201 protein-coding genes (1 of these 201 cut by a window edge) are annotated in these 230,686 nt (G+C 45.6%); 120 read left to right on the forward strand and 81 right to left on the reverse strand.

Annotation, left to right across the window (positions count from 1 at the left end):
* Positions 1–159: 159 nt before the first annotated feature.
* The 4 genes from EPL05_RS06050 to EPL05_RS23915 form a co-directional block, all read right to left on the reverse strand.
* Positions 160–351 (reverse strand): hypothetical protein, encoded by a 192-nt coding sequence (locus EPL05_RS06050; protein WP_128531458.1) that lies wholly within the window; start codon positions 349–351, stop codon positions 160–162.
* 69 nt (positions 352–420) lie between these two features.
* Complete coding sequence (locus tag EPL05_RS06055; RefSeq protein WP_128533068.1) at positions 421–612, reverse strand: hypothetical protein; 192 nt, start codon at positions 610–612, stop codon at positions 421–423.
* A 66-nt stretch (positions 613–678) separates the two neighbouring features.
* Complete coding sequence (locus tag EPL05_RS23910) at positions 679–825, reverse strand: hypothetical protein (RefSeq protein WP_166727646.1); 147 nt, start codon at positions 823–825, stop codon at positions 679–681.
* Positions 826–848: 23 nt separating this feature from the next.
* On the reverse strand, positions 849–989 hold the full coding sequence (locus tag EPL05_RS23915; protein WP_166727647.1) for a hypothetical protein: 141 nt from the start codon (positions 987–989) through the stop codon (positions 849–851).
* Between the two features lie 331 nt (positions 990–1,320).
* Between EPL05_RS23915 and EPL05_RS06060 the strand changes: the two genes are divergently transcribed.
* The gene (locus EPL05_RS06060) at positions 1,321–2,760 is read left to right on the forward strand and encodes a tetratricopeptide repeat protein (RefSeq protein WP_128533069.1); all 1,440 of its coding nucleotides are present in this window, start codon (positions 1,321–1,323) and stop codon (positions 2,758–2,760) included.
* Positions 2,761–2,772: 12 nt separating this feature from the next.
* Here EPL05_RS06060 and EPL05_RS06065 read toward each other — a convergent pair whose 3' ends face one another.
* The 6 genes from EPL05_RS06065 to EPL05_RS06090 form a co-directional block, all read right to left on the reverse strand.
* Positions 2,773–3,066: a hypothetical protein gene (locus EPL05_RS06065; protein ID WP_128533070.1), complete on the reverse strand. Its 294-nt coding sequence runs from the start codon at positions 3,064–3,066 to the stop codon at positions 2,773–2,775.
* Between the two features lie 221 nt (positions 3,067–3,287).
* The gene (locus EPL05_RS06070) at positions 3,288–3,659 is read right to left on the reverse strand and encodes a helix-turn-helix domain-containing protein (protein WP_128533071.1); all 372 of its coding nucleotides are present in this window, start codon (positions 3,657–3,659) and stop codon (positions 3,288–3,290) included.
* 156 nt (positions 3,660–3,815) lie between these two features.
* Complete coding sequence (locus EPL05_RS06075) at positions 3,816–6,113, reverse strand: ATP-dependent helicase (RefSeq protein WP_128533072.1); 2,298 nt, start codon at positions 6,111–6,113, stop codon at positions 3,816–3,818.
* A gap of 122 nt (positions 6,114–6,235) precedes the next feature.
* Positions 6,236–8,422, reverse strand: a complete 2,187-nt coding sequence (locus EPL05_RS06080; RefSeq protein WP_128533073.1) for a TonB-dependent receptor — start codon at positions 8,420–8,422, stop codon at positions 6,236–6,238.
* A gap of 56 nt (positions 8,423–8,478) precedes the next feature.
* Complete coding sequence (locus tag EPL05_RS06085; RefSeq protein ID WP_128533074.1) at positions 8,479–8,793, reverse strand: hypothetical protein; 315 nt, start codon at positions 8,791–8,793, stop codon at positions 8,479–8,481.
* A 13-nt stretch (positions 8,794–8,806) separates the two neighbouring features.
* Positions 8,807–9,205: a hypothetical protein gene (locus EPL05_RS06090; RefSeq protein ID WP_208394686.1), complete on the reverse strand. Its 399-nt coding sequence runs from the start codon at positions 9,203–9,205 to the stop codon at positions 8,807–8,809.
* Between the two features lie 112 nt (positions 9,206–9,317).
* Between EPL05_RS06090 and EPL05_RS06095 the strand changes: the two genes are divergently transcribed.
* From EPL05_RS06095 to EPL05_RS06110, 4 genes are all read left to right on the forward strand, one after another.
* On the forward strand, positions 9,318–9,518 hold the full coding sequence (locus EPL05_RS06095; RefSeq protein WP_128533075.1) for a DUF2683 family protein: 201 nt from the start codon (positions 9,318–9,320) through the stop codon (positions 9,516–9,518).
* Positions 9,509–9,766 carry a Txe/YoeB family addiction module toxin gene (locus EPL05_RS06100; RefSeq protein WP_128533076.1) on the forward strand — a complete coding sequence of 86 codons (258 nt, stop codon included), beginning with the start codon at positions 9,509–9,511 and terminating at the stop codon, positions 9,764–9,766. Before EPL05_RS06095 ends, EPL05_RS06100 begins: the two co-directional genes overlap by 10 nt.
* A 90-nt stretch (positions 9,767–9,856) precedes the next feature.
* A complete protein-coding gene (locus tag EPL05_RS06105) occupies positions 9,857–11,878 on the forward strand; it encodes a thioredoxin domain-containing protein (protein ID WP_128533077.1) in 2,022 nt (673 codons plus the stop codon).
* Positions 11,879–11,980: 102 nt separating this feature from the next.
* On the forward strand, positions 11,981–12,481 hold the full coding sequence (locus EPL05_RS06110; RefSeq protein ID WP_128533078.1) for an FKBP-type peptidyl-prolyl cis-trans isomerase: 501 nt from the start codon (positions 11,981–11,983) through the stop codon (positions 12,479–12,481).
* Between the two features lie 92 nt (positions 12,482–12,573).
* Here EPL05_RS06110 and EPL05_RS06115 read toward each other — a convergent pair whose 3' ends face one another.
* The 3 genes from EPL05_RS06115 to EPL05_RS06125 form a co-directional block, all read right to left on the reverse strand.
* A complete protein-coding gene (locus EPL05_RS06115; RefSeq protein ID WP_128533079.1) occupies positions 12,574–13,272 on the reverse strand; it encodes a toxin-antitoxin system YwqK family antitoxin in 699 nt (232 codons plus the stop codon).
* A gap of 127 nt (positions 13,273–13,399) precedes the next feature.
* Complete coding sequence (locus tag EPL05_RS06120) at positions 13,400–13,819, reverse strand: PH domain-containing protein (protein WP_128533080.1); 420 nt, start codon at positions 13,817–13,819, stop codon at positions 13,400–13,402.
* A gap of 120 nt (positions 13,820–13,939) precedes the next feature.
* On the reverse strand, positions 13,940–16,747 hold the full coding sequence (locus tag EPL05_RS06125) for a TonB-dependent receptor (protein ID WP_128533081.1): 2,808 nt from the start codon (positions 16,745–16,747) through the stop codon (positions 13,940–13,942).
* A 220-nt stretch (positions 16,748–16,967) separates the two neighbouring features.
* On the opposite strand from EPL05_RS06125, the gene EPL05_RS06130 reads away from it, so the two are divergent.
* The 20 genes from EPL05_RS06130 to EPL05_RS06225 all read left to right on the forward strand — a co-directional run bounded on the left by EPL05_RS06130 (position 16,968) and on the right by EPL05_RS06225 (position 39,808).
* Positions 16,968–18,047, forward strand: coding sequence for a fatty acid desaturase (locus tag EPL05_RS06130; protein WP_128533082.1), 1,080 nt, complete (start codon positions 16,968–16,970; stop codon positions 18,045–18,047).
* Positions 18,048–18,161: 114 nt separating this feature from the next.
* Complete coding sequence (locus EPL05_RS06135) at positions 18,162–18,812, forward strand: hypothetical protein (RefSeq protein WP_128533083.1); 651 nt, start codon at positions 18,162–18,164, stop codon at positions 18,810–18,812.
* A 174-nt stretch (positions 18,813–18,986) separates the two neighbouring features.
* Positions 18,987–19,640, forward strand: coding sequence for a hypothetical protein (locus tag EPL05_RS06140; RefSeq protein WP_128533084.1), 654 nt, complete (start codon positions 18,987–18,989; stop codon positions 19,638–19,640).
* Positions 19,641–19,812: 172 nt separating this feature from the next.
* The gene (locus EPL05_RS06145) at positions 19,813–21,348 is read left to right on the forward strand and encodes a TolB family protein (RefSeq protein ID WP_128533085.1); all 1,536 of its coding nucleotides are present in this window, start codon (positions 19,813–19,815) and stop codon (positions 21,346–21,348) included.
* Positions 21,349–21,360: 12 nt separating this feature from the next.
* A complete protein-coding gene (locus tag EPL05_RS06150; RefSeq protein ID WP_128533086.1) occupies positions 21,361–22,281 on the forward strand; it encodes a TIM barrel protein in 921 nt (306 codons plus the stop codon).
* Between the two features lie 98 nt (positions 22,282–22,379).
* A complete protein-coding gene (locus EPL05_RS06155) occupies positions 22,380–22,952 on the forward strand; it encodes a gluconate 2-dehydrogenase subunit 3 family protein (protein ID WP_128533087.1) in 573 nt (190 codons plus the stop codon).
* Position 22,953: 1 nt separating this feature from the next.
* Positions 22,954–24,660, forward strand: coding sequence for a GMC oxidoreductase (locus EPL05_RS06160; RefSeq protein WP_128533088.1), 1,707 nt, complete (start codon positions 22,954–22,956; stop codon positions 24,658–24,660).
* Positions 24,661–24,860: 200 nt separating this feature from the next.
* Complete coding sequence (locus EPL05_RS06165) at positions 24,861–26,540, forward strand: GMC oxidoreductase (RefSeq protein WP_128533089.1); 1,680 nt, start codon at positions 24,861–24,863, stop codon at positions 26,538–26,540.
* 18 nt (positions 26,541–26,558) lie between these two features.
* Complete coding sequence (locus tag EPL05_RS06170) at positions 26,559–27,992, forward strand: Gfo/Idh/MocA family protein (RefSeq protein WP_128533090.1); 1,434 nt, start codon at positions 26,559–26,561, stop codon at positions 27,990–27,992.
* A 51-nt stretch (positions 27,993–28,043) separates the two neighbouring features.
* Positions 28,044–28,670: a gluconate 2-dehydrogenase subunit 3 family protein gene (locus tag EPL05_RS06175; RefSeq protein WP_128533091.1), complete on the forward strand. Its 627-nt coding sequence runs from the start codon at positions 28,044–28,046 to the stop codon at positions 28,668–28,670.
* A 212-nt stretch (positions 28,671–28,882) separates the two neighbouring features.
* A complete protein-coding gene (locus EPL05_RS06180) occupies positions 28,883–30,052 on the forward strand; it encodes a Gfo/Idh/MocA family protein (RefSeq protein WP_208394687.1) in 1,170 nt (389 codons plus the stop codon).
* Between the two features lie 8 nt (positions 30,053–30,060).
* Positions 30,061–31,116, forward strand: coding sequence for a sugar phosphate isomerase/epimerase family protein (locus tag EPL05_RS06185; protein WP_128533092.1), 1,056 nt, complete (start codon positions 30,061–30,063; stop codon positions 31,114–31,116).
* Between the two features lie 44 nt (positions 31,117–31,160).
* Positions 31,161–32,378 carry an MFS transporter gene (locus EPL05_RS06190; RefSeq protein WP_128533093.1) on the forward strand — a complete coding sequence of 406 codons (1,218 nt, stop codon included), beginning with the start codon at positions 31,161–31,163 and terminating at the stop codon, positions 32,376–32,378.
* 67 nt (positions 32,379–32,445) lie between these two features.
* Positions 32,446–32,883, forward strand: a complete 438-nt coding sequence (locus EPL05_RS06195) for a c-type cytochrome (RefSeq protein WP_128533094.1) — start codon at positions 32,446–32,448, stop codon at positions 32,881–32,883.
* A 43-nt stretch (positions 32,884–32,926) separates the two neighbouring features.
* Complete coding sequence (locus tag EPL05_RS06200; protein ID WP_128533095.1) at positions 32,927–34,180, forward strand: nucleoside permease; 1,254 nt, start codon at positions 32,927–32,929, stop codon at positions 34,178–34,180.
* Between the two features lie 3 nt (positions 34,181–34,183).
* Positions 34,184–35,071, forward strand: coding sequence for a hydroxypyruvate isomerase family protein (locus tag EPL05_RS06205; protein ID WP_128533096.1), 888 nt, complete (start codon positions 34,184–34,186; stop codon positions 35,069–35,071).
* 47 nt (positions 35,072–35,118) lie between these two features.
* Entirely contained in the window at positions 35,119–35,994 is an 876-nt protein-coding gene (locus EPL05_RS06210; RefSeq protein ID WP_128533097.1) for a sugar phosphate isomerase/epimerase family protein, read from the forward strand.
* Positions 35,995–36,024: 30 nt separating this feature from the next.
* A complete protein-coding gene (locus EPL05_RS06215) occupies positions 36,025–36,792 on the forward strand; it encodes a 3-keto-disaccharide hydrolase (protein ID WP_128533098.1) in 768 nt (255 codons plus the stop codon).
* A 909-nt stretch (positions 36,793–37,701) separates the two neighbouring features.
* Positions 37,702–39,036: a dGTP triphosphohydrolase gene (gene dgt, locus EPL05_RS06220; protein ID WP_128533099.1), complete on the forward strand. Its 1,335-nt coding sequence runs from the start codon at positions 37,702–37,704 to the stop codon at positions 39,034–39,036.
* Positions 39,017–39,808, forward strand: coding sequence for a hypothetical protein (locus tag EPL05_RS06225; RefSeq protein ID WP_128533100.1), 792 nt, complete (start codon positions 39,017–39,019; stop codon positions 39,806–39,808). Before dgt ends, EPL05_RS06225 begins: the two co-directional genes overlap by 20 nt.
* 61 nt (positions 39,809–39,869) lie before the next feature.
* Here EPL05_RS06225 and EPL05_RS06230 read toward each other — a convergent pair whose 3' ends face one another.
* A complete protein-coding gene (locus EPL05_RS06230; RefSeq protein WP_128533101.1) occupies positions 39,870–40,103 on the reverse strand; it encodes a hypothetical protein in 234 nt (77 codons plus the stop codon).
* A gap of 294 nt (positions 40,104–40,397) precedes the next feature.
* Here EPL05_RS06230 and EPL05_RS06235 point away from each other — a divergent pair, with 294 nt between their 5' ends.
* Genes EPL05_RS06235 through EPL05_RS06250 form a run of 4 tightly spaced genes read left to right on the forward strand, consistent with a single transcriptional unit; the run spans position 40,398 to position 48,082 of the window.
* On the forward strand, positions 40,398–44,561 hold the full coding sequence (locus EPL05_RS06235) for a hybrid sensor histidine kinase/response regulator (RefSeq protein ID WP_128533102.1): 4,164 nt from the start codon (positions 40,398–40,400) through the stop codon (positions 44,559–44,561).
* Positions 44,562–44,615: 54 nt separating this feature from the next.
* Positions 44,616–45,404, forward strand: a complete 789-nt coding sequence (locus EPL05_RS06240; RefSeq protein WP_128533103.1) for an NIPSNAP family protein — start codon at positions 44,616–44,618, stop codon at positions 45,402–45,404.
* 9 nt (positions 45,405–45,413) lie between these two features.
* Positions 45,414–46,862, forward strand: a complete 1,449-nt coding sequence (locus EPL05_RS06245) for a phytoene desaturase family protein (RefSeq protein ID WP_128533104.1) — start codon at positions 45,414–45,416, stop codon at positions 46,860–46,862.
* An 11-nt stretch (positions 46,863–46,873) separates the two neighbouring features.
* A complete protein-coding gene (locus tag EPL05_RS06250) occupies positions 46,874–48,082 on the forward strand; it encodes a glycoside hydrolase family 88 protein (protein ID WP_128533105.1) in 1,209 nt (402 codons plus the stop codon).
* On the opposite strand, the gene EPL05_RS06255 is transcribed toward EPL05_RS06250, so the two are convergent.
* Positions 48,083–48,706 carry a YhcH/YjgK/YiaL family protein gene (locus EPL05_RS06255; protein WP_128533106.1) on the reverse strand — a complete coding sequence of 208 codons (624 nt, stop codon included), beginning with the start codon at positions 48,704–48,706 and terminating at the stop codon, positions 48,083–48,085.
* Positions 48,707–48,803: 97 nt separating this feature from the next.
* On the opposite strand from EPL05_RS06255, the gene kduI reads away from it, so the two are divergent.
* Genes kduI through EPL05_RS06280 form a run of 5 tightly spaced genes read left to right on the forward strand, consistent with a single transcriptional unit; the run spans position 48,804 to position 52,402 of the window.
* On the forward strand, positions 48,804–49,634 hold the full coding sequence (kduI, locus tag EPL05_RS06260; protein WP_128533107.1) for a 5-dehydro-4-deoxy-D-glucuronate isomerase: 831 nt from the start codon (positions 48,804–48,806) through the stop codon (positions 49,632–49,634).
* 19 nt (positions 49,635–49,653) lie between these two features.
* Positions 49,654–50,469, forward strand: coding sequence for an SDR family oxidoreductase (locus EPL05_RS06265; RefSeq protein ID WP_128533108.1), 816 nt, complete (start codon positions 49,654–49,656; stop codon positions 50,467–50,469).
* Complete coding sequence (locus EPL05_RS06270) at positions 50,469–51,257, forward strand: hypothetical protein (RefSeq protein ID WP_243837232.1); 789 nt, start codon at positions 50,469–50,471, stop codon at positions 51,255–51,257. The genes EPL05_RS06265 and EPL05_RS06270 overlap by 1 nt, the downstream gene beginning before the upstream one ends.
* A gap of 1 nt (position 51,258) precedes the next feature.
* A complete protein-coding gene (locus EPL05_RS06275) occupies positions 51,259–51,855 on the forward strand; it encodes a TMEM175 family protein (RefSeq protein ID WP_128533109.1) in 597 nt (198 codons plus the stop codon).
* On the forward strand, positions 51,848–52,402 hold the full coding sequence (locus tag EPL05_RS06280) for a pyridoxamine 5'-phosphate oxidase family protein (RefSeq protein ID WP_128533110.1): 555 nt from the start codon (positions 51,848–51,850) through the stop codon (positions 52,400–52,402). The genes EPL05_RS06275 and EPL05_RS06280 overlap by 8 nt, the downstream gene beginning before the upstream one ends.
* On the opposite strand, the gene EPL05_RS06285 is transcribed toward EPL05_RS06280, so the two are convergent.
* Positions 52,403–53,047, reverse strand: a complete 645-nt coding sequence (locus EPL05_RS06285; protein WP_128533111.1) for a YceH family protein — start codon at positions 53,045–53,047, stop codon at positions 52,403–52,405. It abuts the gene before it with no gap.
* A 274-nt stretch (positions 53,048–53,321) separates the two neighbouring features.
* Here EPL05_RS06285 and EPL05_RS06290 point away from each other — a divergent pair, with 274 nt between their 5' ends.
* The gene (locus EPL05_RS06290) at positions 53,322–54,116 is read left to right on the forward strand and encodes an SDR family oxidoreductase (protein WP_128533112.1); all 795 of its coding nucleotides are present in this window, start codon (positions 53,322–53,324) and stop codon (positions 54,114–54,116) included.
* A 54-nt stretch (positions 54,117–54,170) separates the two neighbouring features.
* Complete coding sequence (locus EPL05_RS06295) at positions 54,171–54,560, forward strand: hypothetical protein (RefSeq protein ID WP_208394688.1); 390 nt, start codon at positions 54,171–54,173, stop codon at positions 54,558–54,560.
* A gap of 17 nt (positions 54,561–54,577) precedes the next feature.
* Here the strand turns inward: EPL05_RS06295 and EPL05_RS06300 are convergent, their stop codons facing one another.
* From EPL05_RS06300 to EPL05_RS06335, 8 genes are all read right to left on the reverse strand, one after another.
* Entirely contained in the window at positions 54,578–54,970 is a 393-nt protein-coding gene (locus EPL05_RS06300; protein ID WP_128533113.1) for a group III truncated hemoglobin, read from the reverse strand.
* Between the two features lies 1 nt (position 54,971).
* Positions 54,972–57,632: a glycoside hydrolase family 78 protein gene (locus EPL05_RS06305; protein WP_128533114.1), complete on the reverse strand. Its 2,661-nt coding sequence runs from the start codon at positions 57,630–57,632 to the stop codon at positions 54,972–54,974.
* A 228-nt stretch (positions 57,633–57,860) separates the two neighbouring features.
* Positions 57,861–58,595, reverse strand: a complete 735-nt coding sequence (locus EPL05_RS06310; protein WP_128533115.1) for a 3-keto-disaccharide hydrolase — start codon at positions 58,593–58,595, stop codon at positions 57,861–57,863.
* Between the two features lie 31 nt (positions 58,596–58,626).
* Positions 58,627–60,342, reverse strand: a complete 1,716-nt coding sequence (locus EPL05_RS06315; protein WP_128533116.1) for a GMC oxidoreductase — start codon at positions 60,340–60,342, stop codon at positions 58,627–58,629.
* 22 nt (positions 60,343–60,364) lie between these two features.
* Positions 60,365–61,474, reverse strand: a complete 1,110-nt coding sequence (locus EPL05_RS06320) for a carbohydrate kinase family protein (protein WP_128533117.1) — start codon at positions 61,472–61,474, stop codon at positions 60,365–60,367.
* A gap of 2 nt (positions 61,475–61,476) precedes the next feature.
* A complete protein-coding gene (locus EPL05_RS06325; protein WP_128533118.1) occupies positions 61,477–62,211 on the reverse strand; it encodes a glucosamine-6-phosphate deaminase in 735 nt (244 codons plus the stop codon).
* A gap of 193 nt (positions 62,212–62,404) precedes the next feature.
* The gene (locus EPL05_RS06330; RefSeq protein ID WP_128533119.1) at positions 62,405–63,496 is read right to left on the reverse strand and encodes a Gfo/Idh/MocA family protein; all 1,092 of its coding nucleotides are present in this window, start codon (positions 63,494–63,496) and stop codon (positions 62,405–62,407) included.
* Positions 63,497–63,504: 8 nt separating this feature from the next.
* Positions 63,505–64,188, reverse strand: a complete 684-nt coding sequence (locus EPL05_RS06335; protein WP_128533120.1) for a GDSL-type esterase/lipase family protein — start codon at positions 64,186–64,188, stop codon at positions 63,505–63,507.
* Between the two features lie 189 nt (positions 64,189–64,377).
* Here EPL05_RS06335 and EPL05_RS06340 point away from each other — a divergent pair, with 189 nt between their 5' ends.
* Together EPL05_RS06340 and EPL05_RS06345 are read left to right on the forward strand one after the other, a co-directional pair.
* The gene (locus EPL05_RS06340; RefSeq protein WP_128533121.1) at positions 64,378–65,028 is read left to right on the forward strand and encodes an NAD(P)-dependent oxidoreductase; all 651 of its coding nucleotides are present in this window, start codon (positions 64,378–64,380) and stop codon (positions 65,026–65,028) included.
* A 466-nt stretch (positions 65,029–65,494) separates the two neighbouring features.
* Positions 65,495–71,677 (forward strand): T9SS type B sorting domain-containing protein, encoded by a 6,183-nt coding sequence (locus tag EPL05_RS06345; protein WP_128533122.1) that lies wholly within the window; start codon positions 65,495–65,497, stop codon positions 71,675–71,677.
* A 139-nt stretch (positions 71,678–71,816) separates the two neighbouring features.
* Here the strand turns inward: EPL05_RS06345 and EPL05_RS06350 are convergent, their stop codons facing one another.
* From EPL05_RS06350 to EPL05_RS06360, 3 genes are all read right to left on the reverse strand, one after another.
* Positions 71,817–71,999: a hypothetical protein gene (locus EPL05_RS06350; RefSeq protein ID WP_128533123.1), complete on the reverse strand. Its 183-nt coding sequence runs from the start codon at positions 71,997–71,999 to the stop codon at positions 71,817–71,819.
* Between the two features lie 152 nt (positions 72,000–72,151).
* Positions 72,152–72,646: a GyrI-like domain-containing protein gene (locus EPL05_RS06355; protein WP_128533124.1), complete on the reverse strand. Its 495-nt coding sequence runs from the start codon at positions 72,644–72,646 to the stop codon at positions 72,152–72,154.
* Positions 72,646–74,469, reverse strand: coding sequence for a M61 family metallopeptidase (locus EPL05_RS06360; RefSeq protein ID WP_128533125.1), 1,824 nt, complete (start codon positions 74,467–74,469; stop codon positions 72,646–72,648). Before EPL05_RS06360 ends, EPL05_RS06355 begins: the two co-directional genes overlap by 1 nt.
* Positions 74,470–74,652: 183 nt before the next feature.
* On the opposite strand from EPL05_RS06360, the gene EPL05_RS06365 reads away from it, so the two are divergent.
* A complete protein-coding gene (locus EPL05_RS06365; protein ID WP_128533126.1) occupies positions 74,653–75,159 on the forward strand; it encodes a DinB family protein in 507 nt (168 codons plus the stop codon).
* A 175-nt stretch (positions 75,160–75,334) separates the two neighbouring features.
* On the opposite strand, the gene EPL05_RS06370 is transcribed toward EPL05_RS06365, so the two are convergent.
* Positions 75,335–75,964 (reverse strand): class I SAM-dependent methyltransferase, encoded by a 630-nt coding sequence (locus EPL05_RS06370; RefSeq protein WP_128533127.1) that lies wholly within the window; start codon positions 75,962–75,964, stop codon positions 75,335–75,337.
* Positions 75,965–76,156: 192 nt separating this feature from the next.
* On the opposite strand from EPL05_RS06370, the gene EPL05_RS06375 reads away from it, so the two are divergent.
* The gene (locus EPL05_RS06375; protein ID WP_128533128.1) at positions 76,157–78,043 is read left to right on the forward strand and encodes a PAS domain-containing sensor histidine kinase; all 1,887 of its coding nucleotides are present in this window, start codon (positions 76,157–76,159) and stop codon (positions 78,041–78,043) included.
* A 12-nt stretch (positions 78,044–78,055) separates the two neighbouring features.
* Here the strand turns inward: EPL05_RS06375 and EPL05_RS06380 are convergent, their stop codons facing one another.
* On the reverse strand, positions 78,056–78,448 hold the full coding sequence (locus EPL05_RS06380) for a DoxX family protein (protein ID WP_128533129.1): 393 nt from the start codon (positions 78,446–78,448) through the stop codon (positions 78,056–78,058).
* A gap of 753 nt (positions 78,449–79,201) precedes the next feature.
* Between EPL05_RS06380 and EPL05_RS06385 the strand changes: the two genes are divergently transcribed.
* The 7 genes from EPL05_RS06385 to EPL05_RS06415 all read left to right on the forward strand — a co-directional run bounded on the left by EPL05_RS06385 (position 79,202) and on the right by EPL05_RS06415 (position 87,765).
* Positions 79,202–80,731, forward strand: a complete 1,530-nt coding sequence (locus EPL05_RS06385; protein ID WP_128533130.1) for an ammonium transporter — start codon at positions 79,202–79,204, stop codon at positions 80,729–80,731.
* A gap of 90 nt (positions 80,732–80,821) precedes the next feature.
* Positions 80,822–82,054, forward strand: a complete 1,233-nt coding sequence (gene nhaA, locus EPL05_RS06390; RefSeq protein ID WP_208394689.1) for a Na+/H+ antiporter NhaA — start codon at positions 80,822–80,824, stop codon at positions 82,052–82,054.
* A gap of 462 nt (positions 82,055–82,516) precedes the next feature.
* Positions 82,517–83,386 carry a hypothetical protein gene (locus EPL05_RS23920; RefSeq protein WP_166727648.1) on the forward strand — a complete coding sequence of 290 codons (870 nt, stop codon included), beginning with the start codon at positions 82,517–82,519 and terminating at the stop codon, positions 83,384–83,386.
* Positions 83,387–83,628: 242 nt separating this feature from the next.
* Complete coding sequence (locus tag EPL05_RS06400) at positions 83,629–84,531, forward strand: helix-turn-helix domain-containing protein (RefSeq protein WP_128533131.1); 903 nt, start codon at positions 83,629–83,631, stop codon at positions 84,529–84,531.
* 82 nt (positions 84,532–84,613) lie between these two features.
* Positions 84,614–85,453 carry an SDR family NAD(P)-dependent oxidoreductase gene (locus EPL05_RS06405; protein WP_128533132.1) on the forward strand — a complete coding sequence of 280 codons (840 nt, stop codon included), beginning with the start codon at positions 84,614–84,616 and terminating at the stop codon, positions 85,451–85,453.
* Positions 85,454–85,487: 34 nt separating this feature from the next.
* Positions 85,488–86,336, forward strand: a complete 849-nt coding sequence (locus EPL05_RS06410) for an SDR family NAD(P)-dependent oxidoreductase (protein WP_128533133.1) — start codon at positions 85,488–85,490, stop codon at positions 86,334–86,336.
* Positions 86,337–86,523: 187 nt separating this feature from the next.
* On the forward strand, positions 86,524–87,765 hold the full coding sequence (locus tag EPL05_RS06415) for a sensor histidine kinase (protein WP_128533134.1): 1,242 nt from the start codon (positions 86,524–86,526) through the stop codon (positions 87,763–87,765).
* Here EPL05_RS06415 and EPL05_RS06420 read toward each other — a convergent pair whose 3' ends face one another.
* Positions 87,766–88,650 carry an alpha/beta fold hydrolase gene (locus EPL05_RS06420; protein WP_166727649.1) on the reverse strand — a complete coding sequence of 295 codons (885 nt, stop codon included), beginning with the start codon at positions 88,648–88,650 and terminating at the stop codon, positions 87,766–87,768.
* A gap of 117 nt (positions 88,651–88,767) precedes the next feature.
* Here EPL05_RS06420 and EPL05_RS06425 point away from each other — a divergent pair, with 117 nt between their 5' ends.
* On the forward strand, positions 88,768–89,985 hold the full coding sequence (locus EPL05_RS06425) for an acyltransferase family protein (protein WP_208394690.1): 1,218 nt from the start codon (positions 88,768–88,770) through the stop codon (positions 89,983–89,985).
* Between the two features lie 12 nt (positions 89,986–89,997).
* Here the strand turns inward: EPL05_RS06425 and EPL05_RS06430 are convergent, their stop codons facing one another.
* Positions 89,998–90,222 (reverse strand): hypothetical protein, encoded by a 225-nt coding sequence (locus EPL05_RS06430; RefSeq protein ID WP_128533136.1) that lies wholly within the window; start codon positions 90,220–90,222, stop codon positions 89,998–90,000.
* A gap of 62 nt (positions 90,223–90,284) precedes the next feature.
* Here EPL05_RS06430 and EPL05_RS06435 point away from each other — a divergent pair, with 62 nt between their 5' ends.
* The 7 genes from EPL05_RS06435 to EPL05_RS06465 all read left to right on the forward strand — a co-directional run bounded on the left by EPL05_RS06435 (position 90,285) and on the right by EPL05_RS06465 (position 96,571).
* Entirely contained in the window at positions 90,285–90,893 is a 609-nt protein-coding gene (locus EPL05_RS06435; protein ID WP_128533137.1) for an alpha-ketoglutarate-dependent dioxygenase AlkB family protein, read from the forward strand.
* A 241-nt stretch (positions 90,894–91,134) separates the two neighbouring features.
* A complete protein-coding gene (locus EPL05_RS06440; RefSeq protein ID WP_128533138.1) occupies positions 91,135–91,608 on the forward strand; it encodes a DUF4920 domain-containing protein in 474 nt (157 codons plus the stop codon).
* A 276-nt stretch (positions 91,609–91,884) separates the two neighbouring features.
* Positions 91,885–93,294 (forward strand): glucuronate isomerase, encoded by a 1,410-nt coding sequence (gene uxaC / locus EPL05_RS06445; RefSeq protein ID WP_128533139.1) that lies wholly within the window; start codon positions 91,885–91,887, stop codon positions 93,292–93,294.
* Entirely contained in the window at positions 93,291–94,337 is a 1,047-nt protein-coding gene (locus EPL05_RS06450) for a sugar kinase (RefSeq protein ID WP_128533140.1), read from the forward strand. Before uxaC ends, EPL05_RS06450 begins: the two co-directional genes overlap by 4 nt.
* Positions 94,327–94,986, forward strand: coding sequence for a beta/alpha barrel domain-containing protein (locus EPL05_RS06455; RefSeq protein ID WP_128533141.1), 660 nt, complete (start codon positions 94,327–94,329; stop codon positions 94,984–94,986). The genes EPL05_RS06450 and EPL05_RS06455 overlap by 11 nt, the downstream gene beginning before the upstream one ends.
* A gap of 13 nt (positions 94,987–94,999) precedes the next feature.
* A complete protein-coding gene (locus EPL05_RS06460; RefSeq protein WP_128533142.1) occupies positions 95,000–96,307 on the forward strand; it encodes an MFS transporter in 1,308 nt (435 codons plus the stop codon).
* Positions 96,308–96,334: 27 nt separating this feature from the next.
* Positions 96,335–96,571 carry a VF530 family protein gene (locus EPL05_RS06465; protein WP_128533143.1) on the forward strand — a complete coding sequence of 79 codons (237 nt, stop codon included), beginning with the start codon at positions 96,335–96,337 and terminating at the stop codon, positions 96,569–96,571.
* On the opposite strand, the gene EPL05_RS06470 is transcribed toward EPL05_RS06465, so the two are convergent.
* Complete coding sequence (locus tag EPL05_RS06470; RefSeq protein WP_243837233.1) at positions 96,568–97,878, reverse strand: DEAD/DEAH box helicase; 1,311 nt, start codon at positions 97,876–97,878, stop codon at positions 96,568–96,570. The two genes, EPL05_RS06465 and EPL05_RS06470, sit on opposite strands and share 4 nt — an antisense overlap.
* 301 nt (positions 97,879–98,179) lie before the next feature.
* Here EPL05_RS06470 and EPL05_RS06475 point away from each other — a divergent pair, with 301 nt between their 5' ends.
* The 3 genes from EPL05_RS06475 to fucP all read left to right on the forward strand — a co-directional run bounded on the left by EPL05_RS06475 (position 98,180) and on the right by fucP (position 101,634).
* On the forward strand, positions 98,180–99,343 hold the full coding sequence (locus EPL05_RS06475) for a glycoside hydrolase family 172 protein (RefSeq protein WP_128533144.1): 1,164 nt from the start codon (positions 98,180–98,182) through the stop codon (positions 99,341–99,343).
* A gap of 1 nt (position 99,344) precedes the next feature.
* Positions 99,345–100,202 (forward strand): fumarylacetoacetate hydrolase family protein, encoded by an 858-nt coding sequence (locus EPL05_RS06480; protein WP_128533145.1) that lies wholly within the window; start codon positions 99,345–99,347, stop codon positions 100,200–100,202.
* Between the two features lie 148 nt (positions 100,203–100,350).
* Positions 100,351–101,634 carry an L-fucose:H+ symporter permease gene (gene fucP / locus EPL05_RS06485; protein ID WP_128533146.1) on the forward strand — a complete coding sequence of 428 codons (1,284 nt, stop codon included), beginning with the start codon at positions 100,351–100,353 and terminating at the stop codon, positions 101,632–101,634.
* A gap of 119 nt (positions 101,635–101,753) precedes the next feature.
* Here the strand turns inward: fucP and EPL05_RS06490 are convergent, their stop codons facing one another.
* The 3 genes from EPL05_RS06490 to EPL05_RS06500 are packed head-to-tail and all read right to left on the reverse strand — an operon-like array spanning position 101,754 to position 105,685.
* Complete coding sequence (locus EPL05_RS06490) at positions 101,754–102,428, reverse strand: arylesterase (protein ID WP_128533147.1); 675 nt, start codon at positions 102,426–102,428, stop codon at positions 101,754–101,756.
* 7 nt (positions 102,429–102,435) lie between these two features.
* On the reverse strand, positions 102,436–104,988 hold the full coding sequence (locus tag EPL05_RS06495) for an ABC transporter permease (protein WP_208394691.1): 2,553 nt from the start codon (positions 104,986–104,988) through the stop codon (positions 102,436–102,438).
* Positions 104,981–105,685 carry an ABC transporter ATP-binding protein gene (locus tag EPL05_RS06500; RefSeq protein ID WP_128533148.1) on the reverse strand — a complete coding sequence of 235 codons (705 nt, stop codon included), beginning with the start codon at positions 105,683–105,685 and terminating at the stop codon, positions 104,981–104,983. Before EPL05_RS06500 ends, EPL05_RS06495 begins: the two co-directional genes overlap by 8 nt.
* A gap of 152 nt (positions 105,686–105,837) precedes the next feature.
* Here EPL05_RS06500 and EPL05_RS06505 point away from each other — a divergent pair, with 152 nt between their 5' ends.
* The 4 genes from EPL05_RS06505 (at position 105,838) to EPL05_RS06520 (ending at position 111,491) form a co-directional block, all read left to right on the forward strand.
* Positions 105,838–106,542, forward strand: a complete 705-nt coding sequence (locus EPL05_RS06505) for an NUDIX hydrolase (RefSeq protein ID WP_128533149.1) — start codon at positions 105,838–105,840, stop codon at positions 106,540–106,542.
* Positions 106,543–106,688: 146 nt separating this feature from the next.
* Positions 106,689–110,192 carry a PKD domain-containing protein gene (locus tag EPL05_RS06510; RefSeq protein ID WP_128533150.1) on the forward strand — a complete coding sequence of 1,168 codons (3,504 nt, stop codon included), beginning with the start codon at positions 106,689–106,691 and terminating at the stop codon, positions 110,190–110,192.
* Positions 110,189–111,202 (forward strand): PorP/SprF family type IX secretion system membrane protein, encoded by a 1,014-nt coding sequence (locus tag EPL05_RS06515; RefSeq protein ID WP_128533151.1) that lies wholly within the window; start codon positions 110,189–110,191, stop codon positions 111,200–111,202. The genes EPL05_RS06510 and EPL05_RS06515 overlap by 4 nt, the downstream gene beginning before the upstream one ends.
* A gap of 40 nt (positions 111,203–111,242) precedes the next feature.
* The gene (locus EPL05_RS06520) at positions 111,243–111,491 is read left to right on the forward strand and encodes a four helix bundle protein (protein ID WP_243837234.1); all 249 of its coding nucleotides are present in this window, start codon (positions 111,243–111,245) and stop codon (positions 111,489–111,491) included.
* A 140-nt stretch (positions 111,492–111,631) separates the two neighbouring features.
* Here the strand turns inward: EPL05_RS06520 and rpoN are convergent, their stop codons facing one another.
* Positions 111,632–113,107: an RNA polymerase factor sigma-54 gene (gene rpoN / locus EPL05_RS06525; protein ID WP_128533152.1), complete on the reverse strand. Its 1,476-nt coding sequence runs from the start codon at positions 113,105–113,107 to the stop codon at positions 111,632–111,634.
* A 150-nt stretch (positions 113,108–113,257) separates the two neighbouring features.
* On the opposite strand from rpoN, the gene mscL reads away from it, so the two are divergent.
* Together mscL and EPL05_RS06535 are read left to right on the forward strand one after the other, a co-directional pair.
* Positions 113,258–113,668, forward strand: coding sequence for a large-conductance mechanosensitive channel protein MscL (gene mscL / locus EPL05_RS06530; protein ID WP_128533153.1), 411 nt, complete (start codon positions 113,258–113,260; stop codon positions 113,666–113,668).
* Between the two features lie 404 nt (positions 113,669–114,072).
* On the forward strand, positions 114,073–114,417 hold the full coding sequence (locus EPL05_RS06535) for an MmcQ/YjbR family DNA-binding protein (RefSeq protein WP_128533154.1): 345 nt from the start codon (positions 114,073–114,075) through the stop codon (positions 114,415–114,417).
* An 83-nt stretch (positions 114,418–114,500) separates the two neighbouring features.
* On the opposite strand, the gene EPL05_RS06540 is transcribed toward EPL05_RS06535, so the two are convergent.
* Positions 114,501–115,373 carry a ChaN family lipoprotein gene (locus EPL05_RS06540; protein WP_128533155.1) on the reverse strand — a complete coding sequence of 291 codons (873 nt, stop codon included), beginning with the start codon at positions 115,371–115,373 and terminating at the stop codon, positions 114,501–114,503.
* Between the two features lie 143 nt (positions 115,374–115,516).
* Here EPL05_RS06540 and rpmH point away from each other — a divergent pair, with 143 nt between their 5' ends.
* The 4 genes from rpmH to tsaB all read left to right on the forward strand — a co-directional run bounded on the left by rpmH (position 115,517) and on the right by tsaB (position 117,167).
* Positions 115,517–115,675 carry a 50S ribosomal protein L34 gene (gene rpmH, locus EPL05_RS06545; protein WP_096351641.1) on the forward strand — a complete coding sequence of 53 codons (159 nt, stop codon included), beginning with the start codon at positions 115,517–115,519 and terminating at the stop codon, positions 115,673–115,675.
* Between the two features lie 76 nt (positions 115,676–115,751).
* Complete coding sequence (locus tag EPL05_RS06550) at positions 115,752–116,135, forward strand: ribonuclease P protein component (protein WP_128533156.1); 384 nt, start codon at positions 115,752–115,754, stop codon at positions 116,133–116,135.
* The gene (gene yidD / locus EPL05_RS06555; RefSeq protein WP_128533157.1) at positions 116,132–116,374 is read left to right on the forward strand and encodes a membrane protein insertion efficiency factor YidD; all 243 of its coding nucleotides are present in this window, start codon (positions 116,132–116,134) and stop codon (positions 116,372–116,374) included. Before EPL05_RS06550 ends, yidD begins: the two co-directional genes overlap by 4 nt.
* Positions 116,375–116,489: 115 nt before the next feature.
* Complete coding sequence (gene tsaB / locus EPL05_RS06560) at positions 116,490–117,167, forward strand: tRNA (adenosine(37)-N6)-threonylcarbamoyltransferase complex dimerization subunit type 1 TsaB (protein ID WP_128533158.1); 678 nt, start codon at positions 116,490–116,492, stop codon at positions 117,165–117,167.
* Here tsaB and EPL05_RS06565 read toward each other — a convergent pair.
* Together EPL05_RS06565 and EPL05_RS06570 are read right to left on the reverse strand one after the other, a co-directional pair.
* Positions 117,164–118,603, reverse strand: a complete 1,440-nt coding sequence (locus EPL05_RS06565) for a DUF5723 family protein (protein ID WP_128533159.1) — start codon at positions 118,601–118,603, stop codon at positions 117,164–117,166. The genes tsaB and EPL05_RS06565 overlap by 4 nt on opposite strands.
* 121 nt (positions 118,604–118,724) lie before the next feature.
* On the reverse strand, positions 118,725–120,335 hold the full coding sequence (locus EPL05_RS06570) for a hypothetical protein (RefSeq protein ID WP_128533160.1): 1,611 nt from the start codon (positions 120,333–120,335) through the stop codon (positions 118,725–118,727).
* Positions 120,336–120,420: 85 nt separating this feature from the next.
* Here EPL05_RS06570 and EPL05_RS06575 point away from each other — a divergent pair, with 85 nt between their 5' ends.
* The 3 genes from EPL05_RS06575 (at position 120,421) to EPL05_RS06585 (ending at position 124,057) form a co-directional block, all read left to right on the forward strand.
* A complete protein-coding gene (locus EPL05_RS06575; RefSeq protein ID WP_128533161.1) occupies positions 120,421–120,807 on the forward strand; it encodes a DUF423 domain-containing protein in 387 nt (128 codons plus the stop codon).
* Positions 120,808–120,811: 4 nt separating this feature from the next.
* Positions 120,812–123,301 (forward strand): replication restart helicase PriA, encoded by a 2,490-nt coding sequence (gene priA / locus EPL05_RS06580; protein ID WP_128533162.1) that lies wholly within the window; start codon positions 120,812–120,814, stop codon positions 123,299–123,301.
* 99 nt (positions 123,302–123,400) lie between these two features.
* Positions 123,401–124,057 (forward strand): protein-L-isoaspartate(D-aspartate) O-methyltransferase, encoded by a 657-nt coding sequence (locus EPL05_RS06585; RefSeq protein WP_128533163.1) that lies wholly within the window; start codon positions 123,401–123,403, stop codon positions 124,055–124,057.
* 81 nt (positions 124,058–124,138) lie between these two features.
* Here the strand turns inward: EPL05_RS06585 and EPL05_RS06590 are convergent, their stop codons facing one another.
* The 4 genes from EPL05_RS06590 to EPL05_RS06605 all read right to left on the reverse strand — a co-directional run bounded on the left by EPL05_RS06590 (position 124,139) and on the right by EPL05_RS06605 (position 127,562).
* A complete protein-coding gene (locus EPL05_RS06590; RefSeq protein WP_128533164.1) occupies positions 124,139–124,498 on the reverse strand; it encodes a hypothetical protein in 360 nt (119 codons plus the stop codon).
* A gap of 67 nt (positions 124,499–124,565) precedes the next feature.
* Positions 124,566–125,015, reverse strand: a complete 450-nt coding sequence (smpB, locus tag EPL05_RS06595; RefSeq protein WP_128533165.1) for an SsrA-binding protein SmpB — start codon at positions 125,013–125,015, stop codon at positions 124,566–124,568.
* A gap of 19 nt (positions 125,016–125,034) precedes the next feature.
* Positions 125,035–126,915, reverse strand: a complete 1,881-nt coding sequence (locus EPL05_RS06600; RefSeq protein ID WP_128533166.1) for an Nramp family divalent metal transporter — start codon at positions 126,913–126,915, stop codon at positions 125,035–125,037.
* Complete coding sequence (locus EPL05_RS06605) at positions 126,912–127,562, reverse strand: metal-dependent transcriptional regulator (protein ID WP_128533167.1); 651 nt, start codon at positions 127,560–127,562, stop codon at positions 126,912–126,914. The genes EPL05_RS06600 and EPL05_RS06605 overlap by 4 nt, the downstream gene beginning before the upstream one ends.
* A 129-nt stretch (positions 127,563–127,691) precedes the next feature.
* Here EPL05_RS06605 and EPL05_RS06610 point away from each other — a divergent pair, with 129 nt between their 5' ends.
* Entirely contained in the window at positions 127,692–128,162 is a 471-nt protein-coding gene (locus EPL05_RS06610) for an Lrp/AsnC family transcriptional regulator (RefSeq protein ID WP_128533168.1), read from the forward strand.
* Between the two features lie 147 nt (positions 128,163–128,309).
* Here EPL05_RS06610 and ung read toward each other — a convergent pair whose 3' ends face one another.
* Positions 128,310–128,984, reverse strand: a complete 675-nt coding sequence (gene ung / locus EPL05_RS06615; RefSeq protein WP_128533169.1) for a uracil-DNA glycosylase — start codon at positions 128,982–128,984, stop codon at positions 128,310–128,312.
* A gap of 74 nt (positions 128,985–129,058) precedes the next feature.
* On the opposite strand from ung, the gene EPL05_RS06620 reads away from it, so the two are divergent.
* Positions 129,059–129,652 (forward strand): DUF2892 domain-containing protein, encoded by a 594-nt coding sequence (locus EPL05_RS06620; RefSeq protein WP_128533170.1) that lies wholly within the window; start codon positions 129,059–129,061, stop codon positions 129,650–129,652.
* Between the two features lie 12 nt (positions 129,653–129,664).
* Here EPL05_RS06620 and EPL05_RS06625 read toward each other — a convergent pair whose 3' ends face one another.
* Positions 129,665–129,880, reverse strand: coding sequence for a hypothetical protein (locus EPL05_RS06625; protein WP_128533171.1), 216 nt, complete (start codon positions 129,878–129,880; stop codon positions 129,665–129,667).
* Between the two features lie 217 nt (positions 129,881–130,097).
* Here EPL05_RS06625 and EPL05_RS06630 point away from each other — a divergent pair, with 217 nt between their 5' ends.
* The gene (locus EPL05_RS06630) at positions 130,098–132,056 is read left to right on the forward strand and encodes a sialate O-acetylesterase (protein WP_128533172.1); all 1,959 of its coding nucleotides are present in this window, start codon (positions 130,098–130,100) and stop codon (positions 132,054–132,056) included.
* A gap of 58 nt (positions 132,057–132,114) precedes the next feature.
* Here the strand turns inward: EPL05_RS06630 and lysS are convergent, their stop codons facing one another.
* Positions 132,115–133,836, reverse strand: a complete 1,722-nt coding sequence (lysS, locus tag EPL05_RS06635; RefSeq protein WP_128533173.1) for a lysine--tRNA ligase — start codon at positions 133,834–133,836, stop codon at positions 132,115–132,117.
* Between the two features lie 122 nt (positions 133,837–133,958).
* Between lysS and EPL05_RS06640 the strand changes: the two genes are divergently transcribed.
* From EPL05_RS06640 to EPL05_RS06650, 3 genes are all read left to right on the forward strand, one after another.
* On the forward strand, positions 133,959–134,642 hold the full coding sequence (locus EPL05_RS06640) for an HAD family hydrolase (protein ID WP_128533174.1): 684 nt from the start codon (positions 133,959–133,961) through the stop codon (positions 134,640–134,642).
* Positions 134,643–135,266: a CatA-like O-acetyltransferase gene (locus EPL05_RS06645; protein ID WP_128533175.1), complete on the forward strand. Its 624-nt coding sequence runs from the start codon at positions 134,643–134,645 to the stop codon at positions 135,264–135,266. It begins immediately after the preceding gene.
* Between the two features lie 99 nt (positions 135,267–135,365).
* Positions 135,366–136,376 carry a Kelch repeat-containing protein gene (locus tag EPL05_RS06650; RefSeq protein ID WP_128533176.1) on the forward strand — a complete coding sequence of 337 codons (1,011 nt, stop codon included), beginning with the start codon at positions 135,366–135,368 and terminating at the stop codon, positions 136,374–136,376.
* Positions 136,377–136,384: 8 nt separating this feature from the next.
* Here EPL05_RS06650 and EPL05_RS06655 read toward each other — a convergent pair whose 3' ends face one another.
* From EPL05_RS06655 to EPL05_RS06690, 8 genes are all read right to left on the reverse strand, one after another.
* On the reverse strand, positions 136,385–138,298 hold the full coding sequence (locus tag EPL05_RS06655; protein WP_128533177.1) for an AMP-dependent synthetase/ligase: 1,914 nt from the start codon (positions 138,296–138,298) through the stop codon (positions 136,385–136,387).
* 66 nt (positions 138,299–138,364) lie between these two features.
* Positions 138,365–138,547 carry a hypothetical protein gene (locus tag EPL05_RS06660; protein WP_128533178.1) on the reverse strand — a complete coding sequence of 61 codons (183 nt, stop codon included), beginning with the start codon at positions 138,545–138,547 and terminating at the stop codon, positions 138,365–138,367.
* A 29-nt stretch (positions 138,548–138,576) separates the two neighbouring features.
* Positions 138,577–138,855, reverse strand: a complete 279-nt coding sequence (locus EPL05_RS06665) for a hypothetical protein (protein ID WP_128533179.1) — start codon at positions 138,853–138,855, stop codon at positions 138,577–138,579.
* A gap of 34 nt (positions 138,856–138,889) precedes the next feature.
* Positions 138,890–141,256, reverse strand: a complete 2,367-nt coding sequence (locus tag EPL05_RS06670; RefSeq protein ID WP_128533180.1) for a S41 family peptidase — start codon at positions 141,254–141,256, stop codon at positions 138,890–138,892.
* 8 nt (positions 141,257–141,264) lie between these two features.
* Entirely contained in the window at positions 141,265–142,155 is an 891-nt protein-coding gene (locus EPL05_RS06675; RefSeq protein ID WP_128533181.1) for a PD40 domain-containing protein, read from the reverse strand.
* Positions 142,156–142,347: 192 nt separating this feature from the next.
* Positions 142,348–142,674, reverse strand: coding sequence for a HesB/IscA family protein (locus EPL05_RS06680; protein ID WP_128533182.1), 327 nt, complete (start codon positions 142,672–142,674; stop codon positions 142,348–142,350).
* Positions 142,675–142,760: 86 nt separating this feature from the next.
* Positions 142,761–143,174 (reverse strand): Fe-S cluster assembly scaffold IscU, encoded by a 414-nt coding sequence (gene iscU / locus EPL05_RS06685; protein ID WP_128533183.1) that lies wholly within the window; start codon positions 143,172–143,174, stop codon positions 142,761–142,763.
* Positions 143,175–143,289: 115 nt separating this feature from the next.
* Positions 143,290–144,501, reverse strand: a complete 1,212-nt coding sequence (locus EPL05_RS06690) for an IscS subfamily cysteine desulfurase (protein ID WP_128533184.1) — start codon at positions 144,499–144,501, stop codon at positions 143,290–143,292.
* Between the two features lie 100 nt (positions 144,502–144,601).
* Between EPL05_RS06690 and mce the strand changes: the two genes are divergently transcribed.
* The 3 genes from mce (at position 144,602) to EPL05_RS06705 (ending at position 148,540) form a co-directional block, all read left to right on the forward strand.
* Positions 144,602–145,003, forward strand: coding sequence for a methylmalonyl-CoA epimerase (gene mce, locus EPL05_RS06695; protein ID WP_128533185.1), 402 nt, complete (start codon positions 144,602–144,604; stop codon positions 145,001–145,003).
* A gap of 477 nt (positions 145,004–145,480) precedes the next feature.
* The gene (locus tag EPL05_RS06700) at positions 145,481–146,863 is read left to right on the forward strand and encodes a right-handed parallel beta-helix repeat-containing protein (protein ID WP_128533186.1); all 1,383 of its coding nucleotides are present in this window, start codon (positions 145,481–145,483) and stop codon (positions 146,861–146,863) included.
* Positions 146,864–147,157: 294 nt separating this feature from the next.
* Positions 147,158–148,540, forward strand: a complete 1,383-nt coding sequence (locus EPL05_RS06705) for a right-handed parallel beta-helix repeat-containing protein (RefSeq protein ID WP_166727650.1) — start codon at positions 147,158–147,160, stop codon at positions 148,538–148,540.
* A gap of 150 nt (positions 148,541–148,690) precedes the next feature.
* Here EPL05_RS06705 and EPL05_RS06710 read toward each other — a convergent pair whose 3' ends face one another.
* The 11 genes from EPL05_RS06710 to EPL05_RS06760 form a co-directional block, all read right to left on the reverse strand.
* The gene (locus EPL05_RS06710; protein ID WP_128533188.1) at positions 148,691–149,146 is read right to left on the reverse strand and encodes a universal stress protein; all 456 of its coding nucleotides are present in this window, start codon (positions 149,144–149,146) and stop codon (positions 148,691–148,693) included.
* 5 nt (positions 149,147–149,151) lie between these two features.
* The gene (locus tag EPL05_RS06715) at positions 149,152–149,946 is read right to left on the reverse strand and encodes a DUF6544 family protein (RefSeq protein WP_243837235.1); all 795 of its coding nucleotides are present in this window, start codon (positions 149,944–149,946) and stop codon (positions 149,152–149,154) included.
* Between the two features lie 32 nt (positions 149,947–149,978).
* Positions 149,979–150,725 carry a succinate dehydrogenase/fumarate reductase iron-sulfur subunit gene (locus EPL05_RS06720; protein WP_128533190.1) on the reverse strand — a complete coding sequence of 249 codons (747 nt, stop codon included), beginning with the start codon at positions 150,723–150,725 and terminating at the stop codon, positions 149,979–149,981.
* 9 nt (positions 150,726–150,734) lie between these two features.
* Positions 150,735–152,645, reverse strand: a complete 1,911-nt coding sequence (locus tag EPL05_RS06725; RefSeq protein ID WP_128533191.1) for a fumarate reductase/succinate dehydrogenase flavoprotein subunit — start codon at positions 152,643–152,645, stop codon at positions 150,735–150,737.
* A 5-nt stretch (positions 152,646–152,650) separates the two neighbouring features.
* Positions 152,651–153,310, reverse strand: coding sequence for a succinate dehydrogenase cytochrome b subunit (locus EPL05_RS06730; protein WP_128533192.1), 660 nt, complete (start codon positions 153,308–153,310; stop codon positions 152,651–152,653).
* 46 nt (positions 153,311–153,356) lie between these two features.
* Positions 153,357–154,787 (reverse strand): anion permease, encoded by a 1,431-nt coding sequence (locus EPL05_RS06735; RefSeq protein WP_128533193.1) that lies wholly within the window; start codon positions 154,785–154,787, stop codon positions 153,357–153,359.
* 9 nt (positions 154,788–154,796) lie between these two features.
* Positions 154,797–155,942 (reverse strand): porin, encoded by a 1,146-nt coding sequence (locus tag EPL05_RS06740; RefSeq protein ID WP_243837236.1) that lies wholly within the window; start codon positions 155,940–155,942, stop codon positions 154,797–154,799.
* A gap of 114 nt (positions 155,943–156,056) precedes the next feature.
* Positions 156,057–157,487 carry a class II fumarate hydratase gene (gene fumC / locus EPL05_RS06745; RefSeq protein WP_128533194.1) on the reverse strand — a complete coding sequence of 477 codons (1,431 nt, stop codon included), beginning with the start codon at positions 157,485–157,487 and terminating at the stop codon, positions 156,057–156,059.
* Between the two features lie 122 nt (positions 157,488–157,609).
* Positions 157,610–159,214, reverse strand: coding sequence for a L,D-transpeptidase family protein (locus EPL05_RS06750; RefSeq protein WP_128533195.1), 1,605 nt, complete (start codon positions 159,212–159,214; stop codon positions 157,610–157,612).
* A gap of 144 nt (positions 159,215–159,358) precedes the next feature.
* On the reverse strand, positions 159,359–159,784 hold the full coding sequence (locus EPL05_RS06755; protein ID WP_128533196.1) for a response regulator: 426 nt from the start codon (positions 159,782–159,784) through the stop codon (positions 159,359–159,361).
* Positions 159,785–159,931: 147 nt separating this feature from the next.
* A complete protein-coding gene (locus tag EPL05_RS06760; protein WP_128533197.1) occupies positions 159,932–161,419 on the reverse strand; it encodes a L,D-transpeptidase scaffold domain-containing protein in 1,488 nt (495 codons plus the stop codon).
* A gap of 286 nt (positions 161,420–161,705) precedes the next feature.
* Here EPL05_RS06760 and EPL05_RS06765 point away from each other — a divergent pair, with 286 nt between their 5' ends.
* The 3 genes from EPL05_RS06765 to EPL05_RS06775 all read left to right on the forward strand — a co-directional run bounded on the left by EPL05_RS06765 (position 161,706) and on the right by EPL05_RS06775 (position 165,035).
* A complete protein-coding gene (locus EPL05_RS06765) occupies positions 161,706–162,893 on the forward strand; it encodes a PAS domain-containing sensor histidine kinase (RefSeq protein WP_128533198.1) in 1,188 nt (395 codons plus the stop codon).
* Entirely contained in the window at positions 162,890–163,939 is a 1,050-nt protein-coding gene (locus tag EPL05_RS06770; protein WP_128533199.1) for a response regulator, read from the forward strand. Before EPL05_RS06765 ends, EPL05_RS06770 begins: the two co-directional genes overlap by 4 nt.
* A gap of 79 nt (positions 163,940–164,018) precedes the next feature.
* On the forward strand, positions 164,019–165,035 hold the full coding sequence (locus EPL05_RS06775) for a 2-hydroxyacid dehydrogenase (RefSeq protein WP_128533200.1): 1,017 nt from the start codon (positions 164,019–164,021) through the stop codon (positions 165,033–165,035).
* Positions 165,036–165,107: 72 nt separating this feature from the next.
* Here the strand turns inward: EPL05_RS06775 and EPL05_RS06780 are convergent, their stop codons facing one another.
* The 3 genes from EPL05_RS06780 to EPL05_RS06790 form a co-directional block, all read right to left on the reverse strand.
* Complete coding sequence (locus EPL05_RS06780; protein ID WP_128533201.1) at positions 165,108–165,452, reverse strand: hypothetical protein; 345 nt, start codon at positions 165,450–165,452, stop codon at positions 165,108–165,110.
* 82 nt (positions 165,453–165,534) lie between these two features.
* Positions 165,535–166,389, reverse strand: a complete 855-nt coding sequence (locus EPL05_RS06785; RefSeq protein WP_128533202.1) for a universal stress protein — start codon at positions 166,387–166,389, stop codon at positions 165,535–165,537.
* A 105-nt stretch (positions 166,390–166,494) separates the two neighbouring features.
* Entirely contained in the window at positions 166,495–166,755 is a 261-nt protein-coding gene (locus EPL05_RS06790; protein WP_166727651.1) for a site-specific integrase, read from the reverse strand.
* 338 nt (positions 166,756–167,093) lie between these two features.
* Between EPL05_RS06790 and EPL05_RS06795 the strand changes: the two genes are divergently transcribed.
* Positions 167,094–167,729 carry a hypothetical protein gene (locus EPL05_RS06795; protein ID WP_128533204.1) on the forward strand — a complete coding sequence of 212 codons (636 nt, stop codon included), beginning with the start codon at positions 167,094–167,096 and terminating at the stop codon, positions 167,727–167,729.
* Between the two features lie 100 nt (positions 167,730–167,829).
* On the opposite strand, the gene EPL05_RS06800 is transcribed toward EPL05_RS06795, so the two are convergent.
* A complete protein-coding gene (locus tag EPL05_RS06800; protein ID WP_128533205.1) occupies positions 167,830–168,177 on the reverse strand; it encodes a bleomycin resistance protein in 348 nt (115 codons plus the stop codon).
* A gap of 297 nt (positions 168,178–168,474) precedes the next feature.
* Between EPL05_RS06800 and EPL05_RS06805 the strand changes: the two genes are divergently transcribed.
* The 11 genes from EPL05_RS06805 to EPL05_RS06855 all read left to right on the forward strand — a co-directional run bounded on the left by EPL05_RS06805 (position 168,475) and on the right by EPL05_RS06855 (position 189,861).
* A complete protein-coding gene (locus EPL05_RS06805; protein WP_166727652.1) occupies positions 168,475–170,265 on the forward strand; it encodes an ATP-binding protein in 1,791 nt (596 codons plus the stop codon).
* Between the two features lie 58 nt (positions 170,266–170,323).
* Positions 170,324–170,758: an SRPBCC family protein gene (locus EPL05_RS06810; RefSeq protein ID WP_128533207.1), complete on the forward strand. Its 435-nt coding sequence runs from the start codon at positions 170,324–170,326 to the stop codon at positions 170,756–170,758.
* 57 nt (positions 170,759–170,815) lie between these two features.
* On the forward strand, positions 170,816–171,157 hold the full coding sequence (locus EPL05_RS06815; protein ID WP_128533208.1) for a hypothetical protein: 342 nt from the start codon (positions 170,816–170,818) through the stop codon (positions 171,155–171,157).
* A 267-nt stretch (positions 171,158–171,424) separates the two neighbouring features.
* On the forward strand, positions 171,425–178,114 hold the full coding sequence (locus EPL05_RS06820) for a polyketide synthase (RefSeq protein ID WP_128533209.1): 6,690 nt from the start codon (positions 171,425–171,427) through the stop codon (positions 178,112–178,114).
* Positions 178,115–178,137: 23 nt separating this feature from the next.
* The gene (locus EPL05_RS06825; protein WP_128533210.1) at positions 178,138–182,160 is read left to right on the forward strand and encodes a non-ribosomal peptide synthetase; all 4,023 of its coding nucleotides are present in this window, start codon (positions 178,138–178,140) and stop codon (positions 182,158–182,160) included.
* Between the two features lie 35 nt (positions 182,161–182,195).
* Positions 182,196–182,936: a 4'-phosphopantetheinyl transferase family protein gene (locus tag EPL05_RS06830; RefSeq protein WP_128533211.1), complete on the forward strand. Its 741-nt coding sequence runs from the start codon at positions 182,196–182,198 to the stop codon at positions 182,934–182,936.
* 136 nt (positions 182,937–183,072) lie between these two features.
* Positions 183,073–186,141: a sensor histidine kinase gene (locus EPL05_RS06835; protein ID WP_128533212.1), complete on the forward strand. Its 3,069-nt coding sequence runs from the start codon at positions 183,073–183,075 to the stop codon at positions 186,139–186,141.
* Positions 186,142–186,203: 62 nt separating this feature from the next.
* Complete coding sequence (locus EPL05_RS06840) at positions 186,204–186,836, forward strand: response regulator (protein ID WP_128533213.1); 633 nt, start codon at positions 186,204–186,206, stop codon at positions 186,834–186,836.
* A 77-nt stretch (positions 186,837–186,913) separates the two neighbouring features.
* Positions 186,914–188,527, forward strand: coding sequence for a hypothetical protein (locus EPL05_RS06845; RefSeq protein ID WP_128533214.1), 1,614 nt, complete (start codon positions 186,914–186,916; stop codon positions 188,525–188,527).
* Positions 188,528–188,571: 44 nt separating this feature from the next.
* Entirely contained in the window at positions 188,572–189,108 is a 537-nt protein-coding gene (locus tag EPL05_RS06850) for an outer membrane beta-barrel protein (RefSeq protein ID WP_128533215.1), read from the forward strand.
* A 21-nt stretch (positions 189,109–189,129) separates the two neighbouring features.
* Positions 189,130–189,861 carry a hypothetical protein gene (locus tag EPL05_RS06855; protein ID WP_128533216.1) on the forward strand — a complete coding sequence of 244 codons (732 nt, stop codon included), beginning with the start codon at positions 189,130–189,132 and terminating at the stop codon, positions 189,859–189,861.
* Between the two features lie 66 nt (positions 189,862–189,927).
* Here the strand turns inward: EPL05_RS06855 and EPL05_RS06860 are convergent, their stop codons facing one another.
* From EPL05_RS06860 to EPL05_RS06870, 3 genes are all read right to left on the reverse strand, one after another.
* Positions 189,928–191,244: a zinc dependent phospholipase C family protein gene (locus tag EPL05_RS06860; protein WP_166727653.1), complete on the reverse strand. Its 1,317-nt coding sequence runs from the start codon at positions 191,242–191,244 to the stop codon at positions 189,928–189,930.
* A 144-nt stretch (positions 191,245–191,388) separates the two neighbouring features.
* Positions 191,389–192,771 (reverse strand): alpha-L-fucosidase, encoded by a 1,383-nt coding sequence (locus EPL05_RS06865; protein WP_128533218.1) that lies wholly within the window; start codon positions 192,769–192,771, stop codon positions 191,389–191,391.
* 71 nt (positions 192,772–192,842) lie between these two features.
* Positions 192,843–193,352, reverse strand: a complete 510-nt coding sequence (locus EPL05_RS06870; protein WP_128533219.1) for a GNAT family N-acetyltransferase — start codon at positions 193,350–193,352, stop codon at positions 192,843–192,845.
* Positions 193,353–193,448: 96 nt separating this feature from the next.
* Here EPL05_RS06870 and EPL05_RS06875 point away from each other — a divergent pair, with 96 nt between their 5' ends.
* The 10 genes from EPL05_RS06875 to EPL05_RS06920 all read left to right on the forward strand — a co-directional run bounded on the left by EPL05_RS06875 (position 193,449) and on the right by EPL05_RS06920 (position 200,833).
* Complete coding sequence (locus EPL05_RS06875; RefSeq protein WP_128533220.1) at positions 193,449–193,868, forward strand: MerC domain-containing protein; 420 nt, start codon at positions 193,449–193,451, stop codon at positions 193,866–193,868.
* A 2-nt stretch (positions 193,869–193,870) separates the two neighbouring features.
* Positions 193,871–194,308, forward strand: coding sequence for a Fur family transcriptional regulator (locus tag EPL05_RS06880; RefSeq protein ID WP_128533221.1), 438 nt, complete (start codon positions 193,871–193,873; stop codon positions 194,306–194,308).
* A 289-nt stretch (positions 194,309–194,597) separates the two neighbouring features.
* Entirely contained in the window at positions 194,598–195,296 is a 699-nt protein-coding gene (locus EPL05_RS06885) for an HAD family hydrolase (protein WP_128533222.1), read from the forward strand.
* Between the two features lie 2 nt (positions 195,297–195,298).
* Positions 195,299–196,144: a phosphoribosyltransferase family protein gene (locus EPL05_RS06890; protein ID WP_128533223.1), complete on the forward strand. Its 846-nt coding sequence runs from the start codon at positions 195,299–195,301 to the stop codon at positions 196,142–196,144.
* The gene (locus EPL05_RS06895) at positions 196,134–196,688 is read left to right on the forward strand and encodes a TerD family protein (protein WP_128533224.1); all 555 of its coding nucleotides are present in this window, start codon (positions 196,134–196,136) and stop codon (positions 196,686–196,688) included. The genes EPL05_RS06890 and EPL05_RS06895 overlap by 11 nt, the downstream gene beginning before the upstream one ends.
* Positions 196,689–196,795: 107 nt before the next feature.
* Positions 196,796–197,410, forward strand: a complete 615-nt coding sequence (locus EPL05_RS06900) for a TerD family protein (RefSeq protein ID WP_128533225.1) — start codon at positions 196,796–196,798, stop codon at positions 197,408–197,410.
* 27 nt (positions 197,411–197,437) lie between these two features.
* On the forward strand, positions 197,438–198,586 hold the full coding sequence (locus EPL05_RS06905; protein ID WP_243837237.1) for a toxic anion resistance protein: 1,149 nt from the start codon (positions 197,438–197,440) through the stop codon (positions 198,584–198,586).
* A gap of 8 nt (positions 198,587–198,594) precedes the next feature.
* Positions 198,595–199,557 carry a hypothetical protein gene (locus EPL05_RS06910; protein ID WP_128533226.1) on the forward strand — a complete coding sequence of 321 codons (963 nt, stop codon included), beginning with the start codon at positions 198,595–198,597 and terminating at the stop codon, positions 199,555–199,557.
* An 8-nt stretch (positions 199,558–199,565) separates the two neighbouring features.
* On the forward strand, positions 199,566–200,384 hold the full coding sequence (locus tag EPL05_RS06915; RefSeq protein ID WP_128533227.1) for a TerC family protein: 819 nt from the start codon (positions 199,566–199,568) through the stop codon (positions 200,382–200,384).
* 8 nt (positions 200,385–200,392) lie between these two features.
* Positions 200,393–200,833, forward strand: a complete 441-nt coding sequence (locus tag EPL05_RS06920; RefSeq protein WP_128533228.1) for a phosphatidylglycerophosphatase A family protein — start codon at positions 200,393–200,395, stop codon at positions 200,831–200,833.
* Between the two features lie 393 nt (positions 200,834–201,226).
* Here EPL05_RS06920 and EPL05_RS06925 read toward each other — a convergent pair whose 3' ends face one another.
* From EPL05_RS06925 to EPL05_RS06945, 5 genes are all read right to left on the reverse strand, one after another.
* Positions 201,227–201,487 (reverse strand): hypothetical protein, encoded by a 261-nt coding sequence (locus EPL05_RS06925; protein WP_128533229.1) that lies wholly within the window; start codon positions 201,485–201,487, stop codon positions 201,227–201,229.
* Positions 201,488–201,718: 231 nt separating this feature from the next.
* Positions 201,719–202,387, reverse strand: a complete 669-nt coding sequence (locus EPL05_RS06930) for a response regulator transcription factor (protein WP_128533230.1) — start codon at positions 202,385–202,387, stop codon at positions 201,719–201,721.
* 17 nt (positions 202,388–202,404) lie between these two features.
* Positions 202,405–203,202, reverse strand: a complete 798-nt coding sequence (locus EPL05_RS06935; RefSeq protein WP_128533231.1) for a sensor histidine kinase — start codon at positions 203,200–203,202, stop codon at positions 202,405–202,407.
* Positions 203,166–203,687 (reverse strand): hypothetical protein, encoded by a 522-nt coding sequence (locus EPL05_RS06940; protein ID WP_128533232.1) that lies wholly within the window; start codon positions 203,685–203,687, stop codon positions 203,166–203,168. The genes EPL05_RS06935 and EPL05_RS06940 overlap by 37 nt, the downstream gene beginning before the upstream one ends.
* 200 nt (positions 203,688–203,887) lie before the next feature.
* Positions 203,888–204,271, reverse strand: coding sequence for a hypothetical protein (locus tag EPL05_RS06945; RefSeq protein WP_128533233.1), 384 nt, complete (start codon positions 204,269–204,271; stop codon positions 203,888–203,890).
* 403 nt (positions 204,272–204,674) lie between these two features.
* On the opposite strand from EPL05_RS06945, the gene EPL05_RS06950 reads away from it, so the two are divergent.
* The 4 genes from EPL05_RS06950 to EPL05_RS06965 all read left to right on the forward strand — a co-directional run bounded on the left by EPL05_RS06950 (position 204,675) and on the right by EPL05_RS06965 (position 209,700).
* Complete coding sequence (locus EPL05_RS06950; protein ID WP_128533234.1) at positions 204,675–205,097, forward strand: GNAT family N-acetyltransferase; 423 nt, start codon at positions 204,675–204,677, stop codon at positions 205,095–205,097.
* A 17-nt stretch (positions 205,098–205,114) separates the two neighbouring features.
* Complete coding sequence (locus tag EPL05_RS06955) at positions 205,115–205,537, forward strand: GNAT family N-acetyltransferase (RefSeq protein WP_128533235.1); 423 nt, start codon at positions 205,115–205,117, stop codon at positions 205,535–205,537.
* A gap of 143 nt (positions 205,538–205,680) precedes the next feature.
* Entirely contained in the window at positions 205,681–206,730 is a 1,050-nt protein-coding gene (locus tag EPL05_RS06960) for a polysaccharide deacetylase family protein (RefSeq protein WP_166727654.1), read from the forward strand.
* Between the two features lie 258 nt (positions 206,731–206,988).
* Positions 206,989–209,700 carry an alpha-L-rhamnosidase gene (locus EPL05_RS06965; protein ID WP_128533237.1) on the forward strand — a complete coding sequence of 904 codons (2,712 nt, stop codon included), beginning with the start codon at positions 206,989–206,991 and terminating at the stop codon, positions 209,698–209,700.
* A 212-nt stretch (positions 209,701–209,912) separates the two neighbouring features.
* On the opposite strand, the gene EPL05_RS06970 is transcribed toward EPL05_RS06965, so the two are convergent.
* Together EPL05_RS06970 and EPL05_RS06975 are read right to left on the reverse strand one after the other, a co-directional pair.
* A complete protein-coding gene (locus tag EPL05_RS06970; RefSeq protein WP_208394692.1) occupies positions 209,913–210,479 on the reverse strand; it encodes a hypothetical protein in 567 nt (188 codons plus the stop codon).
* A gap of 610 nt (positions 210,480–211,089) precedes the next feature.
* A complete protein-coding gene (locus EPL05_RS06975; protein ID WP_128533239.1) occupies positions 211,090–211,881 on the reverse strand; it encodes a phosphatase PAP2 family protein in 792 nt (263 codons plus the stop codon).
* A 407-nt stretch (positions 211,882–212,288) separates the two neighbouring features.
* Between EPL05_RS06975 and EPL05_RS06980 the strand changes: the two genes are divergently transcribed.
* Complete coding sequence (locus EPL05_RS06980) at positions 212,289–212,870, forward strand: fasciclin domain-containing protein (RefSeq protein ID WP_128533240.1); 582 nt, start codon at positions 212,289–212,291, stop codon at positions 212,868–212,870.
* Positions 212,871–212,969: 99 nt separating this feature from the next.
* Positions 212,970–213,461, forward strand: a complete 492-nt coding sequence (locus EPL05_RS06985; protein WP_128533241.1) for a cupin domain-containing protein — start codon at positions 212,970–212,972, stop codon at positions 213,459–213,461.
* Here the strand turns inward: EPL05_RS06985 and EPL05_RS06990 are convergent.
* A complete protein-coding gene (locus tag EPL05_RS06990; RefSeq protein WP_128533242.1) occupies positions 213,458–214,075 on the reverse strand; it encodes a DUF2238 domain-containing protein in 618 nt (205 codons plus the stop codon). The genes EPL05_RS06985 and EPL05_RS06990 overlap by 4 nt on opposite strands.
* Positions 214,076–214,131: 56 nt before the next feature.
* Complete coding sequence (locus EPL05_RS06995; RefSeq protein ID WP_128533243.1) at positions 214,132–214,494, reverse strand: cupin domain-containing protein; 363 nt, start codon at positions 214,492–214,494, stop codon at positions 214,132–214,134.
* 232 nt (positions 214,495–214,726) lie between these two features.
* Between EPL05_RS06995 and EPL05_RS07000 the strand changes: the two genes are divergently transcribed.
* The 9 genes from EPL05_RS07000 to EPL05_RS07040 all read left to right on the forward strand — a co-directional run.
* On the forward strand, positions 214,727–218,788 hold the full coding sequence (locus EPL05_RS07000) for a hybrid sensor histidine kinase/response regulator transcription factor (RefSeq protein WP_128533244.1): 4,062 nt from the start codon (positions 214,727–214,729) through the stop codon (positions 218,786–218,788).
* Positions 218,789–219,077: 289 nt separating this feature from the next.
* The gene (locus EPL05_RS07005) at positions 219,078–222,065 is read left to right on the forward strand and encodes a SusC/RagA family TonB-linked outer membrane protein (protein ID WP_243837238.1); all 2,988 of its coding nucleotides are present in this window, start codon (positions 219,078–219,080) and stop codon (positions 222,063–222,065) included.
* 18 nt (positions 222,066–222,083) lie between these two features.
* On the forward strand, positions 222,084–223,709 hold the full coding sequence (locus EPL05_RS07010) for a RagB/SusD family nutrient uptake outer membrane protein (RefSeq protein ID WP_128533246.1): 1,626 nt from the start codon (positions 222,084–222,086) through the stop codon (positions 223,707–223,709).
* Between the two features lie 68 nt (positions 223,710–223,777).
* Positions 223,778–225,103 carry a BNR repeat-containing protein gene (locus tag EPL05_RS07015; RefSeq protein WP_128533247.1) on the forward strand — a complete coding sequence of 442 codons (1,326 nt, stop codon included), beginning with the start codon at positions 223,778–223,780 and terminating at the stop codon, positions 225,101–225,103.
* A 2-nt stretch (positions 225,104–225,105) separates the two neighbouring features.
* Positions 225,106–226,326, forward strand: coding sequence for a glycoside hydrolase family 88 protein (locus tag EPL05_RS07020; protein ID WP_243837239.1), 1,221 nt, complete (start codon positions 225,106–225,108; stop codon positions 226,324–226,326).
* Positions 226,326–227,303 (forward strand): family 43 glycosylhydrolase, encoded by a 978-nt coding sequence (locus EPL05_RS07025; protein ID WP_128533248.1) that lies wholly within the window; start codon positions 226,326–226,328, stop codon positions 227,301–227,303. Before EPL05_RS07020 ends, EPL05_RS07025 begins: the two co-directional genes overlap by 1 nt.
* 9 nt (positions 227,304–227,312) lie before the next feature.
* Entirely contained in the window at positions 227,313–228,548 is a 1,236-nt protein-coding gene (locus EPL05_RS07030; RefSeq protein WP_243837240.1) for a DUF2264 domain-containing protein, read from the forward strand.
* A 14-nt stretch (positions 228,549–228,562) separates the two neighbouring features.
* Positions 228,563–229,699 carry a glycoside hydrolase family 43 protein gene (locus EPL05_RS07035; protein WP_128533249.1) on the forward strand — a complete coding sequence of 379 codons (1,137 nt, stop codon included), beginning with the start codon at positions 228,563–228,565 and terminating at the stop codon, positions 229,697–229,699.
* A gap of 78 nt (positions 229,700–229,777) precedes the next feature.
* Positions 229,778–230,686: the 5' portion of a galactokinase gene (locus EPL05_RS07040; protein WP_128533250.1), read on the forward strand. It continues 258 nt past the right edge of the window; the window shows 909 of its 1,167 coding nt (coding positions 1–909); it begins with the start codon at positions 229,778–229,780; its stop codon lies beyond the right edge, outside the window.

Raw genomic sequence — 230,686 nt, forward strand, 5'->3', positions numbered from 1 at the left:
GTGGTATCGCGTTTTACCGGGGTAGCTATAGTGAATGCTGATACTACGCCTGTTGTTAATATTAATGCTGCTGCTACGATTACTTTTTTCATGATTATATTTTGTTAGGGGTTGTGATTATTTAAACTGTTTGTTGTTGTTTATGCTGAACGCTTATAATTAGTCAGCCTGACCGATGTCTTTTTTAGTATCAGCCTGTCCGATGTCTTTTTTGGTATCAGCCTGGCCAATGTCTTTTTTGGTTGATGGTTTGGTGGTAGTGGTATCGCGTTTTACCGGGGTAGCTATAGTGAATGCTGATACTACGCCTGTTGTTAATATTAATGCTGCTGCTACGATTACTTTTTTCATGATTATATTTTGTTAGGGGTTGTGATTATCTGTTTATGTTATTAATTCGCTTTGGGGTATTGGTATTAATTAGTCTGCCTGACCGATATCTTTTTTAGTATCAGCCTGTCCGATGTCTTTTTTGGTATCAGCCTGGCCAATGTCTTTTTTGGTTGATGGTTTGGTGGTAGTGGTATCGCGATTTACCGGGGTTGCCATGGTGAATGCTGATACGATGCCTGTTGTTAGTATTAATGCTGTTGCTACGATTACTTTTTTCATGATTATATTTTGTTATGGGTTGTGATTATCTGTTTATGTTATTAATTCTTTGGGGTGTTTTTTTGCTTAATCAGCGGTGCCAATATCTTTGATGAACGGTGATGTATTGTGTTCTACAGTAGTTGCTGTAGCAGTTTGAGGGATCATTTCTTTTGTGCATGATACAATGATGCCTGTTGCTAAGAATAATGCTGCGATAAATATCTTTTTCATGTTATGATTGCTGGTTAAGTAAATTAATCTGCTGTGCCTATATCTTTCCGTACACCTACCGATGGTTTTAAAAATACATCCATAGCGGTAACGGTGCTGCTTTTTATGCACGATGTGATGATTCCGGATAAAAGGATAAGGGCAGCAAGGCAGATTTTTCTCATTTTATTTATGGGTTAAGTAGTATTAAAAATTAACTCTGCGGCAATTGTTAATTATTAGCAGGTTTAAGCCGCGTTTTTGCAGCTTGTAACCAGTGGTTTATAATTTAAATTGGCAGATATGGTAACTTTTTTCTCACAACAATCTTGTAACACTAAGTTTATAACTTATTGTTATTCAATTAATTAAACAACACAAATATACTTATGTTTTTTAATTATCAAGAAAGTATTTAAATTTTTTTTATCTCATTTTTTCCTAAATTTAACACATTCATTCATACTTACTATTTATTTTATAACTTTCACCACATTTCAACGTATAGAGCCACAAATGAATAAAATTTATGCCCTGGTAACGGTATTACTTATTAGTTGTTCGGTAGGAGTTAATACCGTATCAGCGGCTATTAGTGCAAGGGATACTACGGAGGTTATAAAATTAACTAAACAAGCCTTAGACAACCGTTACACCAGCCCCGAGCAAACCATAGAAGTTGCAGATAAGGCCCTGGCGCTTGCCCGGGAGCTAAATTACAACCGGGGCATAGGCGAGGCTTACAGGGTTATGGGTATAGGCAATTATTACCTTAACCAGGCCGGCAAAGCCATTGATAGTTACCTCAAGGCTCTCGATGTTTTTAAAAGCATCAACGACCTTCGCAGCCAGGCCAAAGTACTCAATAACATAGGCAACCTTTACCTGGATAATAATAAAGATAAAGCGCTGGAGTACCTCAACTCCGCATTAGGCATTGCGCAAAACCTAAACGACAACGATTTAAAGGCCGCGCTTTACATGAACATTGGCAACGTGTATTACCGCAACAAAAGCTACAGCCAGGCGCTTACCTATTACGATAAAAGTAATGTGATGTTCTCTTCGCTCGGCGACTCCATTAACCTGGTGCAGGTGCTGCAAAACAGGGGGGTGATATACTACAACCTGCATAATTTTGATATGGCCGAAAAGCTGCTGCTTGCCGCCAACAAAGCAGGTAAAGAGCGCGACCTGAACAAACCCGTGGCCAGTACAAACCTTACGCTCGCGGCGCTTTACATAGCGCAGGGCAAGTTTGATGATGCCAGCCGCGTTGTTACCGAAGGGCAGGCCTACGCCAAAGTATTAAAAGACGATAAGCTCACCAACGATTATAATTACATTATTTATCAGCTGGAATCTAAACGGAAGAATTACGAACAGGCGCTGTTTTATCTGCAGCTCATCTTCCGCCAGGATAGCCTAATCCATAGTTCTAACGAGTCTACCCAGATAAATATGCTGCAGGAGCAGTATAAACAGGCTGCTACACAGCGCGAGAAAGATGCCATCATTCTGCGCCAGCAAAACGACAGGATAAAGTTTTGGGCTGTAACCGTGGTTGCAGGGCTTTTGCTGGTAGTGATAGCGCTACTGGTGGGTAACGTAAAAAGTAAGGCAAAAACCAATGTGCAGCTTACCGAACTGAATGAAGAGGTATCTAAACAAAAAGACAACCTCGACCGGGTGAACCATCACCTCGAAGAAATTATTGATGAACGCACCAAAGATCTCCAGATAAAAAATAGAAAACTCTCGGAATACTCCTCCTACCTGTCGCACCAGATACGGGGGCCTATAGCCACGCTGCGTGGTTTAATGAACCTGGAGAAAGAAGGTTTGGTTGATGAAAAGGAATGCATCAAAATGATGGATAAATGCGTATCAGATATCGACCAGAAGATCATCGAGATGAGCGAAATGCTTAACGATAGCGGTAAAACGGTGTTTTAAGCCAAGGAGGAATTAGCTTAAAGCAGGCCACGAGCTATGGATCTGCGCCTCTAAAAGGCCCAAGTATACACAGTATCTCGATATCATTTGTAAAATAAGCAGTTGCCTGTGCCTCTGATAGCCCTCGGTTTCAAACGCCAGGGTTTGGTTACCTGCGGTTACAAAAAAACTCACTTCGCCCTTACACGGGTTAAACTTGGCACGTAACATGTCAAACGCTTTCACTTTTAGTTTGCTGCGCGGATCGTGGATGGTGCCCGTTTTTAAAGCATCGGTGTTGGCTATAGATATCATGTAGTTAGACATACGCTTTCTTTTGGTTACGCTATGTCTATTACAATTATTTGTCCAATTAACTAAGCAAGCTGCCTGTTTGCATAAGAGTGCGTAAATAAACGCAAAAATTTCACCTCGTTTAAATTCGTTAAGTGCTGCTTAATTAATTTAAATAAAGTGAAATTCAAATACTGTCTATAAAAAAGTAACTGTTTTGTTTACCAAACAGTTATGTAATGGCAGGGTTCGGATTACGACACGTGGTTCTTGCTCAGCAGTTCTTCATAAAGCAAAATCACCTTACGCTGCAGGTTGGTAATTTCGGTTTCTCTATCCAGTAGTTTTTTCTGGATAATGTTCAGGCTTACATCCTGGTTGCTCGGCTCTTCCACATATTCTAACGAAAGCAGGTTTACCACGCTTACTTCAAAAATGTTGGCTATCTGCTCCAGCCTTGATAAATTGATATCGGTAACACCGGTTTCAATTTTTGAGAAGGCAGGGATAGAAATGCCTAAACGGTTTGCAACATCTTCCTGGCTCCAGCTACGTTCGTGGCGTAAAGTGCGGATGTTTTTACCGGCCGATTTGTTTGTCTTCTTCTTTATAGTTTCGCTCGTCATGTACATAAAAAATTAATTAAAGGGAAAAGGGTATTAACTACTAACCAAACCCAATGCCATTAATTAAAAAGTGCCCTCATTGCGTGGTATTAACACAATGTTAAGCGTGCATGAAAAAAGTTGTGGAATTACTTCTACAAACAATGGGAAAAAAGGTTACTCTATCCCGTTTATGATACTCAGTTTCGCGAATTTCAACAATAACTGTTTCTGCCCTATTTCCTTAAAGAAAATTGTCGCTTTAACATCCGGCTTGTTTCCCTCCAGGTTAATTACCTTGCCAAAACCAAAGCGTTCGTGCTCTACCTGCATACCCACTTGCAGATTAGAAGTATCAGATATTTTAAAATCGTTGGATACCACATGTGCCTTGGCCAGTATTGATGTTGTTTTAACAGGTGGCGGGGTAGTAGCTGGCTTCGGTTTATAAGCGTCGGTTTTAGTATTGGTATCCTTACGGCTCCATGCGTTGCGCTCGTCATCAAAAAATGAGCTTGATTGCTGTGGTTTTGCCGAAAAATCCAGTTCGAGGTATTTGGCATCTATCTCATCCAAAAAGCGGCTTGGCTCGCAATTGATCAGCGTACCGAACTTAAAACGAGAGGTAGCATAGCTGATGCTGAGCTTTCGCTCGGCACGGGTAACAGCCACATAAAACAGGCGGCGTTCTTCCTCCAGGTCGCTGCGCGAGTTGAGCGACATTTGCGATGGGAAAAGGTTTTCTTCCAGCCCAACCACAAATACCTGCGGAAACTCCAGCCCTTTGGAGGAGTGGATGGTCATGAGCGATACCGTATCGGCATCCTTATTCTTGTCCTTATCATCATTGGTTAAAAGCGCGATGTCCTGCATGAAAACGTCGAGGCCTTTTTCTTCAATATCTTCCCGTTCCGAAAATTCTTTGATACCGTTCAGCAGTTCCTGGATATTTTCGTACCGGTTAACACCTTCTATAGATTTATCTACGTACAAGTCCTTTAATAAGCCCGAATGCTGCGCGATATACAGAGCAGCCTCGTAAGCGCTTTGGTTTTTAGCCAATACCTGGAAACTCTGTATCATGGCCGCGAAGGCTGATAAAGATGCCGGTGCTTTTTCAATGTAGTAGTTGGGCTGCAATACCACCTCAAAAGGAGTGATGTTGTTCTTATCCGCCGCTACAATTATCCTGTCTACCGTTGTATCACCAATGCCACGTTTTGGGTAATTGATAACGCGTTTAAGCGCTTCCTCATCATTGGGGTTAAAGGTGAGGCGGAAGTAAGCGATCAGATCCTTGATCTCTTTACGCTGATAAAAGGACAAGCCGCCGTATATTTTATAGGGGATGTTGAGCTTACGCAAGGCCTCCTCCATGGAACGGGACTGCGCGTTGGTACGGTACAAGATGGCGAAATCGTGCCATTTCATGCCGTTGGTGCTGCGATCCTGCATAATGGTATCGGCCACCATTTTGCCTTCCTCGTTATCGCTGAAGGCGCGCATTATTTTAATTCTGTCACCCGCTTCTTTTTCGGAGAAAACGTTTTTCTTTAGCTGTTCCTTGTTGTTGGAGATGATGCTGTTGGCAACATTTACAATGTTTTGGGTAGAGCGGTAGTTCTGCTCCAGCTTAAACACTTTCAGGTCCGGGTAATCCTTCTCAAAATTGAGGATGTTTTGGATGTTTGCCCCACGGAAGGCGTAGATGCTCTGCGCATCATCGCCTACCACGCAAATGTTCTCGTTCACGGCAGCGAGGCGCTTTACGATCATGTATTGCGAACGATTGGTATCCTGGTACTCATCTACCATGATATACTTAAATTTGTGCTGGTATTTGTTTGTTACATCCGGGTGGTCTCTTAATAGCTCATTGGTTTTAAAAAGCAGATCGTCGAAATCCATTGCCCCTGCACGGTAGCACCTTTGTGCATAGGTTTCGTATACTTTGCCAAGCAGATCGCGCCTGTTCGCATGATCTTCGGACTGTATTTGTTCGTCTTTTTGATAGGCTTGCCAGCTAATTAAATTATTTTTGGCCGCCGAGATGCGATTGAGCACAAAGTTTACGGCGTACAGCTTATCGTCCAGGTTCATTTCTTTCAAAATGGCGCGCAGAACGCTCTTGCTGTCGTCGGTATCGTAAATGGTGAAGTTGCTTGGGTAGCCAATTTTGTCGGCCTCCACCCTAAGTAATTTTGCAAAAACCGAGTGGAAGGTACCCATCCAAATGTTTTTGGCTTCGGGGCCGCAAATATGGTTGATCCGCTCGCGCATTTCGCGCGCTGCCTTGTTGGTAAAAGTAAGTACCAGTATGTTAAACGAATCTACCCTGCTGCGGATTAGGTGGGCAACCCGGTAAGTAATAACGCGTGTTTTGCCCGAGCCTGCGCCAGCGATGATCATCACCGGGCCTTTTATTTGCAGTACGGCGGCCTTTTGTTCGGGGTTTAACCCAGCTAAATAATCCAAATCCTGTTCCTCTTTTCTTAAAAGGCGAAATTAAGGAATTTGGGGTTAAAGGTGAAAGGTTAAAGGCTAAAGGTTTTCCACCATGTTTGTTAGAAAACCTTTAGCCTGGTCACAGGAGTATTTTAAAGTTTGAATTTTATCCCCCCATTCACTACAAAGCCATCCAGCGGGGCGTATATATCCCTAAAAACCGGGTTGGTAACTGTGCCAGTATAAATGGTATCAAACTTGGTTTGCCGCGTATCTGTCAGGTTTTCAAAATTGATGAACAGCGAGAACCGCTCCCATATTTTTTCGGCCATCAACCCGGTGGTCCAGTAGCTTTTGCCGGTTTTGCCATCATTTAGCAATTGCGGACTAAAATAGTAAGCCTCCAAACCTATCTTCAGTTTCTCCGGGATCTCATACAGCAAAACGTTATTCAGCCGGTGTTTAGATACCAACGGATAGGTGCTAATGGTGTTGCCCGTATGCTGCGTAACATGCGCGAAGGTATAACCCATAAAAAGCTTAAAATTGTTGTAGGTGAGCTTCATATTGGTTTCGGTTCCCTTGGTGTTCAGGTCGCCGGGGGGCTGCTGGTATTGCAGGTTGCCGTTAGGCAATGCCGTAAGCAGGATAGGATGCTCCACCCGCGTATAAAAAAATAACTGGTTGATGCTGAAACTTACCCGGTTGTTGAATAAGCCGGTGCGGTAATTTATATCGTAATTAGCACCGTAAGAGCGTTCGGCACGGGTGTTGGCCACATCAACCGGTAACACGTTGCGAAACTGGATGCGTTCGGCATCTTCTGTAAAAACGTTTGGCGCTTTGTAACCCAGCCCGCCACCCAGCCTGGTAGAAACCTGCGGACCTATCTTCCACAAACCCGAGATCCGCGGCAAAAAAAAGAAACCATATCGGTTATGATGATCGCCCCGCAGGCCTGATTCGAGGATGAATTTATCGCTAATATCCCAGGTGTTCTGCACAAAAACGCCAATAGTTTTGTAATCGTAACTACGCAGGGCAAAGCTGCTGGTTTTGTCCTCGCTGAAGTTGTCGCTGAGGTAATTAATACCGGCAACCCAATCTGTTTTGGCGCTTTTGTAGGTGTAGTTGGCCTCGCTGTAGGTAGAAAGCTGCACACCCGAAAAGGTATAATCGGGCAGGTTGATGGTACGGTTAAAATAGCTGACGCTGTTTTTAAACTGTAGTGTTTCCTTATCGTTTAAACGAGTATTTAACGTCGCCTGGCTGCTGTGGCGGCTTGTTTTGTTTTGTTCGAAATAGGTGTGCTGCGCGTCGCCGTCTCCCTCAATGTAATGCAGATCGCCGCCTACGCGGTTTTCTAGGGTGCTGTTGATGCCGATATTGAGGTCGGTTTTATCCGTTAGATAGAGGAACAGCTTTGGGTTGAGTGTAAAGCGGTTGTATTTAGGGATAGCGGTAAGGTCGATATCGGCCGGATCGTATGGCGAACCGTGGTTGTATGCCGCATAAACGGTAAGCCCTGTTTTTTTGAATTTTTCGGCATAAAATCCGCTTGCGTCCAGGCCCCGGGCCGATGTGCCGTTGAGTAAAAAGCTAAGCTGCCGTTCATTGGTTGGTACTTTTGATACCAGGTTAACCAGCCCTGCGATAGCGCCACCGCCGTAAAGGGTAGAGGAAGAGCCTTTGATCACTTCCACCTGTTTCAGATCCAGCGGGGCAATTTGCAGCAGGCCCAGGCCACCCGAAAAGCCGGAATACAGCGAGAACCCATCGCGGATAATTTGCGTGTATTTGCCATCAAGCCCCTGGATGCGGATGCTGGCATTGCCGCTGGTAGCGGATGTTTGCTGAGTTTGGATGCCGGTGCTTTCGGCCAGTATCATACGGATGTCGCCGGGTTTCATATTGCCTTTCTCGTCTATCTCTTCCCCGGCTATCACCTCTAAACGAGTGGGGATATTGGCGATAGTGCGGCTGCTGCGGGTAGCGCCTATCACTACTTCTTCCAGTTCCTCACCGTCGCCTTTACCCTGGGGAGTTAGCGAGATGATCAGCGGCTCTGTTTGTAAAAGAGGAAAATCTAAAGTATCGGTAAACGTTTGATAGCCGATGTAACGGAATACAAAAACCTGCTTCCCGTTCGGGATATTGGGTATCATAATCAACCCTGATGTATCTGACGACGCGCCTTTTCCGGCACCTTGCAGCAGGGCGGTAGCGCCAACCAGCGGCTGGTTGGTTTTGGCATCTTTAATGGTAGCTTTAAAAGTATTTTGCGAATAAGCTGTAGCGGTATAAAGCAGTGCTGCGATGAGCACGATGAATTTTTTCATGGAAAATGTTGGTGTTAAATTAATACGATGATAGCCTTTATGGCTTTTTTGCTGTATTAATTTAATTGCGGCGGTTGCCAGATGGAAAGCATCACCGGCTTTAGCGCGGGCTGTTTATACGTGGAATTATGCTCGACGGTAATTTCGGTTGCGGTGCGCCCGACATTTACAACCGGTTTGGCAAGCGTGAAACCGACACAAGTACCGCAGGAAAAGAATGGAGAGCAACCCTGGCAGTTGTTACCGGGTTTTGAGTTTTGGCCGGCTATTTCTTTTTTGCTGATGGATTTTGCAATACAGTCGTCGGCACAGTAGGGCCTTACCGAAAGCAGTAGCACATATACCGAAAAAAGGATGCAAAGAAATTTCACAAGGCAAATATAGCTAATTGGGCAACCTTTTCTTTACCGCCGTATAAATTATCCAGCCAAAGGGCAACAGCCAGATAATATCGTTCCACACATTTACCCAAAAAAAGGCGGGCGAAAGCTTGCCCAGCACAATGTAATAAACCGACCCGATAGGCCCCAGCAGTTTGCCTATCCAGCCTACCAATATCAGCGGCCAGTAGGCCACCGGATCGCGCGATGCGAAGTAGTAAGCAATGCCATAAACGCCCACCAGCATACCCACGCAACGCAGAATAATGAGCAGGAAATCCGTTGGCGGGTTGCCGAAAAGCAGTATCTGCGGATAGGCAGAGATCACCAATCCCCAAAAGATATTGTAAGCGGCGGCCAGCAGCATAATGAGCCTGGCGTATTTGAGTTTGGTGACTGACATATAAATACTATGGTGTGAAGTTAAGATTTAATGAGGTGGTTCAAATTATATTTTGGCCTCGATTTCGACTTTCACCGGACGATTATTTGAAGATTTATTGATATTTTTGTTTATGGAAACAATGATACTGCACCCCCAAACCAAAAAACAACTAAATGCTTTAAAGGCTGTTGCCAAAGCATTAAATGTTGCATTTGAAACAGGCGAGTCTCCATATGACCCTGCTTTTGTAGCTGAAATACAAAAAGGCGAGCAAGCGCGAAAAGAAGGAAAAAAGGGGCTTCGGGTTGATGTTGACAATCTATGGAAATAGATTTATACGAGAAAGCCGAACGCGATTTTGAATATTGGAAAAAATCGGGCAACAAAATCATCCAAAAGAAAATTCAACAGCTTTTTGCCGATATGCAGCAGCATCCTTTCGAGGGCATCGGAAAGCCAGAAGCTCTTAAGCACAATCTTTCAGGTAAATGGTCGAGACGCATCACCAACGAGCATCGAATTGTTTACGATGTTGTTGACGATACTATAAACGTATATTCTTTAAGAGGGCATTATTGATGCCCGGTCTACTCAGTATTTAAGATAAGCAGGGTATTCTCAAACAATTCCCCCCTCAGCCTATTATCTTTGCACAAACATCTATCGTTTATGAACCGCCTCGCCAATTCCACCTCTCCATATTTACTGCAACACGCCAACAACCCGGTTAACTGGTACCCCTGGGGGCCGGAGGCTTTGCATAAGGCCAAACAGGAGAACAAACTTATCCTCGTAAGTATCGGTTATTCTGCATGTCATTGGTGCCATGTAATGGAGCACGAAAGCTTTGAGGATGAGGCCGTGGCGGCCGTAATGAACGAGTATTTTGTGTGCATTAAGGTGGATAGGGAGGAACGCCCGGATGTTGACCAGATCTACATGAGCGCCGTACAACTGATGAGCGGAAGGGGAGGATGGCCACTCAACTGCATCTGCCTGCCCGACCAAAGGCCCATCTACGGCGGCACCTACTTCCGAAAAAACGACTGGACGAGCCTGCTCTTTAACCTGGCCGATTTCTACAAAACTAAGCCTGACGAAGCCGAAGATTACGCCGTGCGATTAACGGATGGCATTAAACAATATGAATCTGTTGCCTTTGTGCAGGAGCAGCCCGAATACAGCAAGGCTGATTTTGAGCCTATCCTGAAAACCTGGAAACGCTATTTCGACGAGGAGGAAGGCGGCTTTGGCGGCGCACCAAAGTTCCCGATGCCGAATAATTCGCTGTTTTTGATGCGTTACGCTCATCTAATGCAGGACGATGCTGTAGCGGATTTTGTAAAACTCACCCTCCACAAAATGGCCTTCGGTGGTATTTACGACCATATTGGCGGCGGCTTTGCCCGCTACGCGGTGGATGGCGTATGGCATGTGCCGCATTTCGAAAAGATGCTGTACGATAATGGCCAGTTGCTTAGTCTATACGCCGAAGCCTACACCTGGCACCCGGACCCATTATATAAAACCATCGCCGATGAAATTATCAGCTTTGTTACGCGCGAACTTACCTCGCCCGAGTTTGGCTTTTATTCGGCACTGGATGCCGATAGCGATGGCAAAGAAGGTAAGTTTTACATATTTACAAAAGCCGAAATTGAGGAGATATTGGGTGACGAGGCGGATCTGTTTTGCATTTACTACCACGTTACCGATGCCGGCAACTGGGAGGAGGAACATTCCAACGTTTTCTTCCGCAGGGAAGGTGATGAGGAAATGGCAGCCATACTGGGTTTGCAGGTAGATGATTTGCTAAACCGGATCAACGCCTCGCGCCAAAAGATTTTTGAAGCACGAAGTGTGCGCATACGCCCGGGGCTGGATAATAAAATATTAGCCTCGTGGAACGGCCTGATGCTGAAAGGGCTGTGCGATGCCTACCGCGCCTTTGATGAGCCTGCCTATTTAGACCTGGCTTTAAAGAATGCCGGGTTCCTGACCAATAAACTGCTCTCCGGCGATAAACTGCTGCGGATCTTTAAAGAACCGGTACTATTGCCCAATGGCGACCATGAACCGATAGCCACCTTCCTGGATGATTACGCCAATATTACTGATGCCTTGATAGCCCTGTACGAGGTTACTTTTGATGAGCACTGGCTTATTACTGCTAAAGGCATCGCCGATTACGCCATCCTGCATTATTACGATAAACACCTCGGCATGTTTTATTACACCGCCGATGACGACCAGCACCTCATCGCCCGTAAATCGGAGATCATGGATGGGGTGATGCCTGCCTCTAATTCGGTTATGGCGCGCAACCTTAAAAAGCTGGGGCTGTTCTTCGATCAGGAGGAATACCACGAGATCTCGGCGCAAATGCTGCGTAACATAGTGCCGCACCTGGCCAAGTACAGCACCGCCTACGGCAACTGGACGGCCCTTTTGCTGGACGAGATCTTTGGTATCTACGAGGTAGCCATCACCGGTGATAACTACGAAAGCCTGCGTAAACAGATGGAGCAAAACTACATCCCTAATAAAATAATATTGGGCGGTAAAAAAGGAACATTACCTTTGCTGACGGATAAGTTTGAAAGCACTACCCGCATCTACATCTGCAAGGATAAAACCTGCAGCCTGCCTGTTGAAAATACGGCAAATGCGCTAAAACAAATAAATAACTGATTCCTTTATTAGGGGAAGTTTAAAGTGGAAAGTAGAAGGTAAAATAAAGAGCTTTTAGCTTTTAACCTTAAACTTAAGAATCGTTAACGAATAATCATTATAATGAAAATTGAACAACAACACGTAGTATCATTAACATACGATTTGTATGTTAAGCAAGAAGATGGCAGCGAAGGGCTGGCAGAAAGCGCAACACAGGAACAGCCATTAACTTTTTTGTTTGGCGCTGGGCAGATGATACCAAAATTTGAAGAGAACTTAAGCACCTTATCAACCGGTGATACTTATGATTTTCGTATCGCGGCAGCGGAAGGCTACGGCGAATTTGACGAAGAGGCAGTAGCTAATTTGCCAAAAGAAATGTTTCAGGGTGCCGATGTGCCGCAAATTGGCGAAGTATTGCCTTTGCAGGATAATAACGGCAACCGTTTCCAGGGCCAGGTAGTATCGGTTACCGAAGATTCGGTAATTGTAGACCTTAACCACCCTATGGCCGGCCAGGAACTGCACTTTAAAGGCGAGATATTAAACGTTCGCCCTGCAACGCCCGAAGAACTTTCTCACGGCCACGCACACGGCCCGGATGGCCATCACAGCCACTAAGAAGTAGAAAGTAGAAAGTTCAAAGTAGGAAATTCGAATCCGAAAATTTAAAAGATAGTTTAGGCGCGCAGCATTGGTGTTGTGCGCCTTTTTTATCTCATCAAAAAATCGAGGTGTCCCTCATCAGTTATGCGGGCGGTGATGATAATGCGGCAGGCAATTGGCTGGCCATTTTTTGTGCAGGGCGTAAATATCTTATCATCTTCGTTGGGTAAGTTGGTATTCATGTGTATAACCCTTTCGTAACCGCTATCGCTGTTTAGGCGCACCCAATAATAGGCAAGCCTGCCCAAGGGGCTTATCAGCAGTTCTACCTGCGCGTTAAATCTTGACGGGTCTATATACTTAAGATCATCAGGGAGGGTAAACAGTTGCAGGTAGGGGATGTAACCATAATACCTGCCGCCAACTTTTATTGGTTTGGTTATTACATCAGTACTATCAATCTCAATATCGGCAAAATACCGCAGGTTAGAAGCTTCTGTCTCCGGTGCCTCGTATGCTATTTTTTTTTTATCATAATCATAAACCTGCTGCACCTGGCCGTGCGTATTATAAAAGCGCCAGGTACCAACCTTTTTATCGTTATCATAATTACCAGATGCTACAGGGGTAATCTTATTATAAACCGCTTGGTACAAGCCATCCTTTATATGCTTATTACTTTTAAGCACATGGCAAACCTCGTCAATAGAATCTGTTAAATGGCTGGTTTTTAACTTGGTTTCCTGCGCTTGGCAGGTAATGGCTATCAGTATCGCTGCTGCTGTAAATAGGTAGTTTTTAAACATAAACAGGTTCTTTTTCTTTTAATAAAAATCAAGGTGCCCCTTTTCGGTAATAATCGCGCGGATAATAATTAGGCAGGCAAGCGGTTCGCCGTTCATCTTTATCACATTATCCTGGTTCAGGTTATCGTTAGTTTTGGTACCGGATGCCTGGGTTTATCTTTTGTAATTCGGCCACAAAAACGGCTTTAGCCTCCGGCGAAATGATCACCGAATCGAATTTGTTATAAAATATCTCTATCCTGTTGGTAGATAAGGCCGGGGCGCTTAATACTGTCCGCGTGTTTTCTACCCTGGTGATACTGCTAATGGCTACCTTGGTGTTAAAGAACATACCACATTTTACCCTTAGGATGCCATCTGTACTGATGGCGTAATAAGTATTAAAGAACACCGGAAAAAACATGGCCGACATTACCGCAAAAACCAATACAGCGCCAATATACATCCCCCCGGCAATATAGCCAACCTCAACAATAAACAAAATAATCAGGGGGATATAAATAACAAATCCTTTCTTCGACGGGAACTTTTGCTCATGGTTTAACATGGGCTAAAAATAGTAAAAAAAGATATGTCCATTGTTGTTCGTGATAGAGGTCGTACGTAAGAGCGGTGATGAATCAGCACCAGTATCCTGGAACCGCAGGCGCCTCCTTTACCACATTATTTACTCCGGCCTGCCACCACCGCCGCCGCCTTCACCACGACCGGCCCGTCTGCCGCCACCACCGCCCTGGCGGTTACGCCCGGCGCTGCTGGCAAATTTTTGCAGGCGCAAGGCAAACGTCAGCATAAAATAACGGCCCAAACGGTTGGTGCGCGTATCAATGATCTGGTTGCCGCTTACACTGCGGGATACACCGGTGTTTTGATTAAACAGGTCGTATGCCTGAAAACGCAGCGCGCCGATATTGCCTTTTAAAAACTGGTATTCTACATAGGTACTCAGCAGGGTAGGGTTTGCCTTAACGGTGCTGCTAAAGCCTTTGTTAAGCGTTTGGGTGAGGTTGTAGCCAAGGATCCAGTTTTTAAAAAAGTAGTTGCGGCCGTCCAGTCCCAGCGTCCAGGTTTTGGCATCGGTACTGATGAATGATGGCAGGCTGTAATGGGTGGTATTGATGCTGTAATTGCCGCTTACTTCGGTATCCATCAGGCTGTCTATATCTATCCGGATGCGGGCGCCCTGGTTAAATACCCAGTTTTTGCCAATGTTGCGCTCGTCGTTAAGGTAACTGATGTTGTTGTTAAAGTTGGCGCCTCCGTTTAGCGTAACGGTAAGCTTACGGTTGGCAAAGGGTTTAGAGTAGGCGTAGTTACCGCTGGCCGAGTAAAAGCCATCGGTATTTAAGTAGCGGGTTTCCTGTACGGTGTTGTTGCGCGCCGTGCTGGTGGTAGTTGTTATTATGGTAATGGGTTTGCTGTTGGTCACAATTTTATCCTGGGTGCTATTGAACGATAAATTGGTAAACAGCGAATTACCGCTGGTGATATCAAACTGGTTGTACCGCAGGCTGATGTTATTGCTGAACTCAGGCTTTAGATCGGGGTTACCATAGATGCGGTTTTGCGGGTTGCTGAAATCGGGTTGTAACTGCAGCTGCGTAAAGCCTGGCTGGTTGTTGCTGCCCGTGTAGTTAATAGCCAGCGAGTGGTTGCGTTTAAAATTATAAATAAACCTTGCCGTTGGGATGTAATTAAAGGTATGAGTAGTGGTGCTAAAGTTATGCGATTCGCCGTTAAGCGAGGCCGGCTGTAAGGCAAGCCCCAGGGTATAGTTATACTTTGTTTTTACGCCGCGCAGGTTCAGCCCAAAACGGTTGGTGATGAACTGATAGTTATATAAGGTGCTGAGCGAGTCTACATAGGTTTGTGCCAGTGTGGTAGGGTCTATATTGTAATTGAGGCGGTTGTTATCGGTATTGCTGTAGTTGTGGTTGTAATTGGCCTCCAAAAAATTGCCTTTGCCCAATGGTTCGGTGTAAGATAGGGCGATGTTATACCTGTTAGAGCTATTGTTGGTGTTAATCTGCTGGAACAACGGCGTGGTTACCCCCGCCTGCTCGGTAGTGTACTGGTCGTTAAGGTCCTGCGTATTTTTTGAATAGTTGAGGCTGGTATTGATACTGAAATTACGCCCTTTTTTGGCAAACTTATGGTTATACAGCACACTAATGCCACCGCTCGGCGCGGTAGAATTGGTTAGCGCCAGTTCGTTACCATTAACGGTTGTATCGTTACGGGTATTGCTGAATGCATCCGTACTGTTATTGTTTGATGAATTGTAGCTAAAGCTTGGGTTTATCTTCAGGTAGTTTAGCGTATCTATCCGGTATTCAATATTAAAATCGAACCGGTGGTTTATGTTATGCGTTTTATTGTTGCTGTTATCGTTGCTTAATATGGCGCCAGATTGAAACTGGCTTTGCGTTTGCGATGTGGTACTGCTCAGCTTGTCCCTATCGGCGAAGCTGTAGCTGCCGTAAGCGCTTATTTTTTTGCCCCATTCGTTACGATAATTAAACCCTAATGAACGATTGGTAGTGATACCATTAGCCGTACTAACGGCGCCGCCTGCTGCAGCACCGCCTCCTCCGCTCCGGCCGGCCCGGCCACCACCGCCGCCGCCTGCACCCAGGTTAAAGGAGTTTGTATTGGTATTATTAACGGTGCCGATAAGTGCCAGCTGCTCATCCTCTTTAAAAGCGTTGGCAGAGAACCGCGCCAGGTAGCGGCCATCGTTACCGGCACCCACGGTGCTCTGCCCAAATTTGCCCACGCGTTTGCCCTTTTGTATGGTAATGTTGAGGATCTTCTCCGGATCGCCGGTTTTGATGCCCGTGAGGTTGGCCTGGTCGCCGTAATCGTCTATAATTTGTATATTCTCCACAATATCTGCCGGCAGGTTTTGGGTGGCGGTTTGCACATCGCCGCTAAAGTAGTTTTTGCCGTTTACGCGCACTTTGGTTATCTGCTTGCCCTGCGCGGTAACGTTGCCATCCTTATCTACCGATACACCGGGGAGTTTTTTGATCACCTCATCTACCGTGGAACCCGCCCGAACGGGGTAGGCCGCAGCCTTATATTCTATGGTATCTTCTTTAATAACAATGGGTACTATAGCGGCAGTAATAGTTACCTGGCCCAATGCGTTGGTTTGCACGGTAAGCTTAATGGGATCTAACCGGATAGCGGCTTTGCCATCGTCCATCGCATACTTGCGGCTGATGGGCTGGTAGCCCAAACCGGTAATGGTGATTTTAAAATTCTTAGAAAATACCGCCCCGAAACTGAACGCGCCTTTGGCATCGCTGGCTACCAGCATACTGTCTTTATCAGAAGTTAACTTCACCGTTATCCCCGGTACAGCGCCAAGGCTATCAATTAACGTACCGCTAACCGCGCGTGGCGGCTGTTGGGCAAACGCTTTTGTAAAAAGCGTAAAAGTGATCAATAACAGGGGGAAGAATTTTCTCATAGCTGTGAATAACTGCGTTAATGACGGTTAAAGTATAGAGAAGTTTAATTGTAATGCCAATGTCATACAAATGTTGCAATAGGACAGCATTTTAACTATGAATTTAATTATTTCTCAATTTTTTTAACGGTTTATGAAACCTAATCCAAAACTTTTCCGTATCTTTATTCGACCCCTGTTGTATTTATAAACTAATTGATAAACTAACCTCCCGATCCTAATGGCATTCATCCATGATGTATTAGAACAACCTTCGTACGGCTGGAAAGACGAAAACGGCAACCTGTCGAAACCCACACCAAGCCAGATATTTAAAGAATTCTTCTCAAGACTAAATATTTTCAAAACCAAAAAGAACTGGCTTTCTTTTATGAGCTGGATGATGGTGGTAACATTATCAGTTTTCCTGATGTTCTTTATCTTTAAGTACTTTTCTATCAAAGGCCTGATCATCGCCTTCTTATACAGTATGGTTGTAATGGGTACCCACGGCACCATTTGGTACCATAGGTATTGCACCCACGGCGCATATAAGTTCAAAAACAACTTTTGGCGTTTCTTCACCCAAAACCTTACTCTTAAAATTATTCCGGAAGAGATCTACGCGATATCGCACCATGTGCATCACGCTTTATCTGATCAACCCGGCGATCCATACAACGCACAAGGCGGTTTCCTTTACTGTTTTTTGGCCGATGCAAACCATCAGCCCATCAACCGTAACATGAACGAAAAAGAATACCAGCGCTGCGTTACTTTAATGAAACATACAGGCGTATCGGTAAATACTTACGCGCAGTACCAAAAATGGGGTTCGGTTGCCAATCCTTTTCACGCGGTAGTAGGCGTTATTGCCAACTGGGCATTTTGGTTCACCATATTTTATTTAATAGGTGGTGTAGCTTTAGGCTGTGCTATTTTTGGTGCCGCAGGCTTTTGGGCTGTTGGCGTACGTACCTTTAACTATGAAGGCCACGGAAAAGGCGAAGACAAACGCCGCGACGGGGTAGATCATAACCGTAAGGATATGTCGGTTAACCAGTTATGGCCGGGCTTTGTTGCCGGCGAATGGCACAACAATCACCATTTGTTCCCAAAGAGCGCACGCTCTGGCTTTAAGCCGCACCAGGTTGATACCGCTTTCTACTATATCAAATTTATGAGCATGATAGGCGCGGTGAGCCAATACAAAGATTCTAAAGCGCAATTCATTAAGGAATATGTTACGCCATTTATAAAGGTAGAGGCAGCACCTGTGTATTGCCCTGAAACCGGCAAGCGGATATTGGCTACAGAATAAACTGAAACATTATCATAGTAAGGAAAGGGGTGCATTGGCGCCCCTTTTTTATTTGGCAGAAATTGGATCCGGGGCGATGATTTAATTATATTGCTAAACCAAAATTCTACCGTTATGTATTCAAAAAAGATTCTCCTGTTAACGTTCCTGTTAGCTACGTTTTTTGTTATCAACGCGAATTCGCAAAGCCGATCTTTAGGCATTTTTGATGCGCAATCTGATGTGGGCCCGGTAAAACTGAAAGGCGATGTAGCTTACAATGCAAAAACAAAAAAGTACGTGGTAAGCGGCTCGGGCGCGGATGTATTTTTTACTACCGATGAGTTGCATTTTGTTTGGAAGAAAGTAAAAGGAAATTTTACCCTCCGGGTAAACGGCGCATTCATCGGCACCAATACACATATGTATGGCAAGTTTGGGTTGATGGCACGCAAAAGCCTCGATGGTAATTCGGCGCAGGTGAATGTGGTGGTGCATGGCAATAAATTATCATCATTGCAATGGCGTAAAACCGCAGCCGATTCTACCTACGAGCAGCGAACTGATGTATTGACGGCTAACGTATTAGAATTACAGCGCGAAGGCAAAACCTATACTATGCGCGTATCGCACAAAGGCCAGCCCTTCGGCCCGGCAAAAAAGATAGATCTCGACTTGGGCGATGAGGTGTACCTCGGCCTGTTCATCTGCTCGCATATCCCCGACAAAATAAAGAAGGTGGCCTTTACAGATGTTAAGCTCACTTATCAGAAAACCTTTAAGTAAGCTACCCTATATACCCATTTAACAAAACGTAATACTATTTTACCGTGTAACATAAAAACTACACATAGAGGAGTTTAAAAGCTTCTTTTTTATTTAAACGCAATTTTAAACTTGTCCTTTTTTACAAATGAATATATACCTTAGTAAACCAATTATAGTAAACCTTTTATTCTGATGTACAATAAAATAACGCTTTTTTTTACCGTGGTGCTTGCAGCTGTGCTGTTTGCCGGTAGTGGTTACTCACAAACAAAATCTACAGGTATTTTTGATGGGCACGGCGATGTAGGCCCGGTTAAAAATAAGGGCAACGTTAAATACGATGCCAAAAATCATCAATACCTCGTTAGCGGCTCGGGTACCAATATCTGGGCCAATACCGATGAGTTCCAATTTGTGTGGAAGCAGATAAAAGGCGATTTCACTATCCGTACCAACGCGGCTTTTATTGGCAAAGGCACCGAGCTGCATCGCAAGTTTGGTTTGATGGTGCGCAAATCGTTAGATGGTAATAGCCCTCACGTAAATGCTGTGGTTCACGGCGACGGGCTCACCTCGCTGCAATACCGCAAAACAACGGGCGCGGTTACCGAAGAACAAAAATTGACACAAACTTTCGCGGAGGTAATTCAGCTGGAGCGCCGGGGCAATACCTTTATCATGTCGGTTGCGCATAAAGGCGAAGCTTTTGGCTCCGAAGAAAAGATAGATCTTGACCTGGGCGATGAAGTGTACGTAGGCATCTTCGTTTGTTCGCACAATGCGGATGTAGTGGAGAAAGCGGTTTTCGGCAAGGTGAAGATCACGGCAGGTAAACCCGGTAAGTAACGGGTTGGGTGTTGCATTTAACCAATCCTAATATTATTTTAACTACGTAACATAAAAAGTACACACAGGGGCGCTAAAACGCCCTTTTTTTATTTAAAAGCAATTTTTTAGATGGCTTTTTTACAAATGAATATATAACTTAGTAAACCAATTATTGCTAACCTAAAATTAAATGTCGAAAAAATTAACCTGTCCTTCAGCAGCTGTGTTTCTTGCCATGCTGTTTTCTTGCGCCACTTATGCACAATCCCAACCTTTAGGGATCTTCGACGGGCACACCGATATCGGCGTCATCAAACATAAAGGCACAGTTACCTACAATACAAAAACCCAGCAATACGAAGTCACCGGTTCGGGTGCCGATATGTGGTACGACCATGACGAATTTCACTTTGTATGGAAGAAGGTAAAAGGTGATTTTATCCTGCGCACTAACGGTGCTTTCCTGGCCGGCGATGAGCCTAACCGTAAATTTGGTTTGATGGTACGCAAAACCCTTGAGACAAATTCGGCACAGGTAAACGTAATGGTACATGGCATGGGCGTTACCGCTATGCAGTACCGCAAAGTAACCGGCGGGCAAACCGCAGAAGACAGGACAGCCGTTATCTCTGCGGATGTAATACAACTGGAAAGAAAAGGCGGCACCTATTATATGTCGGTAGCAAAAAAGGGTGATGTATTCGCCCCCGAGCAAAAAATTGACCTGGATTTGGGCGATGAAGTATATGTAGGTGTTTACGCATGTGCCCACAATGCCGATAAGGTAGAAAAGGTATTATACAGCAATGTCCGTATTATCACCCCGGCCCCAGCCGACCTCGTTCCCTATAAAAAATACGTCGGCAGCGCCATCGAATTGCTGGATATGAACACCCAGAACAGCCGCGTGGTTTACCAGTCGCCAAAATCGCTACAGGCACCAAACTGGATGAAGAACGGCAAATCCTTAATATATAATAGCGATGGTACCCTCTATAAATTTGATATTGCCACAAGTACCCCGGTAGCCTTAAATACCAACCCCGCCAAAAACAATAATAACGATCACGTAATATCCTTCGATGGAAAAATGCTTACCATCAGCAGCGGCGATGGCGGCCCGTCTATCGGTTACACGGTACCAATAGGTGGCGGTACCGCCAAAGCGGTTACCACCAAAGGCGTTGGCGCAAGCTATATGCATGGCTGGTCGCCCGACGGTAAGTTCCTCGTGTTTTGCGGCGAGCGTGGTGGCGAGTATGATGTATACCGCATCCCCTCAAACGGTGGCCCCGAAGTAAGACTAACCACGACCAAGGGGCTCGACGATGGCCCCGAGTATACGCCCGATGGCAAATACATCTACTTTAATTCGGTACGCAATGGTTTGATGCAGGTTTGGCGGATGGACGCCGATGGTACCAACCAAACGCAGATCACCAATGATGATTATAATAACTGGTTCCCGCATATTTCGCCCGATGGCAAGTGGATAGTATATATCACCTTCCTCAAAAACGAAGTTGCCCCGGGCGACCATCCTTTTTACAAACACGTTTATATCCGCGTAATGCCGGCTGCTGGTGGCCCATCAAAAGTGGTGGCTTATTTATATGGTGGGCAGGGTACTATCAACACTCCTTCATGGTCGCCGGATAGTAAGCATATCGCCCTTGTAAGCAATTCAGATCTGTTATTTCCTGTATTTCCAATAGCAAACAAATAAAATCTAAAAAGCATGAATGCATCCCGCAGAAGTTTCTTAAAAAACAGCGCCATGGCCGTAACCGCCGCGGCTTTATTGCCCGATAACGTGTTCGCCGCCGAGCCGAAAAAAATACAGCGCGTAGGCTTGCAGCTGTATTCGGTACGCGATGCCATGAAGACAGACCCAGCCGGGGTGTTAAAAAAACTGGCCGATATGGGTTATGTGCATGTAGAACACGCCAACTATGTAAACCGTAAATTTTATGGGTATACCGCTAAGGAATTTAGAAAAATACTGGACGATCTTGGGCTGATGATGCCAAGCGGCCATACCGTTATGACCACTCAGCATTGGGATGCTGCCAAAAATGATTTTACCGACGCCTGGAAATGGACAGTGGAAGACGCAGCAGTTTTAGGCCAAAAGTATGTAATAAGCCCATGGATGGATACAGCCGTGCGGACAGACAAATCCGCGCTTGACCGCACCATGGAGCAATTTAACAAAAGCGGCGAGCTGTGCCAAAAATCGGGGATGAAGTTTGGTTACCACAATCACGATTTTGAATTTACCACTATGGTAGGGAATATGCGCCTGTTCGATTACATTATGCAGCATACAGATCAGGCTTTGGTTGCCCAGCAGTTGGATATCGGCAATATGTATGGCCGCGAGAACGATGCCATCTCTATCATCAAAAAATATCCGGGCCGCTTTGAATCGATGCACGTGAAAGATGAAATAAAAAGTGCCGAATACCCCAACGAAGGCACCGGTTACGAAAGCTGCGTGTTGGGTCTGGGCGTGTTGCCGGTGAAAGATGTACTTAAAGAAGCCAAAAAAACAGGCGGCACCTCGTTACTGATCATTGAGCAGGAGTCGTACCAGGGCATGGATCCGCTCAACTCTGTAAAAATTGATTTACAAACCATGAAAAAATGGGGTTATTAATGCTTTAAAGCATACCTTTCAGCTTCATTTACTAATAACGGGATATTGTTTGAGCACAATATCCCGTTATGTATGCATAAACTAAATTATTCAGAACTTTGAACTATCAAATGAACAGGCGGATAGCGATCCGTAACATGGCTTTGATCCTGGGCAGCGCGGCTGTTTTGCCTTCTTGCCTTCATGATAATAAAGGCAAACCTGTGGTGGAGCTAAAATACCTTAAGCTTAATGGCGAACAGGAAAACCTGGTAAGCAACCTTGCCGAAACCATCCTCCCCAAAACCAATACCCCCGGTGCCAAAGACCTTGGCATAAATCTCTTCGTATTTAAAATGATAGACGACTGTTTCGATCAAAAAGGGCAGGACGAGTTTATGGCCGGTTTAAAAGAGTTTGGCGATGTAGTGGATAAAAAATACGGCAAATCTTTCAACGAATTAACCGCAGCAGAGCGCACCGCTTTTGCTAACGATATAGAGAAACAAAGTAAAGACCCCAACAATAAAGATAAGGACGCAAAAGCGACCGGTTTTTATTGGACGGTGAAAGGCCAAACAGTATTTGGGTACACCACCTCCAAATACTTTATGACCGAGCAAATAATTTATGAATTGGTACCGGGCAGGTATAATGCCATGTTCCCGGTAAAAAAGAAAGCGGCAGTATAACATGGCTAATTTTAATATAGATAGTAAAAGCGAGCGCACGTTTGATGCCATTGTAATAGGCTCGGGCATGAGCGGTGGCTGGGCTGCCAAAGAACTGGGCGATAAGGGCCTTAAAACTTTAGTGCTGGAGCGTGGTCGCGATGTAAAGCACAATAAAGATTATCCCACCACCAATATGTACCCATGGGAGTTTGCGCACCACGGTCAGGTAACTGCCGAAATTCGCGAAGCAAACCCCATTGTAAACCGCTGTTATGCCTTTGGCGAAGATGCTATGCATTTTTTTGTGAAAGATAAGGAGCACCCTTATGTACAGGAAAAACCTTTCGACTGGATTCGCGGGTACCAGGTGGGCGGTAAATCGCTGCTTTGGGCGAGGCAAACCCAGCGTTGGAGCGATTTTGACTTTGACGGTCCCGCACGCGATGGTTTCGCGGTGGATTGGCCTATCCGTTATAAAGATATTGCGCCGTGGTACAGCCATATAGAAAAATTCGCGGGCATCTCCGGCAACCTCGATGGTATTGCCGAACTGCCCGATGGCGAGTTTTTACCCGCCTTCCCGCTGAATGCTGTTGAGCAGCGTTTCAGCAAACACGTAAAACAACATTACCAAAACAGGCACGTCATCAGCGCGCGCTGCGCCCACTTATCAAAACCCAACCAGATCCATTTCGACCAGGGGAGGGCGCAGTGCCAAAAACGGACCCTTTGCCAGCGCGGCTGCCCCTTCGGCGGCTACTTCAGTGCCAACTCATCTACTATTCCATGGGCTTTAAAGTCGGGGCATGTAACGTTACGGCCATTCTCGGTGGTAGAATCCATTATGTATGATGAAAAGTTGGGCAAGGCAACCGGTGTGCGCGTTATCGACACCAACACTAAGGAAGCTATAGAATATTATGCCGATGTGATCTTTTTAAACGCGGCGGCATTAAACAGTAACCTGGTGTTATTAAACTCTACTTCAAGCCGTTTCCCTAACGGCTTGGGTAACGATAGCGGTACACTTGGCAAATACGTAGCCTTCCATAATTATTCGGCACATATAAATGCCGAGTGGGATGGAGATAAAGAATGGACAACCGATGGCCGTAACCCGGCAGGCGGTGGCTACATTCCGCGTTTCCGCAACGTGTACAAACAGGAAACCGATTTTTTACGTGGCTACGCGGCAGGCTTTAGCGCCTACCGTTACCGCGAGACCAGCAGTGACGGTGTTGGCGAGGATCTGAAAAAGAATTTAGTGAACGATAGCCTAAGCGGCTGGAAAGTTGGCTCGCACATGATGGGCGAAACCATCCCGAAGAAAAGCAACTACGTAGCGCTGGATAAAAGCCAGAAAGATCAGTGGGGGATCCCGCTGTTAAAAATTGCTGTGGAGTATGACGACAACGATGCCAAAATGAAGAAGGATTACGTGGAGCAGATGACAGAGATGTTCACCTCCGCCGGGTTCACCAATATTAAGGCATCAACCGATAACCGGGCACCGGGCCTGGACATCCACGAAATGGGTGGCGTACGTATGGGTAACGACCCAAAAACATCGATGCTTGATAAATGGCATCGCCTGCACGCCTGCCAAAACGTATACGTAACCGATGGTGCCAGCATGACCTCAACCTCATGCCAAAACCCATCGTTAACCTACATGGCCTTCGCGGCACGCGCGGTTGACCACGCGGTTAGTGAATCGAAGAAATAGCCCCCCAACCCCCTGAAGGGGGAACAGAAGTAAGAAACGGCTTTAAGCGTTTCAAAAGCTCGCCCTTCAGGGGGTTGGGGGGGAGGGCTGGGCTTAATGTGTATAAAAAACACAATGAAAAAATATTTGAAAAATAATTATTATGCCTACATTAGGCGAGGTAACCAATACTAAACAAATTTATTTAACGCAGTAATATTATGTCTACAAACACTTATGACGCTATAGTCATTGGTTCAGGGATATCTGGCGGCTGGGCTGCAAAGGAACTGAGCGAGAAGGGGTTAAAAACCATCATGTTGGAGCGCGGTAGAAATATCGAGCACATTAAGGATTACGTGAATGCGAATAAAGGCCCCTGGGAGTTCGAACACCGTGGCGGCCGTACCCAAAAAATGATTGAGGATTACCCGGTTTTAAAGCGGGATTACCCTTTGAACGAAACAAATTTGGATTATTGGGTTGACGAAAAAGAAAGCCCTTACACCGAAATTAAGCGTTTCGACTGGTTCCGTGGGTACCACGTAGGTGGCCGCTCGCTGATGTGGGGCCGTCAATCGTACCGCTGGCACGAAACAGATTTTGAAGCAAATGCTAAAGATGGCGTAGGTGTAGACTGGCCTATCCGTTATAAAGACCTTGAAAAATGGTACAGCTATGCAGAGAAATTTGCAGGTATATCAGGTAACCGCGATGGCGTACCTATCCTTCCGGATGGCGATTTTATGCCGCCGATGGATATGAACATTGTTGAGAAAGATGTTCAGAAACGTTTTAAGGATTTCTATAAAGATTCGCGCCACTTTGTAATTGGCCGTACAGCTAATATTACTGTTCCGCATAACAACCGTACCAACTGCCAGTACCGCAACAAATGCTGGTTAGGCTGTCCGTTTGGCGCATATTTCAGCACACAGTCGGCTACGTTGCCGGCAGCTATGGCAACCGGCAACTTAACCGTTCGCCCATGGTCTATAGTAACCCGTATCCTTTATGATAAGGATACCAAAAAAGCAAAAGGCGTAGAGATCATTGATGCCGAAACCAACAAAACTTACGAATACTACGCAAAAGTTATATTTGTTAACGCGTCGGCATTAAACAGCGCCTGGGTGTTAATGAACTCTGCAACCGATGTGTGGGAAGGCGGCTTAGGCAGCAGCAGCGGCGAGCTTGGGCACAACGTAATGGATCACCACTTAGGTGTTGGTGCAGGCGGCAGAATAGAAGGTTTTGAAGATAAATATTACTTTGGCCGCAGGGCAAATGGTATTTACATACCACGTTACCGTAACTTAAATGGCGAAAAACGCGATTACATTCGTGGTTTTGGTTACCAGGGTAGCGGTAGCCGCAGCAACTGGAGCCGCGACATTGCCGAAATGAGTATTGGTGCAGGCTTTAAAGACGCGCTGTCTGAACCGGGCTCATGGGGCTTTGGTATGGGCGGTTTCGGCGAAACTTTGCCGTATCACGATAATAAGATTACGCTTGATAAAACCAAGAAAGATAAATGGGGCCTTCCTATTTTAGCGTTCGACGTTGAGGTGAAAGAGAACGAGAAAAAGATGCGTGTAGATATGATGAACGATGCGGTAGAAATGCTGACCAAAGCGGGCGTAAAAGATGTAAAAGGATACACCAGTGATGGTATACTTGGCCGTGGTATCCACGAGATGGGCACGGCACGTATGGGCCGCGATCCAAAAACATCGGTACTGAACGAGTGGAACCAGGTTTGGGATGCCAAGAACGTATTTGTTACGGATGGTGCAGCTATGGCCTCGTCCGCTTGCCAAAATCCGTCGCTTACCTACATGGCGCTTACTGCACGTGCAGCAGACTATGCGGTAGACCAACTTAAAAAAGGCACTCTTTAATCAATAAAAACTATCAAAATGACTGAGAAGAAAGAAGAAACCCCCGCTGCCGGAGCATCCAGGCGGGATTTTATCAAGAACACTTCCCTGGCGGCAGCCGGTTTTATGATTGTGCCGCGTTTTGTTTTGGGCGGTAAGGGCTACACAGCGCCAAGCGATATGTTGAATGTTGCAGGCGTTGGTGCCGGTGGTAAAGGTGAAAGCGATATTGCGGCGTTCGCTAAAAGCGGCAAGGCCAACATCGCGTTCCTTTGCGATGTGGATGACCGCCGCGCGGCAAAATCAAGAGCAGCGTTCCCTAAAGCAAAATATTATAAGGACTGGAGAGAAATGTACGATAAGGAATCAAAAAACTTTGATGCCGTATCTGTTTCCACGCCAGATCATAACCACGCTATCATCGCATACCATGCTATGGAAATGGGTAAACACGTTTACGTGCAAAAACCCTTAACTCATGATATTTGGGAAGCACGCTTATTGACGGCCGCAGCACAAAAATTCAAAGTAGTTACGCAAATGGGCAACCAGGGCGCATCTAACGATGGGACCCGCCTGATGTCGGAATGGTACGATGCCAAACTGATAGGCGATGTGCATACCGTTTACTGCTGGACAAACCGCCCGGTTTGGCCGCAAGGTATTAAATGGCCCGCGCCAAGCACCAACATCCCTGCCGAACTGGACTGGAACCTTTGGTTAGGCACTGCACCTAAAAAAGATTACGTAGATAAATTGGTACCGTTTAACTGGCGCGGCTGGTGGGATTACGGCACCGGCGCCCTCGGCGATATGGGCTGCCACCTTGTAGAGGCGCCTTTCCGCGTGTTGGGCATTCGCTACGCAAAAGATGTACAGGCAAGCGTGGGTAGTGTTTATGTTGATGAATTTAAACAAGGCCACTTCCCTGAAAGCTGCCCTCCATCGAGCCATATTACGCTTACTTTCCCTAAAACCGAGAAAACTAAAGGCGATGTTACCCTCCACTGGATGGACGGCGGTATACAACCCGAAAGGCCTGAAGAATTAGGTGCAGGCGATAAATGGGGTGGCGAAGAAGGCAATGGTACACTGTTTATTGGTACAAAAGGTAAAATGTTTGCCAGCACCTATTCTGATGCCGCTACATTGCTGCCAAAAAGCCGCATGGAAAATGTTAAAGCCAAGCAAAAATATGCCCGTGTACCGGGAGGCGCAAGCGGCCACTATAAACAATGGGTTGAAGCTTGTTTAGCCGGTTACGGTAAACAAGAAGTAAGCTCGCCGTTTGAAGTAGCAGGCCCGCTTACCGAAGCGTTGCTGATGGCTAACCTTGCAGTGCGCGGTCACGAATTAAAAGGTGGCAGCATTAAATTGCTTTGGGATAACGATGCCATGAAGGTGACCAACTTTGATGAAGTGAACCAGTATGTTAAACGTAACTACCGCGAAGGTTTCGACCTGAAAGCTTAATTGCCAAACGGTTATCAATAAGAAAATTAAACGCATTTAATTCAAAATAAAATGAACAGAAGAGACGCATTAGGCCGGGTTGGTTTGATCCTTGGGGGAACCATCATCGGCGCTGAGTTCTTTATGTCGGGCTGTAAATCTGGAAGCACTGTAAACACAGCAGACCTGGCTAAGCCCGAAACTACCGCCTTTTTAGATGAGGTGGGCGAAACCATTTTGCCGGAAACCAGCACCCCGGGTGCTAAAGCCGCAAAAGTAGGTGCATTTATGGCGGTGATGGTAAGAGATTGCTACACCGAGGCCGATCAAAAGGTGTTTCAAGAGGGTATAGGTAAACTGGACGAGGCAAGCAGCAAAAAATTCAGCAAGAAATTTATGGAGGCAACTGCTGCCCAGCGTACCGAACTTTTAACCGAGCTTGATAAAGAGGCTAAAGACTACGCTAAGAAAAGAGGCGCGGATATTGATGCCGACAAGCTCAAACACAAAGACGAGAAGGACTACAAAGGTGCGGATATCCCTAACCACTACTTCACCATGATGAAACAGTTAACCCTGCTGGGTTACTTCACATCTGAAGTGGGTGCTACAAAAGCATTACGCTATGTGCCGGTACCGGGTAAATACGTTGGCGATTACCCTTACAAAAAAGGGGACCGCGCCTGGGCACTGTCATAGTAGTCAAAAAAAACCTATCAAGCCCTCCCCAAAAGGGAGGGCCTTTTTATAAAATTTCCTCTAACAGAGGGGGTTACAGGCTTTTAAATAAAGTCGACTCTTTTAGGGGAGATTTATAGCGGGCTTGCCTTTATTTTCAGCAAAATTTAATACTTTTAAGCCATCCCGGCGTCAACCTGCCGGTGGTTTAAACAGAGCTTATCTACAATATTATGAGTAAAAGAAAACTGCGCATGGGCATGATCGGCGGTGGTAAAGATGCCTTTATTGGCGCTATACACCGTATTGCCGCTAATATGGATGGCCAGATAGAACTGGTTTGCGGCGCACTTAGTGTTAACCCCGAAATAGCACAGGAAAGCGGCCGGATCCTTTTCCTGGATGAGGACCGTATCTACAACAATTTCGATGAGTTGTTTAAAGCAGAAGCACAAATGCCTGCCGATAAACGCATGGATTTTGTAACCATTGTTACCCCAAACTTTGCCCACTTTGCACCTGCGATGGCGGCATTAGAAAACGGTTTTAACGTGGTAGTAGAAAAACCGGTAACCTTCACCCTGGAAGAAGCCCAAAAGCTGAAAGCTAAGGTAGAAGAAGCAGGCCTGATGCTGCTGCTTACTCATACCTACGCGGGTTACCCAATGGTAAAAGAGGCAAAAGCATTTATTAAAGCAGGCTCGCTTGGCAAAGTGCGCAAAATATATGTAGAGTATATACAAGGCTGGCTGAGCCGCTTATCAGAGCGCGAAGGTAATGCACAGGCATCATGGCGTACAGATCCAACAAAATCGGGTAAAAGCGGTTGCATGGGCGATATTGGCACCCACGCCGCGCACCTGGCCGAATATATCTCCGGCAAAAAGATCACCCAGTTAAATGCTTCCCTCAACATTGTGGTGGATGGCCGTATGCTGGATGATGACGGTGCTGTATTATTAAGATTTGAAGATAACGTTACCGGCACTTTAACCGCCTCGCAAATTGCGGCTGGTGAAGAGAACGCCCTTAAAATACGCGTTTATTGCGAAAACGGCGGCCTGGAATGGCAACAGCAGGAACCCAATACCCTAATTGTAAAATGGACCGACAAACCGGCGCAGATCTTACGCGCGGGCAGCGGCTATACCGATAGGTTATCTAGCTACGCTACGCACAACTGCCGCACACCTGGGGGGCATCCTGAAGGTTACCTGGAGGCATTCGGCAACTTGTACCGCAACTTTGCTTTGGCATTAAGCGCTAAAATAGAAGGCGTGGAGCCGAAGGCAGAATGGCTGGATTTCCCGGGCATCGAAGACGGGATCCGTGGTATGGCATTTATTAATAATGTGGTTGCATCAAACAACAGCGACCAAAAATGGACTGATTACGTTATCTAACAAAACACATGAACACTATAAAAGGGCCGGCAATATTTTTAGCGCAGTTTATAGGCAACGAAGCGCCGTTTAACGATCTAAGCTCCATCTGTAAATGGGCGGCGGGGCTGGGTTACAAAGGCGTACAGTTACCAACAAACGACGCGCGTTTTATCGACCTGCAAAAAGCAGCCGAAAGTAAAACCTATGCCGATGAAATAAAAGGCATCGTAAACGCCGCCGGTTTAGAAATTACTGAACTATCTACCCATTTACAGGGCCAGCTGGTTGCCGTTAACCCGGCCTACGATTCGCTGTTCGACGCTTTTGCGCCGGATGCTGTGAAGAACAACCCGGCCCAAAGGCAGAAATGGGCGGTGCAGCAATTGAAATACGCTGCAAAAGCATCGCAAAACCTGGGTCTTAACGCGCACGTTACGTTTAGCGGCGCGCTGATATGGCAAACGGTTTACCCATGGCCGCAACGCCCCGCAGGGCTGGTAGATACCGCTTTTACCGAGCTTGCCAAACGCTGGGAACCTATCCTGAACGTTTTTGACGAGAATGGCATCGATCTTTGTTACGAAGTACACCCGGGCGAAGACCTGCACGATGGTATCACCTACGAAATGTTTTTGGAGAAAGTGAACAACCACAAACGTGCCTGTTTACTTTACGATCCATCGCACTTTGTGCTGCAATGCCTGGATTACCTGGAGTATATTGACATTTACCACGAGCGTATAAAAATGTTCCACGTAAAGGATGCCGAATTTAACCCTACCGGCAGGCAGGGTGTTTACGGCGGCTACCAGGACTGGATCAATCGCGCAGGCCGTTTCCGCTCACTGGGCGACGGACAGGTAGATTTTAAGGCGATATTCAGCAAATTAACCCAATACGATTATACCGGATGGGCGGTACTGGAGTGGGAATGTGCATTAAAACATCCGGAAGATGGTGCGAGAGAAGGCGCACAGTTTATTAAGGATCACATCATCCGCGTTACCGACCGCACTTTTGACGATTTTGCCGTATCGGGCTCCGACGAAGCTTTTAACCGTGAGCTTATCGGCCTTAGCTAATAGAGAAGAATTTTAACAACCAAACCAAAAAACCTAATTATAAAATGGCCACTACTACTATTAACCGTACGCAACTCTTTAGGGCAAGCTGCCTTGCTTTGTTGGTAACCTCACTATCTTTCGGTATCCGCGCGGGTATCTTAAATAAGCTTGGGGTAGATTTTAATCTTGATAAAGCACAACTGGGCACTATCACCGCAACAGCATTCTGGGGTTTCCCATTAGCCGTGGTAATAGGCGGGGTTATAGTAGATATCATCGGCATGAAAAGGCTGCTAGTAATGGCATTTTTATTTCACGTGGCAGGTATCCTCTTAACCATATTTGCCACCGGGTTTTGGAGCTTGTTTATATCTACCCTTCTTATTGGCTTAGCCAACGGTACTGTAGAAGCAGCTTGTAACCCACTGGTAACTTCGCTTTATACCGAGGAGAAAACAACCAAGCTGAGCCACTTTCACCTATGGTTCCCCGGCGGTATTGTTATTGGTACACTCATTGTAATGCTGTTAACCAAACTAAACCTAAGCTGGCAGATCCAGGTTGCAACCATGCTTATCCCAACCGCAATTTACGGCTTCCTGTTCTCCAAATTAGATTTCCCGGTAACCGAACGCGTTGCATCGGGCGTAAGCACAGGCAGCATGTACAAGGCAGTGCTTAGTCCACTTTTCATTTTTATGTTTATCTGTATGCTGGGCACTGGTATCACCGAGTTATTCACCGGCCAATGGATCGATGTATTGCTGAAGAATGTAAGCGATAACGCATTGCTGTTGTTAACTTTGGAGACTGGTATCATGGTAGTTGGCCGCGCATTTGCCAAACCAATTTTAAAACTGGTAGAACCACAGGTAGTGTTGCTGATATCAACCATATTGGCAGCTGCCGGCATTTACATGCTAAGTACTTTCACAGGCAATTCTATCTTCTTTGCAGCCATCGTATTTGGTATGGGTGTTTGCTTCTTCTGGCCAATGATGCTGGGCTTTGTAAATACCAATATCCCAAAATCGGGCGCGTTAGGCTTGAATTTGATGGGCGGCGCCGGTATGTTTGCGGTATCTATTTACACCATGTTCATGGGCTCGTACTACGATCAAATTGTAAAAGAAGCCAATGGCGATAATACCCTGGCAGGCGTAAAGGTATTACAAGCAACATTAGTTATACCAATAGCACTGATAGTAGCATTTGCTGGCCTTGTATTTTACATGCGCGGCCGCAAGAAAGCAGTAATAATACCCGAGGTTGCAGTTTAAATTAAATATTTATTATAAGTTAAAAATTGTATTTTTCGGCATTCAAAACACACTAATATATTACCCCATGAAAAAAGTTTTTATCGTTTTAGGCATCAGTTTAGTAATAGCAGCGTGTGGCGGCTCAAAACCGGGCGAAGCAGAAGGTGGCGACACCTCAACAACAGCAACTAACCAAACAGCCACAGCGGCGCAACCAAACGTAGATACCTCTGCAACTAAAATAGGTACAGAGCCTGCTGCTGCTGCAGCGACCCCGGGCAAAGGCGCTACGCTTATAGCCGGCAGCGATTGCACCACTTGCCATAAAGAGCACCAAAAAATTGTAGGCCCTGCGTTTGCAGATATCGCCAAAAAATATACTGCTGCTGATGAAGAAAAATTAGCTAAGAAAGTAATAGCAGGCGGCAGCGGCAACTGGGGCGATATTGCCATGAGCCCGCACCCGGCAATTTCTTTGGCGGATGCTAAGGAAATGGTGAAATACATTTTATCAGTAAAATAAGGTTTAACCGGCTCGAAGAACTAAGTATTTAAACACATAAATTATGACCGTAACTACACGCGTTAAGTTATCAGCCATGATGTTCCTCCAGTTTTTTATCTGGGGCGCATGGTTTGTAACAATGGGAACGTACCTTGGTAAAACGCTGGGCGCGAGCGGAACAGAAAACGCGACTGCTTATTCAAGCCAATCGTGGGGTGCCATTATAGCGCCATTTATCATCGGCTTAATTGCTGATCGTTACTTCTCCGCCCAAAAAGTATTGGGTGTTTTGCACTTAACGGGTGCTGCGCTATTGTTTTACATCACTACCATTCCAAACTTTAACGCGTTTTTGCCGGTTATTTTTGCTTACATGATCGTTTACATGCCAACCCTGGCACTTGTAAACTCCGTATCGTTTAAACAGATGACTAACCCAAGCAAGGAGTTTCCACCTATCAGGGTGTTAGGCACCTTCGGTTGGATAGTTGCCGGTACCGTAATAGGCTGGCTTGGTTGGGAGGCAAATAACACATTGGTTTTAACCTTCAAGATGGCAGCTGTCGCATCCTTAATATTAGGTTTGCTAAGTTTCTCTCTGCCTTCAACGCCACCTGCTAAAAAAGGACAGAAATCGAGTATGAGCGATATCCTGGGTCTTGATGCTATCGGGTTGTTGAAGAATTCCTCTTACCTGGTGTTTTTTCTCGCTTCTATAGCTATTTGCGTGCCGCTTGCATTTTACTACAACTTTACCAACCCGTTCCTTAACGAAATGGGGATGAAGAAAGCCGCGTTCATTCAATCATTTGGTCAATGGTCGGAGCTTGCATTTATGGCTTTGATGCCGTTGTTCTTTGTACGGCTGGGTGTTAAAAAGATGCTTGCGATAGGCATGCTGGCCTGGGTATTACGTTACGTGTTTTTCGCCTATGGCGATGTGGGCAGTAACTACTGGATGCTCATCACAGGCATTGTATTGCATGGCGTTTGCTACGATTTCTTCTTTGTAACAGGTCAGATCTATACAGATAACCTGGCAGGGGAGAAGTTTAAAAGCGCCGCGCAGGGCTTTATAACACTTGCTACTTACGGTGTGGGTATGCTTATCGGCTCTTACATCTCGGGCCCGATAGTTGATAAATGGCAAACATCTCCAACCACGCATAACTGGACAACCATCTGGTTGATCCCGGGCGGCATAGCAGCGGTAGTGTTGCTGGTGTTCCTCATTTTCTTTAAAGATAAGAACCAGATCCAAACCAATCCTTCTTTAGAAATTGACGGCGAGCCGAAAGGCCGCTTAGAAGTATAACCTATGGCAACAAACCAAAACAGGAGAACGGCCATCAAAGGCCTTATAGCCGGTAGCGCCGCTATTGGCGCATCGGGTATATTATCATCTTTTAAAGCCGCCGAAAACGAGCCTATGGACGATAAATTGAAAGGAAACATTAACCACGCCGTTTGCCAGTGGTGCTATAGCGATTTCAGCGTAGAGGACCTTTGCAAAGCCGCCAAGGAAATCGGCATAAAAGGTATCGACCTGGTTGGTCCCAAAGATTGGCCCACCCTAAAAAAATACGGACTGTTTTCCAGCATGTGTAACGGTGCCGAAATAAACCTGACCGATGGTTTTGGCGATAAAGTTTACCATGCCGAACTGCATAAGCGCTACACCGAAATGATACCCAAAGTAGCCGAAGCCGGTTATAAGAACCTTATTTGCTTTAGTGGCAGCCGTCGCGGTAAAACCGACGAGGAGGGATGGAACAACTGTGTGGAAGGGCTTAAACCTATGGTAGCGCTTGCCGAAAAGCACGGTATTGTATTAGTGATGGAACTGCTTAACAGCAAAATTGACCACAAAGATTACCAGTGCGATAGGGTAGAGTGGGGTGCTGAGCTTTGCAAAAGGCTGGGCAGCGAACACTTTAAACTGCTGTTTGATATTTACCACATGCAAATTGATGAGGGCGATGTGATCCGCAATATCCGCGCTTACCACCAGTACATAAACCACTACCACACAGGTGGTGTACCTGGCCGTAACGAGATAGACGATACGCAGGAGCTTTACTATCCCGCCATTATGAAGGCGATATTAGAAACCGGGCACAAAGGCTTTGTGGCGCAGGAATTTATACCGAAACAAAAAGACAAACTGGCCTCGCTTAAGAAGGCAGTACACATCTGCGACGTTTAAACCTTCAGGGGTTTACAGCGTCAAAGTTCGAATTATAAACAAGATACATGACAACCAGGAGAAATTTTTTAGTACAGGCGGGCGTTGCTTCGGCCGCCATCATGCTTGCCCCCCAATTATTATCGGCAAAAGGCAAACCGGGCGTTGGGCTTCAGTTATACAGCTTGCGCGATCAGTTGCCTAAAGATGTAAAAGGCGTAATTGCCAACATCGCTAAAGCAGGATACTCGGAAGTAGAAACTTTCGGCTACTCTAAGCAAGGCGGTTTTTGGGGTTTAAGCGCCAAAGAATTTAGCGCTTTACTAAAGGCAAACGGCTTAACCACCCCAAGCGGGCACTACGGTTTGGATGAATACTTCGGTACAGGTAAAATGGATCAGCTGAACAGCTACATAGAGGCTGCGCTGATAACCGGCCAAACGTATATCATTATCCCAAGCATCAACCACGAGTTTATTAAAACAGTAGCCGATTTTAAAGCGGTTGCCGAAAAAATGAACAAGATTGCCGAGATCCTGAAACCAAAAGGGTTAAAACTGGGCTACCATAACCACAATTTTGAGTGGAAAGAAACCGAAGGCACAACCTTTTACGATACCATCCTGAACGAAACCGATCCTAAATTGGTGAACATGGAGATGGACCTGTACTGGGTGGTTCGCGCGGGTTACAACCCTTTAGATATTTTCAAGAAACATCCGGGCCGTTTCACTTTTGTACACATCAAGGATATGGATAAAACCAACCATGAGCTGAACACCGAAATTGGTAACGGCACTATCGACTTTAAAAGCATCCTTGGGCAGGCTAAAAAGGCGGGCATCAAACATTTTATTGTGGAGCAGGAGAACTTTACCAATATCGACCCATACCAAAGCATTGCGCAAAGCAGCAAATACATCAAAGGCCTGCTTGCTGTTTAGTATTCCATTCGAACCAATAATTCATAAAATATGAAACATCAACTAATATTCACCGCGCTGCTTTCTGCAAGCTTTTTTGCAGCCAACGCGCAGCAGGGGGCAAAACCCGAGGATACCGAAAAGTGGGAACCCGTACCAAAGGTAGTAACCGCAGGTAAAACCACCAGCGACGCACCATCAGACGCTATCATTTTGTTCGACGGGAAGAATCTCGACGAATGGGTAGACGTTGCCAGCGGCACACCTGCCAAGTGGGACGTGAAGGACGATATCCTGACCGTTAACAAATCCACGGGCAATATCGAAACAAAAAAGAAGTTCGGTAACTACCAGTTACACATTGAGTGGAAGGTGCCTGCAAACATCAGCGGTACCGGCCAGGCACGCGGCAATAGTGGCATTTTCTTAGCCTCCATAGGCAAAGGCGACCTGGGTTACGAATTGCAGGTGTTAGACTCCTACAATAACAAAACCTACGTAAACGGTATGGCCGGCAGCATTTACAAGCAATTCATCCCGTTGGCAAACCCAACCAAGGCCCCCGGCGTATGGAACGTTTACGACGTAATTTGGACCGCCCCAACCTTCGATGGCGACAAAGTAAAAACCCCTGCCCGTGTAACCGTTTTATTTAACGGCGTACTGGTAGAGAACAACATCGAACTGCTTGGCCCAACCCAATACATCGGCGCACCAGGCTACCGTTCCGCTCATGGTCCGGCCCCAATAAAGCTGCAGGCCCACGGCGACAAAAGCGAACCACTTAGCTTCCGCAACATTTGGGTAAGAGAGCTGTAACACCTTCTGCAACCCACATAAAATACAAAGCCGGCCACGAAAGTAAGCCGGCTTTTTTATGGGTAATATTTTAATCCCCTCTCCGGAGGAGGTGCTGCGGGCAAGAGCGCGAAGGCAGGGGTGGGTTAGCCACCATGCGGCCACTACAACGCCTTAAAAACCGCTTTCCCATGCGGCGCGAGGGTTAACAAAAGTTAACACAATTTCGAAAATTGTTTTTTAAATATTTGATAATCAATATGTTAAAAAATAACAGGGTTAACACATTTCCCCCCATAATAGTGCCACCATAAATGCCAAATATTTTATTAGGAAACCGTGAACGCCATTTAATAAACATGGTTTTCTCATGGGCTATTACGCCCTGTGGGCGCATGCTGGTCAAGCGCGCAAAGGCAGGGGTGGGTTAGCGGCAACGCGATAATGCAGCTAAAGTTCCCCTCCTCGGAGGGGCGGGCAAGAGCGCGAAGGCGGCGTGGGTTAGCCATCATGCAATAACCACTCTTGTCATGCTCGAGCGCAGCGAAGCATCTAATCACCACCATGCAATAACCGCCTTGTCATGCTTGAGCGCAGCGAAGCATCTAATCGCCACCATGCTATAACCACCATGCGGTAAGCGATTGTCATGGTGAGCCTGTCGAACCACTAACCACCTACCCAATCAACCACTCACCAATTAGGGCGTTGCCTGCGGCCCGGGCTTTGCAGGGCTGCGCTGCGCTCCGGCCCGATGGGCTAAACCCTTTCAATCCCTAACGCGGGGGATTGGGTAGAAAGCGAAACAATAAAAATCATTTTAGAGCGATAATTATCAAGTAATCGCCACTGTAATTTAAGTTTAATTTGGTTGGTTACTGATGTTGTAGTTTATTTTTTTTAATTTTCACAAAACCTAAATATCACATTATGAACTGGAAAAAGTATTTAAACGCAAATCGACTTCGTACTTCTGATAGAGAAAGAGAATTGGATCCACGAAATGAATTTGAAAGCGATTTTGGAAGGGTCATTTTTAGCCCTGCAACCAGAAGAATGCACGATAAGACACAAGTGTTTCCATTGACTTCGGACGACAACATTCACTCTCGACTTACACACTCTTTAGAAGTAATGTCAATAGGGCATTCTTTAGGATTGAATATATGTCAAAATAGCGAGTTTATCAAATCACTTGGTCTTGACCAGCGCGACTTAATTAGGGAAATACCAATCATACTTAAAAATGCATGTTTAGTACATGATATTGGAAATCCACCATTTGGCCACTTTGGAGAGACCGTTATACAGACATATTTCGAGAAATTATTTAAGACAGAGTCCTTTGGTTTAAATGAAATCGAAAGAGAAGATTTTACTCTTTTTGATGGTAATGCTCAAGGCTTCAGAGTGTTAACAAAGCTTCAGATGTTGGAAGATATCTATGGATTGAATTTAACTTATGCCTCATTGGCGGCTTACATAAAGTATCCAAATACTGGTAAAATAGACAAGAAGTTTTTATATCAGAAAAAAAGAGGAGTGTTTCAATCAGAAAAAAATTATTTGGAAGAAATTGCGGATGGGTGTGGCTTATATAAAAACACAAAGATAATTCGACATCCACTTGCTTACTTGATGGAGGCCGCTGATTCAATTTGTTACTTGGTTATGGATATTGAAGACGGTTTTAATAAAAGTCTATACACTTATGATTTTATAAAAAGTAAATTAGTAGGACTACAAGGGATGACAGAACAATTTTTAAAATTGGAAAGTAAATATCAAACACCTTTGGGTCGGGTTGTGAACTTGAGAATATATTTAATAAAAAGACTCGTAGATTTGTCAGTATCGAACTTTATGAAAAATATAACCATTATTTGTGAAGGGAAATATAATCATGAATTAATACATGATGATGAGTTTAAACTTGCCGATACTCTGCAAGATTTTTGCGTGAATGAGATTTTTCCGAAACGTGAAGTCCAGTCGTTGGAATTAACAGGGCACTCTGTTTTAAGTGGTTTGCTCGATTATTATATTAAATTTACTTTTCACGAAAGTAAAGATTATAGAAAACGAGCTGTAGGCTTAATTTCAGAAAGCGTAAAAAAGGTTGCTTATAAAGAATACGGCGTTAGTAACTTTGATAGTCTTAATAAATATTATAAGTTAAGAGTAATTGTAGATTTTATCAGCGGGATGACTGATCAATACGCATTAAATCATTTTCAAAAATTAAGTGGCCAAAAAATTAATTGATATACGAACTTTAATTGATAAATCAGGACCAGCGTTTTATCAATATCTTCACCAATTGCTCCATGATGATATTATGGAAAAATTGATGGAGATAAACTTGCAAACTGATGTGTATATTTTTAGTGGAATAATTCGAAATTACTTTTTGAAAATTTACAGAAAGCGAGATGTGGATGTCGTTTTAGGAAACGAGATTAATATTACCGAACGTTTTAAAGACCTGCCTTTTCAAAAAAACAGCTTCGGTGGATATAAAATATCATTTCCCTCTGGACCCTTAGATTTATGGTTTATAAAAGATACTTGGGCTTTCCAGCATTCGCAAAAAACATTTGAATTTAATTTGGAGAAAAAAATACCTGATACAGCGTTTTTTAATTTTTCTTCAATAGTTTATTCTTTAAATAAAAAGCAGTTTTATTACACCAAGCATTTTGTCAAATTTTTGAGAGATAAAAAGCTGGATTACGTGTATAAAGAGAATCCAAACTACTGCCTTTGCATAGTAAATACTTTATATTATGCTGATAGATACGAATTAAAGATTGCCGATAGATTATTGAATTTTATCACGGATTTGTACAAGAAAAACCTGTATGACTTTCAAACTACGCAGCTAAAACATTTTGGTGAAATTATATATAGTGACTCGGAAATAGAAAAAAGATTAACGTCATACCAACCAGCAAACGTTAGTAAAAACAGTAAGAATATTTCAAAGCAAAGTCATCGTTCGGCAAAACGAACAGTAGCTATCAATAGTTCAAGATAGAAGTTGTGTTTGTATGTTACTGTTAAGATATATAAAAAAACTGCTATACTTTTAGCCCCCATCACCCCACCTCATAATAACTAATCCCCGTTCCGCCATAGTTCCGAAGCACGTCTACGGCTTCCTGGGCCAGGCGGGAGGTTTGGGTTTTAATGTTCATGATCACTTGCGGGCCGTTAGCGGCGGGGATCAGTTCGATATCTTCTTCCAAAAATTCGTTTCCAAGCAGGTATTCGTGGGCGTCTTCGGCGTGGCTGGCATCATCAAAGGTGGCGGTGGCTATGTGTGGCGTCATGTGGATATAACACCTTTTTAGTTCATTTGTTCTTTTTGGTTCATTAGTTCATCTGTTCAATAGTTCATTGGTGCAGGGGTGGCAATAATGTGGTATGAGCTACTTATAACTCATAACTCACCACCCACACCCCCCCCATTCACAACTCACCACTCCCCATCCTTGTTCTTTTAAGAAAAAGTGTTAAGTATTGATTTCTTTTTTGTAAATTTTGAACCTATTTACTCCTCCTTCCGTAGAAGTGTAAATAACCATACCAAATAAACTTATTGTTCCTAATCCCCTAATAAATTAATGTTTAAGTATTCTATACTTGTCCTTTTCGTGCTTTTTGCCCTGGATACTTTCGGCCAAAACCAAAGCATGAAGTTTGAGCATTTGGGTAAACGCGAGGGCTTGTCGCAAATAAACGTGGAGTGCATTATACAGGATAGCCGCGGTTTTATTTGGGTAGGTACCCGCGACGGCCTTAGTAAGTACGATGGTTACGGCTTTAGCTATTACAAGCACGATCCGCAAGACTCTGCCTCCATGAGCAGCAGTATGGTTGCCGATATTCTCGAAGATAAAGAGGGGAACATTTGGGTGGCAACCATCATCGGCCTCAACAAACTCGACCGCCGCACCGGTCGGTTCACCAAATTTCTGCATAACGATAAAGACCCCAATTCACTTGCGGATAATATCCTGAAGAAACTGGCCTTAGATGAACACGGCAATGTTTGGGTGGGCAGCCAGGGCGGGCTGGATTACCTCGACACCAAAAAAAATAAATTCACTAAACATTTCCGGCACGATCCTAAGAACGATCGCAGCATCAGCGACAGCAAAGTAACCAGCCTTTTCGTTGGGGCCGATAAACGCCTTTGGGTAGGCACCGTTGAAGGTGGCCTGGATCTGTTCGACGCTAAAACGCAAACGTTTATCCATCACAGGTATAGCGCTGCAAACCCGAATTCTATATCGGGCAACAGCATAAGATGCATCTTTGAGGATAAGATGCGCCGTTTATGGGTTGGTACCTTAAATAACGCGCTCAACAAACTCGATTTGAATACCGGCGTTTTTACTCGCTACCCCTACAACGAGAAGCTGAAGAACGCTATAGCGGGCAATACCATTTACAGCCTTGCCATGGACGAGAACAGAAACCTGTGGATAGGCAGCGAAAATGGTGGCCTTTGCATCCTAAACCCCGAAACGGGCAAATTCTATACCTACAAGCACGATGATATTGATAAGAACAGCATCACGGGCAACACGGTTTACAGCATTTTAAAAGATAACCATGGCAATATGTGGTTGGGCGCGTTCAGCGGCGGCATTAACGTGTTTAAACGCAGTACAGAAAGCTTTGCACACTACAGGCACAGTTCATCGCCTAATAGCCTCTCCAACGATTTTGTACTTGCTGTGTACGAAGATCAGGATAAAAACGTATGGGCGGGTACCGATGGCGGCGGCTTGAACAAGTTTGATTATAAAAATGGTAACGTAGTGCATTACGTGCAGCAGCCGGGTAAAAATAGCATCACCGGTAATTTTGTGCTCACCGTTAACCAGGACTACGAAGGTGATTTCTGGCTGGGCACCTGGGCCGATGGTGTTAGCATTTTTAACCCTAAAACCAATGTGTTTACCAATATAAAAAACCAGCCCGGTAACCCCAACAGTTTGCCAGGCAACAACATCTACGCCCTAACGCACGCTAAAGATAAAACTACCTGGATAGGCACCTATAGCGGCGGGCTGAGCCACTACGATAAAAAAACCAAACGGTTTGAAAACTATAAGTATAACGCTGCCGACCCGACCAGCATCAGCAGCGATAGGGTATATTCGTTACTGGAGGATAGCCACGGTAATTTATGGGTGGGCACATTTGACGGCGGATTAAACCTGTTCAATAAAAAAACAAAGTCGTTCACCCGTTTTAAGCACCGGGCAGACACCAACAGCATCAGCGATGATAATGTTCCCGATATTTACGAAGGGCATAACGGCAGCATCTGGATAAGTACTTTCACGGGGCTTAACCTTTTCGATCCGGTTACCAGGCACTTTACCGCGTTTACTAAAAAAGACGGGCTGCCAAGCGATATTATCTACGCTGCCCGCGAAGACGACGATAGCAAATTATGGGTGAGCACCAACAACGGTCTTTCTGAATTTGACCCTGCAAAACGAACGTTTAAGAATTATTCGGTAGAGGATGGCTTGCAGGAAGATGAATTTAAATCGCATTCGGCTTATAAAGGTGCTTCGGGCAAGCTATATTTTGGCGGGGTGAACGGCTTTAACGCTTTCTCGCCCGGGCAGATTTTAAAGCCGGAGGGCTTTTCGCCGCTGGTGATCACCTCATTCCAGCTGTTCAATAAAAAGGTAGCCCCTGCAAAAAACAGCAGCGATCCGTCGCCACTTAAGGAAGATATCTCTGATGCTAAAAGCATTACGCTTAACTACAAGCAATCGGTTATTTCGTTGGAGTTTGCCGCGCTTGATTTTACCTCGGCCGACAAAAAGCAATACGCCTATATATTGGAAGGTTTTGATAAGGAATGGAATTTTGTAGGGCCACGGCATAGTGCCACCTATACCAACTTACCCGCCGGCACCTATACCTTTAAGGTGAAGTACCAAAATATGGCGGGGGTATGGTCGCCGGTTACCAGCGGGCTTAAGATTGTCACCGAGCCGCCGCTTTGGTTAACCTGGTGGTTTAAAACCATGGTGGTGTTTTTGGTAGTGGCGATAGTACTTGGCGTATTCAGGCTCCGCATCGGGGCTATAAATGCCCAGAAAGCTATTTTGGAGAAACAAGTGGCCGACCGTACGGAACGCCTTGCAGAGATGAGTAAGGATGAGCGGGTGCTTCGCGAGGAGGCCGAAAAGGCGCGCGAAGATGCCGAAAAAGCCAATCGTGCCAAGAGTATATTCCTCGCTACCATGAGCCATGAGATCCGCACGCCTATGAACGGGGTAATGGGTATGGCCACTTTGCTTGCAAATACCCCCCTAAACTCCGAGCAGCAGGAGTACACCGAAACTATTAAGACCTGCGGCGATTCGTTGCTGAATGTAATTAACGATATTCTCGATTTTTCCAAAATAGAATCGGGCAACATGGAGTTGGACGAACACGACTTCGATCTGCGCGATTGTATAGAGGCGGTGCTGGATGTTTTTGCCGAAAAAGCCGCCCGCATCAATCTCGACCTGGTTTACCAGGTGGATCATAACGTGCCATCGCAAATCATTGGCGATTCGTTACGGTTGCGTCAGATCCTGATCAACCTGGTGGGTAACGCGGTGAAATTTACAGCAAAAGGTGAAATATTTATCTGCGTAAAACTTAAGAACACAACAGACAGCGGATTTGAACTATTATTCGAGATTCGCGATACGGGGATAGGTATCCCGCCTAACAAACTCAACAAGCTATTTAAGGCTTTTTCGCAGGTAGACTCGAGCACCACACGCAAGTATGGCGGCACAGGGCTTGGGCTTGCTATAAGCGAAAAACTGGTTGCGCTGATGGGCGGCGAGATTGATGTGCAAAGCGAAGTGGGTAAAGGCACTACCTTCTCGTTTAACATGCACGCCAAGCCGGGCGTAAAATCGCAGCGGAATTATGTGCACGTTAACGTGGCAGAAATCGAAAACAAGCGTATCCTGGTGGTTGATGATAATCCGACCAACCGCGATATACTGGAAGAACAGCTTAAGCAATGGCACCTTATCCCGGTAATGGCAGAATCCGGCGCGGCCACGCTATCTATCCTTACCGCAGATGAGCCTGTAGACCTGGTGATATCAGATATGAACATGCCCGAAATGGATGGCATTACGCTCGCCCGTAAGATCCGCGAGATAGATCCGGCGTTGCCCATCATTCTGCTCACCTCCATGGGGAACGAGCAAAGCAGAAAAAACAAGGACCTGTTTAACGTTGCTTTAACCAAGCCAACCAAACACCAGGTGCTTTACAAGCATATTATTGAGCAATTAAAACTGAACATTGATGTAAAGAGTGAGGTGCAACCGGTAAAAACACCATTCTCGGAGGAATTTGCTAAACTTCACCCTATCAATATCCTGATAGCTGAGGATAACGCCATTAACCAAAAGTTGGCTAAATATATCCTCAACAAAATGGGATATAAGCCCGATATTGTAGAGAATGGGCACGAATGTCTTAACGCGCTCATCAACAAAAAGTATGATATGATACTGATGGACGTGCAGATGCCTGAAATGGATGGACTGGAAGCTACGCGCTTTATCCGCCAGAATATGGAGCACCAGCCCGTTATTGTAGCCATGACAGCCAACGCCATGGCCGAAGACCGCGAAGAGTGCCTGCAAGCCGGTATGAACGATTACCTGAGCAAACCCCTCAAACTGCAGGAGATTATGGACGCGCTGGAAAAATGGGAACCCAATAAAGCTGCAATTTAAGATAGCGGATATAGCTTTATTTAGATAACTTTACCGGTACTAATTATGCTCATCATGTTATTCCAAACCAAATTATTGCGCCACTTGGGTGTGGCTATCTTGTTTATTAGCTTAGCCTTTTTCGCCAAATCGGCCTCCGCAGCAAGCAGGTATTACTACCAAATAAAAATTTACCGCTTTAAGGATAAAGCACAGCAGCAAACCGTAGATACCTACCTGAAAGAGTATTATTTACCCACCCTGCACAAAATGGGCTTTAAAAATATAGGCGTGTTTAAAACGCAGGAAAGTGATACAGCCAGGCGTACCTACGTTTTCGTCCCCTTTAAATCGTGGAAAGCCTTAGAAGGTTTCGGGCAGAAGATAGCCGCGTTGGGCGATGAAGCAACAACGGGCAAAGATTACATCAACGCCGACTCTAAGACGCCACCTTACACACGTACCGAAACCATGATACTTTCGGCATTCTCTACCCGGCTGGAGCCAAAAGCACCAACCCTAACCGGCGACCGCGCTGCCCGCGTTTACGAACTGCGCAGCTACGAAAGCCCTACCGAAAAATACCACTACAATAAAGTTAAGATGTTTGATAGCGGCGAAACCGATCTGTTCGACAGGATAAACTCCAATGCCGTATTTTATGGCAGCGTAGTTGCCGGCAGCCACATGCCCAACCTGATGTACATGACCTGCTACGCCGATATGAAAGACCGCGACAAGCATTGGGAGGCCTTTGGTGCAGCGCCAGAATGGAAAGCGCTGACCGCACAGGATCAATATAAAAACAACGTATCAAAAAACGAGATCGTGTTTTTACACCCTACCGAATACTCCGACTTTTAAAACTGCCGGATGAAGCTGGAGAAGCGGGATTACGATGCGGTAGTGGTAGGCTCGGGCCCAAACGGGATTGCGGCAGCTATACTGATGCAGCAAAAAGGCTTATCTGTTTTACTGCTGGAAGGAAAGGACGAAATAGGGGGAGGACTTCGCTCTGCAGAACTAACATTGCCCGGCTTTAAGCACGATATCTGCTCGGCCATCCACCCACTGGCCGCGGCATCGCCGTTTTTTAAGAACTTACCGCTGGCTCAATTTGGATTAAATTATATTTACCCCGATATAGATGCCGCGCATCCGTTGGACAATGGCACCGCCGCCGTTTTAAAAGGCAGTGTTGCCGATACGGCCCGATTACTGGGTAACGATGAACACCGCTATAGCGAACTCATGTCGTGGGTTACCGAAGCCTGGCCGCAGATAGACAGCGACGTATTAGGTCCTTTGCATTTCCCCAAGCATCCGTTTACCATGGCAGGCTTTGGGCTGAAAGCATTGCCCCCCGCCACTTTTTTAACACAAAAATTTAAAACCACCGAAGCGCGGGCATTGCTGGCAGGCATGGCGGCACATTCCATGCAGCCGCTTACCTATACCGCCACCTCGGCAATTGCCTTGGTACTGATGGCGGCCGGGCATTTAAAGGGCTGGCCCATCCCAAAGGGCGGCTCGCATAGTATAGCCAACGCGCTGGCCGCTTATTTCACCTCGATAGGGGGCAAGATAGAAACCGGTGTATATGTAAGATCATTGGATCAACTGCCATCGGCACATGCGGTGCTGTTTGATATTTCGCCAAAGCAATTATTGCAGATAGCCGGGCATAAGCTCTCCGCCATTTACAAATGGCAGTTGGAACGCTACCGCTACGGCATGGGCGTTTACAAAATAGACTGGGCGCTGGATGATGCCATACCATTTGTGGCCGAGGGCTGCCGCCGAGCCGGTACCGTACATATAGGTAACACCTTTGAAGAGATCAGGGCATCTGAACAGCAAACCTGGGACGGCATCCACCCCGAAAAACCATTTGTGCTTTTGGCACAGCAAAGCCTGTATGACGATAGCCGAGCACCAGCGGGCAAGCATACCGCCTGGGCCTATTGCCACGTGCCTAATGGCTCCACCAAAAACATGACGGGTGCTATAGAAAGCCAGATAGAACGCTTTGCACCGGGCTTTAAGGAGCGGATACTGGCCAAACACACCATGGATACCGCGCAGATGGAAGAGTACAACCCCAATTATATCGGCGGCGATATCAATGGCGGGGTGATAGATATCCGGCAGTTGTTTACACGGCCTGCTTTGCGTTATTCGCCTTATAAAACTTCTGCCGATGGGATCTACCTGTGTTCGGCTTCAACGCCGCCGGGCGGTGGGGTGCATGGTATGTGCGGGTACTGGTCGGCAAAAAAGGCGCTGAAAGATGTGTTTAATATTTCTGTTGATAGTTTATAGATTTACCGCTTATGAAAATTACCAAGATCCTCCCGGTTGTTTTTTCGCTGCTGCTGGTTAGCCCGGTATTCGCGCAGCAAAAAAATACTTTTAAACCGCAAAAGGCGGTGCTGAATACCATTAGCGCCAATATAATGGATGCAGATGCACAGTACAAATACCTTGCTAAGCAGATCAAGCCCGAGGAGTTCCCAAAAACTTTTCACCCGGAAACCGGCAAAATGGAAAACAGCAACTCCGGCTGGTGGTGCAGCGGTTTTTACCCCGGCACCCTGCTGGAACTTTACGGGCAGAACCACGATGAGGCTTTAAAAACCGAGGCCGACCGAATTATGGGCGTTTTGGCTAAAGAGCAATTCAACACCCATACGCACGATCTGGGTTTTATGATGTATTGCAGCTTTGGCACCGCCAACAAACTGCAACCAAAACCCGAGTATAAACAGATCCTGCTCAACAGCGCCAAATCGCTTTCTACCCGTTTTAACCCAACGGTGGGCTGCATCAAGTCATGGGATTCTAAAAAGTCGGATTTTTTGGTGATCATCGATAATATGATGAACCTCGAGTTGCTATTCTGGGCCACCCGCGAAACCGGCGACTCCAGCTTTTATAAAATAGCCGTTACGCACGCCAATACCACCATCAAAAACCATTACAGGCCCGGTTTTAGCTCCTACCACGTTATCAATTACAATGCTGAAACCGGTGCCGTGCAGGAAAAGAAAACCGCGCAGGGCTTTGCCAACGAGTCTGCATGGGCAAGGGGGCAGGCATGGGGATTATACGGTTTTACGGTAATGTACCGCGAAACAAAGGACAAGAAGTATCTCGATCAGGCTAACAACATCGCTAAATTCCTGCTGAATAATCCTAATCTCCCGGCAGATAAAATCCCATATTGGGACTTTAACGCCACAAACATACCAAACGCGCTGCGCGATGCTTCGGCGGCGGCTATTATGGCCTCGGCGCTGCTGGAGCTTTGCCGCTATACTGGTAAGACTGATGCCCAAACTTATTTTAAAACGGGGGAAACCATAATCAAAACGCTCTCGTTACCTACCTACAAGGCTAAGCCAGAAACCAATGGCGGCTTTATTTTGCAGCACAGCGTGGGCCATTTCCCGGCCGGCACAGAAATAGACGTACCTCTAACGTATGCCGATTATTATTTTGTGGAGGCGATGGAAAGGTATAAAGGGTTTGCGGGGAAATAATTATTTGACAGCTCTTATTTTGATCACCAACTTTTTTACCTGAGTTGAACCGCCCGATTTTATGCCCGGCTCATGCAGTTCTCCGGGGAAAAAAAGGAAAAAATATTTAGGAGTAGCGGTGTATTCTTGGCCTTTAACGGCATAGTTTTCTACATCCTTGGTTTCATCGTAAGGTTTGCTCACTATCACCGAATCCTTTTTGTCTTGCGTGTATATTTTCTCTTCGCCTTTTATCACGTAGTGCAGGTCGATGAAGTTTCTATGGCTTTCAAAGCCGGCGCTGTCGAGTTGTTTTGGGGCAGGTTCGGTAATTATAGCAAATACATCTTCACCACTAATGGGGTATTTTCCCGGTGCCATTAGTTCCAGGTTACGGTCGCGTAAAAAAGCGATCACCTTATCCCAATTGGCTTTGTTGGCTTCATATTGCCGGGCAAACTCCACCACATTCAGCGGTTCGTGCGTATTCAGTTTTAAACCGTTTGCCCAAACTTTTTCTTTCAGCCATGCTTTCGCGGTCTTTTCCGTCCATGCGGTGCGCGTACTTTGTGCAGCGCAAACGTTAGCGTAGATTATAAACGCGATAAGTATATACAGGCTTTTGTATGCTGATAAATGTTTCATAGTTTAGTTTTATAATTCAGATCAATAATTCAGGTCACCGCTAATAACGGTGTTTTTAATGGCTTATTCTAAAGCATAAATATAAAAATAATCTGCCTTGAGAATTTTACATAGCGTACATCCCGAAGATTTTAAAAGTTACCAAACCCAACAGATACGCGATCGTTTTTTATTGGATAACATCGTGCAGCCAGGCACCATCAACTGCATTTATACGCATTACGACAGGATGATAGTAGGCGTAGCCAACCCGGTTAACCAGGCACTCGAACTGGAAAATTATCCAAACCTGCGCGCCGATTATTTTTTAGAGCGCCGCGAAATAGGCATCATCAACGTTGCCGGCGATGGCGAAGTTGTTGCCGATGGCCAAACCTACCCGCTAAAAAAGCTCGACTGCCTTTACATTGGTAAAGGGGTAAAGTCGGTTACGTTTTCCAGTAAGGATGCGGCATCTCCGGCAGTTTTCTATTTATTGTCGGCCCCGGCACACGCAAGTTACCCAACCACTTTGGTTACCAACGAAGAGGCGGTTAAAGTAAATGCCGGCACTACTTCTATGGCCAATGTTCGTGTTATTAATAAATACATCCACGCCGATGGGATAAAAAGTTGCCAACTGGTGATGGGTTTAACCATACTAAGCAATGGCAGCGTTTGGAACACTATGCCTGCGCACGTACACGACAGGCGCATGGAAGCTTACTTTTATTTCGATGTACCCGAGGGCCAGCGGGTGTTCCATTACATGGGAGAGGGACACGAAACCCGCCACATTCTGCTGGGAAATTACGATGCCGTGGTTTCACCACCATGGAGCATCCACTCGGGCAGCGGCACATCCAGCTACAGTTTTATATGGGGTATGGCAGGGGAGAACCTCGACTACACCGATATGGACGCGCTCACCACAACCGACATCAGATAATCATTTAACTTTTATAGAATTGGAAAATCAGTATTCATTAGCCGGCAAAGTAATTGTTGTAACCGGCGGCACCGGTATTTTAGGCAACTCGTTTGTAAACGGCATTGTGGCAGCAGGCGGCACAGTAGGTATATTGGGGCGTAACGAGCAGGTGGCAGAAGAACGTGCCGATGCCATTAACAAAAGCGGCGGCCAGGCCATCGCCTTAATTGCCGATGCGATGGACGAAGCTGCCCTTATAGCAGCCAAAGATAAATTATTGGCCAAATTTGGCCGGGTAGATGGATTGGTAAACGGTGCCGGCGGTAACATGCCCGATGGCGTACTGCAACCCGATGAAGATTTGTTCTCCATGAAAATGGATGGCATGAAAAAAGTAGCCGACCTGAACCTTTGGGGCACGCTGATCCCAACCCAGGTTTTTGGGCGCGAAATTGCTAAAACAGGTAAAGGGAGTATTGTAAATATCTCTTCCATGAACTCAAAAAGCGCAGTTACCAAGGTTTTGGGTTACAATATGGGCAAGGCTGCTGTGGATTGCTACACGCAATGGTTCGCGGTAGAGCTCGCTAACCGTTACGGTGATGCTATCCGTATGAACGCGCTTGCACCGGGCTTTTTTCTGACCGAACAAAACCGTAATTTACTCACCACGCCCGATGGTGGTTACACCACAAGGGGCGAATCGGTGATTCGTAAAACACCTTTTAAACGTTTTGGCCGCACTGATGAATTGATAGGTGCGCTGGTTTGGCTGCTGAGCGATGCATCGGCATTTGTAACCGGTTCTATGATATGTGTCGACGGTGGTTTTTCTATCTTTAGCGGCGTATAATGATGAACAAACGGGCCAGCCTCATCCTTTTAACAATTTTGTGTGCTTGCTTTGCAGCACAGGCACAGGTGGTGGTTACGCTCGATCATTATTTTAACCACGAAACCCATAAGAATGCCTCCGGCCAGCCGGAGCGCTTTCATTATTTCTGGGAGGAAAAGGCGCAAACCGGTTTCTCTATTTTCGGCGATGCTTTTACAATACAAGGTGCGGTACTCAACTCCCTGGAGGATGCACCAACTTTTGCTAATTTGGCGAACACCAAGATCTACATTATTGTAGACCCGGATAGCCGCAAGGAAAACCCGCAACCGAATTATATTGGCGCGGCGCATATTGATGAGATAGCCAAGTGGGTAAAAGCCGGCGGCGTATTGCTGCTGATGGCCAACGATAGCGCCAATGTAGAGCTGCCGCATTTTAATGAACTTGCGGCACGTTTTGGAATGCATTTTAATAACGATATTGCAAGCCATGTAATGGATGATAAGCATTTTGAGGATGGTGCCATCAACACGGAGGGTAACGCAATTTTTGCTACCGCGAAGAAGATCTTTATGAAGGATGCCTGTTCCATCGGACTGAGCGGGAAGGCAAAGGCAGCGCTGAAAAATAGTGCCGGCGCTGTGATTATTGCCAAAGCCAAATACGGCAAAGGTTTTGTACTGGCCGTTGGCGACCCATGGTTGTATAACGAATATGTAAATGGCAGGTTACCTGCCGGTTTTGAGAACGATAAAGCAGCGAGTGATGTAGCAAGATACCTGCTGAAAAAAGCAAAAAAGTAAAATGGGTAAAGGGCGTTTAGAAGCATTTAGTGACGGTGTTATCGCAATTATTATCACCATAATGGTGCTGGAGTTGAAAGTGCCGCACCATGCCGATATAGAAGGCCTAACACCGTTGATACCTGTTTTTGTGAGCTACGCCCTCAGCTTTATTTACGTGGGCATCTACTGGAACAATCACCACCACATGCTGCACGCAACAAAATCAATCAACGGGGCCATCATGTGGGCCAACCTGCATTTGCTTTTCTGGCTATCGCTGATCCCCTTTGTTACAGGCTGGATGGGCGAGAACCATTTTGCCAAATGGCCGGTGATCTGCTACGGAATTGTGCTGATCATGAACTCCATCGCCTATACCATCCTGGTGAAATTACTGATACGCCACCATGGCGAACACTCGCTATTGGGTACAGCCTTTGGCTCCGATACCAAGGGGAAGATCTCCATGGCTATTTACGCGGTAGCTATTGTAGTTTCCTTCATTCAATCCTGGCTTGGCTTTGCGCTTTATATTGTGGTGGCCTGCATCTGGTTTATCCCCGACAGGCGCATCGAAAATAAAATGAATAAAGAAGAGGAACCGTATCATGGCTAAATTTTTTGACGAGATCAACAACCAGCATCGGGAGTTTATAGAAGCGCAAAAGATCTTCTTCACCGCCTCGGCGCCGCTTGACGCGGAAGGGCATGTAAACCTGTCGCCTAAGGGGATGGACAGTTTCCGGGTGTTATCACCCACCAGCGTGGCCTATATGGATATCAACGGCAGTGGAAATGAAACCTCGGCTCATATATTGGAGAATGGGCGCATCACCATCATGTTTTGCGCCTTTTACGGGCCGCCAAATATTTTGCGTTTGTATGGAAAGGGCCAAACCGTTTTACCCGGCTCTGCTCAATGGGACGCATTATCACCTTTGTTTCACCTGCCTCTTTCTTCAAGGCAAATAATTGTTGCCGAAATAGACAAAGTACAAACCTCCTGCGGTTTCGGCGTGCCCTACTATGAATACACCGGCGAACGCGACCAGGCTATTAAATGGGCCGACAATAAAGGCGAAGAAGGTATCGAAAAGTACCAGGCAGAAAAGAACCTCCGAAGCATGGATGGCTTACCAACCGCTATGTTCGGAAAGCTCTAATTACGTCAGTTCCTTCATCAGTTTATCAAAAGCTTCTTTCAGCTCCGCCAGTTCTGTTTCAACTTTAGTTAGGCGGGCCTCCAGGTCGGATGAAGAGCGGCGAACGGGTTCGTCCTGCGCATCGTCCTCGGGGATGGTGCCGCCTAACAGGTGGCGGTAGCGCACTTCTTTCTGACCCGGGCGTTTGGGCAATTGCAGCACATAAGGCATATCTCCATCGGCAAGTTTTTCTAATATGGTCTGCACCTCGTCCAGGTCGTCGAATTCATACATCCGGCCCGAGTTGGAGTTGATCTCGCCCGGTGTAAGCGGGCCGCGTAATATCAGCAGGCAAATAACCGTAACCTCCGATGGTACCACCGGGAATACGATACCAAAATTGTGCTTATACTTAATGGCACGGCTGCTGCCGCCTGTAGCGGTAGAGATGAGTCCTTTACGTTTTAAAGTATCCAAAGCAAGCGTTACCTCGTTATCGCTGTAATCAACCACCGGCTTGCGCGATGATTTTTGGTTACAGGCAACCGTTAGCCCGTTAAGCGTCATAGGGTAATAATCGGGCGTAGTTTTGCTTTTTTCCATTAGCGAACCCAGCACGCGCAGTTCGGTATCATTTAAAACAGGTAAAGATTGCGGAGTATCCATACGGCTAATATAGCTAACAGTTTGCAGTTTGTAGTTCTGCAATTATAACTACTTATGGGATAATGGCGTTGCCCTCGCTAACCCGGCATTGGCAGTCTTAAAGCTCCGGTGAGAACACCGGAGCGGGGGAGATTTTTCATTCCCAGTGGCGGTGTCCCCACCGCCATCAAACAACGTACACAGTGCCATCTCCCGATAGCAAAAATGAAGAGATTTGTCAACTTTTAAAAAGTTGACAAATCTAAATCACTGCATTGTTATCTTAGCCCCAACGATGACAATTGGCATTTTAGGTTGCGGATGGTATGGGCTGGCACTGGCAAAGGCGCTGGTGGCTGATGGGATAACCGTAAAAGGTTCCACCACTTCGCCGGAAAAACTTACGGTGCTGGCAGATGCCGGCATTATTCCTTTTATTATCGATTTATCTGCTGAAACTACATTGCCGCCCTCTTTTTTCGACTGCGATGTACTGGTGATTGCTATCCCGCCGAAGGCCCGTTCGGGGGCAGGGGCGGAATATGTGCCGAAACTGCAGCGGGTGATAGATGCCATCCACAAGTCTCGGGTAAATAAAGTCATCCTTATCAGCTCCACCGGCGTTTATGCCGATTTGAACCAGGAAGTAAACGAACTAACACCGCCCCAACCCAACACTGCCGCCGGGCAGGTACTTTTTGAGGCAGAAGAATTGTTTAACCAGCAAACCGCGCTTAAAACAACCATCATCCGTTTTGGGGGATTAATTGGCCCCGGCCGTGACCCGGGCAGATTCTTCGCCGGGAAAAAGGACATCCCCAATGGCCTTGCACCTGTAAACCTCATCCATCTGGATGATTGCATTGGCATCAGCAGGGCTATTATCCAGCAAGATGTTTTTGGCTATACCATTAACGCCTGTACACCGCATCATCCCCCAAAATTAGCGTTTTACATGCAGGCCGCTGACCAAGCAAATTTACCATTGCCCGAATTTCTGCCTGAACTAAAGGAATGGAAAATAGTGAGCAGCGAAGTGGTTGGAAAACAGCTGATATACAATTATCAAATAGATAACTGGCAAAGCTGACATTGATAATCGGGGCTTTTGCTATTTAGATATTTATATTATTTTAGCAATACCATGGACCAATACAGCATTCCTCTTAAGTACCGCAAAATGGAGAACCTCCATATCGTTTTCTGGTTATTTAAAGATATTGGCTGGTGTTTGTTTTGGAAACCTCTGGGCATCGTCATGATCATCCCCACGCTGGCTATCTCCATCGTCATTGTTTACCGTACACGAAACATGGTGTCTGAAATGTGCCACAACCTCGCTATTACTTTTTGGATCAGTGCCAACTCGTATTGGATGATCAGTGAGTTTCTGAAATTTGACGCGCTTAGCTTTTATGGGGTTATCACCTATAAACACCTTGCGCTCATCCCGTTTTTCCTGGGGGTATTTTGCCTCGCCTTTTACTATGTGATATGGCATCCGCGCCACCCCAACGAGATAGAAACGATGTAGAAAACCGGCGGTTGCCGTTATTGAATATTAAGCGGGTTCTTTTTAAACAAGGCTATTTTGTATTCAAACATTTCGGCCATTTTGCCGGCGCGCCATTTTGCTTCGTCGGCTTTTTCCCCGGCAAATAATTCATCAACCGTTTTTGTGAACAGCGCTATCCAGGTGGCAAAGTGCTTATGCTCTACCGGTAACTTCGCATGTGGTGGAAAGGGGGTGCCAAAGTAGGTATGCTTGCCCAACAGCACCGTTTGCCAAAACCGGTACATTTTTTCGAGATGCGTGCCCCAGTTATCCCGTATAACTTCATTAAAAACAGGGCCAAGCAGTGCGTCTGCCTGTATCCGTTCGTAAAAGGTGTCTACCAGCAGTTTTACATCATCTATTGTTAATATCGGGGGCCTGTCTTCCATGTTATATCAATCTAAAACTGTAAGTGCCGGCATTTATTGCTATGCCCTTCACCGTATTTAACGGCTTGCCATCCAAATAAACCTTTTTACCCTGCGGGAAGGTAATGGTTGCGGTGGTATTTGCCGGGATAGTTACGTTATATTCTACCGTATCGCCATTGCGTTTCCACGACGAGATTATCTTACCATACGGCCCGGTATGTACCGCCTCGAACTGGTTTAAACCCGTAACGAAGTTCGGTTTCAGTACCACATTTTTAAAGCCGGGGGCTTTTTCATCCGGCTCTATACCGCCGATGCCACGGTACAACCAGGCGCCAATACCACCAAACATGATGTGGTTGAGCGATATATCGTGCTTGGCATCTATCGCCCAATTCTCGTACAACGTAGTGGCACCGTTCACCATCCACCAACCCCATGAGGGGTAAGTTTCCTGTGAAGCTATTTTGTAGGCCACATCGGCATAGCCGTTATCGCTCAGCGCATTCATAATTGCTTTACCTCCTAAAATACCAACGTCCAAATGGAAATTATCGGCCTCTACACGCTTGGCAAGGTTAGCTGCAACGCGGGCTTTATAAGCATCGGGTACCAGCCCCATAAACAGCGGTACGCTTAGCTCGGTTTGCAGGCCTTTGTTGTAGCTGCCGGTTTGTTCGTTCAGGTATTTGTCGTTAAAGGCTTTTTTTATTTTGGATTGCAAGGCGGCGTATTTGGTGTAATCGTCAGTCTTGCCCAAAAGCTTAGCTATTTTGGCGAGGATAGTAACATCAGCATAATAATAACAGGTAGAGGTCAGCTCAACCGGGGAGACAGATTTTACAGGTACCCAATCGCCAAGGCCCCAGCTGCACAAGCCGGTAGGGTACAACTCGTCTATGTGGTTTACGTAACGGCGAATGTTGTCGTAGTTATCCGAAAGTATTTTTTGATCACCGTAGAACATGTACACGTTCCATGGGATCATGGCCACGGTGCTGGTCCAGTCGGGCCCGTTTCCCCATTCGTAACCCCAGCCGGCGGTAGGGATGATAGATGGCAATACGCCGTTTGGCTGCTGCTCGTCGCGGTGGTCGGCCATCCATTTTTCGTAAACGGTGATGCCGTCGAAGTTATACAAGCCGGTTTCGGATGCGATAATGGCGTCACCTGTCCAGCCGTTCTTCTCGCGCTGCGGGCAATCAGTGGGGTAGCCGAACAGGTTGCTTAGGTACGAGTTGTTGGTAGCGTACCATATTTTATTGATGATAGGGTTAGAAGTATTCACATTGCCCACAGGCGCTACATCGCTGTGCATAAAATAGCCGGTAAGGCTCTCTTTGTTAAGCGTAATGGGTTCGCTGCTGTTAATTTCCACGTATTGAAAACCTTTGTAATTGAATTTGGGCATAAAGGTTTCCTGGCCGTTACCGCTCAGGGTAAAAATATCCACCTGGAAAGGGTCCTTATCATCGGTAGGGCGGTAGTGGAGGTCGATGTTGGAAAGATCGACATGCCCGTTCTTGTAAAGCCTTTCGCCATGTTTAAGGCGGATAACGGTTCCTGCTTTGCCGCTTACAGTTATTTTGCTTACGCCGGAGATGTTCCGCCCAATGTCGAAAACATAATTGTCATCATCAAACCTGGTGATGGTTTGAGTGGGCACTTCCTCCACCGCGCGGATGGGTACCAGCTGCTGCGATACGATATTTTGCGACGGCGTAGGGCGGGCAAACGCCGGTTTCCATTTGGCGTCGTCGAAGTTAATGGTGTTCCATCCGGGTTGGTCCAGCCGCGCATCGTAATGCTCGGCAGTATAAATACTGTTGAGGGTAATTGGACTTAAATTGGTTTTCCAGTGTTCGCTGGAGGTGATGGTTTCAAAAGTGCCATCCTCGTAAGTTATCCTAAGGTCGAGGCAGAACGCTGGGCGTGCGCGCCATGATGCCAAATGGAAATCCCAAACGGCTGTGCTTTGGTGGTTATACCAGCCGTTGCCCAATAAAACACCAATAGCATTCTTGCCCGCTGCTACCTGTTTGGTTACATCATAGGTAACGTACAGCGTGCGCCTGTCGAACCGGGTGTACATGGGATCTAAACGGTGGTTGCCTATTTTTTCGCCGTTGATATAAAGTTCATATAAACCGGCTACGGCAATGTACGCCCTTGCCGATTTTACCTTTTTACCAGTGCTAAAGCTGGTACGGAAGTACGGTGCCGGTTTTACGTTAAAGCCATTCTCATCGCTTATCCAGCTGCCTTTCCAGTTGGCCATCTTCATCATCCCGGTCTCGAAACTGCTAATAGCTGATGGTGCGGAGCTGATGCCATCCTTATCCCAAACAACCACCTGCCAAAAGTATTTGGTAAAGGGCTGCAACGCCCTGCCCTGGTAGATGGATAATATATTTGATGAATGTACTTTAGCTGTTGCCCAGCTCTCGCCCTTGCCACTGCTTACCGCCGCGGAATCCGTCCCCACAAAAATTTGGTAAGCGGTTTGTTTTGCGCCCTGCCTGCTATCGCCCAGCATCCAGGTGAGGCGGGGGTGCGGGGCATCTACACCAAGCGGGTTGGTTAAATACTCGCAACGCAAACTAAGGGGTTTAACATTGGCAGCGTGCGCGTTAACAGCAATAAACAGAAATAAGCTTAACAGGCGGAAGTATGATCTCATGGTCCGGCTAATATCGAAATTAGCGGGGGGCTTGGCAAGGGAAAATTTGCCTTGAAGCGTAATAAACCCGCTGTCGATAGAGCTGGGGCGGGCTGTGAGCGGGGAGCGAAAGAGAAATCCTAGACGCTATGCATTCGGACTATACAAAACGGTAATGCATGGCGTACACTTAGCAGTTGTATAAGATTTCCCCTGGTTCGAAACAAATGGGGAAGGAGTGTAATATCTTTACAGTTTCTTGATCTTAATATCTTTAAACCAAACATCCGCTCCGTGGTCTTGCAAAGCGATATGTCCTTTTTTAAACGTGCCGAAATCGGGCCATTCTTTAAACTTGCTTTCGGCCACCAGTTTTTTCCAGTTATCGGTCCAGAGTTTGGTGGTTAACACCTGTTCGTCGTTCACAAAAATATTGAGGACGCCATTGTTAACCAGCACTGTGGTTTTGTTCCATTCGCCTGCAGGTTTTACCACCTCTTTATTTATCGACATCAGATCGTACAGGTCTCCGGCACGGTGTTTTGGTATCTGCCCGTCTTCGTTTTCTTTATTATCGGCCACCTGTGTCTCTATGCCCGTGTGCCAGCTGTACGGGTACTTCTTAGGGTCCTCGTTCACGTAAAATATAATTCCGCTGTTGCCTGCTTTGGATATTTTCCACTCAATGCTCAACTCAAAGTTGTCATATTCATCATCGCTCACCAGGTCGCCGCCGTTTTTGGTTTGCCAGTCGCTTTTGGCCGATGCATCTAAATGCAGGACGCCATTTTGGGCTTTCCAGGCCTTACCGGCTTCGGTTTTGCCGTACGTGTGCCAACCTTTGGTGGTTTTGCCATCAAAGATGGGTGCCCAGGCGGTGTCCTTAAAAGCCGAGCTATCGGTAGCTACATCGGTACTGCTTTGCGAGGAATGACAGCCGCTTACAATCATAGCGACGAGCACAAAAAGTAAAAAATTTTTCATAGTAGGTAGGATTGATGAGTCTTTAAAAACGTTACAAATTTCCTTTTTTCATTTCGCTCACCGCATAGGTTGCCGCCCGCGCGGTAAGCGCCATGTATAATATAGATGGGCTTTGGTTGCCGGTGCTGGCCATGCAGGCCCCATCGGTTACAAATACGTTTTTACAGTGATGTAATTGGTTCCATTGGTTCAGCAACGATGTTTTTGGGTCTTTACCCATGCGCACGCCGCCCATCTCATGTATATCTAACCCGGGAGCCTGCTTATTGTTGTAGGTTGTAATATTTTTACAACCGGCTTTTTCCAGCATCTCGCTCGTTTGGGTGTGGAAATCTTTTACCATCCGCTCATCATTATCATCATAGGATACGGAAGTGACGAGCAAAGGGATGCCCCATTGGTCTTTTTTATCTTCGCTAAGGCGAACATGGTTACTTTCCTTAGGTACGGTTTCGCCCTGCAGGTACGCAAATACATGCCAGTTACCCGGTTCGCAAAGGTCGTCTTTGTATTGCCCTCCAATCTGGCCAGCACTTGTTTCGTCGGGGTGCTGGTCGCGATAGGCGTTCATAAAGGTGGTATAGCCACCAAAAAAGTCGGTTTCCTGCTTATGCAGGTTGCGGAAGTTTACCAGGATAAGATCCGTAGGATTGCGCCCGAAATAATATTTATCAAGGAAACCGTCAATATCGGCATTAACCGATGCGCGGTAATTATGAAAAGCGATGTACTTACCCAGCAGCCCGCTATCGTTACCCAAACCGTTGGGAAAACGGTTTGACTTGGAATTGAGCAGTACCAGGTTGCTGTTTAATGCCGCAGCATTCAAAAAGATGATACGCGCCTTAAATTCGATAACCTCCTTGGTGTTGGCATCGATAACCCTAACGCCGGATGCTTTGCCCAGTTTTTCATCGTAAATAATAGAGTGTACTACCGAATGCGGCCGAATAGTAAGGTTCCCTGTTTTTTTTGCCCAGGGCAGGGTGGAGCTTACCGAGCTGAAATACCCGCCGAAGGGACAACCGCGCATACACATATTCCGCGCCTGGCATTTGCCGCGGCCCTGATCCAGATGCACCTGCTGTGGGTCTGTTAAATGTGCCCAGCGGGCGTGTACGAGGTGGCGGTCGGTGTAGTTTTCGTTTAGTTTTTGTTTGATGTGGGTGAGGGGGGCGTTCATGTCGAAAGGCTTCATAAACTCGCCATCGGGCATGGCCTCCAATCCATCTTTATTCCCACAAATGCCGATGAATTTCTCTACGTGGGAGTACCATGGCGCAACATCATCATAACCAATGGGCCAGCCGATGCCGTAGCCAAAACGCTCGGGCGCGGTAAATTCAAATTCGCTCCAGCGCTGGGTGGCGCGGCCCCATGTTAACGATTTGCCGCCAACCTGGTACCCGCGGATCCAGTCGAACGGTTTTTCCTGCACGTAGGGGTGGTCGGCATCTTTTACAAAGAAGTGGTCGCAATCGTCGCTGTAGCCCGCGGCCTTAGTGATCAGCGGGTTCTCTTCCTGTTGCTGGCGGTTAATGCGGCCGCGGTACCTGAACTCCCATGGGGGTGTGGTGGCGGTGGGGTAATCTTTGTTATGCTCCACGTTTCGGCCACGTTCCAGCACTAAAGTTTTAAGGCCCTGTTCGCAAAGTTCCTTGGCTGCCCAGCCGCCGCTGATGCCCGAACCGATCACTATCGCATCGTAAGTAAGCGATGCGGTATCATCTTTGATGTTTAACGACATGTAGATCTCTTTATAATTGGTATTATAAAGGTGAGGAAATTAATTTGGAAATGTGATTGCCCAACGCTTTTAGGGTAGGACTTTCACCGTTTTTTATGTAACAATTTGATGAGGAATTGGCCATGATAAGCGATGAGCCGGCGTCCAAACCCAATAACTGGCCAATACAAAAACCGGCATTGAAATTATCGCCCGCCCCTGTGGAGATGGTAGGATTGGCAATAAAAATGGGATGGTTGGCATAACTGCCTTCCGCATCCCAGGCCAGCGATATTTTTGATGTATGAATAATAAGCACGGTTACACCAAGCCGCGGAAACAGGGCATCGCCAAGCGTTTGTAAATCTGTGGGGAGGTTTTGGCCGACGAATATTTTATACAAGATCCCCGCCTCGTTACGGTTAAGGCTAAGCGTTACTTTACCGTACTGGCCGAACTGTTTTACCAGGTTGGTAGCTGTAGCAATGGCTGTTGCGCTGCGTTTAGAGCAATCGGACAGGTCGAAAAAGAAATCGGCGTTTGTGTCAATGCTGCAGAATACATCGTTAAGCAATCCTTGCCAGATATTGTTGGAATAGTCCAGCTCGCTCCAGTTAACGAGGCAGATGAGGTCGGTATTGCTAAAGATCTCCTTTAACTTTTGCAGGCCGATGGCTGCTTTGATAACCTCCCAATCGGCGTGGTTAAGGTCGGTCATTTGGGCCAGCATGATCTTTCCGTCTGTAAATTCCATAGCTGTGGTAAAACCGGGATTGGTAAAACTATGGAGGATACAAGCGGGGTGCATATTCGTAAAAGCCGCATGTATAACCGGCAGGCCAAATGCACCCATACAATCAATGTGCGTACCCATCTGCGCCATGGCATTAGCCATGATAGGCATATTGCCGCCAAGTTTTAACAATTGTTCTTCGCTCTCTAAACTAAAACCAGAGCCACTTTTCGCGGAGATATAATCGCCAAACGCTTTAATGGTTTGAAAATGCTCCGTACCGCCGTCCTCGTTTTTGCTATTCACTACTTTTACTATGGAATCAACAAAACCATCAAAGCCGGCTGCCACTTTTTTGGTAGCGAGGATGGCCGGAGCGCCTTGCAGGCATTCCCGGATGAGGAGCAGCTTATCTATCATATTCAGGAAATGTGTTCCAATTCTGATGCGGCACCTTTATCAAGCAGAACGCGGGCATGCGGGATATTCTGCAGAACAGAAGCCGGCACATCCGTACCCACGTGGCCCTGTAAACTCTCGGCGACGATAGTCGCTTTTTTCTCGCCCGAAGCAATGAGCACAGCCATTTTTGCTTCTTGTAAATGTTTTAAGCCAAGGGTGATGCCCTGGGTTAAAACGGTTTCCTGCTTAAAATACTTCTGGCCAACTTCTACCGTAATTGGCGCTAATTCCGACAGGTGCGCATACAGATCGAATGGTGTGCCCGGTTCGTTCAGCCCTAAATGGCCGTTCATGCCGATGCCAACGATCATAATATCTAAACCGCCGTGGCTGCCGATGAAGTTGTTAATGCGCTCGCATTCGCCCTCCAGATCTCCGGCTTTGGCGTCAAACATGACCACACGTTCGGGGTCGAGATCCAGGTGGTTGAAGAAATTGGTGTGCAGGTAATGTTTGCAGCTGCCGTAATCGCGCTCGTCCATGCCTACCCATTCATCAAGTCCGATGATGGTACACTGACTGAAATCGACCTTACCATCATTAGCGTATTGCACTAAATAGCGCAGCATTCCCGATGGTGATTCTCCCGAAGGGAATACAATAAGCGAGTTTGGTTTTTCGGCCAATTGCGCGGCAACCAGGTCGGCTGCTGCTTTAGACATATCGTCGTTGGTTGGGTATATGGATATTTTCATTAGATTGTTTTCTTCTTTTTTTGTTCCCCTCTCCGAGAGGGGGTGCGCCGGAATGTGTGACGGAGGGGTGTGTTAGACTACATGCATTGCATCTCGGCTAACACACCCCTGCACCCCTCTCAAGAGGGGAATCGCACAAGGGTCGCCGCTTTTTCTTATTGCGTGAAATTCGTCTTTATTCGTGCAATTCGTGTTAATTATCTTTATTATTCAACCACAGATCCACCGGTTTACTAACCTTGGCGGTGAAGGGCAGCATTATCTTTTTACCTGCTCCTGCCGATGCATAGGCGGCGTAGATCATTTCCATTACGGCGCGGCCATCCTCGCCGGTTACCAGCGGGGTTTTGTTTTTGCGTACGCATTCTATAAAGTGCTTTAACTCGTGCGGGTAACCCTGGTTAAACACTTCCTCAAAAACGGTGAAGCTCCAACCAGCGGTGGTATCGGCTTTTTCCATGGCGTAGCCGTAGCCTTCTCTGCTGTAAGTAATAGCGGCATTCCCCATAAACAAGTCGGCATAAATAACGCCGCCGGTGCCGTAGATCTCGCATTTATCGTCCATGCCGCCATGTTTGGCCCAGCTGCTTTCGGCAATGCAGGTTACGCCGTTCTCAAACTCTACGATCACTACGGCATTGTCCTCGCCCTTGGTGCGCCCTTTATGGAAAACGGTATCCATGGTAGCATAAACGCTTTTCACCTTGGCGTGGTTGGTCATCCAGCGAAACCAGCCTAATGCATGGCAGCCCATATCCATCAGTACGCCGCCGCCCGCCAGGTTAATATCGTAAAACCAGTCGGTGTGCGGGCCGCTGTGCTTTTCGGACTGCTTGAGCATATACACTTCTCCAACGGCACCTTCTTTTACCAAATGCCTTGCCCGCTCATATTTCGGCGCGAAACAGAGTTCTTCGGCGTACATCAGCTTTACGTTGTTGGCCTTGCAGGTGGCAATCATTTCGTCGGCCTCTTCCAGCGTCACTGCCAAAGGTTTTTCGATGATAATATGTTTGCCCGCTTTGGCCGCTTTAATGCAGCATTCGGCATGGAGGTAGTTGGGCACGCAGATATCCACCACCTCGCAATCGGTTTTGGCCAGCAGTTCATCCACATCACTGAACCATTGCGCAATGTGGTGCTTTTCGGCGAAGGCTTTGGCTTTATCCGGGTTGCGGGCGTAAACGGTCACTACTTCGGCCTCGGGAATAAAACGGTGGTACGATTCGAGGTGGATGTCCGAGATAAAACCGGCGCCCAATATGGCAACTTTAGTCCTGTTCATTATCAATTTTATAGGTATTTCATCTTTTTAAGGTAGTCCACCCAAATTACGTAGGCTTCGGGGCGCAGGTGGAGGCCCTCGAAGGTGTATTCATCCTTTAAGCGTCCATTTTTATCTGTAAAAAGCGGGGTGAGGGCGATGTAGGTATAATTCATCGCGGTGGCGTTTGCTTTTAGCATGGCATTTACAATGGGGATGTGCTGCGTTTTGTCGTAATGCTGCGGGAAGCCGGCATGTAGGGGGTTCAGCGGCAAAATGCTTTGCACAAATATTTTGGTGCCGGGGCTTTTGGCATGTACCTGCTTTACAATTTTGAAATAATTGTAAGCGATCACCGAATCGGGGATATCCTTGCCGATATCGTTAATGCCAATGAGGATGAAGAGCTTTTTGGGTTCGCGGTCGGTAATGTCGTCCAGTCGTTTTAACAGGCCATAGGTAATATCGCCACCGATGCCACGATTGAGTACGGTAGTATCTTTAAGCAGCTTGCCCCAGTTGCCCATCTCGGTAATGCTGTTACCCAAAAAGATGATGCCACCCTTAACAATGGGCTGTTTTTGAAAAATGGCAATCCGTTGGGGCGTATGCTCGGGAATAAAGGGGATGGTATCGAAAAGGTTTTGATTAGTCGGTTTTTTTTGTGCGCATGCCATAAAGGGCAGTAACAGCAGTAGGAAGAAGTATTTCATTATAGTTTATATTGGCGGTTTAAAAATACAATAAATTGGATTGCTTCGGCAGATGTAGTGGTGATTTTTTTGGTTGGTGCTTTGAACGAACGTTAGTCTGTAGCGAGTTTCAACCTGTGGTGCGCACTGTAATCAACATAGCGATGGGTTTCAAACCCATCGCTACAGACAATATAAAACCGACTCGCCATGAAAATATTAATTTTAGGTGCCACCGGCCGTACCGGTAAATTGCTTTTACAGGAGGCCTTGCAGCAAGGGTATGAGGTAAATGTTTTGGTTCGCAACAGATCCCGCGTGCCATTGCATCCGGCGTTAACGGTTTTTGAGGGTTCGCCTGCTGATACTAATATACTGAACAATGCCATGAAAGGCTGCGAAGCCATTTTAAGCGCGCTCAATATCTCCCGAAATTCCGATTTCCCCTGGGCTGCGCTGCGTACCCCGCCAGATTTTCTTTCCAAAATAGTAGCGCTTATTATTGAGCTGGCCCCGCAAAATAATATCGCCAGGATAATAGTTATCTCCGCATGGGGAACAAGCGATACCCGTAACGATATCCCCTGGTGGTTTAAGTGGGTGATCGAACACAGCAACGTGGGCGTAGCGTACCGCGATCATGAACGGCAGGAGGGTTTGTTCGCTGCGTCGGCATTAAATTATACTATTGTGCGGCCGGCAGGGCTGGTCAATTCAATCCAAAGCAAGCCCGTTATTATCAGCCTTAATAATATGCCTAAACCCCGCCTTACTATTAGCCGGGGAGAAGTGGTCAAATTTATGGTGCAGGTGCTGCAAGATGATCTTTTCTTGCGACAGATGCCTGTGGTATCGACCTGAAACACTTAACTGAAGTCTGCTAACAAGAAACCAGCAAGCAAAAACACTTTGTGTTTTGCTGGTAAACGTGTTCCTGGCACTGAATATTTAGCTCCCGCGATATCATTTTTCTATCATTACGCTTAAAAAAGGGTGTTTTAGCTGGTTTGGTGTGATCCAAGGAATTAAAGTATGTAACGCTTTTTGGTCATAGGTTTCTGTACTTTTAACTATATAAGCGTATTTTTTTCGCTGCTTGATAGCGATATGTATCATGTTTATTACAAAGCAATTTTATTGTTATTTATTAAAACTATAATAGTTTAAACATATATATTTGAGGCATACAAAGCCATAACCCACTGCTGTTTAAGTCTTTTAAGCCGCGGTATTATCACAGTCCCAATATTATGCCTGTAGTTTTTTATCAAAACCGCTGCGGCCGTCATAAGCCAATTATTAGTACGAACACAATTTTAACCATAAGATGAAAAATCCTGCCTTATCTGCAATTTTATTGCCCAAACTTTCTTATCGGAGGGCTAAAGCAATCACGTTGGCGCTTGCTATTACCTGCGCTGCTGTTTCAGCGTTTGCCGCTAAACCGATCCCTATTGCCAATGGCCGACACGCCACGGCATTCGCTTCAACCATTACGTCATTTGCGCCAACATCTGGCGCTCCGGGTACGCTGGTAACCATAACGGGTACCGGTTTTACAGCCGCATCTACAGTTACTGTAGGCGGTAAGCTTGCTATTGTAACATCCTATACCGCTACCCAAATTGTGGGTATGGTAATGCCGGGTGCTGCTACCGGTAAGGTAACCGTAAATACCGGCGCTGATGTAAATTCAGCTACCAATTTTACGGTAACGCCAACGTCATTCCCAACACAACAGTTGGGCGCTAAGCTGGCGGATACTGCAACTTACCCTAATGCTTATCAACTACAGTATGCTGAATCTCACGGAGGGCTACCACTGCCTGCCACAAGCTATAGGTACAAAAATGTAAAACAAGGCAATAACGTAGTGGTAAGCGCCGACGGCAATACAGCCGTTGCAGCATCATTGGTAGGGTTAAATTACGAAACACAACAAGCCTACGCTATACCGGGAGGATTAACATTTTATGAAAAGCATAACGGTGCCTGGGTGAAAACCGGCTATTATTTTTTAAATTTCAGTATTGGCCCTGCGCCATTTGGAAAAGCGCTTGCGTTAAATGCCAATGGAACAGTGCTTTTTGTGACCCATTCCGCAGATTTCGACCCCTACAACGCGCCGATAAGCATATTTGAAAAGCAAAATGGGGTATGGAAACCCACTACCTTCCAGGGGTATGGTCAGTCGGTTGCGGTAAGCGCCGATGGCAACACCGCGGTAACCGGATATGGAGCTCTCAGATACGTTAGGGGTGGTGTTATAGCAACGGAGTTTACAACTGTATACCATCGTATAAACGGCAACTTGACCAAAGACCCAACGTTGCCGGGCGACGGCTCTTTTAACCTGACCGGGATACCCGATAGTGTAAAAACGGTAGATTTTGGAGAAAATAAACAGGCAGGTGGCAATGTGGCGCTAAGTGCTGATGGAAAAACGCTGGCCGCAACATCATATTCCAATGGTACTTTTATTATGAAGTTGAATGGTACGCAATGGGTTAAAGAAGAATTGCTGACAGGAGCGGCTGGCCTTATTTCATTGAGCGCCGATGGTAACGTTTTGGTAAGCACAAACTCAGGTTATCCCGCTAATACCGCACCGGGGTACACAAAACTATTTACCCGCACCGGCTCTACCTGGAGCAGTGCGCAAATCATTCCAGAGGCGGGCACCGCATCTATTACAGCCGATGGCAACATCATATTGTTTAGCGGTAATTCCGGCCCCGTAATATATGCACGTAACAACGCGGGTGTGTGGGTAAAGCAAAACTCAGCACTATCCGCAGACCCGGCTACCTCGGTAGCCATTAGTGCCGATGGTACAACAGCCTTCTCGGGTAACGTAGATGATAGTAGCGTAGGGCAAGTGCAAACAAAAATTTATACCGGTAATACAGTTTATGAGAACGGCCAATATACTACCACAACTGATACGAGTTACCGTACCGACCCTTACGGTTCACTTACGGCGTACAGTGTAGCGCCACCTACTTCCATCGCCTCAGTAAGCCCAACAACCGGGCCGGTGGGTACCTTGGTGAAAGTAACAGGCGTTAGCCTGAATGGGGCTACCTTAAATATAGGTGGTAAAGATGCCATCGTGGTATCAAACACAGGTACGGTTATTACCGGTATGGTGATGCCGGGCGCGGTTACCGGCCCGGTAATCGTTACCAAAGGTAGTACGGTTACTGGCGGCAACTTTACGGTAACGGCTACACCATATCCAAAACAGCAGCAGGGGCCGATAATGGCCGATTTAAATACCTATAACGGAAGTCGGCCTGTTGGCCAGGGCAGTTCGTTTGCCTTGAGTGCAGACGGCAATACCGCTATTGCCGGATCGCTTAACGGCTTAAACGGCGTAGGCAGGGGTGGCCTTACGTTTTATGCAAGAACTAATGGCACCTGGGCGCAATCCGGCCAGTACTATGCAAGCAGTTCTGAAGATGTACGGCTCGGAGGAAGCATATCTATAAATGCCGAAGGTACGGTGGCTATTTCCGGTTCTAATTACCTCGGAGAGGCTTCTAATGGCTTAGTATACGCTTTCGAAAAACAAAATGGCTTGTGGAAAAAAACGTCCGAACTTGGACATGGCAGAACATCGTCATTAAGTGCCGACGGCAATACCGCTGTAGTAGGGTATGCAACGTATGACGGTGTACGCGTTACTGAGGGTATTACGGTTTATCATCGTGTTAACGGTGCTTGGGTAAAAGACCCTGAAGTAGCTGGTTCACCTATGCCGGCGACCATTGATCTTGGCTCGGGGGTAACGGCAGGCAGCTTAGTAAGGATAAGTGCTGATGGGAAAACCATTGCCGCTGTATCGGGGAATGACCGTGGTACGCATGTTTTGATACATAATGGTACAAATTGGGTGGTGCAAACCCATTTACCTTTGGGTGATAATGCAACCAGCTTAAGCGCCGATGGAAATATATTATTGATAGCCCGAAATGTGTACATGCGCACCGGCACCGCCTGGAGCCTTGCGCAAACCATAGCAGAACCCGGTGACGGCGCTATGAGTGCAGATGGTAATAGTATCATATTTACGCGTAATACCGGGCCCGTGGTTTATACACGTAATGGTGCCGGCACTTGGGTAAAACGAAATGTTACCTTATCTGAAAAGTTTGCCCCGGCGGTAGCCATAAGCGCCGATGGTACGACCGCATTCTCCGGCGACCAGACTGATTTTACCTTTGGGCTTCCAAATGGCCCTGGTGTAGGGTCGGTTACGGCTTATACAACCGGTGATCCAATTACCGTTGCATCGATTAGCCCAACCGCCGGGCCTGTAGGCACTATCATAAAAGTTACAGGCACGGGTTTCCTGGGCACTACCGTTAAAATTGGTGGTGTAAACGCTGTAAACGTAAGCAATACTGGTACAACATTAACGGCGTTGGTTATGCCCGGTACTAATACGGGCGCAGTAACCATTACCGATGGCGATATTTCAGCAGGTAACTTTACTGTAACACCCACACTTTACCCCAACATACAGCAAGGCCCAGCATTGGCCGATACATCAAAATATATATCACACAACTCTGCAAGGGCACCACTATCATTATATCGCGCACAACAGGGCTATTCGGTAGCCATCAGCGCTGATGGTAATTCGGCTTTAGCAGGCATGGGCGTTGGCGAAATACAAAATTTTGTAAATGGGGGTGTAATTTTTTATGAACGCCAAAACGGTTCCTGGAAACAATCCGGAGGAGTGTTTAGCACAGGCTCCCAAAACGGAAACTACGGCCCCAGGGGTTACGAGAGTACCATGAATGCAAATGGCACAATAGCAATTGTAACCGGGCAAGGAGCCAGAGGCATTAATGCCGGGAGTTTTGCAGCGTTTTATTACAAAGTAAACGGCGTATGGACCGAGGGCGCCGGCATTGGCGGAGGCCAGACAGCGGCACTTAGTGCAGATGGTAACACTGCTGTGATAGGCGACTACCATACAGGGAAAGGCACTAAAGGAGGAACACCCCAAATTAGAACATTAAAAGTATATCACCGCATTGGCAGCAACTGGGTGGAGGGGTCAGATATTCCTTTGTCAGCAAATACAACGATCACCGCGGCGGTTACAACGTCCACCGCAGCTATAAGTGCCGATGCGAAGGTAATTGCCGCAAGTTCGCCTGTCGGGAGCAACCAGTATACTTCCGTATTCGTGAAAACTGATGCTGACTGGGTGCTTGCCACCGATCTTCCAAATATAGCTGGTGATAAACTGGCACTGAGTGGCGATGGTGCTTTGTTGCTTATCTCGAATAGTAATACAGGTGCATCAGTGTATAGCCGTAATGGTGATACCTGGGCGCTTAAACAGCAATTGCCTCAAAATGGCAGAGGCAGCCTCAATATAGATGGCAGCGTAATCATGTTTGCCGAGGGAAGCGGTACAGTAGTTTATACCCGCAGCGGTAATGCCAATTGGGTAAAACAAACTACAAGTTTTGGGCCATCGGCTGGTTTTGCTGTAGCGGTAAGCGCGGATGGCGCAACCGCTTTTATAGGCAACCCGCGCGATAGCAGCAAGGTGCCAAACCAAAATGTAATGATAGCTGACGCCAATTACCCTAATGTGGGCGATCTAACCAAACCGCAGCCTTTGGGTGCAGCCTATGCATTTGTAGCCGGCACGCCATTAAACGCACCAAGCGGTTACGCCAATACATTAACTTTTACCAATACAACTACAACAAGCACCACGCTCAGCTGGACAAAAGGCAACGGCGGCTTACGTGCCGTGTTCATCGGTGTAAAAGGCACCGCGGCACCATTGCCGGCAGATTATACCACCTACAATGCAAACGCGGCCTATGGCTCGGGCAAGCAATTGGGTACAGCGGGCTGGTACTGCGTTTATAATGGCGACGGCTCATCAGTAAACATATCCAACCTACTGGCCGGTACCACTTACCGCGCTGAGGTAATAGAATATAATGGTAGCAACGGTAACGAAAGATACCTGACCACCAGGTTTGCGCCCGCTGATGTTACCACTGTAAAAGCGGTAGGAACAGTGCAGGCATCGGCTGTAACTTTTGCAGGTACCACGGGCACAACCACCACAGTAAACTGGGTAAACGGTAACGGCACAGGCCGTGTGGTATTCATCAGTAATAGCAATAGCGGTTCGCCATTGCCTGCCAATGTTTATTACTCAGCAAACACCAGGTATACATCGGGCAACCAAATTGGCACAACCGGCTGGTACTGTATCTACAACGGTACAGGCTCCACTGTAAATGTGGTAGGGCTGGCCAGCGCGCAGAATTACCGTGTAGCGGTTGTAGAATATAGCGGCACTATTGCAGCGCCAAAGTACCTTACTACAGGCATAGTGCCTTCAAATTTGGCAACGCCAATTGAAGCGCCAACCGGCTATTCAACAGCTTTAACATTCAGCAATACTACGGCAACAACAAGCACTTTAAGCTGGACAAACGGCAACGGTGCGGCACGTATAGTATTTATTAAACTGGGCACCAGCGGTGGCCTTACCCCGGTAGACGGTGTGGGCTACGCGCCAAATAATCCGTTTACGCAGGGATTTCCTATAGACAATGGCTGGTATTGCGTTTACAGGGGTACGGGCAGTTCTGTAAACCTGTTAGGTTTATCACCTTCTTCTACTTACCGTGTTTCTGTAGTTGAATACAATGGCTCGGGTAACACCGGCGGTGTAGCTTACGGTAAACGCTTTAACTCAAATAACGTTACTACATTGGCCCAGCCAAGCGTCCCGGCAACGCCGCCAACCGGCTACGCGGTTTCTTTAGCATTCAGCAATACCACGGCAACATCAAGCACCCTAAGCTGGGTAAACAGCAATGGCGCAGCACGCGCGGTGTTTGTAAGAATAGGCACCAGCGGCGCGCTTGGCGTTACACAACAAACCACTTATAGCGCTAATAATACATTTGCATTGGGTACACAGGCAGGCACCAGCGGCTGGTTCTGTGTTTACAATGGCACAGGCAATAGCGTTAATATATCTGGCTTAAACCCATCAACAACTTACCGCGCAACAGTTATTGAATATAACGGCGCGGCCGGATTAGAAGGTTACAACCTGAGCAGGTATAATGGTGCTAATACAACCACCAGCGCAGCTCCTGTTTTGTTATTAACTACCAACCAAAAACGTATGCTGGTAGAACAGGACGTATTATCAGAGGATATAAATACTGAACTGAATGTCCACCAGGGGATGTCGCCAAATGCGGATGGCGTGAATGATGTGTTTACCATTGATGGTATTGGCGCTTACCCGGAAAACACCGTGCAGGTAATGAACAGCAATGGTGAGTTGATCTACAGCGTTAGCGGCTATAACAACTACAGCAAAGCTTTTGACGGGCACGCCGCCAACGGTACACTACAAAAATCGGGCACGTATTTTTATTCACTGGAATATAAAAAGGGTGCCGAAGTGGTTCGTAAAACCGGCTATTTGATTATTAAGTACTGATATTAAGGCAGGGAAGTACCCTACATTTATAAAGAAGGCCACAGGGGATTTCCTTGTGGCCTTTTGTGTGATTAGTGATGCCGTATTGAGGCGCAACCTATGTTGATGCTGGCCTAACGCTTAATTTACCGAATAAGGATTAAGCGTTGTCTTCGCCTTCTTTCTTTAGTAATTCCATCCTTCCGTCCTCGTTAATGCCATAGATAGAATGGATCTGCGTTTGCTGTTTAAAATCGGGTTCGCGCCGCCGGTTTTTGGGGCCAAACAGCGGCATCAGCACTAAAAAGGCGGTAACAATAACTTGTATAATAACATCTTCCATAAATTCCCCTTAAAGCAGTCGCTTCCCTAAAAAAATATAGGCTTAATATAGCTATATATTTTTATAAAAAAGCCAATACGTGTTATAACGCTCTAACGGCCTGTTTATTGGCGATATTGAGTATTAGTAAAGTTACGCTTAGGCGGTAAGGTTTAACCAGCCGATTGTTTGGACCTAACCGGGATCCATATTTCCTCTTCCGAATCTGCCGACTCGCTTTTATATTTTTCGCCCATGATGGCAAAGTGCAGGCGTTGGTCAACTACGTAAGCCGAGGAAGGCAGCCAATCTGTAAAAATATAGCCGTACGTAACGGGGCCGGTACTTGCCGGCCCGTAATGTACAAATACCGCGTATAAGCCCTGGGGCGATAAGAGCGTTTCCATCCCAGCGGGAGTGTTTTCTAAAGATGATACCTCTACCGCCGCCCATTTCTCAAACTGTGCCGCCGGGTTAAAGCTGGTGAAAAACTGCTCCGGGTAAAGCTCTATCGAATAAAGTTCGGTGCCAATAGCATTAGCTATCTCCCTCCGCCGGGGCATAAATCTGCGCCACAGTTCGCCCGTTTTGTTATCAGCATAACTCATATTCAGGCGCTTGCCCACAAACGTTTTTTCGGGCAGTATTTCAAACCGGGGCTGCTGCATTATTTGCCTTCGAGTTTTTTAAGTGCCGCCTGTTGTTCTGCCGATGGGTTAGCCATTGGTGCCAGGTAGTTCTTGGTTTTAAAATGGCCGTCAAAGATGGGGCCCTTCATGGTTTTTTCTTTGCCATCCCGTAATACGGTAATCTCAATTTCGGGGTGTTTGGTGTTCTCGTTAAAATACTCCTCCCAAACGTCATTAAGGTTGGCCTGTGTTATTTCCACGCCATCCATCTTTTTAAAAATATCGCCCTCTTTTATTTTTAGCGGGTTATCGCCTACGTTGGTAAAAACAAACATGTCGTTCTCAAACTTCAAGCCCATTTTGCCGGGATAAAAGGCCTGTATATCCTTCTGCGCGGAGTACTCATAGCCAACTTTGGCCAGGTAGTCTCCATACGGAACGGTTTCGGTACCTACAATGTACTTATCAATAAATTGCCTTACATCCGGATGGGAGGCGGCTACAAAGTCGTTTAAAAAGTCATCGTCGTTAAAGGGTTTACTTGCGCCGTATTTTTGGGTGAGTGAGATGATAACGCCCTTCAGGTCCTTAGTGCCGCCGGTTTTCTCGCGGATGAACATATCCAGCGCGAAGCCGATGAGCGCGCCCTTATTGTATACGCTGCTGTACTTTTTCTGGAAGCTATCTTCCATTACGCGCTTGCTCATTTCCGTCATCGAAAAATTGCCGAACTCTTCCGCGGCGTTCATTTTGCTCCGCATTTCTTTAAAATAACCTTTCTCGTCTACCAGTCCGTTTTGCAGTTGTATCAGGTGGGCAAAATACTCGGTAACGCCCTCGTACATCCACAGGTGGGCAGACATTTTTGGATCGGTGAAATCAAAGTTCTCAATCTCGAAACTGTGCAGATTGAGTGGGGTAAGAATATGCAAAAACTCGTGCGACGATACATCGTTCACCATCGATACCAGGTCTTTCTCGTACTGCACCTCTGGTAAATAATATAACGACGAGTAGTTGTGTTCCAGCGCGCCGTAGCCACCTTCGCCGTTCTTGCGGTCGGCGAGGGCTTTTTTAGGATCCTCAAAATAATAAAGAAACTGGTACGATTTTACCGGCAAGCCATTAAAAAAGGCGCTGAGCGATGCGGCGATAGGTTTTAGGTAGCCTGCCACCTGCGCGCTTTTTACCTTGCCCGTTGCCGAAAATACAAACACGTTTATTTTGCTTTGGCCCACATAAAACGATGTAGTATCCGGGCGGGAGTAGATCACCGGGTTATCGGCCAGGTAAACAAAATCCCGCGCTTTTATTACATCCAGGTTGGCTGCAGGGTGCTCTACATTCAAATGTGTGGCACCAAAAAAATCCTGTGGTTTGCTAATGCTTACTTCTATCGGTAGTTTTTTATAATCTTCAAAATAGCCGTAAAACGCGTGGTTATTCATCACCACGTTTACACCAGCCTCTATATTGCTGCCACCGGGCTGAAAGATAAAATCGTCGTGTTTTTGGTCCCAGGTATCGTTCACCTTGTATTTGATGGTAGCAAGGGTGGTAGCATTGTTGATACGATATTGATCCTTATTTAGTTTTTCGGCCTTTAGTTTTTTGCCGTCTTTATCAAAAGCTTCAAAGTTGACAATGAAGCGCCCAAAATCCTTACGGGCATAAGAGCCGGGGATAGCCTTGGCGAAGGAGAATACGTTGCTCTCCTGCGAAATAGCGGGTGTGGTAAGCGTTACTGCCACCTGGTCGTTAGTGATGTTTACCAGGTCTACCGCGTAGGCGTATTTCTGCTGCGCGTAGCTGCAGATAGAAATGGCAGAGAATAATAAGCTGAAGGGGATGAATTTCTTCATGGGAATTGAATAAGGTTTATGGGTATGAAAATAGGGGTTTGGCGCGGTTTTACAAAAAGGATATGAGAAAAAAATATCGTCGCGTATCACCCCTTAAATGGCCGTATTTACACCCGCCGGCTTTTTGGCAATGGGCGTACCTTTATCATAGCAACCAATTGATAAACATTTGTAATTAACACTATGATACAGCAAGCCATTAACGAGTACAAAACCGCCACCGATAACTTTTTAAAGGTATTGGGCATGTTTAACCAACAGCAATTTAACACGGTGCCATTTGAGGGCAGTTGGACGCCCGCCCAGGTTGCCGACCATATGCTGAAATCGCAGTGGGGATTGCCGCAGGTGCTCACCGGTAACACCAAACCCGCCGATAGAAAGCCCGATGCAGGCAATGCGTTTATAGAAAAAATATTTTTGGATTTCAGCGCCAAATATAAATCCCTGGAATTTATATTACCTACCGAAGAACCGCAGGATAAAACCGAAGTGCTGAGTAAATACAATGCTAAAAGCGAAGAGATCCGGCAAACCTTTGAACCGCTCGACCCGACCGACATCTGCCTCGATTTTGAGGTGCCCGGCTCGGGGCCTTTCACCAGGTTAGAGTGGCTGCATTTTGTGGCCTGCCACACCATTAGGCATACACACCAGCTGGAAAATATCCACCAGGTGCTGGTGAATTAGGTGTTAGAGAAACCGCTTGCCATGCCGAGCGATAGCGAAGCATCTGATCGCCGCCCGGTAGCCAACGTGCTTTTGCGGTTATTGTATGGCGTGTAATAGATCCTTCGCTATCGCTCAGGATGAACTGTGTTTTTAAGCGATAAGGATTGCAGTGGATACCACGCACGAAACAAACTTACACCACCAGTTTCCCCTTCATTACCATACTTTTCCAAAAGTAGGGCAGCCGGCCGCAGCCAACAAAATTGGTAACCTCAAAGCCGGTTTGGGTAAGCAACTGGCCCAGCGATGCCTTAGACCAGAATTTGATATGCCCGCCAACCGCAACCGCGTTGGTATGCTTGTCCCACTTGTTAAAAACGCTCAGCATCAAATTTTTAAAATAGCCGTGGTAGGGGGTGGTCAATATCAGTTCGCCGCCGCCATTTTTAGTGAGCACATCTTTACAAAGCGCCATGAAAATAAAGGGGTTATAAATATGCTCTATCACCTCGGTAGATACGATGGTATCAAACGGCATGTCGCGTATTTCGGCGGGGAGTTGGTTGTCGTCAAGGTCCTGGATAAAAAAGCGGCCCGGGTTAACTTTATTGGCAATGGCAATGCCGGTTTGCGAGGCATCAATTCCGTAGGCATTGTACCCCTGTGAAATAAGGAAGTTTACCAGGTAGCCGTTGCCGCACCCCAGATCGAGGATGCAACGGTTCTTGTCTTTATTTAAAAGCGAGATCATAGTGGATTGAACGTATTGCCAAAATGGACGGGCATCTTCGCTGAAGAAACTATGTTCTTGATATTCTGCCATAAATAATTATATATTTTGCTGCAATATAATATATTTTTCATAACGAATAAGGCCTTTATATAACAAAATTGAATACTTAAAACACACATCAAGATTTTGCGTTATTATACAGAACTTTTATAAATTAGCCTTTTATTTTCAGTTCCGCACCGATATTTGCCGCCCTGTTTTAAGAAAATATATTTTTACGGTATGTCTACATCTACCTCCGAGATCGGTTATCAGGATATTTTTAAATGCAGCCCGGCTGCCATACTCATTATTGATATAGACGCGCCGTATTATACCATACTGGATGCTAATGATGCCTATTGCAACGCCACCAATACGCAGCGCTGTGATATGATAGGCACCTCAGTTTTTGGCTCATTCCCGGCCAACCCAACAGATGAGGTGTCGCATAATATCGAAATGACACACTTTTCTTTTCAGCAGGCTATTCAAACCAAACAATCGCATACTATGTACAACTACCGGTATGATATCCCCATTCGCGGTACCAATGAGTTTGAAGAGCGTTACTGGACAACTACCAACACCCCTATATTGGATGCCGATGGCCAGGTAAGGTATTTTATCCATTCGCCCGCCAACGTTACCGAGTTGTATAAGCTAAACCAAAAAGAGCAGGCAGGGATAGACGCGCTAAAAAATCAGCGACAGCAGTTATATTCCTCTTTTATGCAGGCACCCCTTGGCATCTGCATCATTAGCGGGGGCGACCTGGTAGTACAAATGGCTAACGACAGTTACCTGGAACTGGTGGGTAAAAGCCGTGCCGAGTTGGAGCAGCAGGGTATTTGGGATGCCGTACCCGAAGCCGCCGAGGCTTACGCGCCGGTATTAAATAAAGTGATTGAAACAGGCGAGGCCTTTTTTGCCAAGGAACACGAGGTTACGATGATCCGCAAGGGCAGGCCCGAAAGAATTTTTATGGATTTTGTGTACGAGCCGATAAGCGACGTAGCAGGCGTTAACAACGCCGTTATGGTAATTGCCATAGATGTTACCGATAAAGTTGTTGCCCGCCGCCGTATTGAAGAAGCTGAAGAGCGCGCCAGGTTGGCCATAGATGCCGCCGAGATAGGAACCTTTGACTTCGACCCCGCTAATGACAATATTGTAACGTCTGATAGGTTTAACGCTATTTTTGGTTTTGATGGTCCGCGCAGTCGCGACGAGTTCAGGGAGCGCATGCATAAAGATGACCTTGCTTTGCGACAGGCCGCGCATGCCCGTGCGCCAGAAACGGGTAAAATATTTTACGAAACCCGCCTCATCTGGCCCGATGAAAGCCTGCACTGGATCCGGGTACAGGCCGATGTGTATTTCAATGGCACCGATAAGCCCTATCGCATGCTGGGTACCGTTTTAGATATCACCGAATTTAAACGCCTGCAGCAGCAGAAGGACGATTTTATAAGTGTTGCCAGCCATGAGCTTAAAACGCCCATGACATCGGTAAAAGCATCGATGCAGTTGCTGGAGCGGCTGGTGAAAACGCAGCCCTCGTCTGATAAGATCCCATTGTTTTTAGATAAGGCCAACACCAACCTTACCAAAATGCAGCACCTGGTTGATGCGCTTTTAAATGTATCTAAAATTGCGGCCGGGCAACTGGCATTGCATAAAACAGACTTTGTTGCGGCCGAAATGGTAAACGAGTGTTGCGACCACGTGCGCCTGATGGGTACGCATGAACTCATCCTCAGCGGGGATACCCAATTGCAGGTACACGCCGATAAGGAACGGATAGACCAGGTAGTGGTAAACCTGGTTAACAACGCCGTAAAATACGCGCCCGATTCCAATAAAATACTCTTCCACATCGCCCAAACGGGCAACATGGCAAAAATATCCGTACAGGACTTTGGGAGGGGCATCCCACCCGAAAAACTGCCGCATTTATTTGAGCGATATTACCGTGTTGACGCCAGCGGTGTACAATTTAGCGGCCTCGGCTTGGGATTGTATATCAGCGCCGAGATCATTGAGCGCCACGGAGGTAAAATAGGAGTTGATAGCGTAGTAGGCGAGGGGAGTACCTTTTGGTTTACTCTGCCGTTGAAATCAAACTAAGGGGCCGTACACCTAAATATTATTGGAGCTCTTTAACGCCCAAAAAACCAGCACCGGCTGAAAGAACAGCCTGACCAACCTTTTCCTGTCAGTATCCAAACCGAAAGCGCTGCGCTTATTTTGGTATTGCGAAATATTGCCCGGGAAAACACCCACAAAAAATGCGGCCGCTGCTTTACCAACCGCTTCCTGGTATTTATCAGGCGTAAGCACCAGGGCGCTGCCCAGCGCAATTTCTGCAATGCCGGAGTACACCACGGTATCATCTTTATCCAGCGGTACCCAATCCGGCACCTGCGCCCTAAAGTCCTTCCGTGCAAAAGTAAGATGGCTGATGCCCGCGAGTATCAAATTTGCACCCAGCACAATCCGCGCCGCTTTCCTTATATGTTTTGCTTTTGCCATGTTGCTTTTAATTGATGGTATGCAAATACTGTTCCAAGGGTGATTGCAGCAATTTGAAAAGGTAAATCAGTATTGCTTAGGTTAGGTTCTGCCCCGCTTTCCCTGCAATCCGCCGGTAGAAGCGGGCTTTTCGTACAATCGGGTTTAGTTGGGTTGGGGTTGCGCACTAATAGCGACACCCAAATTCTCAATCGGTCGCCCCCCTTGACACAAACGCCAGGGAATTTATGCGGTGGGTGTGAAAGGGTTAATAATCTGTTTTATAGGGGTTGTCGGTCTTTTTCCTCCATTCAATTCCATCTTCACTCACACTATACTCAGAATATGCTTCCGAATCATTCTTTTTTTTATAAGATGCCTTTCGTTGTCTGCCCGATACAAATAACGGCAGCGAAATTATGCAGAAAAAGACAAAAAGTTTTGCCAGTGTTAACATTCGGAATTTTTTTTGGTGTTTTTTTAAAATTAAGTTGCAATTTTATAGTATCTATTTATTTTAAGATATAAACTGTTTTTAATTTATAAAAAAAATATCAATTTTCCGTGTTTTTTTAACTAAAAATCCTATTATGTTATTATTTTAAATAAAAAGTATAAGATATTGCAATATTTTATACTTTTTTATTTTTTTTCTATTAGATTAGCATTTAAAGAACGGCTATTTAGTTTTTATACCGTTTTTTTGTAAAATTTATCTTTTATTCTCCCTTAAAGCAAACTATTAACAACAACAAATACTTAACCCTCACAACTATGAATTTTAAATTTTTACAAAAAAAGATCCCTTCGTACCTTTTAATAGGTGCGGTAGTAGTTTTATTGCTGATGCTTTTTGAGCCAACGCGCTCTTTCGCGCAGGATGCTACAGGCGCTAAAACCGGTACTATTAATGATGTACCTGCAGCTACCGCCGGTAAACCAACTGTCAGTGAAGTTGGCGAAGTGGCCGGCCACAATAAAATTGCTATCAACATTATGTGGACTTTGCTTGCAGGTTTCCTGGTAATGTTTATGCAGGCAGGTTTCGCCCTTGTTGAAACCGGCTTTACACAAAAGAAAAACGTAGCACATACAATGGGTATGAACTTTATGGTTTATGCGGTAGGTATGTTTGGTTTCTGGATATGCGGTTTCGCATTTATGTTTGGCGGCGCGCTTAATGCGGCCACCCTTGGCGGTGCCCCCGGCGTAATAAGCCACGAATATGTGGTACATATGTTTGGCCACGATTTTGGGCTGGCTGGCTCGGTAGGCTTCTTTTTAAACAGCGATGTTTATGATGTAGGCGTATTTACACTGTTCCTGTTCCAAATGGTGTTTATGGATACTACAGCAACCATCCCTACAGGGTCCATGGCAGAACGTTGGTCTTTCAAATCCTTCCTCATATTCGGTTTCTTTATTTCCATGTTCGTATACCCTATATATGGTAACTGGGTTTGGGGCGGCGGCTGGTTGTCGCAGTTAGGTGCCAATTTTGGTTTGGGCCATGGCATGGTTGATTTTGCAGGCTCATCCGTTGTGCATATGGTGGGTGGCGTTGCTGCACTTGCAGGTGCTATCATCATTGGCCCACGTATTGGCAAATTCAATGCCGATGGTACTACCAATACCATACCGGGGCACAATATACCAATGGCTTTATTAGGTACGTTCATCCTTGCATTAGGCTGGTTCGGTTTCAACCCGGGCTCAACTTTGGCCGGTGGCGATTTCCGCATCAGTATAGTAGCTGTGAACACCATGATGGCCGGTACAGCGGGTACACTTGCCGTATTGATATTGTTATACATCCAAAAAAAGAAACCAGACCCAGGTATGCTGGCTAACGGTATGCTTGCCGGACTGGTGGCTATTACTGCGCCCTGTGCATTTGTAAATTCCCTATCATCGGTAATTATTGGTGCTATAGCAGGTGCCTTGGTAGTGCTTACCATTTACATAATGGATTATAAAGTAAAAATTGATGATCCGGTTGGTGCATTTGCTGTACACGGTGTTAACGGAGCCTGGGGCGTATTAGCAGTAGGCTTATTTTCCGATGGTAGCTATGGTGATGGTTGGAACGGTGTTGCAGGGCCCGTAAAAGGATTGTTCTACGGCGATGCGAGCCAGCTTGGTGCGCAAAGCGTGGGTGCTTTAACCTGCCTTGTGTTTGTGTTTGTAGTGATGTACGCATTCTTTAAAATATCAAATAAAATTACACCTATCAGGGTGAAAGCCGAAGACGAAATTGCAGGCCTCGACATCCCTGAAATGGGCGTGCAGGGTTATGTAGATTAACTATAAAGACCGCGACACTTATATAATAATTACCCGGCGGATTACATTCCGCCGGGTATTGTTGATTTTAAAAAGAGAAATTATATTGCCATGAAAAAGATAATAAACAAAGCCATCAATCCGCTGCGGATGCTGATAAATGATAGCCGTTTTACAGGCATTATGCTTATTGTTTGTACGCTTACCTCTATGTTTTTGGCAAACTCGCTGGGTTTTGCAGGTGCTTATAAAAATTTGTGGAACGGCGAGTGGGTTACGGCGGGGCTGCCTGTTCATTTACCCGATAATTTTGTGAGCCTTATTAATAACTTCCTGATGGCCTTCTTCTTTTTAATGGCCGGTATGGAAATTAAGCGCGAACTGATCAGCGGCGAATTATCGTCTTTCAAAAAAGCTGTATTGCCCTTTGGTGCTGCACTTGGCGGGATGCTGGTGCCTGCCCTTATATTTGTTGCCTTTAATTTGCACACCAGTTATGTGCACGGCTGGGGCATCCCAACCGCTACCGATATTGCGTTTTCGGTTGGTATAGCTTCGTTGTTGGGTAAACGCATACCGGTAGGTCTTAAAATATTATTAATGGCGTTGGCTATTATCGATGATCTGGGTGCTATTGTGGTTATTGCGTTGTTTTACGGCGGCCATATCAATTGGTTGTTCCTCGGTATAGGGGCCGCAATTTACGGTTCGTTGTTTGTATTGAATTATTACAAGGTTAAGTTTGGCGCACTGCACATAGTACTTTCACTGGCTATGTGGTATGCCATTTTTAATTCAGGCGTTGAAGCCAGTATAACAGGTGTTTTAATAGCGTTTGCTACCCCGGTGGCTACCCTCCCAAAAATAGAGAAAGCCATACACCGCTGGGTGAATTTTATGATACTGCCGCTTTTTGCGTTAGCCAATACAGCCATTTTACTCCCTCAGCACATATTGAGCTCTTTAACCACTACCGTTGGTTTAGGTGTAATATTTGGCTTGGTTATCGGTAAACCGTTAGGCATATTTTTATTCAGTAGGGTGCTGGTAGCCTTAAAAATGGCCAGCTTACCCAGCAATGTAAAATGGAAACAGGTATTTGGCATGGGCATGTTAGCCGGTATTGGCTTCACCATGTCTATATTCACCACTATGCTTGCCTTTAAGCAGGAGGCTTTTCAGGATGTAGCAAAAGTGGCGGTATTAGTAAGTGTACTGCTATCGCTGGTGTTGAGTATGGCGTACTTCCTTATGATAAGTGTAAATATGACCTTTGAACTTGGTACCGACGAAAGGGAACAAAGACCCGATGTTGCCGGTGCATTGGAATTGAACCTAAATTAAGTTCTGGATTGATAAAATGGTGGCTCAAGGTAGGTTTAATTAGCAGCCCTGACGTGATAAGCGGGGTTGCTTTTTTATTGGCTAATGGGGGGGTAATGCCTGGCCACGATTCTTTTCGAAAAGATAAACCGCGAAATACGCCCAACTGGCAGCAGTTCAGATGTTCTTCGCCAGATTTTTAAACATTGGTAGGCATTTGAACTTTTAAATATCATCTAATTAGCTAAGGATTAAGAAATAAGCGTGGACACTTAACCGGGTAGAAGACTAAAAAAATTCTGCAGGCATTTGCCCGCACAGGCTCTCATATAGGATCTTATGGCTTTAACACAGTAAACATCGCGCAGCTCACGTAACTACCCGCCCCTCCTCCTGTGTAATAAACTCTTTACTTCCCCACGCACAATAACCGGCCGGTGCCGCTGTTAATACCATATCTATTAACACATCACAGCCCCCACGATGAAAACTCCCGTTCATTATCTTTTGCTGGCCGCTTTTGCGCTGCCGCTTGCCGTTTGCGCCCAATCTAAAAATGATAAACCCGTGCTGCAATTGCCGCCTGCGGCTGTTGTGGTTGATGGTAAGCTCAACGAGTGGGGTGACAGTCTGCGCTATATCAGCGAAGAAAAAAAGATCCCCTACACCATTGCTAACGATAAGGATAATATTTACGTGGTGGTGCGCATCAGCGACCGCTCCGAACAGCGCCGCGCGCTGATGGCGGGTATCACTTTCTCTATCGACCCGAAGGGGAAGAAAAAAGAAGCCTTTAGCGTAACCTTCCCCTATACCAACCCAGAGGCTATTCCTGCCGAAAGGATAATGCCACAACCCGCAGACGCCGGCCAACCCCAGCCCGGCAGCGAGGACGACCGGCAGGAGCGGATGGAAGCCAGCCTTACCCGCCTCAAACAAATAAAGGCCACCGGCTTTGCCGATGTGCTGAATGAGGTAATGACCACCGCGAACCTATACGGCATCAAAACCGCGCTCGGGTTCGATCAAGACAGTTACCTGGTGTACGAAGCCGCGGTGCCTATTGCCATGCTACACGCCGATAACGCCGATAAGAACGAGTGGGCCTTCAATATTAAGATCAATGGCATTACCCGGCCAAAGCAGGGCGATAAGCCCGAAGGTGGCGGCATGGGTGGTGGCCGTGGCGGTAGGGGCAGTGGCATGTCTGGCGGCGGTCGTGGCGGAATGGGTGGCGGCGGTGGCCGCAGGGGAGGCGGTATGAGCGGCGGTGCAGGTGGCAATACTGTCGACCGTAGCGAGATCACCAAAACAGTAGATTTTTGGGAGAAATTTTACCTGGCCGGAAAGTAGTACTGTTAATAAGAAATTTTCGATTGCAAAAAGGTAGTTGATAAAAACCGCAATAAAGCTCGTTTTTTGCCCTTTTTTTTAGAAAAAACCGCATTTTTTTGGAAATTTTCGATGCTTTTTTTTGAGTTTTTTGATAAAATGGACCTGAAATGGGCTATTTGCGGGGCATAGTTGGATACTGTTTCCACGGTTTTTACCTCTTGCTGTTGTTTGTTATAGTTTGAATTATGTAACTTTGTATAATGGCAACTACAGAAACACTCGAGGATTTTTACCGGCAAAAGTTTAATTGGCTGCCCGATAACCTGAGCCAGGATATCGGCCACTTCAACGTTTTCCGCACGGAGGATTGCTACATGCCGGGGGCAAAGCCTGTGGTTTACAGCCGCCGCGATTTTTATAAGGTAAGCCTTTTCAGGGGTAAGGGCGTTATTCACTATGCCGATAAAAGCATAGAGATGGATGGTAGCGCCCTGGTGTTTTTTAACCCCTTTGTGCCCTATACTTTCGAGAATTTAAATAACGAGCATTCAGGGCGGTTCTGTATCTATAAAGAGTCGTTCTTTACCGAAATGATGCGTAGCAATATCCACGAACTGCCTATGTTCGCGCCGGGTGCAAACCCGGTATATGTGCTTAATAGCGAACAGGATAGCTATGTATTCGCTATGTTTGAAAAAATGCTGGCTGAGATCAATTCCGATTACCGCTTCAAATACGATCTGCTGCGCAATTACATTACCGAGCTGATCCATTACGCCATGAAGATCCAGCCATCAGACAGGCTCTACCAGCACCCCGATGCCAATTCGCGCATCACGTCGGTATTCACTGAGTTGCTGGAGCGCCAGTTCCCTATAGAGTCGCCGGCACAGCGCTTCGGGTTGCGTTCGGCTAAGGATTTTGCAGATCAGTTGTCGGTACACGTAAACCACCTTAACCGCGCCATCCGCCAAACCACGGGTAAAACCACCACCCACCATATTATGGAGCGCCTCGCCAGCGAAGCTAAAGCCCTCCTCCGCCACACCACCTGGAACGTGTCCGAGATCAGCTACAGCCTGGGCTTTGAAGAGCCGGCCCATTTCAATAATTTTTTCAAAAAACAAACCAGTAAAACACCATCTTCGTATCGCGTTGTTTGAATTTTGCAATAATTGGTTTGAATTGCGTAAACGGTAGCCTGTTTTTGCCCCATATCTTTGTTTTATAAAAAAAAACAAGCTTATGGACAACAAAAAAACATGGTTTATCACAGGCGCGTCCAAAGGGTTCGGGCTTAGCCTGGTTAAACAATTATTAAAAGCCGGCCACAATGTAGCCGCAACTTCCCGTAAGGTAAATGACTTAATATCAGCCGTTGGCGTAACAGCCTCCAACTTTTTACCATTAGAGGTAGAATTAGGCAATGAAGACAGCGTTGGCTGCGCCATCCACCAAACAAATGCGGCGTTTAAAAGCATTGACGTAGTTATAAACAATGCCGGCTACGGCATCGGCGGCAGCATAGAAGAACTCACCGACCGCGAAACCCGCGACAATTTCGAAGTGAATGTATTTGGCACTCTGAACGTTATTCGTATGGTGATGCCCTACATGAGGTCTCAGCAGTCGGGGCATATTATCAATATATCGTCTATAGCGGGGATAACGGGAAACACGGGCTGGTCGGTATACGCAGCTACCAAGTTCTCTGTAGTTGGCCTTTCGGAAGTATTGGCGCAGGATGTTGCCGAGTTCGGTGTAAAGGTAACGGTAGTTGCCCCGGGCGCATTCCGTACCAGTTTCTTGACCGGGGAATCGCTCAATATGGCCAAACACCCCATTGCTGACTACAGCGCAGTGCGCGATATCCATGCCAAATACTTGCAAATGGACGGCCAACAAAGTGGAGACCCTGAAAAAGCGGCAGCCGCTATTATAGATGTAGCGCAAATGGAAAACCCACCTTTATACCTACTACTTGGCGAAGATGCCTACGACCGCGCCATGGCTAAGCTCGAAAAGCTGGACAGGGAGTTTCGTGTGAACGAAGCTATTTCCAAATCCATGGCTTACAACGCTTAATAAATAAAATTCTACTCAACAAAACAATAAAAAAATGAACACTCAAAAAACATGGTTTGTAACCGGTGCCTCTAAAGGTTTAGGCCTTAGCCTGGTGAAACAATTATTAAATAAAGGATACAACGTAGCTGCCACCAGCCGCAGCATCACCAACCTCACCAACGTAGTAGGGGAGCACGAAAACTTCCTTCCTCTTTCCGTAAATATTAAAGCCGAAGACAGCGTTATAAGCGCGATCGACCAAACGATCAGCCGTTTCGGTAAAATAGATGTGGTGGTTAACAACGCCGGGTACGGTTTAACAGGCAGTTTAGAAGAATTGAGCGACGAAGAAGCCCGCGAAAACTTTGATGTAAACGTATTTGGTTCATTAAATGTGATCCGCGCGGTGATGCCGCATTTGCGTGCGCAACAATCGGGGCATATATTTAATGTGTCGTCCATCGGTGGTTTTACCGGTAACTTCCCGGGCTTTGGTATTTACTGTGCTACAAAATTTGCCGTGCAGGGCTTTACCGAATCGCTGGCTGCGGAGAGCAAATCATTCGGCGTAAAGGCAACTATCGTTTCGCCGGGTTATTTCCGCACCAATTTCCTCGCCCCGGATTCGTTAAGTACGCCTAAGAACGAGATCCAGGCCTACAAAGAGGTACGCGCTGTGCAGGCTGCTCACCAAAACGACATCAATGGCAACCAGGCCGGCGATCCGGATAAAGCCGCCCTTGTAATGATAGCCGCAGCCGAATCTACAGAAGCACCTATGCATTTATTTTTAGGTGCCGACGCTTATGGCATTGCCGCACAAAAAATGGAAGATGTAAAAGCCGACATGGAAGCATGGAGGGAACTGGCCACCTCTACCGGTTTTGAAGTAGAAGCATAAGCCACATCTTGGCATTGTAAAAGCGGATGAGCCACTCATCCGCTTTTTTTGTTCGTGATGTATTAAGAACAAGGCGCTCTGTTATACTTAGGTAATTTTTTTTCATTAAAGTTAATGCCCTCTTTTGGTCCGCTGATTATGTGTATCTTTCATCCGTATTATAAATTCCCTAATAATTTATACCGGCTTGAGCAATTTATCCTATCCTTTACCAGAAAACGAAGATGAGCGCCTGGAAGCGCTGGCATCGTACGATATTTTAGATACCATGCCCGAGAACGATTTTGAGGAATTAACTCATCTGGCATCGGAGATCTGCCAAACATCTGTAGCGTTGATTAGCCTGGTTGATGACAAAAGGCAATGGTTTAAATCTATCCTGGGCCACGATGCTAAGGAAACGCCGAGAGAATACGCGTTTTGTTCGCATACCATCCTGAATAAAAACGATATCATGATAGTGCCCGATGCGCGGAAGGATGAGCGTTTTTTGGCCAATCCCTTGGTTACGGGTAACCCCAACATTGTTTTTTATGCCGGTGTGCCATTGGTGAACGAGGATGGCTTTGCCCTTGGCTCGTTATGTGTATTAGATACCATGCCGAAGAACCTGAACGCGCGTCAACTGAAATCGTTACGGATATTGGCCAAGCAGGTAATTACCCAAATGGAGTTACGGCGCAAACTGGCCCGGTTAGAGAAGAGCAATCAAAACCTCCTGGAAACCAATTCTTTTATCCAAAAATTCGCATCTACAGCCGCACACGATATTAAAAACCCGCTGAGCGGTATGCTGCTTACCTCGCAGGCGCTGCAAATGCGTTTAGGCAAAGAAAGCGATGATAAAAGCAAGAGATTGCTGGACCTTAACATTACCTCCACAAAAAAACTGTTAACGCTGGTGGATGAAATGCTGGCGTATTCTTCGGCGCCATCGTCCTTGCTTACCAACCAAAATTGTTTGGATCTAAACACCCTGTTAAAAAACGTAGTTAGCCTGATAGATGTGCCCTACGGTGTAAAAATTAACCTGCCACAGGTAGATCATACACTTACCTGCTCGTCTGTAGCGCTGGAGCAGATCTTTATTAACCTGCTTACTAATGCCATTCGTTATAACGACAAAGAGGGAGGTGTTATCAATATACAATTCCGGGAGGATAGCGATTTCTATAACTTTAAAGTAACAGATAACGGGATGGGAATAGCCGAGAAAAACTTAGATAAAATTTTTTACAAAGAACTTACCCTAAATGTTATTGACCGGTTTAACCAAAAAGGCACCGGTGTTGGCTTATACACCGTTAAGTCCCTGGTAGAGAAACTACAGGGCAGCATTAAGGTAGAATCGCAGATAGGCTCGGGCAGCACCTTTATCTTCTCGATAAAAAAGAATGCCGGGGTAGAAGAGGACGACGAGCTATTGTAACTACCTTTTTATATCCGCCAGTACTTTTTCTAACTGCGTATTAAACTCTTTTGGTGCTTCTACCATCGGGAAGTGGCCGGTACCATGCACCTGTGTTAGCATAAACGGTATTTTATTTCTCACAAATCCGGTAGTATCGGTAGGTTGGTAATCACTATTCACCAGGTAAAGTTTCTTCTTTAGTTTTACGAGGTTCGGCGTTTCTTCATATATGCCTTGCTCTTGTGTGGCCACGGCAACTACGGTATCGGTATGGGCCACATCATTCAATATCCTGTCCTTAATATCCTTAGGGGTTGTTTTAGAAAATAATTGATGGTTAAACCATTCTAACGTTATCTTTTTAAAGTTATGCTTCATGGCATTAATGGCGGTTACGAAATCCTTTTTATCGTTTGCACTCATAGGTGGGCTGCCAACCCCTTTAAAATTATCTACACCTACAATGGCAATCACTTTATCCGGCTGGTTAATGGCTGCTTGCAAAACCACACCGCCTGCCATAGAATGCCCTATCAACACCACGTTTTTTAATTTAAGTTGGTCTATCACCGCGTTTACGTCGCTCGCCAAAGTCCAGGTATCCCACTTGCTTCGGTTAGTTCCCGATTCGCCGAAGCCACCCATATCCATCGCAACTACGCGATAACGCTTTCCGAAGTACACAACCTGATCCGCCCAATAGCTTTTGTTGATAGCCCAGCCGTGTACAAAAAGCAGCGTGGTGTCGCCCTTGCCGGTATCGGTATAAGCAATTGAAATATTATTATTTTTAATGTGCGCGCGCACAGTGTTATTATTATGCTTATTTTCACGCTGCGGATCGCCGCAGGCGAACAACAAAGTACATGCGGCAAATAAGTATAGGAGATTGAGCTTTTTCATGTGCATTGATCTGTTGTACGCAAATTAGCGTTAAAAATCTTAACGTTCTATTTGCAGCGGATGTTTAACTTTATTTAACAAACGGGCTTAAAACCAGGCCCGGCTTAAAATTTACAATTGAAAACCCATATTCACCCAAACGACGGCCCGGTAATAGCACCCATAGCAAGCAAGCGGTTAACATCTATAGATGCCTATCGCGGTTTTGTAATGTTACTGATGATGGGGGAGGTGCTGAATTTCAGGCATGTATCCGAGTCGTTGCCGGGTAACGCGCTTTGGAAATTCCTCTATTTTAACCAGGACCACGTGCAATGGGCGGGCTGCTCCCTGCACGATCTCATCCAACCATCTTTCTCATTTATGGTAGGGGTGGCTTTACCTTTTTCTATAGCTGGCCGATTGGCCAAAGGCGACAAGTTCGGCGGCTTACTCAAGCACGCGTTGATCCGGTCGGTTAGCCTTATAGCACTCGGCATCTTTCTGCGTTCCCTGTGGGCAAACCAAACCTATTTTACCTTTGAAGATACACTGAGCCAGATAGGCCTGGGTTACACTTTTTTATTTCTGCTTGGCTTTTGTAAACAGCGCGCACAACTCATAGCGCTTGTAGTGATCTTAGCCACTTACTGGCTGGCTTTTGTTATATACCCGTTACCAAGTGCCGGGTTTAGCTATGCGGCCAGCGGCGTTACGGCCGGCTGGGAAGGCAACTTTAAAGGTTTCGCGGCACATTGGAATAAGAACACCAATTTGGCCTGGGCGGCTGATAAATGGTTCCTCAACCTTTTCCCGCGCGAGCAATATTTTAACTTTAATGCCGGTGGCTATTCCACCTTAAGTTTTATCCCAACATTGGGCACCATGATCATCGGTCTGCTGGCCGGTAATATGCTGCGATCGGGCAACAAGCCTTTTGTATTAGTAAGGCGTTTTGTAACGATAGGGATTGCTTTGTTGGTGCTGGCAGGCGCACTTCATTTTACTGGTATAGCCCCGGTTGTAAAACGCATCTGGACACCCGGCTGGGTTATCTTTAGCGGGGGCTGCTGTTTTTTGCTGCTGGCTTTATTTTATGGCATTATAGATGCCGGGAAGCACCAACGCCGGGCGTTGTTTTTGGTAGTAGTGGGTACCAATTCTATTGTGGCTTATGTATTGGCGGATGGTTTTGGGAGCTTTATTACCAAAACATTGTACACCCACTTGGGCCAGCATTACGACCAGCTTTTTGGCGATGCCTACAGTACCCTAATAAAAGGTGCAGTAATTTTATTGATTGATTGGCTGATACTTTACTGGCTTTACCGTAAGAAGATATTTATAAAAATATAAAAGGTAGGGGCGCTAATCCCACACAATGTACCACGTACTGTCGTCTTTTTTAGCATAGCTTAGGCCATCGCTCATCTGGTACACATCGCGGCCTTCTTGTTGGTTGTAGTAATTTTTACGCTCGTAGATACTAAGCCCGCCGTTTTCTTTTTGCAGAAATACGAGGAGCGCGTTCATGGATGGGCCGATCTCGTGCAGCCACTGGTTTTCACCTTCTTTTACAAATGCCGAACTCATAAATTATAGTATTAGTGGCGTTTATTACAACACTTTTTGTGCCGAAATGTTAATTTACCCACATGGAACAGCTTAGCTTTTTTGATGGCGGCCCGCACAGCCCTAAACTGCCTGTCGATTTGATGGAATATAAACCCGATTTTTTTACCAGGGCCGAATGCGATACGCTGATTCCCGCATTAAAAACCAAGATCCGCTGGAACCAGGAAACCATCCAGATGTACGGCAAATTGCTGAACACGCCCCGGTTGACCGCATGGTATGGAGACAATAGCAAAACCTACGCCTTCTCCGGCAAAAAGTACGACCCATACCTCTGGACCGACGAACTGCTCTTCATAAAGCACCGGGTAGATGCTGCGGCTGGTATAACGTTTAACAGCGTTCTGCTGAACCTTTACCGCAATGGTAATGATTCCGTGGCCTGGCATGCCGATGATGAACCAGAGCTGGGCATTAACCCCGTGATCGCTTCGGTAAGCTTTGGGCAGATCCGCAGGTTTGATGTAAGGCACAAAACGGACAAGCAGCAGAAGTACTCCGTGGAACTGGAGAATGGCTCGCTCCTCGTCATGAAAGGCGACCTGCAACATAATTGGCTGCACCAGGTACCCAAATCAACCAGGGCTTTGGGGGAGCGAATAAATTTGACTTTTAGGGTGATATCGTAAATAATTAATCTGTTATTCGGATTTCTTTGAAAGAAAATGTTTTTTTTCATCAATAACTAATGTGCGTTATTTAAGTAAAGCTTAAGTTTAACCGATACAGCACCCGATCTTTTTATTTGCCGAAATTCCAGTTGCGGGGTGAGCAAACTCATCAGGGGACAACATAAACTATTAGGGAATATATGCCCGATTATCTTATTTTTGTGAAGCATATCCATCATTAAAAACAAAAATTAACCATATGAAAGCCATAGCATTGTTCATCATCTGCCTTTGTTTTTCGGTAGTAACTTTTGCGCAGCCAAATATTAAACCAGCCGATGCAGGCGTAACGTACGGCAAAATGGTGACCGCCGATAATGCCTTAACTACCGCGGCTTTGAAAACCACCCTGAGCACCGATACTGCCTACACCGGCAAAGTTACCGGCACAGTAGTAGAGGTTTGTACAAAGAAGGGCTGCTTTATGAAACTGGCGCAAGAGGATGGCAAAACCATTATGGTGCAGTTTACAGACTATGCCTACTTTATGCCACAAAATATTGTTGGTAAAACCGTTGTGGTGGAAGGCCTTGCCAAGGTTAAAGAAACCTCGGTTGAACGCCAGATCCATTATGCCAAAGACGCTGGTAAAAGCCAGGCCGAAATTGCCGCAATAAAAGAACCTAAAAAAGACATCTCCATTATGGCCGATGGCGTTTTGGTGGTGAAGTAATAAAGTATCCCCCCCCCCAAAAAAAAATGTCATTTCGATGAGCAGCGGGAGGAAAGAGTGGGATGCGAAGAGAAATCTTATACGCTATGCATTCGGACTTTGTTGGTCGCCGCAATTTCATATTTGTCCGATATAAACAAACGCCTGTGATAACTTCACCGGCGTTTTTGTTTATCAGGATATGCCGTTCCCCATTTTCCGGCAACGTTTTCGTAGATAAATTTTTAGTATTTGGCAGATAAACCCTATAATTACAAATCCCGAACTATTAGACCTATGAAGACCTTTCTCGACGAGGATTTTTTGCTGCAAACCAATACGGCCAGGCGTTTATACCACGACTTTGCCGCTGATATGCCCATTATAGACTACCATTGCCACCTGCCGCCAAACGAAATTGCCAACGATATTAACTTCGACAATATCACATCGGTATGGCTCCACGGCGACCATTATAAATGGCGGGCCATGCGCGCCAACGGGGTTGATGAAAGTTTCATCACCGGCGGGCGTAGCGATAAAAAGAAATTTGAGCAATGGGCGGCAACCGTTCCCTACACCTTACGCAACCCCCTTTACCACTGGACGCACCTTGAACTGCAACGCTACTTCGGTATCAACTCCAGGCTGATGCCAGGCACCGCCGATTTTATTTACGACGATTGCAACGCCAAACTGCAAAGGCCAGAATACAGCGTGCGCAACCTAATCACCAAAATGAATGTGGAGGTGATCTGCACCACTGACGATCCCATAGACAATTTGGAACATCACCAGAAAATAAAGGCTGATAACTGGGGAGTAAAGGTGTTGCCGGCTTTCAGGCCCGATAAAGCCATGAACAGCGATAACATCTCCGCGCTTAATGCCTACATCAGCCAATTGGAGAAAGTGGTAGATAGCGAGATAGGTGATTTTTACGGTTATATTTCTGCTTTAAAAAAACGCCATAACTACTTTGCTGTCAACGGTTGTACCGTGTCTGACCATGGGATAGACCAGATGTACGCCGAGGATTGTACCGACAAGGAAGCAAGCGACATATTCGTTAAAATAAGGGGCAACCAGCCCATCAGCAATACCGAAAATATCAAGTTTAAATCCTTTATGCTGCACCAGTTTGCCATTTGGGATTACGAGAAGGGATGGGTTCAGCAATATCATATAGGTGCCTTGCGCAATAACAGTACGCGCGGTTTTATACAAAGTGGCCCCGATACAGGGCGGGATTCGATAGGTGATTTTCACCAGGGAAAAAATATTTCTAAATTTTTAGACAAGCTGGATAGCGAAGATAAACTCGCCAAAACCATTTTGTATAACCTTAACCCGGCAGATAACGAACTGATGGCAACCATGGCGGGCAACTTCCAGGATGGCTCGGTAGCCGGAAAAATTCAATGGGGTTCGGCATGGTGGTTTCTGGATCAGAAGGATGGTATGACCAAGCAGATCAACGCCCTTTCTAATATGGGGCTTATCAGCCGGATGGTGGGGATGCTGACCGATTCGCGCAGCTTCCTGTCTTTTCCACGCCACGAATATTTCAGGCGGATCTTGTGCAACCTTTTTGCAGATGATATTGAGAACGGAGAATTGCCGAACGATATCGACTGGACGGGCAAGATCATCCAGGACATCTGCTACTTTAATGCGAAGAATTACTTTGATTTTGATAAGAAATGAGCAAGGGTTTATCAAAGAATTATAAAGAAGGCGCGGTACTTTCCTTCGGCGAATTACTGTTAAGGCTTAGTCCGGATGACGGCGGGCAATGGCTGGCCGACAATGCCTTGTCTGTTTTTGTTGGCGGTGCCGAACTGAACGTGGCTTCGGCCCTGTCACTTTGGGATGTACCGTCGCAATACTTTACGGCCTTGCCAAAAAATGGAATGTCCGACCAAGTGATCGGCTACGTCAGCCAACAGGGCATCGATACCTCCAAAGTGTTCTATGGCGGCAACAGGATAGGGCTTTACTTCCTCACCAAAGGAAAAGATCTTAAGCACGACGCGCTAATATATGACCGCGCCGCCTCCGCCTTTGCTGAGCTGACACCCGGTATGGTGGATTGGGATACGGCCTTAGATGGCGTTACCTGGTTTCATTTCAGCGCGATATGCCCTGCTATTAGTCAGCAAACTGCTGATGTTTGTTTAGGGGTTTTACAAGCGGCATCTGCCAGGGGTATTACCATATCGGTGGATCTGAATTACCGCTCTAAATTATGGCAGTACGGCAAACAGCCACAGGACGTTATGACAGAGCTGGTGAAGTACTGTGATGTAATAATGGGCAATATCTGGGCGGTCGAAACCATGCTGGGTATCCCGGTTTTAGGTGATATCCACGAGAGCGGCCAGAAGAGTATTTATCTGAAGGAAGCGCTATCCACATCCAAAAGAATTGTGGAGCAATTCCCGAAATGTAAAGCGGTAGCCAACACCTTCAGGTTTGATGGCAACGGCGAAATTGAATACTACGCAGCCCTGTATGCCGATGGTGAGTTTTACAGCTCGCAGGAATACAGCGCCAAAGCAATAGTAAGCAAAGTAGGCTCAGGCGATTGCTTTATGGCTGGATTGATATACGGTTTTTATAACGACCAAACACCGCAGCAAACGCTGGAATATGCGACAGCCGCAGCCTTTAGAAAACTTTTTTTAGCAAGCGATGCTACCACAAATACAGTTGAAGAAATAACTAATACGATAGAGAATGGCCAATAAAGAGATGGTATTAGACAGCATCCTTACGCAGGGAATGCTCCCCTTATTTTTTTATGAGGACGCCGAAGTGAGTGTGGAAATTGTACGCACGTTGTACAAAGCTGGCGTGCGGGTATTGGAATATACCAATAGGGGCAAAGAGGCTCTGCATAATTTCCGGTTGATAAAAAAAGCGGTGGTTAAAGAAATGCCGGGCCTGTACTTAGGTATCGGCACCATAAAAAACGGGCAGGAAGCCGAGGTTTTTGTGGATGCAGGCGCCGATTTTTTGGTGTCGCCAATAGTGGATAACGAGGTAGCCCTGGTGGCATCTAACTATAAAATGCTTTGGATCCCGGGGTGTATGACGCCTACCGAGATCCACATCGCGCAGCAGTATAAAGCCATGCTGATCAAGCTTTTCCCTGCCAATATCTTAGGTCCGGCTTTTATGTCGTCAATAAGAGAATTATTTGCCGGGCAACTGTTTATCCCAACCGGCGGGGTGGAGATAGAAGCGGGTAATATATCGGGCTGGTTCCGCTCGGGCGTATGCGCGGTGGGGATGGGCAGTAAGTTGATCAGCAAGCAGGTGCTCGACGAACGCTTGTACAATCAGCTTTATGCAACTACTGTTAAAGCATTGGAATTGGTACAATTAAGTAAATAATTACCGGTAAATAATGGCACAACCCAAAAGTGTTACTTATAGGTGGGGCGTGGTGGCGCTGCTTTTTTTTGCAACCAGCATCAACTACCTCGACAGGCAGGTTATAGGCTTGCTGAAGCCCACGCTGGAAATCGAATTTCATTGGACGGAAACCGACTACGGGCACATAGTGATGGCGTTCCAGGCGGCATACGCGCTTGGTTTATTAGCTTTTGGTAGCATTATTGATAAGTTGGGTACAAAGGTGGGTTATACCATCTCTATCATCTTTTGGAGTTTATCTGCCGTACTAACAGCAGCCGTTAAAACAACTTTTGGCTTTATTGCCGTAAGGGCCGCTTTGGGCCTGGGCGAATCGGGCAACTTCCCGGCGGCTATTAAAACCGTGGCCGAGTGGTTCCCCAAACGGGAGCGGGCGCTGGCAACTGGGATATTTAATTCCGGCGCTAACATAGGTGCCGTGGTTGCCCCGGTGATGGTACCCTGGATTTTGGGTGTTTATAGCTGGCAGATGGCCTTTATCATTACCGGGGCCATCGGTTTTGTGTGGCTGATATTTTGGCGCATCTTCTACGAAACACCGGCCAAACACAAAAAAATATCCGCCGAAGAATTTGAGTTCATCAACAGTGATACTGCCGAAGCGACTGCTGCAGGCGTACCCGAAACTAAAATAAAATGGCTGGAACTTTTCGGCATTCGCCAAACATGGGCCTTTGTAGCGGGTAAATTATTAACCGATCCTATCTGGTATTTCTTCCTGTTCTGGCTGCCATCGTATTTCGCCACTACCTTCAACCTCGATCTTAAAAAGCCGAGCCTGCCCCTGGTGCTGGTTTATACGGCAACTACGGTAGGCAGTATTGGCGGCGGGTATTTGTCGTCATGGTTCATTAAACGGGGGATGCCCATCTTCAGGGCGCGCAAAACGGCGATGCTTTTATTTGCCCTGTGCGTGCTGCCCATATTCGCGGCGAGGTATGCCACCAATATATGGCAGGCTGTAGCGCTTATTAGCCTTGCTGCAGCCGCGCACCAGGCGTGGAGCGCCAATATCTTCACCACAGCGTCAGATATGTTCCCTAAGCAGGCCGTAAGCTCTGTGGTAGGCATTGGTAGTATGGCGGGTTCGGTAGGTGGGATATTTTTCCCGCTACTTATCAGTTATATTTTGGAAGTGAATAAGGAGGCCGGGCATATTACCGCCGGTTACAATATTATATTTTCGATATGTGCGTGCGCGTATTTAGCGGCGTGGCTCATCATGCACCTGCTTACGCCCACCATGAAACCGGTGCAATTGCGTGGCAAGGATGTATAAGCGATTGTAAATAGCTAAATTTGTCCAATGGAGCAAAAACCGAAAGACCCGTTGCACGGCAAAACATTAGAAGCCATCATTAATGCTTTGGTGGCGCATTTTGGCTGGGAGGAACTGGGTTACCGCATCCGGATCAACTGCTTTTTGGAAGACCCAAGCGTTGGCTCCAGCCTTAAATTTTTGCGTAAAACCCCATGGGCACGCAAAAAGGTGGAGGATCTTTACGTCAAATTCTACAAGAAAATGCCCGTGGACGAAGCTTAGTGATTCTTCTTCTTGTTCATCTTCGCCTTTTTGTTGGCGCTGATGTTGTAAGTTTTGGCATTCTCCGGTTTCTTCTCGTGGAAAGCCTCGCCCGGTATATGCTTGTTAGGGTCAACCCTGGTTGGTTTTACTACTTTCTCGCTTTCTTTCTGCTTACGCGTTTTCTCAATCACCAATTCCTCCGGTAATTCCACGCTCTGCATTTTTTGCCCGGTAGCTTGTTCTATCTTACGCACCTGGTCCAGCTCAATATCGGTAGCAAAAGTAATGGCCAGGGTTTCGTCTTCGGCGGTAGGATCAGTGTTGATGATATGGGTGATGAACACTTCCTTCTCCAACGGCAGATCGAAATGCAGGATGAATGGGATCTCCGTTAAGTCGATAGATTCAACACTCTCATTTGCTACGATCAATACCCTTAAAGTATCGTTCGCCTTAAATTCGCTGATATCCTTTACCTGGTTATGTTCAAAAAAGGCAGGGCTTAATAACGCTACCGATTTACGCAAACGATTCTCCAGGCTCTTGTAAAGCGTCTCTGCCGTGGTTTTTGTATTGGCGAACACAACCGTTTTGGTAAATAGTTCTTCATCGTACATAAACAGGCTCAGCAGGTTTAGTTTGGTACCAAAGTTGGGCACATGGTAAACCATCTGCGGGTGAGTGGCTACCGTTTCTTCGGGCAGTTCGTCCACTTCTACAGTAGCGGGGTTCACCATAAATGGCGCTATCATTTTGTGCAGTTTATCGTGCAATACCTCGCTGAAAACGATGTGCTGGCCTTTATCTATACTGTTAGCCAGTTCAACAACAGGGAGTTGCAGGCCTTGCTTAACAATAAGGTGCGCATCATCTACCACCAAAAATTTTACCTTGTTCAGGTTCAAACCAAGTTTTAAATAGATGGCGCGGGCGCGGTCGGGCGTGGCAACAACAATATCGGCACCATCGGCCAGGTCGTCCATTTGTTGGTCTACCGGCGTACCGTTGTGCAGACTTACAATGCGGATAGACGTATTGCGGTTGAGGCGCTCAAATTGTGTTACTATATCAAAAACGCGTTCCTGGTCGGGAGCCAGGATCAAAGCTCCCGGCACGCCGTCTGCTTTGTGGTTAAAACGGTTAAGGGTAGCCAACACCAGTGTGGTGGTTTTACCCGCACCTTCGGGACCGATGCCAATAATATCCTGCCCGCCGGTAATGCGTGTGAGCGTTTTTAACTGTATCTCTTTAGGTACCTCGAAGCCAGCTTCGGCCACCGCTTTTACCAATTGTCTATTCAGCTTAAATTTTTCTGCCCACACCATTATTTCCGTTTTTTGAGGGTGCAAAGATACGATTTTTTAGTTTGTTGTAGCAGAAGCAGTTGAGGCGGTGAAGTTTATAGTAGCAGTTGCAGTGGCGGTAGCAGTTGTAGTCTGTTTAAATTTAATGTAGCAGTTAAAGTTTACTGTATCAGTGGCAAAAACAGTCTGATAGGTTTTTACTTCTGATGCTCAATATCAATTAACTGATATTGCCAACTGCTACTGCTACTACTTCTGCTACCGCTACGCTCCATTGCATCTCCCCATTATTTTCCTACATTTATTTTTATAAACCTCAATTATGAAGAAGCAATTGTTTTTAGCGGGGATGCTATCCATCCTGGCCCTCACTGTGCGTGCGCAGCAAAAATACGATGGGTTAAACAACAATATGGGCAACATTTTCCGTACATCGGATGCTGTTAGCCGCTCCATCAGTCCCGAAAATTTTAACGGCGAAAAAGGTAAGGGCGGCATGGCCACCATGGGTACGGGCGCAGGCGCTTCGCGTGAATTGGGCCAAACCTGGAAAGTGAGCCCGAGCGTCGTTATCAAAAAACATACAACTTACACCGTTGCCGAAATAGATGGCCCGGGTGCCGTGCAGCATATCTGGATGACGCCTACCGGTAACTGGCGCTATTCCATCATTCGTTTTTATTGGGATGATGAAACAACCCCGTCGGTAGAAGCGCCCGTTGGCGATTTCTTTTGCATGGGCTGGGGTAAGTACGCGCCCATCAGTTCGCTTGCTGTGGTGGTAAACCCGGGCAGCGCTTTCAACTGTTACTGGCCAATGCCGTTCAAAAAAAAGTGCCGCATTACCATGGAAAATATAAATGATGAGGATATGGTGCTGTATTACCAGGTAGATTATACGCTGACTAAAGTGCCCGAGGATGCCGGCTATTTCCACGCGCAGTTCCGCAGGATAAACCCGCTGCCTTATAAAAAAGACTATGTTTTGGTGGACAGCATCCAAGGTAAGGGGCAATACGTGGGTACGTACCTGGCCTATGGCTCTAACAAAAATGGCTGGTGGGGCGAGGGCGAGATCAAATTTTTTATGGATGGTGATACCAAGTTCCCAACCATTATTGGCACTGGTACGGAGGATTATTTCTGCGGATCGTACAATTTTGATACCCGCCGTAAAAATCCGGATGGCTCCGAGACCCATGCTTACACCGAGTTTACCGGCCCATACACTGGTTTGGCGCAGGTGATAAAAGGCGACGGACTGTACAATGTAGCCCAGCGATTTGGACTGTACCGCTGGCATATTGCCGACCCGGTTCGTTTTGAAAAGAACCTGAAAGTAACCTTGCAGGCGCTGGGCTGGCGCAACGGTGGCCGGTATTTGCCACTGCAGGACGACCTTGCATCGGTAGTGTTCTGGTACCAAACAGGGCCGCATGGCGCGTTCCCTAAACTGCCATCAAAGGATGAACTGGAGGTAAACTAATATGAAACTTTATAGAACTAAAAAAGGTAACCTGTTGCAGAAGGGCGAAGATTTTTTTGCGATAAACGGCGATTGGGATGCCCTTATCAACCGTGACAGACTGGAAAGCTACCTGGGTAGCCTCAGCGGACTTAGCGCCATATCCGAAGAGGAAAAAAATAGCTGGCTAAGCGCCGAAAATATTTTGCCGCCGATAGGACAGCAGGAGGTTTGGGCGGCGGGTGTTACGTACCTCAAAAGCCGGGATGCAAGGATGGAAGAATCGCAAAGCTCGGGCGGGGCAAGCCTTTACGACAAGGTTTATGATGCCGAACGACCGGAACTTTTCTTTAAAGCTACAGCCGCGCGGGTATCCGGCCATTTAGGGGAAGTTTATATCCGCAAGGATTCCACCTGGGATGTGCCCGAGCCGGAATTGGCCTTATTCGTTAACAACAACGGTAATATCCAGGGCTACACCATTGGCAACGATATGAGTTCGCGCAGCATTGAGGGCGAAAACGCTTTGTACCTGCCGCAGGCCAAGATCTATGAAAAGAGCGCTGCACTTGGTCCCTGTTTGTATGTAAGCGAAGCGCCTATAGATAAGGAATCGGCAATAAAACTGAAGATAACACGGGATGAGGTAGAAGCTTTTAGCGACGAAACCACCGTATCCCGCATCAAACGCAGCTTCACCGAGTTAACCGGTTACCTGTACAGCGAACTGGATTTCCCGAACGGCTGCTTTCTGATGACCGGTACCTGCCTGGTACCGCCGCCAACATTTACCCTGCAGGTGGGCGATGTGGTAGAAATGAGCATCGATAGCATCGGCACCATGGTAAATACCATCGGCATCAACCCAAAACACAAATAGCAGGTGGGCGACCATTTTACCGGAGAAAAATCAGCGTTAAACGCAATCTGTTTAAAAATATTGGCAATATCGCTGAAAGACATACAAGCTGTGTTTAAATAATATATATTGGGCCACCAATTTCGTCTTGATCTATTAAAATCTAACAATGCAAAAAAACAGCAACGTAATCGCAGTAGCACTTATAACGTCCCTTTTCTTTTTATGGGGATTCGCACTGAATCTTAACCCTATACTTATTCCGCACCTTAAAAAAGCCTGTCAGCTAACTGATTTTCAATCCTCGCTTATTGACTCCGCATCTTATTTCGCATACTTCCTGCTGCCTATCCCGGCTGCTTTGTTTATGAAGAAATACGGTTATAAAGGGGGTATTATATTGGGCTTGCTGTTGTTTTCATTTGGCGCAATGCTTTTTGTTCCTGCCGCAGCCGCGAGGAACTACGCGTTTTTCCTGGGCGCTTTGTTCATCGTGTTTTCTGGTATGGCGTTTTTAGAGACAGCCGCTAACCCGCTCATCACCGTACTGGGCGATCCGGATAAAGCCACGCAACGCATCAACTTCGCGCAGTCGTTCAACGGGCTGGCAGCAACGGTTGGCCCATTGCTTGGCGGCCTGTTTATCCTCTCGGGAAAAAATTTGACAGCAGCTGAAGAAAATGCAATGTCGCCGGAAGTTTTAAAACAATACCTTGATAAAGAGGCTTCATCCGTACAGATCCCTTACATAGTGATAAGCCTGGTAGTACTTACCGTAGCCATTTTGGTATGGCGTACAGCCTTCCCGGTAATAAATGAAGAGAGCGGCGAAGAAATCAACGACGAACGCCGCCCGTTATCAGCGCGCATTGCCGAGTTGTTAAAAAATAAACAATTGATGAGTGGCGTGTTAGCCGAGTTCTTTTATGTTGGCGGTCAGGCTTGTGTAAGCAGCTTCTTTATCCGCTTTAGCGAAAAGGTGGCGGGCTTATCCGAAAAAGATGCCTCCACCATTTATTTACCACTGGCGTTCCTGGGCTTCATGTCGGGGCGGTTTATTGGTACTTTACTGATGCGGTTTTTTAACCCGGTAAAATTGCTGGTTACCTATGCGGTTATCAATATCATCCTTATCATCTCGGCGGTGAACCTAAGCGGCAGCGCTGCTGTTTACACGTTGATGGCGGTGTGGTTCTTTATGTCAATCATGTTCCCAACCATATTCTCGCTCAGCATCCGCGATCTTACGGCCAAAACCAAAAAGCTTGGCTCATCGCTGGTAATCATGGGGATTGTGGGTGGCGCTATTATGCCGCCAATAATGGGCCGCGTGTCCGATATGTTTAACATACAAGTAGCCTATTTGGTGCCGGGTATAAGTTTTGTGGCCATCCTTTGGTTCGCCTTAAAAAATTTGAAGGTGAAGAAGGTGGCGATCGTAGCGGGGCATTAATCAATTGACACGAATTTCACGAATTGAGTCGAATTTCACGAATATCCGGCGGCTGTTAGATTTTTAAATCGACAGGTCCTAAAATTCGTGAAATTCGTTTTTGTTCGCGAAATTAGTGTTTATAAGATCCCTTTCAACTCTGCCCAAACATTAGCGGCGACAATTTTAGCGCCTTCTTCGGTTGGGTGAATGCCATCCGCCTGGTTTAGTTTGCGTACACCGCCCACGCCTTGCAGCAGAAAGGGCACCAGCGTCATGTTATTTTTGGTAGCCAGCTTTGGGAAGATGTTTTTAAAATCGGAGGAGTAGGTAGCGCCCATATTGGTGGGTACCTGCATCCCCAGCATGACTAACTTTGCCTGCGGATACTTGGCTTTTACTTTATCAATAATGGCCTGCAGGTTTTCAGCAGTAGAGGCTACGGGGAGGCCACGCAGCCCGTCGTTAGCGCCAAGTTCCAGCACAAAAATATCGAAGGGCTGTTTCAGCAGCCAATCTATCCGGCTTCTTCCGCCGGCAGAGGTTTCGCCGCTTAATCCACCATTCACAATAGTATAAGGCAATTTTGCCGAATCTATCTTATCCTGCACAACGCCAGGGAAAGCTTCCGTTGCATCGTCTAAACCATAGCCTGCGGTTAAGCTATCGCCAAAAAATAAAATAGTTTTTTTAGGTTGAGCGTTGCCCGCCGCCGTGGAGGTACTATCGCTTTCGGCTGGCTTTTTATCGCCCCCGCATGCCGCTAAAAAAACGATTAAGGCCAGTACAGGTATTATTTTTAATGGATGTTTCATGTTTGAATTATGCGTTTGAACGTAACACCTCCAGCGGAGGTTTGTTTAAAATGCCCCGGCTGTTTAACAAACCGATGATAACCGTTAGCGCCGTAATGGCAAAAAACATAGCGGCAACCGGCCACAGGTTAACATGATAGGGCATATCGAACCGGTACTTGGCCAGCAGCCAGCTCGACCCGATGGCGATAACGATTCCTGTCGATGCCGATAAAGTCCCCAAAAACAGGTACTCCAAAGCGGTGATAGAAAATATCTGCCTGCGGCTTGCACCCATGGTACGTAATAAAACGCTTTCTTTTATCCGCTGGTATTTGCTGATGCGGACCGAGGAGATAAGCACGATAATACCGGTGACGATACTAAAGCCGCTCATGAATTTGATCACGTAGCCTATTTTATCCAGCAATTCGTCTAATACGGTTAGTACCAGCCCGAGATCGATGATAGAAATATTGGGGAACTGCTTTACCACCGCCTGCTGGTACGCTGCCGATACAGGTTGTGATGGCACATGGGTAAGTAAAACATGAAACTGCGGCGCGTCTTCCAACACCCCGGCGGGAAACACTACCTGAAAATTGGTCTGTATCTTGTTCCAGTTTACCTTGCGGATGCTGCTTACATAGGCATTCATCATTATGCCCTGTACGTTAAACACCAGCTTATCACCAACTTTTACGTTGATCCTGTTGGCAAAACGCTCCTCTGCTGATACAGGTATATCCCTGCCCGGCGCGGCCTTGCCTATGAATTTACCCGAAGTGATCTGTTCCGAATTGGTAAGCGAATCGCGGTATGTAACGCGGTATTCCCAGGCAAATGCCCGGGGAGAAATATGCAGGGTACTGTCCTTCTTTGCATCGGCGGCGGTTTTGCCATTCACCTTATCCAGCCGCATGGTAATGATGGGCACTTGCGATAACACCGGAAGACCCTGTTTGCGGGTGAGTTCGGCAAGTGGTTTTTCCTGGCTGGTTTGGATATCAAACAAGATCATATTGCTCTGGTTGCCGCTGGATGACAGCGATACCTGGCTAATAAGCAGTTGCTGGATCAAAAACAGCGTACAAATAAACGCCGTACTTAAACCGATAGATACCGTGAGGATAATGGTTTGGTTATTTGGCCGGTATAAATTGGCAAAACCCTGCCGCAAAATATAGCTCCAGCTGCTCATGATAAGCACCCTTGTAAAGCGGATCAGCAGCCAGGCAATGGCCGTTAGGATCAGAAACGCTACCAGGATACCGATGGTGAATACTCCGGCACCCAGCCAGTCGCCCAGTTGTAAATACGAGAAGCCGATTATAAAGCCAACTACCAGTAAATAAACAAGCCAGCGGAAAGGGTCGCGTTTTGTGGCGGTTTCCTCGAACGACATGCGCAGCGTATTCAGCGGCGATATGTTGCGGATATTAATGAGCGGCAGCAGCGCGAACAGCACCGAAATGATGATACCTAATCCAATACCCTGCAAGATAGCCATCCACGAGATGCTTACTGATATGGTTATCGGTAAAAAGTCCTTCAAAACATAAGGCAATAAATGCTGTACCGAGGTGCCTAAGATGGCACCCGCAACGGAGCCAATAAGCCCGATACCTGTTATCTGGATCAAATAAATTAAAAATGCTTCGGAGGCTTTTACACCCATGCAGCGCATAATGGCTATGGAAGCGATCTTCTCACGGATGTAAATGTTGATAGCGCTTGCTACACCAACACAACCCAGCAGCAAAGCAATAAAGGCCACCAGTGATAAAAACCGCGACAGGTCGCCAAAGGAGCGGCCGGTATTTTCTTTACGGTTTTCTACGGTATCAGAACCGTATTCAGCTTTGTCCAGCGCAGGGTCTATTTTCTTGGCCAATTTTTCTACGTTAAAACCCTGCGGGAATTTATAATAGTATGCGAAATTGATGCGGCTGCCGGTTCCAATAAGCTTGGTATCGGCCAGGTATTTAAACGGGATGTAAACGATAGGGGCAATGCCCGATGCGATGCCGGTTTGCCCCGGCGCTTTATTCAATACGCCCGCTATTACAAAAGTAGCATTGCCAACTTTAATGGAGTCGCCCACACGGGCGTTAAATTGCAGCATCAGCGTTTTATCCACCAAAGCATATCTGCCGTTTTTAAAATCGGTTCCTGCCTTTAATGGCGTGGTTTCTAAACTGCCATAGTAGGGGAATGCGCCTTTTAACGCTTTTATGTTGACCAGCCTGGTGCCTTGGGTGCGGGTAAAATAGATCATGGAGGCAAAACTGCGCTCCTCAGACCGTTCGCCGCCGATGGAATCCAGCAGCGTTTGCAGTTTTTTATCGGGTTCTTTATTGCCGGTGATGCTTAAATCGGCACCAATTAAAGTAGCGGCCTGCCCGTTAATATCATTTTGGATATTGTACTTAAACGAATAAATAGCAACCAGCGCCGCTATCCCAAACACGATGGAGGAGATAAACAGGAGTAACCTTGCGCGGTTACGGCGACTATCGCGCACAGCCATTTTAAACAGCCAGCCGAAATTTATTTTGCGGTTATAATTTACGTTATCCATTTACCGCCTGTTCGTTACCGGTTTTTTCATCAGACACCAGCTTGCCGCCTTTTATTTTCAAGATGCGGTGTGTTTTGGCCGCCAGTTCCAAATCGTGTGTTACCAAAACAAGGGTAGTACCCGCTTCGGTATTCAAATCGAAGATCAGCTTCACTACTTTTTCGCTGGTTTCTGCATCCAGGTTCCCTGTTGGCTCATCGGCGAATAATATTTTTGGTGAATTGGAGAAAGCCCTTGCTAAGGATACCCTCTGCTGTTCGCCGCCCGAAAGCTGGGCAGGGTAGTGGTGGCCACGGTCGGCAAGGCCAACCTTATCAAGCAGGTCTAAAGAACGCGCCTTAATATTTTTCTCTCCGCGAAGCTCCAGCGGAACCATTACGTTTTCCAGGGCGGTTAAAGTAGGCAGCAGTTGAAAATTCTGAAAGATAAAGCCCACGTACTGGTTGCGTACCTGGGCGCGTTTATCCTCGCCCAGCGAGCCAAGATTAACACCATTTAACTCCACGATGCCCGATGAGGCACTATCCAGCCCGGCGCAAAGGCCAAGCAATGTAGTTTTGCCGCTGCCCGATGGGCCAACTATGGCATTGGTGCTGCCTGCAGCGATGGCGAAATTAATATTATCTAAAACCGTTAGGGTGCGCCCGGCGCTCTTATAAGTTTTATTAAGGTTGGATATGTTTAAGATAGTTTCCAAATTTTATGTATATTTTGCTGAGCTAATGTAAATATCAAAGTATTATTAAGAATGTTGGGCGCTAATAGTTTTACTTACAAACGCATTACATTTTGGTAGTTTCTTTTTAAATGGTGATATTATTTTTACACTTGTAAATAAAAGTACTTCGCATGCATGAATATCCCGGGCAACATCGAATTTTAGTTGCTGTAGACTGTATCATATTTGGTTTTGATGGTGTAAACGTTAAATTGTTACTGGTAAAACGCAGTTTAACCCCCGAGCAGGGTAAATGGAGCTTAATGGGTGGTTTTATCAATCCATCAGAAAGCCCGGATGATGCGGCCAACCGCGTGCTGGAAGAGCGTACCGGGCTTAAAGACGTTTATATGGACCAGTTTATGGTGTTTGGTAACCCCAAACGCGATCCGGTGGAACGAACCCTGTCTGTAGCTTACTTTGCCCTTATCGATATTCATCAGTACGAAGAGCAGATAAGCGGAGAACACAGCCCGGAGTGGTTTTTGCTCGATGATATGCCGGACATGGTTTTCGACCATCCCGAAATGGTAACAATTGCCCTGAAACAATTGCGTTACAAAGCCGCGCTGCATCCTATTTTATTCCAGCTATTGCCGGGTAAATTTACTATCCCGCAATTGCAGTCTTTGTACGAAGGCGTATACCAAACAGAGTTTGACGACCGTAATTTCAGCCGGAAGCTACTTTCTACAGGGCTTTTGGTGAAACTGGCCGAAAAAGACAAGCAGTCGTCAAAAAAAGGTGCTTTTTATTATCGGTTGGATCAATCGCACTACGAAGAGAATTTTGAGAAATTTTTAAACTTGGTACCCAATCCCGATAAGTTTTTTTAATCGCAAAAAACAATATATTTACCTACCAATTTGGTGTTTTGCAACATGCTAAATGCCTAAGCTATATTTATTTAAATAAATGGCTGCTTTAAGTTACTCTGGCAGGCTGTTACAGGTAGTAGAAATTATAAAAACAAGCGATTAAATTGAATAGGGTAAAGGCGATAGGTGCGGTAATAGCATTCATTTTAATTTGTTGCGCCTACACAGGTTTAGCCCAATCTAACCAGGGCAAGGAGTTTTGGACGGCCTACATGTCGCACATAGAGAGTACCGGCCAAAGTCAAATGAGCCTTTACATCACCGGCGGTACCAACACTACCGGCAAAGTAGAGATTGCCGATGGCAGTTACTCCATTCCCTTTACCGTAAATGCAAACGAGGTTACCACCGTACAAATTCCCCGCAGCGCTTATTTAAAAAACCAGGGCCAGTTTTTAAAAGGCGTACATATTACGGCGTTAAAAAGCGTAGCCGTGTACGCGCATATTTACGCAAGCAGTGTATCCGGCGCAACGCTTTTACTACCGGTAAATGCTTTGGGCAAAAATTATTACTCTATCAATTACACGCAACAGTCTAATTCCGAAACGGATAACCTGCACTCGTATTCCAGCTTTATGGTGATTGGCACAGAGGATGATACCATTGTTGAGGTAATACCCACGGCCAATCTTTTAGATGGATCGATTGCGGGGCAAGTTTTAACGCTTACGCTAAAAAAAGGGGAAGTTTACCAGGGGCTTGCGCTCGCCGATCTTACGAATACCATCATCCGCACCAAAAGCAATAATGGCGATTGTAAACGCATAGCGGTTTTCTCTGGCAGTACAAAAATTGGGATAGGCTGCCGCGAGGCAGGTTTTACTTCCGATAACCTTTTTCAGCAGGTTTATCCAACCGCGTCCTGGGGGAAAAGCTATATCACGGTGCCGCTTAAACACCGCAATTATGATATTTTTAGGGTGATATTGAGTGACGATAAGACCAACCTGACGGTTAACGGCGAAAAAACTTATTTTCCGGTCCGTGGCTTATATAATTACGAGATCAACTCGCAGGAACCTAATATTATAACCGCCGATAAACCTATACAGGTTGTACAGTATGCGGTATCGCAAGGCCAGCAGCTTAATAGCTGCCAAACCGATTTTTTTGATCTGGGCGACCCCGAAATGATTTTTTTAACGCCGACTGAGCAAACGCTGGATCATGTTACCCTTTACTCCAGCCCATATTATGGGATAGCGTCACATTACATAAACGTGGTTATTAAGGATGCCCAAAAATCAACTTTTACGCTTGATGGAAAGCCCTATACCAATTTTACTCAGCTCAGCAGGGATCCTACGTATGCTTACGCGCAGATAGATGTCTCCAGCGGCACCCATAATATAAGAGCGGCAGATGGCTTTAATGCCATTGCTTATGGCTTTGGCCAACACGAATCTTACGGCTATGCAGCCGGGGCCAGCCTTAAAAATTTAAATCAGTTTATAGCATTGCAGGATAACAAGCCAAACAGCCCCACGCAAATTAGCGGCTGCAAGGATATTGAATACAAGATGCAGCTAACCTTACCTTACGCTACAACAAAAATAGAATGGGATTTTAAAAACGGAAACCCGGTACTTACAGTTAATAACCCTGTGGTTTCCTCAACTACGGTTAAGGATGGGAAAACGCTGTATAATTATGAGTACTATAAAACGGTAAAATTTGCAGTAGGCGACTACAGCGTAACTGCCACCGTTATAAACCCCAACGGTGATGTGTGCGGTATAACTACTGATATAGATTTTGATTTTAACATTACTGATTACCCCGACGCTAAGTTTACCTATGCGGGTAATTGCCCCGGTGAGCCTGTACAGTTTACAGATGCAACCGACGCCAAAGGGAGTGAGTTGAAAACCTGGTTGTGGGATTTTGGCGATGGTAAAACCAGTAGCCTGCAAAACCCCGAACATATTTACGCGGCATCTGGCGATTACAACGTGATCTTAACAACCCAAAATATAAACGATTGCTCCAATACATCCGGAGCGATGAAGGTGCATATCTCCAAGCCACCGGTTGCCTTGTTTAAGGTGAGTGCGCCCCTTTGTGCTGATAAGGAAGTGACCATTACAGATGTGTCTGCGCCGGGAGACGGCACCATTGTAAAATGGCTTTATGATTTTGGCGACGGAACTACCGATACGCGGACAGATAAGCTACCATTTACGCATTTGTATGCTGCTACGGGTACCTACAAAATAAAACTTACACTAATAAACGATAAGGAATGCAGCAGTGCAGTCGCCGAAAAAAGCATCACGGTTAGCCCTATACCGGTTGTGGCTTTTTCGCTACCGGATGTGTGCATATCTGATGCTGCAAAGTTCACCGATAAAAGTACGATAGCTGATAACAGCGAAAACGGCTTTACCTATTTATGGAACTTTGGCGATGGCACCGCGAACGCGGGCAACCCTAATACGTCTACAGCTAAAGATCCGCAGCACAGGTATTCGGTGGCTGCTGTTTACACGGTTAGCTTGACGGTTACATCGGCAAGCGGCTGCTCGTTTACCAAATCGCAACAGTTTACGGTGAACGGTGCTGTCCCAAAGGCTATTTTTAATGTGCAGGATAAAGATAACTTATGCAGCAGCAACCCGGTAACCATTAATGAAGCATCAACAGTGGATTTTGGCAACATTACCAAAATAGTGTTGTACTATGATTACAATGGCGACAGGCAAAATTCAGAAACGTTTACGAAGGAAAATTTCCCGGCCGGGCATATTTACCGCCATAGTTACCCGGTGTTTAATGGGCCCGCTACCAAAACATACACCATATATATGGAAGCGTTCTCGGGAGATGCATGTGGTAGTGCTACCGAGCACGATATTATTATTAAGGCTAACCCTGTAATTCAAGTGGCTCAAATTGGGAGTGTTTGCCGGGAGGTGCCACCTATTCAGATAGCGGTTAATAAAAACGGGTTTGCCGGCACGGGTGTTTTTAGCGGCAAGGGTGTAAGTGCTACCGGATTGTTTAGCCCCGCCGCGGCCGGAGTAGGTGCTTTTACTATTACGTATACCTTTACGGCGCAAAACGGATGCGATTTTACTACATCGCAGGATATAGTGGTGAACCCTACACCAACAGTTGATGCAGGTGGAAACACCGGGCTGCTGGAAGGAGGGACTGTACTGATAAAAGCTCAGGCATCGGGTAAGAATTTAAGCTATAAATGGACCCCGGCTATCGGGCTGGATCATGATGATGTTTTAAACCCCGTATGCGCTGCAGCTGACGACATAAGCTACACCTTAACGGTAACCAGCAGCGACGGATGCCAGGCCTCTGACGAAATTTTTGTTAAAGTGCTGAAAAAGTTGGGCGTAATAAATACCTTTACGCCTAACGGCGACGGCTTTAACGATACCTGGACCATAAAATACTTAGAAAGCTACCCCGGAAACACAGTTGACGTATACAACCGATATGGAGAAAAGGTATATTCGTCTACTGGTTATGGTATTCCATGGGACGGAACGTACAAGGGCGCCAACTTACCTTCAGGAACATATTATTATATTATAAATCCTAAAAATGGCCGTAAGGTTGTCTCGGGAAGTGTCACAATTATCAGATGAAGAAAAACTTACTTTTATTCGTATTGCTTTCATTTTGTACGGCTGCATCTGCGCAACAGCGGCCACAATACACGCAATATGTTTTTAATAACTACCTGTTAAACCCGGCAGTAACCGGTATAGAGAACTACACCGATGCCAAATTGGGGTACCGCAGCCAGTGGACCGGCCTGCAGGGCGCACCGGTAACCAGCTACTTTAGCATAAATGCACCAATAGGCGATAATTTTGTACAGGGCGATGCAACCGCATTCCCGGCATCGGGTGGCGAAAACCCATCAAGCAGATTGTTTACACAATACTACCGCGCTGCCGAACCTCACCACGGTATCGGCTTCATGATCGTATCTGATAAAGCGGGCCCCATTACGCAAACCAATATCGATGCTACCTACGCTTATCATTTAGGTATCACCGATCAGCTTAACGTTTCCGTTGGTGTTTCGGCAGGGGTGAGCCATATTAACCTTAATACGGATCTGATTACGCTGGAGAACTCTAATGACCCGGTGTTGAACAATATTAACAATAGCCAGTGGAAACCAGACCTGGGTGTTGGTGTTTGGGCCTATTCTTCAAGGTTTTACTTCGGGATATCGGCACAGCAAATACTGCCGCAAAACCTTTACATTACTACCGGGAATACCGCGAACCAAAGTAAAACGGTACCACACTTCTTCGCCACAGGCGGATATAAGATCTTCTTATCAGATGACGTTACCTTGTTGCCTTCGGCATTATTAAAATTTATCGACCCCGCGCCGGTAACCTTTGATGTTACCATGAAGTTATCCTTTCGTGACAGGTTTTGGTTCGGCGGTTCTTTCCGCAAGGACGATTCTTACGCGGTGCTGGCAGGCTTTAACCTCAGCAGCGTTGTAAACGTTGGCTACTCTTATGATGTTACTACATCGGCCCTGCGCACCGTAAGCAACGGCTCGCACGAAATTGTATTGGGCATCCTATTGAATAATCGCTACAATTTAAAGAGCCCGCAGCACGGGTTTTAGTTAGTTCATGGCTGATAGTTTATAGATCATAGTAAGAGAGATGGCGTTTAGGTTTGAAAGTTTGCCGGTATGGCAACGGGCGCTTGTCACCAAAACATTTCCTAAAGACGAAATATACGTTTTGTCGTCGCAGATGAAACGCGCTGCTGATTCAGTTGTGCTGAATATTGCCGAAGGATCGACCGGACAAACCAAAGCCGTTTTTAAGGTGTTTCTTACTTATTCCTTCCGCTCAGGTATTGAAGTAGTTAGCGGATTATTTATTGCCAAAAAAACGTGGCTATATTGATGATGAGTTATTTACAGATTTATATAATGAATACGAAATATTGGTTAAAATGATCACAGCATTAAAGAACTCGCTGTGATTTTTTAATATGAACTATCAACTCATGGCTATGATCTATGAACCATCAACTATGAACTAACCTACAGTTCCTTTCTCAACCTCGCTACCGGGATATTCATTTGTTCGCGGTATTTGGCAACGGTGCGGCGGGCAATGTTGTAGCCTGCTTCTTTAAGGATGTCGGTTAGTTTTTCGTCTGCAAGAGGGTGGCGTTTATCTTCCTCGCCAATGTGCTCTTCCAGGATCTTCTTTACCTCTTTATTTGAAACCTCTTCGCCGCTTTCTGTTTGGATGGCTTCGCTAAAGAAGGATTTTAGCAGGAAAGTGCCGTGTTCGGTTTGTACATATTTGGAGTTTGCCACGCGCGATACAGTGGAAATATCCATGCCAATACGGTCGGCGATGTCTTTTAAGATCATCGGCTTCAGATTTTTATCGTCGCCGGTTAAAAAGAAATCGTACTGATACTGCATAATGGCGTTCATGGTCTTCAGCAGGGTTTGCTGGCGCTGTTTGATGGCATCAATAAACCATTTGGCCGAATCGAGCTTTTGCTTTACAAACTGCACCGCTTCTTTCATCTTCTTATCCTTTTGCGACGCCTTATCGTAATGCTGGAACATTTCCTGGTAGGAGCGGCTCACTTTGAGTTCGGGCGCGTTTTTGGAGTTGAGCGTAAGTATCAGCGTACCATCATTGTTACTGATGTGGAAATCTGGGATCACCTGCATTTGCTTGGTGCTTACCTCGTTGCTATCGCCTGGTTTTGGGTTAAGTTTTAATATTTCGTTTACAACGCCGCGCAGCTCAATAGAGTTCATGTTTAACGAGCGCTCCAGTTTATCGTAATGCTTGCGGGTAAATTCGTCCAGGTAATCCTCAACCACCGTTATCGCTTTTTTGATGATAGGGTCGTTAGCGTCTTTTTTGCGAAGCTGGATCAACAGGCATTCCTGCAGGCTGCGGGCGCCAACGCCCGGAGGGTCGAAGCTTTGGATCACTTTTAGCATATCCTCAACCTCTTCGTCTTCGGCCATTACGTTTTGCGAAAAGGCCAGGTCGTCGGTTAACGACATGATGGGTCTGCGCAGGTAGCCATCATCATCTAAACTGCCGATGATCTGCTTACCAATGGAAAAATCTTTATCTGATACCGGCAGCAGGTCAAGCTGCGATTGCAGACTCTCAAAAAACGAGCTTTGCACGGCAATAGGGATCTCTTTACGTTCGTCCTCATCATCCCCGTTCTGGTCGTAACGCGAACCGTAATCGTTTACGTTGTCTTCCTGCAGGTAATCGTCAATATTAAACTCGTCCATCTCGCCCTTTTCGTCGTCACTGTTGTAGGTGTCTTCGTCAGGGTCGCGGTCGGGGTATTGTTCCTCGGGTTCGTTTATATTAGTTAGGCTGATATCTTCAAGCGCGGGGTTTTCTTCCAATTCTTCTTTAATACGCGTATCAAGCGACACGGTAGGCACCTGCAGCAATTTTATAAATTGTATTTGCTGCGGCGAAAGTTTCTGTAAAAGTTTTTGTTGAAGGTTCTGTTTAAGCATAATTAAGACAAAGGCAAAAGTACATCAATTACCTTAACTTATAAAATAAAGAAGCGGTAAGCAGTGTAAAGGTGTAAATGCTATTAACTTTATTTTGTTTGGGTTGATTATTAAATATTGATAACTTTAAAAATATCTTAATACTGAATTATGGGATTTGTAAGAGAATTTAAGGAGTTTGCCGTTAAAGGCAACATGGTTGACTTGGCTGTCGGTGTAATTATCGGCGCGGCTTTTGGTAAGATAGTCACCTCTTTAGTATCTGATGTAATCATGCCACCTCTCGGGTATCTTATCGGCGGTGTAGATTTTGCAGATAAAAAGATTGTACTAACCCCTGCGGATACCACGGCGAAAGTGGCCGAGGTAGCCATTCATTACGGCCTGTTCATCAACGCTATTATCCAGTTCCTGATCATCGCGCTTTGCATCTTTGTTGCAATTAAGGCTATAAACGCAATGAAAAAGCAAGAAGAAACAGCACCTGCCGCACCGCCTGCACCAAGTAAGGAGGAAGTTTTACTGGCTGAGATACGGGATATTTTAGCTGCGAAAAAATAATTTACTGTGGGGGATCCTGGATATAGCCGCGAAGATACGAAAGCTATGTTTTACGTGTATTCTATATTGGGAGTTATTATAACTGTTTGCTGTTACTTTTGTGTTCAATACAACGATAAGCAAGTTGCGAAAAAGCTGGAGGCCGACGGCATTACGGTATACTGCCGTATTGATTCGGTTTCTGAGGAAAGTACAGGAAAAGGCAGTTTATACTTTATAAATGTAGATTATACCAGTTTAAGCATTAATCATAAGCTTACTCTGAAAGTTAACGAAGCAGAGTTCAAATCGGCCAAATATGATGATACCTTAATTTTACGGCGCCTGGCCGACAATGCGCCCAGTTTTATGAAAATATTAGGTTTTAGAAACAGGGGTGTGGATTATGTAAATAAATTTAGGAAATGATAACCGTCGATACCTTTCGCCAAATTGCGCTTTCGCTGCCGGAGGCGGTTGAAGACGCGCATTTCGAGAACCGGTCGTTTAAAGTGAACAAAAAGATCTTCGCCACACTCAATGCTACGGAAAACCGTGCTACGCTAAAACTATCGGCTATCAATCAGGATGTGTTTTGCGCCTTCGATAGAACTGTAGTTTACCCAGTACCTAACAAATGGGGCAAACAAGGCTGGACGCACGCCAACCTCCTCACCGTGCGCGAAGAAATGTTAATTGATCTATTAAAAACCGCTTACCGCGCAGTAGCACCAAAAAAGCTTGGCGACCTGGTAACTTTCGACGAATAGTAATTAAAACATAGTGCCATTTAGGCAATTCCAACTACTCACTACTCACTACTCACTACTCACTACTCACTACTCAAACTCACTTAAAATGTCTTAGCCAATTTAGGGTCGGTTAAAATAATATAGTCGCCAAATTTTGAGAACTTACTCCAGTCGGGGCTTTCAAAACTGTCGTCGGCATAGGCCTGGATATTGATGACTTTGATGTTAGGCGCATATTTTTTTAGCTGCGCAACAGTGCCCAGTTTTTCTTCGCTGTGGAAGCCGCCGTTCACCTGGAAGATCTTGCTACCCTTATTGGCCTTGTAAAACTTAGCTATGGAGTAGCCCATGGTTGCATCCCACAGGTTTTGCGATTGGTAGATCTTCATTGGCCCGGCGTGGCCACCCATTATTTCGCCAAACTTTTCGTAATAACGGCCGGTGGCGGTATCAATAGGCAGGGGAGGAAGCCAGCTTTTGGCCGTGGCATCCAGCTTTTGCAGGTCGCCCAGGCCAACACGGGTAACCATATTGGTATAGCGGGTAGGGGCGTTGGCGGCAATAACCGGTAGGTGGTTATCTTTGGCGGATTCAACCATGGCACGGTAATCTTTATAGTTTTTCCAGGCGCGGCCCTCGCTAATCAAATTCTTCTCGCGGATAAACCCTGCAAGGTATTCATTCAAAACGGTTTGGCAATCTGTTTGGAACATCTCCATCGATAGCGCCATTTTTGCCGGGTATTTCTCTATCAGTTTTTTAAATATCAACGCCTCCAGGTAATGCCCGGTGCTGTCGTTATGCTCCTCGCCAAAGAAAAGTACGTCGGCTTTTGCCATATCATTCACTACATCGTCTATGGTAGCCGGGGTGTTTTTAGCTGTATTATATACCTTATAATACGCGGCCATAGGGTCCTGGCACAGGGCGGTGAAGGGTGATAACAGCATGAATGCGATAACGGTAAATTTCATAGCTGAAACAGGGATTTTAATATGTTAATAAATACGCCTTATCAAATTACAACATTTCTATTGGAAAAAACTAAAATATACGCTACATTTGCACTCTTGTTTTTTAAAAGGAAGATTAAGGATAATAAGAATAAAATATAGCCATGAAAAGAACGTTTCAGCCCTCACAAAGGAAAAGAAGAAATAAACACGGTTTCCGTGAGCGCATGTCAACTGCTAACGGCAGAAGGATATTAGCAGCAAGAAGAGCCAAAGGCCGCAAAAGACTGTCAGTTTCTGACGAGCGCAGCCACAAAGCTTAATATACTGGTTGTTTCTCCTTATTAAATAAGGGGCCGAACCGGTTACAAGCTTAATTTAGGTTCAGCACTAACAACTATGCATACTTTTAAAAAAGAAGAACGGTTATGTAACAAGAAGCTTATCGACGGGCTTTTTCATAGCGGTTCTTCTTTTTTATGTTACCCCTTCAGGGCCTCCTGGATGCTCTCAGGTGCTGAGCAGCAATTTCCTGTGCAGGTATTATTTGCGGTGGCTAAGAAGCGCTATAAACGCGCTGTGGACCGTAATTTAATAAAGCGCCTCATGCGCGAAGCCTACCGCTTAAATAAACAATCGCTTTTATACTCCCCGCTTACCGATGTTGATAAACGCATCGTTTTATCCATTGGCTATATTGGCAAAGAGATAGGAGATTTTGCGTTCGTGGAAAAAAAGATGCTGAAACTTTTGGGCCAACTTGGGACGGAGGTATCCAAATGAAATTTTTGTGGGATCTGTTCAAAGGCCTTATAGGGAGCGTTTTTTTGCTGCTGATAAAATTTTACAGGTACTTTATTTCGCCACTAACAGGTGCATCCTGCCGTTACACGCCAACCTGTTCGCAATATGGGTTAGAGGCTGTTAAAAAGCACGGTCCGTTTAAAGGCGGGTGGCTAACTATAAAGCGGATAGCCAGCTGTAACCCCTGGGGTGGACACGGGCATGATCCGGTACCTTGAATAAGTCAAAAGTTTAAAGTCAAAAGTGAAAAGTTAGCCGCCTTGGTTGGGTAACTTAGAACTAACGGCTTTCTGTTTTTGACTTTCTACTTTTAACTTTCTACTTTTAACTCAAATGATCATTCTACAAATAGAAACCGCCACAACATCATGTTCTGTAGCGCTTGCGCGTAACGGCGAGGTATTGGGTTTTAAAGAGATAGACCAACGCAACATACATGCCGAGGTGGTAACCGTTTATATTGATGGTTTAATAAAAGCTGCCGATATTACTTACGCGGATATTGATGCTGTTGCGGTAAGCTGCGGGCCGGGCTCGTATACAGGTTTACGTATAGGAGTTTCTACAGCAAAAGGCCTATGCTTTGCGCTGGATAAACCGCTGATAGCCGTAGAAACTTTGGCTGCCATGGCCAAAGGCGTTGTGCAAACCGACGCAGAAATGTTGCTATGCCCAATGATTGACGCACGCCGTATGGAAGTGTTCACCGCCATATTTGATGCACAGGGTAATACAATTAAACCCACAGCTGCCGAAATTGTAGACAGCAATAGCTTTGCCGATGTTTTGGCTGATCATAAGATCCTGTTTTTTGGCGATGGTGCGGAAAAATGCATAGAAGCCCTTGGGCAGAACCCAAACGCACACTTTTTGCCCGGCTTTACAAACTCGGCGGTTTACCTTACCGATATAGCCCTTAATAAATTCAATAAAAAAGATTTTGTTGATGTGGCTTATTTTGAACCCTATTACCTTAAAGACTTTATCGCAGGTAAAAAAGCAAATGCCTAATATTCGTCGTCTTTCCCAAAGATGCGGCTGAAGATCCTTTTAAAGAAACCAGGCTTACTGTCGATAGGGATATAGCTGGCGTTAAGCGGATGCTCTATTAGCGGGCCAAATTTAAAGGTAACCCCTAAAAACATATCAGCGCCGGTGTAGGATGCGCTGCGGTTTATCTGTCCCGCGCTTTTTGTTGCAGCGAAAAGAAGCCTGCCCGTTGGGAATAGTCTTTCGCTGCCGATAAAAAACTCCGCGTTTGGCGTTTTGATCATAAACTGCCCGCCTACACTTAAAATTTTGTAATTGTTATAGGCCGTGGTAAGCGTAAGCGTATAATTACCATGCGTTATGGGATTAACCAATGCGGCGGTGACGCCATCAAAAAACATTTCCTTTGATAGGATAAGAGTAGGAGAGTACCTGTACTGGCTGTTATAATCTAACCAGTATGTTTTATTGGCGCTAATTTCAATTTTAGCATTTGTTGGGGTAACAAATGATCCTAAAACATTATTGGTTTTTGCCACATTTTTTGCTGCTTCGTAAATATTGCGTTCGCGCCTGTTCGAGGAAAAATCAGAGATGACATCTATTGATGCAAAATTATAGCTATTCGATCGGCTGCTCCAGCGGATCAAACCAAGATCCTTGAGGTTGAATTGCAGGTTGAAGGCATCGCGTGTACGCAGCGAAACTCCCGCGCCGATGGCAGCTCCCGGGTTTCTGAAGGTGGGCAGATAATCGTGCGTGGTGAAAGTGCCGGGGATATAGTTTAATTTGTATTTACCGGTCATAGACAAAAATGCCTGGTCGTTTGGCCGGTCAATATCCAGTGCAGACGTCGCCACATCTATTTTTTGGTAGCGGATGCCCATTAAAGCGCTTAGCTTAACGCCCACCGCAATTTGCCGGTTAATTTTTTCGCGGTAGGTAAAACTAACCTGGTGATAGGCCTGGTAAGTACTGCTGTTGTTGAAAATATCATCGTAATGATCGTTTTTAAAGGCGGTGGGGCCATTAAACAGGGCCACAGATTCGTCACTGAAAATACCCCTTCCTTCTATCTTGGTTTGCATGGATAGACCAATCTCTGCATTACCATCAAGGTTTGTGAAAGCCTTGTACATAATGGAGTAGTAATTAAGGTTGGCATTGATGCGGTTAAGCCTGTTCTGGCCAAATACTAAATTAGTAGTAGTATAGTTCCCTAAAAACGCCCTTGATTTTAATGGTACCTGTGAATTGCCTGTTAAAAATGAATTTACCGAAAAGTTGGGTAAAAAGAAATTAAAGGCATATTTTCTGCTGGAATCGGGAGTGAAGGAGGCGCGTGATGGGTTTTCGAATGAATCGTAAAGGGTGCCGGTGTTGTACTGAGAAAATTGTTGGCCAAAAGAATGGAGTGTAAAAAGGAGTAAGGAAAATGCCAATAAAAATTTCTTCATAAAATCTCGCCGTATCTATGCTCGCGCTTAACGCCCTTAAATATATAATTCAAATTCGACTTAGGGGTACGCTTACCAAACATTATAACCTTTTAACGTAATTAAACGCTCAGAGTTGTATTTATTGGAGGTTTTTGGTTGCTTTAACACTACCGGTTGTATCAATTGCGTTTTGCAACATGCAAAAGTTGGTATAAAAGTTATTATCGGTAGCGGTAAGCTGGTATGACGCGCCGTAAAAATTTTCCAGCGATAGTTTGTTGCCCCTGTAGGCATTAAAGAAATTGTCTTTCAGATCGTTCTTTAATATAGGTTGCGCGTTTTTAAAGTTGATGAAGAAAGTAACGTTGCTACGCTCGCCTACCAAATTATCAAAACGGCTGTATTGCGCGGTTTTGTTTAAAAATTTGCGGTTAAGGTAACTATCGCTGTAGCTATCCAGTTCTTTTATGCTGTTTGCAAGCACCAGGTAGTTATCAATTATGCGGAAGTAAGGGCGTTTGAAGGAATTAAAAGCATCGCCCAATAAAAAGTAAGGAAGTTTATTGTAATTAAATTCACCGGTGTCATCATTTACCATGGTGCTGATGTTGATCATTGCCGGGCGCAGCTTAGAACCGTCTTTCACAGCAATCAAGGCAAACCGCTCCCGGTAGCGCGTGGTGACGACAGCAAATTCGTTACTTAGGGCCTTGTTTAACTCTGTTCGCAGATCGATCCCAGTTTCTGCTTTTATACGGGCAAAAAGGGTATCCTTCTCGGTTTTTAAACCGGCTTTATCATGAAATACGGAAAGGTCGGAAAGGAACTTAACAGGGTTGGAAACAGCCATATCCATCGAATAAGCAACCGTTGAAGGAAATATCTCCTTCAGGCTGTTTAATACCGGTAACTGGCTGGTAAACAGGTTAAGGTAGCTGGCCGGTTTATCGGTTTGTATATTGGTGTACCCGTTAAACATTAATGCATCCGTTTTATAATTGAGGTTTAACGCGGCAGATGCAGGCAGCAGCCGGAAGCTTTTAAACAGGTCGTGGTTTTTGGTTTTAAATAACTGATCGAATAGGGGGGATAACTGGCTGTAGTTAATATATAAATTGGCCAGTGAGTTTGAGTTCTGCTGATCTGGAAGGGGGGTAAAGGCTTCGGTCTCTTTATCATTTTTATACAGGGCGGCCCTGGTCAATAATCCTTTGGAGAAACTTGCCGAGTAGATGTTTTCGTCGGTATTAATGATGTAAAAGCGTTTTTTTAACTGCGCGAAGAAAATAGTGTACCCTTTTTTTTCATCGATGGTTAAAGGGGTTATCAGCATGCCGGTTTTCTTCAGTTTGGCCAGGGCATCAAATGCGCCGGCGTCGGTATCTTTAGTGGCGGCGGCTGTAAGCAATAATTCTGTTTCGGGCTGGTTGGATGCATGGAGGGAGATGAAAATATTGCTGCCATCAAAAAGCCGCTGTAAGAGGGGATTGGCAAAAAGTATCTTCCTTACAGTGTCCAGTTCGCCCAGCTTTTGCTCACCAACCAGGCTACCTAATAAGGTGTTGCCAGTGAATATATCGTAAAAGCCCTTATCGTTGCTAAACTCAAAAATGGCCACCGCGTTATCCGGAATGGTGCGCATAATGTTGCCTGCGTGCATACCAGACGACTTTAAATTTTTAAAGTACTTAACGGTAATGTATCCTGTTGCGGCAACTAAAATAAGTGTAAATAGAATGAGTTTTTTCATCTCGGTTTGCGAACGCAAGTTAGAATTTTACCGTACCACAATAAAGTAATACTTTCATTTGGTTAACTTAGCCTTTTATATCTGCATGAACAAACAAATTATAATTACCGCGGCGCTGTTTGGCGCAATTGCTGTTATTTGCGGCGCTTTTGGGGCTCATGCCTTAAAGGCATCGCTCGAACCACGACAATTGGAAGTGTGGCAAACCGCGGTGCAATACCAGTTTTATCACGTTTTCGGCTTGCTGTTTCTATCAACCTTTACCAGGTTTAAAAATGGACTTGTAACCGCCACTTATTATTTGTTCACATTTGGTATCGTCCTTTTCTCGGGCTCGCTTTATCTACTGGCTTGCCGCGACCTGCTAAAAATGCCCGGCTTAACGGCCATTGGCCCGGTTACCCCTGTTGGTGGCTTGTTATTTATAATTGGCTGGATAACACTTGCACTCGCCGCTTTCCGAAACAAATAACCTGATGTTAGAATTTGCCGAAGTGCAGCTGCACAACCGTAAAACGCTTTTTGTTGAGGTGATATTGCCTTTGGCTATCAGCCGCAACTATACTTACCGCGTGCCATTCGAGATGAATAATGGCGCTGTGGTGGGAAAGCGCGTGGTGGTGCAATTTGGTAAAAGTAAGCTCTACACCGCCATTATCGAATCCATTAGCGAACATGCGCCCGAGAAATATGAGGCAAAGTACATCATCGAAATATTGGACGATGCGCCCGTAGTTACCAGCCGACAGCTGCAGTTTTGGCACTGGCTGGCCGAGTATTATATGTGCAACGAAGGTGAGGTAATGAATGCCGCCCTGCCTTCGGCACTAAAACTGGCCAGCGAAACCAAGGTAATGCTGAACCGGGAATACGAATACGATAAAACACAGCTAAACGATAAAGAGTACCTCATCACGGAAGCGCTGGATATTCAGCCGGAATTAACGGTAAGCGATATTGTAAAACTGCTGGGTCAAAAAACGGTAATGCCGATATTGAAGTCGCTCTTCGAGAAAAATATCATTACCATATCCGAAGAAGTGAGCGAGCGGTATAAGCCGCGTAAGAAAACCTATATCACTTTAAATCCCGTTTACCAAAACCCGGATAACCGCAGGGAGCTTTTTGAGATATTGGAAAAGCGTGCCCCAAAACAGGCCGACGCATTGCTTACCTATTTGAAATTATCGCGCCAGCAAAAAGCGGTTGCCAAAAATGAGTTGATAGAAGAAAGCGGGGCGGGTGAATCGAGCATAAAATCGCTGATAGAAAAAGAAGTGTTTTTTGCCGAGCATAAAACCGTTAGCCGCCTGGGCTATGAAGAGGACGACGAGTCGATAAGCAATTTTACGCTGAGCGGGGCACAGCAACTTGCTTTGGATGAAGCGCGCTTGCATTTTGAAAAGAAAGATGTGGTACTGCTGCATGGTGTAACCGCATCGGGCAAAACCCAGATCTATATTAAGTTGATAGAGGAGATGGTAGCCACCGGCAGGCAGGTGCTTTATTTGCTGCCGGAGATCGCGCTAACCACCCACATCATCGAACGGTTACGCATCTATTTTGGCGGGACTATCGGTGTTTACCATTCCCGTTTTAATGATAACGAGCGGGTGGAGGTTTGGCAAAAAGTGTTGCGTAGCGAGTATAAGGTGGTGCTTGGCGCAAGGTCGTCGATATTTCTGCCGTTCCATGATCTTGGGCTGCTGATCGTAGATGAGGAACACGAAACATCCTACAAGCAATACGACCCTGCACCCCGCTATAATGCCCGCGACGCTGCTATTTATTTAGCCAATATGCACGGCGGTAAAGTGCTGTTAGGTTCGGCTACGCCGTCTTTTGAAACCTATTACAACGCGCGTACCCACAAGTATGGTTTAGTAACACTGACCGAACGTTACGGCGGCGTGCAGCTGCCATTAGTGGAGGTGGTGAGCATATCCAAAGAGTTGAAGCAAAAAACCATGCAGTCGCACTTTACCAGTGTGCTGATGGCGGATATGCAGCTTGCGCTGGAGAATAAGGAGCAGGTGATCCTCTTCCAAAACCGCAGGGGGTACGCGCCGGTGCTGATGTGCAGGGTTTGCGCATACACGCCAAAATGCATTAACTGCGATGTAAGCCTTACCTATCATAAACATACTACCAAGCTGCATTGCCATTATTGTGGCTATAAAGAAGATACGCCATCGGTTTGCCCGGCCTGCGGTTCTACCCATTTAGAATATAAGGGATTTGGCACCGAGAAAGTGGAGGATGAGCTCTCCGTTTTAATGCCCGATGTGCGCCTGGCGCGAATGGATCTGGACACCACCCGCTCGCGAAATTCGCTGCAAACTATTCTGAATAACCTTGAAGAAAAAAAGATAGATATATTGATAGGTACCCAAATGGTTGCCAAAGGGCTCGATTTTGCAGATGTTACCGTAATTGGTATCATCAATGCAGATAGTCTTTTAAAATATCCCGACTACCGCGCCAACGAGCGCAGCTTCCAGATGCTGGCGCAGGTAAGCGGCAGGGCAGGCCGCAGGGGCAAACAGGGTAAAGTTGTGATACAAACCTACGACCCCGGCCACCGCGTAATAAAACAGGTGATAGAGAACGATTACGCCGACCTTTATTTCACCGAAATGGAGGAGCGTAAAAGCTTTAAATACCCGCCTTTTTTCCGCATCATCAGTATAGATATAAAGCACAAGAACCCCGAGATACTTTATAACCAGGCAGAATATTTCACCAATGAACTCCGTAAACACTTCGGCGACCGGGTGATCGGCCCCGAGGCACCGCTTGTCAACCGCATCCGCAATTACTACATCAAAACCATTATGCTGAAATTTGAACGGGATGGCGTATCGGTAGTAAAAGCAAAAGCCCTGATGAGAGATGTGATCACGCAATTCCAAACCACCAAATTGAGTAAGGGCAGCGTTGTTCAACCTGATGTAGATCCTTACTAAAAGAATTAGCCTCTAAATCAGCCGAATAATTTAGCTCTTAGCTAAATCAATCGTGTTAATCGCTAAATCCCTAAATCGTGTATTATCTTAGCATCTTGTATGGCGTATAAGTTTATAGATAATTACAGAGAACAGGGTGCGCGTAAGCGATTGGTTGAGGTTTTGCGAAAAAAAGGGATTGAAGACGAACGGGTTTTAGCTGCCATTGGTAAAATACCCCGCCACTATTTTTTCGATGAAACTTTCTGGAACCAGGCTTACAAGGACATTGCTTTCCCGATAGGTGCCGGGCAAACTATTTCTCAGCCCTACACCGTAGCCTATCAAACCGAACTGCTCCACATCCGCAAGGGGGATAAAGTGCTGGAAATTGGTACTGGCTGCGGTTACCAAACATGTGTATTAATGGAGGTTGGCGCCAAAGTGTTCACCATAGAGCGCCAGGAAAAACTTTACGAACGCGCCATACAGGTGTTGCCCTACATGGGTTACAAACCTAAATTCTTTTTAGGCGATGGCTCTGTAGGCATTGCCAGCGATGCACCATACGACAAGATCATTGTAACCGCCGGCGCCCCAACCGTTCCCGACCTGCTGCTGAAACAACTCAACATTGGTGGTATCCTGGTTATCCCGGTAGGCGACGAAAAATCCCAAAAAATGGTTACCGTATTAAAAACCAGCGAAAACGATTACGAAAGGCACGTGCTGGACACGTTCAGGTTTGTGCCGCTGGTAGGGGATAGAGCCTGGTGAGCCCCCCAGCCCCCTGAAGGAGGAGTTTTTGAATTGCTTATTTGACTAACAATCCTTATACCGGCAATTGGCGATGATTTATTACCACTTGAGCAGCTTAATATAATTTGCGAACTTTTCGACGCCCTGTTCTACGGGATAAGCTCTTTCAAATTCTACAACTTCGTATGGTTTAGGGAAATATTGAAAAAGCCAGGTTTGCGTAACCTGGTCTAACCTAATATGTAAGGTTTCCCGGTGCCATTCGGCAGGGTAGTAGATAGTAATTATTAAAGTATCGAGGGATGTGTATGCAAATAGCCTCTCATGCAAATCGTTGCTGCGAATAAATCTAACCAGGGACAACATGCCGTTTAGCGACCATCCATATTTTTCAATAAGGTTTAAATAACGCGATTCAATTTTATCCCAGGAGACAATTTTAGTTGAGTTTGGTGCCATAATCTTTACAACCAATATATAAATTATGCTAATCAAAAGTTCCCCCTTCACGGGGCGCAGGGGGCTCCTACCTTTTCATCGCCCTGTCCATTTCAATTTTAGTATCGCGCTCTTTCATGGTTTCGCGCTTGTCGAAGGTCTTTTTACCCTGGGCAAGGCCTATCTCTACCTTGGCAAAGCCACGCTCACTGATGAAGAGGGCAAGGGGGATAATAGTTAATCCTTTTTCTTCGCCACGGGTAAGCAGTTTTTTTAATTCCTTTTTATTCAACAGCAATACACGATCCCGTTTAGCTTCGTGGTTGTAGAACGAACCGAAGGAATACTCGGAAATATGCAGATTGCGGATGTAAAGCTGGTTGCCAATAAAAGTGCAAAAAGCATCGTTCACGTTGGCTTTACCTTCACGGATGGACTTTATTTCGGTACCGAGCAGTTGTATGCCCGCTACGTATTTGTCCAGTATGTGATACTCAAAGTATGCCTTTTTATTCTTGATGTAGATATCCTGCTTCATTACGCTGCAAATATGCAAATTATTTTGCGGCCGGTTTAACAACCAGCACAGGTACGTTTACCTTATGTCTCACGGTATTAACCGTGGTCCCAAAAATAAGGTCCTTAATTGCCTTGTGCCCGTGCGAACCCATGACAATAAAATCGATGCCTTCGCTGTTCACAATTTCGGCAATAGCATTGGCAGGGCCACCGTAGCCAATTTTCGCCTCGGCTTTGTAGTTTAGCTTGGTCAGTGCCTCCACATACTTTTCCAAATTGTTTACATCGCTTTGGGTTTCGTTATCCATCACCTGCTTGCCGTAATACCGCGCCCCGGCTGTTTCTACCACGTGGATGAGGCTGTATTTGGCTTTCTTGCCGCCCTGCATTAAAGCGTGACGGATGCAGTCCTGGTCGTTTTTAGAGAAATCTATCGTTACCGCTATATGGTTATAATGCACAGGCTCTAAATTATCAAGCGATGCTGCAATACCATGCGGAATGTAAATCGGCTGGTCAGTATGTTTGTATAATAGCGGACGGAGGAAAATATACACCAGCAACGCGGCAATGGCTACGGCGATAGGTGTTATTACAAAATGCACCAAATTGGCCGAACCCTGGTTGGCATCTGCCCAGGTGCCAATTTCCTGGATCACCAGGCGCACGTTCAATCCTACTATCAGCACAGCGAAGATCCAGGCCAGTATTCTTAAAGGCAACCCGGTGGCAAATTTACCCATGCGTTTTTTATCAGATGTAAAATGGATGAGCGGGATAATAGCAAAACCTAACTGCAGGCTTAATACTACCTGGCTTAATATCAATAGTTTGCCCAGACCTTCTTCCCCCGCATGGAGGATGGTAAAAAAAGCGGGCACTATGGCAAATATCCGGGTGAGCAAACGCCTCAGCCATGGTGCTATACGCAGGTTAAGATGGCCTTCCATAATAATTTGCCCTGCAAGTGTGCCGGTTACGGTAGAGCTTTGCCCGGCAGCAATCAACGCTATGGCAAACAAGGCAGGTGCCAGTTTGCCAAAAATATTGCTGAGCAGTTTATGTGCGTCCTGTATCTCGGCAACTTCGTGGTAACCTCTGCCAAAAAATGCGCTGGCAGCCAGTATCAGTATCGCCGCGTTCACAAAAAAAGCAAGGTTAAGGGCAATAGTAGTATCCCAGAAGTTATAGCGGATGGCGGTTTTTATGCCTTCTTCTGTTCGGTCTATCTTTCGGGTTTGCACCAGCGAGGAATGGAGGTACAGGTTATGCGGCATTACTGTGGCGCCGATAATACCAATGGCCAGGTAAAGCGAGCGGCTGTTCAACTCTGTCGGGATAAAGCCTTTAGCAACGTCAATTACATGTGGCTGCACAATGAACATCTCTAATAAAAAGGCCAGCCCCACAATAAATATCAGCGATATAATAAAGCCTTCCAGTTTGCGCATCCCTTTATTCAACAGGAACAAGAGCAACAGGGTATCCAGCATGGTAATACATACTCCCCATATTAGCGGCAAACCGAACAGCAGGTTTAAACCAATGGCCATACCTATCACCTCCGCCAAGTCGCAGGCGATGATGGAGATCTGCGCTAATATGTACAGGCAAAAATTCACAAAACGGGGGTAGGAGTGTTTGGATGCCTGTGCCAGATCCAGCCCGCGCACGATGCCCAGCCTTACGCAAAGGTTTTGCAAAAGCAAGGCTATCATGTTTGATAACAGCAGCACCCATATTAGCTTGTAACCAAACTGACTGCCGGCGGCTAAATCGGTTGCCCAGTTACCAGGATCCATATAACCAACGCTTACCAAATAGGCGGGGCCTAAAAATGAAAGTAGTTTACGCCAGCCGGTTTTGTTTTCGGTACCTACCGAGTTGTGCACATTGCCCAACGATTCGCTTGTTATCATATCGCTATCAAAAGGTTATTGGCCACCTCTCGGCTTATTTGTAAAACTTTGTTATCCATTTGCAGTACTACTGTGTTATCGTAACTGATGATCTCTTTCACTGTTATTTTTTTGCCGATGATGAGCCCCTGTTTTTCCAGATATTGTAAAAAAACGGATGAGTGATCCCTAACACCCGAAATGATACCACCGGCACTAACAGCCAGTGCCGAAATTGGTTTAAGATCATTTATTTTTAACTGCCCGTTGCAATCGGGTATCGGGTCGCCGTGCGGGTCGCGTTTTGGGAAGCCCATAAATTCGTCCAGCCGGTCAATTAACTCGTTGGATGAGATATGTTCCAATTCCTCAGCCATATCATGTACCTCGTCCCACTTAAAATTCAATTTTTCTACCAAAAAATATTCCCAAAGCCTGTGCTTGCGGATAATGTTGATGGCCACTTTTTCGCCGGCCTCGGTAAGGCTTACGCCCTGGTAACGGGTGTAATTAATAAGTGTTTTATCAGACAACTTACGCAGCATATCCGTAACCGACGAGGCTTTCGTCTCCATAGCTGCAGCTATTTGGTTAGTGCTCACACTCTCTGTAAGCGACGATAACTTATAGATGGCTTTTAAATAATTCTCCTCGGCTAATGTATTCATTTAGGCAAATATAATATTATTTTTAGACTTGTCTAAAAAATTACCATTATTTTTAATTTGTTCTGCTAAACGATATTTGTGTGGAATTATATTTTGTGTGATGTAGATTATTTTATATTTGCATGTACCATGGGAGCTGAATTAGATAAGATAGACCTTCAAATACTCAAGATATTACAGGAAAACGGCCGCATAACCAACCTGCAGCTGTCCAACGAAATAGGGCTTTCACCGGCACCTACGTTAGAACGCGTGCGCAAACTGGAGAACGCTGAGTACATTAAAAGCTATCATGCATTAGTGGACGAAGAGAAATTGGGTTTGGGTATAAAAACCTTTATCCAGATCTCGCTGGATTTTCATCAGAAGAATACCATCCAAACGTTTTTGGATGAGATCCAAAATATTAAGGAAGTAACCGAGTGCCACCACGTAACCGGGCAATGCGATTTCCTGCTGAAGGTTTACGTGCGCGACATCAAATCGTACGAGCGCCTCATTATGGATAAAATAAGCCGCATCACTGTGGTAAAAACTTTCCAAACGATGATGATTATGAGCACAAGTAAGAAGGAGCCGATAGTGCCGCTGGAATATTAAGATAGATGTGTAGATATGCAAATTCAGATGTGCAGATGAGCTTCAATAAAAGCTGATCTGCACATTTTAGTTTAAGGGCATTTTTTTTCATCTGCATATTTGCACATCTGAAATTTGCACATTCGCATATCTGCACATCTACCCGATTTACCAATCAATCTCTCTCTTCCCCAGTTTTTTCAAAAAGTCATTTGTTTTAGAGAACGGCCTGGAGCCAAAGAATCCGCCGTGGCTTACCGCAAGGGGAGAGGGGTGCGTGGATTTGATGATAAGATGATTATTATCGGGGTTGATGAGCGCGCTTTTTGATTGCGCGTATGCCCCCCAAAGTATAAATACGATACCTGTTTTCTCATCCGACAGGGTTTTGATGGCAGCATCGGTAAACTTTTCCCAACCCTTTTTTTGGTGCGAGCCTGCTGTAGCCGCGCGAACCGTTAGGGTGGCGTTTAGTAACAGTACACCTTGTTCGGCCCATTTGGTAAGGTTGCCGGTTTGGGGTATGTTGAAGCCCGGGATATCCGTAGCTAATTCTTTGTAAATATTACGTAAAGACGGCGGTACAGCAATACCTTCTCTTACCGAAAACGACAAACCATGTGCCTGGTTTGGCCCGTGGTAAGGGTCCTGGCCTATAATAACAACCTTTACATTGTCAAAAGGCGTTATATTAAAAGCATTAAAGATCTCCTTGTTTTTTGGGTACGTAACGTGGCCAGCGTCCTTCTCTGTCACCAGGAAGTTTTTTAAATCCAGCATATACGGTTCTGTTAATTGCGTGCCGATGGCTTTCTGCCAGCTGGGCTCTAATTCTCCTGCCATAAATATTAATACAGATGTTTTATTGTAAGCTTACAAATAACGATATTCGCACTTTGATTATACTAATACAAATTATGTCGAATATAGTTAGGTTAATTATTGCTTGTGTTACGATGGGTGGCGGTGTTGCCCTGTGCGTGTTTGGCTTTTGGGGATGGGGCATCCCTGTGTTTTTAATTGGCGGTTTAATATTGCTCACCTTCTTTTTTAACGAGAACATGCTGATTGCGCAGTATTACCTGCGTAAAGAAAATACCGAAGAATCGGGAAAATGGCTGCTTAAAATTACCGATTACGAAAAACAACTATACAAAGGTCAGCATGGTTATTACAACCTGCTTGTTGGCCTTATAGAATCGCGCAAAGCGCCATTAAAATCTGAGAAATACTTTAAGAAAGCGCTTACCTTGGGAATGGGCATGAGCCACAACACCGCGTTGGCTAAGTTGAGCCTTGCGGGTATATCTATGGCAAAGGCAAATGCTGCGGGTGCTTCTGCAGCGCAACGAAATAATAGCAAACGCGAAGCTGATGTATATTTAAAGGAAGCTGCTAAAGACGACAAAAACAAACTCCTTGCCGATCAGATAAAGATGATGAAAGGCCAAATGGCGCAAATGGATAAGCCGCAGGTAATACGCGGCGGTTTCCGTCAGCAGAAATTCTAAGCAGGAAAAATTTTATTTCTCGTCGAGCGAGCTAAAATAATCCGGCTCCGAAGAATGGTTTTGATTGGCGGCGATATGCCTGTCAACAACATTATAAGCTTTCTCTTCGGATGGTTCGGCCACCTCCACCATTTTAAGCAGGCTGCGAATAAACGACAGGTTGAAAGTATTTCTGTTCAATTTTATCAGGTATTCGTTTTCGGTTATCTCGAGGATGGAATTAGTCATGTGTATTCGTATTAGTGTGTTTGATATAAAGTTAAACATCTTAGCTAAAACGAAAGTTTGATTAGTTTTATCATTCTGTTAAGGAATTGTGAATAGCGGGCGCCGTTATTTTTCACAATTGTGGAAGATATGTGTTGATAACGTTCTCCATTGCAGCCAATTGGCTATATTTACTCCCGGTAACCAACCCATAAACCCTTTCTTTACTATACCGATCATGAAAGTTTTCTTCTTCGTTGCACTCGCATGTTTTTGTACACAGGCCGGTTTTGCGCAACTTGCTACAGGTAAGTTATTTAGCAACCATATGGTGTTGCAAAGAAATCAAGCCATCCCGGTTTGGGGTAAAGCTGCAAAGCGCGCTAAGGTGAGTGTTAGTTTAAATAACATCATTAAAACTGCTACTACCGATGCGCAGGGCAATTGGAAAGTAAGCTATCTCGCCATGAAAGAAGGCGGCCCATACACCATGATCGTATCATCGGGCAAGGAAACCATCACTTATGCCGATGTAATGCTGGGCGAGGTTTGGTTATGCTCGGGGCAATCTAATATGGAGTTTCAGTTGAAGAACGCTTATGGGTTTAAGGCAGAGCGTAAGATTGCTGCGATCGTTCCTGTGCGCCAATTTTATGTCCCGCATAAAGTAAGCCTGAAACCTGAAACAGAATTAACAGGCGGTGAATGGAAAGTAGCCGCGGCAAATACCGTTGGCGATTTCTCTGCCGTGGGCTATTTTTACGCCAAGCGATTGGCGGGAAACCTACACGTTACCGTTGGTATCATCAACAGCAGCTGGGGCGGTACCGAAGCCGAGGATTGGATAAGCAAGGACGCCATGCTCGCGTCGCACGAATTAGCCGCAGTGGTACCTGGATTACCGGTAAACGACAAAGAGTTGGCAGCAAGGGCAGACAAGCGCTTAAAGCTATGGGCATATCGTGGTATGCCTGTTGTTAATTATACAACCGCTGAGCTCGCCGCAAAGCCTGCAAGCTTTTTTGATACTTGGCAGCAGGGGTATATGCCGAGCTCGTGGGAGTGGGTTGGAAGATTATACTCCTACCGGGGACAAGGGTTTATGCAGCGAACTATTATTTTAGATAGCACCTACGCTACGGAGCCATCGACCATTTCCTTAGGGCAAACCAACACCAGTGCCGCTATTTATATTAATGGTATACGGATAGATAAGGATGGCAACTCCGTCGATAACAAATATCAGCTGCCTGCGGGGAGTTGGAAAGGTGGGGCGAACACCTTGTTAGTCGCCCTTGGCGGGCAAAAAGATACATCGCGCTTTGATATTGGTCTTACCGCGTATTCAGGCGACTTAAACACCCGTTTCGCGGATACTACCATAAGTTTCGCCGATGGTAAATGGCGGGTAATACCCGATCTGAGTAAACCCTACCATTTCGATTTTATGCCTAATAATAACGCATTTTCGCTTTATAATGCCATGATAAACCCTTTGCTGCCTTATGGCATTGCCGGCGTGATCTGGTACCAGGGCGAAGCCAATGTGGAGCGGGCTTATCAATATCGTACTGTTTTCCCGCTACTGATAAACAACTGGCGGGAAAAATGGAAATCTCCGTTCCCGTTCCTGTTTGTACAACTGGCATCGTTTGGTGGTACACAAAACAGCAACACAGGCAGTAGTTGGGCCGAATTGCGTGAAGCGCAGAACACCACCTTAAAATTGCCCAATACGGGCACAGCCATAACCATTGATGTGGGCGATGCTTTTAATATTCACCCGAGAGATAAGGCTACAGTTGGTTACCGACTGGCTGCTTCTGCGTTCAACGTTGTTTATCATGTGCCAGGTTTTGCCGAAAGTCCTCAATTGGCATCTGCCGATTTTAGCATAGGTTATGCTATGATCAACCTTACCCATGCCGAAAATGGTTTGATGGTGAAGGATAAATACGGCTACTTAAAAGGCTTTGAAATCGCGGGTGCCGATCATAAGTTTTACTACGCGCAAGCAGTAATAAGCGGCAACCAGGTAAAGATCTGGTCGCCGAATGTGCCCAAGCCGGTAGCTGCCCGCTACGCCTGGACTGATGCCCCAATTGATGCCAACCTGTTTAACACACAAGGGATGCCCGTAAGTCCCTTCCGCACAGATAATTGGCCAAGTGTATCGGCAGGGAAGAAATTTGAATAGTTACAAAACAGAGAAAGGCCCTTGACGGGCCTTCATTGTTTTGTTGTAGGAAACTGGTTTACGAGCACCAGGCTATCACTTCTTCCTTGGTAGGCATAGGAATATCCAGTTTCATTTTCTTGCGCATACCGCCTAAATCGTTAAATAACTTATTAGGGTTAGTCGCTTTTAGCTCCTCCACCGTGTTGATGCCCATTTCATTCAGCACAGGTACCCACACAGCAGGTACTCCTTCGGCGATGAAATCATCCACAGTAACTACCTTCGCTTTTTTCTCCGGGCGCATCTGCGGGAAGAATAATACTTCCTGTATAGTGCTTTGGTTGGTCATCAGCATCACCAAGCGGTCGATCCCGATACCCAGGCCTGATGTTGGAGGCATACCGTATTCCAGTGCACGTAAAAAGTCGTCGTCCATTGCCATAGCTTCATCGTCGCCACGGCCGGCCAATATCAATTGCTCTTCTAAACGCTCACGCTGGTCAATCGGGTCGTTCAATTCCGAGTAGGCGTTTGCTATTTCCTTACCGTTCACAAACAACTCAAAGCGCTCCACCAAACCATCTTTGGTGCGGTGTTTTTTGGCAAGCGGTGTCATTTCAATTGGGTAATCGGTTATGTAAGTTGGCTGTATCAGGTTTGCTTCTACTTTAGCGCTGAAGATCTCATCTACCAGTTTACCTTTTCCCATTGTTGCGTTTGTTTCGATACCTAAATCGGCACAAACTTTTAACAAGCCAGCCTCGTCCATTGCGGATACGTCGATCCCGGTATATTTCAGGATAGAATCGTACATGCTCAGCTTTTCATAAGGGCCGGCAAAGTTTATCTCGTTTTTGCCAACTTGTACCACAGGAATGCCATGAACAGCCTTGGCAACAGTTTCTAAACATTCTTCTACCATGGCCATCATCCAGATATAATCCTTGTAGGCCACGTAAATTTCCATAGCGGTAAATTCCGGGTTGTGGGTGCGGTCCATACCTTCGTTACGGAACATTTTACCAAACTCGTAAACGCCGTCAAAACCGGCGACGATGAGTCTTTTCAGGTAAAGCTCATTGGCAATACGCAGGAAAAGCGGCATATCCAGCGTGTTATGATGCGTGGCAAACGGACGGGCCGCTGCACCACCATGCACAGGCTGCAGGATAGGCGTTTCCACCTCCATCCAGCCCTGCATGTTAAAATAACCGCGCATAGCGCTGATCACCTTGGAGCGGTTGATGAAGATGTTTTTATATTCGGGGTTAACGGTTAAATCAACATAACGCTGGCGGTAACGCATTTCCGGATCGGTAAAACCATCGTGAATGGTGCCATCGTCCTCGCGTTTAACAACAGGAAGCGGTTTTAGCGATTTAGATAGGATGGTTAGTTCCTGTGTATGAACCGAGATCTCGCCGGTTTGGGTAAGGAAAACGTAGCCCTTTACACCAACGTAATCGCCGATATCCAATAATTTTTTAAATACGGTGTTATAAAGCGTTTTGTCTTCGTCCGGGCAAATATCATCGCGTTTGATGTAGATCTGCACACGGCCTGTAGAATCCTGTATCTCGGCAAAAGAAGCGCTGCCCATAATACGGCGCGTCATAATACGGCCGGCTATGGTAACCTGTTTATATTTATCGGGGGTAGCTTCAAAATTATCATTAATATCCTGTGCCCATGCATTTACATCATAAGCTTCGGCAGGGTAAGGGTTAATGCCCAGTTCGCGTAGTTTTTGTAACGATTCCCGGCGTATAAGTTCCTGTTCGGATAGCGCAATACTCATATTAAAACGGTGTATTTTAAGGGTGCAAAAATAGGGTTTTTTGTTTAGATATGAGATGTTAGATTTGAGATAGGAAACCAGATAGGGTATGAATATTTATTTCAAATAAATACCTTTACCGCATGAACATCAAAGTTATCGCGTTCGACGCTGATGATACCCTTTGGGTGAACGAACCATATTTTAGGGAAACAGAAGAGCGTTTTTGCGAACTGCTGAGTGAATACCTGTCAAGGCGCGACCTCGAGCGCGAGCTGCTGCGCATTGAGATAGAGAACCTTGGTTTGTATGGTTACGGCATAAAGGGCTTTATCCTCTCCATGATAGAGGCCGCCATGAAGATCACCAACGACACGCTGAGCATCGATGTAGTAAAGCAAATTATGGATCTGGGCAAGCAAATGCTTAATCAGCCTATCGAATTGCTGGATGGGGTGGAAGAAGTGCTGGAAGCTCTTAAAGGCAAATACCGATTAGTAGTAGCCACCAAAGGCGACTTACTTGACCAGGAGCGTAAATTGCGTAAATCTGGCTTAAATCCGTATTTTCACCACATTGAAATCATGAGCGAGAAAGATGATGCCAATTACCTGAAATTGCTTAAACACCTCGATATTCAACCTTCGGAACTGCTGATGGTGGGTAACTCCTTAAAGAGTGATATTTTGCCCGTGCTAAACGTGGGCGGCTACGGCGTACATATACCTTACCACATCACCTGGGCGCACGAACAGATTGAAGAGAGTATTGATAACGAGCGCTTCAAAAGCGTAGAAAGTATTAAGGATATACTGGAATTATTGTAGATGAGAACCAAAATTGAACTGGAAGGCTGGCTGCGCGAAGACCATTTTAAACTCTTTAATAGTTTTGAGGAGCCTTATTTTAGCCTCAATGTAGAAATAGATGTCACCACGGCCTACCAAAGGGCTAAAGAGCTTGGGGTATCATTTTATCTGTATTACCTGCACTGTGCTATTACGGCAATAAACACACACGAGAACTTTAGGTACCGCGCTATAAACAACGAGGTTTTTTTATACGACCAGATAGATGTTACCCACGTGGTGCTCAGGCCAAACGGGACCTTTGGGTTTGGCTTTGTACCCTTTGTACCTGCGCTTGATGAATTTGTCGCTTTGGCTAAAACGGAAACAGAACGGATGCTGGCCACTAAAGGGCTCGACCTGAGTGTATCTTACAACAATATCATCCACTTTTCGGCAATGCCGGGGATAAAGTTTACCGGGCTAACCCATGCCCGCAGCTTTTCTTATCAGGATAGTTCAACCAAATTATCGGTAGGTAAGGTTACCGAGGTGCATGGGAAAAAGATGATGCCGTTATCTATCACCGTTCATCATGGCTTAACAGATGGGCTGCATGTTGGGCAGTTTATTGATATTTACCAGGAACTGCTAAACGCTTAAAAAGCAACCGCAGCCGGCATAACTACGTATTTATGAAGTAAGTATATCGGCGCATTATAAAATGTAAATGATATATTTACCTTATCTCACCAACCAATTATGCCTTTTAAAAAAGTAGCCCTTTTGTTTCTCGCTGTCGCTGTGCTTTTTTCCTGTAAAAAGGAAAAGCCCTTTGTACCCAACTACGCTAATGCGCTGCCGGGTTTATGGAAACAGCTTGGCGATTTTCCGGGGGTAGGGAGGGTGCGCGCGTATGCTTTCACCATTGGAAAAAAGGGGTACCTGGTTGGTGGTAATGCAGGCTCGGGTTTTAACGTATTGCCTTTGTATGATCTTTGGGAGTACGATCCCGCTACCGATAAATGGACCCAAAAGGCTGATTATCCCGGCCAGGCTGCAGAATACATTCGCGGTTTTACCATAAGCGGCAAAGCGTATATGGGCACCGGATTTGGGGTGCAGTATGACGACCCCGGCGCGATTGCGCAAAATAAAGATTTTTGGGAATATGACCCAGTCACCGATAAATGGACCCAAAAGGCAGATTTTCCAGGTGTGGCACGAGAGAATGTAATTGCATTTGAAATAAATGGCTCGGGCTATCTTGGCCTGGGCACCAACAATAACTACGATGCCAACTATAAGGATTTTTGGAAGTACGAAGCCGGCGCTGATAAGTGGACACGCCTTGCTGATTATCCCGGTAACGGTAGTTTTGGCGTAGCTGCCTTTGCTATAGGCGGTAAAGGTTATGCTGGTTTAGGCGGCTCATCGCCGGATATTGTAAAGAAGGATTTTTGGGAGTATGACCCCGCTACCAACAAATGGACTGCCAAGGCCGATTTTACAGGTAAAGAACGTGTTTTTAGCAGCCAGTTTGTTATCGGCACCGATGGCTACGTGGGGATGGGCACCATTGCCACCGGATCTTCAGATGACTGGTACAAATACGATGCTCTTGCTAACAGTTGGATAAAAGTAACCACATTTGGCGGCGAGGCGCGTTACGATGCCGTAAGTTTTACTATAGACGGTGTAGGTTACGCAGGTACCGGCAATCCATCGTTAAAAAAGGATTTTTGGAAGTACACGCCTACTAAGAAACAGTAACAGAGCTTTTACTCTGCCTCCGTTTCCTGTAGATACAATTCGTCTATCGCTTCGGCGTATTTCTTTTCTATCACTTTACGTTTGGCTTTCAAAGTAGGGGTTATCTCGCCCTCCTCCATGCTGAATGGTAAACGTTTCAGCTTAAAATTTTTGATGCGCTCGAATTTGGCCAGTTCGTTGGAGTGTTTTTTAACGTCCTGGTTTATCCATTCTATGATCTCGGGGTCTTCGATAAACACATCGGGTTTCTCAAAGAAATCGTCACCCAGGTGGAAAGTTTCCTGGAGCAGCTCACGGCCGGCAACTAATATAGCGGTGATGTATTCGCGTTTATCGCCCAATAAAAATACGTGTTCAATTTTGGGGCTTTTGAGATAGGTGTTTTCTACCGGGGTAGGGTAAATGTTTTTACCGTAAGCGTTCACCAGCATATTTTTCAGCCTGTCGGTAATTTGCAGGTTGCCTTTATAAAAACGACCGATATCGCCCGTGTGAAACCAGCCTTCTTTGTCTATTACCACCGCGGTTTCCTCCGGCTTGCGCCAGTAGCCTTTCATCACGCAATGTCCGCGCACAATGATCTCACCTTCTTCCGAAGTGAAATCGGGTTTAAAGTTATCATGTGTTTGTATGGTGTAGATCTTCTTGGTATCCACATTTTGAATGGCGACCTCAATACCCGGGATAATACGCCCAACGGTACCGATGATGATGCGATGATCTTCTGTTACCGCCATTACCGGAGAAGTTTCGGTCAAGCCGAATCCTTCCAATACCATAATACCGATATTGCCAAAAAACTCCCCAATATTTTTTGGCAATGCCCCGCCACCAGATACCAGCAGTTTTAAATTGCCACCTGTTTTCTCTTTTATCTTGCTGAAAACCAGCTTGTCTGCCAATTTATGTTGGGTGGACAATAGCAGTCCCGGTTTTTTACCCTCCTCACGCCCCTTGCGTACTTCTTCGCCAATTTTCAATGCCCAGGTAAATATTTTGGTTTTCATGCCGCCTGCGGCAAGTCCGTTCTTCATGGCCTTGTCGTGGATGCGTTCCAGCAAGCGCGGTACGCAGCATAATATGGTTGGCTTTACCTCCATCATGTTTTTGGCCAAAAGCTCCAGGCTTTGCGCGAAGGCAATGGTAGAGCCCTTGTTCATGGAGATGTAGTAGGTGGCGGTACGTTCAAAAACGTGCGATAATGGTAAGAATGACAAGAACAGATCCGAACTTTCAATAATAGGGATCTGCGTTAAACTCCAGCGTACATTATCAGTAAGGTTGCTGTGGGTAAGCATTACCCCCTTTGGTGTACCCGTTGTGCCGGATGTATAGATAAGGCACGAAAGGTCTGAAGGGAGGATAGCTTCTCTTGCGGCATTGATAGCCTGGGCATATTTGCCAACGCATTGCAAGCCTTCTTCAATCACTTGTTTAAACCCGATAACGCCTGCATTTAAATTTAGCTTATCGCTGAATTTTTCAAAATCGTCAAAAGCGGGGATAATGCGGATAAGTGAATTACAACTATTGGCGATCTTTAAAACTTTACGAAACAAGAACGGGTTGCCGCAAAGGATGGTACGCGCCTCCGAATCATTCAGGATATATTCTATTTCTGTTTCGGAAAGGGTAGGGTATATGGATGTATTTACCGCGCCAATTTGCTGCAGAGCCTGGTCGTAATAAACATAATCGGGGCCGTTCTCTATAAGCAGGGCCAGCCGGTCGCCTTTTTGAATCCCAATATCCAGGAACCAGGCCGAAATAGCGTCAATTTTTTCGAGGGCTTGTTTATAAGAGATCTCTACCCAGGTATCCTTTACCTTATGCATCATAAAGGTATGGGTGTCGGGGTGTATGTTTGCTACAACATTACGGATGAGCCCCGGAATAGTTGATTGCTCCGCTACGATGTTCATTAAGTTTATATCAGGTTTATACTAAAACAAAGCTAAATTAATTTTGAGAATAAAAGCAATACGGAATTATTGCTTTTTCCCGCCAGACCTGCTAGTTGCCCTGCTTTCAAATTTTACTAATAATGCGTTTAATAACAAAACATCTTCGTCGTTTATAAGTCCTTCCTGCTGGTAGGGCACAATTACGTCAATTAAAAAGTCGTACTGAATTTGAGAAGTGATTTTTTTAGATTTCAAAATTTTTGCCATTTTGTTTTCGCACTTGTATGGCAAGTCGGCTAATTTAATTCGCTCCAAAAATTATCTACGGGAGTTCCGCTTCCCTCTTGAAAATAAGTAAAAATCTCATTAGATAAATATTTGAAACTCACTATGTTTTTAAATTGCGGTTTGGGATTCAATGCATCTTCGCGCCAGTCAGAATAGGTCTTGGTTATGTAACTAATAGTATTTTCGTTCCAGTCATCAGGCGGATAATACTCGAACGAAGAAATGGCTATATCTGTAGCTTGTGCAAGTAGTTTTGCTTGCTCATCGTAATTTGATTTAGGCGGCATTTGCTGTATGTGTTTGTAACATAATTAAAGCACTTTACTGTTGATATTTAAACGATTTATCCGGGAATTTTGGCGATACTACTTTTTCTATCGGGTGCTCTTTTATCTGTTGTTGCAGGTATTTTAACGCTGCTTCCAGCTGGGCATCCTTCCCTTTATAAGTTTCGTAAGGCAGGTTATCCACTTCCATGTCCGGTTCTACGCCGCGACCCTCTATCAGCCATTTGCCTTCGGGACCAAATACACCCATTTCTGCAGCGCTGGCTATGCCGTTATCCACCATTCGGTTATCGGATGATAACCAAATTTCACCACCCCAGGTGCGCATGCCGATAACCTTGCCCAGGCCAAGCCTGCGGAAGCCTTCGGTGATAGCCTCACCGTCTGATGCGGTTTGCTGGTCGCACAGGATAACCATGTGCCCACGAAACGCGTATTGCATGTTCCAGGTTGGCCCGCCGGTGCGGCCCTGCCAGTACATCCAGGCTTTGCGCATCAGTTTTTCCAGCACCCAGCTATCAATGTTGCCGCCAAAGTTTTCGCGTACATCCAGTATCAGCCCTTTACGGTTGAAGATGGGGTAAAACTGTTTCACAAAATCGTCCATATCATCGCCGCCCATGGCTTTCAGATGCACGTAGCCAATATCGTTATTGCTGGCGCTATCTACCTTTAGCCTGCGCGAATATTCCCACTCGCCGTAGCGCAGGTTATACTCGTCACGCGCCGAAAATGGTTTTACCACCTGCTCGTAGCTCTTTTTAGCCCTATCGGTCAGGGTAAGTTTTACGGGGATGTTCACCTTGTTGGCCAGCAGTTCGCCTACGTTATTTACATCTTTCAGCGGCACGTTGTTAATGGCGGTAACTACATCGCCTTCCTTTATGCGTAACTCGGGCTTAGCCAAAGGGGAGGAGAAGCTATAATCGGGGTCCGAATCATATATGTGTTCAATTTTAAAGCCGGCATCGCTCTTGCTTAATTTAGCACCCAATACGCCGGTTTGTATCTTATCCTGCGAGGTACGTTTGTCGCCGCCATATACAAAGGTGTGCAGGGCCGATAGTTCGCCTACCATTTGGCTCAGCAGGTCGTCCAGTTCGTAGCGGTCGGTTACGCGGGGGAGCAGGGGCTCGTATTGTTTTTTAACGGCGGCCCAGTCTACCTTATGCATATCGCGGTCGTAAAAGTAATCGCGCATCATGCGCCAGGCATCATTAAACATCTCCTGCCAGTCTTCGGGCGGGTTTATGGCGAAGCTCCAGTTGTTTAATTCTACCTTGGCTTTATCGGCATCTACCTTGCTGCCATCGGCATCGGCAACAGCCAGGTTTTTGTTGCTGTAATTTATCAGTAGCTTTTTGCCGTTGGCCGATACATTAAAGCCCGACACGCCAGATGCTACCTCGGTAGGCGTTGGTTTTTTGCTTTCAGTAATTTTTAGTGCGAATATTTTGCCGCCATCGTCGTCGCCTTCAATACCCATATCCAGCCAGTATAAAAAGCCGTTTGCTATGGCTAAGCCGGCAATGTTGGCGCTTTTTACGGGCACCTGGTAAAGCGATTTTTGTGCCGTTGCCCAATTATATACCATGGCGGGCTGCACGGAGGGCTTTTTCTTGCTTACGGTTTTTGTTTTGGTAACGCCTTGTTTATCTACCGTGGTAAATACCGAATCTGTTAACCATGAATCTGTTTGCAGAAAGGGGAATTTAGCCGCAGTATCCAAAGCCATGGCATAAATATTGGTGGTTTTGGTGTAATAAGGCTCCGGTTGCCTTGGCCCCCATGGAGATGTTACCACCGAATGCAAATTCCTGTCGCTTAAAAAGTAAAGCCACTTGCCATCCGCCGCCCAGGCGGGACTGTAGCTGCTTAGTCTGCTGGTGGTAACCGGTATCATTTTCATGCTGCGGGTGTCTATCACGTTTACCTGCACAGTGAGGTTCTCTAAATTTTGCGAGATATCCAGGAACGTGCTATTGGGCGACCACGACAATTCGTTTATCCCCGCATAAGAATCTTTGTATTCAAACTTTATATCGCCGGTAGCAGCTTCTGCAATGCGTAATACATCGTTTTTATCGTTGTAGGCGATGTATTTGCCATTCGGCGATACCGCAAACGATGAGATGATTACCTTGCTGCCCTTGGTTAGCTGTTTGGCATCGCCGCTGCCGTCGGCGTTTACCTTCCATATTTCGTATTCGCCGCCTTCGTCAGATAGGGCTGCAATGCTTTTATCATCAATAAAATGAACATCCTTTACGCGGATACCGCTTTTGCGTGTAATCTCTACCCAGCGGTCGCTTTTGGCCGGCGACACAAACAGGCGGCCGCGGCTTACGATGGCTACATAGGTACCTTTAGGAGATATGTCCGAATAGCTGATGCTGTTCACCGGGCTTTTTATCCATTTGAGTTTACGCTGCCCAAAATCAGAAACGAGGTAATGTCCAGCAGCTTTTCGTTACCGGTGCCGGTATCGTAAAGCCAAATATCTGCTCCTTTTTGATAAACTATCCTGGAACCATCTATAGATGCGGTTTGCAAATCCCAGCCTTTTGAAAAGGTATGCTGTTTGATGCTTTTACCGTCCTTATCAACCGACCACAGGTTCATCGTCCCATCCCTGTCCGACAGAAAATAAACCCTTCCGTTATAATACATAGGGCTGGTGCTGGTGCCTTCAAAATCGCCGGTGATGCTTTTAGCTTCATTCTTGCCGTCGAATTTCCAAACCTGTTCAATCAAGCCGCCTTTGTAGCGTTTGGTTTTGCTGCCCTGGTTGGGGAAACGGGTGAAATATAAAATACCGTCTTCGTCATAGGTGCCGATAGAGGCTTGCCATAGCGGCAGGTTTTCTTTTTTGAGTGAAACGGGGTCAAGTTTTATGAGCTGGGGTAGGGGTAGTTGTGTATGCCCTTCGCTTCGGTACAGGATTTTACCATCCTTTGTCCAGCCGGAAATAAACATAGAATTATCTAAGCCGTAAGTAAGCCTGCGCGGCACGCCGCCATTAATATCCATCAGGTAAACTTCGGATACGCCTTCGTACTGCCCCGAAAAGGCCAGTTGTTTGCCATCCGGCGATATGGCGGGGTTTTGTTCTACACCATCATTAGTAGTTAAGCGTGTAGATAGGTTGGTGCCGATGTCGTACTTCCAAAGGTCGCCCTCTGCGGTGAATACAACGGTGTTGCCATGCAGGGCAGGGGTGCGGTAGTAGCCCTTTTGTTGGGCGTAAGAGAATGAGGCGCAAAGCAATGCGCAAAATGTTAATAAGGGCTTGATAGGCATTGTGTTGAGATTAATGCCGTTAAGATAAGGAATTGCAGAAAGGGAAACAAGGGACAGGGGAGATTTGTACTATTCCGTTCGTAGCGGTTACATCATCATAGCGATGGGTTTTAAACCCATCGCTATGATGATGTAATTAAACCAAAAAAGGCCCCGCAAGCGGAGCCTTTTAATATTGTTAGCAAACGGTGCTTATACCGAAAAACTTTCGCCACAACCGCAGGTGCGGGTTGCATTTGGGTTATGGAAGTTAAAGCCTTTACCGTTCAAACCGTCGCTGAAATCCAACTCCGTACCGGCAAGGTACAGGAATGATTTCATATCCAGCGCGAAACGTACGCCGCGGTCTTCAAAAAACTGGTCGCCCTTCTTTTCCTCGTTATCAAAATCGAGGTTGTAGGATAAACCCGAGCAGCCGCCACCCTGTACAGATACCCGCAGGAAATAAGAGGCATCAAGCCCGCTATCCTGCATCAGGTTATCTATTTTAGATTTTGCTTTATCAGTTACAGTTACCATAGTAAGTAGTGAGTTGAGAGTAGTGAGTAGAGAATAGTTAAGTAATAAAAACCACTCACTATTCTCTACTCAATACTCACCAAAATTTAGTGATGTGATTTTTCAAGCACAATTGGCTCCATGCCGTTTTTTACGCGGAAATCGTTGATGGCTGCTTTAATAGCATCCTCTGCCAAAACAGAACAGTGGATCTTAACCGGTGGAAGAGCAAGCTCTTCTACGATATCCATGTTGTCAATTTTCATGGCGTCATCTACGCTTTTACCTTTAAGCCACTCTGTAGCTAAAGATGAAGAAGCGATAGCCGAACCACAGCCAAATGTTTTAAATTTCGCGTCGGTGATGATGTTGTTTTCATCAACCTGTATTTGTAAACGCATTACGTCGCCGCACTCGGGCGCACCAACAAGGCCGGTACCCACTTTGTGGCTGCTTTTATCTAACGTGCCCACGTTGCGGGGGTTAGTGTAATGGTCGATAACTTTATCTGAATAAGCCATGTTTTTAAGTATTAAGTCAAAAGTAAAAAGTCAAAAGCCTTAATACTTTCTATGTTTCAAATTTTAAATTCTAATCAATTGCGCATTTTTCATCTGCATATCTGCACATCTATCTTTAGTGTTCCGCCCACTCAATCGAGTCCAGGTCGATGCCTTCTTTAAACATTTCCCAAAGTGGCGACATGTTGCGCAGGTTTGTAACAGCTGTTTTGGTTACTTCTACAGCGTAATCAACTTCTTCTTCGGTAGTAAAGCGGCCTAAACCAAAACGGATAGATGAGTGTGCCAAATCGTCCGATAAGCCAAGGCTTTTCAGTACGTATGATGGTTCCAACGATGCTGACGTACAGGCAGAACCAGACGATACCGCCAGGTCTTTCATCGCCATCATTAAACCTTCACCTTCAACATATTTAAAAGAGATGTTGGCTACATGCGGCAAGCGGTGTTCTACGTTACCGTTTACATAGCTTTCCTCTAAAACGGTTAAAGCACTTTCCAGTTTATCGCGCAGGGCAGATAAGCGGATCGCTTCGCTTTCCATTTCCAAACCGGCAATTTCGCAGGCTTTACCCAAGCCAACAATACCAGGTACGTTTAGGGTACCAGAACGCATACCGCGCTCATGACCGCCACCGTCCATTTGCGCGGTAACTTTTACACGTGGTCCTTTACGGCGTACGTATAATGCGCCAACGCCCTTAGGACCGTACATTTTATGTGCGGACATCGCTAAAAGGTCAATACCATCAGCAATAACATCAACAGGTATTTTACCAACAGCCTGGGTAGCATCCGTCATAAACAAAGCGCCATACTTGTGGGCAATAGCGGCAATTTCTTTAACAGGTTGAATTACACCAATTTCATTGTTGCCATACATGATAGATACCAGGATGGTTTCCGGCGTCATGGCGGCTTCCAGTACGGCAAGGTCTACCAAACCGTCTTCTTTTACAGCAAGATAAGTAACCTTACCGCCAAGTTTTTCAACGTGTTTGCAGGCATCTAATATTGCTTTATGCTCGGTAACCGCGGTAATAATGTGGTTGCCTTTTTCTTTATACATTTCAAACACGCCTTTGATAGCCAAGTTGTCTGATTCGGTAGCGCCCGAAGTAAAAATGATCTCTTTTTCTGAAGCGCCTATCAGTTTGGCCACCTGCTCGCGTGCATAATCAACGCCTTCTTCTGCTACCCAGCCAAAAGGGTGGTTACGGCTTGCCGCATTACCAAACTTTTCGTTAAAATACGGCAGCATAGCTTCCAGCACCCGGGGGTCCATTGGTGTGGTGGCGTTGTTATCTAAATAAATTGGGATGTTCATGGTTAAAAATTAACAACACAAATATACGCAAACTTTTACTTTAATAGTTTACAAGCCCTATAAAATGCATTTTGATGCCAATAATTTACAATATTTGGACATGAACAAGATAGAGCACATAGGCATTGTAGTAAAGGACATGCAAGCCGCCAAAAATATCTACGAACTGCTGCTGAATACATCTGTTTATAAAACCGAGGAAGTGCCCTCCGAAGGCGTAAATACCGCCTTTTTGCAAAGCGGCCCCAATAAAATAGAACTGCTGGAAGCTACATCTGCCGATAGCCCCATCGCCAAATTTCTGGAGAAAAAAGGGGAGGGCATCCACCATATCGCCTTTGATGTTACAGATATAGAAGCCGAAATGGCCCGTTTAAAAGCTGAAGGCTTTGTGCTGTTGAATGATAAACCGAAACGCGGCGCGGATAATAAGTTGGTGTGTTTTGTGCACCCGAAGAGCGCGAACGGGGTTTTGGTGGAGCTGTGCCAGGAGGTTAGGTAGCAGTTGCTGTGGGCAGTTATTGTCTGAACTCGAATTTTAAGAATTACCAAATGGTCAGAATTTAAAAAAACTAAAACCTCCTTTCTGTATTCCAATTAATTCGACAAATTCGAGTTTAGCCAATCCCGCGTTAAGGATCGCAGTGGAAACCCCGGAATGTAGCGCTGCTTCTATCAGCAGCGTGGAATGAGGAGTTGCAGCGTAGAGCCCGGCCGAAGGCAACGCCCAAATCAGTTAGCTTTATCGCCTTACCCCAAGTTTATGGAATTACCGAATTGTTGGAATTTAACAACCAAAAAGAGTCTTCCTCTAAATTCCAATAATCCGACAAAATCGAGTTAAGACAAATCTCCTCAAGGCAACAATTCCCCAAAAACTACGTATAAGAAAACTGCATTGCAGCATAGCGAATGCTCCTGACTAATAGTTATTTTTACTCCTGATAAGAATAACTACTGCGGGCCGGTTTAAACTTAAATGAAAAACATAATTTACTTAATGCATTGTATTACAGGTGTATTTTTAATTACGTCCTTGGTGATGTGTGCCAAAAAAACCGACGCGGTTAAAACGCCCGTTGTGAAAACGGTGAAAGATACTACGGAAACTTCTATCACACCGCCAATTGTACCCTCTATCCCAACCTTCACTATAAAACCTGCCGATTGGTTTTTCGATGCCGCTGCTGTACCCGCTGGCGCTATCATCTATATCCCCGCAGGTAAGCGCGATGCTCTGCTGCTGAAAAATATAAAAGGCACGGTAGATAAGCCTATCACGGTGATTAACCAGGGCGGTAAGGTGACTATATCGGCTACGGCTTCAGCATCATACGGGTTAAAGGCGCAGAATTGTCAGTTCTTTAAGATTCTGGGCAACGGCGCTTCGGGCGTTAAATATGGTATAGACATTACCGGTGCCAACATTGGCGTTACGATGGACGACCGGAGCACCGAACTGGAAATAGGCAATATAGAGGTGCGAAATAGCGGGTTTGCCGGCATTATGGCAAAAACCGACCCTTCCTGCGATGTAGCCACCCAGCGCGGGCACTTTACCATGAGCAATGTTATTCTCCACGATAATTATGTACACCAAACAGGCGGAGAAGGTTTTTATATAGGTAATTCCTTTTATGCCGATGGGGTTTCGCTTGCTTGCGGTAACGTTTTACCACACGATGTAGTGAATGCTAAGGTATACAACAATATTGTCGATTCCACAGGTTGTGAAGGCATCCAGGTTGGGAGCGCGACAGTAGGGGCCGAAATTTATAACAATACGGTTAAATCGCCGGGCTTAAAGCCTTTTGCTGCCGGGCAGGATAACGGGATCCAGATAGGAGAAGGCACGGGCGGCAAATGCTATAACAATCTTATCAAAAATGCGCCGGGCAACGGCATTATTGTTCTTGGCTTGGGAGATAACCTGGTATATAATAACTATATCCTAAATTCCGGCGGGCACGGTATTTTTGCAGATTCGAGGTATACGCCGGGGCCGAATTTTCAATTCATCAACAACACCATCATTGCCCCCGCTTTGGATGGGATCAAATTAAACTCCGAAACCATCCCCATGAACACCGTTATCAATAACGTTATCATAATACCCGGAACCGGTATTGCCGTAAACAGGAAAAGCAAAAGTGTAAAACTTATCAGTCTGAATAACTATACGAGTAGGGATGTAAATGCCTGCCAGTTTGTGAACTATGGCGCGGGCGATTATCATTTGCAGTCAACTTCGCCATTAATAAACGCCGGTGCTGATGTGCTTATTTACGGCGTAAGCTTTGATTTTTTTGGCAAGGCACGCACCTCTGCCAACGGCTTTGATATTGGGGCAACAGAGTATTAAAAGCTCGCCTCCCGGCCTGGAAAGTTAGACGTTGCGTATGCCAATTACGCCATTCTAAAGAGTTTCGCCCCAATTATCCTACCGTCCTCAATAACAGCCTATTTCTATTGGTAGTTACATGAATTCAACTGTAGCTAAATTTTATTTTCCTTCCCGTCTCAACCCGGTGTTTTTATTAACACCCACGAAAAAAATAGCAACCATTTATCAAAGGTGCCGTATACAACGCTATTAGAGCTATCGGTTGTAATGGCCGTTCGATTTGTGTTTTTTACCCGTGCTAATAATTTACAAATGAAGATCAAAATCTACCTTTTGCGCATTACTGCGGCTGTTGCAATTGTATCATTTTTTACGATGTGTACAAAAAACGCGATCGTTATTGAAAAAAATCAGGCTTCGGCCTTAGCTAAAAAACCGACGAAGGGAGTTCTGCAAGAAGGTGTTGTTGCTATTGGCACCTACACCGTGCAGCCCAACGAGTGGTTTGTTGATGGAACCAACATGGCCCCTGGTACAATTATTTATGTCCCCGCCGGAACCCGCGGCTCGCTGCTGCTCAAAAATTTTAAGGGCACTATAACCAGCCCTATTATTGTTGTAAATAAAGGGGGGAGGGTTACCTTTTCTGCCGACGTTACCGCTTCTTACGGTTTTAAAACCCAAAATTGCCAATATTTTAAGGTGCTTGGCAATGGCGTGGCTGGTATTAAATACGGCTTTGATGTAAATGGCGGCAACATTGGCATGACGATGGACGACCTGAGTTCTGACTTTGAGATAGCGAATGTTGAGGTGCGCAACAGCGGTTTTGCGGGTATCATGGCCAAAACCGATCCATCCTGCGATGAGGCCACCTGGCGCGGGCATTTTATAATGGATAACGTGTTGATCCACGATAATTACGTACACAAAACAGGCGGCGAAGGTTTGTATATTGGTAACTCTTTTTACGCCGAAGGCAGGCAGCTTGCCTGCGGCACGGTTATGCCGCACGATGTGCTTAACCTAAAAGTATATAACAACTTAACAGATTCTACGGGTTGCGAGGGCATCCAGGTTGGCAGCGCTACTTTGAACTGCGAGGTGTATCAGAATGTAGTAAGATCGCCCGGTTTATCGCCTTTTGCAAGCGGGCAAAATAATGGCATACAAATAGGGGAGGGCACCGGCGGAAAATGCTACCGCAACCTTGTTAAAAACGCACCCGGTAATGGCATTATTGTTTTGGGACTTGGCGATAATGTAGTTTACGATAACATCATTATCAATACTGGCGACCATGGCATTTTCGCAGATTCGCGATACACCCCCGGCCCGCATTTTGAATTTATCAACAATACCATCATTAATCCCGGTGCGTATGGGATAAGGTTGAATTCTGAAAGCATCCCAATGAATACGGTTATTAATAATCTTTTTGTTTTGCCGATAGCTGCTAACGCGATAAACCGCATGGATACCGATGTTAAACTAACAGCATCAAATAATTATATAGCTAAAACTATAAGCGAGGTGAAGTTTAAGAATTTTAACGCGGATGACTTTCATTTAACTGCTAAGTCGCCGGTTAATAACAAGGGAATTAGTGTGTTGGCGTACGGTGTTAGTGTGGATTATTATGGTAGGGTACGCCCAACCACTGGTTCTGTTGACGTTGGCGCTACTGAGTATTGATAGGTATCGGGTAAATTCGGTGCCGATTAATATATCATTCAGGGAATATCAACAATTTTATAAAACGCAATTCGATGAAAACAAGTTATTTAAGGTAGATGATATGAAATAGAAAGTAGTAAGAATTGTGGAGCCTCAGCCACTGGCTTGTTAAGGAACCAAAACTAACGGACAGCCACAATTATTCATTACCGGTGGAATGTTACTATCAAAGTAGGATGTAGCTATCGCATTTTCCACGTGGTTGCCCATTACAACTATCCAAATTTTATTTTCGGCCACCAGTTCCAAGATAGTTTCTACCACCGGGCCCATACCCTTTTTGCATTTGATATTGATAGCCGATTGCTGCTCGCTTGTCAATTTCGATTTTAGATGCCCGGCTAACTGACTTAACAGATTGGTGCTTTTTTTCGTCTTTGCTGCAATTTCACTTTCTGCAGACCGCCGTTCACCCGTTATTACCGAAGCTTCAATAGAAATAATGGAATTGTATATTAACAAATTAGCGGTGTTGCTTATAGCAAGTTCCAACGCAAAGTCTGCGGCCCGCCCTGCCCGTTTTGTAAAATCGGTTAACAATAATATCGTTTTTTGGTTTTTCATAGCGCCTAATTATTAAATGCTTTTGGATTATTGTATTGGATATTCGTTAACTGGAACCTGGCGTAACTTAGTGCGCCTTCCTTCAATTGCCAAATGGCTTCGGTAGCGTAAGGGATAGATACGCCATTTATTCTATGGTAATCCGAGAGTTTGGCCAGCCATGTTTCTAAGCCGGTATCACCCATATACCGCCTGGTTTCAAGTTGAATGATCTCGTCTGCCTCATTAAAAGAAACGATATAGTACACTTGTAGCCCCTGGTATTGAAATATTAGCTTAGCGGTTTTGCTATCTATATCCTCCCATCTCAGGTTTTCGCTCGGTAAAAGATTTGTAGGGAACCATACGCTTTCCGCAAGCCACCGTAGGAGCTCACCCTGATCGAAATTGCGGCCTCTGCCATTTACTATAGGATAAATACTAAATAAACTTACATTTAGACCGCCGCTTCCGTTAATATAAAAGTCTTTAGCAGTAAACGTTGTCGTTTCACATTTCCATAAAAATCCGGGGATGGCGGTGGTGAAATATTCTTCACCAACAATATTTATCCATTTTTTCCCGGGGCCAGTTTTAAATTTTCCGCTGTGCTTTAAGCGAACATAATTAATATATGGCTGCCCGTCCGTCAACACATGCTTAAAGTATCGTTGAACGGGGGCCGGCAAACCTTCTAACTGACTGTATTGAAATACATTTCCCGAAGTTTCTGATAAAGAGAACAACCGTTTCACTTGTTTGTGAAACTGGATCGAGGCCCTGGTCTTTGCAGCAAATACAAATGCTAAAAATCCAGTCAAAATTATTATGGTTAGTATCATGGCTTTAAATGTCAATGCTGAACCAATTGAGCCTTGTTATACTCATAGTTCATCCTGGCGATGTGCAGTACAGAGATCTCCTGCGGGCATTCCACTTCGCAAGCTTCGGTATTGCTGCAATGGCCAAAGCCCTCGGCATCCATTTGATCTACCATGGCAATTACACGTTCCGTCCGTTCAATTTGTCCCTGTGGTAATAAAGCCAATTGGGTAATTTTTGCGGAGGTAAACAGATCGGCGCTGGAATTTTTACAGGTAGCCACACAAGCCCCGCAACCAATACATGCCGCGGCATCAAATGCAGCCTCTGCAATGGCGTGTGCTATCAATATTCCGTTTGCTTCCGGAGTTTCGCCGGTTGAGGCAGAAATAAAACCGCCTGCCTGGATGATTTTATCGAATGCCTTACGGTCAACTTTTAAATCGCGAACGATTGGGAATGCAGCAGCACGGAACGGCTCGATGTATATAGTGTCTCCATCTTTAAAACTCCGCATGTGTAACTGGCAGGTAGTAGTATGGGTAAGTGGGCCATGCGCGCGTCCGTTTATCATCATACCGCATTGCCCACAAATGCCTTCGCGGCAATCGTGGTCAAATTCTACCACGCGTTCGCTTTTTTGTATCAGTGATTCGTTCAGCAGGTCCATCATCTCCAGGAATGACATATCCTGCGATACATCATCCAGTTGATAATCCTTCATTTGGCCGGGTGATGCGGGGTTATCCTGCCGCCATATCTTCAAGTATATTTTCATGATCGGGAATTATTTATAGCTTCTTACGGTTAATGATACGTTTTCAAATACCAGGGGCTCTTTATGTAGTTCATGTTGAGCATCAGCGCCTTTCCATTCCCATGCGGATACATAGCAATAATCATGGTCGTTACGCAACGCTTCACCGTCCGGGGTTTGGTATTCTTCACGGAAATGCGCCCCGCAGGATTCTTCGCGGCTTAAAGCATCCTCGCACATCAGTATGCCCAAATCAAGATAATCGGCCACGCGACCTGCTTTTTCCAATTCACTGTTTATGGTATGATCACCTGTTATTTTTAGTTCTTTATAGAATTGGTCGCGTAGTGTTTTGATAGATACGATTGCCTTTTCTAAACTATCTTTTGTCCGGGATAACCCGCAGCCATCATAAAGCAATTTGCCTAAGGTTTTATGGAAATGGTCGGCAGAGAGGTGCCCGTTGATGTTTAAAAACTGCTGCAATTGTTTTTTTACCACTTGCTCCGCCTCGGCAAATGCGGGGTGATCGGTGGTAATCTTTTCGGCTTTTAATTCGCCGGCTAAATAATTGGGGATGCTGTAGGGCGCGATGAAATAACCGTCTACCGAGGCCTGCAGCAAAGAGTTTGCGCCAAGCCGGTTTGCGCCATGGTCGGCAAAGTTGGCCTCGCCTAACGCGAATAAGCCGGGTATCGTCGTCATCAATTCATAATCAACCCAAAGCCCGCCCATGGTAAAGTGTGCCGCAGGCGAAATGAGCATGGGCTCATTGTAAGCGTTTACAGCGTTTATCTTATCGTACATCTTAAACAGGTTGCTGTACTTCTCTTTTATCTTTTCCTTGCCCTGCTCTTTGATGGCTTTTGAAAAATCAAGGAACACGGCGTTTTTCATCACACCAACCCCGCAACCTGCATCTATACGCTCTTTGGCAGCGCGCGATGAGATATCGCGAGGGGCTAAATTGCCGAAAGTTGGATAACGGCGTTCCAAATAGTAATCTCTTTCATCTTCGGGAATATCGTTTGGTTTGCGTTCATCGCGGGCTTTTTTAGGCACCCAGATGCGCCCATCGTTGCGTAAAGATTCCGACATCAGCGTTAACTTGGATTGATGCTCGCCCGATTGCGGCAAACAGGTAGGGTGGAACTGGATCCAGCTAACGCCACTCATGTACGCGCCCTTTTTATGCGCCCGCCAAATGGCAGATGTATTGCAGCCCATAGCCAAGGTAGAGAGGTAATACACCTTACCATATCCGCCGCTTGCCAATACTACTGCATTCGCGGCGTGGCGTTCTATCTCGCCGGTCACCAAATCGCGGGTGATAATGCCTTTGGCTTTACCGTCTATCACCACCAGGTCCAGCATCTCATGGCGGGTGTAGGTTTTTACTTTGTTTGCACCAACCTGCCGCATTAATGCCTGGTACGCTCCTAATAACAGCTGTTGTCCGGTTTGGCCGCGTGCATAAAAGGTTCGGGAAACCTGCACACCACCAAAGGAACGGTTGTTTAAATAGCCGCCGTATTCTCTCGCGAATGGAACGCCCTGCGCCACGGCCTGGTCTATCAGGTTGGCAGAACATTCTGCCAGCCTGTAAACGTTGGCTTCGCGAGATCGGAAGTCGCCGCCTTTTATGGTATCAGAAAACATGCGAAAAACGCTGTCGCCATCATTTTTATAATTTTTGGCTGCGTTTACCCCGCCTTGCGCTGCAACACTATGCGCCCGGCGCGGCGAATCCTGGAAACAGAACGACTTAACATTATAACCCAGTTCGCCAAGCGATGCCGCGCAGGACGCGCCTGCCAAACCGGTGCCCACCACAATTACGTCAAGCTTTTTTCGGTTAGCCGGGTTTACCAGTTTTACGTGTTCTTTATAATTGTCCCACTTATCGGCAAGGTTGCCTTCGGGTATTTTTGATTCTAACATGGTGATCAGTTATTAAAATAAACAACAATGGGTATCAGCATAAAGCCGCCGGTAATAAAAGCGGTGTAAACCCATCCGGTATAACGTACCAGTTTTACATATTTGGGATGGTAAAGGCCCAGCGTACGGGCTGCGCTGAAAAAGCCATGCAACAGGTGAAAGCCTACAGCGATAAAGGATACCTCATAAATAAGCACGTACCACCATTCATGAAAGGTTAATACCACTACCGAATACATATCCTTATACCCTTGCTTATCAAGTGTCATCGTGGTGAAATCGGACACATACCAAAAATCTTTTAAGTGGATTACTAAAAAGACAAGGATCACCGTGCCCAGCAGACCCATGTTACGGCTGGTCCAGGGACTAACATCAGCCCGTTTATCATAAGCGTATTTTGTACCATTGGCTTTTTTTGTTTTAAGTGCCAGGATGAGTGCATAAACCGCATGGGCAATAATGGAGATCAGCAGCACCCAGGAAATGATCTTGATACCCATATTCCCCGCCAATAAATGCGAGTACCAGTTAAATTGTTCTTTAGCCTCGGCAGGGGATAACAGCAATTGCAGGTTGCCCAGCAAATGTATCACCAGGAAAAAACAAAGGAACAGCCCCGTGCCGGCCATCACGAGTTTATATTGAATGGTGGATTGTTTCATAATTGATTGTATCGGCAATAATTATTTGTAAAGAATTTAGTATCGGTTACCATAAACCAATTACCTTCCACCATAAACCGCCTACCAGGAACCAAACCAGCAGGAATAGTACGCTCATAAAAAAGCCCTGTTTCCACCAGTCTTTCATATCCACATAAGTGCTGCCGAAGAATATGGGAGCGGGGCCGTGCCCGTAATGCGTTAAAGAACCCATCAACGTGGGGCAGGCACCTAAAAAGATAGCAAGCATTGGCCCGGGGATGCCCACCGCTATACCAACCGCTAAAAACACGGAATACATGGCCGCTACCTGCGCCGTTGCACTGGCGAACATATAGTGGCAGTAAGAATAAACCAGTATGATGAGCGGGAACGCCAGTTGCCAGCTGAACTGCTTCATGCTGCCGCCTACCAGGTGGCCAAACCAACCGATCAATCCTAACGAGTTGAGGTAAGAGCCCATCATTACCAAGGCAGAGAACCAAACGATGGTATCCCACGCGCCTTTTTCAGATTTTACATCTTCCCAGGTGAGTACGCCGCAAAGCAGCAGAACACATAAGCCGATGAGCGCGCCGGTAGTAGCATCGATAGACATGAGGTTACCGAAGATCCAAAGAACCAACAGGATAATAAAGGTGGCTACCATTAGCCATTCCTGTAGGGTTATCTTGCCCATTTCCTTTAGCTTGGCCGCGGCCATCGCAGGCGCTTCCTTAGTTTGCTTCAGTTCGGGCGGATAAAATTTATAAAGAAATAAGGGCACTAACATAAAGCAAACCAAACCCGGTATTGCTGCTGCCATTGCCCAGCTTCCCCAGGTGATATCTACGCCCAGATCGTGCGCGAATTTTTGCGCCATCGGGTTACTGGCCGTGGCGGTTAAAAACATTACTGACGTGATCATATTGGCGTTGTAGCTGCTAAGCGTGAGGAACGCGCCAATCTTGCGATGGGTTTCGGGTTTCTCCGGCTCGCTGCCCATGTTCACCGCAATGGATTTCATGATGGGGAAAATTACCCCACCAGCCCTCGCCGTATTACTGGGTATGGCCGGTGCCAGTATCAGGTCGGCCGTGTTTAAGCCATAAGCTAAACCTAACGTACTTTTACCGAATAGCTTAATAAAATTATAAGCAAGCCGGTTGCCAAGCCCTGTTTTAATAAAGCCGCGGGCTATAAAAAATGCCAGCCCGATGAGCCAAATAGTGGAGTTTCCAAAACCGCTTAGCGCGTTTTTAATAGCATCTATTGGTTTGCCCGGAGCCAGTACCTGGGTTGCCGCGCAAAGGGTGATGCCCAGCATGGCCATAGTGCCCATAGGTGCTGCTTTAAGGATAATACCCACAATGGTTGCCACAAAAATAGCGAGCAGATGCCAGGCGTTGGATTTAACGCCCTCGGGTGCCGGAATGAACCAGATAACCAGGCCAACCACCAATGTGATGGCGAACGATTTTAAATTGATCTCTTTCATGATAGTAAATTAAAAGCGTACCTGTAGTTGGAGATAAGCCAGGTTGTGGTTATAAGCAGTAGTAAGGGGTATGTTTTTTTGGTAAAGGTCGATAGACACGCCTAATTGCAGCGCGGCATAAAAATCATCAGCGAAGATGAGCGACACGTTGGGAATAACTGTTTGCCTTGAATTATGGTTGAGCCTATAATTCTCGTTAAAATATTCGTACCGCGAGGAGAACTCAATTGCTCTTACCCTGCGCATGTTATAATTGTAACGCACTATTGGGAATATATAAAAACCCTGCATCCGCACATCGCTTAGCGTAGGCTTCACGGTTAGAGCATTATATAAAGCGAAGTTTGTACCGGTTTTATATTCGCCGCCTAAGGAAAACTCCCATCGGTCGTTAAGCGTTACGCCGCCCTTTACGTCAATACCCAGCGCAGTGCCGGTGCCTGCGCCAAGGCTTCCCTGCGCGGCATTTACGCCGATGGTTAAGCCTTTAAGCACATCGGCTTCCAGCCGCCCGTAAAAGTTTTTGGTATTGTCGTTATCGGTAGCCTGGTTGCGGTTGTTGCCATTGTAAGCCCCTGCATAGTAGCGCAGTTGGCCACCCTTATTAATATTACCAAATATGGCAACACCCGTTTGGAAGCTCTGCCAGCCGCTTGCACCAAAGGCGTAGTATTGATTGGAATAATCCAGCGTGCGGATGATATCGTTAGGTACAACATCTTCAATGCCAAAAAACGGCCTGAATTGGCCCGCCTGCACATTTAAGTACTTGCTCAACGTGTATTTTACGTAAGCATTTTCTAATACCTTGTTAGCCGGATCGCTGCTGAACTCCGCGAAGTTGACAAGCAAATTCGCCGAAAAGTGGTCGTTTACGGTGCCTTTTACCACAAAGCGCACACGCTTTAGCATAAAGGTGTTGGTAATTTTACCCGTAGCAGCTGCCGGGTCGAAATTCTTGCCGTTTACATCTACATTTTTGGTAAGCGAGCTAAGGTATCTTGCCTGTAAAAGACCGGCAAAGGTGATAGACCTTTTGTAGGAGGAGAAATTTTTAATGGTATCAGTATTCACTTTCGGCGTTGCCGTTAGTTGCTGTGCCGAAACCTGTAAACAGGCAAATATCATGAGGATCGGAAGGGTAAAATTTTTCACATGGAGATGATAAAAGAACGTTTGATTTATTACTGTAAAGGTGATGTGATAAGGCAGGTTAAAACGTGACCCGGCACATTGGTTAAAATGATGCGGGTCACTTAAAGAGGGGTATTACAGGGTGCCGACCATGTTTACGGGGTTTACCCACTGGTCGAATTGTTCGCTGGTAAGCAATTTTAGCCCAATGGCCGATTCGCGAAGCGACAGGTTCTCGCGCATTGCTTTTTGGGCGATCTTGGCGGAGTTTTCGTACCCCACATGCGGGTTTAAGGCTGTTACCAGCATCAGCGATTCTTCGAGGTGTTTTTTGATACCATCGTAATTGGGTTCTATCCCTGCGGCGCAATGCTCGTTAAAGGAAGCGCACGCTTCGCCTATTAAACGGGCAGACTGCAGAAAATTTGCAGCCATAACCGGCTTAAATACATTTAGCTGGAACTGGCCGTTGGAGCCGGCAATGGTAATGGCGACATCGTTACCCATCACCTGCGAGGCCACCATAGTAACCGCTTCGTTTTGTGTGGGGTTTATCTTGCCCGGCATAATTGACGACCCCGGTTCATTCTCCGGCAAATGCAACTCGCCAATACTGCAACGTGGGCCTGATGCCAGCATACGGATATTGTTGGCAATCATCATCAGCGATACGGCTATTTGTTTTAGCGCACCGTGGCTTTCCACAATAGCATCATGGGCAGATAGTGCTTCAAATTTGTTATCGGCCGTGCGGAAAGGCAGGTTGGTGAATTGGGCAATATAATCAGCTACTTTTACATCATAGCCCTCGGGGGTATTCATACCCGTACCTACAGCCGAACCGCCAAGTGCCAGTTCAGACAGGTGATCGAGCGTGTTGCCCAAAGCCCTTAACCCATGATCCAGTTGAGATACATAGCCGGATATTTCCTGCCCCAGTGTTAGGGGCGTAGCATCCATTAAATGGGTCCGGCCAATTTTTACCACATCCTTAAAAGCCACTGATTTTGCTTTCAAAGTATCGCGCAATCTTTCAATCCCCGGTATCGTAACATAGATTAGCATCTTGTAAGCCGCTATATGCATAGCCGTTGGGAAAGTATCGTTAGATGACTGCGACTTATTTACATCATCATTGGGGTGGATGATCGTTTCGCTATCGCCAAGCGAACCGCCGTGCATTACATGAGCACGGTTTGCAATAACCTCGTTCAAATTCATGTTAGATTGCGTGCCCGAACCTGTTTGCCATATCACCAGTGGAAATTCATCGGCCAGTTTGCCTGCTAATATTTCATCGCACACCATTGATATCAGGTCGCGCTTTTCCGCAGGTAGCACATCCAGGTCGGCATTGGCGTAGGCAGCAGCTTTTTTCAGGTAGGCAAAAGCCTCAATGATCTCGGCAGGCATAGATGCGTTAGGGCCGATCTTGAAGTTATTACGGGAGCGTTCGGTTTGTGCGCCCCAGTACTTTTCGGCAGGCACCTGCACCTGGCCCATCGAGTCGTGCTCTGTTCTGAAATGTGGCTCGGTATCGGGAATGTTTAACGTTAAAGTTGACATAGGATGTTTTGTTTGATGTGCCGTAAAGGTGGCCCATTAAAAACGGGCAGGGATGATGGCCGTCAACAAACACCATGATGTTAGTCACATATTAAAACCTTTGGTTCAACCAAGGTTTTCACTCAATTAACATTGGTCCCTAACAGCAGCATATCTGCAAGGCGTTGGTCCAGGTTGTAAATATCTTTCCTAAAATTAAGGTGACCTCCGCGGTCTGCAAAGGCGGTAAAGTAGGCGATAAACACGGGTACTTTTTTAATTAATGTTACATACCGCTCTTTCCCAGCATGCATACTTTGGCTGATTTTTGTGTCGTCCCAGTTAGCGTTGTCCTTTAGTAAAAAGGCAGCAAATTTAGCGGGCTCGGCTATGCGGATACAACCATGGCTAAACGCCCTGGATGTTTCGCCGAATAATGATTTTGATGGGGTATCGTGCAGGTAAATGTTATAGCTGTTTGGAAACAGGAATTTAACCAATCCCAAAGAATTATCATCACCGGGTTTTTGCCTAACCAGGGGCAACCCGTTCTGGCGCCCTATAATTTCCATGTTATGCTCCGATAAATAGGCGTTGTTTCTCTTTATGCCCGGGAGCACTTCATTGGTTAATATCCCCGGTGGTACATTCCAATAAGGGCTAAACACCACGTATTGTATCTCGCCATAAAACGCTGTTGTAGGGTGCTGGGTTTTACCAACAACTACGCTGCAACTCCACAGCAGGCTATCGGCATGGTAAACATGCATTTTAAATTCGGGGATGTTAACAGCTACGTAATCGGCATTTAAATTTACCGGCAACCAGCGGCTCCTTTCCATGTTTACCAATATCTGTTTTATCCGTGCCTGTAAGGGCACGTTCAGTTCGGCTACAGTCTCCTTGTTTAAAAGCCCGTTAACAGTAAGCCCGTGCCTGTCCTGGAATACTTTTATGCCGTTTTGCAATTGGGCATCGTAAGCATTGGATAATGTATCGCCGGCAAAATCCTCCAGTTTATATAAGCGAGCCCTAATCAATCGCAATGTTGAAGCAGTATCGCCCAGGGCCCATTTCCTGGTGGTGATAATGGGGAGCCATTTGTCTTTAGCTTGTAACTGGCTATACTTTCTTAAAAAGGTTCTTAATAATTCATATTGGCGGTAAACCGGTTCTTTTGCCAATAGTTGCTTACCCGGTGCTTTCAACAAGCTATCGAGGTAGGCGCTATACGCTACTTTTTTCCTCGGCAATAGCCATCCGCTTGCTTTGCTGGCTGCCACATCGATGCCCTCATAAACCGCTTTCGAAAAATTAAAGTACTGGGCGGTAAGCATCAGTTCCTGTTGTATATCAGGCTGGTGGTCCTTTTTATTTGGTTCTGCCTGGTTTATTAAGGAGTCGAGCGCGGGCTGATAGGGGGTAGCTTTGCTAAGCCCATCACTTTTAAAATTCAGGATCCTGCTGATTAAATTGCTCGCCTGCTCAATAAGTGTCCCGTTTTCAAACCATGCGTAGGCAAACCCCCTCTGCCTGTAGAAATCAGTAACCTCGGTTTCGTTTATTTTTAGTAGAGGATAGTGCTTAAAAAAGCCTGAAATTTGTACGCTGTCCAAGATCATGGCGGTGTACTGTTGCTCAGGTGGTGCTCCTCCGGACATTTTTTTGGTCGGTACCTGCGCACACCCCGTTAACGAGGCGCAGGTTGCAACAACTGCTAAAAGAGAATTAATAAGATACGTTTTCATAGGCAACAGGTTGCAAACAACGGAGTTGGTATTTGCATGCGCAAAGCTATGGTGATGTTACCAGGTATTAAATGACGTGGGTTGCCCCGTTAAGTGATTGGCGTCACTTATAAATAACCTATAGAAATGCTTTATAAAAAAGATCTAATATTCCAGCCTGGCCGAATTAGCTGTGCCTAATATCTGCTCCAGTTTAGTGGTACTGATAGGTTTGGTGATAAAGTCCTTCACTATCGCGTAGCCCAAAGCGCGTTCGATATCCAGGTTAAAGATGGAAGATGTTATAATATAAACTTTGGCGCCAACTACACTATCCAAATTTAAACGGTGGTATTCTTCCAGGAAATCCCAGCCGTTCATTACAGGCATTGTCAGATCTAAAAATATAATATCCGGAAGAGTCCTGGCATTTTCTATCAGTGACTGCAAATAGTCAATAGCTTCTTCGCCGTTTAAACAAAACGCAAGCATTATATCTGCTGTAACTTTAAGGGTTAGCCTTTCAAAAATGAAATTATTAATAACATCATCATCTATAACAAGCACATTCAGTGGCATATAACTATCCATGTGTATACAACACACTATGTTGTAATTGTTTTAATTAATTATCAACGAGAATTTTCAGGCCCTATTGCTACGCACATTCCAGGAGCCTTATTAGGTCCCCCCGAAGGAAATACTATAATAAAAACGTTTTTTTTAAGATCCCAAAAATTAGTTTTGAGTAACTTTTAGCGTCGGGTCGTTTTTGCTATACATTAACATATCAAGGGTTTTATCGAGCCCATATATATCGTCATACACTACCAGTATGCCATTTACCATTTCGCAAGTGAGGTAGGTAATATCAATTGGCATTGGGGTTTTCAGGTAAAAATTCTTTCTCAGTCCTTTGTCAACGGCCTTATCCATTGCAGTCACAGTAGATTGCGCGTTTTCGTTTACCAGCAGCAGCTTAACAAGGTTTACGATATGCTGCACGCGCACGCAACCGTGGCTATATGCACGGTTGTTCGTAAAAAACAGGTCTTGCTCGGGCGTATCGTGCAGGTATATATCATAAATATTATCAAAACTCATTACCATTTGTCCGGTGGCATTATCGCAACCTTCGGTTTGTGTAGCATAATATCGCTGCGGAGCTTTTAAAATTAGTTTTAAGTAGGCTTTACCGGGTGTTATCAGCATTCCTCCGTTATTGTAAATAGCATAATGATTGTTTGCCAGGTAAGCAGGATCAAGTATCGCTTTTGGAAGCAGTTCTTTTACAAAAGTTTTCTGCACAACCCGCACTTCCGGTGTTGTGGTGAAATACTTGATCGCACTGCTTAAAGATGGCGTTGGCGTGCCCGGCATCCCCACAATTACCCTAAAGGTATCCACCGCTCCCCGATGATAAAAGCTAAGCTTGTATGAAGGAACGTTAATGTGGATAAAATTAACGGTATCTAAAGCCGACCATCTCAGGCGCTCCATATTAATCGCCATTTTGCGTACATCCGCTTCGGGGAACTCATAGCAGTCATCCAACTGTACCCCGGCAATTTTATGCATATAGCTTTGCAGGTTTTGATAAAGCTTGTTTTGCGGCTGAGCGCTGATAATAATCGTCATGAAATCCTTGTTTAGCATTGCTTTGCTGAGTAATTCCATTGCATCAAAAGGAAGCCCACCCTTATCAATCTTCGAGTCTGGGAAAAGCGGATTGTATTTACCAAAGTGTAAATTATTGGTAAAGGATAGCATTGCATCCGTCAGGATAATTTCAAAACGTGCCTTTTGAACCAGGGGCACGCGGTCCGGGTGTTCCAGCATATCGTGAAGTTTACCGTACAACAATTCGGTAGGGTGGTAATCGACATGGTTAAGGCCAAATTGCAAAACGCAATCGATCATCAGCATAGCGGCCCAGGTTTGTCCGGCGTCAGCTTCTTTAACTATCCAATTTTGGGTAAACTGCCGCTGTAGGTAAAATCGTTTTACTGTTAGCGGATAGTTCAAAGGTAATTTGGGCCCGTTAAGCTGCCTGGCAATTTCATCAGACAGCTCCCTATCGTTGGTTTTATTAACAACCTGCTTATCCGATGCCTTTGCCGTAAGTACGGCGAGCATTAAGGCTACCAGGAACAGGCACAGCAACAGCGATGTTTTAATACTGTAACGGTACGGTTGATATGCTACTGGGTTTACTTGCTTTTTCATGTCGTTGCTTTTGATGATGTAAAGGTGTGGACGGTACGCCTCTAAAATAATGATACCGGTCACCTAATAACCTGACGTGAAACGGAGAGTTATGAAAGCACATATCTGGTTGATGCCTTGAATCCTTTACTTACTGTTGCTTTTATTTGTGCAAAAGATGGCCACGGATTAAACTTTTCAAGCTAAAAGTGACGTACGTCATGTTTAGGGTTGAAGTACATTACTTTTTAAAAGTTGCATCCGCGTTAACTTTGTATTAAGTTGCCCGTAGAGGATAACTTTTTTTATGGAAAACGCAGCATTACTTAAAGCTATTATAGAAAATGCCATCGATGGAATAATTACCATAGATGATCGCGGGAAAATAGAAACCATTAATCCATCGGCCTGCACGCTTTTTGATTATGCGCCTGCGGAGGTTATCAGCAAAAATATATCTATGCTAATGCCGCCGCCGGATAAAACACAGCATGACGAGTATTTGGACAGGTACCAGCGCACCGGCAAGGCACACATTATTGGTGTTGGCCGCGAAGTGAAGGGACTAAAGAAGGATGGCACCGTTTTCCCGTTTAGGTTGGCTTTAAGCGAAGTGCAGTACTCCGGCAGAAAGATATATACAGGATTTATACACGACCTTACCCGTGAGAAGGAAGCAGAAGCGCAGTTGAAAGACTACGCCGCGCACCTGGAAGAACAGGTGGATGAACGAACGCGATCATTAAACGAAACGGTGGCTGCATTAGAACTTGCCAAAGAAGAAGTAAGCCTATCGCTTGATAAGGAGAAGGAACTGAACCTGTTAAAAAGCCGTTTTGTATCTATTGCATCGCATGAATTTCGCACGCCGCTAACATCCATTCAGTTATCCGCAGGGTTAATTGAGCGATACGCGGAAAGGTTGAATAACTCCAATATTGGAAAGCATGTGGGTAAAATAAAGCACGGCGTAGCTAACCTAACGGCGATATTAAATGATTTTCTTTCGTTAGAAAAACTGGAGGCCGGAAAGGAACAACCCAATACCGCAACCTTCGATCTGGTGAAATTATCCGAAGATATAACCGAAGAAATGCAGGCAATAGCCAAGCAACATCAGAACATTATTTACCAGCACACGGGTACAATCAGTACCATTATTTTAGATCAAAACCTGTTAAAGAGCTGCATAATCAACCTGATAAGTAATGCCATAAAATACTCCGGCGAAAACACTTTTATTGATTTTACTACGGAGATAAATAAGAAGAAATGCACAATCACCATTAAAGATAATGGCATAGGCATCCCCGAAAAAGATCAGAAGCATTTATTCGAAGCCTTTTTTAGGGCTCACAATACGGGCACCATCCCCGGTACGGGCTTGGGACTGAACATTGTAGCCCGGTATATAGATCTGATGGGGGGAAGTGTGAATTTTGAAAGTAAGGTTAACCAGGGTACCATTTTTACCATAATATTCGTAACAACATGAAAAAGGTTTTGGTAATTGAAGACAACAACGACATCCGCGAAAATATCATAGAGATATTAGAACTTGCAGGCTATACAGTATATAACGCCAACAATGGCAAGGCCGGTGTGGAACTTGCGCTAAAACACCAGCCGGATATGATTTTGTGCGACATTATGATGCCCGAAATGGATGGGTACGGTGTGTTGTACATTTTAAACAAACATATAGAAACCAGCACCATACCCTTTATATTCCTTACAGCGAAGGCAGAGCATCTAGACCTTCGCAAGGGAATGGACCTGGGAGCGGACGATTATCTCACCAAACCTTTTGACGACATGGAACTCTTACAGTCCATTGAAAGCCGGCTGAAGAAAAAAGAACTCCAACGTAAATTCTATAGCACATCGTTAGACCAGCTTAGTTCGCTGGTTACCAATTTAGATGGCATGGCCGAGTTAAAATGCATCATAAATGAGCGCAAAATACGGGTTTTTAAAAAGAACCAGGTAGTTTACTATGACGGCGATAAAGGGAACGGCTTATACCTGATTGTGAGCGGGCGCGTAAAAACAATTAAAATGGCAGAGGATGGCCGCGAATTGATGACCGGCATGTATACTGCCGAAGATTATCTCGGCATAAACGCTATTCTATCCGATCAAGCTTATAGCGACACTGCAACCGCTGTTGAAGACAGTACGCTGTGTTCGATACCAAAGGATATGCTGGATCAATTATTAACCAAACACCCCGAAGTAGGCCGGGAATTTATCAAGCTACTCGCCAAAGATATAAGGGAAAAAGAAGAACAATTGCTGCAGCTGGCTTATAACTCGGTACGAAAAAAACTTGCCGATGTATTATTGCGTTTATACCGAACCCGGCCAAAAGAAACCAGCGGGTTTAAAGTATCGCGCGAAGACCTGGCCGCTATGGCGGGCATGGCTACCGAAACCGTTAGCCGCACCTTGTCTGATTTTAAGGATGAGCGCCTGATAGAGAAAACCGCGAGCCTGATAACTATCCTGGATGAAACCCGCCTTGCTAAAATGAAAAACTGACAGGTATCATTTTTACCGCTGACCGCCCTCACGGTGCAACCCGCTCTTTCGGGGTAATTTTGCTCAAATATTATAAATCATGAAAGCGGTAGCATACAGTATCAGGCCTTTTGAAAAGGAATATCTGGCGATAGCCAATCAAAAAAAACACGATATAACGCTTATATCAAATCCCCTAAATTCGGAAACAACAAATTACGCGGAGGGTAAGAACGCCATTATTGTTTTTACGAACGATGATGTAAACGCGGATGTAATAGAAAAACTCGCCGGGCTGGGTATAAAATACATTATCACAAGATCTACCGGTACAGATCACATCGACAAAGAAGCTGCAGACAAGTATAACATTAAGGTATCAAACGTGCCATCCTACTCGCCACAAGCTATTGCCGAACACTCGGTTGCCCTGGCTTTGGCGCTTAATCGCAAGTTGGTTAAGGCGGATAAAAATAGCCATCAGTTTGATTTTAGGAACGAAGATCTGATAGGTTTTAACTTTTCCGGCAAAACCGTAGGTATTATAGGTTTGGGCCATACCGGGCTTGCTGTTGCCAAAATATACAATGCCTTAGGGTGTACTGTAATTGGCCATGACCCTTATCTACAGGGCGAAGCACACGGTGTACAATCCGCTTCATTAGAATCGCTACTTGCTGCATCGGATGTTATATCGCTTCATTTACCCTTAACCACGGCCAATAAATATTTCATTTGCGATGATACGCTGAACAGGATGAAGGATGGGGTAATGCTAATTAACACCTCAAGAGGCGGGCTCATCAATACTGTTGATGTACTTACCGCGCTAAAAACAGGGAAGTTAGGCTACCTTGGTTTGGATGTGTATGAGCATGAAAAAGGCTTGTTTTTTGAGGACCATACTAAAGACCAATACAAGGATACCTTACTGCAAATGCTGATGGGATATGATAACGTGTTGGTAACGCCTCATCAGGCGTATCTTACAAAAGAAGCCTTGCAGGAAATAGCCGACCAAACCATCCGGAACCTGGACAGACTGCAAGCAAAACAATGCCTTGGCGAAGCCTGTGTTTGCCAAAAAGGATGCAGGGCTATCCTTCCGAAAATTTAAGGTAAATAATAACTAAAACAAAGGCCGTTAGCATCATCTGCTAACGGCCTTTGTGTTTTCAAGAGTTATTCGCTAAAAGATAAAAACAGCGATCATTAAAAAGTGAATGAACACGCTTGCCAGGAAAAACAACAGCATTACTCTTATGCCTGCGCCCCCCATGCCCGAGATAATGTTTGCAAAGTATAAGCCCAGCGTTACAGCCAGCACAGCAAGCGGCGCGTTAAAATAATAGATGAGGGCGGCCGGTACCGGTAGAAACAAAACGCCCTGTGCTATTAACGACACAATAAACCAAAGCGTTTTGCTATCGGCCTGCGCATCGGCAAATGCATTCCATTTGCTCCAAAGGCCAGTTTTAGTGACTGTTTCTTCGTTGTCATTCCCAATTGCGGGCGCTATAAATATATTTTGCATGATGATTTTTTTTATTTCAAATATCCGGGTAGCTAAGCAATAACAGGATGACGATGCACCCCGATATAAAAGATCGTAAACATTAGTTTCCTGTATGGAAAACCAGTAGCGGTATAGCAATATGGGCAGCCATTTTTTGAGTATGGCTTAAATTTAAAATGTCTTCAATAAAGTTGTAATGCCTGTGTTCCATAGCCAATATATCTATATGCCCGTGTTCGCAAAGCCAGTTAAGTCCTTTTTCGGTATCGCTGTTTTTTATTGCGCGGTAATAAATGTGCGGGTAATTTGCCTTATTCGATATGTCTGTTATCAACTCATCGGTCATTAATTGCAACGAGGTAGATTGTTGCTCTTTATAAACGTGGGTTAACAGGATATCTGCATTAAGCGGTTTGGCTAAAGCGATGAGTTGATAAATAGAATCGAGTTGTTTGTTAATATGGTTAAAGTCGAAACCGAACGCTATTTTTTTAACCGGCTTAATAGGCGCTGCCTCCGGCACAATTAATAAAGGTTTGTTAACGGTATCAATTAAAGTGCTGCAATGGTTACCCAATAAAAAGGTACTGAGCCCGTCGCTACTATGTTTGCCAATTACAATTAGCCCTATGTTTTTATCTGCAATATGTTCAATCACGTCGGTAACTCTTCCGGCTTCGTTAACATAGCTCACGCTTGGCCTAAAATTGTCCGAATAGTCATTTTGTTCCAGGTGGGCTTTTAGTTTTTGTAATTCAGTTGTGCTGCCATCCATTAGTTCATTTTCCTGTTCCATTGGCCAAACAATCATCCCGGACTGCGGCATCTCGGCAGGGATATTGATGGCGTTTGCCAACATGATATTTGCTTTAGCTTGCTTGGCCAAATTATAACCGTAAGCGGCAGCATGGGCGGCATTCGGCGAAAAGTCGGTGGTGATGAGTATGGTTTTCATAAGAGTTTTAATTGCTGTAAAACTCCGCTAATTAATAAGCCAGCGGAATGATGACGGTCACCTATTTAAATGACTTGCATTTAAATAACAAGTTGTGTTATATCATTAAACCCGCACAAGCTTACGATAGCATACTGAATGCTCTTTTGGAGTAGCCTTAAAATATTTTAGAAATGTTTTTTCTGTACGATGGCCGATGATGGCCATAATGGCAATAGATGATGCACCCATCAAATACATGTTGATGGCAAACGACCTACGCGCCGTATGGGCAGAGATTAGTTGCGCGAACAGCTTATTAGCTTCCCTCGTAATTTTAATATGGTAGTTGGCATTGATCTGGTAATTACCCACATACTTTTCCAATACGTCGGCATTTACCTGTATCTCTTCAAAAAAATGATATGGTTAATCATACAGAATAGCCAGAACCGATGTTCCGATAGATTCAATTTCCCGGTGTAAAAATTATAGAGGATGATAACGCTAACATCATCTTCCGGTAAAGATATTCAGATGCCTTTGCACCGTCTTTTAAAATAAGCGCGTCGATATTATTGATGGTGCGCAATTTTTTTTATTTACCATCACAGGTTGTATAGCACCTTTTTATAACCTATTCTTCTTTCCTAATAAAGGGTTATTCACCCTGAAGTTTGAGATGGCGTGAGGCTATCTTGCAGAAACTTAAAACCTTTTTTATTATGACAATACCAGCAATTAAATTACTACCAGATCCACCGGCGCCTAACGGCATTAACGATTTCCCATTTCCGCCACCGGCAAAGGTAATACTGACGATACCCCTGCCCAATCAAACCATTATCGAAAAGGAATTGCCAATGAATGTTAGATTGGAAAAACGGCTTACCAATCAGCAATTAGAATTCAAGCAACAATGGGTGCGTGTAAACAGTTGCACCATTACGCCTGATACGCCATTTACACAGGAAGATTCTGTAACTATCGGCGTGGCGATGAGTGTTGGGCTCCGTGAGGAATTTTCCGCCTCGCTTGGGTTAAAGGTGGGGTCATTTATTGATATAGGTGCAAAATTAAGCCTGTCACTCTCTGCGGAGGTGTCGCTTGCAGCAGCCGTTACTAAAAAGAAGATCTTCAATGCCAAAACAGAGATTGTTCGGGCATCTTTTATGTGGTGGCAGCTTAAAAGCACCTACACGGTTACCGGAAATCGCCAGAGGGTTGTGGTCTTTAACGGAAAAGACAACTTTGGTGAAAAAGTTGATTTTACAAATCCGCTGGTATCTGACGAAGACGTTAGTGTCAGCACCCAATTCCCGGCATCAGTAGCTGCAAGCTTTTTAGTTTCCGACTTCTAAACAAATGCCAGCCGTATGCGCTAATTGCATATTTATCGTTTAAAAAAAATCAGAAAGCCTTTAGTCGAAAAATTAAAGGCTTTTTGCTGTTACGCTTTGCCTAAAGCATACTCTGCCCAACGGTAAGCAAATTGTTATCCGGGTCGTGAATGGAAAACTCTCTTTGCATCCAGGGTTTATGCTCCAAGGCGGTAACTTTTACGTCGTTCTTTTTTGCGGATTGAAAAAATGAATCTATATCGTCGGTACGGATGTATACCTGCCCATAATTTTCCTTTGGGTTCAGGTCTGCAAATTCAAAAAAATGGATCTGGATATTGTCTTTTTCCACCATCAGGTAGCCATCATAATCGCCGCCAAATTGCGTAAAGCCGAGTTTATTGAGATAGAAATCGCGCGTAAGGGCCTTATTGCGCATGGGGAGTTTTGGGTTGATGGCGGTAAGCATAATGGGTTAAAAATTTGGCTTGGATTATAAAGTAAAGGTGGCAAAAATATTTTACCGGCATTACCGCCCTGCGGTTTTTTCTTTCCGGGCTTTTGTAACAAGCCTATTATATGTGGCGCAACATGTAATTAGCTGTAACTATTTGCCGTTATTAGCAGTATAACTATTGCACACGATATAAACTTGGGCCGCCAATGTAATAAATACATTGATGTTGATGGTTTGGAATTTTTATTAGATATTTTTTAATAAATTAGCTTTCAAGTTAATATCGCCTAATCACTTTCATTGATGCCCATGGATATGCACATATCTTTTTTTAATTTCTCCCTAAAAAAGGTATTGGCGCAGCAACCCGATAATCTAAAAAAAGCGAGGATAAAAATTGTATATGCTATCCTGCTGCTATCCATCCTTAAGATATTGGTGATACTGCCCATGGTATTTCACAGCATAAAAGATCAACAGCTTTACAGGATAATCTTTGTTTTTATACTGTATATCGGGCTCACCAAATATTTGTTATACAAGCCGCTTAATATCAACATTATTTCGCAAGGGATGGTCATAATCGGTATAGCGGCTATCTGGGGTAATATTTTTATTTTTCAGCAAAACATCAATTTTGTTACCATACAGTTTGTCTTTATGGTAACTTTTGTAAGCTATTATCTTATTGATAGCCGTTACGCGGTTATTTACAGCATATTGGGCATATTACCGGTGATGTATTTTCTGGCTGTTACCAGCCGCCAAAGCTGGCACCTGTCTGCAGTGCCCGAAGAATTACCGTCTCCCGGCTTCGAAGCAGCTGTTTTTATGAATTTTATAACCATGCTGCTGGTACATTACCTGTTTTATTGCGCGTTTCGCGCTAATGTTATTGAGAAAGAAGCCTTGAATAAAAAGTTGGAGGCGACAGTTGCAGAAACCAAGGCCCTTGCAGATTCGCGTTCGGTGTTCTTGTCTACCATGTCGCACGAGTTGCGTACGCCATTAAACGCGGTGATAGGGATGACCAACCTGGTAAAAGATACCGCGACCGAAGAGCAAACCGAGAACTTGGATATCCTCGAATTTTCGGCGATGAGCTTGCTGACGCTGGTAAACGATATATTGGATTACAACAAAACAGAGAACGATAAGATAGAACTGGAAGCCATCCCGGTGAATTTGCCCGATCTGCTGCATAAGGTATGTACCGGGCTACAGCAGAAAGCGGCGGAAAAAGGCCTTGATGTATTGCTGCAGGTAGACGAAAATTTGAAAGGCAGATGGGTAATTACCGACCCAACCCGCATTACTCAAATTATATATAACCTGGTGGGCAATGCCATTAAATTTACTGAGAAAGGTAGCGTTAGCGTACAGGTAACCTCAATTGGCCAAACCGGGGATGATATGCAGGTGCATTTTTCGGTAGCTGATACTGGGATAGGCATCGCCCCAAACCGACAGGGCGCCATATTCGACCCATTTACGCAGGCATCGGTAGATACCACCCGCTATTATGGTGGCACAGGGCTTGGGCTGGCTATTGTAAAACGATTATTAAAACTTTTCAACAGCGAAATTCGGCTGCAAAGCAAGCAGGGGGAGGGCTCCACCTTTTCGTTTGATATGGATTTTGGTTTGTACCAAGGCGTTATTAACCCTGTTACCATACTCCCCGCGATGGATAGTAGATTAGATGGCCTTAATATCCTGATAGCGGAAGATAACCCTATAAATTCATTATTACTGGTAAAACTGTTAACCAAATGGAACGCCACATCAGTTGTTGCCACCAACGGGCAGGACGCGGTTGATAAATTACTGGCCGGCAGTTTTGATGCGATACTGATGGATCTGCACATGCCTATTATGGATGGCTACCAGGCAACTACCGCTATCCGCGCGCTTGCAGACCCGGTTAAGGCGCGCATCACTATCATCGCGCTTACGGCATCGGTATCGCACAATATCAACGGGAAAATTAACCTCGCCGGCATGAACGATTATCTCTCAAAGCCATTTCAGCCGGCCTCCCTATACCAAAAACTTGCGCCTTTAAATGCAGATAAGGCGGCCAAAGCCATGGTGGGGTAGTATTTAATATGCCCTGCAAGTAGTATATTGCCCACAAATATTGTTAAGCTAAAATATCATGGCAAATTCATCCAAACAACTCATTACCATAGAAGCAACTATTAAGGCACCGATAGAAATAGTTTGGGATCTTTGGGTGCAACCCGGGCATATCGTCAAATGGAACAATGCAAGCGACGATTGGCACACCCCAAAAGCAACCAACAACCTTAAAGTCGGCGGCAAATTTTGTGCAACCATGGCTGCTAAGAATGGAAGTAAGAGTTTTGATTTTGAGGGAACCTACGCCAAGGTTGTTGAATATAAACAAATAGCCTACACTATTGCCGACGGGCGCGAAGTAAATGTTGTTTTTAGCGCTGATGCAGAGGATGATGAGGTCACCAAAATTGTAGAAACCTTTGAACCGGAAGGCACGAACCCAGTTGAGATGCAGCGGCAGGGCTGGCAGGCCATACTAAACAACTTTAAAAAGTACGTAGAAGAGAATTAATTTCCGTTGATTTAAACTTCGGCACCTTTTGTTTGTAATTGCATATAGCTTAGGATCATGAAAAAACTATTATTACTCCTTATAATTTCCGCAACGTTCAGCGTTAAGGCGTCGGCGCAAAAATTTAATGCTGAGGATTTTAAAAAGAACCTCGGCAAATCAAAAACCCTTTGCGATAGCGTTTATTCCATCAAAATCTTCAGCGATACGCTTACGCTCATTAATATGGGTGGCAATTACCCTAATCAGAAATACACCATTGCTGTAAAAGGTAATAAAATTGTTTTAGACTGGGCAAACCTTAAAGGAAAATACCTGTGCGTTACCGGCGTATTCGAGATGCACAAAAATCGCCCCGAGGTGGTTGTGGGTCTGCCTAATCAAATTACTTTTCCATAATTACTATTTTTTCCGGCCGGTCTTAGCTTCTTGTTTAACCAATGGTTATGTAGCCAATGGTTGTGCAGCTATAATTGCTGCTAACTGAAATGCATTAAGTGTAGTTTAATTGATGCTTAAAGGGCAAGATTTCATGAAAATTAAATGAAAAAATAGGGTTGCCGGGTTTTAGCCGTACGATAAAAATCTTTAACTTAAACCCGATTTCATGACCGATTACAACCAAAATCTTCAGGTTATTTTAAATTTAATCTGCTTTTCAGCTTAATGGATATACTTACCGATAATATTTATACCGGGGAGCCTGCCGGGGATGTGTTTCTGCACCTTTTGTTTGAAAAACAAGCGCTGCAAACTCCCGATGTTACGGCTGTTCAGTTTGGCGAAAAAAAGATCAACTACTTCGAATTAAATAAACGTGCCGACCTGCTGGCCAATGCTATTATTAACCAGGCACCGGGTTCGCTGGTTATTGGTGTTAGCACGCTTCGCGCTATAGAAACGGTTACCAGCCTTATAGCGGTTTTAAAAGCCGGCAAAGCCTACCTGCCTATCGACCCCACTTATCCTGCCGACAGGCTGGAGCAGATCATAGCCGATTCGGGCGTAAACTCGGTCTTGGCCGTCGGGGCGCAAAAAGCGCTGTTTAACAACTTGCCGGTCACAGTTATCGAATCGGATGGGGAGCACAATTCCTCGCCAGACTCGAAAGAGAACATCCGTACCAAAATCGCGTACATTATTTATACCTCCGGTTCTACAGGTAAACCTAAAGGGGTTTGTGTAGGGCATGTTGGGGTAGTTAATTTAATATATTATCACAAGCGTATTTCGCCATACATGGGTGTAGGCGCTAAAACCCTGCAATTTGCACCGCTGGTGTTTGATGCATCGGTAGTGGAGGTGTTTTGTACGCTCTGCATCGGCGGTACGCTGGTGTTGGTTGCAGATGAAGTCCGTATTGATCCTGTTAAGCTTATCCACTATGTGGACGAAATGAAGGTGAACCGCATCAACGTCCCTTTTGTCGCACTACAATATTTCACCGAAATTGCGGACGCCGAACTGTTCTACCCCGACTCATTACTCGAGGTAATAACCGCGGGCGAGCAGTTAAAAGTTACGCCGCAAATCATCCGCTTTTTCCAGGCGCTGCCAAACTGCATATTTTATAATATGTACGGCCCAACCGAAACCAGTGTGGCCAGTACTGCTTTAAAACTGGAGGGCGCGCCCGAAACCTGGCCGTTATTGCCAACCATAGGCAAGGCGATAGATAACACCACAAATTTTGTGCTTGATGAGCAATTGAACCCATTGCCTGATGGCGAAGTGGGGGAGTTGTGTATCAGCGGAATAAATGTAACCTATGGTTACTTAAAACGCCCGGAACTGACCGCGGAGAAGTTTGTGGACTGGCAACATAACGGCGAAACCACCCGCATATACCGCAGCGGCGATCTCTGTCGTTTTCTGCCGGATGGAAATATAGAATACCTTGGCCGTAAGGATACACAGGTAAAGATCCGTGGCAACCGGGTAGAGATTGGCGAAATAGAGGTGCTGCTGAACCAGCTGGATGGTGTGCAGCAATCTGTAGTAATAGCACGCGAAGACAACCCCGGCGATAAGCGTTTGGTGGCTTACCTGGTGGCATCGCACGGTAAGGTGAGCACAGCGCAGATAAGGGATAGTATTGAAGAAAAACTGCCTGAATTTATGATGCCATCCGCCTTTGTGTGGATGACGGAACTCCCTAAAACCACCAGCGGCAAGGTAGACAGAAATAACTTACCAAAGCCCGATCTGAAACGCCCCGAGCTGGCAACGCTATATAAACCGACATCAACCATCACCCAAAAACACTTAACAGGTATTTGGATGGACCTGCTCCAGTTGGAGGAGATCGGTATCGATGATAACTTCTTCGACCTTGGCGGTAACTCACTGCTGGGCTTAAAAACCGTAGCGGCGTTAAAAAAACAATTCAACCTCGTACTCCCTATAACTAAACTGTACCAGTTCCCAACCATAGCCGGCGTTTCGGCGCATTTGGATGGTTCTGACAGTAAAGCCGCCGAAACGGTATTGCCTAAGCTGCGCGTAAAAAGCGGTAATGGCGATGTAGCCGTTATTGGTATGGCGGGCCGTTTCCCGGGCGCTAATAATGTAGATGAGTTGTGGAAACTCCTTGTAGAGGGTCGCGAAACCACGAGGTTCTTTACAGATGAAGAGCTCGACCAATCTATTCCCCAGGAAATTCGCTTCGCGCCAAACTATGTAAAGGCACGCGGTGTGGTGGATGATTCAGACAAGTTCGACCCGGCGTTTTTTGGGTTGAGCCCAAGGGTTGCAGAACTGATGGATCCGCAGCAACGCATCTTTTTAGAACTGACGTGGGAAGCGCTGGAAAGCACCGGGCACCTGCCATCGCAATACCATGGCAGGGTGGGCGTTTTTGCGGGCTGTGGTAACAATACATATTATATCAACAACGTAATCCCCAACCGCCACCTTATTGATAAGGTTGGCAGCTTTTTGGTGACCACCCTAAACGAGAAAGATTACATAGCTACCCGCATAGCCTACGAACTGGATTTGAAAGGCCCCGCCGTGAGCGTGCATTCGGCTTGTTCCACTTCCTTACTGGCTATAGCGCAGGCGGTAGATAGCATCCGTAACGGGCAATGTAATGTGGCATTAGCGGGTGGGGTATCCATCAGTTCACCAATAAACAGCGGGCATTTATATCAGGAAGGCACTATGCTAAGTGCCGATGGGCATTGCCGCAGTTTTGACGCGGAAGCCGATGGCACCGTGTTTAGCGATGGGGCCGGGGTAGTGCTATTAAAAAGTTTAGAAGAAGCCCGGGCCGATGGCGATACCATTTTTGGTGTGATAAAAGGCGTAGGCTTAAATAACGATGGTGCCGGCAAAGGCAGCTTTACCGCGCCAAATGCCGCAGGGCAGGCAGTCGCAATTGCCATGGCCATTCAAAACGCGGGCGTTTCCGCGGCAGATATCAGTTATGTAGAAGCACACGGTACCGCCACCGTTTTAGGTGATCCGATAGAGATCGAAGGCTTACGTATGGCCTTTGGTCCGCAGGATAAGAATCAGTACTGCGCCATAGGATCGTTAAAGAGCAATATGGGCCACCTGGTGGCGGCAGCTGGTGTGGCAGGCTTTATAAAAGCTACCTTAGCGCTTTACCATAAGCAAATACCGGCATCGTTATACCACACCCGGGCCAACCCGAACATTGATTTTGAGAACAGCCCTTTCTACGTAAATACAAAACTTACCAATTGGGATACCGATAAAAAACGCATAGCGGGCGTAAGTTCATTCGGCGTTGGGGGCACCAACGTGCATGTGATTTTGGAGGAGTATCCGCAGGCAGTTAAAGCATCCGATGCAGGCAAAGGATTGCACCTGATACAATGGTCCGCAAAAACGGAGGCCAGTGCCAATAAATACCGCGAAAAGTTATCGGCATGGATAAAAAATAACGAAACTGCTTCTTTAGTTGATATTGCGTACACCCTGCAAACCAGGCGTACCGATTTTGCTAACCGCTACATCGCGATAGCGGCAACACGGGAAGAACTGTTAGAAAAACTCGCGACTGCCATCCCGAAGCCCGACTTTAAAAAGATCAGCGCAAAGGCTACCGAAGTCGCCTTTATGTTCCCAGGCCAGGGTGCCCAGTTTGTAAATATGGGCCGTAATATTTACGACGGGGAACCAGTCTTCAGATCGGCCGTTGATGAATGCGTAACCCTGTTAAAAGGCACCGCGCAGGAGGATATTCTTTCCGTAATATTTAGTGATGCCGACGACGAAGCCGCTACCGAAACGCTAAAAAACACTTTATATACCCAGCCCGCTTTGTTCATCATCAGCTACGCCATGGCAAGGCTTTGGATGAGTTGGGGCATTACGCCGGCCGTACTAACCGGGCATAGCATTGGCGAATTTGTGGCCGCGCATTTAGCCGGGATCTTCTCCCTGCCAGATGCTGTTAAACTGATTGCCACCCGCGCTAAAATGGTGAGTGAGGCCGAAGGCGGCGATATGCTGTCGGTACGGATGCCGGAGGCGGCTGTAAAAGCCATTTTGCCCGATACATTATCAATAGCCGTTGTCAACACAAAAACAGCAACCGTTGTTGCCGGCCCTGCCGCTGACATAGCCAAATTTGCCGAAATACTTGCGGAGCAAAACATCGCTACACGAGTATTACAAACCAGCCACGCCTTTCACTCTGCCATGATGGATAGCGTGGTGGAGCCGTTTAAGGCGGTAGTAAAAACAGTAAAACTAAAGGTGCCAACCAAGCCTATCATCTCTACCATCACCGGTAAATGGCTGAGCGAGGCCGAAGCACTGGATCCGGCATATTGGGCCATGCATGTACGCCGTACCGTCCGATTCGCCGATGTTGCCAACCTGCTTGCCGAAGACGAAAGCCGCATCATGCTGGAGGTTGGCCCCGGTAACGTATTGTCTACCATGGTTCGCCAGCAGGCATCGCCAAAACAAATAACCACCATAGCGGGGATTGATAGTGCTGAAGGCAACCTGCCGGTACGCTCGGCTCTGCAGGCTCTGGGCCATCTTTGGATGAACGGCATCGACCCGGATTGGAAGCTCTTTTACCAGGGACAAAGCAGGCTACAGTTAAATTTGCCTACTTACGCCTTCGACAGGAAACGGTTTTGGATAGAGCCTGTGATACCCCTAAGCCATTTAACACCACCCTTTGAAGCCCCAACAGAACAACTCATAGAAAACAGCACAGAAATACAACAAGATATGCCACTAAGAAAGGACCTTTTGGTTGATAAACTGAGGGATATATTTGAAGACACATCCGGAATTGATGTGGATAGCAGCGACGCCAGTTTTATCGAGATCGGGTTCGATTCACTATTGCTTACGCAGATCGCTACCAATCTGAAGAAGGAATTTAATGTTCCCATCACTTTCCGTAAATTATTTGAGGAATATAACTCGCTGGAGTTGTTGGCCGCGCATTTAGATGGCATTTTGCCCGCGGATAAATTCCAGCCCGGGGCATCGGCACCAAAGGCTGCGCCTCAGCCCGTTTACCAGCAGCCTACGTATCAGCAACCCGTATTTCATTCGGCACAACCTGCCGAAGGTAGCTCACAGGCGTTGAATATGATAGCACAGCAGTTGCAATTGCTGGCAAACCAGGTAGCATTGATGCAGGGTGGAGTGGTTGATTATTCACAGGTGCGTACAACTACCGTGCAGCTAACGCCGCCGCCGGTATCGCTATCCAACGGCGCGCCATCCGCCAAACCTGCTATATCCCTGGCATCGGCATCAGATATTAGTGCCGAGGAAATGGTAGAACTTAAAAAACCATTCGGCGCTACCGCACGCATCGAGCGGCAGGTGCAGGGCATCAGCGATAAACAGCAGGCCTTTATAGATAAGCTTACCAAAGATTATAACACCAAAACCAAAAAGAGCAAGGAGCAAACGCAGGAGCACCGCCCTTACATGGCCGACCCGAGGGTGGTAAGCGGTTTCCGCCCGCTCACCAAAGAAATGGTTTACCCCATCATCATCAACCACTCTAAAGGCAGCCGCCTGTGGGATGTGGACGGCAACGAATATATAGACGCCCTGAATGGTTTTGGCTCCAACATGCTGGGCTATCAGCCCGAATTTTTAACCAAGGCCATCCACGAGCAGGTGGATAAAGGTTATGAAATTGGCCCGCAGCACGAACTGGCGGGTGATGTTTGTAAGCTGCTTTGCGAATTTACCCAGTTCGATCGCGCGGGCTTATGTAATACTGGATCCGAAGCGGTGCTGGGTGCCATGCGTATAGCCCGTACAGTTAGCGGGCGTTCGCTTATCGTCGCTTTTGCTGGCTCCTATCATGGTATTATGGATGAGGTGATAGTACGTGCCACCAAAAAACATAAAACGGTACCGGCTGCACCGGGGATCTTATCAGAGAACGTACAATCCATGCTGATACTGGATTACGGCACCGATGAAACTTTAGCCATCATTAAAGAACGCGCTGATGAAATAGCCGCGGTATTGGTAGAGCCCGTACAAAGCCGCCGGCCGGAATTTAAGCCGGTAGCGTTTCTTAAAGAACTTAGAAAAATTACCGCCGAAACAAAAATAGCGCTCGTATTCGACGAAGTGATCAGTGGTTTCCGGATGCACCCGGGCGGTGCCCAGGCCATATTTGGCGTAAAGGCCGATATTGGTACTTACGGCAAAGTAATAGGCGGTGGGATGCCTGTTGGCGCTATCTGCGGTACAAAAGAATATATGGACGCGCTCGATGGCGGCCAGTGGCAATTTGGCGACGGCTCTGTGCCGGAAGTTGGAGTAACCTATTTTGCCGGTACGTTTGTACGCCACCCGCTTGCGTTAGCCGCCGCAAAAGCATCGCTGACGTACATGAAAGCGCGCGGCCCGGCCTTGCAGGAAAAACTGACCAGCTTAACCACCATGTTTGCCGAAGGCATGGAGGCGAAATGTAAAAAAGAGGGGGTGCCTATTACCATTGTGGGCTTTGGCTCTCTGTGGCGGATGAAATTTCTGGAAGACATCCCTTACAGCGAACTTTTGTTTACTTTGATGCGATTAAAAGGAATTCATATATTAGACGGTTTTCCATGCTTTATAACTGATGCGCATACCGGGGATGATATAAAAACCATGCTCGCTGCATTTAGTGAGAGTATTGATGAGATGATAGAAGCCGGCTTCTTTTCGCCTCAGCAACAACAACCCGAGCCTGTTTCTGCTGCCGTGGCCCCTCCGGCAGAACCCGTGCCCGTAAATGCAAATACACCACCAGTACCCGGCGCAAAACTTGGCCGGGATACGGATGGCAACATTGGTTGGTTTATCAGCGATGATAATAACCCCGGCAAGTATTTGCAGGTAAAATAAATTTTTAATTTGGACGGCGTATAATGAAGTACGAGTTAATTCCTGTTGAATTTGACCCATTTACAGGACCCGGGATCTTATTGACGGCACCGGCCACCGAGCCACAAATAGAGATATGGACATCGTGCTTAATAGGCGGTGCTGACGCCAGTTGTGCCTATAACGATTCGGCTTCATTGCTCTTAACCGGCAACTTTGATAAGGATGCTATATACCGCGCCTTGCAGGCTTTAAGTGATCGCCACGAGGCTTTGCGAACCGTATTTACTGCGGATGGCAGCCATTTTGTGGTTTATGATAACCCACCCGTTAATATTGATTATCACGACCTTTCATTACAAAGCGAAGCCCAGAACAGACTGTTCATACAAAACTACGCCCGCCAGAGTGCTATCACTCCGCTGGATTTGGTGAACGGCCCTTTATTTAAACCTTCTGTTTTTAAGCTGAATAATAACGAGCATTATCTCACTTTTATCGCGCATCACATTATTTGCGATGGCTGGTCGATAGGCATCATTATGCAGGATCTGAGTAAGCTGTATACGGCCTACGCAACGGGCAAACAGCCCGATCTGGTGCCGGCACCGCGTTACAGCGACTACGCTATAGCGCAAACCGAAGCTGCTGATACCGGGAAAAGCCACCAAACAGAACAGTACTGGATAAACCAGTTCAAAGGCAGCGCGCATTTACTTAATGTGCCTACAGATAACCCGCGCCCGGCCATGCGCACCTATAAAAGCAAGCGTGCCGATTTTACCCTGGATGCTGCTTTGGTTGCCGAAGTAAAACAAATGGCACGCAAGGCTGGTACCAGCTTTGTTACCACGCTGATGGCCGCTTTTGAGGTGTTTCTGCAGCAAGTTACCGGGCACGAAGAAATTATATTGGGCCTTCCGGCGGCAGGGCAGTCGGCTACGGGCAACTACGGCTTGGTAGGGCATTGTGTGAACCTGCTGGCGCTGCGCAGCTACCCCAAAGGCGAATTAAGCTTTGTAGCGTACCTTAAGCAACGCAAAACCGAGGTGCTGGATGCCTACGATCACCAGAAGTACACGTTTGGCAGTTTGTTAAAAAAACTCAACATCCCCCGGGATGCTTCACGGTTGCCGCTGGTACCAATCGTATTCAATATTGATATTGGTATGGATGAGGGCGTTCATTTTTATGGCCTTAAGCACAGTTATATCACCACCGGGCGCGAGTACGAGAATTTTGAGATCTTCCTGAACATTACCGACCATAAAGACGCGCTGGTGCTGGAGTGGAGCTACAACACTCAGATTTTTGAGGCAGCTACTATTGCCCGCATGATGGACGAATATTGCCACCTGCTAAAACAAGTGGTTAGTTCGCCGGATATGCTTATCGGCAAACTCCCTTTAATGCGGAAAGATGAGCTGATGGCCCAGTTGAATAAATGGAATGATACCCGGGTAGCTTATCCGAAAGAAAAATCGCTTCACCAGCTCATTAGCGAAGTGGCTGCGAAGAACCCCGGCAGCCTCGCCCTGAAATTTAATAACGAAACGTATACCTACCGGCAGCTGAACGAGCGCGCCAATCAACTGGCGTCGGTACTGATAGCCGGAGGTGTAAAAATGGGCGATAAGATAGCCGTATCGCTGGATAGGGCTGCCGAACTGGTTGTAACTTTGCTTGCTGTAATGAAAGCAGGCGGCGTTTATGTACCGCTCGACCCGATATTCCCGATCAACCGCATCAACTACATGCTGGCCGACTCGCAGGCGGTGAAATTGATTACCACGATAAAATACAGCGGCCAGTACGAATCTAACGCGCAGGAACTGCTGCTGCACGATATCTGGCCCACGCTTGATAGTAAACACACCACCGATCCCGATGTGGCAGTTACGGGGCAGCATCTGCTATACATCCTGTATACTTCAGGTTCTACAGGGCAGCCAAAGGGGGTGCAAATAGCGCATCATAACGCGGTTAACTTTTTGTACAGTATGCAAAAAGAACCGGGTATAACGGCTGCCGATAAGTTGCTTGCAGTAACTACCATTAGCTTTGATATTGCCGGGCTGGAGCTGTTTTTACCGCTGATAACCGGCGCGCAAATTGTATTGGCAGATGCCGCTACCGCCAAAGATGGTATGGCGCTGCTGGATGTTATCCGCAAAGAAAAGATCAGCGTAATGCAGGCCACGCCCTATACCTGGCGCATTTTATTGGAGGCCGGGTGGGAGAACGAAAAAATAAAGGTGATATGCGGTGGCGAAGCCTTGCCTATGGATCTGGCTACCCGCATTTTGGGTAGGGCATCGTCCTTATGGAACGTTTATGGTCCTACCGAAACCACCATCTGGTCTACCGTTAAACAAATTACTGCCGAAGATAAAACCATCAGTATAGGCAAGCCTATTGATAATACTTTTATATACATCCTCGATAAATTCCAGAACCCGCTTGCCCCCGGTGCTGCGGGCGAGATTTACATAGGCGGCGAGGGCGTGGCAAAAGGCTACCATGATCAGCCCGTATTGAATTATGAAAAGTTTGTAGATGATCCATTTACCGGTGAGCCCGGTGCTATGATGTACCGCACAGGCGATCTGGGTACGTACCTCAACGATGGCAACCTGATGTATATCTCGCGTTTTGACACGCAGGTGAAAATTCGCGGTTACCGGATAGAGACAGGGGAAATAGAGTTCCACATGGCTAAGGACCCTGATCTGAAGCAAGCCGTGGTTATTGCCCGGCCAGATGGTAATGGGGTAGACAGATTGGTAGCTTACATCGTTTTTAACGATGATTTTGTGTGCAAGGATTTTAACGCGTGCGTAAGTTACTGGCGCAACGATCTGAGGGGATCAGTGCCCGATTATATGATCCCTGACAATTTTATACAAGTTGATGCCATGCCGCTTACCCCAAATGGTAAGGTTGATAAAAAGGCATTAGCGGCAATGGGAGCTATCCCGGCCGAAAGCCATGACGTGTACATAGCGCCACGTACCGATGTAGAGAAAATGGTTGCCGATATTTGGAAAAAGCACCTCAATATCGAAAAAGTAGGTGTTTATGATAACTTTTTTGAGTTGGGCGGGCACTCGCTGATAGCCGTAAAGGTAATGGCGCAGATAGAAAAGGAAACTGGCAATCGTTTGCCGCTGGCTATCCTGTTCGAAAACTCTACGGTAGAAAAGCTGGCCTTGATATTGGGGATGGATGGCAGATCCATCACCTGGGATTCGCTGGTGCCCATCAAGCCACAAGGTAATAAAATGCCTATTTACATTGTGCATGGGGCCGGCTTAAACGTACTGCTGTTTAACACCCTTGCCAATAATATGGACGCCGATCAGCCGGTTTACGGCATGCAGGCCAAAGGCTTAAATGGCGTGGACGAACCGCTGAACCGCATGGAAGATATTGCGGCGCATTACATATCTGCTATCCGTGTGCAAAACCCCGATGGTCCGTACGCGCTCGCAGGCTTCTCATTTGGCGGAATCATTGCATGGGAAATGGCGCGGCAACTGGAAGCCTTAAACCTGGAGGTACGGATGCTTGCCATGTTTGATACCTATGCCTATCGCACTCCTTATTACGATACGTGGCTGGTTAACAAGATAAAACGGGGTATGTATTTTGCAAGGCGGCTGTGGTATTCTTTAACTTTTAAGGAAGGATTGACAAAAACCGTACAGCATCGCACCAAAGCCGTGAGCCGCATAGCCACCCGCCTGTTGTGGAAATTGAAATATGGCGAGAAGCAGGAACAGCCAATAGGCTTTTTTGGATACAGCAACAAAATTGATGAGATGAACGATGTAGCCCAGCAGTATTACAAAATAAAACCTTGTAATATCTCGGTTGAACTTTTCAGGGCAGAGGTGAAATCCTTTTACCTGGATGATTTTGAATTTATGGGCTGGAAACCGTATGCGCTGAAAGGGGTGAACATTCACAAGATCCCGGGAGAACATAACACCATATTTAAATCGCCAAACGATAAGGAATTTGCACGAATATTGCAGGAATGCCTTAACAATGCCAACAAAAAGTAATCGGACCGCCTTGGGTATCACATAACAACAACATTTTGGGTAAAGTACATATTCAATTTTTAGACATTGTGAATTGGCGGTCGGCCTTGCCCGCCGATTTTGTTTTGAATGGTAACGAGGTACATGTTTACCGGATCAACATCAGCAATAACCTGCATTTGCTCGATGCGTTTTTAGCCACGCTGATGCCGGCAGAGAAAGAGCGCGGCGGCAGGTATTTTCAATTGAAAGACAGGCAGCGCTTTATTTTGAGCCGGGGCGCGCAGCGCGATATTTTGGGCCGGTATTTAAACCAACCGGCGGCAGAGGTGGCATTTGCACTGGGCGGCAATAAAAAGCCGTTCCTGGTTACTGATGGCAAGCCGGCCATTCAATACAATATTACCCATGCCGGCGATTGGATACTGCTCGCTCTGTCTAACGAAGCCGTTGGTGCCGACGTGGAATTTGTAGACAACGAATTTCAATTCAACGATATTTTAGAAGAACACTTTAGCAAGGCGGAGATCGCTTTTATAGGTCAGGGCACCCCGGCAGAAAATTTTTACTTGCTATGGACACGCAAGGAGGCACTGGTAAAGGCAACCGGGCAGGGGCTTGGCGAGCACCTGAAAGTAACGCCATCGCTAAACGGAACCCATCCCTTATCGCCTCAACTTTTATGCCCGGATAAAGCTTGGGAGGTAAGCAGTTTTAATTTACAGGGTGGCTACACCGGCAGTATTGCAAGCGTTTACGGCGCTTCGCGCTTAATGTTTTTTGATATTAATTTCTAAATAATATCTCATATTTATTCTTATATGTAATTTATTATTGCGCTTGGTAATTATTAAGTTACTGATAGTTAATTAGTTTAAGTTTGCCTTGAATTATAAATATGCTTATATATTAGTACGCCGCTAATATATTTTAATGGTAACCAATTTACCTGCATTTGTTTTTTTGCAATATTACCGTGCCAGCAAGTTTTTTTTGATACTGTTGGCGGGCTTTGTATTGATCTTTTTTTCGCAAAGCTCCTTTTCACAAAATATTATTCCCCGGTTTGAAACCATTGGTGTAAACGAGGGGCTTTCGCAAAGTTCGGCCTATACAATTTACCAGGATAAAAAAGGCTTTATGTGGTTTGGCACTGCCGATGGGCTCAACCGCTTCGATGGGCATTCCATTAAAGTGTTTAAGGTAAAGGATAATGCCGTTGCCAACTCCAATTACGTGCGCGGCACACTTTGCGAAGATAGGGCCGGTAATATTTGGTACACCAACGAAACCGGCATTTTTTGCCTCGATGTTGCCAAAGAAACGCTCACCCGTCGCCATGTGCTCACCCAGGATTACCAGGCAAGCGGTGTTTTTATAGACGGGCATAATAATTTTTGGATGTTATGCCTTAACGGTGTAGCATGCTTTGATATAAAAACCGGCGAATGGCGGCGCTACGATTGCAAATTTATTCTGAACAATAAAAATGCTACAGGTTTTAGGTACGCTACAGACTATGGCGATAATATTTGGTTTAAGGTAAACGGCTTTGGCATTTATCATTTCAATATAAAAACGCAGCGATTTAAACATACTATGTTTGATATGCCCATTGCCTGCCTTAATTATAACAAGGGGAATATTTACTACTGGTGCGATAATACCCTTTATACAGCCGATACAGCACTAAAAACCATCAGTAAAAAGCATTTTGATATTGCCGATAAGGTGGATATAGTGGTTGATATTTTACCCGATAATTATGGGCGCATCTGGTTCACTACCTCCAACTCGGGCTTGCTTTGCTATAACAAGGCAACCGGCAAAATGGATATGTTCCGGCGCGATAATGCGCGGCAAAAATCATTAGCCTTTGATATTACACGCTGCCTTTATATAGATAGGTTTGACAACCTGTGGATAGGCACCGATGGCGGCGGGGTAAGCCGGCTGGATTTGAAACCCGCCAAGTTTAACATCTTCCCCCTGAACGAAGGCGACTACGCCTTTTTGAATAATTATTTCATCAAATGTTTTTATGAAGATGAGCGTGGCCGCATCTGGTTTGGTACACAGGATAACGGACTGAATATATTTAACCCGCAGGATCGCAGCGTTAAAAACTATCCGGCTAATAATGATCCCCGCAAGGGTATTTCGGGCTCGGTTTCGGCAATTTTTAGGGATGCTGATGGTGACTTTTGGATAGGCAGCAGCATGGGTATCTATAAATTTAACGAGCGCCGCGGAACCTTCAAAGCCGCGGACATTACGGCCATGCCAACCCAATACCTGCGCCCTAATAATAATTTCGTTATTAAATTTGAGGAGCTAAAAAATGGCGATGTATTGGTTGCTACCTGCCTGGGCCTTTACCGCATGAAAAAAGACGCTGACGGGAACTATAAGGTTGCCAATATTATAGATGAGAAACTGCAGGGCCTAACCCTCGATTTTGTGGAAATGGCCGATAGCAGCCTGTATGTTGCCGTACCGGGGCTGGCACTCTATCATTATAAGCAAAAAGGAGACGACTACCTTTACCAGGGCGCCTACTGTAAAGGTTTGGATATTAGAAGCCTGCATGATGACGAGCGCGACGTTAATAAATTATGGGTATCATCTGGCGTTGGGTTGATTGCGTTTAACACCCTGTTGAAAACATCAATTACTTATAAAACGACTGATGGGCTGGCTAACGATTACGTTTACGGCGTGCTGGAGGACAAAAAGCACAATCTGTGGCTAAGTACAAATGGGGGCCTCAGCTACTTCGACCGTGCAAAGAACGCGTTTCAAAACTACACCGTGAGTGATGGGCTGCAAAGCAACGAATTTAATACTGCGGCGTTTTATAAAAGCCAAAAAGGCAACATGTATTTTGGCGGGATAAAAGGTTTCAACTGGTTTAACCCCGAAGCTTTATACAGCGGCAAGCATAAACCGGGTGTGGCTATCACAAGCGTTTTGGTTGATGATGTCCCTTTTATGAGCCATACGGGGTTGGTTAATCCGAAGAACATTAGCCTCGCTTACGATAAAAACAGCCTTTCCTTTTCGTTTGCCGCGCTTGATTACACCATGCCATCGGCCAACAAAATTGCCTACATGCTTACCGGGCTGGAGAATAAATGGGTTATCACCACCAATAAAAATGTGCGCTATGCCAAGCTGTTGCCAGGGCATTACCAATTTTTGGTAAAGGCCGGTAATGACGATGGTATGTGGAGTAGTGTGCAGTCGGTTAGTATTGATATCAAGGCGCCGTTTTGGCAGCGACGCTGGTTTTACGTAGCAGTATCGCTATGCATCGCGGGGTTGCTCATCTATATCACCTTTGCATTATCGCAAGTGAAAATAAAACGCAGGCTTCGTATATTAGAGAGGCGGCACGCTATTGATGCCGAGCGTAACCGCATAAGCCGCGACATGCACGATGAAATTGGCAGCGGGCTCACCCATATAGCCCTGCTGAGCGAACTGATCCAAACCCAGCATAAAACAGATGCGGCCGTGAAGAATGATGTGGGCAATATATCGGCGTCGGCGCGTAAACTGATCACCAATATGAGCGAAATTATTTGGGCGCTAAACCCACAGAACGATTCGCTGGAGAACCTGCTGGCTTACACGCGCGAACAAATGCAGCAGCACTTTGAGCCTTTTGATATGATACTGCAGATTGATTTTGCCGATACCGTGCCTGATATACCATTAACCAACGAGCAGCGCCGCAATTTGTACCTGGTAACCAAGGAAGCGCTGAACAACACGATGAAACACGCCCGGGCAACACTGGTGAAACTATCCGTAGAAATTGTAGCCAACAAAATTGTTTTTACCGTGGCCGATAATGGCTGCGGGCTGCCGGATAGCGCCAATAAACCCAATTGTAACGGCCTTAAAAACATGCGCAAAAGGATGGAAGATATAGGTGGAAACATTAGCATGGAGAATAACCAGCATGGGCTTACCGTATGTTATACCCTAAATGCCTGAAAGTAAAATACTACTTTTTTACACCGCAGATGCCCGCTTTTAATATTTAGCTTTATACAGCCATGACCCCGATCATCATTATAGAAGACGACGAAAAAATACGCAACTACCTGGGCGCGCTGCTTGCAGGTTCGGGCGAGTTTAATTTAAACGCGTCTTTTGTGAACGCGGAGGAGGCTATGGAATTTTTTCAGTGTGGCCTGGGCGATCCGGTGGAGATAGTGCTCACAGATCTGCAACTGCCCGGCATGGCGGGCAGCGAATTTATCAGCTGGCTTAAGCCTCAGCGGCCCGATATACAGATAATGGTTTTGAGCGCCTATGATGATGCCGACCATGTATTTAAAGCCCTGCAGGCCGGTGCTACGGGCTATGTGCTTAAAAATACGCCATCAACCAAACTGGTAGAATCCATTATTGACCTGCGCAAAGGCGGCAGCCCCATGAGCAGCCAGATAGCCCGTAAGGTAGTAATGGCCTTTCAGCAGCAGGTGCCTTATGTGGATGCAAAAGAAAGCCTGAGCGACCGCGAAAACGAGGTGCTGCTTTGGCTTAGCAAGGGCTTTAGTTACCAGGAAATTGCCGATAAACTCTTCATATCTATAGATACCGTACGCACCCACATCCGCAATACGTACGAGAAACTGCACGTACGCAATAAGAAAGAGGCCCTACGCAAAACGGGTTACCGCTAATATTCTGATTACTACTTATATCACATTTTTTGTGCTTTAGTCCCAAGGTATTTTTACATACCTAATTTATGGACAGCATGAAAAGACTTTTACTATTAGCCGTTGCCTTCGTATTTTCAACCCTTATCATCAGCGCGCAGGAAACCGTGCAGGATCTTTCTAAGAAAGCCGGTAAGGGTTTCCTGCTTAGCGCAGTCAACGCCGATGGTACTTATACCATCACCTACAAAATCCCCGGCGATAAAAAGAAGAACGAAATATTTTACGAAACCTATCAATTTGATAACAATCTTAAGTTTGTTAAGAACGAGGAAATATCCGAACCAAAGGTGTCCGCAGAGGATATGCCCGATAAAACGGTAAGTGGTTTTTACGCCTCGGTGGGGGGATGCAGTTCTTTCGACATCCTGAGCATGAAGCTGAAGTTTACCAAATACAGCGACCTTAAAACCTGGGATTACAGAAAACAGCGCTACGTTTTTAAAAAGGGTATCACTTCGGAGGTTATCAAGCCGAAAAACGGTAACGATAAATACTACGGTTTTGCAGCGTTTAACAGCACGGTAGACGAAAGCCTGTTTGTACTGGCCGGCCTGGATAGCAAGGCGCATAAGGATGGGCTGGATTTTTTTGTGCTTGGTGTAAATTCCGACTTGGAGATAACTACTAAACCCGTTGATGTAAGCGGCTCGCAATCGTTGGTGTATTCGCACCAGTTAGATAACGGCGACGTTGTGCTGGTATTTGCCCCTCAAAAAGGCGAGTCGGATATTACAACTTACACCTATCTCAAATATTCTGATAAAGGCGAAGTAAAAAACAAGGTGATATTTAAAAGTCCCTCACCAAACCTGCTGATACAGGATGTAAGCGAGGATAACGGCTCGGTGTTTTTCTGTGCCACCTCAACAAAATCAAAGGAAGCTTATGGCGAAGTATTTGAAAACTATGCCGCATCTATTGTAAACCCCTGCTTTACAGAGGGCAAGAATAAGCTTGATTTTAAATGGCAAAAAAAATCGGGCGAGAAGATGGAAAGCTTCCACCTGCTGAAGTTTACCGATAGCAAGCTTGATTTTGCCTCAACCGCCGCCATCAGCGATTTTAAAGCGAAGTTTAGAACAGCCCCCGGTGATAAAGGTGCCGAGCCATACAAAGGCGGCAAGTTTACGGTCCAGCAGTTTAAAGTAACCCCACAGGGCGAATACCTCATAGCCGGGCAACTGAACGACCACACCAACCTTGGCCTGGGCAACCCGGTTAATACCTATGAGGATGTAATTTGTCTGCATTTTGACCAGGCAGGGCAGCTAAAGGCCCAATACGGTGTTGGCAAACTAAACAACGACAAGAAGAGTGAGATCTTCCCGATGGTGCAAAAGTTTGTGCTCTCTAAAGACGGGCAATCCCTGTACTGGATGATCATGGAGGTAAAGGGTTTTAAAGGGTACGAGGATTTCTTTGCAGCCTATGCCGGTAACGCTACCTATTTTCCACGGTATTATCCACGCATAGCCAAATTCAATCTTCCCAATTCAAGCTTAGGGGCTTTCAGTGTGCTTGGCAACGAGAAGTTTTATGTGACCAAAAGCTTTACACCAATAGCCAATAAGGGCGAAAATAGCTATGTGTTTATAGGCAGCGATGAGGATTATAAAAAGCTGTGGGTAACTAAATACATGTTTCAGTAAAATATCACAAATAATATAATCCATTTATCAAATCCCAAACCATTATGAAAAAATTACTACTCTTTTCCGCATTCCTTGCCTTTGCATTAACAGCCAAAAGCCAGTCGGAAGCTTACAAATCATTTAAGGTTGATATCAGCCTGGGCTACGCTATACCAGCCGAAAGTAACGGCACCAAGGGCGGTGTTTCCTTCACCATTCAGCCGCACTACCGCGTTAGCGATGACCTGGCCCTCGGCTTGCGTTTAGAGGGCGCCGCCCTAAGCTACAATACCAGCGGTAACGATACAAAGGTCTCTGTACTGGCCTCATACGCTGCCACAGGTGAGTTTTATTTAGCCGATGGCGGCATCCGGCCATTTATTGGCGCGGGTGCGGGTTTTTTCACCAGGGCATCAATTGACGTAGGCTCGGGCAGTAGCACCGTAACGGTACCAAGCGCTACAAAATTTGGCTTTTTCCCTACCGTAGGTATCGAGACCGGGCACTTGCGCCTAAACGCCGACTACGATATCCTGCCGGATAAAGGCGGATATTTTGCCTTTAAAATTGGCTTCTTCTTAGGAGGCGGTAAAAAATAAGTATCACAAAAAAAAGCTACCATGAAAAAATTATTCATACTATTTATTGCCGCGGCCACCCTGTTCATTTACACTGGTTGTGGAAAATCCGGCTCAAACAAAGATCCCGACTACACCTGTGCTACCTGTATCACCAAGCCCGAAGCTAAAGTGGCAAACGATGCCAGCTTTAAGGGCGTGTATAAGGGGGTGCTTATCGGTTCCACCGGTACTATTAAGTTTGATGTAAATAACTCGGGTACAACCATTACAGCCACCATGACGATTGACGGCGTTACCACCACATTAACGGCAACCGTAATTGCGCAAAGCGGCCAAAACCCCGCTTACATATCTGATTTTAACGGCACCTTAAACGGGCAGCCGGTAACCATCAAATTTTCGGTAGGTTCGGGCGGGCAAAACCCGGTGGTAGTATCGGCAACTGTGCCGGGCCACACGGGTATCACCTTTGTATTAGTAAAAGAAACTTCAACGGCGCTGATAGAAGCATTTGAAGGGACTTACGAAACCACCAAGCCCGAAAGCGGTACATTCAACATCATTTTATCCCGTAAACTGGCTTTGTGGGGCGCCTTAGCGCGTAAAAATGGTAGTACCGAAGTTGATAATGATGCCAATGGTACCATATCCGGGGATAACCTGGTACGCGAAGGCATAACTATAGCGACCATATCTGGCGACGCGCTTGCCGGAGAATTTACCGATGGTAATAATAAAAAGGTTACGTTAAATGGAAAACGCACTTTATAAGATCGTTTTTTCACCGGGGGCGTGAATTAACAAGCGAAACTCTTGTGCTTAGGCGCAAGGGTTTTTTTATTGGGTAGATCCCAGGGGATCATCCAATGGCTTAAGGGTGTCTTGTCCCGTTGGCTTCAGTGCCTTGATTTGTTTTAGCGAGATGATCACCTTTTTCCATTCCTTGCGCTGCTTCATTGCGGTTTGCGATGTATCGGCGTTTTTATAGTAATTAACAATATTGCGCTGCAGTTGCGGGGTTATGTTCTTATATTTCTGTTCCTGCAGCTTTACCAGTAGTTTATCATAAGTGTTATCGGCCAGCGGATACTCCCCGAGGGCCGAGGGCTTACCAGTGTCAAAATCTATATCGGTAAGGGCAAGCCGTTTTTCATCAACCTGTTTTAAGGCGATGGCATACTTGGTTGTAATGGTATCAAAACTGTTAGCAAACAACTTTTCTCCGGCCTTGCCAGGCGACACATATTTCAGCGTTTTTAGCGGGCCAACTTTAGGCAGTACCTTGATAAGAAAAACGATCACCCGGGAAAAGAATTTAGATTCCTGCCGCTGTTTGCCGTATTCCAGCCGGAACGATTTTTTGCTCATTTTATACTGGAATTTTTTGGCTGTCATCCCCGGTGTCATCTTCAGGATAGTATCCTTATTGGTGCTAAAGGCAGATTTGGTAAGCACCGGGAATAAATTGCGAATACCCCAGCGTAGGGTGTTTATGCTGCCATTAATGTTGGAGAAAATACTGCCAAGCTCTTGCCCGTAGGTTTCATAAAAAGCTTTTTCCAATACCGGTACAGCAATGTTAAACCCAATAAAATCGTGGTAGCCTTCTGTAGTATAAGTGCCACGGCCGGTTTGCAGTACGTCGTAGGAGAACTCCATGCGGCTGTGCGATTTATGGTCGTCGTTATAAGTCACCACATCGCCAAACCTTTTTTGCAGCTTGGGGTAAATAAGTGCGATATTACGGTTAGTCGCCAGCGAATGCCCGTACCTGTCGGCCATGTAATGCGATAATGCGCCCAGTGCGAATGAGTATTCATTTGTGTTTTGGGCATCCTTTATAAGGGTTTCCACAAAATCGCCACTGCGTACATAGTGAAGCAGGTCGGTAAAAAAGGCATTGCCAAATGGCATGTAACCCATATCGGCAACCATGGCGCCGCCATAAGCGTAGGAGTGGGCCATTTTTATCTCAGCCTCTGTCAGGTTAGGGTATTTTTTTTGAATAAGGGGCAGTATAGATGATTTCCATGAAGCATCTACGATGGCCTCATGCGCGAGTATTGAATATGCTTTTGACGATAGCGTACCAAAAACCAGTGCGAAAGCTATCAGTAAAGTTTTAAGGGCGGGGGATCGGCTTATACGGTTCAATTTATTAAAATTTGAAATGATAGGGATTAAACGCAGTGCTCGTAAAAAAGTTTCAAAATCTGTTTTAACGGTATAATAAAATGAATAAACAACCCTGCTTTTTAAGCAGGGTTGCCAAATCTTGTTGATCGTTAAATCGTGTATCTATCGGCGCTCGTTATAAACCCCAAACTCGGCTATAGATATCTGGTGGTCGGCCTTATCTATCCAAACCCTCACCTTGTTGCCATAAACTTTGGCAAAGCGGTTCACTTTTACGCGGTTAGTGTTTTCGGTGGTTAAAATAGGTTTCCAAACACCGTTTTGCATATATTCTAAATGGTAATTGCTGATGTTGGATTTTTGCTCGGTAATGGTAACGGTATTAAAATCGGTATCGTGGCCAAAGTCTATCTCGTACCATGGTTTCTCCACTTTGGCGTTGGATGTCCAGTTGGTGGTAAAATCATCGTCATTGGCAAAATCCATAATATCCATATCCTCGCTCCAGCTCGAATTTGACACTTTATGTTTGGCAAGGTTAGAGGAGATGATGGGCTCGCCGGTTGGTGCCAGTTTAGGTGCCGGGCCGTCATTTTTCCATAGCTCGCCTATTTGTTTAAGGGCCGCCAGGGCGTTATCATCTATCAAACCATCGCGGTTTGGCGCAACGTTAAGGATGAAGTTACAATCTGCCTTGTTCAACGGAATAATATCTTCATTCACCAGTTTGGCGGGGTCTTTCACCGGTGTGGTTGGGAAATCTGTTTTCCAGAACCAGGCGCTGTTGATAGGTAAACAAGCCAGCGCGGGCATCCGGTTGGTTTCTTTTGATACGCGCTGCCCGGCTCCCATTTCGTAGGTTTTAATATCGGTATAGTATAAACCCTCGGCGGGGTACTTGGCACCGTTAAGGTCCATAATAACACAATCGGGCTGCAGCGATTTTACCAGGTGGTAAATATCCTCAAAATTGATATCATCATAAGAGATCCGGCTCCACGGCGCGTCCCAGCCATCTATAATTAGCGCTTCCACCTTGCCGTAATTGGTAAGCAGTTCGGTTATCTGCGCCTTCACCATCTCAAAATGTTTTGGGGTGATGCTATTAGGGCACAGGCGGTGGTGGGTATCCAGTATAGAGTAATACAGCATCACCTTTAGGCCGTTGGCGCGGAAGGCATCCACAAATTCGCGCACCACGTCGCGTTTTAGCGGGCTGTTCATTACATTATAGTCGGTGGTTTTAGTATCCCAGATGCAGAAACCGCTATGGTGCTTGGTGGTTAGGCAACCATAAGTCATATTGGCAGATTTTGCCGCTTTGGCCCATTGGGCCGGGTTTAATTTTTTTGGGTTGAACAGGGTAGGGGATGCGTCCGGGTCGGGCCAGTCGGCATCATTATAGGTAGGCATGTTGTAATGGATAAACATGCCAAATTTCAGGTCTACAAAGTTTTGCTGCAGCTCGCTCAGCGTTTTTGTTTGTGCCGATGCGGCGGCTATAAAAATTACGAGGCTAAAAAGCGCGAGGGAAATTCTTTTCATATCGGTAAAAGCGGAGGTAAATAAAGCCTAAACATACGGCTTTGCATTTTTATCTGCGAGGCGCAGGGAAATTATTTGGAGAGCAGCAATTCCAAAAATACCAGATCGAGCCACTTATCAAACTTAAAACCTACTTCTTTAAAATGCGCTACCTGCTCAAACCCGTGGGAGCGGTGCAGGTGCAAACTGGCAGGGTTATCGCTATCCACACCGGCTATCAGTGCGTGCATACCAGCTCCACGCGCGTGGCCGATCAGGTACGCCAGTAATATTTTGCTGATACCTTTACCACGGTGGTTTTTTTCTACATATAAAGAATGTTCCACCGTAAACCTGTAGCAGGGCCAGGCCCTGAAATGCCCGTAGGTACCAAAGCCGGTAATAACACCATCTTCTTCGGTTACGATAACGGGGAAGCCGGCTTCTTTACGGTCGTTAAACCAAGCCTGGCGCATAGCAAGGGTATGCGGTTGTTCGCTGTAAACGGCGGTGGTGGTAAGGATAACGTCGTTGTAAATTTCCAGTACGTAGGGGAGGTCGGTGGGTGTCATATCCCGGATGGTGTTGGCGGAAGTGCTCATGGCGCAAAGATACCCAATAGCCGAAAAAACCAAAGGACTGAGTAAATTTTACAATTAGTAAATGCAATCGTGTTGCATTAGTGTTATCTTTGCAGCATGAGATCGTTAAAAATGGCCGTTAAACTCGATAATATAGGCATGACAGCTTCTACACTTTGCGCTATCCATTGCGCGGCTGTGCCTGTGTTTTTCACCAGCCTGCCATTGGTGGGCCTGGGTTTTTTGGCCAACCCCTGGGTAGAGTGGAGCATGATCATTGTTGCATTAATTGTTGGGGTAGCATCTATAGCGGGTTCGTTTTTAAATTCGCATCATAGGGTATTGCCGCTCATTTTGCTCATTATCGGTTTTGCAACTATCATATTGGGCCATATCTTTACCAAAGGCTGGCTGGAAGCTATTATTGTGCCCGTAGGTGGTGTTACCATAGCGTTAGCGCATTTTGTAAATTACAAGTACGCGGGTACCTGCAGCGCCGGGGATAGCTTTTTGCATGTTAAACACACTCACAAATAATCATGGCACAGGTAAAAAACACTTATCAGTTTGAGGATCTGCTGGAGAAACACCAGCTGAAAAAGACGGGTGCGCGCCTGCGTGTGTTATCTATGATGTACGCCAAAAACACCGCCACCTCGCAACCCGACCTGGAGAGCGTAATGCACGATATTGACCGGGTTACCCTGTACCGCATTTTGAATGTGTTTGAAGAAAAGGGCATCATCCATAAAGTTTTCGATCTGAACGGTACCGCCAACTACGCGGTCTGCTCCTCCGGTTGCCATGAGCACCATCATCACGATGAACACCTCCATTTTAACTGTACCGCCTGCAAAGGTGTATTTTGCTTAAATGAACTGAGCCTTCCCGCTATCAACCTGCCGGAAGGTTTCCAGGCAAGCGGCTTTACTTTGTATGCTTCGGGGTTATGCCCCAAGTGCAATAAAATGCAATAAGGTTGCAATTGGATAGCTTTTTTTAATGTTGCGCCTATACACCAAAATCTTCGTTGTTTTTATGCCGAAAAAACGTGAAAAATCGCCCTTTTTTGTATTAAAAATTGAAAAAACACGGAAATTTTCGAGAGTAATTTTGCGTATGGAATGATACGGAACACGCAATATGTGTTATATAGCCCCAACCGATTAACAATCTGTTAATATTTAATTAAAAAGAAACGGCGTAGTTTTTTGGTTTTTGTTCGTATTTTACAACTTAATTGTTACCTGCATAAACTTCTTTACTATGCCTTATTACCAGCACTATTCATTCGACTTATGGCTTACGCTCATTAAATCTAACCCGGATTTTAAGGCGGAACGGGCCAAATATTTCTATAAAAACCATAACGCTTTTTACAAATCCGAAGAGGATGTAGCCAAGATATTCCGCCAGGTAGATCTTATGGTAAACGCCGTAAATGAAAAGAGCGGCAAGAATATCGATGCGGACGAAATGTACCTGATGGTGCTCAATTTTATCCATGATGGTAACCTGGATCTTGATGAAGTAGATACGGATCACCTGCACCTAAAAATGGAGGAACTCTTGTTTCAATATCCGCCGGCATTGTACAGTGGTGTAACATTTTCGTCCCTTCAGCATCTAAAACAAAACGGCGAGAGCACTTTTAGCTTGCTGAGTAATACAGGATACATCACCGGAAAAACATTGAGAAAAGTATTGGCGTTGCATAAGCTGGATGATTTTTTTGATTTTCAGCTGTATTCAGATGAAGTGGGCATGTCGAAACCAAACAAGGATTTCTTCAGCCTGATGTTGGTTAATATCGATATTTGCAGGCCGGGCAGAAGTGCGCCGCTGAGAGATATCATCCACATTGGCGATAATCCTAAGAATGATATTGTACCCGCAACTGCCATCGGCATAGATAGTCTGCTTATCAATTCGAATAAAAAAACCATCTTAAGTTTGATCAACTAAAAATGAACGCTACGTATTCATTACATCATATTAACGATACCGAGAATTTTGGTTTCAACGCCGATGACTATAGCCGCTTTAAGTTTGGCGACGGCAGGGTGTCAAAGTTATTTGGTACTGCACTGGCCGATGGTTTTATAGGCCAGCGATTGGCTGTAAACCCTATCCGCCAGCAGGTTGTGGTGATATCGAGCCCGTATTCTTTTATTCCAACGGCCACGTTTGCCATGAAAAATTGGTTTGTTTACCGCCTTAACCACTGGTTGGCGCAGCACCATTTCCCGGTAGCGCAGGAGGCGAAGGTTCATCGCACCATTACTTATAAGGAGGATTACGGAGAGCTTGATGCCGAGCAAAGGATGAAACTGATTGGTAACGACCAGTTTCATATCGATAAAGATTTTTTGGCTGGCAAAACGCTGATATTCCTGGATGATATCCGCATTACCGGCAGCCACGAGCGCATGATCATGAAAATGGTAGGCGAGTATGGTTTAATCAATGATATTTATATGCTTTATTTTGCCGAACTGGTAAATAAGAATATTCACCCAAACGTGGAGAATCAGTTGAACTATCACCATGTAAAATCGATATTTCATTTAAAGGACATCATAAAAGCCGCGGATTTCTGTATAAATACACGGATAGTAAAATACATCCTGAATTACGATTTTGATAGTTTTTGCGTTTTTATACAGGAGCAAAACAATACATTTACAGAGCAATTATATAACATGGCCCTGGGCAATGGTTACCATACCATAGAAGCTTACAGCAAAAACCTGAATCACATAAAAAAACGTTTACTTTTAGATAATTATAAATTAATAGAATATGGCAATTAGTCTTCAAAAGGGGCAGCGCGAAGCAATCGATGCTCCTAAATTTACTATAGGTTTAGGTTGGGATACCAACACTTCATCAACAGGCGCGGCGTTCGATTTGGATGCTTCTATCTTCATTATGGGCGATAATAAGAAATTAGTAGCTGATGAATTCTTTGTGTTTTACAACAACCTTAAATCTCCGGATGGTGCTGTTGAGCATACCGGCGATAACCTTACCGGCGCAGGCGATGGCGACGATGAGCAGATAAAAATAGACCTGTCTAAAATAGACAGCCGTGTAAGCGAAATTTGCGTTGTTGTTACTATACACGAGGCTGAAAACCGCCGCCAGAATTTTGGCCAGGTGCGTAATTCATTCATCCGTATTGCGGATGCAGGTACTGGTGCCGATATTTTAAAATACGAGCTGGAGGAAGATTTCTCAATAGAAACCGCCGTAGAGTTTGGCCGTATTTACAAACGCGATAACAAATGGAAATTTGAAGCAGTCGGCGCCGGCATGAAAGGTGGCCTGCAGGATTATCTGAATAAATATAATTAAGTTTTAAGTAGTATGTGATGAGTTTTGAGTTTGACAATACGGCTACTCAAAACTTATCACTTAATTCTTACAACTCAAAACTCATTACCCAAAACTCATAACTAAAAATGGCAATTAATCTTCAAAAAGGACAGCGTATCAGCCTCGAAAAAGCGGATGGTAACAAGCTGCAAAATATATGTGTAGGTATTAACTGGGGCGCTATCGAAAAGAAAGGTCTGTTCGGTTTCGGCAGTAGTAAAGAAGCGGTTGACCTCGATGCCAGCTGCGCTTTGTATGATGACCAAAAAAGGCTTTTAGAGGTAGTATACTTCGGTAACCTAAAATCTAAAGATCAATCGGTTCGCCACAGTGGTGACGATTTGACCGGCGATATGGGCGGCGATGACGGTTTGGACAATGAGGTGATTACCGTTGATTTTTCGCGCCTTAGCCCGGCCATTAATCACGTGGCTTTCGTGCTCAACAGCTTCCGCGGGCAGGATTTTGGTGCCATACCTTTCGCATCTATTCGGATTTATGAAGGTACGCCAAAGCGCGTAACAGAAATTTTTGCCAAGTATGATATTGCCAACGGTGAGGGCTTTAAAGGCCATGTAAGTATGGTGATGGGCGTGTTTTATAAAAAGAACGGCGAATGGAAATTCAACGCCATTGGCGAGCCAACAAAAGATCGCAAACTGGAAGAAACCGTAAAAACGGTTACACAAAATTATTTATAGCTGTAATCAGCATCAACAATAAGCAAAATGGAAACCAACCCAAGCAATACCGATTTGAATTTGAACATGCCGGATCTGAACCTGCCGCCACAAGCACAGCCAGGTACTACCGTGCCGGTAAAACTGGCTAAAGATGGTACGGTAGACCTGAGTACCATTACCCCGGCTGAGGAAACGAAGTTTAAGGAGATTGCTAAAACCATCGACCCTAAAGATGTAAACTCGATACTAAATTACGGTACCGACGTGCAAAACTCGATGGAGCGTTATAGTAATACGTTCCTTACATCGGTGCGTACGTACAACTCGGGCGAGGTGGGTACGCTGATAACCGACCTGCTTACCGAGCTGAACTACATTGATGTGGATGAACTAAATCAGAACGCGTTAACCAGGTTTATCAGTAGCATCCCTTTTCTCAAAAAGATGGTGATGGATACCAAAAAACTGTTTGCCAAATACGATACCGTGGTTAACAACATTGATAAGATTGTTAACAAGGTTAAAGCCGGCCGCGTAAACTCGCTTAAAGATAATGCCGCGCTGCAAACCATGTTCGATAGCAATGTTACCTACATTCACCAGATGGAGGAACTCATCATTTCGGGCCAGTTGAAGTATAACGAATTAAATGTGGAACTTGCCGTAATGGATGGCAACCCATCTGCCTACGAAGATTACCAAATTGCCGACCTGCGCGATTTTGTGAACCGCCTGGATAAACGTTTGGCCGATTTAAAAGTAGTGCGCTTTATTATGATGCAATCGCTGGCGCAGATCCGTGTGGTGCAGAACAATAATACCACCATTGCCGAGAAGGCACAATCGATAGTATCTACTACCATCCCGGTTTGGAAAAACCAACTCACTATTGCGGTTGCACTGAACAGGCAAAAGGAAAACGTGGAGATGCAGAAGAAAATATCGGACACTACAAACACCATTTTGCAAAAAAATGCCGAGTTGCTAAAGCAAAACAGCATAGAAGTTGCGAGGGAAAACGAAAAAACCGTAGTTTCGTTAGATACTTTAAAACGCACCACCGCTTCGCTCATAGAAACACTTACCGAGGTGAAGAGGATACATGACGAGGGCACGCAAAACCGCCGGGTACTGAACACCGAATTGCAGAATTTGGAATCGGAACTGAAGAAGAACGTGGCCAATGTGAGTTAAATTAAACTATGGATGAAAACAGGATAAATATTTTAAATGAATCTACCCGTACCATCAGCAAATTGCAGTTGCTTACGGTGTTTTTTAATAGCGATATCATTTATAAAATTTATCTGCGTACCCAAGTAATCCACCAGTTATTTGCTACCAACCCCGATCTGGATATTAATAAACTGGAGATGTTTCATCTCCAGTTTACCGTTACCTTAATAGACCTGCTTAAAAAGATAAAGAAAAACAACGAGAGCCGTGCCGACCTGCTGCTGGATGAAGTTCAGCTCAACAGTGAGCTGATAAATCAGATGGACGATACCATTTTCAGCGGGAACGATTTTAATAATGATAAGCAGCGGCAGGCGCTCAAAATGAGCCAGTCGCTCAAAAAACTTTTCGAAGTGCTGTCGCAGGACCTGGAGGATTACCCCTTCGCCAAAAATATCAACCTGTTTAGTTCGCGGTACGCGCCCGATTACTTTGCGGAGATACCTGTTGAATTGCTTGATGAATTATTGCGCTACAACCCGGCGGATCTTTACACCGATAAATACGCCACCATACAGCGTAAGCTGATGGGTAAGTTAAATAAGCATGGGTTTAAGGTTGAATTTTATACAGGCCTAAAAACCGGCGACATTACCATAGAGGTTTATAAAATTACCGAAATAGAGCAGTATTTTTTATATTCACCATCTAACAACATCTTTTTGTTTTGCGACATAGATAAAATTAGTAATACCGCTACCGGCAGTAAGCTCTCCAAAAAGGAACGGGTGATGCAGGAACTATTGGATAAGAACGTAAGGCTGCAAAGCAGTGCAGGCGTAATGAAAACACACCTGCCGGCAGAGGTGATAAGCCTGCTGGATGAAGATTATAAAAAAATTGCCGATGTTGATTTTATGCAACATATGAATAGCTTTGATGTGCAGGCCAACACCCTGAAAGCAATGCTTAATACCGACTTAATTTAAAAAGAAATATGGACATTTTACACACCCTGCTTGGCCCGGATATTAAAGCAGGATTACTCATTATACTGAACCTGATTGTTATCGAGAGCTTGCTTTCGGTAGATAATGCCGCGGTACTGGCCACCATGGTGATAGACCTTCCGCCTAAACAGCGCAGCAGGGCGCTTCGCTACGGTATCATCGGCGCATACGTACTGCGTGGTGTTTGCTTATTTATGGCGGCCTGGCTGGTGAAAATATGGTGGCTAAAGCCTTTAGGTGGCTTATACCTCATGTACCTGGCATTCGATTATTTTAAAGGCAAGCTGCAAGCTAAAGAAACTGGCGACGATGAAGGTGTAGATAAAGAAAAAAATTGGCTCTATAAATCAACAGTTGGTTTAATAGGCACTTTTTGGGCAACCGTTGCGTTGGTAGAGCTGATGGACCTTGCCTTCTCTATAGACAACGTATTTGCAGCTGTTGCCTTTACCGACCATGTGTTTTTAATCTACGTGGGCGTATTCATCGGTATCCTGGCCATGCGTTTTGTAGCGCAGGCTTTTGTAAAGCTGATGGAGAAATTTACCTTTTTAGAGACCGTTGCTTTTATAGTGATAGGGGTATTGGGTATCAAACTAACAGCGTCTTTATATATCCATTTCGACAAAGAAGCGCCATTCTCTAAATTTATGGATAGCGAAACCGCGGATATAGCTGTATCGGTATTCACGGTCGCCATCTTCCTTATCCCGGTGGTAACCTCTTTGCTGTTCAACTTTCCTAAAAAGCATACCATAGAACCCGAAGTTGCCGAGGCTGCTGAAGACGTTTTAGATAAAAGCTAAATACCGGTATGAATAAACTGATCGCATCTATCTTCGGTATAGGGTATGCAAAGGGTGGGGGCACGCTTGCTGCTATTGTAACCTGCCCGCTCATCTGGCTCATCTGGAAATGGGATATGCCGGGGGCATTACTCATTGTAACTATACTGATCACCCTTTTAGGCATTTATGTAGGCAACAAGGTGGAACCCGAATGGGGTAAGGACAGCTACCGCGTGGTGATAGACGAAGTATCGGGCATGTTGGTGACAATGTTGTTCATCCCAGCCAACCTTTACCTGCTTTTGGGTGGATTGTTGCTGTTTCGTTTTTTTGATATCTTAAAACCCCTTGGCATCCGTAAAATGGAAGCGCTGCCCGGCGGTACAGGTGTAATGATGGACGATGTATTGGCAGGCGTGTATGGCAACATCGTGCTGCAGTTGGTGGTGTTTTTCTTTAAATTTTAACTGTCGGTGGGTTACGCTCTTAGGTTGAGGTTGGTACTGCCCGGTAGGATGCAGGTTGAACTCAGAACCCGCACTATATACCGCTAATAGCCTTTATTAATTTATCAGTACTTCTGCCTTTATCATTGGTGAACTTGTTTTCTCAAAAAGCTCACTCAAAAATAGCCATAGCGCCGATTTTTGGCCGGAAGTTAATTGCGCCTCTGCAATTGCATCGAGTTTGTTTTGCTGCCCGCTTTTGGTAACGTATATCAAACACCATTTTAATACCCGGAACCTGCGCTGCTCATCCTTAAAATTGGCATTAATTTGCGCTTTAAGCTTATCAGCGTGTTTACTCTTAGCTTATCAATATCATCTGCTCCCGCAGGCTATGGTACTATAAGATGTTACTTATACTATAACTAACTCGATGCACTGCCTAACGGTAAAATTTTTGGATATGGCGCCATATGAAATGCTTCTGCCGGTTTTGTATTCTTCGGCAACCATTTGTAATTTGTTTTCAAGTTTTCTGCACAATTCACCATCATCATCATACCCCATAGCATGTAGGGGAGTTTCAGTTAATAAATTATAAGCCTTTGTGGCCGGTTTGCCACAAATGGTGAGTATATCGTGCTTAATTTGATTACTAATGTATACAATATCCATTTTACCAATTTAACGAATGCTTTTATACGTAAAGATAAAAATTAAGTTAGCAAAATATTTACGCGTTTTTCTCCCTGGTTTGCACTTTTTTTATTTCTGGTTAATCAATCGATTGCAGATTGCATAATAAAACATCAAATTTATTAAAATTGATGTTTTATTAATTAATACTTACAAAATAAGCGATTGCTAATTTTACCCGATTTTAAAAACACGTATAAGTACGCGGTTTTAAAAATGGATCTCAAACAGGCCGAATTTGATGGCAAAAAGCACTAACCCAGCCGTATTCCTGCAGTTGGTTTTGATGATGAGGTTATTGCGGTGACCCTCTACCGTGCGTACACTTAAATAAAGTTGATCTGCTATTTCGGCGTTATTAAACTCTTTACAAATAAGTTCGAGCACCTGTTTTTCGCGCCGGGTTAGCGCTATTTGCAAACCACTTAATATGGTCTGCGAGTTGTTTTTGTGGTTCGCGCTGTTGCGGATAGCGTTAAGCGCGTCGTTATTAAAATAAAAACCTGTTTTATGTACGGTATTGATAGCTAATATCAATTCATCTTTATCGCAGTTTTTCGCCAGGTACGATGCCGCCCCGGCGTTTATCATTTTGGTGATAAGGGCCTCGTTCACATGCACCGATAGGATGATCACTTTTATATCGGGATATTGCTCATGCAGCGCTTTGTTTAGTTCAATGCCGTTCATGCCTGGCATATCCATATCTATTACGGCTACATTAACCTGGGCCGGGGTTGTTTTCAGGATATTCAGAAATTCCTGTCCTCCGGGGCTATCGGTAACAAGCGTAAATTCTTCTACCGAATTAATAAGCAGCGCCAAACTCTGGCGGAATAAATTTTGATCATCTACAATTGCAACACCTATCTTTTCCATTGTTCTGGTATAGCTTATTAAATTACAGGGTAATTTATCTGGATATGAAAGCCCTCTCCCGGTTTCGTTGTAATATCGCAAGTGGCGTTTATATTAAGCAGGCGGCTCTCAATATTCTGCATCCCCATGCCCTTTTTTAACTGGCTGGTTGAGCCGGAAAGGCCCTTACCGTTGTCTTTGTAAGCAATTATCAATTTGCCCGGCGTACTGTTAAATTGTATATCGGCTTTACTTGCGCCCGAGTGTTTTATAGTGTTATTCATCAATTCTTCCAGTACACGATACAGGGCGGTGGCGTTGGCCAGCGGAAGGCTTTCTAACACTGCATCGGCGTCATTTATTACAGTTACCGTTAACTTTCCCGATTGGTTGATGATATCGCTATGCTCATTGATAGCCGCAGCCAGGCCATAGTAGCCCAGGGTAGCCGGGGAAAGGTTATGCGATATATGGCGCACATCTTTCACAATTTTATCGATAGTTAGCTTGCTCGATTTTACGAAATTAAGATACTGCTGATCTTTATCATCAGCGGGTTTAAACATTTCTATCAGTAGTCTTAAGCCAGATAGAGTGGTACCTACATCATCGTGCAGATCCTGCCCTATACGTTTACGCTCCGCCTCTTGTGATTGGATAACCGCGCCCAGCAAATCTTTCTGATGCACAATTTCGGCCGCCTGAAATTGTTGGCGCTGCCGGAGCAGCCTGTTTTGATTACGGATAGAAAATAGAATGAACGATACCACCAAAATGAGGGCACCGCACATGCCTAATATCATCTGGACATAGATGTTGTCTGTTGTGGCTTGCATTTATAAAATCCTATAGCAAATAAAACATATTCAATAATTAAAATAGTAGCGCTTGCGCACCATATAATACTTGTCATGATACCGGGCTTGGTTACCATGTTAAAAAAGATAAACATACCTAACGAACTGGCGTAATAAAGCAGTATGCCGGCAACTATCCAGTTGCTGCTATTGTCGGCCCATTTGCTGTCTAAATCCATATTGTTATTAGCGAAGAACAGCATGGAACAAGCGATAAGAATAATAGCATCTAACGACCGGGCGTAGCCATCCATTTGATTAGCATTTTGTATAAAGAGCGTGTTTAACAGGCAGAACACCGCGAAAGCCGCAGAAATACCATACATGATATACCTTATGCCTTTGCTATAATATTCAGCAAAAAAGGCCATGAGAAAAGCAAACTCAAACGGAGTATAAATATGAAATATCCATAATGTGGGCAAGTGGTAAACCCGGGCCTGCACGTTACTAATAGCGTTCATAATGGCAGAAAAAATAATAAAGGCTAAAATTATTTTGAACGCCCGGGGCAAATTCCGGTAGTTAATAAATGCGTAAGTGATGGGGATTAAAACGGAAAGGGAAGTGATGAAGGTTGTGTAAATAAGAAACAACATTTTTTTAGATGTTTATAAGCCTTAAAGATATTAAAGCTTATAAACATCCGAAGGGTAAATTAAAATTAACTCTCTAAAGTGGGGCCGCCGCCGGTTGGGCAAAAAGGTGGGCAAGAGTTTACCAGGTCAACTGTGGCGCTTTTGTCCTCGCCTCCGTTTTCGCCGGGTATGGTATGCACCTCTTCGCCGTTAATAACCGGCACCAAAATCAATTTGGCGGTTAACGGGTCGGTTTCGTCTTCAAGGCCGATGTATGCTCTTACGGCTTCGGCGTTCGCACTGGCGGTAAGCAACGTTTGAATGGAAACAATAGGAATTAAGAAAGATCTGCCCACAAAAACTTGTTCAGAACTTGCAAGATAGGTGCGCCAGTTTGCTGCCCATGCTTTGGCTGTTGCTAAAGGAATGGTGCCATCCACGCTTTCATTTGAATTGGTTGAGTTACTCATGATAATTAGTTTAAAGTTAATATTAAGGGATAGATTAATTTTTGCGCGGCCATCAGTTACATAATTATACCCGATAGCAATGCGCCTTTATCGGCCTTTGTCGTTTGTAAATATATACTTCCTGTGGATATTGCTCATGAAATTTATCTGAATAGTGAGCGGGTTTGCACCTTAAATGTGCAATGAACAAAATGAATAAAAGCGGAAGATATGAGCTGATAAGCACCAAAGTGCTGACAGCCATGGGCTATATCACCGGAGTGTTATGAGTAAGGCATAGCGTTTGCGCCTAAATGTATCCTAAGCTTTAACTGGACTATGGCATTTATATTTATTGGCCTATGTAATTAACGGCTAAAGTGTTAAAATTTGAAACGTCAATTTTAACCATTAAAGCTATAGTATGTCAAGCCCTGAAGTCACTTACCAACGCGAAGATACATTGGATCCCGAAGAATTTGTTGATGTATTAAATCGCAGCACACTTGCCGAGCGCCGCCCAGTGGATGATATGGACAGGATTAATTTGATGTGCCAAAACGCCAACCTGTTTGTTACCGCCCGTATAGATGGCAAACTGGTAGGTATCGCCCGTTCTTTAAGCGATTTTGCTTTTTGTACCTACATGTCAGATCTGGCAGTTGACCAGGCTTATCAGCGCATGGGCATTGGTATCCGCTTAATAAAAGAAACCAAAAGGCATACCCCAAAGGCCAAGCTGATATTACTTGCCGCCCCTGCTGCTGTAGATTATTACCCAAAAACAGGCATGACTCGCTTTACGCATAGCTTTTTGCTGGATAATATTGATGATTTGAAAGTTTAAAGCACAAAACCATTAAAATGCCTGCACCCGAAGTTACCTACCAGCGCGAAGAAGCGCTGGATCCCGCAGAATATATTGATGTAATGGAACGCAGCACCCTAAGCGAACGCCGCCCCATTAACGATAGGCCCCGCATTGAGGCAATGTGCCGGCATGCGAACCTATTTGTAACAGCCCGACTTGATGGCAAACTGGTGGGCATAGCGCGCAGCTTTACCGATTTTGTTTTTTGCACCTACCTGTCCTGTCTCGCGGTAGACCAGGCACACCAGCGTCAGGGTATCGGTATCCGCCTGATAAAAGAAACAAAAAGGCATACACCAGCCGCCGAACTGATACTTCTGGCTGCTCCCGCCGCCGAAGGTTATTATCCAAAAACAGGAATGACCCGCTTTACCCACACCTTTTTACTGGACAATATTGATGATTTGAAAGTTTAGCATTGCATAGGCTTCATTAGGCACATATTATTTTCAATCGGCGAAAAAAATAGATAAATTCAAACGCCTGTTATAAATAGTGTTTTTGATCAGAAAGGCTTGTTTGGATAATGCAGCCAGGCAATACAAAAATTATAACCGCCATGAAATATTTTTCCTTCACTATTCTTTGCTTGTGCCTTTCGGTTTCTTTATTTGCCCAAAAAAAGGGGGAACTGGATTACACCATAGCGCCCTGGTTTAATAATAAAAAAGCGGCGGTTAGTTTAACTTTCGACGATGGTATCCCCGGTCAATACGCCGTTGCTGTGCCTTTGTTGGATAAATACGGCTTTAAGGGCACGTTTTTTATGTCGGTTTCAATTGTAAATAGCCAGCATATCAGCTGGGCAACCGTTAACAAAGCCGCTTTGGACGGGCACGAGATTGCCAATCATGCCTTAACTCATCCGCATTTTATCAAAATAGGTTTAGACACTATTGCCTGGGAGTCGGCCGAATCTACTAAGCAGATGGACGTGCTGGTGCCCTCGCAAAAAATGATAACGCATGCTTACCCATTTGGCGAGGGTGGTGGTAACACCGAGAAGGACAGGGCCATCCGTAAAACCGTTGCGCCGTATTTTATCGGCGCACGTGCTACGCAGAATAAACCCTACCCGTACAATACGTATGATTTCGCTAAAACCAACGACGATTACTATAATGTGAACAGCCAGATGATAGCTGATTCGGCATCTATGGCAAACTTCGGGAAATATATAGATGAAACCATTGCTGTCGGCGGCTGGTTCTGCCCAACCTATCATGGCATAGAGGATGGCTGGATAATTACGCCGGGAAAAATTTTCGCGCAGCATTTGATAGAACTGGAGAAGCGTAAGGATTCCGTTTGGATAGCGCCCTTTAAAAACGTGATCCAATATCATAAAGAACGTAACTCGGCTAATCTTAAATTAATTTCGAGGGAGAACCGAACCTGGAAATTAAGCCTTACCGATACACTGAGCAACCGACAAAATTGGGACCAGCCGCTTACCATTAACCTCAATACAAATGGCGCTGTTATTAAAGGCATTAGCCAAAAACGTAAAAAACTGCCCTTTAAGCAAAACGGGCAGTTTTTTACGTTTAATGCACTGCCGGGGAAAGACAATATCGAAGTGCAATTTGCCCCTAATGCAATTCGGTAATCCCTTAAATGCCTTTCCTGCAAATGGAATATCGCAATTACCCTTGCGCTTTTTATCCCCTCGTAACCATGACAGTGCATGACGGTTGTTGCTAACATTTTTTTTACATTGGCAACACCATATATAAACTTCTATTTCATGTAAAAATCAAATAAACATGCTCAATGCGTTTGTAACGCACACGGATAAATGCTACCTTTTGTCGCCCATTCATAAACCTCCGGCGGATGTTTGCACCCCGCTTTTTATCGTATAAAAATGAGAAGAATTTTTACCCTCGTTATCGTCTTTACGTTGGTTGCCACCTTTGCGCAGGCCCAAATTTCTGTAAACAAAATACTTTGCGAAAACCGCACCAACCCCATGGGGCTTGATAACACGCAGCCGCGTTTTACCTGGGAACTGGCATCTGCCGGGCATAATGTAAGCCAAACAGCCTACCAGGTAAGGGTAAGTACTTATCCCGATTTTAGAAAGCCTATCTGGAACTCGGGCAAGGTAGTGTCAGATTCATCTGTACATATTGCCTACAAGGGCACGGCGCTGACTTCGCATACAAAGTATTACTGGCAGGTAAAGGTTTGGGATAACAGTAAAAAGGCTTCGGCATGGAGCGAAACCGGCTATTGGATCTCCTCTCTTTTCAATACAACCGAATGGCAGGCAAAATGGATCGGTCCGGGTTTTAAGGAAGATAGTTTGCGGGCTTCGCCTATGTTCAGGAAAGTCTTTAGCTCTACAAAAAAGGTGAGTTCGGCAATTGCCTACATCACTGCGCACGGCTTGTACGAGGCCCAAATAAACGGGCACCGCGTTGGCGATGCCTACCTCACCCCGGGCTGGACAAGCTACGGCAAACGCCTGCAATACCAGGCTTATGATGTTACCGACCTGTTGGCCACAGGCAATAATGTTGTAGGGGTTACCCTCGGCAGCGGGTGGTACCGTGGATTAATAGGCTTTAGCAACAACCAAAATTTTTATGGAAAAGACGTTGCACTGCTATTTCAGCTGCATGTAACGTATACGGACGGTACTTCGGCAGTTATAAGCTCTGATGGGAGCTGGAAATCGTCTACAGGCGAGATCACCTACGCGGAAATTTATAACGGCGAAACCATTGATGCCCGTAAAATTAAAAAAGGCTGGGCGCTTAACGGCTATAACGATGCCGGTTGGAACAGTGCCCAGGTGATGGACTATGGCTTTAAAAATCTGCTGGCTACCTATAACGAGCCTGTTCGTAAGCACGAAACGTTTAAAACCCTGCGGGTGCTGAAAACGAAAAAGAACGAGCACCTGGTAGATTTTGGACAAAACCTGGTGGGTTGGGTGAAAATAAGGCTGAAAGGCAAAAAAGGGCAAAAGGTAACCATTTCTCACGCCGAAGTTTTGGATAAGGACGGCGATTTTTATACCGAGAATTTGCGTGCGGCCAAAGCGCAGGATACTTATATTTTAAGTGGCGAAGGAGTAGAGCTATTTGAACCGCACTTTACTTTCCATGGCTTTCAGTTTATTAAGGTAGAGGGGTACAACAACGACCTGAATCCCGACGATTTTACCGCGGTTGCTTTGTACTCAGACATGAACCCAACGGGCTCTTTCAGTTCATCAAACGCGCTGGTGAACCAATTACAGCACAACATCCAATGGGGGCAAAAAGGAAACTTTTTGGATGTGCCGACCGATTGCCCGCAGCGTGATGAGCGCTTGGGCTGGACGGGCGACGCGCAGGTATTCTCGCGTACTGCATCGTTTAATATGAATGTAGACAACTTCTTCGCTAAATGGCTGAAGGATATAACCGCCGACCAAACTGAAAAGGGCGCGGTACCATTTGTAATTCCGAATGTTTTGGGCAAAGGTGCAGCAGGCAGTGCAGGTTGGGGCGAGGCCGCTACCGTAATCCCCTGGAATATGTATGTAGCCTACGGCGATAAACAGGTGCTGAAAGATCAGTATGGCAGCATGAAAGCCTGGGTTGACTATATGAAGAGCCAGACTAAAGATGATCTGTGGAACACCGGTTTCCACTTTGGCGACTGGTTGTTTTACAGTGTGAACGACGATACGGACGGCACATCCGCCGTAACCGATAAATACCTGATAGCGCAATGCTTTTACGCCTACTCTACACAACTGCTTATAAATGCGGCGCAGGTGTTAGGTAAAACCGATGATTACGAAGCTTACGGGAAAAACCTAAAGCGCATAAAAGATGCATTTGTGCGGGAGTATGTAACCAGCAATGGCCGTATGGTATCTGGTACGCAAACCGCCTACGTGCTTGCGCTTAATTTTGATATGCTCCCTGTAGATCTGCGCCCTCAGGCGGCATCAAGGCTGGTAGACAACATTACAAAGTATAACAACCACCTTACCACCGGCTTTTTGGGTACGCCATACCTTTGCCATGTACTTAGCGAATTTGGCTATACCGATGAGGCTTATAAACTACTATTGCAGGACACCTACCCAAGCTGGCTATATCCTGTAAAAATGGGCGCTACCACTATTTGGGAGCGCTGGGACGGTATCAAACCCGATAAAACCTTCGAAACGCCGACGATGAACTCGTTTAACCATTATTCCTACGGCGCCATTGGCGATTGGATGTACCGCGTGATGGTTGGGTTGGATACCTATAACGATGGCCCGGGCTATAAGCATATAAAAATAATGCCTCACCCCGGTGGCGGCTTTACCAATGCATCGGCAAGTTTGCAAACTTACTACGGTACGGTGAGCTCGGCATGGGCTATAGGCGGCGATCAGCTTAATTTTGACATAGAGATCCCGGTTAACACTACAGCGTCGGTATTTATCCCGGCAAAAGATGCCGCGAGTGTGATGGATGGTGGCAAACCGCTAAAAAATGGCAAGCCTTACCAGCCGGCAAAAAGTAAAGAAAATTACATTATGGTAGAGCTTGGCTCGGGTAAGTACCATTATACGGTAACTAATTGAGATTAAAATGAGGTGCAATGATATGATCCAGTAATTGGTAAATAGGCAACTATTAATCTGTTTATTGATTACACGGAAAATCTACAAGGTGTTTATCACCTGCGTTATATCTGCGGACAGGTGACCATTCTCTACGCCTGATGTCCATTTGGTATTTAACTAAATCAATTTTAGGCCTTTTGTCACCACTCTTTGCTCCTTAATCTTCAAAATTAAGGATTCCATTCTTTCCCTGACACCACTGTAAGAGGGACATTAAAGCTGCCATTCCTTACTTGTAAAGTATCAATTGCCGTCGATCCTTGCGTTCTTTTTGAATCGAATTCAAAACGCCCTCTCATGTGCGTTTTGTTTATTTCTAATATCTCCACAAATCCATTAAAAGATTGAGTAGTGAAACTCTCGTTTGCGATACCTTTCTTCACCCAACCAAAAACTATCGCTGCAGCTCCATCATAGGGTATAAATGGGCTGGTATTGTCAAAAAAATATTTCCCATTTTTAGGATAATGCCTACTGGTAATATCTATCTTATATTGGATACTGTCGAGTAATTTCTCGGACTGAGAGAAAATATTTGTGACATGGTAATTTAAGGTATTATCATAGTCCATTTGAAACCAAGCGCCGTCTTTATCAGCGCTCCAGTCCATTCCGTTGATTTGGGCTTTCATGTAATAATCAGGGCTATCAATAGATTTTTTACTACACGAAATTAAAACTATGATACACCCGATAACTGACAATAAGAATAAAGGGTTGAGTTTTTTTTTTGACACTGTTTGAGTTTTTTTTGCCCTAAAATAATATTATAATTCATATTTCGATTCAAGGCTTTAATTGTTTAAATGTTTTTGGTAGATACTAAAAGTAAAACTTTTTACCTACTAATACAAATCCGCGCGCGGTCGGGCGTCTTCCCCTGACTGAAAACGTTGTCATCGTCCACTCTGACGAGTTTTAATAAGTAACCTCTAACAAGCTTTGCGGATCGGCGTTATCATATCCAACCATGTGTCCAGTCCTGTAGATCCAGCTAATGCCGGTTTCTTTTCGGCTGTGGTCGGTGTAATCAGGATGAGCGATAATGATTTTTTGTCTTAATGAACCCTCATTGATTCTATATTAAATCTAACGGATTATCTCAACTAACGCTTCATCCCAGCCGGAATTGAAACGGGAAGCAGTATGTGGGGGCTGAGTTTAGGTGAGGCCCTCAACCGTTATTAGACGGCGCGGCCCGCTTCAAACAGATGGGGCTGCCGTGATTTATTTACTACTTTGATGCCAGATGTTTTTAAAATATGTTGGTCTGCGGTTAACATCAACGACTGGCTTGCCAGCATTAATAAGCCGAATAATTTAAATTAGGCGTTATGTACTATACGATTACAATTGCTTTGTAAATACAAACCCCACCACACCTTCGCTGTAAGTAGGCATGATCAGCGTTTCCTTATTGGATTTATTATCGTGGAATAATTTGTTCCTGAACAACGGGTAAATAGCGTAAGCCGCTTTGGTAGATATTATGCCAAAACCTGCGCCGGCCACAATATCGCTAAACCAATGTTTGTGGTTATAAACCCTCAGTACCGCCGTTGCCGATGCGCAGGTGTAACCCAAAACGCCATACCAGGGCGATTTTTCGCCATATTCCTGCGCTATAAACTCGGCAGCCACAAAGGCACTGCCGGCGTGGCCGGATGGGAACGAAAGCCTATCGGCACCGTTTGGTCTAAGACGGCCGGAGGACTTCTTCAAACCGTAGGTAACCAAACCAAAAATACCTTCAGACATCCCCAATAATATCGAACGGTCAATAAACGTGTTTTTCCCATGCACTCCCGCGAAATTTAAGCCATACACCAAAGCGATAGGGGTATACTGCAAATAGTTCTCAATTGGGAAAAGGTTGCCGGGGTGGTCTTTCTGAGCTTCTCTATCTATAGTAAAATCGAGATTACGGATAGCCTTCACATTAAATGATAGCGCCCCGTAAGTAATAAAAACTGTAGGCGGTATAAATGATTGCCAGGTAGTGCGCAGATGCTTTACGGTATCCGGCAGCGCCAGCAAGTTGGCCGAATCTTTTTTTAACGAGTCTTTTGTACTAACCTTGATCTGTGCGTTAACACTTAACGATACAATGCTCAGGAGTATGATGATGATCTTTTTCAAAGAGGGTATATACTGGAAATTAAAAATGTTGCTAATTAGAAAAACAATCTGTAGAAACTCTGTATGCTGCTACATATTAAACAAAATGACATAGATATTAACAATTTGTTTTAGTTAGCTTAATATTGAGAATGGTTTTAAATAAGCAAATTTAATCCCGCTTACACTATTGCCCGGCTAAACTGATGTTTATGATGGCGACTATTTAGACTTGTAAACATGCATATTTTCAGCACACGATAAAGGATAAATGCCCGCGAGCGGGAGTCCAAAATAAACTTTTACTAAACAATCCTCTGTTCTTGTAGTTATCTATAAGTTAATAAACTTTAAAAAGTGTTGCTATGCGATAAACCATTACTCATTAATCAATCAATAAAAAACAGAAAATCTAAAACAGGAACAACATGAAAAGATCCATTTTTTTAGCAGCAGGCTTATTATTATTGAATTTGACGGCCAGCCGCGTATTTTCACAAACCACACAGGACACCACAAAAAAAACCACGCAGGATACCACTAAAGCAGCAGCCCCTGCTGTAGAAGGCGCGAGCGACGTAGTGGGCGCTTTGGCAAGTAATGCAGATTACAGTACCGCCTTAACCGCCGTAAAGGCAGCCAAGCTCGATTCAGTTTTAAAAGTAGGTGGCCCTTACACCATATTTGCACCACACAACAACGCTTTCAACGCCCTGCCCGCCGGTAAACTGGACAGCTTGCTTAAAGATCCCGTTAAACTTGGTGCCTTGTTAAAAGGCCATGTAGTTATGGGTAAATATGGTAAGAAAGAGATCATAGCCGCGTTAAAAGCAGGGAAAGGTAAAGCAGCCGTGACCACCTTAGACGGGCAAACGCTTACGCTATCGTTAGCTGGTAGTAAATTGCAGATAACCAATGCCGCCGGCAGTTCTGCCCAGGTTACCTTGTTTGACCTTGTTGGCGCTAACGGAATTGTTAATGGTATTAATGGCATCCTGATGCCTAAATAATCGCAATATGTTATATATGCAAAACCCGGCCAAAAGCCGGGTTTTGTGTTTTAAAAGCCTCGGTTAATGCTTTACATTTGGCACTAACAAATTCATACTATGCAAGAACCCAACGCCGCTTACTGGATAGAACAGTTATCGCTTTTGCCGCATCCCGAAGGTGGCTTTTATAAAGAAGTGTTCCGTTCAGCGCAACAGGTGAACAGGCTGGGTACCAGTACGCTCTTACAAGCCTGCACTTCCATTTATTACTTATTGGAGGGGGAAGATTATTCGGGGTTTCATAAAATTTCCTCCGACGAGATCTGGTATTTCCATAAAGGCGCACCGCTTATTGTGCATATAATAACCGCCGAAGGAGAACACCGTCCGCTGCAACTGTCAAACCAACCGGGTGGTAACTTATCTTTAGTTGTACCTGCAGGTTTGTGGTTTGCTGCAGAGGTGCCTGCTAAAAGGGACTATACACTGGTTAGCTGCGCCGTAGCGCCTGGCTTTGAATTCAGCGAATTTGAAATGGCGAAAAAGGAAGAATTGCTGAAAAACTATCCCGGCAATGATGAGTTGTTTGATCGCTTGTGCAGGCCTTAAATCTGTACGTTTTTTCGCATCTGCACATCAATCATCTTGTCCTGCCATCTGCTAAAAAATACCACCATGCAAATGGCACCGATGGTAGCAAAAAGCATATCGCTTTGAGTATCCCATATATCGCCCTGGGTGCCTAAAAAAGAATCGCCACTGGAGCCGGATGTCACCGATACAAACCACTCTATAAACTCATAGGTTACGCTGATGCTCATACAAACGCATACGGTTAAGAATGCCACCCAGCCTTTTTTGAGGATAACACCGCAACGGATGAATAACTCACGCGCTATAATAGCCGGTACAAAGCCTTGGGTAAAATGCCCTACTTTATCGTAATTATTGCGTGCCTGGTGGAAGGTGTCGCGGATCCAGTTGAAGGCCGGTACTTCGGCGTAAGTGTAATGCCCGCCAATAAACAAAATATAGCAATGCAGCAATATCATCACATAAGTTAAAAACGTGAACTGGAAGCGCTTGTAGGTTAGCATCAACACTATAAAACCAATTATGGCCGGGAAAACTTCCAGTATCCAGGTAAAATAATCGTGCGGGTTAATAGCCGATAGGATGAGACCGGCAAAAAATAGTATAATTAAAACTACATGCTTATTCATCCCGTAAGGTATAAAGAAAAAGCAAAAGTTTCTGGCGACGCTGCTTACAAAACGAGTTATTCTTTATCCTCCACAAAATTTACAGGCTGGCTTTCGTCAAAGGCTACGTAAACGCGTCTCCAGGGGTCGTCACCCTTCATTTTCCAGCGGTGGGCGGTTCCGGCAGTATCCATTGCTACTAATATTTCGCCGGGGTTTAACGTGAATTTTTCGCCGGGGAAGGTTTCAAATTCCAGTGTGCCCAGCAGGTTTATTACATACTGGCAGGCGGGTGCGTTATGCCAATCGTAAAACGAATGCGGCGGCGATTCCTGGAAGCGGATAGTAGCCGCCTGGTTAATTATTCCCTCGTTTACCGTTCCTGTTATAATATGTGAGTGTCCGTCTTCGCCGGTGTATAATTTGTAGGCTTTTAGCATGGGTTAATATAAACTGAGTGCCAAGCTAAAAATAAATGGCGGCATCGTAAAAAAGATCCTCACAAAGCCCCGATCATAATGATGGCGGTTATCTCTTATTTCGCCGGGTAACTGTATCGCGATTTTTTAAAAAAGATAATAAACAGGTACAAGAGGTAATTTTCGGGTATAAAGTTGTAGCTAACAATGAGTAGTTTTGTTTTGCTGTTAAAAACCAATTATAGCCAATTTAATGAAGAGAGTTTTATTGCTCAACTGCGTTTGCTTACTCGTTGCCGGTATTTTACTGTCGGGTACATACGCTTTTGGGCAGCAGTCTGTACAGTACTTAGGCATCGAACAGGGGCTCTCTAACAACGCCGTTACCAGTATTTATAAAGATCACCACGGTTTTGTTTGGATAGGCACCTATGATGGGCTTAACAAATATGACGGCAGTACCGTGAAAATTTTCAGGAATGTTTGGGAAGACGTGGGTTCGTTGAACGATAATCACGTTAACCGCCTGGCCGGCTCCGGAAACCATATTTTCGCGGGTACGCTAAAGGGCCTGGTTTACTTTGATTACGCCGATTCGCGCTTTCACCCGGTTTATTTTAAAGGCTCCGGAAGCACGGCCGTACAGAAAATAGCCAACAACATTACCGCTCTGCAAACTGATAATAAGGGGAATGTTTATGCCGGTACCGATTACGCCGGACTTTTTATTTGCCGTGCCGGCGATTCCATTAGTAAACAGATCCCACTGCCAAACGGCGATAAAACCTATAGTGTACAAGCCTTTTCTATTGATGATGCAAACTATATTTGGGTGTTTATACGCAACATAGGGCTGTGTAAGCTTAACAAGCAAAACAGTAAAATTGAAATAGTAAGCCAGGGCATTCAATATGCCAACTGTATTTTAACAGACGCCAGGCACCAGGTTTGGATAGGTACCGACAACGGCCTGTTTGCCTATAATTTAACAAGTAGATCACTCTCGAAAGTTACCGCGGCTAAGCTAAATAACGAAAATATTGTTGATATCAAATTTTCCAGATCGGGGGAGTTGTGGTTGGGGACAAACGGTGGAGGCGTAAATGTTTTAGATACGGCCAGCCACGCTGTTAGGTATATTGTTAGCGGCGCGGGCGATAATAACAACCTGCACAGCGATGCTATCAGTATGGTGTACCAGGATAACGAGCAGCGCATGTGGATTGCCACGCTTAGGGGAGGCGTGAGTTTTTTAGATAGCAGACGCAACCAGTTTAAACTGATCACGCATAATCCCTTCAATAAAAACAGCGTAGTTAATAACTTTATCATATCATTTTGCGAGGATTACTTGCATAACCTTTGGATAGGTACCGATGGAGGCGGATTAAGTTACTGGAACCGGAAAACCAACCAATTCACCAACTATGTACACAACTCAGATGCCGCGTCCCTGCGCAGTAATTTTGTGGTGAGCCTGGTACAGGATAAGAAAAAACAGCTTTGGGCGGCCATGTTTAGCGGCGGTATTGACAGGTTCGACGCGCAAACACAAAGATTTATTCATTACGATTGCTATAATAGTACCACCAAAGCCGTTGATAAAAACTTGTGGAAGCTTTACCTGGATAGCCACAATAATTTATGGGCCGGTACCACGCGCGGCGGTACGCTTTATAAATATAACCGAAAGGCCGATAAATTTGAAGTGTTTGACAATCAGCTAACTAATATCCACTCCATTTTTGAAGACCGCGCGGGTACGCTTTGGGCTGGCGATTATTCGCGACTGATAAAAATAGACACCGCAAACAAGCGACACCAATTTATTACGGTAAAAAACGCCGTCAGATCCATCACCGAGGACAACGAACGTAACTTGTGGGTGGGTACCGAGGGCGGAGGACTGTTACGATATAACATTGCGGCTAAAACTCTAAAGCGCTTTACGCGATCGGATGGTTTGCCCAGCAATTCGCTGCTGAATGTTGTTGTAGACGGCAGCGGGAAGTTATGGGCGAGCACTTACAATGGCCTAACAGAGTATAATGCTAAAAACAACACCTTTAAGAATTTCTACGCTTCAGACGGACTGCAAAGCAACCAATTTAACTTTAATGCCGCGGTAAGGTTAAGCTCCGGCGAATTGGCATTCGGCGGCATCAACGGCTTTAATATATTTTACCCGGATAGCATAAGCCTGGCCCTGCACCATCCCGAGTTAAAGTTTACCGGGCTGCAGATCAATAATAAACCGATAGATGGGAATGTAAATTATACCGATGGTAATGCCGTGGTGGACCTTAAACAAATTACGGTGCCGTATAACGAAGCCACGCTGGCCATTGACTATACCGCGCCCGAGTATTCTTTTCCTGATAAGCTGAATTATGCCTATTACCTGGAGAACTGGGATCATGGCTGGAACTACGTTGGCAAAATAAAAACAGCTTATTACAGCCGCTTAAACGAGGGCAAATACATATTGAGGGTAAAGGCTACCAACAGCGCCGGCGAATGGAACGGCAGGCAACTAACCCTGCAGATTACCGTTTTGCCCCCCTGGTTCCGTACCTGGTGGGCATACCTCCTTTACATTTCGGCATTATCTGCCGTTATTTATTGGTTTTGGTTGTACCGAATCAGGCAAACCAAACTAAAATACGAGGTAGAGATAGCCAATTTGAAGGTAGAGCGCGAAAAAGAATTGAACGAAAAGAAGCTATCCTTTTTTACTAATATCTCGCACGAGTTCCGTACGCCGCTTACGCTTATTATTAATCCGATAAAGGATCTATTGCAGAGCGATGGCAACAAACACAGCGATGAATTGAACACCATTTACCGCAACGCACGCCGTTTGTTGGGCCTGGTAGATCATCTGCTGCTTTTTAGAAAAACAGAAAGCGAGAATGACAGCCTTAACGTGGTAAACCTAAACTTTGCCAAACTATGCAACGATGTATACGCTTGCTTTTTGCACCAGGCAAAAATTAAAAGCATTAAATACAGTTATCATTCAAACGTTCAGGAGATTATTATAGCGGCAGATAGGGAGAAGATAGAGATCGCCATATTTAACCTCATCTCCAACGCCATAAAATTCACATCCATAGGCGGCGAGATAGATATCACCTTAGAGGAAAAAGATAAAAGTGTTATTTTAAAGGTGGAGGATAATGGCTGCGGTATAGCCCCGGGTATTGGCGAAAAGCTGTTTGATAAATTTTACCAGATAAAAGATAACACCTCGCTTAAAACCGGTTTTGGCATCGGGCTTTATTTATCCAAAAGCTTTATCAATAGCCACGATGGTACCATCTCTTACACGGGTAACAACCGTAATGGCACCACTTTTACAGTTAGCTTGCCAAAAAAACGCCTGCAGGAGTCAAACCCTCAACCGGAAAGCATCGAACCCGGCCAGCATTTAATTGACGAACTGATAACCGGCGACGCCGTACATGAAAGGCCGGCCGAAGAAGAAGTTGCTAATTTTGAACTGTTGATATCAGACAGGCAATCCATCCTTATTATTGACGATAACGAGCAATTGCGAGACTATATCCGCAAGATATTTAAGGAGCATTATAAAACCTTTGAGGCGAAAAGCGCCGAAGAAGGCCTGGAAATGATCAAAAAACACCTGCCCGATCTCGTTGTCAGCGATATTTCCATGGGTGCCCTTTCGGGTATAGATATGTGCCGCATTATAAAACAAGACTCATCGCTTAGCCACATCCCGGTTATATTGCTTACCGGCGATGGCAACCCCGAAGTTAAACTGAAAGGGATAGAGGTAGGGGCGATTGATTTTGTAACCAAGCCGTTTGAAAAAGACCTGCTTGTGGCACGTGTGCAGGGTATATTAAAGGACCGGCGCGAGCTGCAGAATTATTTTTATAACGAAGTAACGCTTAAATCTACCACGCGCAACATCTCCGAAGATCATAAAGAGTTTTTATATAAGTGCATAACCATTATCGAAAATTACCTGATGGAACCGAATTTCGACGTAAAAACCATCGCCGATGAAATGGGGATGAGCTACTCGAGCCTGTTTAAAAAAATAAAATCCATCAGCGGGCAGTCGGTAAATAATTTTGTGCGGTTTGTGCGCCTGCGCAAAGCCGCTGAGATGATGATCAATACCAATTGTAACGTTAACGAGGCCGCGTTTAACACCGGTTTTAATGATATTAAGTATTTCAGAGAACAGTTTATCAAGATGTTTGGTGTTAAGCCATCAGAGTTTATTAAACAGCACCGTCAGGCCTTCAATAAAAACTATTCTGTAGAGCAAACATTTCGCTAAAGAAAACTGCCAATTTGGTATTAAATGTATAGAAAACACTTAATTATCAATTTTACCCCCCTTAATTTTACAGTTTTACCCCTCTCTTCTTAAAAAGAAATACCCTTATTTCGTCTTAACCAATAACTGTAAGTTCTACATTTAATACTTGCGGTACAATTATAAAACCAACCAAACTAAACGAAATTAACCGCCCAACGAAGGACAGGAGTTGTCCTGCCCTATATGGATGAATTTGACCAACTGTAAATAAAAATCTATAAAAGCCAACAACCAACTAACAAACAATATGAGAAAAACAATTACAAATTTAATTCGCTTAACCTTACTTATGAGTGCGCTCATTATGGGTTTAGGCGGCGCATCTTATGCGCAAACCGTGCCTTTTACGGTAAAAGGTACTGTAGTTGATGATAAAGGCATCCCCGTACCCGGAGCAAGCATAGGCGTGGTGGGTACCTCGCAAGGTGCCGTTGCAGATGTTAACGGTAAGTTTACGTTATCATTAACAGGCCCCTCGACACTTAATGTGTCTTTTGTAGGTATGGCCACTAAAACAGTTAGCGTAAGCCAGGCAACCAATGCCCTTACCATTACGCTACTGAACAGCGGTAAAGACCTTGCCGAAGTAATAGTAGTAGGTTACGGTACACAAAAACGATCGGACGTTACCGGTTCGGTAACCTCAGTACCAAAACAACGCCTGTCGCAATTGCCGGTTACCAACGTATTGCAGGCTATTGAAGGTGCAGTTGCGGGTGTAACGGTTACCACTACTTCATCTGTACCGGGCAGCCAGCCTGCAGCGCTTATCAGGGGTCAAAACTCTATCAATGCCAACTCCGGCCCTTACGTGGTAGTCGACGGGATCCCGCTGAGCAAAACAGGCGGGTCGTTAAATGATATCAACTCTAATGATATCGCTTCGGTAGAGATCCTGAAAGATGCATCAGCCACCGCTATTTATGGTACTAATGGTTCTAATGGTGTAATATTAATTACTACCAAGCGTGGTAACACCGGCACACCGGTAATACGTTACAACGGGTATGGCGGTATTGATGATCTTTCACGTATCCTCACGCCACGAAACGGTGCTGAGTATATACAGAAATACGCCGACTTTTTAAAACAAACAAATACGCCACAAACCAGTCCTGTGCCAAACTTTGGCGAATTGGCTAATTATAACGCTGGCAAAACTACCGATTGGGTAAAGGAAACCACCCAGCAGGGTATCATACAAGATCATAACTTGAGCGTTTCGGGCGGTTCAAACGATGTGAAGTACTTTATCTCGGGCGACTATCTTGATCAAAAGGGCGTAATTAAAGGCTACCAGTTTAAACGTGTAGCTCTTCGCTCAAACCTGGACGTTAACGTAGCCAGCTTTTTAACTATAGGTACCTCGCTGTTTTTATCAAGCAATAACTATGATGGTGGCCGCGCCAATTTATTATTGGCTACTGCCATGAGCCCATACGGCCAGGAGTATAACGCCAACGGTACGTATGCCATTTACCCAATGAACCCCGAGCAATTGTACGTAAACCCGTTGTTGGGTTTAACTACCACGCAGCTAAGCCGCACAACCAATATCAATGGTAATGGCTATGCCGAAATTAAATTCCCTGGTGTGCTTACTGGTTTGAAATACCGTTTAAACGCTGGCTATACCTTCTTCCCCGAGCGCAGATCCAGCTATACTGGCCGGTCGGCAAACGATATGATAGGCACCGCCAGTAATTTTAACGCATCTACCAATAGCTACACACTGGAGAATATCCTGAGCTACGCTAAAGACTGGGGTAAACATCACCTTGATTTCACCGGCCTATACAGCTCACAGCAACGTAAATACAGTTCAACCACCGCAGGAGCAAGCGGCTTTATAAATGATGAATTGGGTGCCGATAACCTTGGTGCCGGTGCTACACAAACAAGCGGATCATACCGCGACAGGTACGCTTTAAACTCGCAAATGGGCAGGGTAAACTATTCTTACGATAGCCGTTACCTGTTAACCATTACCGCCCGCCGAGATGGTTCATCAGTATTTGGTGCAAATACTACCAAATATGGCGTGTTCCCTTCAGCTGCATTAGGCTGGAATATAAGTAATGAATCGTTCATGAAAAACTCTAAGGTGGTAGATAACCTTAAGCTAAGGTTATCCTACGGGCAAACAGGTAACGAGGCCATACCTGTATATCGTACTATTACAACAGACGGTACAGCGCGTTCGCCGTTCAATGGTATCAGCACCATAGGTGTGCTTGCGGGCAATTTGGGCAACAGTGCTTTGCGGTGGGAGAACACCAAAACCGCCAACATCGGTGTCGATTTCTCTTTGTTTAATAACCGTGTAAGCGGTACTGTTGATGCTTATCAAAATAAAACAAACGGCTTGTTGCTGCAAAGGAGCTTACCAATTGTTACCGGTTATTCTTTGGTATTTGATAATATTGGCAAAACCAAAAACAGGGGTATAGAGGTAACCCTGAACACGCATAACATCGACTCGAAGGATTTCCGTTGGGAAACTACCATTGTATTCGCTACCAACAAAAATCAGATCACCTACCTGTACGGTGATGGTAAAGACGATTTGGGCAACCGCTGGTTCCTGGGCAAACCCATCTACGTAGTGTATGATTATAAGTTGACCGGCATTTGGCAAACAGGAGAGGATGCCTCTAAACAAGACCCGGGTGCAAAACCAGGCGACCTTAAATTTGCCGACCTGAACGGCGATGGTAAAATAACACCAGATGGCGACAGGATGATATTGGGCCAAACCACCCCGAAATGGACAGGTGGTTTAACTAATACCTTCCATTATAAAAACATCAACCTTAGCGTATTTATACAAACCGCGCAGGGCATGATCAAAAACAACCCCGACCTTACCTATGGTGACGAAACCGGCCGCCGTAACACGCCTGCCGAAATTGGTTACTGGACAGCTGATAACAAAAGCAACACCCGCCCGGCTTTATCATACAATAATACAAGAGGCTACGGCTATGCTTCGGATGCGAGCTACACCCGTATAAAGGACATAACCCTGAGCTATGTGTTTGGGCAATCGGTTTTGCAGAAACTCCATGTAGGTGGATTGACAGTTTACGCCAGCGGGCGCAACCTACACACTTTTACCAACTGGATAGGCTGGGACCCTGAGAATAACTACTCCACAAGGGGCTCTGGCGACTGGACAAACAATTACCCGCTTACACGCACATTTATATTGGGCCTCAACGTGTCATTACGTTAACATTTAAAGAACATTGATATGAAAAAATATATAACCATACTGGCAGGGTTGTCAGCTTTGTTTTTTGCATCGTCATCATGTAAAAAAAACTTCCTCGACGAAAAACCATATTCGTCATACACGCCACTAACACTTACCGACTCTTTAGGTTTCGAAGCATCTTTAGTAGGCCTGTATAATCATGTGAGCACCATATTCTCCTGGGCCGACCAGCAGGGATGGCCAAGCGTTTGGGCCGTTGGTACCGATATTGCCAACTCTACCGCAAATCAGCAGGGTGTAGAAGTGCCTTATTACAATTACGCATCGTTAACGCCAACAGATGGTGCCGCCGGCCGTACATGGAACCGCAACTTTATACTGGTGAACCTTACCAATATTATTATTGATGGGGTGGAAAACCCAAGCGTAACCAGCCTTAGTGCGAACGGAAAAAAATCCGTAAATGCCGAAGCGAGGTTCTTTAGAGCTTATGCTTACAACAACCTGGCTACATGCTTTGGCGCTGTGCCATTGGTAGAGCACGCGCTTACCGGCCCCAAAACAGATTTTGTAAGGGCTCCGCTAACCCAGGTGAATGATTTTATTGTTGCCGACCTGGTATTCGCCGCAGCCAACCTACCCGATATTGAAAGCGTTAAAACTAACACAAAAGGTAAATTGTACGGCCGTGCCAATAAGTTTATGGCCATGCAGTTACTTGCCGAGGTTTACCTGCGGATGAATAAAAACGACCTGGCGGAGCAAACCGCTCAAGCCATCATCAGCAGTGGTAAATTTAGCCTCATCAAAGCCCGTTACGGTGCAAAATCGAGTTTGCCGGGCGATTATTTTTCTGACATGTTTAAATACGGTAATGAGAGAAGATCGCAGGGGAACACCGAGGCCATATGGGTATTGGAACAGGAAAACCCAACAGTAGTTGTAGGTGGTATTACTGATAACCCGCAACAAAGGCGTGTTTGGGGCGCGGCTTACTACAGCGTTGCAGGTATGCAAATAGCCGATAGCCTTGGTGGTCGTGGGATTGCCAGGTTGCGTTTAAGCAATTGGGTGCTGTACGGCCTCTATAAAGGCAACGATATCCGCAATTCGGAATACAACATTAAAAGGCACTATTATTACAATGACCCGGCACCCGCCTATGCATCCAAATATGGTAAGCAGATACCATTTACCGGGCCGGATACGCTTTTTAGAATTTGCCCGAGCACTACCAAATGGGGAGCTTTCGACCCGAATGATACCTTTGGTTATGCTATGATTAAAGATTTTATGCTGATGCGCTTAGGCGAAACCTATCTTTTACTGGCAGAAGCGCAGGTGAAGCAAGGCAAAACCGCCGAAGCTGCTACGACTATAAACGTTTTACGCACAAGGGCGCAGGCCGACCAGGTGAACGCATCGCAAATGAATATGAATTTTATTTTGGATGAGCGCGCCCGCGAATTGTTAGGCGAGGAAAACCGCCGTATGACGCTGATGCGTACAGGTACTTTAGTTGAGCGTGCAACCCGCCTTAACGCAAATGACCCGGCTAAACCTATTACAGGCATTTCTGCTACAAACCTTTTACTACCTATTCCATTAGGCGAAATTCAATTGAATAAGGATGCGGTATTAGATCAAAACCCCGGCTATTAGAGAGATAGTACATATATTGGTTGTAAAGCGGCAGCGCGATGCTGCCGCTTACATTTTAAATTAATGCTATGCTGTTAAACCCAAAGGTTAAAAGAAAGGTCTGTTTGCTTTGTGCGCTGTTTTTAGCGGCCCCATTTGCCATGTTTGCACAGGTAAGCACCATCGCCCAAAATGGTTGGGCAAATAACTCAGTTAACACGGTTGTTTTTCGGAAAAACGCACTGGTTACTTTTAAAGGCACGCAATACGCGGCATTTTACAATGCCGATCAGTTTGTGGTACTGGCTAAACGGACGCAAACTTCGCAGCAATGGCAAATTCAACAAACCACCTACAAAGGCGATGCTACAGACGCGCACAGATCCATTAGCATAATGGTTGATGGCGCGGGGTATCTGCATATGGCCTGGGGGCATCATAACCAGCAGCTTAACTATGCCCGCAGTGTATCGCCGGGCAGCTTAGTACTGGGTGCAAAACTATCTATGACAGGCCAAAACGAGGATAAAGTAACATATCCCGAGTTTTACAAATTACCCGGCGGCGACTTATTGTTTTTCTACCGCGATGGACAATCCGGCAATGGCAAACTTATCTTGAACCGATACCGCGTTAAAACAAAAAAATGGATGCGCGTACAGGATAACCTAATAGATGGAGAGAGGGCCCGAAATGCCTACTGGCAAATTGCTACGGATAATAAGGGAACCATCCATCTTTCGTGGGTGTGGCGCGAGTCGCCGGATGTGGCCAGTAACCATGATATGTGCTACGCGCGATCTACCGATGGCGGCAAAACGTGGGAACGTACCAGCGGCGAAAAATACGGTCTGCCAATTACAGCAGCAACTGCAGAGTACGCGGCCCGTATCCCGCAAAAAAGCGAACTGATCAACCAAACATCGATGTTTGCCGATGAAGAGGGCAATCCTTACATAGCTACTTACTGGCGCGAGGCTAATCAAACTGTGCCGCAGTACCACCTGGTTTATTATAATAAAGGCGATTGGCATACCGCTAATTTAAGTTTCAGAAAAACAGCCTTTAGCCTGAACGGCATAGGCACAAAAGCTATCCCGGTTTCGCGCCCTCAAATAGTGGCCTGGAAACAAAAAGGTACTATGGCCGCAGCAGTCATCTTTAGAGACGAGGAGCGGGGCAGCAAAGTTTCTATGGCGATCAATAATGATTTAAGTAAAGGAAATTGGACATTGTCTGATATATCCACCGGGTCTGTCGGTTCCTGGGAACCAAGCTACGACACCGAATTATGGATGAATAGAAAAATATTAAACCTGTTTGTGCAAAATACTACGCAAATAGATGGAGAAGGAACCGCGGTGGTAAAGCCCCAGCCGGTACAGGTGATGGAGTGGAAACCGAAACTAAAATAATAATGGTTAAAGATTTAATGATGATCAAAAAGGTATTACCTGCTTTGCTGATAGCCATGCTTACCGTTGCTGGCTCGTATGGGCAAACAAACTTTAAGCCGGATACCAAACTGTTGAAAACGATAGCTACTGATTATAAAAAAGCAGCCGCGCAATACAAGCTGATGGCTACCAAGCTACAGGCCGACCAGTTCCCCAAAACCTACTTTGCAGCTACAGATAAATTCGAAACCAGCGGCTCAGGCTGGTGGTGCAGTGGCTTTTACCCCGGCACATTGCTTTACCTGTATCAGCAATCAAAAGATCCCGCGCTTTTAAACGAGGCCAACCGAATGATGCAGGTGCTGGCCAAAGAACAATACAACACCACCACACACGATCTTGGTTTTATGATGTACTGTAGCTTCGGTACCGCTTTAACAGTAGCGCCTAAAGCCGAATACAAACAGATCCTGGTCAATAGCGCAAAGTCACTGGCTACCCGTTTCGACCCCAAGATTGGGTGCATCAAATCATGGGATTCCAAAAAATCCGACTACCTGGTGATCATTGATAATATGATGAACCTGGAACTGCTGTTTTGGGCCACCAAAGTTACCGGCGATGCCAGCTATTATAACATAGCGGTTACCCATGCCAACACTACCATGAAGAACCATTTTAGGCCGAACTATAGTTCTTACCACGTTGTAAACTACAACCCGGAAACCGGCGAAGTGCAGCAGCGCAAAACCGCGCAGGGCTTTGCAGATAGTTCTGCATGGGCGAGGGGACAGGCATGGGGGCTATATGGCTACACGGTAATGTATCGTGCCACAAAAGATAAAAAATATTTGGCACAGGCTAATCATATCGCCCAATACATCCTGAATAATCCAAATCTGCCTGCCGATAAAATCCCCTATTGGGATTACGATGCTCCCGGTAAGCCAACAGCCTTACGCGATGCTTCCGCGGCGGCGGTAATGGCTTCCGCATTTTTAGAATTGTGCCGGTATACAGATGGTAAATCGCGCGCGTTATATTTCCATACGGCGGAAACGATCATCAGAAACTTATCCGGACCTAAATACTTCGCAACTGCGGGAACTAACGGTGGCTTTGTTTTAGAGCATAGCGTAGGTAGTTTGCCCGCAAAATCTGAAGTGGATGTACCACTTACCTACGCGGATTATTACTTTATAGAGGCTTTAAACAGGTATAAGAACTTCAAACGCAAATAATGAATAGAAACGGAATGATACTAAAATGCATAGCAGCAATACTGCTTGTTACAGGCATAAATACAGTTGTTAAGGCGCAATCAGTAGATACATTGAACGCTCCTGCTCCGGCTTTACCCGGCGTATATGCGGACCCCAACATCGCTGTTTTTAACAATAAATTCTACATCTATCCAACTACCGATGGCACGGTTGGCTGGCAGTCAACGGCTTTCAGTTGCTGGTCCTCAGATAACCTTACCGACTGGAAAAACGAAGGGGTTATCCTAAACCTGCCAACCGACCTTAGTTGGGCAAAGGTGCGGGCCTGGGCACCTACCATCGCCACCAAAAACGGTAAATATTACTATTACTATTCTGCCGATGTAAACATAGGCGTAGCCGTTGCCGATAAACCAACCGGGCCATTTAAAGATCCCCTGGGCAAGCCACTCGTCAGGAAGGGATTATTGCCCGGTCAAATGATAGACCCCATGGCTTTTGTGGACGACGATGGCAGCGCGTACCTGTACTTTGGGCAGGGGCAATGCAATGTGGTGAAGCTTAACGACGATATGATAAGCTACGACACTACCAAAATAATTTCTTTTAAGCCCGAAGGTTACAACGAGGGCCCCTTTATGATCAAGCGTAAAGGTATCTATTACCTCATGTGGTCGGAATATGATACCCGCGACCCGAGGTATTCTATTGCTTACGCCACTTCTAAATCGCCGGTGGGGCCATTTGTTAAGGCAGCAGGGCATCCGGTATTAAAAGGCAAAGGGGTGGTAAAAGGCGCGGGGCACCACTCGGTAGTACAGGTGCCCGGTACCGACAAATGGTACATCGCTTATCACCGTTTTAAGATCCCCGATGGTAACGGTTATAACCGGGAGACCTGTATCGAACCCATGTATTTTGATGCCCAAGGGAATATAAAGCCGGTTGATGTTTTTGGAAAACTAAAACCGGTTAAAATAAAGGCTGCTAAATAATATTGAATTATGATGAAGAAGATCCTTACCTGTTTGCTGTTCCTCTCCGTATCGCTGGCATGCTTCGCACAAAAAAAACCTGCAAAGGCGATACCTGTGCGCAAAGTGTGGTTGAATTATCTCGATAAAGTAGCGCGCCCCGTTCTGTCTAACCTTGCCGATGATCAGCTGAAGTTGAAAATACAAATGGAGCTTTCTGACAGAATAGACAATAAGGAAAGCCGCACTAAAGCAGGATATCTTGAAGCATTTGGGCGTACCCTCAGCGGGATTGCACCATGGCTGCAAGCAGAAGGCGGCGACGCGGAAGAAGTAAAACTACGCAACCAATACCGCGAATGGACTTTAAAAGCTATAGCCAACGCCGTAAACCCGCAGGCAAAAGATTATATGCAATGGAACGGCGGACAGCCCCTGGTTGATGCATCATTTGTGGCGCTGGGGCTTATCCGCTCGCCATGGTTGTGGGAACATCTGGACGGGAAGGTGAAACTACAGGTGGTTGATGCGTTGAAGATAACCCGCAATACCGTACCGGTTTACAGTAATTGGATCTTGTTTTCGGGGATGATAGAAGCCTTTTTTTGCAAATATGACCTTGGGTATGATCCGGTGCGCGTAGAGTACGCCGTACGCGAATTTACCCAGCACTGGTACGTAGGCGATGGCATGTATTCTGATGGAATGGAGTTTCACTTTGATTATTACAATAGCATTGTTATCCACCCCAACCTCAGCACCATATTGGATGTGGTGAATCAAAAAATTAAAAAATACGGTGCCGAACAGGCCCGCGAGGTGATCATCGGTCAACGTTATGCCGAGATTTTAGAGCGGCTCATCAATACCGATGGCAGTTTCCCGGCAACGGGGCGATCTATTGTATACCGTGGCGGGCTGTTTACGCACCTGGCCGATGTGGCTTATAAAAAGCAACTGCCAGCCAAACTTTTGCCCGCGCAGGTAAGGGGAGCATTAACCGCCCTTATTCAAAAAACATTGGGCGCGCCGCAAACTTTTAATGACGCGGGTTGGCTCAATATAGGGCTTTACGGAAAGCAGCCGGGTCTGGCCGATTTTTATATCACCACGGGCAGCCTTTATATCTGTGCTGATATTTTCCTGCCGCTCGGCTTACCAGATACCGATGAGTTTTGGAGCAGCTCCGATGCCCCATGGACCTCGGTTAAAATTTGGAGCGGGCAGGATGTACCCGCCGACCACGCCTTAGACATCAAAAAATAACACCTATACACTACATGAATATCAAACGAATAACATTTACTATATGCCTGCTTGCTGGCGCATTCCTTTCGGCACCGCTTATTTCAAGTGCGCAGCATGCACAGGCGGTTAAAGCAACGCAATTTACACCCGGCACCATCTGGGCCGATAACAATGGCGTCCACATTAATGCCCATGGTGGCGGGTTGCTTTTTGATAAGGGCAAATACTATTGGTTTGGCGAGCATAAAATAGCCGGAGGCGCGGGTAACCGTGCTATGGTGGGTGTGCATTGCTATTCCTCAAAAGATCTGTACAACTGGAAGGATGAAGGCATAGCGCTGCCGATATCGCCCGATTCTACAAACGATATTGCCAAGGGTTGCATCCTGGAGCGCCCAAAAGTGGTTTATAATAAAAAGACCAAAAAGTACGTGATGTGGTTCCACCTGGAACTGCGCGGGCAAGGTTATAAGGCCGCCCGTACGGGGTTGGCTACCAGCGATAAGGTTGCCGGTCCGTATACTTTTATTAAAAGCTATCGGCCCAATGCAGGCTTTATGCCTTTTTACCCTGAAGGTACGCCAGATGCCGACAAAGTAGACTGTGCCAACCCCAAAAACAAAAGTGAAGGGTTCTTTTGCCGCGACCTGCCCGGTGGACAAATGGCGCGCGATATGAACGTTTTTTTAGATGACGACGGCAAAGCCTATCATATATTTTCTGCCGAAGAGAACTTTACCGTGGACATCGCCGAACTAAACGACGATTATACCGCCCATACCGGCAAGTTTTCAAGGGTTTACGCCGGCCATCAAACCGAAGCCCCTGCCATATTTAAGCGCAACGGTATTTATTATTTAATTGGCTCGGGCACCACTGGTTGGGACCCAAACCCTGCGCGTTGGTTTACAGCTAAATCAATTTATGGCCCATGGACTTACCGGGGTAACCCCTGTAAAGGTGCAGGTGCCGAAATTACTTTTGGCGGCCAAAGCACCTATGTGTTGCCAATAGCCGGTAAAAAGGACGCGTTTATTTTTATGGCAGATAAATGGACACCGAAAGATGCTATCGACGGCAGGTACCTGTGGTTGCCAATCACTTTTAAAGGCGATGATATCGAAATAAACTGGGCCGAAAAGTGGGATCTGAACGTGTTTAAAAAGTAGGACGAAATAGCCCGCGCTACAGCGCAACAAAACTATCTGGAATTAACACCCCCATTTTAGGCAGGTACACAACTAAATATGATTAACGTAACAACCGCCAGCGCAGCATTTAACAAGCTGTTTAATAAGCAGCCTGTTGAAGATTATTTCTGCCCGGGTTGGGTGAATTTATTGGGCGAACATACCGCGCAAAACGGCGGGCTGGCAATGTCATGCGCCATCAGCATGGGTACTTATCTGTTAGTGGCACCTAATAACGATGGGGTACTGCGTTTTCGCAGCCTGAATTTTCAGGAAACGCTGGATATCTCCATCGATGTACCTTACCACGAAATTAACGGCCTTTGGTATAATATACCTTTGGCGGTGCTTAGTAGCTTTTTGGCAAAGGGACATCAGTTTACCGGGGGGCTTGATATACTATATTTTTCCGATCTGCCGTTTGCTGCGGAGCTAATTCCGGCATCATCAATGGAAATGGTGACCGCTTTGGGGCTGAATGAATTGTTTAATGCCAATTACACCAAAAAAGAACTAATGAACCTGGTTTGCGCCAAAAAAATGGACATGCTAAATCTCCATGCAGGGATTGCCGGGTGGTTTGCTGCAATTTATGGGGTAAAAGATGCCGCGTTAATTATGAATGGACAAACCGGGGAGCATAACCCGTTGCCTTTAATTTTAGGCGATCACTGCCTCGCTGTTATCAGCGCGAAGCGTCAGCGTAGTCAATCCGAATTGCTCTACAAAGAAAGAGCAGTCAACTGCGATACCGCCCTGGCCTGCCTGCAACCCGAGCTTGGGATTGATAATTTGTACCAAATAGATGCGCCTGTACTTCAACTTTATAAACACCTGTTAACGGATGAAACTATTTTTAAACGCGCATTACACGTTGTTGAAGAAAACGATAGGGTAAAGGCTGCACAGGGAGCACTTTTGCAGGGCGATATTAACGCCTTTGGCGAGTTGATGTACCAATCGCAT

This window comes from Mucilaginibacter gilvus, assembly GCF_004054195.1.
Classification (GTDB): Bacteria; Bacteroidota; Bacteroidia; order Sphingobacteriales; family Sphingobacteriaceae; genus Mucilaginibacter; species Mucilaginibacter gilvus.

Excerpts from the sequence above, each read along its gene's own strand:
- EPL05_RS07010 (WP_128533246.1), top strand. The coding sequence starts at position 222,084 with ATGAAAAAATATATAACCATACTGGCAGGGTTGTCAGCTTTGTTTTTT.
- EPL05_RS06900 (WP_128533225.1), top strand. The coding sequence starts at position 196,796 with ATGGCAATTAATCTTCAAAAAGGACAGCGTATCAGCCTCGAAAAAGCG.
- EPL05_RS06185 (WP_128533092.1), top strand. The coding sequence starts at position 30,061 with ATGAACACTATAAAAGGGCCGGCAATATTTTTAGCGCAGTTTATAGGC.
- EPL05_RS06625 (WP_128533171.1), bottom strand. The coding sequence starts at position 129,880 with ATGACTAATTCCATCCTCGAGATAACCGAAAACGAATACCTGATAAAA.
- EPL05_RS06350 (WP_128533123.1), bottom strand. The coding sequence starts at position 71,999 with ATGGAAGATGTTATTATACAAGTTATTGTTACCGCCTTTTTAGTGCTG.
- EPL05_RS06190 (WP_128533093.1), top strand. The coding sequence starts at position 31,161 with ATGGCCACTACTACTATTAACCGTACGCAACTCTTTAGGGCAAGCTGC.
- EPL05_RS23910 (WP_166727646.1), bottom strand. The coding sequence starts at position 825 with ATGAAAAAGATATTTATCGCAGCATTATTCTTAGCAACAGGCATCATT.
- EPL05_RS06675 (WP_128533181.1), bottom strand. The coding sequence starts at position 142,155 with ATGCCTATCAAGCCCTTATTAACATTTTGCGCATTGCTTTGCGCCTCA.
- EPL05_RS06550 (WP_128533156.1), top strand. The coding sequence starts at position 115,752 with ATGCATACTTTTAAAAAAGAAGAACGGTTATGTAACAAGAAGCTTATC.
- EPL05_RS06940 (WP_128533232.1), bottom strand. The coding sequence starts at position 203,687 with ATGAACGCTATTAGTAACGTGCAGGCCCGGGTTTACCACTTGCCCACA.
- nhaA (WP_208394689.1), top strand. The coding sequence starts at position 80,822 with ATGAAAAAGATAATAAACAAAGCCATCAATCCGCTGCGGATGCTGATA.
- EPL05_RS06680 (WP_128533182.1), bottom strand. The coding sequence starts at position 142,674 with ATGGTAACTGTAACTGATAAAGCAAAATCTAAAATAGATAACCTGATG.
- EPL05_RS06640 (WP_128533174.1), top strand. The coding sequence starts at position 133,959 with ATGAACATCAAAGTTATCGCGTTCGACGCTGATGATACCCTTTGGGTG.
- EPL05_RS06965 (WP_128533237.1), top strand. The coding sequence starts at position 206,989 with ATGAGAAGAATTTTTACCCTCGTTATCGTCTTTACGTTGGTTGCCACC.
- EPL05_RS06665 (WP_128533179.1), bottom strand. The coding sequence starts at position 138,855 with ATGCCGCCTAAATCAAATTACGATGAGCAAGCAAAACTACTTGCACAA.
- EPL05_RS06585 (WP_128533163.1), top strand. The coding sequence starts at position 123,401 with ATGGCGTATAAGTTTATAGATAATTACAGAGAACAGGGTGCGCGTAAG.
- EPL05_RS06890 (WP_128533223.1), top strand. The coding sequence starts at position 195,299 with ATGAACGCTACGTATTCATTACATCATATTAACGATACCGAGAATTTT.
- EPL05_RS06770 (WP_128533199.1), top strand. The coding sequence starts at position 162,890 with ATGAAAAAGGTTTTGGTAATTGAAGACAACAACGACATCCGCGAAAAT.
- EPL05_RS06290 (WP_128533112.1), top strand. The coding sequence starts at position 53,322 with ATGACAATTGGCATTTTAGGTTGCGGATGGTATGGGCTGGCACTGGCA.
- EPL05_RS06280 (WP_128533110.1), top strand. The coding sequence starts at position 51,848 with ATGGCTAAATTTTTTGACGAGATCAACAACCAGCATCGGGAGTTTATA.
- EPL05_RS06095 (WP_128533075.1), top strand. The coding sequence starts at position 9,318 with ATGGAAACAATGATACTGCACCCCCAAACCAAAAAACAACTAAATGCT.
- EPL05_RS06325 (WP_128533118.1), bottom strand. The coding sequence starts at position 62,211 with ATGAAAATATCCATATACCCAACCAACGACGATATGTCTAAAGCAGCA.
- EPL05_RS06105 (WP_128533077.1), top strand. The coding sequence starts at position 9,857 with ATGAACCGCCTCGCCAATTCCACCTCTCCATATTTACTGCAACACGCC.
- dgt (WP_128533099.1), top strand. The coding sequence starts at position 37,702 with ATGAACTGGAAAAAGTATTTAAACGCAAATCGACTTCGTACTTCTGAT.
- smpB (WP_128533165.1), bottom strand. The coding sequence starts at position 125,015 with ATGAAGCAGGATATCTACATCAAGAATAAAAAGGCATACTTTGAGTAT.
- EPL05_RS06720 (WP_128533190.1), bottom strand. The coding sequence starts at position 150,725 with ATGAAAATATACTTGAAGATATGGCGGCAGGATAACCCCGCATCACCC.
- EPL05_RS06170 (WP_128533090.1), top strand. The coding sequence starts at position 26,559 with ATGACTGAGAAGAAAGAAGAAACCCCCGCTGCCGGAGCATCCAGGCGG.
- EPL05_RS06300 (WP_128533113.1), bottom strand. The coding sequence starts at position 54,970 with ATGGAAGACAGGCCCCCGATATTAACAATAGATGATGTAAAACTGCTG.
- EPL05_RS06630 (WP_128533172.1), top strand. The coding sequence starts at position 130,098 with ATGAAAGTTTTCTTCTTCGTTGCACTCGCATGTTTTTGTACACAGGCC.
- EPL05_RS06735 (WP_128533193.1), bottom strand. The coding sequence starts at position 154,787 with ATGAAAGAGATCAATTTAAAATCGTTCGCCATCACATTGGTGGTTGGC.
- EPL05_RS06310 (WP_128533115.1), bottom strand. The coding sequence starts at position 58,595 with ATGAAAAATTTTTTACTTTTTGTGCTCGTCGCTATGATTGTAAGCGGC.
- mce (WP_128533185.1), top strand. The coding sequence starts at position 144,602 with ATGAACAAGATAGAGCACATAGGCATTGTAGTAAAGGACATGCAAGCC.
- EPL05_RS06610 (WP_128533168.1), top strand. The coding sequence starts at position 127,692 with ATGGGAGCTGAATTAGATAAGATAGACCTTCAAATACTCAAGATATTA.
- EPL05_RS06130 (WP_128533082.1), top strand. The coding sequence starts at position 16,968 with ATGGCATTCATCCATGATGTATTAGAACAACCTTCGTACGGCTGGAAA.
- iscU (WP_128533183.1), bottom strand. The coding sequence starts at position 143,174 with ATGGCTTATTCAGATAAAGTTATCGACCATTACACTAACCCCCGCAAC.
- EPL05_RS07015 (WP_128533247.1), top strand. The coding sequence starts at position 223,778 with ATGCTGTTAAACCCAAAGGTTAAAAGAAAGGTCTGTTTGCTTTGTGCG.
- EPL05_RS06215 (WP_128533098.1), top strand. The coding sequence starts at position 36,025 with ATGAAACATCAACTAATATTCACCGCGCTGCTTTCTGCAAGCTTTTTT.
- EPL05_RS06570 (WP_128533160.1), bottom strand. The coding sequence starts at position 120,335 with ATGAAAAAACTCATTCTATTTACACTTATTTTAGTTGCCGCAACAGGA.
- EPL05_RS06755 (WP_128533196.1), bottom strand. The coding sequence starts at position 159,784 with ATGGATAGTTATATGCCACTGAATGTGCTTGTTATAGATGATGATGTT.
- EPL05_RS06490 (WP_128533147.1), bottom strand. The coding sequence starts at position 102,428 with ATGAAACATCCATTAAAAATAATACCTGTACTGGCCTTAATCGTTTTT.
- EPL05_RS06195 (WP_128533094.1), top strand. The coding sequence starts at position 32,446 with ATGAAAAAAGTTTTTATCGTTTTAGGCATCAGTTTAGTAATAGCAGCG.
- EPL05_RS06725 (WP_128533191.1), bottom strand. The coding sequence starts at position 152,645 with ATGTTAGAATCAAAAATACCCGAAGGCAACCTTGCCGATAAGTGGGAC.
- EPL05_RS06950 (WP_128533234.1), top strand. The coding sequence starts at position 204,675 with ATGTCAAGCCCTGAAGTCACTTACCAACGCGAAGATACATTGGATCCC.
- EPL05_RS06360 (WP_128533125.1), bottom strand. The coding sequence starts at position 74,469 with ATGAAGAAATTCATCCCCTTCAGCTTATTATTCTCTGCCATTTCTATC.
- EPL05_RS06345 (WP_128533122.1), top strand. The coding sequence starts at position 65,495 with ATGAAAAATCCTGCCTTATCTGCAATTTTATTGCCCAAACTTTCTTAT.
- EPL05_RS06850 (WP_128533215.1), top strand. The coding sequence starts at position 188,572 with ATGAAAAAATTACTACTCTTTTCCGCATTCCTTGCCTTTGCATTAACA.
- EPL05_RS06645 (WP_128533175.1), top strand. The coding sequence starts at position 134,643 with ATGAGAACCAAAATTGAACTGGAAGGCTGGCTGCGCGAAGACCATTTT.
- EPL05_RS07000 (WP_128533244.1), top strand. The coding sequence starts at position 214,727 with ATGAAGAGAGTTTTATTGCTCAACTGCGTTTGCTTACTCGTTGCCGGT.
- EPL05_RS06945 (WP_128533233.1), bottom strand. The coding sequence starts at position 204,271 with ATGAGTAACTCAACCAATTCAAATGAAAGCGTGGATGGCACCATTCCT.
- EPL05_RS06730 (WP_128533192.1), bottom strand. The coding sequence starts at position 153,310 with ATGAAACAATCCACCATTCAATATAAACTCGTGATGGCCGGCACGGGG.
- EPL05_RS06875 (WP_128533220.1), top strand. The coding sequence starts at position 193,449 with ATGAGATCGTTAAAAATGGCCGTTAAACTCGATAATATAGGCATGACA.
- EPL05_RS06455 (WP_128533141.1), top strand. The coding sequence starts at position 94,327 with ATGGCCAATAAAGAGATGGTATTAGACAGCATCCTTACGCAGGGAATG.
- EPL05_RS06515 (WP_128533151.1), top strand. The coding sequence starts at position 110,189 with ATGAAGAAAAACTTACTTTTATTCGTATTGCTTTCATTTTGTACGGCT.
- EPL05_RS06385 (WP_128533130.1), top strand. The coding sequence starts at position 79,202 with ATGAATTTTAAATTTTTACAAAAAAAGATCCCTTCGTACCTTTTAATA.
- EPL05_RS06785 (WP_128533202.1), bottom strand. The coding sequence starts at position 166,389 with ATGAAAACCATACTCATCACCACCGACTTTTCGCCGAATGCCGCCCAT.
- EPL05_RS06690 (WP_128533184.1), bottom strand. The coding sequence starts at position 144,501 with ATGAACATCCCAATTTATTTAGATAACAACGCCACCACACCAATGGAC.
- EPL05_RS06420 (WP_166727649.1), bottom strand. The coding sequence starts at position 88,650 with ATGAAAAAGCTCAATCTCCTATACTTATTTGCCGCATGTACTTTGTTG.
- EPL05_RS06120 (WP_128533080.1), bottom strand. The coding sequence starts at position 13,819 with ATGTTAAACCATGAGCAAAAGTTCCCGTCGAAGAAAGGATTTGTTATT.
- EPL05_RS06180 (WP_208394687.1), top strand. The coding sequence starts at position 28,883 with ATGAGTAAAAGAAAACTGCGCATGGGCATGATCGGCGGTGGTAAAGAT.
- EPL05_RS06885 (WP_128533222.1), top strand. The coding sequence starts at position 194,598 with ATGCCTTATTACCAGCACTATTCATTCGACTTATGGCTTACGCTCATT.
- EPL05_RS06815 (WP_128533208.1), top strand. The coding sequence starts at position 170,816 with ATGAAAAAACTATTATTACTCCTTATAATTTCCGCAACGTTCAGCGTT.
- EPL05_RS06320 (WP_128533117.1), bottom strand. The coding sequence starts at position 61,474 with ATGATAGATAAGCTGCTCCTCATCCGGGAATGCCTGCAAGGCGCTCCG.
- EPL05_RS06245 (WP_128533104.1), top strand. The coding sequence starts at position 45,414 with ATGAAGCTGGAGAAGCGGGATTACGATGCGGTAGTGGTAGGCTCGGGC.
- EPL05_RS06440 (WP_128533138.1), top strand. The coding sequence starts at position 91,135 with ATGAAAGCCATAGCATTGTTCATCATCTGCCTTTGTTTTTCGGTAGTA.
- EPL05_RS06305 (WP_128533114.1), bottom strand. The coding sequence starts at position 57,632 with ATGAGATCATACTTCCGCCTGTTAAGCTTATTTCTGTTTATTGCTGTT.
- EPL05_RS06230 (WP_128533101.1), bottom strand. The coding sequence starts at position 40,103 with ATGACGCCACACATAGCCACCGCCACCTTTGATGATGCCAGCCACGCC.
- EPL05_RS07035 (WP_128533249.1), top strand. The coding sequence starts at position 228,563 with ATGAATATCAAACGAATAACATTTACTATATGCCTGCTTGCTGGCGCA.
- yidD (WP_128533157.1), top strand. The coding sequence starts at position 116,132 with ATGAAATTTTTGTGGGATCTGTTCAAAGGCCTTATAGGGAGCGTTTTT.
- EPL05_RS06995 (WP_128533243.1), bottom strand. The coding sequence starts at position 214,494 with ATGCTAAAAGCCTACAAATTATACACCGGCGAAGACGGACACTCACAT.
- EPL05_RS06410 (WP_128533133.1), top strand. The coding sequence starts at position 85,488 with ATGAACACTCAAAAAACATGGTTTGTAACCGGTGCCTCTAAAGGTTTA.
- EPL05_RS06115 (WP_128533079.1), bottom strand. The coding sequence starts at position 13,272 with ATGTTTAAAAACTACCTATTTACAGCAGCAGCGATACTGATAGCCATT.
- priA (WP_128533162.1), top strand. The coding sequence starts at position 120,812 with ATGTTAGAATTTGCCGAAGTGCAGCTGCACAACCGTAAAACGCTTTTT.
- EPL05_RS06750 (WP_128533195.1), bottom strand. The coding sequence starts at position 159,214 with ATGAAAACGTATCTTATTAATTCTCTTTTAGCAGTTGTTGCAACCTGC.
- EPL05_RS06200 (WP_128533095.1), top strand. The coding sequence starts at position 32,927 with ATGACCGTAACTACACGCGTTAAGTTATCAGCCATGATGTTCCTCCAG.
- EPL05_RS06620 (WP_128533170.1), top strand. The coding sequence starts at position 129,059 with ATGTCGAATATAGTTAGGTTAATTATTGCTTGTGTTACGATGGGTGGC.
- EPL05_RS06055 (WP_128533068.1), bottom strand. The coding sequence starts at position 612 with ATGAAAAAAGTAATCGTAGCAACAGCATTAATACTAACAACAGGCATC.
- EPL05_RS06150 (WP_128533086.1), top strand. The coding sequence starts at position 21,361 with ATGAATGCATCCCGCAGAAGTTTCTTAAAAAACAGCGCCATGGCCGTA.
- EPL05_RS06370 (WP_128533127.1), bottom strand. The coding sequence starts at position 75,964 with ATGGCAGAATATCAAGAACATAGTTTCTTCAGCGAAGATGCCCGTCCA.
- EPL05_RS06295 (WP_208394688.1), top strand. The coding sequence starts at position 54,171 with ATGGACCAATACAGCATTCCTCTTAAGTACCGCAAAATGGAGAACCTC.
- EPL05_RS06100 (WP_128533076.1), top strand. The coding sequence starts at position 9,509 with ATGGAAATAGATTTATACGAGAAAGCCGAACGCGATTTTGAATATTGG.
- EPL05_RS06835 (WP_128533212.1), top strand. The coding sequence starts at position 183,073 with ATGGTAACCAATTTACCTGCATTTGTTTTTTTGCAATATTACCGTGCC.
- EPL05_RS06430 (WP_128533136.1), bottom strand. The coding sequence starts at position 90,222 with ATGAGTTCGGCATTTGTAAAAGAAGGTGAAAACCAGTGGCTGCACGAG.
- EPL05_RS06655 (WP_128533177.1), bottom strand. The coding sequence starts at position 138,298 with ATGAACATCGTAGCGGAGCAATCAACTATTCCGGGGCTCATCCGTAAT.
- EPL05_RS06520 (WP_243837234.1), top strand. The coding sequence starts at position 111,243 with ATGGCGTTTAGGTTTGAAAGTTTGCCGGTATGGCAACGGGCGCTTGTC.
- EPL05_RS06845 (WP_128533214.1), top strand. The coding sequence starts at position 186,914 with ATGAAAAGACTTTTACTATTAGCCGTTGCCTTCGTATTTTCAACCCTT.
- EPL05_RS23915 (WP_166727647.1), bottom strand. The coding sequence starts at position 989 with ATGAGAAAAATCTGCCTTGCTGCCCTTATCCTTTTATCCGGAATCATC.
- EPL05_RS06400 (WP_128533131.1), top strand. The coding sequence starts at position 83,629 with ATGGCAACTACAGAAACACTCGAGGATTTTTACCGGCAAAAGTTTAAT.
- EPL05_RS06050 (WP_128531458.1), bottom strand. The coding sequence starts at position 351 with ATGAAAAAAGTAATCGTAGCAGCAGCATTAATATTAACAACAGGCGTA.
- EPL05_RS06895 (WP_128533224.1), top strand. The coding sequence starts at position 196,134 with ATGGCAATTAGTCTTCAAAAGGGGCAGCGCGAAGCAATCGATGCTCCT.
- EPL05_RS06080 (WP_128533073.1), bottom strand. The coding sequence starts at position 8,422 with ATGAAAAAATTCATCGTGCTCATCGCAGCACTGCTTTATACCGCTACA.
- rpmH (WP_096351641.1), top strand. The coding sequence starts at position 115,517 with ATGAAAAGAACGTTTCAGCCCTCACAAAGGAAAAGAAGAAATAAACAC.
- EPL05_RS06235 (WP_128533102.1), top strand. The coding sequence starts at position 40,398 with ATGTTTAAGTATTCTATACTTGTCCTTTTCGTGCTTTTTGCCCTGGAT.
- EPL05_RS06925 (WP_128533229.1), bottom strand. The coding sequence starts at position 201,487 with ATGGATATTGTATACATTAGTAATCAAATTAAGCACGATATACTCACC.
- EPL05_RS06825 (WP_128533210.1), top strand. The coding sequence starts at position 178,138 with ATGAAGTACGAGTTAATTCCTGTTGAATTTGACCCATTTACAGGACCC.
- tsaB (WP_128533158.1), top strand. The coding sequence starts at position 116,490 with ATGATCATTCTACAAATAGAAACCGCCACAACATCATGTTCTGTAGCG.
- EPL05_RS06775 (WP_128533200.1), top strand. The coding sequence starts at position 164,019 with ATGAAAGCGGTAGCATACAGTATCAGGCCTTTTGAAAAGGAATATCTG.
- EPL05_RS06270 (WP_243837232.1), top strand. The coding sequence starts at position 50,469 with ATGATGAACAAACGGGCCAGCCTCATCCTTTTAACAATTTTGTGTGCT.
- EPL05_RS06955 (WP_128533235.1), top strand. The coding sequence starts at position 205,115 with ATGCCTGCACCCGAAGTTACCTACCAGCGCGAAGAAGCGCTGGATCCC.
- EPL05_RS06880 (WP_128533221.1), top strand. The coding sequence starts at position 193,871 with ATGGCACAGGTAAAAAACACTTATCAGTTTGAGGATCTGCTGGAGAAA.
- EPL05_RS06910 (WP_128533226.1), top strand. The coding sequence starts at position 198,595 with ATGGATGAAAACAGGATAAATATTTTAAATGAATCTACCCGTACCATC.
- EPL05_RS06650 (WP_128533176.1), top strand. The coding sequence starts at position 135,366 with ATGCCTTTTAAAAAAGTAGCCCTTTTGTTTCTCGCTGTCGCTGTGCTT.
- EPL05_RS06110 (WP_128533078.1), top strand. The coding sequence starts at position 11,981 with ATGAAAATTGAACAACAACACGTAGTATCATTAACATACGATTTGTAT.
- EPL05_RS06930 (WP_128533230.1), bottom strand. The coding sequence starts at position 202,387 with ATGGAAAAGATAGGTGTTGCAATTGTAGATGATCAAAATTTATTCCGC.
- EPL05_RS06255 (WP_128533106.1), bottom strand. The coding sequence starts at position 48,706 with ATGAAACATTTATCAGCATACAAAAGCCTGTATATACTTATCGCGTTT.
- lysS (WP_128533173.1), bottom strand. The coding sequence starts at position 133,836 with ATGAGTATTGCGCTATCCGAACAGGAACTTATACGCCGGGAATCGTTA.
- EPL05_RS06795 (WP_128533204.1), top strand. The coding sequence starts at position 167,094 with ATGACAATACCAGCAATTAAATTACTACCAGATCCACCGGCGCCTAAC.
- EPL05_RS06375 (WP_128533128.1), top strand. The coding sequence starts at position 76,157 with ATGTCTACATCTACCTCCGAGATCGGTTATCAGGATATTTTTAAATGC.
- EPL05_RS06165 (WP_128533089.1), top strand. The coding sequence starts at position 24,861 with ATGTCTACAAACACTTATGACGCTATAGTCATTGGTTCAGGGATATCT.
- EPL05_RS06145 (WP_128533085.1), top strand. The coding sequence starts at position 19,813 with ATGTCGAAAAAATTAACCTGTCCTTCAGCAGCTGTGTTTCTTGCCATG.
- EPL05_RS06575 (WP_128533161.1), top strand. The coding sequence starts at position 120,421 with ATGAACAAACAAATTATAATTACCGCGGCGCTGTTTGGCGCAATTGCT.
- EPL05_RS06710 (WP_128533188.1), bottom strand. The coding sequence starts at position 149,146 with ATGAAAAACCAAAAAACGATATTATTGTTAACCGATTTTACAAAACGG.
- fucP (WP_128533146.1), top strand. The coding sequence starts at position 100,351 with ATGCAAAAAAACAGCAACGTAATCGCAGTAGCACTTATAACGTCCCTT.
- EPL05_RS06125 (WP_128533081.1), bottom strand. The coding sequence starts at position 16,747 with ATGAGAAAATTCTTCCCCCTGTTATTGATCACTTTTACGCTTTTTACA.
- EPL05_RS06210 (WP_128533097.1), top strand. The coding sequence starts at position 35,119 with ATGACAACCAGGAGAAATTTTTTAGTACAGGCGGGCGTTGCTTCGGCC.
- EPL05_RS06855 (WP_128533216.1), top strand. The coding sequence starts at position 189,130 with ATGAAAAAATTATTCATACTATTTATTGCCGCGGCCACCCTGTTCATT.
- EPL05_RS06060 (WP_128533069.1), top strand. The coding sequence starts at position 1,321 with ATGAATAAAATTTATGCCCTGGTAACGGTATTACTTATTAGTTGTTCG.
- EPL05_RS07020 (WP_243837239.1), top strand. The coding sequence starts at position 225,106 with ATGGTTAAAGATTTAATGATGATCAAAAAGGTATTACCTGCTTTGCTG.
- EPL05_RS06160 (WP_128533088.1), top strand. The coding sequence starts at position 22,954 with ATGGCTAATTTTAATATAGATAGTAAAAGCGAGCGCACGTTTGATGCC.
- EPL05_RS06240 (WP_128533103.1), top strand. The coding sequence starts at position 44,616 with ATGTTATTCCAAACCAAATTATTGCGCCACTTGGGTGTGGCTATCTTG.
- EPL05_RS06275 (WP_128533109.1), top strand. The coding sequence starts at position 51,259 with ATGGGTAAAGGGCGTTTAGAAGCATTTAGTGACGGTGTTATCGCAATT.
- EPL05_RS06380 (WP_128533129.1), bottom strand. The coding sequence starts at position 78,448 with ATGGCAAAAGCAAAACATATAAGGAAAGCGGCGCGGATTGTGCTGGGT.
- EPL05_RS06935 (WP_128533231.1), bottom strand. The coding sequence starts at position 203,202 with ATGCAAGCCACAACAGACAACATCTATGTCCAGATGATATTAGGCATG.
- EPL05_RS06810 (WP_128533207.1), top strand. The coding sequence starts at position 170,324 with ATGGCAAATTCATCCAAACAACTCATTACCATAGAAGCAACTATTAAG.
- EPL05_RS06540 (WP_128533155.1), bottom strand. The coding sequence starts at position 115,373 with ATGAAATTTACCGTTATCGCATTCATGCTGTTATCACCCTTCACCGCC.
- EPL05_RS06990 (WP_128533242.1), bottom strand. The coding sequence starts at position 214,075 with ATGAATAAGCATGTAGTTTTAATTATACTATTTTTTGCCGGTCTCATC.
- EPL05_RS06450 (WP_128533140.1), top strand. The coding sequence starts at position 93,291 with ATGAGCAAGGGTTTATCAAAGAATTATAAAGAAGGCGCGGTACTTTCC.
- EPL05_RS06760 (WP_128533197.1), bottom strand. The coding sequence starts at position 161,419 with ATGAAAAAGCAAGTAAACCCAGTAGCATATCAACCGTACCGTTACAGT.
- EPL05_RS06470 (WP_243837233.1), bottom strand. The coding sequence starts at position 97,878 with ATGGTGTGGGCAGAAAAATTTAAGCTGAATAGACAATTGGTAAAAGCG.
- EPL05_RS06480 (WP_128533145.1), top strand. The coding sequence starts at position 99,345 with ATGAAACTTTATAGAACTAAAAAAGGTAACCTGTTGCAGAAGGGCGAA.
- EPL05_RS06905 (WP_243837237.1), top strand. The coding sequence starts at position 197,438 with ATGGAAACCAACCCAAGCAATACCGATTTGAATTTGAACATGCCGGAT.
- mscL (WP_128533153.1), top strand. The coding sequence starts at position 113,258 with ATGGGATTTGTAAGAGAATTTAAGGAGTTTGCCGTTAAAGGCAACATG.
- EPL05_RS06285 (WP_128533111.1), bottom strand. The coding sequence starts at position 53,047 with ATGGATACTCCGCAATCTTTACCTGTTTTAAATGATACCGAACTGCGC.
- EPL05_RS06700 (WP_128533186.1), top strand. The coding sequence starts at position 145,481 with ATGAAAAACATAATTTACTTAATGCATTGTATTACAGGTGTATTTTTA.
- EPL05_RS06140 (WP_128533084.1), top strand. The coding sequence starts at position 18,987 with ATGTACAATAAAATAACGCTTTTTTTTACCGTGGTGCTTGCAGCTGTG.
- EPL05_RS06605 (WP_128533167.1), bottom strand. The coding sequence starts at position 127,562 with ATGAATACATTAGCCGAGGAGAATTATTTAAAAGCCATCTATAAGTTA.
- EPL05_RS06065 (WP_128533070.1), bottom strand. The coding sequence starts at position 3,066 with ATGTCTAACTACATGATATCTATAGCCAACACCGATGCTTTAAAAACG.
- EPL05_RS06335 (WP_128533120.1), bottom strand. The coding sequence starts at position 64,188 with ATGAAATACTTCTTCCTACTGCTGTTACTGCCCTTTATGGCATGCGCA.
- EPL05_RS06840 (WP_128533213.1), top strand. The coding sequence starts at position 186,204 with ATGACCCCGATCATCATTATAGAAGACGACGAAAAAATACGCAACTAC.
- EPL05_RS06565 (WP_128533159.1), bottom strand. The coding sequence starts at position 118,603 with ATGAAGAAATTTTTATTGGCATTTTCCTTACTCCTTTTTACACTCCAT.
- uxaC (WP_128533139.1), top strand. The coding sequence starts at position 91,885 with ATGAAGACCTTTCTCGACGAGGATTTTTTGCTGCAAACCAATACGGCC.
- EPL05_RS06800 (WP_128533205.1), bottom strand. The coding sequence starts at position 168,177 with ATGCTTACCGCCATCAACCCAAAACTCCCCATGCGCAATAAGGCCCTT.
- EPL05_RS23920 (WP_166727648.1), top strand. The coding sequence starts at position 82,517 with ATGAAAACTCCCGTTCATTATCTTTTGCTGGCCGCTTTTGCGCTGCCG.
- EPL05_RS06475 (WP_128533144.1), top strand. The coding sequence starts at position 98,180 with ATGAAGAAGCAATTGTTTTTAGCGGGGATGCTATCCATCCTGGCCCTC.
- EPL05_RS06590 (WP_128533164.1), bottom strand. The coding sequence starts at position 124,498 with ATGGCACCAAACTCAACTAAAATTGTCTCCTGGGATAAAATTGAATCG.
- EPL05_RS06355 (WP_128533124.1), bottom strand. The coding sequence starts at position 72,646 with ATGCAGCAGCCCCGGTTTGAAATACTGCCCGAAAAAACGTTTGTGGGC.
- EPL05_RS06135 (WP_128533083.1), top strand. The coding sequence starts at position 18,162 with ATGTATTCAAAAAAGATTCTCCTGTTAACGTTCCTGTTAGCTACGTTT.
- EPL05_RS06250 (WP_128533105.1), top strand. The coding sequence starts at position 46,874 with ATGAAAATTACCAAGATCCTCCCGGTTGTTTTTTCGCTGCTGCTGGTT.
- EPL05_RS06365 (WP_128533126.1), top strand. The coding sequence starts at position 74,653 with ATGATACAGCAAGCCATTAACGAGTACAAAACCGCCACCGATAACTTT.
- EPL05_RS06780 (WP_128533201.1), bottom strand. The coding sequence starts at position 165,452 with ATGCAAAATATATTTATAGCGCCCGCAATTGGGAATGACAACGAAGAA.
- EPL05_RS06660 (WP_128533178.1), bottom strand. The coding sequence starts at position 138,547 with ATGGCAAAAATTTTGAAATCTAAAAAAATCACTTCTCAAATTCAGTAC.
- EPL05_RS07025 (WP_128533248.1), top strand. The coding sequence starts at position 226,326 with ATGAATAGAAACGGAATGATACTAAAATGCATAGCAGCAATACTGCTT.
- EPL05_RS07030 (WP_243837240.1), top strand. The coding sequence starts at position 227,313 with ATGATGAAGAAGATCCTTACCTGTTTGCTGTTCCTCTCCGTATCGCTG.
- EPL05_RS06985 (WP_128533241.1), top strand. The coding sequence starts at position 212,970 with ATGCAAGAACCCAACGCCGCTTACTGGATAGAACAGTTATCGCTTTTG.
- EPL05_RS06865 (WP_128533218.1), bottom strand. The coding sequence starts at position 192,771 with ATGAAAAGAATTTCCCTCGCGCTTTTTAGCCTCGTAATTTTTATAGCC.
- EPL05_RS06070 (WP_128533071.1), bottom strand. The coding sequence starts at position 3,659 with ATGACGAGCGAAACTATAAAGAAGAAGACAAACAAATCGGCCGGTAAA.
- EPL05_RS06920 (WP_128533228.1), top strand. The coding sequence starts at position 200,393 with ATGAATAAACTGATCGCATCTATCTTCGGTATAGGGTATGCAAAGGGT.
- ung (WP_128533169.1), bottom strand. The coding sequence starts at position 128,984 with ATGGCAGGAGAATTAGAGCCCAGCTGGCAGAAAGCCATCGGCACGCAA.
- EPL05_RS06765 (WP_128533198.1), top strand. The coding sequence starts at position 161,706 with ATGGAAAACGCAGCATTACTTAAAGCTATTATAGAAAATGCCATCGAT.
- EPL05_RS06405 (WP_128533132.1), top strand. The coding sequence starts at position 84,614 with ATGGACAACAAAAAAACATGGTTTATCACAGGCGCGTCCAAAGGGTTC.
- EPL05_RS06705 (WP_166727650.1), top strand. The coding sequence starts at position 147,158 with ATGAAGATCAAAATCTACCTTTTGCGCATTACTGCGGCTGTTGCAATT.
- EPL05_RS06175 (WP_128533091.1), top strand. The coding sequence starts at position 28,044 with ATGAACAGAAGAGACGCATTAGGCCGGGTTGGTTTGATCCTTGGGGGA.
- EPL05_RS06600 (WP_128533166.1), bottom strand. The coding sequence starts at position 126,915 with ATGATAACAAGCGAATCGTTGGGCAATGTGCACAACTCGGTAGGTACC.
- EPL05_RS06820 (WP_128533209.1), top strand. The coding sequence starts at position 171,425 with ATGGATATACTTACCGATAATATTTATACCGGGGAGCCTGCCGGGGAT.
- EPL05_RS06805 (WP_166727652.1), top strand. The coding sequence starts at position 168,475 with ATGGATATGCACATATCTTTTTTTAATTTCTCCCTAAAAAAGGTATTG.
- fumC (WP_128533194.1), bottom strand. The coding sequence starts at position 157,487 with ATGTCAACTTTAACGTTAAACATTCCCGATACCGAGCCACATTTCAGA.
- EPL05_RS06435 (WP_128533137.1), top strand. The coding sequence starts at position 90,285 with ATGGAACAGCTTAGCTTTTTTGATGGCGGCCCGCACAGCCCTAAACTG.
- EPL05_RS06465 (WP_128533143.1), top strand. The coding sequence starts at position 96,335 with ATGGAGCAAAAACCGAAAGACCCGTTGCACGGCAAAACATTAGAAGCC.
- EPL05_RS06960 (WP_166727654.1), top strand. The coding sequence starts at position 205,681 with ATGAAATATTTTTCCTTCACTATTCTTTGCTTGTGCCTTTCGGTTTCT.
- EPL05_RS06535 (WP_128533154.1), top strand. The coding sequence starts at position 114,073 with ATGATAACCGTCGATACCTTTCGCCAAATTGCGCTTTCGCTGCCGGAG.
- EPL05_RS06915 (WP_128533227.1), top strand. The coding sequence starts at position 199,566 with ATGGACATTTTACACACCCTGCTTGGCCCGGATATTAAAGCAGGATTA.
- EPL05_RS06505 (WP_128533149.1), top strand. The coding sequence starts at position 105,838 with ATGCATGAATATCCCGGGCAACATCGAATTTTAGTTGCTGTAGACTGT.
- rpoN (WP_128533152.1), bottom strand. The coding sequence starts at position 113,107 with ATGCTTAAACAGAACCTTCAACAAAAACTTTTACAGAAACTTTCGCCG.
- EPL05_RS06330 (WP_128533119.1), bottom strand. The coding sequence starts at position 63,496 with ATGAACAGGACTAAAGTTGCCATATTGGGCGCCGGTTTTATCTCGGAC.
- EPL05_RS07005 (WP_243837238.1), top strand. The coding sequence starts at position 219,078 with ATGAGAAAAACAATTACAAATTTAATTCGCTTAACCTTACTTATGAGT.
- EPL05_RS06495 (WP_208394691.1), bottom strand. The coding sequence starts at position 104,988 with ATGGATAACGTAAATTATAACCGCAAAATAAATTTCGGCTGGCTGTTT.
- EPL05_RS06315 (WP_128533116.1), bottom strand. The coding sequence starts at position 60,342 with ATGTCGTTAAACATCAAAGATGATACCGCATCGCTTACTTACGATGCG.
- EPL05_RS06205 (WP_128533096.1), top strand. The coding sequence starts at position 34,184 with ATGGCAACAAACCAAAACAGGAGAACGGCCATCAAAGGCCTTATAGCC.
- EPL05_RS06460 (WP_128533142.1), top strand. The coding sequence starts at position 95,000 with ATGGCACAACCCAAAAGTGTTACTTATAGGTGGGGCGTGGTGGCGCTG.
- EPL05_RS06340 (WP_128533121.1), top strand. The coding sequence starts at position 64,378 with ATGAAAATATTAATTTTAGGTGCCACCGGCCGTACCGGTAAATTGCTT.
- EPL05_RS06090 (WP_208394686.1), bottom strand. The coding sequence starts at position 9,205 with ATGTCAGTCACCAAACTCAAATACGCCAGGCTCATTATGCTGCTGGCC.
- EPL05_RS06980 (WP_128533240.1), top strand. The coding sequence starts at position 212,289 with ATGAAAAGATCCATTTTTTTAGCAGCAGGCTTATTATTATTGAATTTG.
- EPL05_RS06870 (WP_128533219.1), bottom strand. The coding sequence starts at position 193,352 with ATGAGCACTTCCGCCAACACCATCCGGGATATGACACCCACCGACCTC.